The 230,686-nt window shown below is 37.9% G+C and carries 205 protein-coding genes and 1 riboswitch (1 of these 206 running past the window's edge); of the genes, 93 read left to right on the plus strand and 112 right to left on the minus strand.

Going from position 1 to position 230,686, the window contains the following annotated elements; translation table 11 throughout:
• Together OK18_RS00510 and OK18_RS00515 are read left to right on the plus strand one after the other, a co-directional pair.
• On the plus strand, positions 1-263 hold the end of the coding sequence (locus OK18_RS00510; protein WP_053326710.1) for a RagB/SusD family nutrient uptake outer membrane protein. It extends 1,099 nt beyond the left edge of the window; 263 of the gene's 1,362 nt are visible here — the last part of the coding sequence; its start codon lies beyond the left edge, outside the window; it ends in the stop codon at positions 261-263.
• 2 nt (positions 264-265) lie between these two features.
• The gene (locus tag OK18_RS00515; protein ID WP_082129106.1) at positions 266-2,773 is read left to right on the plus strand and encodes a S9 family peptidase; all 2,508 of its coding nucleotides are present in this window, start codon (positions 266-268) and stop codon (positions 2,771-2,773) included.
• Positions 2,774-2,786: 13 nt separating this feature from the next.
• Here OK18_RS00515 and OK18_RS00520 read toward each other — a convergent pair whose 3' ends face one another.
• The 21 genes from OK18_RS00520 to OK18_RS00620 form a co-directional block, all read right to left on the minus strand.
• Entirely contained in the window at positions 2,787-3,035 is a 249-nt protein-coding gene (locus OK18_RS00520; protein ID WP_053326712.1) for a DUF6520 family protein, read from the minus strand.
• A 56-nt stretch (positions 3,036-3,091) separates the two neighbouring features.
• Positions 3,092-4,630 (minus strand): MauE/DoxX family redox-associated membrane protein, encoded by a 1,539-nt coding sequence (locus OK18_RS00525; protein ID WP_053326713.1) that lies wholly within the window; start codon positions 4,628-4,630, stop codon positions 3,092-3,094.
• A 132-nt stretch (positions 4,631-4,762) separates the two neighbouring features.
• Positions 4,763-5,518 carry a helix-turn-helix transcriptional regulator gene (locus tag OK18_RS00530; RefSeq protein ID WP_156173190.1) on the minus strand — a complete coding sequence of 252 codons (756 nt, stop codon included), beginning with the start codon at positions 5,516-5,518 and terminating at the stop codon, positions 4,763-4,765.
• A 279-nt stretch (positions 5,519-5,797) separates the two neighbouring features.
• Entirely contained in the window at positions 5,798-6,268 is a 471-nt protein-coding gene (locus OK18_RS00535) for a TraQ conjugal transfer family protein (RefSeq protein ID WP_053326715.1), read from the minus strand.
• A 17-nt stretch (positions 6,269-6,285) separates the two neighbouring features.
• Complete coding sequence (locus tag OK18_RS00540; protein ID WP_053326716.1) at positions 6,286-6,843, minus strand: conjugal transfer protein TraO; 558 nt, start codon at positions 6,841-6,843, stop codon at positions 6,286-6,288.
• Between the two features lie 11 nt (positions 6,844-6,854).
• A complete protein-coding gene (gene traN, locus OK18_RS00545) occupies positions 6,855-7,739 on the minus strand; it encodes a conjugative transposon protein TraN (protein WP_053326717.1) in 885 nt (294 codons plus the stop codon).
• A 24-nt stretch (positions 7,740-7,763) separates the two neighbouring features.
• A complete protein-coding gene (traM, locus tag OK18_RS00550) occupies positions 7,764-9,080 on the minus strand; it encodes a conjugative transposon protein TraM (RefSeq protein WP_053326718.1) in 1,317 nt (438 codons plus the stop codon).
• The gene (locus tag OK18_RS00555; RefSeq protein ID WP_053326719.1) at positions 9,061-9,327 is read right to left on the minus strand and encodes a nitrogen regulatory IIA protein; all 267 of its coding nucleotides are present in this window, start codon (positions 9,325-9,327) and stop codon (positions 9,061-9,063) included. The genes traM and OK18_RS00555 overlap by 20 nt, the downstream gene beginning before the upstream one ends.
• A gap of 17 nt (positions 9,328-9,344) precedes the next feature.
• Positions 9,345-9,779, minus strand: a complete 435-nt coding sequence (locus OK18_RS00560) for a hypothetical protein (protein ID WP_053326720.1) — start codon at positions 9,777-9,779, stop codon at positions 9,345-9,347.
• Positions 9,780-9,791: 12 nt separating this feature from the next.
• On the minus strand, positions 9,792-10,415 hold the full coding sequence (traK, locus tag OK18_RS00565) for a conjugative transposon protein TraK (protein ID WP_053326721.1): 624 nt from the start codon (positions 10,413-10,415) through the stop codon (positions 9,792-9,794).
• 5 nt (positions 10,416-10,420) lie between these two features.
• Positions 10,421-11,428: a conjugative transposon protein TraJ gene (gene traJ, locus OK18_RS00570; RefSeq protein WP_053326722.1), complete on the minus strand. Its 1,008-nt coding sequence runs from the start codon at positions 11,426-11,428 to the stop codon at positions 10,421-10,423.
• A 14-nt stretch (positions 11,429-11,442) separates the two neighbouring features.
• Complete coding sequence (locus tag OK18_RS00575) at positions 11,443-12,075, minus strand: DUF4141 domain-containing protein (protein ID WP_053326723.1); 633 nt, start codon at positions 12,073-12,075, stop codon at positions 11,443-11,445.
• Positions 12,076-12,098: 23 nt separating this feature from the next.
• Positions 12,099-14,621 (minus strand): TraG family conjugative transposon ATPase, encoded by a 2,523-nt coding sequence (locus OK18_RS00580; protein ID WP_053326724.1) that lies wholly within the window; start codon positions 14,619-14,621, stop codon positions 12,099-12,101.
• Positions 14,605-14,943 (minus strand): DUF4133 domain-containing protein, encoded by a 339-nt coding sequence (locus OK18_RS00585; RefSeq protein ID WP_053326725.1) that lies wholly within the window; start codon positions 14,941-14,943, stop codon positions 14,605-14,607. Before OK18_RS00585 ends, OK18_RS00580 begins: the two co-directional genes overlap by 17 nt.
• Before the next feature lie 11 nt (positions 14,944-14,954).
• A complete protein-coding gene (locus OK18_RS00590; RefSeq protein WP_053326726.1) occupies positions 14,955-15,263 on the minus strand; it encodes a DUF4134 domain-containing protein in 309 nt (102 codons plus the stop codon).
• A gap of 193 nt (positions 15,264-15,456) precedes the next feature.
• The gene (locus tag OK18_RS00595; protein ID WP_053326727.1) at positions 15,457-16,251 is read right to left on the minus strand and encodes a hypothetical protein; all 795 of its coding nucleotides are present in this window, start codon (positions 16,249-16,251) and stop codon (positions 15,457-15,459) included.
• A gap of 114 nt (positions 16,252-16,365) precedes the next feature.
• Positions 16,366-17,955 carry a hypothetical protein gene (locus OK18_RS00600; protein WP_053326728.1) on the minus strand — a complete coding sequence of 530 codons (1,590 nt, stop codon included), beginning with the start codon at positions 17,953-17,955 and terminating at the stop codon, positions 16,366-16,368.
• A gap of 81 nt (positions 17,956-18,036) precedes the next feature.
• The gene (locus tag OK18_RS00605; RefSeq protein ID WP_053326729.1) at positions 18,037-18,651 is read right to left on the minus strand and encodes a hypothetical protein; all 615 of its coding nucleotides are present in this window, start codon (positions 18,649-18,651) and stop codon (positions 18,037-18,039) included.
• 3 nt (positions 18,652-18,654) lie between these two features.
• Positions 18,655-18,951: a DUF3408 domain-containing protein gene (locus tag OK18_RS00610; RefSeq protein WP_053326730.1), complete on the minus strand. Its 297-nt coding sequence runs from the start codon at positions 18,949-18,951 to the stop codon at positions 18,655-18,657.
• 1 nt (position 18,952) lies between these two features.
• Positions 18,953-19,363 (minus strand): DUF3408 domain-containing protein, encoded by a 411-nt coding sequence (locus OK18_RS00615; RefSeq protein WP_053326731.1) that lies wholly within the window; start codon positions 19,361-19,363, stop codon positions 18,953-18,955.
• A 2-nt stretch (positions 19,364-19,365) separates the two neighbouring features.
• Entirely contained in the window at positions 19,366-20,133 is a 768-nt protein-coding gene (locus OK18_RS00620) for a ParA family protein (protein WP_053326732.1), read from the minus strand.
• Positions 20,134-20,768: 635 nt separating this feature from the next.
• Between OK18_RS00620 and mobA the strand changes: the two genes are divergently transcribed.
• A complete protein-coding gene (gene mobA / locus OK18_RS00630) occupies positions 20,769-21,197 on the plus strand; it encodes a conjugal transfer protein MobA (RefSeq protein WP_053326734.1) in 429 nt (142 codons plus the stop codon).
• Positions 21,194-22,477, plus strand: a complete 1,284-nt coding sequence (gene mobB / locus OK18_RS00635) for a conjugal transfer protein MobB (RefSeq protein WP_053326735.1) — start codon at positions 21,194-21,196, stop codon at positions 22,475-22,477. Before mobA ends, mobB begins: the two co-directional genes overlap by 4 nt.
• A gap of 153 nt (positions 22,478-22,630) precedes the next feature.
• Here mobB and OK18_RS00640 read toward each other — a convergent pair whose 3' ends face one another.
• Complete coding sequence (locus OK18_RS00640; protein WP_053326736.1) at positions 22,631-22,900, minus strand: hypothetical protein; 270 nt, start codon at positions 22,898-22,900, stop codon at positions 22,631-22,633.
• 236 nt (positions 22,901-23,136) lie between these two features.
• Here OK18_RS00640 and mobC point away from each other — a divergent pair, with 236 nt between their 5' ends.
• Entirely contained in the window at positions 23,137-25,125 is a 1,989-nt protein-coding gene (gene mobC / locus OK18_RS00645) for a conjugal transfer protein MobC (RefSeq protein ID WP_053326737.1), read from the plus strand.
• 93 nt (positions 25,126-25,218) lie between these two features.
• On the opposite strand, the gene OK18_RS00650 is transcribed toward mobC, so the two are convergent.
• From OK18_RS00650 to OK18_RS00680, 7 genes are all read right to left on the minus strand, one after another.
• The gene (locus tag OK18_RS00650) at positions 25,219-30,522 is read right to left on the minus strand and encodes an N-6 DNA methylase (RefSeq protein WP_053326738.1); all 5,304 of its coding nucleotides are present in this window, start codon (positions 30,520-30,522) and stop codon (positions 25,219-25,221) included.
• Positions 30,509-30,946 carry a DUF1896 family protein gene (locus OK18_RS00655; RefSeq protein WP_053326739.1) on the minus strand — a complete coding sequence of 146 codons (438 nt, stop codon included), beginning with the start codon at positions 30,944-30,946 and terminating at the stop codon, positions 30,509-30,511. Before OK18_RS00655 ends, OK18_RS00650 begins: the two co-directional genes overlap by 14 nt.
• Positions 30,947-31,125: 179 nt before the next feature.
• A complete protein-coding gene (locus OK18_RS00660) occupies positions 31,126-33,204 on the minus strand; it encodes a type IA DNA topoisomerase (protein ID WP_053326740.1) in 2,079 nt (692 codons plus the stop codon).
• Between the two features lie 10 nt (positions 33,205-33,214).
• Positions 33,215-34,573 carry a DUF3945 domain-containing protein gene (locus tag OK18_RS00665; protein ID WP_053326741.1) on the minus strand — a complete coding sequence of 453 codons (1,359 nt, stop codon included), beginning with the start codon at positions 34,571-34,573 and terminating at the stop codon, positions 33,215-33,217.
• Positions 34,574-34,644: 71 nt separating this feature from the next.
• Complete coding sequence (locus OK18_RS00670; RefSeq protein WP_053326742.1) at positions 34,645-34,944, minus strand: helix-turn-helix domain-containing protein; 300 nt, start codon at positions 34,942-34,944, stop codon at positions 34,645-34,647.
• Positions 34,945-35,197: 253 nt separating this feature from the next.
• Positions 35,198-36,040, minus strand: coding sequence for an RteC domain-containing protein (locus tag OK18_RS00675; RefSeq protein ID WP_053329256.1), 843 nt, complete (start codon positions 36,038-36,040; stop codon positions 35,198-35,200).
• Between the two features lie 339 nt (positions 36,041-36,379).
• Positions 36,380-37,336: a hypothetical protein gene (locus OK18_RS00680; RefSeq protein ID WP_053326743.1), complete on the minus strand. Its 957-nt coding sequence runs from the start codon at positions 37,334-37,336 to the stop codon at positions 36,380-36,382.
• A 184-nt stretch (positions 37,337-37,520) separates the two neighbouring features.
• On the opposite strand from OK18_RS00680, the gene OK18_RS00685 reads away from it, so the two are divergent.
• Positions 37,521-37,778 (plus strand): MerR family transcriptional regulator, encoded by a 258-nt coding sequence (locus OK18_RS00685; RefSeq protein WP_053326744.1) that lies wholly within the window; start codon positions 37,521-37,523, stop codon positions 37,776-37,778.
• Between the two features lie 526 nt (positions 37,779-38,304).
• On the opposite strand, the gene OK18_RS21015 is transcribed toward OK18_RS00685, so the two are convergent.
• Complete coding sequence (locus tag OK18_RS21015) at positions 38,305-38,616, minus strand: hypothetical protein (RefSeq protein WP_156173191.1); 312 nt, start codon at positions 38,614-38,616, stop codon at positions 38,305-38,307.
• Positions 38,617-39,196: 580 nt separating this feature from the next.
• Between OK18_RS21015 and OK18_RS00695 the strand changes: the two genes are divergently transcribed.
• The 4 genes from OK18_RS00695 (at position 39,197) to OK18_RS00710 (ending at position 45,908) form a co-directional block, all read left to right on the plus strand.
• On the plus strand, positions 39,197-40,576 hold the full coding sequence (locus tag OK18_RS00695) for an SMEK domain-containing protein (protein ID WP_053326746.1): 1,380 nt from the start codon (positions 39,197-39,199) through the stop codon (positions 40,574-40,576).
• 6 nt (positions 40,577-40,582) lie between these two features.
• A complete protein-coding gene (locus OK18_RS00700) occupies positions 40,583-42,058 on the plus strand; it encodes an argonaute/piwi family protein (protein WP_053326747.1) in 1,476 nt (491 codons plus the stop codon).
• Between the two features lie 1,580 nt (positions 42,059-43,638).
• Complete coding sequence (locus OK18_RS00705) at positions 43,639-45,087, plus strand: acyl-CoA dehydrogenase family protein (RefSeq protein WP_053326748.1); 1,449 nt, start codon at positions 43,639-43,641, stop codon at positions 45,085-45,087.
• Positions 45,084-45,908, plus strand: coding sequence for a hypothetical protein (locus OK18_RS00710; protein ID WP_053326749.1), 825 nt, complete (start codon positions 45,084-45,086; stop codon positions 45,906-45,908). The genes OK18_RS00705 and OK18_RS00710 overlap by 4 nt, the downstream gene beginning before the upstream one ends.
• A 411-nt stretch (positions 45,909-46,319) precedes the next feature.
• Here the strand turns inward: OK18_RS00710 and OK18_RS00715 are convergent, their stop codons facing one another.
• From OK18_RS00715 to OK18_RS00725, 3 genes are all read right to left on the minus strand, one after another.
• Entirely contained in the window at positions 46,320-46,838 is a 519-nt protein-coding gene (locus OK18_RS00715; protein ID WP_050020227.1) for a HEAT repeat domain-containing protein, read from the minus strand.
• Positions 46,839-47,103: 265 nt separating this feature from the next.
• Positions 47,104-47,739: a response regulator gene (locus OK18_RS00720; RefSeq protein WP_050020225.1), complete on the minus strand. Its 636-nt coding sequence runs from the start codon at positions 47,737-47,739 to the stop codon at positions 47,104-47,106.
• Complete coding sequence (locus OK18_RS00725) at positions 47,726-49,645, minus strand: sensor histidine kinase (protein WP_053326750.1); 1,920 nt, start codon at positions 49,643-49,645, stop codon at positions 47,726-47,728. The genes OK18_RS00720 and OK18_RS00725 overlap by 14 nt, the downstream gene beginning before the upstream one ends.
• Before the next feature lie 214 nt (positions 49,646-49,859).
• Between OK18_RS00725 and OK18_RS00730 the strand changes: the two genes are divergently transcribed.
• Both OK18_RS00730 and OK18_RS00735 read left to right on the plus strand, forming a co-directional pair.
• Positions 49,860-50,606 carry a hypothetical protein gene (locus OK18_RS00730; protein WP_050020221.1) on the plus strand — a complete coding sequence of 249 codons (747 nt, stop codon included), beginning with the start codon at positions 49,860-49,862 and terminating at the stop codon, positions 50,604-50,606.
• A gap of 185 nt (positions 50,607-50,791) precedes the next feature.
• On the plus strand, positions 50,792-51,799 hold the full coding sequence (locus tag OK18_RS00735) for a T9SS type A sorting domain-containing protein (RefSeq protein WP_082129110.1): 1,008 nt from the start codon (positions 50,792-50,794) through the stop codon (positions 51,797-51,799).
• A 105-nt stretch (positions 51,800-51,904) separates the two neighbouring features.
• Here the strand turns inward: OK18_RS00735 and OK18_RS00740 are convergent, their stop codons facing one another.
• The 8 genes from OK18_RS00740 to OK18_RS00770 form a co-directional block, all read right to left on the minus strand.
• The gene (locus OK18_RS00740) at positions 51,905-52,501 is read right to left on the minus strand and encodes a Crp/Fnr family transcriptional regulator (protein ID WP_053326752.1); all 597 of its coding nucleotides are present in this window, start codon (positions 52,499-52,501) and stop codon (positions 51,905-51,907) included.
• Positions 52,502-52,726: 225 nt separating this feature from the next.
• Complete coding sequence (locus OK18_RS00745) at positions 52,727-53,788, minus strand: 3-oxoacyl-ACP synthase III family protein (RefSeq protein WP_053326753.1); 1,062 nt, start codon at positions 53,786-53,788, stop codon at positions 52,727-52,729.
• A 371-nt stretch (positions 53,789-54,159) separates the two neighbouring features.
• Positions 54,160-54,582 (minus strand): low affinity iron permease family protein, encoded by a 423-nt coding sequence (locus OK18_RS00750; protein ID WP_050020218.1) that lies wholly within the window; start codon positions 54,580-54,582, stop codon positions 54,160-54,162.
• A gap of 388 nt (positions 54,583-54,970) precedes the next feature.
• Positions 54,971-56,089, minus strand: a complete 1,119-nt coding sequence (locus tag OK18_RS00755) for a cation:proton antiporter domain-containing protein (RefSeq protein WP_238555056.1) — start codon at positions 56,087-56,089, stop codon at positions 54,971-54,973.
• A 293-nt stretch (positions 56,090-56,382) separates the two neighbouring features.
• On the minus strand, positions 56,383-56,832 hold the full coding sequence (locus OK18_RS00760; RefSeq protein ID WP_053326754.1) for an Hsp20/alpha crystallin family protein: 450 nt from the start codon (positions 56,830-56,832) through the stop codon (positions 56,383-56,385).
• 138 nt (positions 56,833-56,970) lie between these two features.
• Positions 56,971-57,216 (minus strand): cyclic nucleotide-binding domain-containing protein, encoded by a 246-nt coding sequence (locus tag OK18_RS21585; RefSeq protein WP_053326755.1) that lies wholly within the window; start codon positions 57,214-57,216, stop codon positions 56,971-56,973.
• Positions 57,217-57,232: 16 nt separating this feature from the next.
• Positions 57,233-57,373, minus strand: a complete 141-nt coding sequence (locus tag OK18_RS21590) for a cyclic nucleotide-binding domain-containing protein (RefSeq protein WP_262486619.1) — start codon at positions 57,371-57,373, stop codon at positions 57,233-57,235.
• A gap of 320 nt (positions 57,374-57,693) precedes the next feature.
• The gene (locus OK18_RS00770; protein ID WP_053326756.1) at positions 57,694-58,446 is read right to left on the minus strand and encodes a M12 family metallo-peptidase; all 753 of its coding nucleotides are present in this window, start codon (positions 58,444-58,446) and stop codon (positions 57,694-57,696) included.
• Positions 58,447-58,709: 263 nt separating this feature from the next.
• Between OK18_RS00770 and OK18_RS00775 the strand changes: the two genes are divergently transcribed.
• Complete coding sequence (locus OK18_RS00775) at positions 58,710-59,537, plus strand: type 1 glutamine amidotransferase family protein (RefSeq protein WP_053326757.1); 828 nt, start codon at positions 58,710-58,712, stop codon at positions 59,535-59,537.
• Positions 59,538-59,852: 315 nt separating this feature from the next.
• Here the strand turns inward: OK18_RS00775 and OK18_RS00780 are convergent, their stop codons facing one another.
• Positions 59,853-60,569, minus strand: coding sequence for a hypothetical protein (locus OK18_RS00780; RefSeq protein WP_053326758.1), 717 nt, complete (start codon positions 60,567-60,569; stop codon positions 59,853-59,855).
• 432 nt (positions 60,570-61,001) lie between these two features.
• Between OK18_RS00780 and OK18_RS00785 the strand changes: the two genes are divergently transcribed.
• Positions 61,002-61,583, plus strand: coding sequence for a YciE/YciF ferroxidase family protein (locus OK18_RS00785; protein WP_053326759.1), 582 nt, complete (start codon positions 61,002-61,004; stop codon positions 61,581-61,583).
• Positions 61,584-61,725: 142 nt separating this feature from the next.
• Here the strand turns inward: OK18_RS00785 and OK18_RS21400 are convergent, their stop codons facing one another.
• Positions 61,726-61,872 carry a hypothetical protein gene (locus OK18_RS21400; protein ID WP_167336341.1) on the minus strand — a complete coding sequence of 49 codons (147 nt, stop codon included), beginning with the start codon at positions 61,870-61,872 and terminating at the stop codon, positions 61,726-61,728.
• A gap of 191 nt (positions 61,873-62,063) precedes the next feature.
• Between OK18_RS21400 and OK18_RS00795 the strand changes: the two genes are divergently transcribed.
• A complete protein-coding gene (locus OK18_RS00795; RefSeq protein ID WP_053326760.1) occupies positions 62,064-63,296 on the plus strand; it encodes a tail fiber domain-containing protein in 1,233 nt (410 codons plus the stop codon).
• Positions 63,297-63,489: 193 nt separating this feature from the next.
• Here the strand turns inward: OK18_RS00795 and OK18_RS00800 are convergent, their stop codons facing one another.
• The 3 genes from OK18_RS00800 to OK18_RS00810 form a co-directional block, all read right to left on the minus strand.
• Positions 63,490-65,289 (minus strand): hypothetical protein, encoded by a 1,800-nt coding sequence (locus OK18_RS00800; RefSeq protein ID WP_053326761.1) that lies wholly within the window; start codon positions 65,287-65,289, stop codon positions 63,490-63,492.
• A 120-nt stretch (positions 65,290-65,409) separates the two neighbouring features.
• Positions 65,410-66,108: a DUF1826 domain-containing protein gene (locus OK18_RS00805; RefSeq protein ID WP_053326762.1), complete on the minus strand. Its 699-nt coding sequence runs from the start codon at positions 66,106-66,108 to the stop codon at positions 65,410-65,412.
• A 56-nt stretch (positions 66,109-66,164) separates the two neighbouring features.
• The gene (locus OK18_RS00810) at positions 66,165-66,749 is read right to left on the minus strand and encodes a YdeI/OmpD-associated family protein (RefSeq protein ID WP_053326763.1); all 585 of its coding nucleotides are present in this window, start codon (positions 66,747-66,749) and stop codon (positions 66,165-66,167) included.
• A gap of 244 nt (positions 66,750-66,993) precedes the next feature.
• Between OK18_RS00810 and glsA the strand changes: the two genes are divergently transcribed.
• From glsA to OK18_RS00855, 9 genes are all read left to right on the plus strand, one after another.
• Positions 66,994-68,007, plus strand: coding sequence for a glutaminase A (gene glsA / locus OK18_RS00815; RefSeq protein ID WP_053329257.1), 1,014 nt, complete (start codon positions 66,994-66,996; stop codon positions 68,005-68,007).
• Positions 68,008-68,964: 957 nt separating this feature from the next.
• Positions 68,965-76,008, plus strand: coding sequence for a type I polyketide synthase (locus OK18_RS00820; RefSeq protein WP_053326764.1), 7,044 nt, complete (start codon positions 68,965-68,967; stop codon positions 76,006-76,008).
• 19 nt (positions 76,009-76,027) lie between these two features.
• On the plus strand, positions 76,028-80,293 hold the full coding sequence (locus tag OK18_RS00825; protein WP_053326765.1) for a type I polyketide synthase: 4,266 nt from the start codon (positions 76,028-76,030) through the stop codon (positions 80,291-80,293).
• Positions 80,281-80,580: an acyl carrier protein gene (locus OK18_RS00830; protein ID WP_002977699.1), complete on the plus strand. Its 300-nt coding sequence runs from the start codon at positions 80,281-80,283 to the stop codon at positions 80,578-80,580. Before OK18_RS00825 ends, OK18_RS00830 begins: the two co-directional genes overlap by 13 nt.
• Positions 80,571-81,353, plus strand: coding sequence for an alpha/beta fold hydrolase (locus OK18_RS00835; protein ID WP_053326766.1), 783 nt, complete (start codon positions 80,571-80,573; stop codon positions 81,351-81,353). Before OK18_RS00830 ends, OK18_RS00835 begins: the two co-directional genes overlap by 10 nt.
• Positions 81,346-83,748 (plus strand): glycosyltransferase, encoded by a 2,403-nt coding sequence (locus tag OK18_RS00840; protein ID WP_053326767.1) that lies wholly within the window; start codon positions 81,346-81,348, stop codon positions 83,746-83,748. The genes OK18_RS00835 and OK18_RS00840 overlap by 8 nt, the downstream gene beginning before the upstream one ends.
• Before the next feature lie 3 nt (positions 83,749-83,751).
• Positions 83,752-85,035, plus strand: coding sequence for a condensation domain-containing protein (locus OK18_RS00845; RefSeq protein WP_053326768.1), 1,284 nt, complete (start codon positions 83,752-83,754; stop codon positions 85,033-85,035).
• Entirely contained in the window at positions 85,032-86,282 is a 1,251-nt protein-coding gene (locus OK18_RS00850) for a condensation domain-containing protein (RefSeq protein ID WP_053326769.1), read from the plus strand. The genes OK18_RS00845 and OK18_RS00850 overlap by 4 nt, the downstream gene beginning before the upstream one ends.
• A complete protein-coding gene (locus tag OK18_RS00855) occupies positions 86,279-86,815 on the plus strand; it encodes a hypothetical protein (protein ID WP_053326770.1) in 537 nt (178 codons plus the stop codon). The genes OK18_RS00850 and OK18_RS00855 overlap by 4 nt, the downstream gene beginning before the upstream one ends.
• Before the next feature lie 90 nt (positions 86,816-86,905).
• Here OK18_RS00855 and OK18_RS00860 read toward each other — a convergent pair whose 3' ends face one another.
• Complete coding sequence (locus OK18_RS00860) at positions 86,906-87,472, minus strand: hypothetical protein (protein ID WP_156173193.1); 567 nt, start codon at positions 87,470-87,472, stop codon at positions 86,906-86,908.
• A 487-nt stretch (positions 87,473-87,959) separates the two neighbouring features.
• On the opposite strand from OK18_RS00860, the gene OK18_RS00865 reads away from it, so the two are divergent.
• The 10 genes from OK18_RS00865 (at position 87,960) to OK18_RS00920 (ending at position 102,312) form a co-directional block, all read left to right on the plus strand.
• Positions 87,960-88,376 (plus strand): very short patch repair endonuclease, encoded by a 417-nt coding sequence (locus OK18_RS00865; RefSeq protein ID WP_053326772.1) that lies wholly within the window; start codon positions 87,960-87,962, stop codon positions 88,374-88,376.
• A gap of 1 nt (position 88,377) precedes the next feature.
• Positions 88,378-90,006 (plus strand): DNA cytosine methyltransferase, encoded by a 1,629-nt coding sequence (locus OK18_RS00870; protein WP_228377673.1) that lies wholly within the window; start codon positions 88,378-88,380, stop codon positions 90,004-90,006.
• A 98-nt stretch (positions 90,007-90,104) separates the two neighbouring features.
• Complete coding sequence (locus OK18_RS00875; protein ID WP_053326774.1) at positions 90,105-91,589, plus strand: ATP-binding protein; 1,485 nt, start codon at positions 90,105-90,107, stop codon at positions 91,587-91,589.
• A complete protein-coding gene (locus OK18_RS00880) occupies positions 91,579-92,115 on the plus strand; it encodes a hypothetical protein (RefSeq protein WP_053326775.1) in 537 nt (178 codons plus the stop codon). Before OK18_RS00875 ends, OK18_RS00880 begins: the two co-directional genes overlap by 11 nt.
• Positions 92,112-95,282, plus strand: coding sequence for a Z1 domain-containing protein (locus OK18_RS00885; protein WP_053326776.1), 3,171 nt, complete (start codon positions 92,112-92,114; stop codon positions 95,280-95,282). The genes OK18_RS00880 and OK18_RS00885 overlap by 4 nt, the downstream gene beginning before the upstream one ends.
• A gap of 591 nt (positions 95,283-95,873) precedes the next feature.
• The gene (locus OK18_RS00890) at positions 95,874-97,007 is read left to right on the plus strand and encodes a 1-acyl-sn-glycerol-3-phosphate acyltransferase (RefSeq protein WP_053326777.1); all 1,134 of its coding nucleotides are present in this window, start codon (positions 95,874-95,876) and stop codon (positions 97,005-97,007) included.
• Between the two features lie 1,469 nt (positions 97,008-98,476).
• Positions 98,477-99,505: a hypothetical protein gene (locus OK18_RS00905; protein ID WP_053326780.1), complete on the plus strand. Its 1,029-nt coding sequence runs from the start codon at positions 98,477-98,479 to the stop codon at positions 99,503-99,505.
• A 3-nt stretch (positions 99,506-99,508) separates the two neighbouring features.
• Entirely contained in the window at positions 99,509-100,435 is a 927-nt protein-coding gene (locus OK18_RS00910) for a hypothetical protein (protein ID WP_053326781.1), read from the plus strand.
• Complete coding sequence (locus OK18_RS00915) at positions 100,435-101,670, plus strand: hypothetical protein (RefSeq protein WP_053326782.1); 1,236 nt, start codon at positions 100,435-100,437, stop codon at positions 101,668-101,670. Before OK18_RS00910 ends, OK18_RS00915 begins: the two co-directional genes overlap by 1 nt.
• 96 nt (positions 101,671-101,766) lie before the next feature.
• Complete coding sequence (locus OK18_RS00920; protein WP_053326783.1) at positions 101,767-102,312, plus strand: hypothetical protein; 546 nt, start codon at positions 101,767-101,769, stop codon at positions 102,310-102,312.
• 74 nt (positions 102,313-102,386) lie between these two features.
• Here OK18_RS00920 and OK18_RS00925 read toward each other — a convergent pair whose 3' ends face one another.
• Complete coding sequence (locus tag OK18_RS00925; protein ID WP_053326784.1) at positions 102,387-103,271, minus strand: GLPGLI family protein; 885 nt, start codon at positions 103,269-103,271, stop codon at positions 102,387-102,389.
• 11 nt (positions 103,272-103,282) lie between these two features.
• The gene (locus OK18_RS00930) at positions 103,283-103,555 is read right to left on the minus strand and encodes a helix-turn-helix domain-containing protein (protein ID WP_053326785.1); all 273 of its coding nucleotides are present in this window, start codon (positions 103,553-103,555) and stop codon (positions 103,283-103,285) included.
• Positions 103,556-103,763: 208 nt separating this feature from the next.
• Here OK18_RS00930 and OK18_RS00935 point away from each other — a divergent pair, with 208 nt between their 5' ends.
• A complete protein-coding gene (locus tag OK18_RS00935; RefSeq protein ID WP_050020189.1) occupies positions 103,764-104,651 on the plus strand; it encodes a helix-turn-helix domain-containing protein in 888 nt (295 codons plus the stop codon).
• A gap of 204 nt (positions 104,652-104,855) precedes the next feature.
• Positions 104,856-105,578, plus strand: a complete 723-nt coding sequence (locus OK18_RS00940; protein WP_053326786.1) for a siderophore-interacting protein — start codon at positions 104,856-104,858, stop codon at positions 105,576-105,578.
• A gap of 556 nt (positions 105,579-106,134) precedes the next feature.
• On the opposite strand, the gene OK18_RS00945 is transcribed toward OK18_RS00940, so the two are convergent.
• Positions 106,135-107,904, minus strand: a complete 1,770-nt coding sequence (locus tag OK18_RS00945) for an aminopeptidase P family protein (RefSeq protein ID WP_053326787.1) — start codon at positions 107,902-107,904, stop codon at positions 106,135-106,137.
• 497 nt (positions 107,905-108,401) lie between these two features.
• Between OK18_RS00945 and OK18_RS00950 the strand changes: the two genes are divergently transcribed.
• The 3 genes from OK18_RS00950 to OK18_RS00960 are packed head-to-tail and all read left to right on the plus strand — an operon-like array spanning position 108,402 to position 110,146.
• Positions 108,402-108,839, plus strand: a complete 438-nt coding sequence (locus OK18_RS00950; RefSeq protein WP_053326788.1) for a DUF6526 family protein — start codon at positions 108,402-108,404, stop codon at positions 108,837-108,839.
• Positions 108,840-108,862: 23 nt separating this feature from the next.
• Entirely contained in the window at positions 108,863-109,030 is a 168-nt protein-coding gene (locus OK18_RS00955) for a hypothetical protein (RefSeq protein WP_050020186.1), read from the plus strand.
• A 9-nt stretch (positions 109,031-109,039) separates the two neighbouring features.
• A complete protein-coding gene (locus tag OK18_RS00960) occupies positions 109,040-110,146 on the plus strand; it encodes a DNA topoisomerase IB (protein ID WP_050020185.1) in 1,107 nt (368 codons plus the stop codon).
• Between the two features lie 273 nt (positions 110,147-110,419).
• Here OK18_RS00960 and OK18_RS00965 read toward each other — a convergent pair whose 3' ends face one another.
• The 13 genes from OK18_RS00965 to OK18_RS01025 form a co-directional block, all read right to left on the minus strand.
• Complete coding sequence (locus OK18_RS00965) at positions 110,420-111,307, minus strand: helix-turn-helix domain-containing protein (RefSeq protein ID WP_053326789.1); 888 nt, start codon at positions 111,305-111,307, stop codon at positions 110,420-110,422.
• 131 nt (positions 111,308-111,438) lie between these two features.
• Positions 111,439-113,685, minus strand: coding sequence for a TonB-dependent receptor (locus OK18_RS00970; RefSeq protein WP_053326790.1), 2,247 nt, complete (start codon positions 113,683-113,685; stop codon positions 111,439-111,441).
• Positions 113,686-113,862: 177 nt separating this feature from the next.
• Positions 113,863-114,750, minus strand: a complete 888-nt coding sequence (locus OK18_RS00975; RefSeq protein ID WP_053326791.1) for an urea transporter — start codon at positions 114,748-114,750, stop codon at positions 113,863-113,865.
• A gap of 187 nt (positions 114,751-114,937) precedes the next feature.
• Positions 114,938-115,639 carry a hypothetical protein gene (locus OK18_RS00980; protein ID WP_053326792.1) on the minus strand — a complete coding sequence of 234 codons (702 nt, stop codon included), beginning with the start codon at positions 115,637-115,639 and terminating at the stop codon, positions 114,938-114,940.
• Positions 115,640-115,866: 227 nt separating this feature from the next.
• Positions 115,867-116,643: an urease accessory protein UreD gene (locus tag OK18_RS00985; protein ID WP_228377674.1), complete on the minus strand. Its 777-nt coding sequence runs from the start codon at positions 116,641-116,643 to the stop codon at positions 115,867-115,869.
• Between the two features lie 12 nt (positions 116,644-116,655).
• Positions 116,656-117,294 carry an urease accessory protein UreG gene (gene ureG / locus OK18_RS00990; protein ID WP_053326794.1) on the minus strand — a complete coding sequence of 213 codons (639 nt, stop codon included), beginning with the start codon at positions 117,292-117,294 and terminating at the stop codon, positions 116,656-116,658.
• Positions 117,295-117,440: 146 nt separating this feature from the next.
• Entirely contained in the window at positions 117,441-118,130 is a 690-nt protein-coding gene (locus tag OK18_RS00995) for an urease accessory protein UreF (RefSeq protein ID WP_053329258.1), read from the minus strand.
• A gap of 4 nt (positions 118,131-118,134) precedes the next feature.
• Complete coding sequence (gene ureE, locus OK18_RS01000) at positions 118,135-118,644, minus strand: urease accessory protein UreE (RefSeq protein ID WP_053326795.1); 510 nt, start codon at positions 118,642-118,644, stop codon at positions 118,135-118,137.
• Entirely contained in the window at positions 118,634-119,284 is a 651-nt protein-coding gene (locus tag OK18_RS01005; protein ID WP_053326796.1) for a hypothetical protein, read from the minus strand. The genes ureE and OK18_RS01005 overlap by 11 nt, the downstream gene beginning before the upstream one ends.
• A 113-nt stretch (positions 119,285-119,397) precedes the next feature.
• Entirely contained in the window at positions 119,398-121,119 is a 1,722-nt protein-coding gene (gene ureC, locus OK18_RS01010) for an urease subunit alpha (protein WP_050020176.1), read from the minus strand.
• A 1-nt stretch (position 121,120) separates the two neighbouring features.
• Positions 121,121-121,489 carry an urease subunit beta gene (ureB, locus tag OK18_RS01015; RefSeq protein ID WP_053326797.1) on the minus strand — a complete coding sequence of 123 codons (369 nt, stop codon included), beginning with the start codon at positions 121,487-121,489 and terminating at the stop codon, positions 121,121-121,123.
• A gap of 12 nt (positions 121,490-121,501) precedes the next feature.
• Positions 121,502-121,804 (minus strand): urease subunit gamma, encoded by a 303-nt coding sequence (gene ureA, locus OK18_RS01020; RefSeq protein WP_045499458.1) that lies wholly within the window; start codon positions 121,802-121,804, stop codon positions 121,502-121,504.
• A 154-nt stretch (positions 121,805-121,958) separates the two neighbouring features.
• Entirely contained in the window at positions 121,959-122,324 is a 366-nt protein-coding gene (locus tag OK18_RS01025) for a hypothetical protein (RefSeq protein WP_050020175.1), read from the minus strand.
• A gap of 394 nt (positions 122,325-122,718) precedes the next feature.
• Here OK18_RS01025 and pruA point away from each other — a divergent pair, with 394 nt between their 5' ends.
• The 6 genes from pruA (at position 122,719) to OK18_RS01055 (ending at position 127,419) form a co-directional block, all read left to right on the plus strand.
• Positions 122,719-124,344 carry an L-glutamate gamma-semialdehyde dehydrogenase gene (gene pruA, locus OK18_RS01030; RefSeq protein ID WP_053326798.1) on the plus strand — a complete coding sequence of 542 codons (1,626 nt, stop codon included), beginning with the start codon at positions 122,719-122,721 and terminating at the stop codon, positions 124,342-124,344.
• A gap of 318 nt (positions 124,345-124,662) precedes the next feature.
• The gene (locus OK18_RS01035; protein ID WP_053326799.1) at positions 124,663-125,664 is read left to right on the plus strand and encodes a lysozyme family protein; all 1,002 of its coding nucleotides are present in this window, start codon (positions 124,663-124,665) and stop codon (positions 125,662-125,664) included.
• Positions 125,636-126,031: a hypothetical protein gene (locus OK18_RS01040; RefSeq protein WP_053326800.1), complete on the plus strand. Its 396-nt coding sequence runs from the start codon at positions 125,636-125,638 to the stop codon at positions 126,029-126,031. The genes OK18_RS01035 and OK18_RS01040 overlap by 29 nt, the downstream gene beginning before the upstream one ends.
• A gap of 43 nt (positions 126,032-126,074) precedes the next feature.
• Positions 126,075-126,440, plus strand: a complete 366-nt coding sequence (locus OK18_RS01045; RefSeq protein WP_053326801.1) for a hypothetical protein — start codon at positions 126,075-126,077, stop codon at positions 126,438-126,440.
• Positions 126,415-126,819, plus strand: a complete 405-nt coding sequence (locus tag OK18_RS01050; RefSeq protein ID WP_053326802.1) for a hypothetical protein — start codon at positions 126,415-126,417, stop codon at positions 126,817-126,819. Before OK18_RS01045 ends, OK18_RS01050 begins: the two co-directional genes overlap by 26 nt.
• 384 nt (positions 126,820-127,203) lie before the next feature.
• Positions 127,204-127,419, plus strand: coding sequence for a hypothetical protein (locus OK18_RS01055; protein WP_053326803.1), 216 nt, complete (start codon positions 127,204-127,206; stop codon positions 127,417-127,419).
• Between the two features lie 111 nt (positions 127,420-127,530).
• On the opposite strand, the gene OK18_RS01060 is transcribed toward OK18_RS01055, so the two are convergent.
• Positions 127,531-129,024: a serine hydrolase gene (locus OK18_RS01060; protein WP_082129111.1), complete on the minus strand. Its 1,494-nt coding sequence runs from the start codon at positions 129,022-129,024 to the stop codon at positions 127,531-127,533.
• A gap of 195 nt (positions 129,025-129,219) precedes the next feature.
• Here OK18_RS01060 and OK18_RS01065 point away from each other — a divergent pair, with 195 nt between their 5' ends.
• Positions 129,220-129,429 (plus strand): hypothetical protein, encoded by a 210-nt coding sequence (locus OK18_RS01065; protein ID WP_053326805.1) that lies wholly within the window; start codon positions 129,220-129,222, stop codon positions 129,427-129,429.
• A gap of 374 nt (positions 129,430-129,803) precedes the next feature.
• Here OK18_RS01065 and OK18_RS01070 read toward each other — a convergent pair whose 3' ends face one another.
• Complete coding sequence (locus OK18_RS01070; RefSeq protein WP_053326806.1) at positions 129,804-131,408, minus strand: AraC family transcriptional regulator; 1,605 nt, start codon at positions 131,406-131,408, stop codon at positions 129,804-129,806.
• A 299-nt stretch (positions 131,409-131,707) separates the two neighbouring features.
• On the opposite strand from OK18_RS01070, the gene OK18_RS01075 reads away from it, so the two are divergent.
• Positions 131,708-132,868 carry a thioredoxin family protein gene (locus tag OK18_RS01075; RefSeq protein ID WP_053326807.1) on the plus strand — a complete coding sequence of 387 codons (1,161 nt, stop codon included), beginning with the start codon at positions 131,708-131,710 and terminating at the stop codon, positions 132,866-132,868.
• A 266-nt stretch (positions 132,869-133,134) separates the two neighbouring features.
• Here OK18_RS01075 and OK18_RS01080 read toward each other — a convergent pair whose 3' ends face one another.
• Positions 133,135-134,157 (minus strand): 3-oxoacyl-ACP synthase III family protein, encoded by a 1,023-nt coding sequence (locus tag OK18_RS01080; protein WP_050020164.1) that lies wholly within the window; start codon positions 134,155-134,157, stop codon positions 133,135-133,137.
• A gap of 73 nt (positions 134,158-134,230) precedes the next feature.
• On the opposite strand from OK18_RS01080, the gene OK18_RS01085 reads away from it, so the two are divergent.
• The 4 genes from OK18_RS01085 to OK18_RS01100 all read left to right on the plus strand — a co-directional run bounded on the left by OK18_RS01085 (position 134,231) and on the right by OK18_RS01100 (position 138,809).
• Positions 134,231-135,130 (plus strand): magnesium transporter CorA family protein, encoded by a 900-nt coding sequence (locus OK18_RS01085; protein WP_053326808.1) that lies wholly within the window; start codon positions 134,231-134,233, stop codon positions 135,128-135,130.
• Between the two features lie 244 nt (positions 135,131-135,374).
• Positions 135,375-136,961, plus strand: a complete 1,587-nt coding sequence (locus OK18_RS01090) for a patatin-like phospholipase family protein (RefSeq protein ID WP_053329259.1) — start codon at positions 135,375-135,377, stop codon at positions 136,959-136,961.
• Between the two features lie 109 nt (positions 136,962-137,070).
• Entirely contained in the window at positions 137,071-138,045 is a 975-nt protein-coding gene (locus OK18_RS01095) for a hypothetical protein (protein ID WP_053326809.1), read from the plus strand.
• An 8-nt stretch (positions 138,046-138,053) separates the two neighbouring features.
• Positions 138,054-138,809, plus strand: a complete 756-nt coding sequence (locus tag OK18_RS01100; RefSeq protein ID WP_053326810.1) for a hypothetical protein — start codon at positions 138,054-138,056, stop codon at positions 138,807-138,809.
• On the opposite strand, the gene OK18_RS01105 is transcribed toward OK18_RS01100, so the two are convergent.
• Positions 138,754-139,341, minus strand: coding sequence for an NAD(P)H-dependent oxidoreductase (locus OK18_RS01105; RefSeq protein ID WP_053326811.1), 588 nt, complete (start codon positions 139,339-139,341; stop codon positions 138,754-138,756). The two genes, OK18_RS01100 and OK18_RS01105, sit on opposite strands and share 56 nt — an antisense overlap.
• A 91-nt stretch (positions 139,342-139,432) precedes the next feature.
• On the opposite strand from OK18_RS01105, the gene OK18_RS01110 reads away from it, so the two are divergent.
• The gene (locus OK18_RS01110) at positions 139,433-139,813 is read left to right on the plus strand and encodes a winged helix-turn-helix transcriptional regulator (RefSeq protein ID WP_053326812.1); all 381 of its coding nucleotides are present in this window, start codon (positions 139,433-139,435) and stop codon (positions 139,811-139,813) included.
• 67 nt (positions 139,814-139,880) lie between these two features.
• On the opposite strand, the gene OK18_RS01115 is transcribed toward OK18_RS01110, so the two are convergent.
• On the minus strand, positions 139,881-140,441 hold the full coding sequence (locus OK18_RS01115) for a DNA-3-methyladenine glycosylase I (protein WP_050020156.1): 561 nt from the start codon (positions 140,439-140,441) through the stop codon (positions 139,881-139,883).
• Between the two features lie 341 nt (positions 140,442-140,782).
• On the opposite strand from OK18_RS01115, the gene OK18_RS01120 reads away from it, so the two are divergent.
• A complete protein-coding gene (locus OK18_RS01120) occupies positions 140,783-141,160 on the plus strand; it encodes a hypothetical protein (protein WP_053326813.1) in 378 nt (125 codons plus the stop codon).
• A gap of 53 nt (positions 141,161-141,213) precedes the next feature.
• On the plus strand, positions 141,214-142,227 hold the full coding sequence (locus OK18_RS01125; RefSeq protein ID WP_053326814.1) for a TQO small subunit DoxD: 1,014 nt from the start codon (positions 141,214-141,216) through the stop codon (positions 142,225-142,227).
• Between the two features lie 99 nt (positions 142,228-142,326).
• On the opposite strand, the gene OK18_RS01130 is transcribed toward OK18_RS01125, so the two are convergent.
• The 7 genes from OK18_RS01130 to OK18_RS01165 form a co-directional block, all read right to left on the minus strand.
• On the minus strand, positions 142,327-142,989 hold the full coding sequence (locus OK18_RS01130) for a hypothetical protein (protein WP_053326815.1): 663 nt from the start codon (positions 142,987-142,989) through the stop codon (positions 142,327-142,329).
• A 438-nt stretch (positions 142,990-143,427) separates the two neighbouring features.
• Complete coding sequence (locus tag OK18_RS01140; protein WP_050020150.1) at positions 143,428-145,005, minus strand: DHA2 family efflux MFS transporter permease subunit; 1,578 nt, start codon at positions 145,003-145,005, stop codon at positions 143,428-143,430.
• A 155-nt stretch (positions 145,006-145,160) separates the two neighbouring features.
• Positions 145,161-146,264, minus strand: a complete 1,104-nt coding sequence (locus OK18_RS01145) for an HlyD family secretion protein (RefSeq protein WP_050020149.1) — start codon at positions 146,262-146,264, stop codon at positions 145,161-145,163.
• Between the two features lie 16 nt (positions 146,265-146,280).
• On the minus strand, positions 146,281-147,597 hold the full coding sequence (locus OK18_RS01150; protein ID WP_053326817.1) for a TolC family protein: 1,317 nt from the start codon (positions 147,595-147,597) through the stop codon (positions 146,281-146,283).
• The gene (locus tag OK18_RS01155; protein WP_053326818.1) at positions 147,581-148,207 is read right to left on the minus strand and encodes a TetR/AcrR family transcriptional regulator; all 627 of its coding nucleotides are present in this window, start codon (positions 148,205-148,207) and stop codon (positions 147,581-147,583) included. Before OK18_RS01155 ends, OK18_RS01150 begins: the two co-directional genes overlap by 17 nt.
• A 235-nt stretch (positions 148,208-148,442) precedes the next feature.
• Positions 148,443-149,705, minus strand: a complete 1,263-nt coding sequence (locus OK18_RS01160) for a tail fiber domain-containing protein (RefSeq protein WP_167336346.1) — start codon at positions 149,703-149,705, stop codon at positions 148,443-148,445.
• A gap of 293 nt (positions 149,706-149,998) precedes the next feature.
• Positions 149,999-151,117 (minus strand): DNA polymerase III subunit, encoded by a 1,119-nt coding sequence (locus tag OK18_RS01165; RefSeq protein WP_053326820.1) that lies wholly within the window; start codon positions 151,115-151,117, stop codon positions 149,999-150,001.
• A gap of 442 nt (positions 151,118-151,559) precedes the next feature.
• Between OK18_RS01165 and OK18_RS01170 the strand changes: the two genes are divergently transcribed.
• Genes OK18_RS01170 through OK18_RS01180 form a run of 3 tightly spaced genes read left to right on the plus strand, consistent with a single transcriptional unit; the run spans position 151,560 to position 154,507 of the window.
• Positions 151,560-152,861, plus strand: a complete 1,302-nt coding sequence (locus OK18_RS01170) for a hypothetical protein (RefSeq protein WP_050020144.1) — start codon at positions 151,560-151,562, stop codon at positions 152,859-152,861.
• Between the two features lies 1 nt (position 152,862).
• Positions 152,863-153,453, plus strand: coding sequence for an LPS export ABC transporter periplasmic protein LptC (gene lptC / locus OK18_RS01175; protein ID WP_050020143.1), 591 nt, complete (start codon positions 152,863-152,865; stop codon positions 153,451-153,453).
• Between the two features lie 10 nt (positions 153,454-153,463).
• Complete coding sequence (locus OK18_RS01180) at positions 153,464-154,507, plus strand: anhydro-N-acetylmuramic acid kinase (protein WP_053329260.1); 1,044 nt, start codon at positions 153,464-153,466, stop codon at positions 154,505-154,507.
• Between the two features lie 142 nt (positions 154,508-154,649).
• Here the strand turns inward: OK18_RS01180 and OK18_RS01185 are convergent, their stop codons facing one another.
• Complete coding sequence (locus OK18_RS01185) at positions 154,650-155,039, minus strand: SRPBCC domain-containing protein (protein WP_050020142.1); 390 nt, start codon at positions 155,037-155,039, stop codon at positions 154,650-154,652.
• 36 nt (positions 155,040-155,075) lie between these two features.
• On the opposite strand from OK18_RS01185, the gene OK18_RS01190 reads away from it, so the two are divergent.
• Positions 155,076-155,684 (plus strand): NUDIX hydrolase, encoded by a 609-nt coding sequence (locus OK18_RS01190; RefSeq protein WP_053326821.1) that lies wholly within the window; start codon positions 155,076-155,078, stop codon positions 155,682-155,684.
• 68 nt (positions 155,685-155,752) lie between these two features.
• Positions 155,753-155,944: a hypothetical protein gene (locus OK18_RS21020; protein WP_156173194.1), complete on the plus strand. Its 192-nt coding sequence runs from the start codon at positions 155,753-155,755 to the stop codon at positions 155,942-155,944.
• Positions 155,945-156,193: 249 nt separating this feature from the next.
• Here the strand turns inward: OK18_RS21020 and OK18_RS01195 are convergent, their stop codons facing one another.
• Complete coding sequence (locus OK18_RS01195; RefSeq protein WP_053326822.1) at positions 156,194-157,465, minus strand: UDP-N-acetylmuramoyl-tripeptide--D-alanyl-D-alanine ligase; 1,272 nt, start codon at positions 157,463-157,465, stop codon at positions 156,194-156,196.
• Positions 157,466-157,609: 144 nt separating this feature from the next.
• Positions 157,610-159,211 (minus strand): gliding motility lipoprotein GldJ, encoded by a 1,602-nt coding sequence (gene gldJ, locus OK18_RS01200; protein ID WP_050020140.1) that lies wholly within the window; start codon positions 159,209-159,211, stop codon positions 157,610-157,612.
• 164 nt (positions 159,212-159,375) lie between these two features.
• Here gldJ and porU point away from each other — a divergent pair, with 164 nt between their 5' ends.
• From porU to OK18_RS01225, 5 genes are all read left to right on the plus strand, one after another.
• Positions 159,376-163,272, plus strand: a complete 3,897-nt coding sequence (gene porU / locus OK18_RS01205) for a type IX secretion system sortase PorU (RefSeq protein ID WP_053326823.1) — start codon at positions 159,376-159,378, stop codon at positions 163,270-163,272.
• Between the two features lie 59 nt (positions 163,273-163,331).
• Positions 163,332-164,495 carry a type IX secretion system outer membrane channel protein PorV gene (gene porV, locus OK18_RS01210; RefSeq protein WP_050020138.1) on the plus strand — a complete coding sequence of 388 codons (1,164 nt, stop codon included), beginning with the start codon at positions 163,332-163,334 and terminating at the stop codon, positions 164,493-164,495.
• A gap of 61 nt (positions 164,496-164,556) precedes the next feature.
• Complete coding sequence (locus OK18_RS01215) at positions 164,557-164,970, plus strand: hypothetical protein (protein WP_053326824.1); 414 nt, start codon at positions 164,557-164,559, stop codon at positions 164,968-164,970.
• A 248-nt stretch (positions 164,971-165,218) separates the two neighbouring features.
• Positions 165,219-167,474 (plus strand): FUSC family protein, encoded by a 2,256-nt coding sequence (locus OK18_RS01220; RefSeq protein WP_050020136.1) that lies wholly within the window; start codon positions 165,219-165,221, stop codon positions 167,472-167,474.
• 75 nt (positions 167,475-167,549) lie between these two features.
• Positions 167,550-168,278, plus strand: coding sequence for a hypothetical protein (locus tag OK18_RS01225; protein WP_050020135.1), 729 nt, complete (start codon positions 167,550-167,552; stop codon positions 168,276-168,278).
• Here OK18_RS01225 and OK18_RS01230 read toward each other — a convergent pair.
• Entirely contained in the window at positions 168,259-168,873 is a 615-nt protein-coding gene (locus OK18_RS01230; protein ID WP_050020134.1) for a 4'-phosphopantetheinyl transferase family protein, read from the minus strand. The genes OK18_RS01225 and OK18_RS01230 overlap by 20 nt on opposite strands.
• Before the next feature lie 243 nt (positions 168,874-169,116).
• On the opposite strand from OK18_RS01230, the gene ahcY reads away from it, so the two are divergent.
• Together ahcY and yiaA are read left to right on the plus strand one after the other, a co-directional pair.
• Positions 169,117-170,430 (plus strand): adenosylhomocysteinase, encoded by a 1,314-nt coding sequence (gene ahcY, locus OK18_RS01235; protein WP_053326825.1) that lies wholly within the window; start codon positions 169,117-169,119, stop codon positions 170,428-170,430.
• 388 nt (positions 170,431-170,818) lie between these two features.
• A complete protein-coding gene (yiaA, locus tag OK18_RS01240; protein WP_050020133.1) occupies positions 170,819-171,211 on the plus strand; it encodes an inner membrane protein YiaA in 393 nt (130 codons plus the stop codon).
• Between the two features lie 100 nt (positions 171,212-171,311).
• Here the strand turns inward: yiaA and purE are convergent, their stop codons facing one another.
• A complete protein-coding gene (purE, locus tag OK18_RS01245) occupies positions 171,312-171,815 on the minus strand; it encodes a 5-(carboxyamino)imidazole ribonucleotide mutase (RefSeq protein ID WP_050020132.1) in 504 nt (167 codons plus the stop codon).
• Positions 171,816-172,069: 254 nt separating this feature from the next.
• On the opposite strand from purE, the gene OK18_RS01250 reads away from it, so the two are divergent.
• The 4 genes from OK18_RS01250 to OK18_RS01265 all read left to right on the plus strand — a co-directional run bounded on the left by OK18_RS01250 (position 172,070) and on the right by OK18_RS01265 (position 176,575).
• Positions 172,070-172,978, plus strand: a complete 909-nt coding sequence (locus OK18_RS01250) for a DMT family transporter (RefSeq protein ID WP_050020131.1) — start codon at positions 172,070-172,072, stop codon at positions 172,976-172,978.
• A 151-nt stretch (positions 172,979-173,129) separates the two neighbouring features.
• Positions 173,130-173,696 carry a hypothetical protein gene (locus OK18_RS01255; protein ID WP_053326826.1) on the plus strand — a complete coding sequence of 189 codons (567 nt, stop codon included), beginning with the start codon at positions 173,130-173,132 and terminating at the stop codon, positions 173,694-173,696.
• A 6-nt stretch (positions 173,697-173,702) separates the two neighbouring features.
• Positions 173,703-175,826 (plus strand): cation:proton antiporter, encoded by a 2,124-nt coding sequence (locus OK18_RS01260; RefSeq protein ID WP_053326827.1) that lies wholly within the window; start codon positions 173,703-173,705, stop codon positions 175,824-175,826.
• A 38-nt stretch (positions 175,827-175,864) separates the two neighbouring features.
• The gene (locus OK18_RS01265) at positions 175,865-176,575 is read left to right on the plus strand and encodes an SH3 domain-containing protein (protein WP_050020129.1); all 711 of its coding nucleotides are present in this window, start codon (positions 175,865-175,867) and stop codon (positions 176,573-176,575) included.
• 265 nt (positions 176,576-176,840) lie between these two features.
• Here OK18_RS01265 and OK18_RS01275 read toward each other — a convergent pair whose 3' ends face one another.
• On the minus strand, positions 176,841-177,953 hold the full coding sequence (locus OK18_RS01275) for a 5-(carboxyamino)imidazole ribonucleotide synthase (protein WP_050020128.1): 1,113 nt from the start codon (positions 177,951-177,953) through the stop codon (positions 176,841-176,843).
• A gap of 27 nt (positions 177,954-177,980) precedes the next feature.
• Positions 177,981-178,532: a DUF1543 domain-containing protein gene (locus OK18_RS01280; RefSeq protein ID WP_053329261.1), complete on the minus strand. Its 552-nt coding sequence runs from the start codon at positions 178,530-178,532 to the stop codon at positions 177,981-177,983.
• A 97-nt stretch (positions 178,533-178,629) separates the two neighbouring features.
• On the opposite strand from OK18_RS01280, the gene OK18_RS01285 reads away from it, so the two are divergent.
• Positions 178,630-179,460 (plus strand): sulfite exporter TauE/SafE family protein, encoded by an 831-nt coding sequence (locus OK18_RS01285; protein WP_050020127.1) that lies wholly within the window; start codon positions 178,630-178,632, stop codon positions 179,458-179,460.
• Entirely contained in the window at positions 179,460-179,843 is a 384-nt protein-coding gene (locus tag OK18_RS01290; protein ID WP_050020126.1) for a DUF1634 domain-containing protein, read from the plus strand. Before OK18_RS01285 ends, OK18_RS01290 begins: the two co-directional genes overlap by 1 nt.
• A gap of 2 nt (positions 179,844-179,845) precedes the next feature.
• On the opposite strand, the gene gloA2 is transcribed toward OK18_RS01290, so the two are convergent.
• The gene (gene gloA2 / locus OK18_RS01295) at positions 179,846-180,223 is read right to left on the minus strand and encodes an SMU1112c/YaeR family gloxylase I-like metalloprotein (RefSeq protein WP_050020125.1); all 378 of its coding nucleotides are present in this window, start codon (positions 180,221-180,223) and stop codon (positions 179,846-179,848) included.
• Between the two features lie 14 nt (positions 180,224-180,237).
• Entirely contained in the window at positions 180,238-180,678 is a 441-nt protein-coding gene (locus OK18_RS01300) for a nuclear transport factor 2 family protein (RefSeq protein WP_050020467.1), read from the minus strand.
• Positions 180,679-180,791: 113 nt separating this feature from the next.
• Here OK18_RS01300 and OK18_RS01305 point away from each other — a divergent pair, with 113 nt between their 5' ends.
• Positions 180,792-181,874, plus strand: coding sequence for an endonuclease/exonuclease/phosphatase family protein (locus OK18_RS01305; protein WP_053326829.1), 1,083 nt, complete (start codon positions 180,792-180,794; stop codon positions 181,872-181,874).
• Positions 181,875-181,911: 37 nt separating this feature from the next.
• Here OK18_RS01305 and OK18_RS01310 read toward each other — a convergent pair whose 3' ends face one another.
• From OK18_RS01310 to OK18_RS01360, 11 genes are all read right to left on the minus strand, one after another.
• Positions 181,912-182,970 carry a diphosphomevalonate/mevalonate 3,5-bisphosphate decarboxylase family protein gene (locus OK18_RS01310; RefSeq protein WP_053326830.1) on the minus strand — a complete coding sequence of 353 codons (1,059 nt, stop codon included), beginning with the start codon at positions 182,968-182,970 and terminating at the stop codon, positions 181,912-181,914.
• Between the two features lie 171 nt (positions 182,971-183,141).
• On the minus strand, positions 183,142-184,911 hold the full coding sequence (locus tag OK18_RS01315) for an AMP-dependent synthetase/ligase (RefSeq protein ID WP_053326831.1): 1,770 nt from the start codon (positions 184,909-184,911) through the stop codon (positions 183,142-183,144).
• Positions 184,908-185,921: an NAD-dependent epimerase/dehydratase family protein gene (locus OK18_RS01320; RefSeq protein ID WP_053326832.1), complete on the minus strand. Its 1,014-nt coding sequence runs from the start codon at positions 185,919-185,921 to the stop codon at positions 184,908-184,910. Before OK18_RS01320 ends, OK18_RS01315 begins: the two co-directional genes overlap by 4 nt.
• 257 nt (positions 185,922-186,178) lie before the next feature.
• Positions 186,179-187,183: an MvdC/MvdD family ATP grasp protein gene (locus OK18_RS01325; RefSeq protein ID WP_053326833.1), complete on the minus strand. Its 1,005-nt coding sequence runs from the start codon at positions 187,181-187,183 to the stop codon at positions 186,179-186,181.
• The gene (locus tag OK18_RS01330; protein WP_050020120.1) at positions 187,176-188,132 is read right to left on the minus strand and encodes an MvdC/MvdD family ATP grasp protein; all 957 of its coding nucleotides are present in this window, start codon (positions 188,130-188,132) and stop codon (positions 187,176-187,178) included. Before OK18_RS01330 ends, OK18_RS01325 begins: the two co-directional genes overlap by 8 nt.
• An 83-nt stretch (positions 188,133-188,215) precedes the next feature.
• Positions 188,216-188,434 (minus strand): microviridin/marinostatin family tricyclic proteinase inhibitor, encoded by a 219-nt coding sequence (locus OK18_RS01335; RefSeq protein WP_050020119.1) that lies wholly within the window; start codon positions 188,432-188,434, stop codon positions 188,216-188,218.
• Positions 188,435-188,480: 46 nt separating this feature from the next.
• A complete protein-coding gene (locus OK18_RS01340; protein ID WP_050020118.1) occupies positions 188,481-188,720 on the minus strand; it encodes a microviridin/marinostatin family tricyclic proteinase inhibitor in 240 nt (79 codons plus the stop codon).
• Between the two features lie 114 nt (positions 188,721-188,834).
• Positions 188,835-189,614, minus strand: coding sequence for an alpha/beta fold hydrolase (locus OK18_RS01345; RefSeq protein WP_050020117.1), 780 nt, complete (start codon positions 189,612-189,614; stop codon positions 188,835-188,837).
• 127 nt (positions 189,615-189,741) lie between these two features.
• Positions 189,742-190,461, minus strand: coding sequence for a pyridoxine 5'-phosphate synthase (locus OK18_RS01350; RefSeq protein WP_050020116.1), 720 nt, complete (start codon positions 190,459-190,461; stop codon positions 189,742-189,744).
• A 158-nt stretch (positions 190,462-190,619) separates the two neighbouring features.
• Entirely contained in the window at positions 190,620-191,885 is a 1,266-nt protein-coding gene (locus OK18_RS01355) for a mechanosensitive ion channel family protein (protein WP_053326834.1), read from the minus strand.
• Positions 191,886-191,967: 82 nt separating this feature from the next.
• Positions 191,968-192,231: a hypothetical protein gene (locus OK18_RS01360; RefSeq protein WP_053326835.1), complete on the minus strand. Its 264-nt coding sequence runs from the start codon at positions 192,229-192,231 to the stop codon at positions 191,968-191,970.
• 90 nt (positions 192,232-192,321) lie between these two features.
• Between OK18_RS01360 and OK18_RS01365 the strand changes: the two genes are divergently transcribed.
• Together OK18_RS01365 and OK18_RS01370 are read left to right on the plus strand one after the other, a co-directional pair.
• Positions 192,322-192,813 (plus strand): DUF456 domain-containing protein, encoded by a 492-nt coding sequence (locus tag OK18_RS01365; protein ID WP_053326836.1) that lies wholly within the window; start codon positions 192,322-192,324, stop codon positions 192,811-192,813.
• 10 nt (positions 192,814-192,823) lie between these two features.
• Positions 192,824-193,324 (plus strand): hypothetical protein, encoded by a 501-nt coding sequence (locus OK18_RS01370; RefSeq protein WP_228377675.1) that lies wholly within the window; start codon positions 192,824-192,826, stop codon positions 193,322-193,324.
• On the opposite strand, the gene OK18_RS01375 is transcribed toward OK18_RS01370, so the two are convergent.
• Both OK18_RS01375 and OK18_RS01380 read right to left on the minus strand, forming a co-directional pair.
• Positions 193,311-193,952, minus strand: coding sequence for a uracil-DNA glycosylase (locus OK18_RS01375; RefSeq protein WP_050020113.1), 642 nt, complete (start codon positions 193,950-193,952; stop codon positions 193,311-193,313). The two genes, OK18_RS01370 and OK18_RS01375, sit on opposite strands and share 14 nt — an antisense overlap.
• Before the next feature lie 59 nt (positions 193,953-194,011).
• Positions 194,012-194,521, minus strand: coding sequence for a GNAT family N-acetyltransferase (locus OK18_RS01380; RefSeq protein ID WP_053326838.1), 510 nt, complete (start codon positions 194,519-194,521; stop codon positions 194,012-194,014).
• Positions 194,522-194,662: 141 nt separating this feature from the next.
• Here OK18_RS01380 and OK18_RS01385 point away from each other — a divergent pair, with 141 nt between their 5' ends.
• The 4 genes from OK18_RS01385 (at position 194,663) to OK18_RS01405 (ending at position 199,405) form a co-directional block, all read left to right on the plus strand.
• On the plus strand, positions 194,663-196,810 hold the full coding sequence (locus OK18_RS01385; RefSeq protein WP_053326839.1) for an endonuclease MutS2: 2,148 nt from the start codon (positions 194,663-194,665) through the stop codon (positions 196,808-196,810).
• Positions 196,811-197,200: 390 nt separating this feature from the next.
• Positions 197,201-197,860, plus strand: a complete 660-nt coding sequence (locus OK18_RS01395; protein ID WP_053326841.1) for an ATP-binding cassette domain-containing protein — start codon at positions 197,201-197,203, stop codon at positions 197,858-197,860.
• A gap of 33 nt (positions 197,861-197,893) precedes the next feature.
• Positions 197,894-198,691 carry a hypothetical protein gene (locus tag OK18_RS01400; protein ID WP_228377676.1) on the plus strand — a complete coding sequence of 266 codons (798 nt, stop codon included), beginning with the start codon at positions 197,894-197,896 and terminating at the stop codon, positions 198,689-198,691.
• A 34-nt stretch (positions 198,692-198,725) separates the two neighbouring features.
• Positions 198,726-198,906, plus strand: a riboswitch (cobalamin riboswitch).
• 115 nt (positions 198,907-199,021) lie between these two features.
• The gene (locus OK18_RS01405) at positions 199,022-199,405 is read left to right on the plus strand and encodes an acyl-CoA thioesterase (protein ID WP_053326842.1); all 384 of its coding nucleotides are present in this window, start codon (positions 199,022-199,024) and stop codon (positions 199,403-199,405) included.
• A gap of 65 nt (positions 199,406-199,470) precedes the next feature.
• Here OK18_RS01405 and OK18_RS01410 read toward each other — a convergent pair whose 3' ends face one another.
• On the minus strand, positions 199,471-200,061 hold the full coding sequence (locus tag OK18_RS01410) for an HD domain-containing protein (RefSeq protein ID WP_053326843.1): 591 nt from the start codon (positions 200,059-200,061) through the stop codon (positions 199,471-199,473).
• An 8-nt stretch (positions 200,062-200,069) separates the two neighbouring features.
• Entirely contained in the window at positions 200,070-200,192 is a 123-nt protein-coding gene (locus OK18_RS21810) for a hypothetical protein (protein ID WP_262483487.1), read from the minus strand.
• Positions 200,193-200,640: 448 nt separating this feature from the next.
• Between OK18_RS21810 and OK18_RS01415 the strand changes: the two genes are divergently transcribed.
• From OK18_RS01415 to OK18_RS01435, 5 genes are all read left to right on the plus strand, one after another.
• Positions 200,641-200,970, plus strand: coding sequence for a PadR family transcriptional regulator (locus OK18_RS01415; protein ID WP_050020108.1), 330 nt, complete (start codon positions 200,641-200,643; stop codon positions 200,968-200,970).
• Between the two features lie 8 nt (positions 200,971-200,978).
• Positions 200,979-202,697 carry a PspC domain-containing protein gene (locus tag OK18_RS01420; protein WP_053326844.1) on the plus strand — a complete coding sequence of 573 codons (1,719 nt, stop codon included), beginning with the start codon at positions 200,979-200,981 and terminating at the stop codon, positions 202,695-202,697.
• 314 nt (positions 202,698-203,011) lie between these two features.
• On the plus strand, positions 203,012-203,596 hold the full coding sequence (locus OK18_RS01425) for a 1-acyl-sn-glycerol-3-phosphate acyltransferase (RefSeq protein WP_050020107.1): 585 nt from the start codon (positions 203,012-203,014) through the stop codon (positions 203,594-203,596).
• 37 nt (positions 203,597-203,633) lie between these two features.
• Positions 203,634-204,062: a PaaI family thioesterase gene (locus OK18_RS01430; protein WP_050020106.1), complete on the plus strand. Its 429-nt coding sequence runs from the start codon at positions 203,634-203,636 to the stop codon at positions 204,060-204,062.
• 200 nt (positions 204,063-204,262) lie between these two features.
• Complete coding sequence (locus OK18_RS01435; protein ID WP_050020105.1) at positions 204,263-205,228, plus strand: chorismate-binding protein; 966 nt, start codon at positions 204,263-204,265, stop codon at positions 205,226-205,228.
• 75 nt (positions 205,229-205,303) lie between these two features.
• Here the strand turns inward: OK18_RS01435 and OK18_RS01440 are convergent, their stop codons facing one another.
• The 11 genes from OK18_RS01440 to OK18_RS01490 all read right to left on the minus strand — a co-directional run bounded on the left by OK18_RS01440 (position 205,304) and on the right by OK18_RS01490 (position 215,688).
• Complete coding sequence (locus OK18_RS01440) at positions 205,304-205,501, minus strand: hypothetical protein (RefSeq protein ID WP_050020103.1); 198 nt, start codon at positions 205,499-205,501, stop codon at positions 205,304-205,306.
• A 5-nt stretch (positions 205,502-205,506) separates the two neighbouring features.
• The gene (locus OK18_RS01445) at positions 205,507-206,109 is read right to left on the minus strand and encodes a MarC family protein (RefSeq protein WP_050020102.1); all 603 of its coding nucleotides are present in this window, start codon (positions 206,107-206,109) and stop codon (positions 205,507-205,509) included.
• Positions 206,110-206,153: 44 nt separating this feature from the next.
• Entirely contained in the window at positions 206,154-207,893 is a 1,740-nt protein-coding gene (locus OK18_RS01450; protein ID WP_053326845.1) for a BatD family protein, read from the minus strand.
• Positions 207,893-208,630 carry a tetratricopeptide repeat protein gene (locus OK18_RS01455; RefSeq protein ID WP_050020100.1) on the minus strand — a complete coding sequence of 246 codons (738 nt, stop codon included), beginning with the start codon at positions 208,628-208,630 and terminating at the stop codon, positions 207,893-207,895. The genes OK18_RS01450 and OK18_RS01455 overlap by 1 nt, the downstream gene beginning before the upstream one ends.
• Before the next feature lie 100 nt (positions 208,631-208,730).
• Positions 208,731-209,738 carry a vWA domain-containing protein gene (locus OK18_RS01460; protein WP_053326846.1) on the minus strand — a complete coding sequence of 336 codons (1,008 nt, stop codon included), beginning with the start codon at positions 209,736-209,738 and terminating at the stop codon, positions 208,731-208,733.
• Positions 209,738-210,730: a VWA domain-containing protein gene (locus tag OK18_RS01465; protein WP_050020098.1), complete on the minus strand. Its 993-nt coding sequence runs from the start codon at positions 210,728-210,730 to the stop codon at positions 209,738-209,740. Before OK18_RS01465 ends, OK18_RS01460 begins: the two co-directional genes overlap by 1 nt.
• The gene (locus OK18_RS01470; protein WP_050020465.1) at positions 210,723-211,619 is read right to left on the minus strand and encodes a BatD family protein; all 897 of its coding nucleotides are present in this window, start codon (positions 211,617-211,619) and stop codon (positions 210,723-210,725) included. The genes OK18_RS01465 and OK18_RS01470 overlap by 8 nt, the downstream gene beginning before the upstream one ends.
• Positions 211,620-211,671: 52 nt before the next feature.
• A complete protein-coding gene (locus tag OK18_RS01475) occupies positions 211,672-212,535 on the minus strand; it encodes a DUF58 domain-containing protein (RefSeq protein ID WP_050020097.1) in 864 nt (287 codons plus the stop codon).
• A gap of 103 nt (positions 212,536-212,638) precedes the next feature.
• Positions 212,639-213,118 carry a GNAT family N-acetyltransferase gene (locus tag OK18_RS01480; RefSeq protein ID WP_053326847.1) on the minus strand — a complete coding sequence of 160 codons (480 nt, stop codon included), beginning with the start codon at positions 213,116-213,118 and terminating at the stop codon, positions 212,639-212,641.
• Positions 213,118-214,122, minus strand: a complete 1,005-nt coding sequence (locus OK18_RS01485; RefSeq protein ID WP_053326848.1) for an AAA family ATPase — start codon at positions 214,120-214,122, stop codon at positions 213,118-213,120. The genes OK18_RS01480 and OK18_RS01485 overlap by 1 nt, the downstream gene beginning before the upstream one ends.
• A 258-nt stretch (positions 214,123-214,380) precedes the next feature.
• Positions 214,381-215,688 (minus strand): hypothetical protein, encoded by a 1,308-nt coding sequence (locus tag OK18_RS01490; RefSeq protein ID WP_156173196.1) that lies wholly within the window; start codon positions 215,686-215,688, stop codon positions 214,381-214,383.
• Between the two features lie 237 nt (positions 215,689-215,925).
• On the opposite strand from OK18_RS01490, the gene OK18_RS01495 reads away from it, so the two are divergent.
• The 7 genes from OK18_RS01495 to OK18_RS01520 all read left to right on the plus strand — a co-directional run bounded on the left by OK18_RS01495 (position 215,926) and on the right by OK18_RS01520 (position 224,387).
• Positions 215,926-217,260 carry a peptide-N-glycosidase F-related protein gene (locus OK18_RS01495; RefSeq protein ID WP_053326850.1) on the plus strand — a complete coding sequence of 445 codons (1,335 nt, stop codon included), beginning with the start codon at positions 215,926-215,928 and terminating at the stop codon, positions 217,258-217,260.
• Between the two features lie 280 nt (positions 217,261-217,540).
• A complete protein-coding gene (locus OK18_RS01500) occupies positions 217,541-218,011 on the plus strand; it encodes a DinB family protein (RefSeq protein WP_047487264.1) in 471 nt (156 codons plus the stop codon).
• 105 nt (positions 218,012-218,116) lie between these two features.
• Positions 218,117-218,866, plus strand: a complete 750-nt coding sequence (rlmB, locus tag OK18_RS01505; protein WP_050020092.1) for a 23S rRNA (guanosine(2251)-2'-O)-methyltransferase RlmB — start codon at positions 218,117-218,119, stop codon at positions 218,864-218,866.
• A gap of 207 nt (positions 218,867-219,073) precedes the next feature.
• Positions 219,074-220,123 (plus strand): DUF6263 family protein, encoded by a 1,050-nt coding sequence (locus tag OK18_RS01510; RefSeq protein WP_050020091.1) that lies wholly within the window; start codon positions 219,074-219,076, stop codon positions 220,121-220,123.
• A 102-nt stretch (positions 220,124-220,225) separates the two neighbouring features.
• Positions 220,226-220,459 (plus strand): hypothetical protein, encoded by a 234-nt coding sequence (locus OK18_RS20810; protein ID WP_082129112.1) that lies wholly within the window; start codon positions 220,226-220,228, stop codon positions 220,457-220,459.
• A gap of 31 nt (positions 220,460-220,490) precedes the next feature.
• A complete protein-coding gene (locus OK18_RS01515) occupies positions 220,491-223,022 on the plus strand; it encodes a YfhO family protein (protein WP_053326851.1) in 2,532 nt (843 codons plus the stop codon).
• A gap of 54 nt (positions 223,023-223,076) precedes the next feature.
• The gene (locus OK18_RS01520; RefSeq protein WP_053329262.1) at positions 223,077-224,387 is read left to right on the plus strand and encodes a glycosyltransferase family protein; all 1,311 of its coding nucleotides are present in this window, start codon (positions 223,077-223,079) and stop codon (positions 224,385-224,387) included.
• Between the two features lie 121 nt (positions 224,388-224,508).
• Here the strand turns inward: OK18_RS01520 and OK18_RS01525 are convergent, their stop codons facing one another.
• Positions 224,509-225,150: a hypothetical protein gene (locus tag OK18_RS01525; protein WP_053329263.1), complete on the minus strand. Its 642-nt coding sequence runs from the start codon at positions 225,148-225,150 to the stop codon at positions 224,509-224,511.
• 188 nt (positions 225,151-225,338) lie between these two features.
• Here OK18_RS01525 and OK18_RS01530 point away from each other — a divergent pair, with 188 nt between their 5' ends.
• Together OK18_RS01530 and OK18_RS01535 are read left to right on the plus strand one after the other, a co-directional pair.
• Entirely contained in the window at positions 225,339-226,307 is a 969-nt protein-coding gene (locus OK18_RS01530; RefSeq protein ID WP_053326852.1) for a YpdA family putative bacillithiol disulfide reductase, read from the plus strand.
• Positions 226,308-226,601: 294 nt separating this feature from the next.
• The gene (locus OK18_RS01535; RefSeq protein ID WP_053326853.1) at positions 226,602-229,337 is read left to right on the plus strand and encodes a reprolysin-like metallopeptidase; all 2,736 of its coding nucleotides are present in this window, start codon (positions 226,602-226,604) and stop codon (positions 229,335-229,337) included.
• A gap of 82 nt (positions 229,338-229,419) precedes the next feature.
• Here the strand turns inward: OK18_RS01535 and OK18_RS01540 are convergent, their stop codons facing one another.
• On the minus strand, positions 229,420-230,610 hold the full coding sequence (locus OK18_RS01540) for an MFS transporter (protein WP_082129113.1): 1,191 nt from the start codon (positions 230,608-230,610) through the stop codon (positions 229,420-229,422).
• Between the last annotated feature and the right edge of the window lie 76 nt (positions 230,611-230,686).

Raw genomic sequence — 230,686 nt, forward strand, 5'->3', positions numbered from 1 at the left:
ATGAAACGAGAACCCGTGCACAGCTTATGCCCCTGACTGCATCCATTACAAAAAGTGTCCTTCTGGATGAAATTCTTCTGGAAAATAAAAGAGAATACTTTACGGAGATGGGACACCGATTTCTTGATTTAAAAAGAACGGGCAAACTAAACATGCTGCAAACCACAAAACCCAACTGGAAGGATTACCATAAACTATGGCCAGTACCTCAAAAAGAGATTCTACTAAATACAAATCTTAAACCTCAAAATACGGGATACTAATAATGAAAAATATTTTGAAATTAATAATGTTTCTGGCAGGAGTCTTTTTATCATCCGCACAGCAACTTGAAGATACCATAGAAAATTGGAGGGCAAAATTTTCCTCTCTGTCAGATTTTGTATACAGATCCAAGAATGCAAATTGGATTGGCATCAGAAAAGTAAGCAAACTGCATGGTGACAGTATTTTTGTGGTCAACACGAAAGACCAAGGACAAACCGTGTACAGAATCATGAATTCACAGCTCACATTCTTGAATGAGGTAGGTGTATTGGGCAAGAAAGGACAACAGGTCGTATTTCTCAATCTTATTACCGGAAATACATTCAACTTTGACAATATAATCGATGTTTATCCGCTGCAACAACAAAACAGATTCGGGTTATTATCTAATGACCATTCCCTCAGGTTCTATGATAGTACTGGCAAGCAGCTTTTCGAAATAGCCAATGTGGGTAACCTTGCCGCCACCGATTCTAAAAACACAATATATCTTAACAGACAATATGATAGCAAATCCGAAATCATAGAGACCACTGGCTCCCAACAAAAGGTCCTTTACAAAACTGAGAATAAAATCCGCAAGATCTCGCTTATTGAAACTGGAAAACATTTGCTGGTTTTAGAGACAGCCCAAAATAACGATCAGGATAGATTAGTCCTACTGGAAGCGGGAAAATCCGGAAAAACTGTACTGCAACTTGACATCTCCAAAAATGCAGTGGCCAAGCTTACCCCAATACAAAATGGCGACTCCTTCCTCATTAGCACATGTGTCGAAGGTCAGCCACAAGATAATACCCTTGTCGATATATGGTATGGGAACGATCCTTACGTCAATGAACATTTTAAAAAGCCTACTCATCAGCGTTTTTGGTTATGGCACCCAAAAAGAAACAAACTGCAGAATATTCCTGTACCGGAAAACTTTGAGGTCGGTTCGATCAACAATGACCGTTATTTTCTGACTTATCTTCCAAGACGGGGCCATAATTTCATTACCAGTGAGCCCGAACTCAATGCTGCTCAGATCTACGATCTGAAATTAAATTCATACAGGGATATCGGAAATGTAAAGCTTGCCAGACAAATAGGCAAAGAATGGCCGGAACTATTAAACCATTCCATTTATACCTCATCTGATGGAAGATGGTTTGTCGCGAGTCACGATGGCTTAAGATGGTCGCTATATCGTCCCGATGGTAATAAAGTAACAACGATAGAAAAAGAAGGTTTGGAACAACCGGTATTCTCATCAAATTCAGAGAATATCTATTTTGAAAGCGTAGATGGCCTATGGACCTTTAACATCGGACTGAAGAAATTAACAGCTCTGGACATAGGAAGAGGAAAAATAACAAAGATCAAGAACTACACCCTTAAAATCGATGATTATACAGCAATTTCCTTTTTACCAACAGAAAAACTTCTTGCCGAAATAAAGGATCGGGACGAAAATGTGATTTCATATCAGCTCTTGAAAAGGGGCAAAATCTATCAGGTCATTCCATCGACAAAAAATAGAATTCATAAGCTGATCTATGATCCTGCAATGACATCCTTTTCTACACTGGAAGAGAATTTTAATCTTCCACCCACATTGTATGCTTATGCTAAACCCAATGAAAAAAAACTACTTTTTGACGGAAGTATTAAGGACAATGGAGTAAAAAAAATAAAACAGGAAATGTATAAATATTCCGCAGCAGGAAAGAATCTTAGCGGTATTTTGTATTATCCTGCCAACTTTGATCCCGCGAAAAAGTATCCGATGATCGTTCGCATTTATGATATGCAGCGGCACCTTTCCAATTCATATCTATCTCCAAACAAGTCCCTTCCGGATGGATCTCAATTGAGAACCTTGTTGGAACGTGGGTATTTTGTATTTCTTCCGGACACTACTGTGGGCGATAAAGGTCCTGGACTTTCAGCACTTGAATGTGTCCACAAGGCACTGGATGCTGCGCTAAAAAATTCTTTTATTGATAAGGAAAAAATTGGACTCTTCGGTCAATCCTACGGCGGTTATAAGACCGATTTTATAGCAACCCATTCAGACCGTTTTGCAGCTTACATCTCCGGGGCAGGAATCAGTGACATTATCAACGATTTTTACTCATATACTCATGGTTTTAATAAACCTCTATATTTTATATATAACACCGTTTATCAAATGAATACGACACCGGCTAATGATAAGGCAAGATTTCTGGCAAATAACCCCATCCTTAGTGTGGAAAGAGTAAATGCACCAATCTTACTGTGGACCAGTAACAAGGATCGCACCGTTCCGCCGACTCAAACGATGGAATTTTATATTGGGCTCCGCCGATATAAAAAAGATGTAGTTGCATTATTTTATCAAGACGGAAATCATTCATTTCCCGATGGTACTCCGGAGCAAGTAGACTTGAGTAAAAAAGTATTGGACTGGTGGGATTACTTTTTGAAAGGCAAAAAAGATATTGCCTGGATAAGTAAACAGATGAGAAAGGATGCCTTATAGGCATCCTTCTTAATTACTGTATGCTTCTACGAAGTTCTTGAGAACAGGTTGTTTCGTCCGCGCTCCGGAATTTATAGAGCTGAGAACCATCAACACTCCAAGTACATAGCTCGCCAGGATTTTCATCACATTCCTGCTGAACGACATCACAATGGCTACCGTTGATACGATAAGTTGGCATAGCAGTTTTCATTTTGCTGGTTGCGAAAGCACCTCCAAATCCCATTGCTACAATGAGACCGGGTAATAATAATTTTTTCATGCTATCATAATTTAATTGGTTACTGCCTAATCTGTTACAGGGTTTTCGGCAATCCCCTATATATCCCGATCCACCAGCGGTTCCTCGAACCACTGGTTTCGTTTTATGTTAAACTTAAACGCGCCATCCCTTATGCGGTACCGCTGTAATTCGTTGCCAATTAGAACATACAGGTAACGGCCATCAGAGATCATCGATGACATCGCATTGCCGTCTTTATGGCGTATATAGAAGCTGCCTAAGTAATATTGTTCATCCGTGCTGTAGACATCGATGATGGAGGAATTTTTCCACGAACTTGATGGTTCGTGCTTCCCTTTTAGGTTGGAACGGTTGAAGATCAGTCCGCAGAACAAGGTTTGGCTCTTATTCACGCTGAAGGACGGGGCATTCATTTTGTTTCTTCCATCCGAAAGCTTGGTTACCGATAAATTTGCTCTTGTCGTAGTATCTATGGTATTAAGTCTACTCTGAACATTCAAGGAGGTATCCATTACAATGAATTGGTTCCGGTAAAAGTATGTGTAGACCAGCTTACCGTTTTCCGGATCAGAAGTTAATACGCCGTCCACATCAAATACCCCGTCGATCTGCTTTTGTAGAACCTCTGGCTTAAGGGATAGCTTTGGGTTCCTATTGAGATCAAGTAAAGCAATGCTATATTGATTATCGTCACGTTTTTGTGTACGAATTCCGAACTTCATGGAATCGATGACTGAAAGCTGGTTAAAGAATGCATCTCCATAGCTTATAGTGTTTGCTGTCGAATTTCCGAGATTCCCTCTATAAATTACAGGAACGTTTCCGTCGTAAATGTAAAAGTACGGAGATTTTACCCTGATCTGTACGTTCCTGAAGGGATGATCCATGTGATCCAAAGCAATCTTTGTACGAGTAAGATTCTGCAGTCCAGTATCAATTTGTGAAATAAAAAGCGGTGTGGTCACATTGCCGAGGTATATTTTTCCATCAGCAATTCCGGCAAAGTAATACGAGTTCACCCCAAGGTCATAGATCTTATCATCAAAAATCGGATGCTGCAGGAAACGGCGCGTAAAATTGTTCTCTTTCTTCATGATGTGCTCTGACCGTACAAACATTGCAACGACGGCACCACAGCAAAGGGTTATGCTAAACAACTGTAAAGAAAGCAAAAGGCCCAGCTTCTTCTGAGGATTATCTTTTTTCTCCTTATAAAATATGGCGGCGGAGATAAGCAGAACAAATGCAATATTAAAAATCAGGTGCTCTGTCCAGCCCAGCTTCTCTAAGATTCCTCCGCAGCTGCATGGTACAAAATCGCTATAATTGAGGATAAGAAAAATGTAAATGGTAAAGGCGGACATCAATCCCAACGAAAAATATAAAGCCAGTTTCTGATAGGTTGGAAGACAGAGGTAAAGAGCCAAAGTAAGCTCTGTAATGACTACAGCAAATGAAATATAGTGCGCATAGGCACTTAACAAGGGTGATTGTGCCAGCTGAACCTGAAAGTTCTCAAAATCCAGAACTTTACTCATAGCGGCATACACAAATAGAAACGCCACCAGAATACAGACCGCCGTCACATAATATTCTTTAACGAGTTTTATCATAATCATTGGCATTGATTAAGACAAATTTCGCTATATAAAGAAAATTAAATATTGCAAATAGTACCTTTGATATTTCAAATAGTAACATTTACATTCCAAAAAGTACCAAAAGCATTTCAATAAGTAATCGGACTATAAATTTGCCAGGCGGGGGATATCAGTCAACGATACTCCGTATTTCGAAAAAGTCTTATACATATTGGGATAATCGACAAATCTATTCTTAAAAGCTACTTCTTTGAAACTCATCCGGGTGAAAATAATATCTCCCGCAGCCTCTATACTTTTCTTTTTCTGGATAAAACTGTAAAACGTATCTCCAAAAAAAATCTTGCAGTCCTTTTGGAATTGATTGTAATTGTAACCCATTGATTTGACAAGATCACGTACGGATTGTTTGCTATCTGTTTCATAGTGCGTAAAAATTTCCCGCACATAGGAAATATTCGACGGGATCGTATTGATCAAATTCTTTGGAATATGAAGGTCAACCAAATGGAGGAAAGTAACTTTCCTCTCTTCAATCTTCATGATCCCAGCAACAAGATGTACAGCTTCCTGATCAGAGTAACGGAGATGTACCGGGTAGATATCATAGTTATTCAGATTCTTATTTTCTAAATCGCCAAATATCTTGTGTAAATGGTGGTCAGTATTTTTCATAATCGCTTCCAGATCCGGTACGAAATCAACTTTAAATATCCCTGCCCGAAGGAAGGCAATCTGGTGCAGGAACCTGAAATAAAAGTCTGCAACGGTCTGCAATCGGGCAGACACTTCACCCAGATCGGCAAGATACAGCGCCGATTTTACAAAATCCATTCTGCAGAACATTTCAATATTTCGTTCCACCATCGTGTCGAGTAATGAAATCAGGAATAAGTTCATGGTTCCCCAAATTAGTTGTATTTGATTCAGACCTATGGCAAGAGCAATTAAATATATGGCGTTTATACTTCGAATAGTTTATGGCCTGTTTACCAAATTAATTATTTTATATCTAAAAGCGAAATAAATACAATATTATTACCATTTGGTTAATCCATAAAATCCATTTCTTTTAATTGCAACAAAAAAAGGACAGCCAATGGCTGCCCTAAGTGTGCTTTCAACTGGTAGTGTAGTGTTTTGGGGCGTTAACTGCTGTGAGTTATTTCAAATATAGGATTATCTGATCGGTTCGGTAAAAATTGGATCAGTTTTTTTATTGTTGAACTGAAAAGAAAATTGCTTTTCGTTTCCAAAACTGTCGGAGATCCAGACATCAAATTGTGACGGTGCAATAGAAGCGGAACTATAGTAAATCCTGAATTCTTTATCAGGTACCGTATAATAGTCGTTGGGGATAAACGGCTTTCCATATAAATAACCAAGCTGCCCTTGTCCGTCATTTTGAAAGTACCGAAGGCGATACAAATTTCCACTATAATTACCTCCTGAAATAATGGTAAATCTGATTTCAACCCACTCCCCTACAGCTATCGCCTTTGGAACCGGCATAATTCTAACATCAAATGGAAATTCCTCCTGCACATCAAGGTTAGCTTTGCTACAGCCTGATAAGATTAAAGTACCAGAGACGGTGAGTAAAGCCATAATCAATGATCTAAAAGTGAGCGGATTTTTTTTTGTTCTCATTGTATAAAAAATGTTTATTAAAAATTAAACCTCAGTCCAATGCCCAGCGAAGGGCGAAATTGTTCCAAATCAGTGCCCCAAAGGACTTTAGTTCGGCCCTGTATCAGAAAGACAACACGGTCGGAAAAATAAATTTCCATTGAAAGCCTCCCTCCTGTTCCGTATACAAATTGATTCCTGTTCTTCAGTATCCCGCCATCCATAAGAATAGTATCTCCCTTATTGACCACTTCGTAACCACCGGCCGCACTCAATCCTGCATATAAGGTGACAAACTTCTTCCGGTCAGAAAGCAGCCGAAAACTGTAACCTGCTTCGCCCAGGAAATTTTCTGTGGGTATCTGCCAGTTCTTGTACAACGCTGTTTGCTTTTGGTATTCGACACTGTACATCCAGTAATTTCCGTGTCTAACGAATCTGTTTAAACCGAGGCCTATGTAAAAATTTTGATCGGGACGCTTATTATTCATCAAACCAAAATTCACTTCCACGGACTGTTGCTTGTATACCATCCGCTGCGCCCGCACATATATGGTGGAAATGACCAGCATTAATAATGTGATATATTTTTTCATAAAGAACGCATTTATGGATTAAGCATTAGTTTCATGTCTGAAACCCGCTTCGCAGCGATCAGATCAGCATTTTCTACGTCCAGAACCTGGCTCCTTGCCCCGTTTTTCTCAAATACTTCAATCCGTAAAATCTGGTCATCTGAAATGGTAAACTGGTCCAATAACACAACGCTGCTGGCAACGGAATGATCTGAAATGATTTCCAGCCCAGGATACTGCCGCAAAGGAACCAGCTGTTTTTCCTGCGAAACGGTTCTTTTTGCAATCTGTTTATCGGAAACTTTATAGGTGCAGAAGTCCACCGCAAACGGGACATTCGAACTGTTCTTAAGCTGCAGATGGATGTAGTATTTTCCATTATGGGAATATAATCCGCGTAGTGCGAGCTGGATGCCATAAGATTTGGAGGCAATATGCCGGATGAATCTTTTGTTCTGCTGGTAGATCGTTCTTAACACTTCATCCGTTAATGATGGCGGATTAAAACCGAGCTCATCGAATTTCACATTCTTCCCTGCCTCGCGCCCAGCATCATTTTTCATTTTCTGCAAATCGTAACTTAGAATTTGTGGATCATTGTTGTAGAGGACATTAAAGCTGTAAAAATGTCCATCCTCCGTAATTACACTAAAGTTGGTTTCTTCAGCAAAATCCCGAACAGCAGCCTTTATACGTAAAACGTTCGGCGCGTCTTCCGCTTTTTCCCCGATGAGGTACACCGACCCCAGGTCAACGTAACGAATGGCTACTGGGAAAATCAGGTGACAGGTCTTATTATAAGTCACCTCTAAGCGGTAAGGTTCGACCCTGCCCGCTTCAAGTGACTGCTGGCCAAAAGTCTTAAAAAAGACCCCCACCAACAGGACTATAGCCAGGAATTTTTGTATTAATTTCATAACTGATTGTTTGTTTTGATAATGTTATTTTTTACTGTAAAGCAAAACCGGATGGCCAGATCTGACCGTCACCTTAACCGTTCTCAGCTTTTTCGAAAAAAAACCTGAAACGCCCTGTATAAGCCCCCGGCTAACATCCCCGGCGATCTGCTGGCCTGCTGATCTCGACATGGAAATGTTCATACCTGAGCTCTGGCTCATGTTGGCCGCAATTTCAGAAGCTGCATTTATTTCGTCGGATCTTGGGACCGGTAATCCGGGCTGCCCGTCGGTGCTATAGACCAGGATCTCAACAGGGATTATATTTCCGGACACTTCAATCGAGCTGATCTTGAGCTGCAATCTGCTCCCTTGTATTTTTGCGTCTGCCGTCATTTCTGCGCCGTTCTCAAGCCGATGATCTCCAATAATTGCACTTTCGGATAAACGTAATTTTATAGTGCCATCACCAGACAAAGTTTTAGTTTCAGTGATCATCGCAGGGATACTGTTTCGAACAATATCTGACTGTACTTTCTGTCCCGGTGTAATGAAACCCACGTTACGATCTCCGATACCGCTGAGCAAAGATTCCTGATCCTGCTCCCGGAATAATGCAGAGACCACATTTTTCCGTTTACTTTGTACTGCTGCTACCTTTTCTTTTCTATCGGGAATGCCGGCATGTTTCACTTCGGAAGAATCTTTTCTCACACTCGAAGTTGATTGCGGCATTGCCTGTATGGCCGGGCCGGTAGGCAAATAGCGTGATGCCATCTCATATGATTTTTCCATTAATGCCAGTTGATCGTTAAGCGTTGGTGTCTGCGGAACATCCTTTTCCGAGAGTCTTTCCTTTAATTGATCCACCTGTTTCCGCAGTTCGATTTTTTCGTGGTCATCGTCACGGTAAAAGGATCCTAAGGTATATTGTGCATTTTGATAGCTGGTCAAGGGGTTATTTTGTGCCGGTACCGTTCTCGAATAGCCTGTTACGCTATTTGACAGCTGAGCTGCATTCACATTTCCCGAATCGGCATTATTCCAGTAATCGGAAAGCGACATAAGTGTATTCCTTTTTTCAGCTTCTTTTTCTTCAAGCATTTCTTTTTCATAGGCTTTCTTTTTATCCGACTGGAGTCCTTTGTCCGTGGCTTCGGGAACCGCATTGTTTAATCCGACATCCGGACTTTCCGATTCACCTTTCGGCTGGAATATTAAATATAGACAGGCCAGAAAAACAATGCCCATCAGGCAAAAAATAACAGGCTTTTTAAGCTTTTCCCGTTTGAGCCCTTCGGGACGTTCAGCTCTTTCCTCGTCAACAATTATGCTGACCCGTTTATTCTCTTTCTCTTCCATTTTTGTTACTTTTTACTTTATTGCTAATCGGATCTCCTTTGATTACTGCGGGAGCTTCTATATGACGTATTTCCATCCCATCATCCTTTCCCAGGTCATAAAAAACTTTTATCATGACTCCCACACCAAGGAGCATATAAAATGCAAAAAGGTAGAGTACATATCTGATCTGCTTCCTGACGGGTAAATTCCGCCATTTTAGATCGAGCTTCTCAAGCTCGTTATCAATTGTTGTTCTAATTTTCATTTTATTTTTCCTTTAAATTATAAGCGGAAACTATTTCTTTTTTTGAGTTTTGGGTTCAAACGCTCTTTAAAGCTGCTTCTCACCAATTTCACTGCGTCAGGTAATTCCGGTATCGTTCTGGTTGAAAGATCTTCTAAATTCACGCCTTGTAACAAATGATAATAACGGTTCTTAAAAGAGATTTTCATTCCAGTTATATCCAGTTTAAAATCCTCGCCCACTTCTCCATTATGTTTTAAAGCAAAGCTAGCCGTAATGAAATCCTTCTTTTCTCCTTTATCTTCCAAAAAGGTAAACAACTTGATATCTTTAAAGTCTGTAGGATTATATTGTTGTTTCACATAATTTGAAAGTGACTCTTCTAGTAATTTCGGTTCCATTCCGTTTGTTGTAAACCAACCATTGTATCCCTTTCTGGCCAGGATTGCAACAGTATCTCTCAGTGTTTCCATAACTTTAAAGTATTATCGTTCCATAGTCTCCTCGTCTTTATTGGACAGGACAGCAAACTTTAAAATCTGAAAGCCTTGTGGATTATTGTCTGAACGCACGCTGTTGAGCAGATTGCAGCTTGTGACAAGACTCCTCCGGGTGAGGTTACTTGACCGGATGATAATCTGTCTGGCATAGGTGGTCACCGAATACGGGTATGAATTGAAGTTGCAGACTACACTGTCAACCTCTATCCGCTGCTGGACGTTGCCAGAAATAATTCTGTTGTAGTAACCCTTTTCAGATAAATCCTTATAGTAATCAAATGCACTTTTATCCGCCAGGTCAAAAGCCCTTTTCATGTTACTTTCGATGGCAGCCTTATCCGGTGCAAGGGTAAAAAAGAGTTCATGAAATCGTTTGACATGTTCACGCGCCTCTACGGGTCTGTTGATACTTGCATCCTGCGACAAAGCTAGCATCAACGATTTTCCATTATCCAGCACATAAATCTTCTCCCTTTGTGTGTTGGCAAAGGAGTACGATTTCCACACAGAAAATCCGGTGACTGCCATGCAGAACATTGCAAATACAATGGCATATAGCCGAATCTTCCGGAAGCTGTTTTCAATATTTCTTAGGGTTCTGAATTCCATCTTTTTTAACTTTTTTGTCCATTATTTAAGAGTTGACCAGAAACATTTCCTGCGACAGCACCTGCCCCAGCTGCTGCAACATTGCCGCTGCGCATTGCCGCCTGGCTGACATTACGGGTGAAGTTTCCGGCTCCACCGGCCTGTATGATCCAGCCCGTCACGGTAGGGATGGTAAAGTACCCGACAATCCCGATAATCATAAAGATGACGTAAACGGTATTTCCGGTGTCTGGAATGAAAGTTGGATCATTAAGCATTTCAATATCTCGCTCAAGGATCAGTGACTGGATCTTTGCAAGCATCGCACTGAACATGTCTGCAACGGGAAGCCACAGGTAGACACTGATATACCGAGTCAGCCACTGCGTCAGCGTGGACTGAAACCCATCCCAGACCGATATCGCAAAGGCAATGGGGCCAAGGATGGAGAGCACAATCAGGAAGAAGGTCCTTATCGTGTCAATGACCAGCGCAGCTGCCTGAAACAAGATTTCCAGCAGTTCCCGGAACCATTTTTTTGTAGACTGTTCCATCTGATAAGCCGTTCGATCCATATACATGCCAGCCATAGTAACCAGATCATTGGGCGACCAGCCAAGGTCTTCAAGCTTTTTGTCGAATTCCTCGTTGCTGACCAAATATGCAGTTTCAGGGTTTCTGAGCATAGCCTCCTTTTCCAGCAGGTCTTTCTGCTGCTGTAATTTGTTCAGATCCAATACCTGGCTGTCCAGCATTCCATGTGTACCCTTTACGATAGGGCTCAGCACCGCATTGATCGATCCCAGTACAATGGTGGGAAAAAACATGATGCATAATCCTATGGCAAACGGTCTTAACAACGGAAAGACATCGATCGGCTCGGCCCGGCTTAAAGCCTGCCACACCTTTAATGCAACATAGAACAGTGCGCCCAAACCTGCTACTCCTTTTGCAATCGTGGCCATTGTTGCGGACAAAGGCAGCATCTCATCATACAGCCCCCGCAATAATTCGTGAAGATTGTTGAAATCCATAATTACTCAATTTGCTACCAATATTTTTGCGCCGCTGTACCGTAGAGTTCCATCACCCTTTTCGTATTGTTCTGCTTTTTGGCTCTGAGAATACTGACAGAGATGTTTTTACTGGTATAATACCTTACTAGACTATGATATTCCTTCACCTCTTTATACACCCTATCAATGATCTCCATGCGCTCTTTATCACTGAGCGACAGGCTGCTGGAGGTGACAATCTGTTTCAGTTCCTTTAACAGTTCTGTACTTTCATTCAGTAAAGCTGAATAGCCATTCCCGATAGCCATGAGTTCGTCCGCAGAGAAGTTCTTGTCATTTAGCATTTTCCCAAAGTTGTTGACGTACATATTGCTGACATCGCCCACAAGAAGCACCGTCTGCTGCACTTTCCGTGCATCTTTAACCAGATTGTTCACGGCTTTCAGTTTGTCATAATACTCCTTGCCCTGCTCGTAGACTTTCTTCACCTCATTGAAATTCTTAACAACATTGGATACGGTAGATGAGGTCTGGACAATTTCGTTCGCGCTGTTGAGTACTCCGGATATCAGGTTTCCGGGATCGGTAACGACCCATTGTGCTTTTGATTTTTGCGATAGGGTAACGAACATTACCATAAACAGGGTGAATAATAAATTTTTCATTTTTTCTCATTTTTAAAGGTTGTTTAATTATTTCCGATATCGCCGGCCCGCAGACCTTTGATTTTTTTCAGGGATATCTTCTTGATTGCTGCCTCCACGTCGCCCTCCATCTCACGGGCAAGGTCCAGCACTTCAAGCTTTTCAGATTCTTCTGTTGTATAGGCCAGGTACTCCTGCTGGCTTACTTCGGTTGCGTACACCGCGGAATGGGTGCCTCCCAGTCCGATCCAGACTTCCTTGTACTTCCTCGACGGATCATTATTCTGATTGATCGAAAGGATCTGTGATCTTTCTTTTTCCGTAAGCCCCAGCATGGTCTGAATCGCGTCAAACTTGTTCATGTATTTACGCTGGTCAAGGAGTATTTTACAGTCCGAATTATTAATGATGGTCTCCTTAACCACCGGAGAATGTATAATGTCATCCACCTCCTGGGTCACGACGATAGCCTCTCCGAAGAACTTTCGGACCGTTTTAAAGAGATATTTTATGTATTCTGCGAATCCTTCCTTTGCGATTGCTTTCCAGGCTTCCTCGATCAGGATCATCTTGCGGATACCTTTTAACCTCCGCATCTTATGGATAAAAACCTCCATAATAATGATCGTCACTACGGGGAACAGGATCTTGTGGTCCTTTATGGCATCGATTTCAAAGACGATAAAGCGTTTGTTGAGCAAATCAAGCTGCTTATCGGAATTCAGCAGGTAATCATATTCTCCACCGTAATAATAAGGTTCCAGCACATTGAGAAAGCCGGCAACATCAAAATCTTTCTCGCGCACCTGCTTCTCTTCCAGCACCTTTTTGTAATCTCCCTTTACATACTCATAAAAGCCATTGAATGATGGAGGATGATCACCTTTTTTAATGGTTTCAATATAACCTGAAACGGCATTGGATAAGGCTACTTCTTCGGACCGCCTTGGTGGTTCATCATCACGTTTCCAGAGCGAGAGAATAAGCGTTTTAATACTTTCTCTTTTCTCAATGTCGAACACGCCATCATCGGTATAGAAAGGGTTAAAAGCAATCGGGTTGTCTTCGGTGTATGTAAAGTAAACACCATCCTTCCCTTTTGTCTTCCCCTTGATGAGTTCGCACAATCCCTGATAACTGTTTCCCGTATCGACAAGTAGTACGTGTGCGCCCTGCTCATAGTACTGGCGTACCATATGGTTGGTAAAGAATGATTTTCCGGAGCCGGACGGACCCAATATGAACTTATTCCTGTTCGTTATGATTCCCCGCTTCATGGGAAGATCAGAGATATCAACATGAATGGGCTTTCCTGTAAGCCGGTCCGACATCTTAATACCAAATGGCGACGGCGAGCTCTGGTAATTGGTTTCCTCGGTAAGGAAGCATAAGGCAGGTTCAATGAATGTGTAAAAACTTTCTTCTTCGGGAAAATCTCCGGAGTTTCCCGGGATACCTGCCCAATACAGTGTGGCTGCATCCACCGTGTTATGTCTCGGCTTACAATCCATCAATGCCAATGCACTCCCCGAATCGTTCTTGATCTGTTTTAATTCCTGCGCATCATCCGACCAGGCCATGACATTGAAGTGTGCGCGGATGGAAGAAAGACCGAAGCTATGAGCCTCGTTCAGATATTTTTCTATCCACTCCTTGTTGATCTGATTGGTTCGGCTATATCGTGCCAACGAGTGCATATTACGCGCTGACTTTTCAAACCTCCGCAAGTTCCCCTCACTGTTATCCAAAAACAGATATTGGTTGTAAATATGGTTGCAGTTTAGCAGAAGACCCACCGGAGCAGCAAAGGATAATAAACAATCGCTTCTGTCAGTAGACAGCTTTTCGTACCTTGTATTAACCGACACGGTATTAGGCAGATCGTCTGTATCGGAAAGGGTATGAAGACAAAGCCTATTGTTACCGATGCGTACTTCTTCCGCATTCAGGGCAATGTCCTGCATGGGAGTTCCGGCACTCCTTGATAAGGTGAGGTATTGTTCGAGCAGTCCCTGACTGTCACCTGTTCCTACGATATCCTCTTCTGTTAGACGTTCCAGCTTTACAAATCCACTGTCGTTTACGATCCGCTCAAACTGAGAAACAGCTTCCATAAATTTGTGTACGGTCTCTTTATCGCGCACTTCTTTGGGAATCAGCACTCCCCTGCACAGCGAGGAAAAGTTACTCTGCTGCCGCATACGCTCTTTCGTGGTTTTCGTTAAAAACAGATAGCAGTAGTGGTTCAGAAATGGACGCTCGTTAAAATGCTGCTGATAAGATCTTGCCAAAAAACTTAACTCGTCCGCAGCATAATCGGGCGTATAGTTTTCCTTGATAAACCAGTCCTGTTTGTGGACAATAGCGTAATCGGGCAAGGTCTTGATCGCTTTGTGCCAGGTGGAATGGATCGCATCATACTCCGCGGCGGCAACCGTAAAAAGTTCCGGCAGATGTACCTTAAAGCAGGCTGTAATGTCCGCATCCTTTGAAAGAATACAGTTTTGTTCGATAGCCAATAATGGAAACTTACTTTCCAAAGTTGCCGTTTTAGCAATATTTCTCATGATTTTTAGGGGTTTTCTTCAGATAGCGGTGTACTGCTTTTCGCGAAATGATGTAGCGTGGATGATTTTTCCCTGCACGAACTTTCATCAGCCCGTGTTCTCCGTATTTGGCATTCAAAGCGAAAGTCTGCCATACGATCAGTGAGGCTCCCCCACCACCAATGATCAGACACAGGTAAGAGTTCGCCCCCGATATATACATAATCATGACCAGGATAAGAATCGCGAGCAAACCACCGGCAAAGATGAACAGGTACTGTGCTTTGAGCCCTTTGAACTCCACAGTTCTTCCAATGCCTTTGTTAATGTGATAATCCCTCATTTCTAACCGGTTTAAAGGAAAAAGGATCGAAGGATCGTTGCAGCAACAATTAGGAAAATACATGCTCCAAACCAGCTTGCGGCTGTTTTGGAGGTATCGGGGTCTCCTGAGCTGAACTTGTTGTAAACTTTCACACCTCCAATAAGACCAACAACAGCACCGATCGCGTAAATCAGTTTGGTCGCTGGATCGAAGTAACTTGTCACCATCTGCGTGGCTTCCAGAATACCTGCAGTTCCGTTTCCCTGGGCCAGAAGATCGTTGCTGAGCATGCATGATAATACCAGCCCCACCAGAATTTTAAGTCTTTGATTTTTCATTTTTTATAGACATTAAGAGTTTCTAATACCCGTCCTTACGGGCTTCGAAACAAAGGTGACACGGGATTTCACGGGAGCTGGGATCAGTGGTTTGTGGTGTACTATCTTTGCCACTGTTTTCCTAATTCCAGCGATAAAGTCAAAAAAAAAACGCCGGACATTTTAAGTCTGGCGTTTCGATAGGACGGTGTTTCTATAACTTGGGACCTCTCCCATTCTTTGGCTGAACCTTATTGTTTTTCTCCTCCGCAATGGGCAGCTTAGCTCTGTTTTCTGCGATCAGGTCATCTATTCCCGATTTATGCCAAGGAACGACCTCAGCCTTAAAGTCCAGCTTCAGGCCAGTTTCTTTTAAGCCTTCTGTTTCTTCCCATCCCCATCTTCTGTTCCAGCCAACAGGGTCAAGGTTTCTCACGAACGGAATCTCTACAAATAATAAATCCTGCGGATAATCGAAAATCTGGCTCCAGTCCCTATCGGCAATCTCGTGTGTTTTGGGATCATACGGAAATGCATATACATTTTTGTCTTGATCATAATAATCTTCCAGATCATCAAACCTGATACCCGTCGTAGAGAAATCATCTTTAGGCCTTAAAAGGTCTATCCTGGCATCGGCATAAAAGATATGACCTCCGATCTCTATAGTGGGAAGCTCCCCGTACTTTAAACGCTTTGTCAAGTTTTCCTGGTCGACCATAAGCTCAAAGTCGGTTAACAATAGAATTTCCTCAACTGCTTTTTCATATTTCTCCGCCATTTGATTTGGGGCCAGGACAACAAACTGTGGAATCGAAATGTTGAGGGTTTCTTTTCTCGTTCTATCATAATATGAAAATCGGTAACCTTCTTCTTCACAGTCGATCATATCTTCCAGTCCATGACGGTTATCGGGGTTCGCTTTCTCCCTGAACTCAAGTTTGCCAACATCAACAATAAATTCAATTCCGTAATCCGGGTCTCTGTAGACAGGTAATTCACTTTCCATAATGTTTCATTTAAAATTAATATTCAAGTTTTCATCTTTGAAAGTGAAACGAAATGGGAGAATTCCTCCTGCTACCGGCAATTGTGGCATTCTTTTTCTTCCGTTTTCCTATCTTTATAAACCACGGCCACGTTTTTGTTTTATTCTTTTTGGGGGTACATCATTACGCTTTGTTTGCCCGAAGGACTTTTCCGTACGGAGATCTGATAACCTCCCGGCGATGATCGTATTGCGCAGACCTATTGTCTTCAGACCAATCCGCGGATCAAATCCATGCTTGATGTTCCAGCCTACAGGATCCATTAATCTTTCCGAGGGGAAGGATAACATCACAACGTCTTTAGGAAGATCGGTTATTTGTCTATACTCCAAATCTTCCATCGTTCTGGTCACTGGGTTATAAGGTATGTGATAGCAGTCCTGATCGGCCTGATAATATTTTTGGATTGCCGACAGCTCGATTTCGGGTGAGTTCCCTTGATATTCTGGTCTGAGCAGGCCGTTTTTTACATCGACCAAAAATTTGTTCCCTTCCAGCAGTAGGTACGGAAGCTGGCCGTTCAGCCGGTTTTCAAACGTATATTTGTTTACCATTAACTCAAAATCTGTCATTACCAGAGCCTTCCGCAATGTTATCTTCTCCTTTTCGGCAACTTCCATCGGCGCCATTTTGGTAAACTCGGGAATCTCAACATAATGCGTGGTTTCCAGATCGTACCTCTCGCGGGGTATATTTTTGAGGGCTGTATCATAGTAAAAGCCATACCCTCCTTCAACCTCCTGCCAATCATGGAGCGAAAGAACATTCCCTTCGTTTCCTTTCTGATACAGTCTATATTGCTCGACATCGACGATAAAAACATCTCCCATTATATTGATTACTGGCTGTCCGTCCTGTTTTTTATCTTCTAAATCTTTCCTGATCTTAAGCAGCTCATCGTCCATAACTTCTAGATTATAGTCCTCCCACGGCACAGTATCTGCTACATGGTGCATCTTGAGTGTTTCATATAACAATCCCCAGTGAGGATCACCGCCATAATACAGGTTGGCACCGATCGGGTCAAGGCGGAAGAGATTCGGTATTTCAAGAATAGCAAAGCCATCCGTGCCATCCGGCCATGAACTTTGGGCACGCCTTTCCTGAATATTATAGAGTAGATGATATACGCCGGCGTCTTCTATATATGAATCATAATGATAGTTATCGAGAAATATCTCCTCCACCCGTTCATCTTTTGGTCGCAGACAATTGTATTTCAGATCTATCTCATACGTGATTCCTGCCAGTTCTATCGTTACAGGTGCACCTTCCATTCGGCTTTTGAAAATATCCTGATTCACCATGATCTCAAAATCGCTTTTGATTAATAGATCTTCACGTGTACAGCCGTATTTCTGGCACATGCCACTCGGGTCAAGTTTACCTAGTCGCGGAATTTCAACGTACTCAACTGGGTTATTCATAAGCAGCTGACCAAGCTTCTCAACTTCTCCATCGCTATATCCTTCCGGCCTGAACCTCACGGGATGGTAATTCTTCGTTTTCGGGCTGTAGTGAAATGCATAAAAATCGCCATGATCCCACATGTTATTAAAATAGATCTTATTCTCAGGATCATTTTTTTGTACTAGCGCAATCTCATTAATATCGAAGAAAAATGTCGTTCCTGCGATTTCAATTTCCGGTAAGTTCATTTCCATTGCTTATTTATATTTTAATGATTTGTTATCATACCTCCTTTCATTGTTTCTATCCTTCAGTTTACTGTCCATATTTACTGACTATAGAAAATCACCTATATCGAACTGCTCAGGTCCTTTATACTTGACCTGTACATCGCCCAGCTGATTTTCGGACAATGATTTATCCAGAAGCCTCGCAATTTTTTGCGATGCACCTTGTATCGAAGACTGCATCGCGTCAAATAATTCAGTTCCCCGGATCTTCTGGATTATCTCGGCAGTCTGGTTTTCCTGAACCTCATTTAGATGATCCTGTTTAAGGAGATCACCAACTCTCATAAGTTCTTCCAACGACACACCCTGCGTAAAATGCCCATCTTCCGGCTGGGATTCGTTGTTGATTTCGTCATCTGACCAATCCATTGACCCTGAAACCCCGTCTTCGCCGGCCTCAGTGGTGCTGACAGGACGCGCCTCCACAGCGGTATCTCTTTTTTTCAATCGATCTGCCATCATCTTTGGGTATTTTTTGGGATAAAGTGGTCTTTCTTTTTGGACTAATACCGGCTTACCCATAATATCGGGTAGTCTTTCAGGTTTCAACAGTTCCTCCTGTGGTTTTTTGATCTTGATAATTTTAACCTTATCGACCAATAAGAGCAGTATAATGACCAGCAGACAGGCCAGTATGATAATCTGTATCCAGGTTTCCATAATTTAAAATAGGGGTTTGCTTTTAGCCTTAAATTCATGGATCAAGATCTCACTGAACGCATCAAAATGATGGGTAAGAATATTGTCGAGTAAAGCATATAAGGGAATCTTATCTCCGCCTATCACCTGTGCAATTCGACTCAGGCGCTCGTGGTATTCCTGCCTTACATAGATGCTTTTCTCGCCCCGCTTATCCATCGATTTCTTTTTTAGGAACATGCGCTCATAGGTCTTTATATTTCCAGCCTCCCGCCGTTGAAGTTTTACAGTAACCTCCACTGTACTTTGTTTCTTTTTCATTTTATAATATGGGTTTAAACTTGCTATTGAAATACTCGGTAATATCATCGCCGAACTCGCGGAAATGATGTTCAAGAATATTGTCTATGTAGGAATAGAGGGTTACCTTATCTTCCCTGGTCAATTGCACGATCCTCAGTAACCTCTCGTGAAATTCCGAACGGATATACACCACTTTTCCGTTCCGTCCCGACGGAAAGCGGTTGACCAGAAAAAAGTCCTCGTATTCTACTTTCTTGGAAGACCTCGCTTTACCTTTATCCGCTTTTAAGTCCTTCGGGGCATGGTCTTTTTCGATAACCGTGTCGGATCTTATTTCCGGCAGCGGCTTGTCACCGCTCATCAGGTCCATCAAGTATTCTTCATCAACAGTGGGTTTTTCTGCGTCTTTATTCGATTTATTTGCTGCCATAGTTATATACCCACTATCTTTAAAAATTCCCTGACAAAGCTTTCAAGTCTTGTAGCTTTCAACAGCTGCGGCTCTGCCGGAAGCAGACTTGACTTGAAAACATAGTTTGCGGTATCGTCTGTTTCCTTCCGGAAACGTTTACTATCCATGATTCTGGTATCCATAATGGATAAGGAAAGACTATTGATCACATGCTGATAGGCATCGTACAGGCTGGTTTTTTCCCGGCCATCCACCTGGTTCCAGAACAGCCACAGAGATTGGGTTGGGGAACTTCCTTCAATAACGGGCAGACGTAAAAAAACCTCACTGAATGCCAGGGTACTCTCGAGAACCAGCCGGTCTGCGGTTATCGGTGAAAATATAAAATCCATCGCTTTCAATGCTGTCAAAACTCCTTGGGTATTTGCGGTCCCAGGCAGATCAAAAAAGACAAGATCCGGTTGAACGGAGTTTTGGGAAATAAAGTCCGAGGCCAGCTCCAATGCCTGCTCTGCCTTGCATTTGAGTATGGGGTAGGCTTTTTTATTGATCGTCTGAAACTGTTTCATCGCCAGCTTTTTATGGAATTCACTTTCCATAACGGCACGCTTGTCACGTTCTCTCATATTGATAAGACTGTGCTGCGGAAAGTCACAGTCGAGAACGACGACATTATAACCCAGCCGATAATGTAATAAGCTGGCCAATAGTGTGGTCATTGTCGACTTTCCCACCCCTCCCTTTTGCGTGTAAATGCTGACCTTCAGACATTGCTTCATTTTTTCCATAGTATATATCTTTAAATTTGTCCTCCCTTTTGCTAAAACTTAAAACCATACAGATGCATAGGAAACTGTATCGACACCCTGCTTTTGTACATACTGGTAGGTTTTATCATTGGCAAAACCTCTCCACAGGAAAGCATTTTTACCAAAAGCTGCACAATTCGTTTACTGCAGAGCCTTAAAGTTTACCGCTTTTATGCTTTTATACTTTTATGCTTTTAAAACCTACTATTTTTATTCAATCACAAATGGTTATTTTCTTTTTTGTACAGCAATACATATTACCTGTTCGGATGCTCAGCTGTAAAGGAATACAACAAAATGGGCATCATTTAAAAAGGTGGCTGAAACTTCCTATTTTTTCCAATTCTTTCCGGTTTATACGTTATAATTCCAATTATTCTTAAGCAATAATCAATCTGTTCCCAAGAACAGAGCAAGTTGTGTTTTGAGGCACTCAAAACCTGTTTTGTGCTCCAAAACAACTTGCTCTGCCGAGAGCCTGGTAATCCTCCGAAGTCGGCTTACCTTTTATGTTGTTTTCTGGCTTTGAGAGGACTATTTAAGAAAGATAGGGCTAGTACCGGCAAAATTTAGTGCTCCCGCGAAGGGTATCCTTTATATTTTGGAAAAAAGTTATGTCTGCAGCACACAAAGGAGGACGAAAACCCAAAATAAATAAGGCGATACATCGGTATGTCTTTCGGTTAACTGATGAAGAGAATGCCCGTTTCTTATCCCTGTTCGATAAGTCTGGGCTGGACAACAGAGCAAAATTTATTGTCTCCCTTCTTTTTGAAAGAAGGATGAATTCGGTCATTATTGATCAAGGGACCGTGGAATACTGCACAAAATTATCGCAGTTGTTTTCGCAGTTCAGAGCAATCGGGGTGAATTACAATCAGGTTGTCAAAATCCTGCATACGCATTTTGGGGATAAAAAAACAGTATTCTATATCGGAAAATTGGAAAAACATACGCTCGAACTGGCCGCCATCTGTAAGGAAATCCTCATCCTGAGCAAACAATTCGAAGCTGAATATCTTCTAAAAAAGGACAATACATGATCGCAAAAATTGGACATGGTTCTCGTATTTATGGGGCCCTGGTGTACAACCATTCCAAGGTTCTGGATAACCGCGCAGAAATATTGCACCTGCATAACATGCTTGAAACTCCCGATGGAAAATATTCAGCGGCACAATTGTTTTCGTCTTTTCTTCCTCACCTCGCTGCCAATAGAAAAACCGAGAAAACGGCAGTTCATATTTCATTAAATCCTGATCCTGGTGATAAGGTCACTGACGAAGAATTTATCAGAATAGCTGATGAATATATGCTAAAAATGGGATATGGGAACCAACCTTATGTCGTCTTTAAGCACAACGACATTGAGCGGACTCATATTCATGTTGTATCAACATCGGTAGATAAAAATGGTGTTAAAATCCCCGATGCCTTTGAAAAGAAGAGGTCAATGCAAGCCTGCAGGGAAATCGAGAAAAAGTTCAATCTTATTCCGGCGAATGAAAAACTGGAATTACATGAGAATTTAGGATTTTCTCCTGTGGATTACACTAAAGGAAATATTAAAGGCCAGATCGCTGCAGTTGTCAGATATCTGCCGAAATATTATAATTACTACAGTCTTGGCGGCTATAATGCCCTTCTGTCACTGTTCAATATATCAGTCGAGCATATCAAAAAGGATTATCAGGGAGAAATGAAGGAAGGCCTCCTCTATTTTGCACTGGATAAGAATGGAAATAAGGTCAGTAATCCGTTTAAAGGATCTCTTTTTGGCAAACAGGCGGGACTCGATGCAGTGAAAACAAATTGCAAGACAAATAGAAATGTTCCGGCGGAAATAAAAGAAAAAACAGCACAGGTAATTACCGAGGCTATCCGTATAACAGCAAATGAAAAACAGTTCAGGGACTACTTGACCGAACATGGTATCAACACTGTCATTAGGCGAAATGAAGAGAATAGGCTTTATGGCATTACATTTATTGATCACAATACGCGACATGTTTACAATGGCTCCCATTTGGGGAAGCAATTCTCTGCTAATCAGTTCCATGAGCTTTTTTCTAACGGAAAGCGTCAGGAAATGGTAAAAGCAGAACAAGGAAACTTCCTAAATATCAAAAAAGAAAAAACCTCTACTGTAGCTGACGAATTGCATCCATTGTTTAGCTTTATGCTGGATAGTGCAAATCTCAGCAGCGATTGGGGACTGCTAAATTCTTTGCTATTGGAGAATATTGCGGAAGATCCAGAAGAACAAATATTTGAGTTCAATATGAAAAAGAAGAAAAAAAGGAAAGGACAGCATAAAAAATAATTAAAACGGATTGCTGGCTCAATTCCAAAACTGATCACCTATATTGACCAAAGGAGATTTGTTAATCCCATCATTTAAATACCCTTTACTCAGGTATAAAACTTCTGCAAAAACAACGATCTCCCGGCATACCGCAGACATACGGCATTTGCACTAAAATCTGTACCTAAGCGCAATCTGGCGCCAGATATCTTCGGCAAGATCCGGGTCTTCCCCATGCTCAAATTGCCACTTGCCATTTTTCTTGATGAGTTTCTGCACGATACCATCCAACAATATCTGAAATTCATTCATATTTTTATTCAGGTCTTTCTTCAATAAAACTACCTGAAAATCACGAAATTTAAAGGTGATCCGAAAGACTTGCTTATTAAAATGTTCCTCAAAAAGTCCTAAAGTATCTTGCATAATATCTCTCTCCATAATACTCTCTAATAATAGGAATTTTGGTCGAAATTAAAAAGATCACAGATTACTTCCCCAATTGCTAAATGTATTTAATCATTCAATAAAAGCTGTTTGCTTCTGTTAACCACACAAATACATTTAGCAAACTTTTTGAAGTAATAATAGGACTGGAAAGGAAAAAATATACCTGTAACTGCAACAATGATGAAATTCTTTGCACCGAAAGATATCTATGTTGAAAAATATCAGCTATGCAAGAAGATGATCTACGTGGACTCGCCAAAATCATGGCTTTTATGCGTGCAGTCGCAGTTCTATTGGTATTGATGAATTTCTATTGGTTTTGTTATTCTTTTTTCCTTCAACAGGGATGGGCTCTCGAAATCATTGAAAAAATCCTCCATAATTTTCAGCGGACATCAGGACTTTTTGACAATTCCCTTTATAGCAAACTTTTCGCCCTCGTCTTACTGGCACTCAGCTGCTTTGGAACAAAGGGGGTAAAAAATGAAAAGATAAAGTGGAAAAGCGTCCATGTTTATATGCTGTCAGGTTTAGTTTTTTATCTGCTGAACTTTCCACTGATTCAGATTTCACCAGCCCTGTATATGATCACAACATCGGTCGGGTTTATACTTTTGATGGTTGCCGGACTCTGGATGAGCAGGCTCTTAAAGAATAGATTAATGGATGATCCCTTTAACAATGAAAATGAAAGTTTTCAGCAGGAAAGCAGTTTGATGGAAAATGAATACTCAATTAATCTTTCCACAAAGTTTTATTTCAATGGTAAATGGAATGACGGGTGGATTAACGTGGTCAATCCCTTTCGAGCAACTATTGTGCTGGGAAGTCCGGGGTCGGGAAAGTCATTTGCTGTGGTTAATAATTACATTAAACAGCATATTGAAAAGGGCTTTTCCATGTACATCTATGACTTCAAGTTTGATGATCTTTCCACCATAGCTTACAATCATCTTTTAAAGCATACTAGTCAGTACAAGGTAAAACCTAAATTTTATGTGATCAACTTTGATAATCCACGCCGTAGCCATCGCTGCAATCCAATCAATCCGGAACTTATGACCGATATATCGGATGCATATGAGTCCGCGTACACGATCATGTTGAACCTCAACAAGTCATGGATCCAAAAGCAAGGCGACTTCTTCGTCGAGTCACCAATTATTTTATTAGCTGCAATTATATGGTATCTCAAAATATACGAAAATGGGAAATACTGCACGTTCCCGCATGCGATAGAACTGCTCAATAAAAAGTATGCAGACGTATTTACGATCCTAACCGCATACCCGGAGCTTGAAAATTACCTCTCTCCTTTTATAGACGCCTGGCAGGGAGGCGCCCAGGACCAGCTGCAGGGACAGATCGCATCTGCCAAAATTCCGCTATCAAGAATGATCTCTCCGCAGCTTTATTGGGTGATGAGTGGAGACGACTTTACACTAGATATCAATAACCCCGACGAACCAAAGATTCTGTGCGTGGGAAATAATCCGGACCGTCAGAATATTTATAGTGCTGCCTTGGGGCTTTACAACTCCAGAATCGTGAAAATGATCAACAAAAAAGGTAAACTGAAAAGTTCTATCATCATCGATGAATTGCCGACGATATACTTCCGCGGTCTGGACAACCTTATAGCAACTGCCCGAAGCAATAAAGTGTCTGTATGTTTAGGTTTTCAGGACTTTTCCCAATTGATCAGGGATTATGGGGATAAGGAAGCGAAAGTCATCATGAATACCGTTGGCAACATTTTCTCCGGTCAGGTGGTAGGAGAAACGGCCAAGTCTTTGTCCGAAAGATTTGGTAAAATAGTCCAGAAAAGGCAGTCTTTAAGTATTAATAGAAATGATACCAGTTCTTCAATCTCTACGCAATTAGACAGCCTGATTCCCGCCTCTAAAATTTCTACTTTATCTCAAGGAACATTTGTGGGCGCCGTTGCTGACAACATCGACGAAAAAATAGAGCAGAAAATATTTCATTCCCAAATTGTAGTTGATATTGCAAAAGTGGAGCATGAAAGCAAAAATTACAAACCAATACCGCAAATTCGATCTTTCTTATCCGCTAGTGGTGAAGACACAATGGATAAGGATATAAATGAAAATTACCGCCATATAAAGCTAGAGGTTTCTACTATTATTTCAACAGAACTAAGGAGAATTGAAAATGATCCGGAGTTAGCTCATTTAATCAGGAAAGACGAGTAGCCCATTATGAAGCTCAAAAATAATATATGTATAAAAAACTAAAGTTTAGTTCTTTTTAATATGAAAGTACAGTAAGTGAAAACTTCTGCGAAGCTAAAGCCGCTGTTTGGTTGTTCCCATGGTGTTTTTTATGTGGCTCTGCTCCGCACTGGAATCAATATGGTCATCGTTTTCTCTAAGGGAAATCTGAATATTTCTCTCCACAGCGGCCAGTTCGGTTTTTAAGTCCGAAAGCTGTTTATCTTTCTTCCATTCCCCGTCCACAATTTCCCGTAAAACAATCTGATCGTTTTCAATTTCTTTACATTTTTTTTCTTCATCAGCGATGATTCCAGGCAATTTCTGCAAGGCATTTAAAAAATTGAGGGTGGCGCGCTCTGCATCAGTAGCAATAATTCCATTGTTATGCGTGTATTTTAGGTTTCCTTCCCCACAGATAAAGAAACGGTTTTCGCGCTGTATAACATTGTCCTTTTCTCGCAGTTCTGTCTTGACCAGAATCTGAAAACCATACAAAGATCCGACCTCTTCATACTCGCCTCCCGTTGCAGAAACAACAGCAAGCTTGTTTAGTTTTGCTCCGATTTCTTTTATTCCAGCGTCTTTTGAAAGTCCGTCCAGTAGTACTGGATTGAGAATACTTCCATCTTTTGCGCGCTGTAAGCGGCTTTGGAAATTTTTACAGTCCGTTTGCAACCTCTCCAGACGGTTTTTTCTGTTTTTAAATTCGTCCTCCAGTGCTTCAAGCTTGGATAAAGAACTCGATTTTGACCAGATATAGGCATGCTTTTCACTTTCTAAAGTGGAGATCTTCTTTTCAATCTTGGCTTTTTCCAGTAGATCTGTATTACCTGATAACAGTGCTACATATTCTGCGAAATTCATACCCGACACCTCATCCATGCCCCCTTCATCAATACTTCGTACACTCAGGCTATTACTCTTTAGTTGGCCGATAAATCGTTGCTTATTCGCCAGCGTGTTGAATTTATAAGCATCCAGAGATTTTTCCACGGCATAAATAAACACGTCAACTTTATTCCCTGCAAAGAATTTAGCGATTTCGTTACCTTTTCTAACCGCACGGCCATCACGCTGCTCTAGATCGGATGGGCGCCACGGAATGTCTAAGTGGTGAACTGCAACTGCTCTTTTCTGGGCGTTCACGCCTGTTCCCAACATCTCTGTTGACCCAAATAAGATTCTTATTTTACCTTCATTCGTCGCTTGAATCAGTGCTTTGCGTTGATCTTCATTTTTGGCCTCCTGAATAAAGCGGATCTCCTCAGCAGGGATGCCGTGATCCTCGACAAGCTTACGTTTAATCTCTGAATAGATATTCCATTCTCCGCTTTTGTAGGTCCCCAAGTCAGAAAATACAAACTGCGTCCCCTTTTGGGCATTATAATTCTGATAATACTTGGCAAGATTTGCTGCCACAACGGAAGCTTTATTTCCGGGATCATCCTGGTATCTTGGCGAAATAAGCCGCATGTCAAGCGACATCTTCCGGGCATAGTCCGTAGCAATTAGCATTTTGGCTTTCTGCTCGGTCGGTGAAAGTGGTGGTCTGCCGAGCAATGTCGCATCGCCGGATTTTGCAAACTCCATTAGTTTTTTGATAAAAATCTCCTGATCCTGTGTCGGTGGAATATGGTAAAGAACTTCATTTTTTGCGGGACGGTCTATACCGATATCTTCTGCCCTACGGTAATCTGTGATCTCTGCATAGAACTGTGCCAGCTCCGGAACCTTGATAAAATGTCGGAAACGCTCTTTCTGAACAATATTGTTTGCAACGGAAAACTCATAATCAATGGATTTACGGGCAAATATTGCAGCCCAGGCATCAAAACAGGTTATTCCCTGCCGCTGCAGAGCCAACGGTCTTAAATATTTAAAAAGACAATATAATTCGGTTAATGAGTTCGATATCGTTGTCCCACTCAAAAAGGTTGCCCCAAGGTCCTTTCCGCTCCGCTGCTGTATAGTACGTATGGCAAAAAGAAGGTTTAGTGCCTTTTGACTACCCTGTACATTTCCCAGACCAGCTACACGCTCATGCCGCGTGTTGAACATCAGATTTTTGAATTTATGACTTTCATCGATGAAAAGATGGTCTATACCCATCATTTTAAAATCAACAACATCGTCCTTGCGATTCTCAATATCGTGTTCCAGGGTTTTTAACCGGACATTGAGATTCTTCCTTCTGATCTCAACGCCCTTTAACATCGCACCGGATACATCTTTGCCCTGCCGTCTTAATACATCAAGGTTTTCTTCTACGGTATTTAGCTCCGCCTGCAGAATCTCTCTCTGCAATTCGTCTGACTGCGGAATCATACCGAACTGATCATGGGTAAGGATCACACAGTCCCAGTCATTATTCTTGATGTCGCCAAAGATCTTAATCCGCTTTTGTGGTGTGAAATCCTTTTTCCCCGGATAAAGGATTTTAGCGAAAGGATAGGCTTTCCGATAGGTCTCCGCAATTTCATGCACATTTGCTTTGAGTGCAATGATCATCGGTTTATGGACAAGGCCCAGCCTTTTCATTTCTTGGGCAGCTGTACACATGATCAGTGTTTTACCCGCACCGACCTCATGGTCACATATGCCGCCACCGTTACTCTTTAGCATCCAGACAGCATCTTTCTGACTGCCGTAAAGATCCTCGATCCCGAGAGCTCTCCGGTCTAAGCCTGGAAAGGTCTGATGGCTCCCATCAAAATGAGGCCTCACATGACAGTTAAATAATTCATTGTAACGATCAGTGAGTGCACTTTTAAATTGCTCATCCTGCTGGTAGAGCCATTCCGTGAATTCATGCCGGATTTCGTCGATCTTCCCGTTTGCCATCTGAATGGCTTCCATGTCCTTAACTTTGATCGGTTTGCCGTCCGCCAGGTATTCCGTTTTAGTAATCTCCGGTGTGGTATTAACAAGCGCGTGGCGAAGCAGATTCAGACCGTCAAATGTGCGGCTTTCTGATTTAATAGCATATTTGTCAGTAATCTTGATGGTGCTTGCCTTCGCACTAATTGAAAAATCATCACTGCTTTCTGAATAGAAAATAGAAACGTCCGTATCGAAGAGGGAGCTGGCAAATTTTTTATATACGTCGGTTCCTATCCACCGCTCCCCCAGGTTAAAGTCCAGCTGTTCAAATTTTATCTTTTCTGGCCGTGCGTCTTCAAGGGCATTGAGACTTACTTTCGCCTCATGGTCTTCGGGATATGCTAAAATGTATTCCTGCAGCTTCCTTGCCTTTTCAACTACATTTCCGGACAGAAATTTTTGCGACACCTCAATCTCCCCTGTCAATGGGTTGTAATATAATCGGCCTTTTAAATTTTCTTTTAGAACACTTTCTGTACATCCGCTGATACGGCACATATAGCCGAGATCCACCTTACCATACTGATTCAGGGAGGCCGAAAGAGCTTCCAAAGGACTATTGACGTTCACCTCGACAGTGCTAAATGCAACGGGATGATCAAAAATATCAGATTTATGGATGATGCCACCAACCACACGTTCGAGCGAAGGCACAGCATTTCCACTAGAATCAAGCTTAATAAAGCGGATGTTATCGGCTGCGTTGAGATTTCCGAACTTTTTTATAAAATCATCATAGATCGTATTAAGTAACTGTCTATTTTCATGATGTTTCTCTTGGACATTAGCTTCAAAAGTGTACAGATCATGATAACAGTCCCTTAAACGGATATAAGCGGAAATTCTTTCACTGTCCTTATCGGAAACTGCGATCGGATAGAAAAGGAACTTTCCTTCATTACCGTTCCATTTGATCTTACCTATTTTGTAATCAAACTCGACCAAGGTATTATCACGGTAGAAGTCCTTTATTTCTTTGTCGAATATCTTCGGCTCGTCAGGCGATGGAATGTCATCTATTAAATCACGAAAAAGCGAACCCACACTTTCCCTGCTCCCGATCTTTTTCGATGTGGGTCTTGTTTTCTCTTCTTTTCTACTGATAGTTATGGCGTGTCGAATCTGATCGGAATTTGTCCCTTGTTTATCGAAAAGGGAAAGCTGTTCTGGTTGCTGAACTGTACTTTTTGCAACCCTCCGCTTTTGTATTTGCTTTTTAGGAGTGAGCGCTGCTAATTCTGCTTCTGAAAATAGACTGAGCTGATGGCTTCCATTCTTTAACTGCTGTTCCTGAACTTCTGGTGCCGCAGGATGCTCGCTGATTCCTACAAGGTTTTTTGGTATATACTTTTTACGCCTATGCATCCCGTACAACCGCCGATCAAAATAACTGGCAAAGTCAGAACTGAGTTTCTTGGTTAAATCAGCAGAAATTCCTCCTGCTCCGCCATCGTGCAGATAAATGGTCCCCGGCTTCCCATATTGGTCAGTCCCCTCTCTCGAACTTGTAAATAGGATGTTGTTGGGGTTATAAAAAAGCATATTGCGATTTTCACCGGCCGGTGTGGGGACGGCACCCACAAAGTCTTTGGCGCGCTGGGATATGGAGCGCCTGCTACTGTCTTTCTGCAAAATGATCAGGTCGGTTCCAACCGAAGTTCCATTTTCATCAAAAAGATTATGGGGTAGTCGTACAGCGGAAACCAGTCGATGTTCCCGCATCAACTCTTCCCTTATGATCTGGTTGGACGGACTATTCAAAATACCCTGCGTGGTAATAAATGCCAGGAGTCCTCCCTCCCGCAGTTTATCGCTGGCTTTGAGAAAAAAATAGTTATGAATACTCTGCGCGGCAAATTTGCGGGCCGCATCTTTTCCTTTGGAGTAGCTCAGGTCAAAAATCGAAGTTGTTCCGAATGGAATGTTGCCAACAATAAGATCATATTCACTTTCATGCTTACTTATGTTCTCAAATCCTTCTATACGTACATCAACCTGACCACCGTACAACTGCTTTAAAATTTTTCCAGTAATCAGATCCTGCTCATAAGCGGTAATGTGAACATCATTGTCCCCAATAAAAGGCCTAATGAATGCACCGACACCGGCAGAAGGTTCAAGCATACGGTCAATCTGAATACCCGTGTTTTTTATTACAGCGGCTATACTCTCCGAAATAACCAATGGCGTAAAGAAGGCATCAAGTATCGATCCTTTCAGGGAGGACACATATTGCCGATATACTGAATCGTTTTCAGCATTATCCCTGATGGTTCCGAATAGTTCCTGGGTTAATGGGAAGTAACCGCTGTCAGAAGACCGCCATTGGTTGATGTCGTCGGGATTCAGAATGAATTTTAATCCTCCAAACCCCGAGAACTGGTGCAAAAGGTTTATTTCATCCGATGTGGCTGTTCTTCCTTCCTTTTCAATCCTGAAAGCAGCTTTGATGGCATCAATATTCCGCTTAAGATGCAGCTTCTTATCGAATGCCATTTTTTTCTAGCCACAATGAGATGAAACCCGTCAGCTCCGTATAGAGCAGATCGTAATCTGTCTTATAGGCAAAATCATCTGTGAGCTCATACTGCCCAAACACTGCATCACATTCTGCCAGTATCTTCAGGGCAAAATCCCGGTAATCCAGTTCGTCAAAAACATCGGAAAATTCATAGTTCAGTACCTCAACGATGGAATCGAATCTGGAGAAATGGAGATTCTCAAAAAGAATATAGTCAGCGATTTCATCACATTTATGGATAGCGTTACCCGATCTAAATGCGCCCTCATACGCGTTTGCCGCCCACTTCGCACGCTGTTCGATAAATCTCTTGTCGCCTGATCTTTCCGGAAAACTGGCCTCAATGTGCTCCTGAAGTTTAGCCTTGTAGTAGGAAAAGTCTTGTGTATGTCTGTTCATATCGCTATAATTTTGAGATTTTTTATAGCGGTAAACCTAAATAGGACTGGCAGCAGAAATGGCTTTAGAGCCTATAGTTTCCTAAGCTTGCCGGAGCTTTCCCCACATATCTAAAAAAGAAACCCGGAACCAAAAAATGGCCCCGGGCTCGACTAACCAAATCACATCATGAACTATCTTTATCTTCGGTTCTTTGTCCGTTCAAACTCAAATGTGGTTGAACCGGACGGATCTAACAAAATATAGGCATTGAATGATTTCTCATTACGTCCCTTCATATTTTTGATCAAAGGAGACCGCTTCTTTGTCAGCAGAACTTCCACGTCCTTATAGGTCAGCTGTACTCCGCAGATCGTTCGGAAAAGAAACCACCCACAGCCATCATTGCTGCATTTTATGACCTTTTCCCGAATAAAAACTTTATCCCTGCATTTCGGACAGTGCAGATTAACAGGCTGCAAAGCTGGTCCTTTTTCCTGCAGCAGCTCGGTGGTAATCTCCGCCACCATCGTGTTTAGCTCCAAAAGGAAAGACCCCGCTTCCGCTTCCTGCAGTTCGATCTTTTCGAAGGCCATCTCCCACTGAGCGGTCATTGCCGCATCAGCGATCCGCTTATTTTTTACAGTATTATACACAACCATCCCCTTCTCTGTGGGAACAATTGTTTTTTTCACCCTCCTGATATATTCCCGGTCAAAAAGAGTTTCTATGACCGCGGCCCGGGTGGCTGGCGTACCAATACCGATATTCTTTAGCACTTTCCGCTCTTTTTCGGTGTCCATGCTGTTGCCCACATTTTCCATCGCGGTAAGCAGATCGGCTTCGGTGTAGAGGGCAGGGGGTTTTGTTTTTTTTGCAAGGATGATCGAGCTCTCTATTTTTAGGGGCATTCCCTCTCTCAGATCCGGAAAATCATTCGTGAGATCTTCGTCTTCCTCTTCAAAATTACCGTTAATGAGTTTCCAGCCCGGCATAGTGATCCGGATTGCCTTTGCTATAAAATCAAAATGCAAAGCGGAAATTTTCACCTCCGTAATCTCGCGCTGGCAGGCTGGTGAAACTGCTTCCAGAAGCCGCCTGGCAATCATGTCATAAAGAGCATCCTCATCTTTATCCAAGGTTGTGGGTATATTTTCCGTGATGAGAATGCCATGATGATCGGTCACTTTTACATCGTTCACGATATGTTTGTTATACCGTTCCCATTTTAAATACTCCACGGCTTCTTTACAGGATGTTCTCGAACTCAAAGAAATAATCAATGCGAGAACTGTCAACCACACATCTTCGGGAACATATTTTGAACCCGTTCTTGGATATGTAATAAATTTCCTTTCATAGAGTTTCTGCGCAATATCCAGTGTTCTTTCCGCGGTGAAGCCTAGTTTTCGGTTGGCTTCTTTTTGTAGCCCAGTAAGGTCAAAAAGTAGTGGGGCTTGCACTGGTGCCGATTTGGTTTCCACCCCTATAACTTCTGATGTGCCAGAACGTTCAATCGACCGCAGGACGGATTCAGCCCTAGATGAATCTTCCCACTTGTCAACGGACAGGCTTTTGAAAACCAGACCGTCCTTAAGATGGCTAAGTTCAATCTGGAAATAATCTTTGATCTGAAATGCAGTATGGTCAAGATAGCGTTTGCAAATCATTGCTAGGGTTGGAGTCTGCACTCTGCCGAGCGAATATAAACCATCGCCCATCGCTACCGTAAGAGCCTGTGTGGCGTTAATACCGACCAACCAGTCGGACTGTGAACGGCTTCTGCCCGCTTCATACAAACCATTGAATTCACTACCGTCCCTAAGGTTGTCAAGTCCTGCAATAATCGCCTTCTCGGTGAGGCTGCTGATCCATAGCCGGTCAAATGGCTTATCACATTCCAGGTATTCATAAATATAACGAAAGATCACCTCGCCCTCTCTTCCCGCATCCGTAGCGACAATAATACGGTTACATTGGTTAAATACGCACTTAATCACTTCCAGTTGCCGTCTGGCGCCTTCATCGGGAATATAACTGTTCTTTGTTTTCACCTTTCTTCCTACGAGCAGGAAGTGCTGAGGAATTATGGGCAGGGATTCCCTGCTGAATCCCCTTATCCCATAGTCTTCCGGCATTGCCAAACCCACAAGGTGGCCATAAGCCCAGGTTACCAGAAACCCACCACCTTCACAATAGCCGTCACGCCTTTCGATCGCTCCCACAATCCGGGCAAGTTCATAGGCAACGGACGGTTTTTCTGCAATTATTGCTTTCATGACTCAAGGTTTAATGCAATTTTTGTTTACGGGTGCTTTCCTTTTTTGTCGCTCCATTGGTAACGGCATTCTTAGATGTTGCCCCTTGCTTCTGGCTAACCTCCTGCTTCTCCTCCATCTTCTGGGATTTTTCCTGCTTGGGATGATCAAAATCGAAATCCAGCTTTCCGGCTTCTTTATTATACCAGACATAGCCGGAATACTGTTTTGTACCTTCTTTGTTTACAATATCTTTCACATAGATGACTTCGCCATCTTTTAATAGATCCTTTTCCTTCTCGTCCAAAACTTTACCCCTGAATGTATCCGGAATTCCCTGGTCCTGAACCTGCTGCTGTCTCTCGCTTTGCCCAACAAAAACCAGCTTTTTAAGATCCGCGCTGTATTGAAGATGCTGATTAAAAATTTCCCCTGTTTTCGTATTGGTCATACCTTCAATGAGAACCGCTTTACCCTCCAGAAGCTCATTTTTTTGTTCTTTGGTTAATTTAACCCCGCCAAATTTATCGTTGATCTTGATCAGTTCAACGGGAAATGATACCACCTCATTGGTCATCTTATCGATACTGATCAATGCTTTAACTTTCGAACCGTCAGAATAATTAGTTAGCTCTGCAACCCGTCCCATGTTTCCGGATTTCAACAGATTCTCCCGGTCTTCCATGGAAAAAGTATGTCCATAAAATTGATTCTTAAGATCAGGCTCGTGTCGTACCCCATGTGCCATTACCACGACCTTTCCCTGCGCATTCCTTAGAGAGAGCCGTGCATCGCCCTTCATGACTACACCATCGAAATTCCCTTCAATTCTGTAAATCCCATCCGATTTATAGCCTCTTAACAATTTGTCTAATTGGCCGTTCTTTTCCAAAAGTTCCCGGCTTAGGTTGAGTTTTTCCAATGATCCCCAGTCAATATCATCGACCTTGTAACGATAAGTAGGTTTTGAATCATTTGTGGTTGGCTGCGTTGTTTCCATATTATTCTGTTTTGATTTTTTTTGGTCATATTTTACTTCGAGTGCTTCAAGCAGCTTATTGCCTTCCGGTGTCGGATGATCAATGGCCGCCTGAAGCTTTCGTACAATCTCATCCATATTCTTGATAGGCGAGTTGAAAAAACGGAAGGATAACGGATCTTTTAACCTCCGCAGGAAATTGGAAAAAAAATTCCCAGCCGGATCTCCCTTGTCAATGCGCATAAATTCAAGAAGATTTGATTTTTTCGGTTCCGTCGTACTCAGGTTTCCGGAATCATCAACGCCCTTAACCGCTTCAATGCGGTTTTTCTTTTTGTCGAGAACAAGCAGGATATCTGAAAGTGGTTCCAGCGCCAGATCCTGATTCTCTTTAATATTTTGTCCGCTCATAAGAAAAAGTTTTATGTTTATCGAATCTATAGAATGTGACTTGGCAGGTTTTATGGATATCCACTCCTGTCCTACTTAGGCGTATATTTTCCCCCGTGATAACTGTCACGGATAAACTGATGGATGTCAGAACTCTTGTAGTAGATTTTGCCGCTGATCGTAAAATATTTGATCTTACCGATGGTACGGTAGCGTTGTAGACAGCGGTAGGTAATTTTTAACAGCTGCAGAACATCCTGGTTATCCAACAGCTCTTCACCGTCGATGCTTAATCTTTTCTTTTCCCTGTTTTCAAGATCACCGGCAAGGACGTCAAAACGTTTCATGATGCGTTCCATCCAGGCTAAAAATTCACGTCTTTCAATATTCATAGCATTTTCTGTTTGGTTTACAGAGCCAAAATTGATCTTGTTTTACGGGAAAATCGTACAAGGCAGCAGAAGGTTCTACCAAGGAAAACGAAAAAAAAACACAATTTTTTTAGCAGAATATGGCTACAAAAACTTATAATATAGTCATTAAATGGTCGAAAAATTTGCGAAAACTTGGTAGAAACTTGGTAAAGCCTGGCAGAAAAAAAGGGATAACACCTATGTATTACCCCTGACCGAAATTACTAATCTACTAAAGATCTCTTTCCATGTATTTTTCTAGGGAATCTTTAAGGTAAAGTAAAAAACTAGCTTTTTCACCGGCACGGAATTTCATTTGGTGGAATGCATGGTGTATATCGCCAAGACTTATCTCAAATAATTCTTCGAAAACTCTGCCGGTTTTTTTTATACTTCCACGTCCATGTGACAAGCTGCCCGAAACATGAAGTGCGTAGATTAATTCGATAAGGGCATTCTTGGAATGCGTCCATGAAAATACTTTTTTTGAAGCAACCTTTTCGTCAAAAATAGGATTGCTCCTCTCCGGCTCAAGACAGCACAAAAGATAGCTATGAATTAAATCAAATGCGATAATTCTTGCTGTCTTATAATCATAAAAGGTAGAAAACGCAGGATCCGCCTCAAAAATGAAGCTATTTACTCCATCAAAAAAATTGATGTTTCCCCGCCTAAAAAAGAGATCATCTTTGTCCGTCCGCCCTGACCTGTGGTACCGGTAAAAATCAGTATTGCCGATATGTTTCTTATACTCTTTTTTCAAACATTTGATTTGATCTGTATAATATCTCGACAGCATTTCACTGCTACATGGACGAAATGATTCTATGCGAACAATTTTATTATAATAAATCAATTTCCCCAGTACTTCTGGTTTGATCGATTTAAAGAACGTAATCTCTTCCTGCTTGTTTTCAAAACCTGTCGACAAAACTTCAGATTTTAAATCGGTCAATAAATGTCGAAGAAAGACGACCATATGGTAAGCGTCTTCTAATTCTATTTTTCTTTTTGCGGACAAATTTTTTTCTTCTTTTTCTATAAATCCAAGGATGTTCTTATATAATTGTTTCATGATGTTTGTTTTAAAGTGAATAAACCTCACACAGTCTTTTACTTTAAAAATATATCCCATGACTTTGAGATAAACACTCAAAAATACATCATAATTTATTTCTTAATTATTGATTATGAACTCATTTCATTATCGCATCCCACTATTCGATATTCGTCCGTGTGATTTTGAAATTTGAATATTTCAATCATTAAAAATTAGAACTATTACCGTGTCTTACAAATAACTCGATGACATTTTATTAACTATAGGTGTTTTAAAGTTGTCTGTTAGCCTTGTAAAAAGAAAAGCTGATTGCAATTGGCGCACATATATACTACTTTTTATGATGGTTATTCCTTAATTCAGTTCACCGTAAAAATTGTTATCTACATTATATGTATGATTAGATTGGTCTCTTTCGCATCTGCCAATCATAGTGTTGTGCTCTGTCTTATACAAATATACCTTTCCATTACACCCTCTCTTAATACAATTAGCTGCCCTGCGTTTAATTGTGAAAGTCCAGCCGGATTGCCAGTAAATGGTTAAATGTAGGTTTTCATTTAAGATCACTTCTTGACCAACATGTAACCGACCACTTAATATTAAGTAAATAATCTGATGCGCAAACTTATATCGTTTTAAGCTGGCAGAATTATAGCGCATATAGAGAAGTAATAAGCCAACTATTATTAGAAAAGTAATCATCATAGCAAATTCGCTCATGAAATATAAAGTACTGCCAACGAAAAGAAATACTAGAGCTGCCCATACGGCATATAACGGTGAAGAATCCTTTATAGATTCCCAGAGGGTAAAGCAGATGCTCTTTTGCGGATCCTCCGCAAAATAAACTGTATCTTCTTCCAAATAGTTCACCGGCCTTCCTAAGATTGCCAAAACGTCTCTTTTCGGATAAGAAATTAGTTCTTTAGCTATATGTCGATGGCTCATCGTCTCTATTTTTATGTCCGGATACCCTCTTTGTAACTCATCTATCACATCGCATTCCGCGGGACCAATCTTTTGGTTACTGACAAAAATAAATTTTTCAACATGCAGGTTCTTCTTAATGCAGTTCTCAAAATCGCTTCTAATCTTATCCGGTAAAGCTGTTCCACGGGAAGAAATTGCGAAGTACTCTCGAGTCCTACGAACATAGCCGTCTTTTCCACCATCGCCTCTACGTCCCTTTGATCCTACTTCCTGAAAATCTCCACCGTACTTTTTCCGCAGAAAATTTTCACTATACTTTTGAAATTCCAGTCCCTCCTTTCCTTTCAGGATTATTTCGATATATTCTGTATCCAACATAACATGTTCTTTTGGTCTAAAATTAAGCCTTTTTTTCTATGATACTTAGAAGGTGGGCAGCATTAAAACACACTTTTGCAGCACTACCTGTTTACAGCCTTTGGACAGAAGGTGAATACAGAAGTACTTTTCTATCACACTAAAAATCATTTGGAATTTCCATTACGCAAAAAATATTAAAACAATGGAACAATTAACAAAAAATGACCTTGAGGCTTTACGAACAAGACTGCTTTTTGATATAGAGCAGATCCTCAATAGGAAAGGAAGTTCACCTGAATTTGAGTGGTTTCGAAGTAAGGCAATTAGAAAACTTATGGATATCTCTCCTGCCACAGTACAAAATATAAGAATTGCAGGAAAAATCCGGTATAAAAAAATCATGGGATCATATTATTACAATAAAACCGACCTTATGAAATTATTTAGTGATGAAAAGTAACTTTGCAGGAACGGGTATCGAATATCTTGACAAGATTTGTACCGATGACCGTCTAACTGTGTGACATCTTAGTCTTCTGCTGGCCATAGTTAGACTTGCTTATCGCTAAAACGAAAACAACCTTATTAGGGTGAGCAGAAGCAAACTTATGCAAATGTCGCATATACATACTGCGCCCACCTACCACAAATATTTCAAGGAATCACAGACATATAGCTATATTAAATATACAGCCTCGTATCATCCGGGCTATCGAAGTATTGTTGAAGTATTGAAATAAGAGTCTAAATCATTTCGAATAGACCGTAGCTTTTTCTATCCTTTTTCGTTTATTTAATCTCAAATAGGACAAATCAGAGATGGAGAAATTTATCTGCTCTTATATTATGGATTTATTATTGGTGGGCAGATAATTGGGTTAAGCCCATTGATCAATAACAAACCTATACAATGTATTGTCGAATAGTATGAGATTTTTAAATTATTATTCTCGATGCAATAATCAGTTTGTAATTCCAATAAGAATTTACGAATGATCGTATATTCTTTGGATTAAAATACTTCGTGTTGAACCAATTTTATCTTTGCATTTTTTAATATCTATATCAAAGTATTTCACATATGAATTAATGAACTCCTGATAATCAGAATTTTTATAATCCTGACTTAATAGGAAATAACGCTTTCCCCCTTTTATTGTTATTAATAGCCACTTGGTAAAATGATTGAGTCCGTTGACGAAAAACACCGACGTTTTAACTTCATTTTTTTTAAACACGTAGTTTTTGTTTCCTACAGAAGCTGAAAGCTGCTGTGCTGACCATTCTACCTGTATCATTTGTTTTCTTAGTATAATCTTATACAAATAACACATAACCAAAAAGAATACAGCTATTAAAGGTGCAGATATCATGATCATCAATAGAGTGCCCTTTGCTCTGAGCAATAGCTGTAATGCTTGCATATGGGGCTGCAACAATTTAAAAGAAACTATTGCATAGCTTATAAAAAACACAAAACCTATGGCTAAAAATAAATATACAACAGACATTGGAAGTATCAAGCCTATAAAAGAACTACCCAGAACCCGCGGTTCCTTTATTTTATGATTATGCTGTCTGACTGATTGCACGGATAATCCTTTAGGACATATTTCAATAAAGGTAATGAATTTTTAAGCATCTTCATTACACTCGACTCACATTTTCCAGTAGCACAGAATAGATTGAAATTGTTTACTCCATTACCTTAAGAAGATAGATAATCTTAGCAATGCTCAGAATGGCAGTATTTCAAAAGGGTCTGTTTATTACTTGAATGCGTCGAATTATGACCAAAACACCAACACAAAAAGAAACAGATTAGTAATGGTGGAATCCCATAATTGTTAAATCGAAATTAAGTACTAAATTTATAGAATGAACAGAAGCCAACTTATTAACAGTATTGCCCAGTCTTTAAGCAGATTTAAAAGTGAAGTAGAGATACTAAATTCTGCAAGTTTATATGATATTAATCTCCATGCTGAAAATGTTCTGATTCCACTACTAAACGAACTTTTTGGTCTTAATTTAGAAAATGCAAACAAAAGCAAAAAAAACTATCCGGGGATTGACCTTATTGACGCTGATAATCGTGTTGCATTCCAGATTACGTCTTCTAATGATAATGCAAAGATTAAGAATACGTTAAAAAAAGTAGTTGAGCATAACATTCACAACGATGTAGATTTTGTCTATGTATATGTTATCACAGAAAAGAAAAGTTCTTACAAAAAAGATATTTTTGATGACATATTAGAAGGTAAACTGATCTTTGACCCCGCTAAGCATATTATCGATTATAGCAATATTATGCTTATGGTAGACTCAATTATTCAAGCAACAAAAATAAAATCTATTTCTGACCTGCTTGCTGAGCAATTTACCGATGAAAAAATTGATTCAAGGAAGAAATTAGCAGAAAAAATAGAAGAGATCATAACTGAGGAAATTTATCCTAACTTGGTTAAAATAAATACCCCTGATTATGTTTATATTGCCGACCTTGATATTGACAGACAGGATATTATCACGAGGTCCTGGCAAACTACTTATAAGCTTAAAAATAATGCGTCTCAACGCAAAGTTATTATGAAAGCTTTGGTTTTTGCTGAAGTTAAATTTAGCGGAGACTGGTATTTTGTTGAAAACAAACTTATCACATTCTCAGATCTAAATAATGGGAAAAATCCTCTTCAGAAGATTATAGATACAGGAACAGTGGAGCGGCTCACTGTAGATGAATTTATAAGTATAAATGAAAATTATAAAAACTCATTTATTGGGTTATTAAAGGCTTGTATAAACCAAAAGTTATATAATAAACATATTCGATGGATAGAGAAAGAAGAATATTTTAGGTTCGCTTTTACCTCCCCAACGCCGATGCCGAGGAAAATTACATGGAAATTAAAAAAGCAAGCTACTAGAGCAGCGGTTGATGAGGTATGGAATAAAGATCACACAAGGATTTTATGTTTTAAACACATTGCATTTCAAACAAATATATATTTGTTCGATGACATCTTTTATCTTTCTATAAATCCCACATGGAGTTACACATGGAATGGTTATGAAAAGAGCAACTTAGAAAAAGAACTCCTACCTGGAATAAAGAGACTGGAGTCGAACAAAAGTATCTACAATGTTTTTAGATTTATTAGCTATTGCCTGATTAATACAATGGAGGACGAAGCTGAATATAATACAATCCAATTTGAATTGCCTCCAGCACTTCCTTTAACATATACAAAGTAATCGATTATGAAAGTAAAATTATTAGAAGAACCAACTCTTGAATTTGGGCTAGGAGAGTCTATTTGTCCCAAAAGAGGTATTGCAGGAATGTCTCCTTATGATTTTGATAATGTTCGTCCGGAAAAAATAACCCTTGGCTTTATTGGAAAAAGTGAAAGTATTGACAATATCGCAAGCTGGCTGCAAACTGCAAAGAAGTCTATAAAGAATAATAAACAAAATCTCAGAAATCTTTTCCCAGACTTCCCTGGCTTCAATAGAGACCTTGCATTTCACTCTGAAATTGCATATGACCAAAGCTATTTAAGGAAACTTAATAATTCAGATGTTGAAGAAATAATAAAGAATTCGCAGGATATAGATGCTGTTATAGAGAAGATTGTTCACCTCTATTTGACTGAGATTAAGTTTTTAACCAAAAACAAAAAACCAGATGTTATACTTTGTATTCTCGATGACAAACTGACATCAATCTTTTTAACTTCTGGCAACAAGAAAAAGGGTTCTTCAAAAAGTATAATTGATGAGGCTGATTTAAATGAAGAAGACCTATCTGAAACTGCAGATGACGACTTTTATTCGGATGGTGAAATTAATAAAAAAGAGTACAATTTTCGTCGTCTATTAAAAGCTAGAGCAATGAAATTTGGGGTTCCGATTCAGATAATGCGGGATAAAATCGCAAATCCTTCTAGAGATATGCAAGACCCAGCAACAATCGCATGGAACTTTTTTACGGCAATTTACTACAAAGCTTCCGGTACACCATGGGCTCTTAAAAAAGAGACTGCCGATATTATTTGTTATGCAGGTATAAGCTTTTACCGAAGTCGTGATAAACAAACAATTCAGACCAGCGTAACGCAGATTTTTAACGAACATGGTAAAGGTGTAATCTTACGCGGTGCTGAAGTAGAACTGAAAAAAGGAGATCGTGAACCACATCTGTCCGAAGAACAAGCATTTGAACTAATGGATACAGCTTTAGGTGAATACTATGAAGCTTTAAAAATTTTCCCGCAAAGACTTGTAATCCATAAATCGTCAAACTTTAGTCAAAGCGAAATAGATGGATTCAGGCGAGCAACTTCCAAACATAAAATTAATTCTGTCGATTTGGTGACGATCATGTCATCACCTTTAAGACTTTTTCGAGATAATATTTACCCACCGTTAAGAGGGACTATGTGCACAATAGATACTAAAAATTATATTTTATACACAAGGGGTTTTGTAAACTATTTTGAAACTTACCCTGGATCATATATCCCCGACCCTTTACTTATAAGGCTTTTCTCTCATGATGAATCTCCAGAAGTTATATGTAGAGAAATCCTTGGACTAACTAAAATGAATTGGAATAATACACAATTTGACAGAAAATATCCAATAACAATTGAATGTAGCAGAAAAGTGGGAGATATTTTGAAATACTTAGAACCTGACGAGCAGCCGCAACTGAAATATAGTTTTTATATGTAAAATTTCATTCAGGAATTGACTGCTTTTACAGTGGTTCGGTTGCCGAAATTGAAATATCATTCGGCCAGTTAGTGCTAAAAACAGCAACGTTGGGCATTATCATCGATGGTGAAAAAACAAAAATAGAATGTGGTGATAATACAGCTCCAATCAAAAATAACTTAAAGATCCACACAAAAAATCTACAAGGAGAAAGGCTTCGCACCTAAAATAAATCACACAGTTAGTTCCAAAATGATCTGATAAAAGGCTTTCTGGAAGTTTTATAAATTCAGGGGACAGTGCATTGGCGAAATTGGCCCAAAACTCTATCCATAATAAATATTCAGATATCGATACAAGAGATTATTAATTTTATGTCAACAAAATAACAGGTGAAAAAGAAATTTATTGATATCTGAATATTTAATTGGAGATATTATAGGAAAGATAGTGAAGGAATAGCAAGAATCTCTAGGACTCGCCTGCAACAAGTGGATTTCAAAGAAAGAAATAATTGGAAATATTTTTTTAAGAGCATATATTTCAATACGTTCTACCACATTGTTAACCCTTTTTAACAAACTTGGCCCTCAAATAAAGATGAAAGATTTTAATACTATGAAGAAGAGTGAATTATTATCCATTTAGTCACCATGATTGGTTTGTTTTCAAAATATTTGTAACTTTGTAATAGTTATTAATAGTTGGAAAAAGTTCAAACCCTATTTACCCCTTATTGTGACTTAAGCTCTTGTTTATCAAGATTATTCACTTTTTGTATCGGGAAATAAATATTAAAACGGAGTAAACCAAAACAATCCAAACAGCTAAAATATGTTTTTGATTGTAATTTAGCAAAAATTGGTTTGTTTTGGTCTGTTTTATCCTCCATTTGTCTCCCAAAACCGATTCATAACATTTTTTATCACGGAGATAACTTCACTTATCCTAATGCATTTATATCTTTATCACCCCTTAAATGCAACTATGATTACGCAAAAAAAGCGTACAAACTACCAATGGGCGATTCCATTCAGGACCACAAATTTTGTTCCTTCCTGCCCTACTACTGCTGAGCACTATTTTGAACTGAAAACCCTCGATTAGCTATTATATAATCCTATTGCAAGTACTGAACCTGTCAGAATTGGGCAAGACAAGCTTTTACCAGTAGTTCTTACCAGGGCCGGTAATTTTTACTCCTCCACCCTGGCGTATTATCAGCTATCTCCTACCCTGACCGAAAGATACCGTTCTACTATTACACAACCTAAGTCCAGCAATTTTTCAATTTGAATTATTGAATTTTCAAATCAACATCATTATAATATTAAAAATTTTTAACATATTGTTTTATAAATATATTTTATTATATAAATCTAAAAAAATATTGAAAATAATTTATTTAAAACATGATATATGATAATTTTTTTTATAGACCGGTTTTATACTTTTACCAAATAATTCACCATATAAAGACAAATACCATAAAACCTATTAAAAATTATTCTTTTTCAATAGGCTGTATATTAAGCTTCAAATTGCGTGCAAGCTAACTACGATACGGTGAAAATAATACAACTACCAAAAAAAATATAATGCAACAATTTACGCTCAAATCACACGACAACGTCGAAAAAATCTGTTCCCATTTCCATTTATTTGATTATGTTCATCATCAAAAGGAAAGTATCTCAAAAGACCAATGGAACAAGCTGGTAACAGCCGGCATTTACCTTCCTGTTATCCCAAAAAGCCATAATGGTCTGGAAAGTAAAGCAGATCTGACTATGATGATAAACAGAGCTGCATATCACAATCTGGGGCTTGCCATGTCACTTATTGTGTCGACGTTACTTTTCGCGGACAATGTGATCGAATATGGCTCCCAGGATCTAAAAAATGAAGTCATACATGACCTTTTGAATAATAACGGCCAGGGAGGAATAGCTATAATCGAACCCAAAGCAGGATCTGGATTGAGTCTTATGCAGACTGTCGCTGAAAAAGTAGATGGCGGATTCAGGATAAGGGGCAGCAAGCACTGGCAGTGTTTTAGCAGACATGCGGACTGGTGGTTAATAACAGCAAAAAATAAAGATCAGCCCGTTGCAGCGGGAGCTTTTGGCTTCTATATTCATAAGAACCAGGAAGGAGGATTCCGTACTGTCGAAACCTATGCCTCTAAAGGTCTTCATCAAATTGATTTTGGTGCTAACAAGCTGGATGTTTTCATTCCCGAATATCGGAGATTGAATCTCTCTGGCACAGGAATTCCTCAAATTTACCAGCTGGTCATCCCAACATGGCAGCAGTTTGCATCCCTTGGAAAAGGATTTCTTTCCAGGATATATGAGGAATCTGAAAAGTATGTTTCTTCGAGAGCATCCCCAGACGGCCACTTAAAGGATATTGATTTTGTGCGTTATAGGCTGGGCAATATTGCTGCATGCAGGACCATTTGTGAAGCACTTTTCAATTATGTCCTCAATTCTTTCTCGACTTATCCCAAAGGAAAAAGAGAGATATTTCCGGCACAGTGCATAAAAGTTATGGCATCGGATGCAATGCTCACCGGAGCCATGCACTACCAAACCATCTGTGGCGCCAATGGCTACCGATATGCTGCTGACAACAATATCGCAGCAATAGCAGCGGATGATGCGCAGGCATTCGTGATGCTATCTTTTCCTAATGATGTACTCTCACTTTATCTAGCAAAGGAGTTTCTGCACAAAACAGAAGTAGAAAAAAATAAAAGTTTTTGGACATTGATTAACGAGTCAGGATATACACATGCCGCAGCCATACATCTTGAGGATCTAAGAAATGAACTGAATTATTGTCCTTCTGGTAACCTGGAACTTGTCCTATCAGGAAAAATTCTTACTAGAATATTTGCCATTACCGCACTTAAAGCCTATAGTCCATCCAATCAAGTAGATCAAGAAAAAATTTCATCCGCATTACTTTACTGTGTCAATGAAATTAAAATGACTTTAAGTGAACGGTCTATTTCTAAACAAATTTCAAAATCTATACTATGATCAAAGACATTTTAACGCTTATGACGCCCCCTTTTTTTGAACCCGAAGCAACACCATTTTCCATTTCAGGAGAAGTACTGTCCATTCCCTTGGGTTCCGGTAATGAGTATATGCTATCCGAAATGGGCGAACTGATCAGGATTTCGGCATGTTTCGGCCAATACAACCTGGCCAGGTTATTTCCAGAGGTACGCGGAAAATACTTACTTGGCGATAAGATCCGGACAATCCGCTATGGCATGATGGAGGATGCCTCAAACTTAACCATGCATATCCGTTCTCATATCGCTTCCGACCGCGCAGGTTCTGCACTAGCTGAAATTGTTGATGAAAATGATCAGTTATTATATAGTTTCAACCATACTTTTTATATACTTCCGGCACCTTTTTTTGAAACCCGCTTTGCCTCCTTCAAAAAAACTGCCAATGCATCGGCAACCGCCTTAGATAGCCTGCCTGGGATTAAAGTATTCGATTCGGAGCATAACCGCACTTTCACAATGGAAGTAACTCCCTTCTCTTATGAACATTGTCTAGGTCATTTCCCTGACTATCCACTGGTTGCGGTAGCATACCTGTATAAATGCATCCTCAAAGGAAATATTGAATGGCTAAACAAACACCAGATGGAAATACTGCGTGTAGAAAATATTGATATCACCGTATCAAAAGCGATCCCAATCGATATCTCCTGTTCCGTAAAAGTATCTATCATCCAAAGTTCAAAAAACACCTACCAGTTTATCAATGAGATTTTTATCAAAGATGATAGCCACATCCCACATTGTTTACTTACAATAGAATTATTAGCAACCAGCTAGTTCTAATTCTTATCGTATAACAATGAAAGTGTATCACAACTAGATAATATGGGTTGAGAATCGTTTAAACAAAAACCTTTCTCGTACAGGGATACATGAAAATTTCACAAAAAAGGCCGTTTTCACGAGCTGTGAGACGGCCTCATTTATTTGTATATAGAAGTATCCTTCGGATTATCGATTATTCCTGTTTCTGTCATCATCATAGAGAATGGTGAGAAGAACAGCCCACTCACAATTTTTTTAAATGTCTAATTAACAAGGTATAATTAGAATCGTTATTTATAGTTCACTGTTGAGAGTTTTCACCAAACATAACCTGAAATTTGAAACCTGATTCTTCATTTAGATCAATTTGCACAGATCACAGGACTCCTTCAAATTACCAGTCATGGCCTGTAAGTAGAAATTTTATTTGTTTACTTTTTTCAAAGCATCCAAGTACTTTTTCTTTACTCCGTTATCTTCTTCCTTTTCTGAAAGCTTTTCGATTTTTGAAAGCAGTGTTTTATTATTGTCCGTTTTAAGCTTTAATATTTCAGCAAGTGCATAAGCAGTTGCCCAACGAACCACAGTTCCCGTACTTTCTGCGTTTGGAAGCAGGTTTTTAATGGCTTTTGTCAGTTCATCCGGAAATAATTTCGCCACATTTCCGATTACTTTTGCACTTTCCCATTTTATACGTGGTTCATCATTCTTAAGTGATTGAGTCACGTATAAAAAGGTATTTTCATCAGCAATTTCTGGATTTTTCTTCGTTGCATATTCCAACGCTTCTATGCATGTGGCTTTATCGATTGCTTTTTGTTTTTCGGCATATACAATCAATTCATCAACAGGCAATTCCTTATTAATCAACCAATCTCCAATGATTGATACCTTGCCTTTTGCCTTAATGGTTTTATCCTGAAACACTTCTTCTATTGTCATATAAAATTTGTTATAAATTTAATCTGTATGCTTCTTAGTTGAACCCTATTCATGGTCCAAACAAATTTATGGTAAATATTTCGATTTGAACTATTAAGAAAAACTGGTCATTTTGTTCTATTCATAAACAGTTTACCCAGCGAATTTTAAAGTCCTTAATAACTGTAATGCTAACTCCCTTCATTAAGTTTTCCATTCGATTAATTATAAAACACCGGAAATAAACAGGAAAACAATTTGGATGAAAAATGGCGGCATATATCCATTACAAAAACCCTTTATCCGCAGCTATCCTTATTAATTCGGCAACGTTTTTGGCTTCAAATTTTTGCAGCAGGTTTTTGCGGTGGCTTTCTATCGTAAATTTGCTTATGAATAATTGATCCGCCATTTGCATGGTCGTTTTACCGGCAGCAATCAGGCCCAGTACTTCTTTTTCCCGGTTGGTAAGGCGTATGGATTTCTGATCACTTGACAATTGTGGCGAGGCAATAATTTCCTTCACGTCCCGGCTAAATACTATTTCTCCCCGTAGTGCGGCATCAATACAATTTATCAGTTCTTCCAAAGAGGCATTTTTGAGCAGGTAACCGTTAGCGCCGTTGTTGAGCATATCCATAATAATTTTACGGTTGTGGTGATGACTAAAGGCCAGCACGATCGTTTTAGGAGAGTTATGTTTTATAGTTTTGCAAAGCACAATGCCGTCTATATCTGGCAGCGTAATATCCTGTAGCACCATATCTACGGCAGTATGCCTTAAAAACCGAAGCAGGCTGTGTCCATCAAAAAAGCAGCCTGTAATTTCTATGTTTTCCACCGATGACAATACCTTGCCCAAGCCTTCTGCCACCATCGGATGATCATCCACTAATGCTATTTTTATTTTATGCTGTAACATACAGTTCAATATTTACAATGGTTCCTGTTCGGTTTTTTCCACGAGAGTAGCTGACGGTGCCGTTCAGGTATGCCACTCTGTTTTTAATATTAGAAATACCAATACCCCTGTGGGCACCTGTATCTTCGGTATCAAGTCCTTTTCCATCATCTTCCACTGCAATCATAAAAATATGCTCGTTCTGACTACATTGCACCAGTATGTTGCTAGCGTCAGCGTGCTTAACGGCGTTGGAGAGCAGCTCCTGTATAATTCGGTAGATGGAAAGTTGAATGCCAATAGCTATATCTGTCTTTATATTGAGGCACTGCAAATCAATGGAGGTCTTTGGAGAGATAAGGGTTTCGGCCAATTCTTGTAAAGCCTCTTCCAATCCGTAGCGTAGTAATATATCCGGCACCAAATTGTGGGCAATACGGCGTAGTTCCGTTACCGAATTGTCCAACTGACGCATCGTATCATTGATGCACTGGATATAGGGTTTATCTACTTTGGCAGCAATGCCCGAAAGATTTATTTTAATCCCTGCAAGCATGCTGCCTACGCCATCGTGTAAATCACGCGCTATACGACTCCGCTCCTCTTCTTGCAATTGTAACATAGCCTGAGATAGCTTTATTTCCTGTTGCTGTCGAATATCTTTTAGTTGTTGTACCGAAATTTTTTTGTTTTTACGATACAGTATTATAGAGTAGGCTGCAATACAAACAAGTAAAAAGCAACCTGCGGTAAGTAACCCATTAGTAAGCCGGTTATTTTTATTGGCAAGGATCGCCTGTTTTTTTTCTGCTTCCAAAGCAAATATGCGCTTTTGGTTTTCTGTCGTCCGGTATTTTATTTCCAGTTCATTAATATTTTTGGTCAATCTATTCTCAGCAAGACTATCACTTGTTTCAGCATATTTCTTTTGCCATCGATAAGCCTGTGTCATGTTGTTAATGGCGGCATAGTTTTGAGCAAGGCCATTATAAACAGATTTCCTGTTTTCTGCTTTAAGCAGGTATAACGCAGACTTTGCTAGCATGTGTAATACTTGGATGGCTTGACTATTTTTACCCTCGGCCATATATAGATTGTATTTTGAAAATAGCAGGCTGTTATAGATATATTCTTCATCCAGTTTTTTTGCTATTGCCATTCCTGTGTCAAGGCTTTGGTGAGCTCGCAAAAATTGTTTTTCTCCTTTCCATAGATATAGGGCTTCCACCTCGTAGTATTCTGCCAGCATTTTCGTATTGGTAAAAAACGGAAGAAGTTCTTTTGCCTTTTCAAGCGTTGCCTGTGTATCGTTCATTCTTTTCAGTTGGCAGTAATTTTGGGCGGCATATACATACACTCTGAAGAGAATCGACTTTTTATAAGTAGTTTTCAGTTGTTGTATTGCCTGCATATAATACTGTGACGCTACTTTATGCTGTCCTGCACCTTGAAAAAACTGCCCGGCATACATATAGTTCTCTCCAAGCAATGTCGGATCTCCAGCTTTTTTTGCTATGGGTATAACCTTGTTCAAAACAATATCCACAGCAGCACCTGTATTGTCTTTGTCCTCATAAAGCAAGGCATAATTAAATAGTGCTTTTGCCCTAAAATAGTGTGCTTTAGGTATGGCTTCTTTGGCCAATAACGAGTCGGACCTTAAATAATCAAAAGCCGCTTTTTCAGGATTGAGGCTGTGATAAAGGCTGCCTTCATAAAAATAATAAAGCGCTGTTAAGAATGTAGACCCTTTTGCAGCTTTTTGACCAGCCTGCAAATACTGTTTGGCCTTTATGGTATCGCGGTATGACCAATGCTGGCAAAGCAGATAATTAGTTTCCGCTTTTACACTATTCGTGGTGCGGCTGTTTAAGACATTTTGCAAACTATCGGCGTAGCCCGAATCGGTCCACTGCAGCTGTGCCATGCTATACAACGGTAGCAGGAAAATAAGTAATAAAGCTCGGAACATTATTTTTATTATGTACAAGTTTACAACTTTCGATAAAAAGAATTAATACACATAACTATAAAATCCCTGTTTTCAGTGATATGAAAAATAGCCAACTATTGGGATTGCTTGTCTTCGTATGCAATAATAATTTTGTTATAAGATAAATCTGCCACAAAAAAAACTAAAAATGGAAAACGAAATATTAAAACAATTAAAAGAGATTGAAAAGCGGTATAAAAGGATGAAACAGCTTTTTATAGGGTTTGTAAGCCTGGTATTTATTGCTGTTTTCTGCTTAGGATTTACCGAAGCTTATAAAGTTAATTTAATTAGAACTAAAGGGATTATCATTGAAGACGAAAATGGTAAAGATAGAATATTGATTGGAGCCCCTATACCGCATTCAGTAGATAGAGTCAGGACAGATACCAGTTTAGTAAGAAAATATTTTGCAAACGACATTTACCCCAAAGACCCAAACAAATACATGGAATGGTATAAAAAATATAGACATTCTGCTTATGGAATAGTGTTCCTGAATGACAAGGGAATAGATGTAATGCAACTCGGTGAGCAATTATCAGACCCGAATGTTGGGAGGAGAATTTTTTTACCTACAGGTATTCTTTTAAATAACAATAAGGGAATGGAAGTGGGTGGTTTTGGTACTCACACATTTGAAGACGGAAGAAGCGGAGTTGCATTGGGTTTAGATGATCCAGGCAATGGCAGGGAGGCCTTGCATGCTGCAGTACTCTCTGACGGTACACGAGCTTTAATCCTTCAGGACGCCAATGGGAAACTTGTACTTGGATTTGGAAAACCCAATAGCGATTTATTTAAAAATAAAGATAGTTTAAAATTTGTAGGCATAAAGTATTTTGACAAAAAGGATAATCTTCTTTGGGAACAGAAAATAAATAAAGCAGAATAATATAAAAGAAAACAGTCAAATGGAATATCCAGAGTGTTTTTATACTTGTTTGTGCATTTGTACCACATGGATGTTTCATTAGTCAAGAGGCTTTTGTTCATTTATTTGAAAAGATATAACAGCAAGCCAAAACTGTAAAGTAAGCATTGATCATTGAATCCTATAATTATGAAAACAAAAACATTATGAGAAAGTTATATTTCACTCTTTTAATTTTTATCATGGCAAAAATGGGTGCACAACCGGTTATTTCAGCTGCCCATGCTGTACAGCCTGGCTCTCTTACCTATTATGCGGTAGATTTCACGCAATTGGGTAGTTTAACTCCCGGACCATCTGGTGCTAATGTCTCATGGGACTTTTCTCAGTATACATCTGCCATCACAACTACACAGACACGATATGACTGCCCGGCCGGTAATACCAACTGTTCTGATTTCGATCAGGCTAACAAAATTATTGCATCTGTTGCATCAGGCGGGGGGGAAAATTATGCCTATTTCAAGTATGCTAATAATGAACTTTCAACTCTTGGAACTAAATCCATAAATAATGGAGTAACTACTTATTATACCTATACCGATCCATCGCTGGAACTAAAATTCCCGGTTACTTATTTACAAACCTTTACAGATTCTTGGGCAGGGCACAGTACTCCGGCATCAGTGACAGAGACGGGAGCACATACCGTTACTGTAGATGCTTACGGAACACTCAAAACGGCTCTGGGAACATTTCCCAATACATTGAGAGTGAAAGTGGAAAAAAATATAACCAGTAATACGGCAGGTGGCCCAACAGCCAATACAACCTTCGTTGGTTATACCTGGATTTCATCAGATTATGCAGGAGCTTTATTAACCATCGGTTTTTCAGAGACTGCCATTGCAGGGCTTCCCGTGGTTTATAGCCGTGCTCTTAGTTACGGTAAAAATACACTTACATTAGGCACTGCAGATGTGACAGCCGATAAGAAAGTTGATATTTATCCTAATCCCAGTTCAGATTATGTGAACATAAAAAATGGAGATAAAGTAACAAAAATAGAAATGAACGATACAGAAGGGAAAAAGATTGCTACATTTAAAAAAACCGATAAAATAAATATTTCAGTATTTCCTTCCGGAATCTATTTTCTTACAATTACATTCAAAGATGGAAAAACTGAAATGAGGAAAATAATCAGAAAGTAGTAATGGTGGCAATTACAGCTAACAAAGTATTATGCCCCTCTCTCTACTGATAATTCCCCGATAAGCCTGCCAATGGCAGGCTTATCGGGGAATACAAACTTAAAATTAATATAATATCTGCCGTCCTTCAAGCTTGAGAAGATTTTCCTGCTCCATTTTTTTTACAGCGCGGATGACAGTCTCAACACGCAGACCGGTCAGATTTGCAATTTGTTGTCGTGTAAGAGGTACAGCATAGGTATATTGATCCTGAAAGCGTGAACATTCCTTGTAATAATCCATCAGGGATCTGATTTTTGTGCACGGTTCTGTAGCCGAATTGTTGAAAAGCATCATATACTTGTAAAACAAGCGATCCGAAAGATGCCGGAACATGTCAAACATAATTTCCCGGTTCTCTGAGATCAGCGAAAGAAAATTAGATTTCGCCAGCTTTAAGATCTTACATTCAGTCTTCGCTACCGCATTCATGGGATATTTTTTATCTCCAAAGAGAAGAGACTCCCCTATGCTTTGACCGGCAGACAGAATGTTTAGCGTAAACTCTTTACCATCCTCATGGTAATTGTTCAATTCTACCGTCCCCCGCACAATCTGGAAATAGAAATGAGGTGTATCACCAATCTGGTAGATAATTTCCTTTGCGGGATAATCTTCATAAACAGCTCCATTTTCGAGCAAAAGATTTTCATCGATAATCATATTATATTTTTTTGATGTAGTTTGTATGAAAAATCTTAGTAAAATTGGCGTGTTACCGAGTGCAAAATTCAGACCATCGCGGGATTTTCAGGAAAATAAAAACAAATACATCAGCCTCTAGCAGGAAGCTTTAGATAATTGTTTTTATTCAAATACCAAAGATGCAACGAAATTGAAAGGGAGCTCAAAAGAAACAACCGTCAAAATAATTGATTAAAAAGCTTTTTAGAATTTGTAAACAAACGCATTGATATTCATTCCCGCTCCTACCGAAGCAAACAATACAATATCACCATTCTTTATTTCGTGTTGTTGTAATTCACCTTTTAAAATCATAGTAAGTAAAGACGGGATAGTTGCCACGCTGCTATTACCAAGCTTTTGTATTACCATCGGCATAATATCCTGGGGAACGGCTTCATTATACAACCGATAAAATCTTTCAACAATTGCTTCATCCATTTTTTCATTGGCCTGATGAATAATTATTTTATTTAATTGATGGATAGAATAACCACTACTATCCAGACACTGTTTCATAGCTTCGGGTACATGGAGCAGGGCAAATTCATAGATTTTCCGTCCATCCATCTTAATATACCGGGTATCCGAGCAACGGTCTCCGTTATAAGACTTCCCGAAATATAAAAAATCTTTTTCCTTGTAGGTGTGAGACGAAGATAAATGGGCTTTTATGCCGGAATCATCATCAGAATTCCCTTCCAGAATCACTGCTCCGGCCCCGTCTGCATAAATCATACTGTCTCTATCATGGATATCTACCACGCGGGAAAGTGTTTCAGCCCCTATTACCAGACATCGTTTGGCAATCCCGGATTTTATGAAGGCATTTGCCTGGATTATTCCCTCAATCCAGCCGGGACATCCAAATATTACATCATAAGCTACACAAAAATTGTTCTTAATTTTCAACGAATGTTTAATTCTTGCGGCAAGACTCGGCACCATATCAGATTGTACTGTCCCAAAGCGGACATCTCCAAAATTATGGGCAAAAATTATATAATCTAACGTTTCAGGATCTATCTTAGAATCTTCTATTGCAGCCTGGGCAGCAATGAGTCCGAGATCAGATGTTACCTGATCACCACTGGCATATCTTCTCTCCTCGATACCTGTTATTTTCTTTAACTTCTCACTAAGGGAAAAGTTATCATCTTTTAAGAGGATACCCTTGTCATCCAGGAAAACATGCTTGTCAAAATATAGATTGGTTATTGTTTCTGACGGAATGCAGTTACCCACACCTATGATCTTACTATTCATGAAATGTTTGCTTTTGTTTTTTTATGCTTAGAATATACTTCAATTTTAAATCAGCTATTCAACAAAACCTCCTGTTATTTTAACAAGAGGCTTATGAACATCAATTTGCTCTAACTTTAATGTTCTTTAAATAAATAATTAAGACATTGGAATGTTAATACTATCGCTATTCTATTAAACGGAGTTTATGGTTACGTTGATATTGAAGTATTATAATATTTTTCATAAGTTCCATTCAGGTACTAAAGGTAGTTGATTAGAAATGAATTATACTATAAAAAAAATTTATTTTAAATAAGTATGCATGCTTGTTCATTTAAAATTTTGCCACCTTACATTTTAAAACCGTTTAATATCCCTCATATCAGGATTTATTTATAACGGGTTTTATTATATTCATCATCAGAGTGGTTTATGGATAATTCTGATCTTTTTTTAGGAGTCTTTCCAATTCTTTCATAAAACTTATGAAGTTCATCAAGTTCTTCTTCAGTAAGGTCTTCAATATCTACAATTTTATTGCTGGCTTGCTTATGGCTGGCAATAAGCTCATTAAGTTTAATCTGGATTGCCTTGGAATCCTTGTTTTGCCCTTTCTGAATCAGAAATACCATCAGAAAAGTAATAATAGTAGTTCCGGTATTGATCACCATTTGCCAGACTTCAGAAAATCTGAACATCGGCCCCGTAGCCGCCCAGATGATAACCAATAAACTGGCTCCTATAAAAGCCCCTGCACTTCCTGTGAAGCATACAGCCCAATCCGCAAATCGGTCAAATAAATTCTTTTTCATAATACTACAATTTTTTCTAAATTACAGATCTGTAATTTGTCATTTTATGACCCTGGTCATGAGTTTTATGTGCACAAATATTACTGAAATTGCAGCCTTAAAGTAAAATCTCCCCACAAAATCTGACGGTATATGCTGAATAGTAATGATTTGCAACAGATCATAATGAGTAAGATTATTCTTAATCATTAAAATCTTATGAAAATAAAACCCTCTTATTAAGGAGGGTTAAAGTTGTAGGAGTAGAAGGAAACTACAACTATTATGGTGTTACAAAAATACAGCCTGAAATTATATAGACTTATGATTGAACTCACAATGAAGATATTATTGTACTATGCAGCAAAGAATTTTTTATATGTTCGGTCCCATATTTTTAATTGTATGATTAAGCCTTGTCTTTAATACTATTCTTTTTATGTCCTTTAAAAGTTGTTCCAAGATTAATCCATAGGGTTGAAAACAGCAATGACAGGCACGTGATTCCTAATCCGGCCTTATAAAGTTCATATTCCACGATATTAGTCTTATAGGCAATGGAAAGTGCAAGAATTCCAAATTCTCCCGTTTGTGACAGCAATGCCCCTCCATACAGGCTATCTTTCCATTTAAAGTTTAATGCCCGGAAAAAAATAGCGGACATAATACTATTACTGACCAGCACAACCAGGGTACCTAAAATAATAAGTTTATAGTTAGACAAAAGATAAGGAATATCCATACGCAGCCCTATGGATACAAAAAATAATGAAACGAAGAAAATTTTAAAGGGCAACAGTGAATGTTCAAGCCAATGAAACACTTTCATTTTCCCTACCAAAACTCCAGCCATGAAACTCCCCAATGCGGCACTCATCCCCATTACTTCGGCTAATAAACCGAATCCGAGGCAAATAAAAAGCCCGGAAAAAACCTGTAAATCATGATCGTTCTCTAAAAATGAAGATGAAAACCTGATTTCCCTGAAATGTCTGATTTTTCTGAATATAAAGAAAATAGCCAAGCAGATCGCAAGAGGAAATATAAGGTTTAAAAGGCTGAAATCTTCACCATTCCAGAATTTCAATACTGTTAAAGCCGGAGCCAGAAGAAGATCCTGCAACAATAAAATATTCAGGATAACAATCCCGAATGCGGTATGTATTGTTCCATGCTTCTTCAAAAATTCGACAACAACAGCAGTACTGTTAAATGTAAAAAGCATGGCAATAAGTACAATACTTTTATAATCAAGCCCAAGGAACCTACCAATGAAATAGGCAAAAAGAAGGCTCAGGAGTATTTTAATACCTTGTGCCAATAACGGCTTGATTATTAAGCTCTTTTTATTCGGAATATTAATTTCCATGCCCACAAAAAACATAAGCAGCAATATTCCTATTTCGCCAACCATTTCTATTTCTTCCGGCCGGGTAAAGAGTTTTAATGCATAGGGACCAAGCAATATCCCTGCTATAAGATAAGCAATAAGATAGGGCTGTTTCAGCTTTTTCAGCAAAAACATCATTCCCAATGTTGTTATACACAAAATACATACTGACCAAAGCATATTCTCTGTACTATAGCATTAGTTTTAATTGTAGAAGGTTACCATTTTTGAAAAAAAGTGCTATAAACTGAAGTTTAGGCTATTTACTGTATGCCGGATCCATGCCTGAATACTTCCACGAAATCATTACTGCGAGCATCTGACTAAAGTATAAACCCATAACAGATGTGGGTTCCCGGCACTGGTTACAGGCTTATTTTGATGATGAAACAAGCCCCGTTCGGGGCTTGTTTCATCTATACTATCACACATTATGTAATTTCAATCAAACGAGGAGGCTTTTGTTTCGCTTCTTCCTTCTTTGGAATGGTGAGCTTCAATAAGCCGTTTTCATATTTTGCCTGAATATTCTCCTGATCAACAACATCTTTAGGCAATTCGAAACTTCTCTGGAATGACTGATAACTGAATTCCCGTCGGGTAAAGTTTTTTTCTTTGGTTTCTGAACTGTCCTGTTTTGATGAAGAGATTGTCAAAAGGTTTCCATCAAGCTTAATCTGAAAATCGTTTTTTTCCATGCCCGGAGCTGCTACCTGTACTTCGTATGCGTCAGCATTTTCCATAATATTCACTGAAGGAACGGTCGTACTTGTAGATGAATAATTATTGTTTCCCCAATTAAAAAGCTCGCGATTAAAAAAATCATCGAAAAGATTGGGAACTCCTGGCATGTTGCTCCAATTTCTTTTAATAAGATTCATAATAATGCTCTTTTAAAGTTAAACAATGTATTATTTAAACATCAGCCGGCCAGCTGCTAACAGATCGGGTTCAAAAAAAATACCAATTCAAGAAAGGTGAATTTTTTTCATAAAAACTGTCAAAATTTCATGATAATGTCAAAGTGACAATGCTTGTTCATCCAATGTCGTTAACGGAAACCGATAATAATCCATCAGGGACCTTATCTTAACCATAGGATCAGCCGAAGAATTATTGAAAAGCATGATATATTTATAGTATAGCCTGTCAGAAAGGTGCTGAAAAAATGTAAAGATCAGTTTCTCATTTTGAGCCAGCATGGCAAGAAAATCCGGTCTTGCCAATTTCAAAATTCTGGTGTCTGTTTTCGCAACAGCATTCATATGATAGATTTTCTCATTAAAAAGTAATGATTCTCCCTCCGATACTCTGCCCCTCTGTTAAAATATTGAGGGTAAATTCTTTACCGTCCGTATGATAATTATTCACCTCTACAATTCCGTTTACAATCTGAAAATAATAATGCGGCCTGTCTCCCATTTGAAAAATAAATTCCCTTGCGGAATAATCGCGTACACAGCTCCATTTTGCAGTAAAAGATTTTCATCGATAATCATACTGTAAAATATTTTAACACAGCTTTCCAAATTTATTGGAAAAATGATATTTATGATGAGCAAAATTTAGACTATTAGTTGTGTTTTCCATTGTATCAGGCCAGTAATTAATTTTATAATCTATTACTTTTCAACCCATTACAACTTCACGACAAACTACGTCTTCTGATGCTCATTTATTACCGGTAAAAAATAAAAACCTGAGTAGTGCATATCCTTCTCCTTAAATTAAACAAATAGCGGTTATTTTCCTCCGTTTGCCGTCAAATCACCCTTACAGTTCGTATCAAGCTGAGGAATATTGTTGGTGTTAAGGAAGCCCAGGATATCTGTAGTTTCTGAAGCATAGTACATCAGGCAATTCTTATTATCACAATGATTGCCATTGGCTGCGTCTTTATGATTGACCTGCATTTGGGATCCCAGATCAACAAGTCCCAGTAAATGACCTAACTCATGTTCCAATACAGTAGCTTCAAGTTTTGTCCGGCTAACTTGTCCAAAGCCTCCTGAATGATCATGAATTATTTTTCCTAACAAAGCGATAGAGGTATTACGATAGGCTATTCCCAGTGTACTGGCATTAGCATAGTATTGCCCATTTGTATAAATTATGCTCACAGCCATTGTAGATCCATTGGTAAAAGCCGTCCGGCTTGAATTTTCAATTGATCTGATATCTTCCACTGATAAACTGGCAGAAGTTGCTCCTGCAATTTCTTTTTGTATAATGCTTATTCCTCCCTCCTTTTTAAGGAATGTTGACAGGAAGTTCTTAACCAACTCTATGGCATTGGCATCAGGTGCATACCCGGGCATATACAGTATTTCAATGACCAATGCATTATAGGTACTATTATTCAGCAAATCATTAGCAGACGAACCTACAGAACGGGTATGATTATAATTGCCTGAACCATTGCTGAACTCACTGTCTCTCTCACAAGAAATCAACAAAAGAAAAACCAGGAACGCAAGATTGAATTTTTTAAGCATACTGTGAGATTATATATTTAAAATTACAAAATTATTGTCATTGTTCATTATTTTTTAAGTAATCTTTAGTCAGCCATTGTGATCAGCATCATAAATTTTAGGTTTTTTCGTAACTAAGTTTGAGGTAACCAAACATAATCATTATAAAAATTCATCAGCAGCATTCATCAGTAAGAAAGGTATCCGGAAAATTCCGGATACATTATTAAACTCATGTGTGAGAGGCGATGAATCATGTCGAACAATACCATCATTTACATAAAATGGAAAGTACAATAACACCTAAAGGCAGAATCATTATCATTCGCGGCAATGATAAAGAAACTGATGAAGAATCAGAGGGCAGGCTGACACCATATGATCTGTTACTGAAAATTCTTACCCGGTCGTCAGAACAAAAAACTGTACGCATTGAAATTTTGACAACTTCAGATCATTTAGAAAATGGTGGTAAAGATGCAGCATTAAAAAAAGAAGGCTACAATAATATTGGTTGTATTTTTCTCCGGAAGGAAGATTCAGGCATTTATTATTCAAGAATTTCAGAGGCTAAAATAATTGTTTTTGATAATCCGCATTTTTCTGAAATCTTAAAAGATTCATCAATACCGGATCTGCTGGTCAAAAAATATCTGCACGAAGAAAACTTTACCATTGCCGGAATTAATGCAGGAGGAATGTACCTTCCGGGATTGGTACTCCATGATAAAGGAAACCTGGTAACAGGTTTGGGGTTAGTTAATAACTGCATTATTGATACGAAATTCAGGCATGGAACAAGATTTACATATTTAGTGGATGCCGTTATTCAGCATCAGGAATGCTTGGCGATAGGAATAAATGCCGGTATGGCATTCATTATTGAAAAAGGATACAGAGCATCTTGTATGGGCAACAGCTCCGTGATGGTGGTGAATGCAAGAAATGTTAATAACAAATGCTCAAAAAAAAGAACCTCTGTCTATAAAAAAAATCTGAGAGGACACATCCTCACCGAAGGCTCTGTATTTGATTTATTCAGTGGAGAAAGAATAAAAAAGCCATTACTCCCTGACACTTTGAACTTTATAAAAAGAAATGCAATCCAATAGTTGCAGCTCAACAGATTTTACGATCCTTTTTTATAATCTGTAAATGGAAAGTTCATTTTCCTTATTAAGCAGTAAGAAAAAACAGAAGGTTGGAAAAATTTCCCAGCCTTCTGTTTTATGATTGATAAGTATAGCAATATATTATTTTATGATGTACCTGATATAGAATAACAGACCAAGTATTAAAAAAGTTATTGTAAGCAAAAGCATAGCTTCATATCCTACATTTTGCTTTCTTTTAATAGCCTCATGCAGGTTTCTGATTCTTATACTAAGAATATAAAATATTAATGGTAATAATGCTATTTCCATCTTTTAATCATTTGCCTGTTGGGCGATACAAACCCCGAAAGATACCACAGCAATGGCAACACCAATAGGTCCTAAAAATCTTTTAGCAACAGCAGTAAATGCTCTTGTTAACGCTGCCGCACCCCATGTAGCTGCTGAAGAGCCTCCCAATGCCCATAAAGCATCAGCACCAATTGCCACAGCGGCACATTCTCCAACTTCACCCCATGTTAAAGTATTCGTACTTTTTTGGATTGTACTGCCTGTTTGTGAAACTATACGGGCAAATCCAGTAAATGTCTTGCCAAGATCATCGTCAGGAGAATATAAACCGCCTAACGCTAAAACTTCAGAATCATCATTCACATCTATATCAATATCATTTATGGAAGCTAATTCTCTTCCATAATTGGCCAGATTTTGGGAACTGCTAAGGATTCGCTCCTGAGCACTTTGAGGCAAAAACAACTTGCCATCAATGAGTTTGATTTTATACTCCTGTAGGGTTAAGTTGTCTGGCTTTGTTTCATTAAGAATATCATCGATATCACTTCTTAAGTTCCGCATCATTTGCTGATACTCGTCTTCGGTAATGCCCGGAGAAGTTTTTCCTGCAAATTCTTTATTAATCTCATTTTGATTGGTAACAGATTCCCTTTCTTCGGTTGTTGAACATGATTTAACTACAAGAATGAAGATGCTTAATAGCAATAAGCATACAGAAAGCTTAAAGGTTTTCATAGTAAATAGTTTTTGGATTAGTTTGATATAAAGTTAATAAATTAAATTTAAAAATAAAAATAAATTCATAAAAATATACAAATATAATTATGTATTTAATTAAAATAAGTTTTGAAAAGTAATGATAAAATCAAGAATAATGGTAAATCTCCCCTAGAAGCACTATTAAAATTATCATTGTAATTTTCAACTATTATTCCTCCTCAGAAAAAATTGACCATCAGCCTGAAAGCCAATGACAAACGACATCTAAAAGCCCCTGTCTTATCTAAGGATGAAAAAACAGCTAATTAAAAGTTGGCCAAATACTTTTCATATTACAACATTTTTATGCTGATCAAAGTGATATATACCCATTCTGACCGTGAACCTTTGACACAAATGGCCCTAGAATTGCAGCAATTAAAATAATTACACTAAATCCAAAATATTATGGCAACTAAAACCGTAACAAAGAAAACAACAAAAAAAGCACCTGCAAAATCAGTTTCAGCTAAAAAAACAACAAAAACTCCAGCCAAAAAGGACGCTGCAAAAGGCCTTAAAGATTTATTTGAAGATGGTCTGAAAGACATTTATTGGGCGGAAAAAGCCTTGGTTAAAACATTACCTAAAATGCATAAGAATGCAACCGATAAAAAACTTAAGCAGGCTATTGAAAATCATCTTATGGAAACCGAAATCCATGTAAAAAGACTTGAGGAATGTTTTAAATCCTTGAAAAAAAGAGCTCAGGCAAAAAAGTGTGACGCCATGCAAGGACTTCTTGATGAAGGAAAAAGTATCATGGAAGAAACAGAGCCGGGAACTATAAGGGATGCAGGGATAATAGCTGCTGCACAAAAAGTGGAACACTATGAAATCGCAACCTATGGAACACTTGCAGCCTACGCAAAGGTCCTTAAGGAAAATACATGCCTGAAAAATCTTCTGGCAACCCTGAATGAGGAAAAAAAATGCGATAAGTTGCTGACAAAAGTTGCTGATACAGGTCTGAATAGTAAAGCATTGTAACAAACCCACCTTTGGGAATATTTCGCCAATTAAAAATATGAGGCTGTCTCTAAAAATGAGACAGCCTCTTTTTTTCATTACATGCTTTGAGAATCAATATTCATCAGAGGGACCTTAAAATCAGTTCTGAAATTTCACAAAATCAAGATAAAAGTTCGGATCCACCCGTGATGGATTCACCAGCTGCTCCTCCGTATGAAGTCCAGTTAGTGGCAAATGCCGCTGTCACTGTGGAAGACCATGTAGCCAAACCATCACTTGTTAATAATAGCCAAGTTGCTGTGTCCATCTTTAATTTGTAAACAAGTCTGCACAACATTGTAAAAAAATGTGTACAAATAATCTTTTGTTGCCATCACAGGGGTAACTAAATTCGCATTGAGTAAGAACAGTATGCTGCACAACAAACTTAATCCCAATAGTTAAGAACTTACTTCTTATTCAGCTATCTTAAATTAACGTTAAATAAAAAAAGTATTAATGAAAAAAAGCATTCTTTTTATTGCATTATTAGCGGGTCTAAAATGCACTGTAGTTTCAGCACAGGCAGGAAATGTAGGAATCAATACTTCGGCACCTGGTTCTACTTTGGATGTCAATGGATCATTTGCTGCCACATACAATGTAGTTTCACTTCCTAATTATGCGGTAAGCCCTTCAGATTTTTTTATTTCGTATAATGGAACATCCGATGGTGTATTTACTCTTCCTGCATCTGTTACCGGAACCGGCAGTTTTAAAGGACGTGTCTACACAATAAAAAACAATACACCCTTTAATATTACAGTAACTCCTGCAGGATCAGAAAAGATTAATGGGAGTACAAATATAACTATCGCTGCGAATCAAAGTTTACAGCTTATCAATACCGGCCTTACGGGTTCTGCAACAACATGGGAAGGCACTATAACTAATAATAGTATAACCGCAAGTAACGGGTTAACAATTTCCGGCGCTGATGTCAGACTGGGTGGTCTGCTTTCTCAGGGAACAACAATTACTAATAACGGAAATGCATTAAATATCAATGGTACTGCATTTGGAACTACATTTTCTTCCTCTGGTGCTGTAGGCATTGGGACTTCCTCTCCTGTAGGCAGGTTCCACCTAGCCAGTCCGGATTTCGGAGCTTATAATGGTTTAAGAATTGAAGACACTTCCGGAGCCAATGCAGCAATATTTACTATAACTCCTGGCTATTTACATTCCACGCCTTGTGGAACATGTGTTACATTGGATTTTTCCGGTGAGGGATACATTGGATTTACTGATCATATTGTTCCATCTCTGGACGGGATCTTTTCAAGCGGAGTACCCACAAACCGCTGGAGTGCAATTTATGCCGTAAACGGAGTGATACAAACTTCTGATTTGCGTCTTAAAAAGGATATTCAGAACACTCAGTATGGTTTGGAAGCAGTTATGAAAATGAGACCGGTTGAATACAACTGGAGAGACGGTAAAGGAAAACATATGGTTGGCTTTATAGCCCAGGAAATGGAAAAAATTATTCCTGAAGCTGTAGAAAAACCAAAAGGAAACGAAGAGAACTATGGAATGAATTATAACCAACTGATTCCTGTTCTGACGAGAGCAATACAGGAACAGCAAAACATGATCCTCAGACAACAGGATATAATTGATAAACAAAACATTGAGAACAAGAATTTAATGAACGAAATTGAACAGATTAAAAAGAAAATAGGTTTGTAATGTTTTAAAATTAAAGATCAATAGTAATAAGGTTCTATTAACACACCGATGAGTTAAGGCTGTCTTTTATAAGATGGCCTTATTTACAGTTTAAAATTCAGACTAGCGAACATTATCCATGAATAACAAAATTTCTGACATTTTAAACAGATATTCCGGTGAGTCCATAAAACAATTATTTTCCAGAATACAATTAATTACCAAAATTCACGAAGTGAGGAACCTCCGTCGCAAAACTGTTCATCGGTAAAAGATTATTCCTGTTACTGTTAAAGTCAAAAACCGAATGATTATCAAAAGGAACCTTAGGATAATACATGAATGAAATCTGAATTCTGTTGAAAACCAGAAAAGGATTATTAATTAAAACTCCAATACCTATTTTTGTATTGGTCTTTGTTTTCAAGAGTTTATCATCAGGCATCCCCAGCCAGCCAGCCGCCATTGTCAGATACGGGCTAAAATGAAAATTCTTCCAGGTTTTATTGATAAAAAGCTGAAGCTGGTATCTCAATACCAGTTTTTTTGTTCCGATAAAATCTGAATTGTAAACGGGAAATTCATCCGGAGAAGAAAGATTGATCCTGTCTTTATAGGAATAGTTGTGCTGTGGATTCCCTAACGCTAAAGTCGGGGAAAAGAAATGCCTCGCTTTGGCAAATTTCCAATCCATAAGTGGCGTAAAATAGGTTCCATCCAGACGGAAAGATTCACGGTTCCGGCTATCTTCATTAAAAAATCTTCCGAACTGGGCCTTTACAGTAAAATACCCCAGCTTTGTAAAATTACCGTAAGATGCGGAAACTCCCACATAGGGGTTCACTACTTTATCCCTTGATAAACCGCCTGCGGTAAAACTTAATGAATTGCCATAAGCAATATCCTCCGGTAGGTCATATTGAAAAATATTCTTCTGAACGGAAAATTTTCTGTTAATAAATCCCACAGACATCAGGAAACTGTTGTAAGAGCTGAAATACTTATACTGATCAATTCCGGGACTGTCTTTATACCTGTAATTCTGAAACCTCCCTATGATGGCAATATTGCTGAAAATTTTCTCACCGGGATCAGATGAAACCGGTATCTGGTAACCACCCCACAAATCCTGATTATACACTTTGATCTGAACTTCAGGAAAGTGAGTATCAGCTTCTGTCGGAAGCAAAACATGCCGCATAAAATATTCGAAAGTAAAACCTCCCGCCCACTTTGTTAAAGGAGAGAAAAAATCTTTTCTGACATTGAAATTAACCCTTTCATTCCTGAAAAAATCCCGTTCTCCAAGAACCTGGGCATTAATGTAAGAACCAAAAAGATTATAAGCAGTATAACTTCCTAAAAGATAGTTCTGCTTTTCTTTGGAATCATTTCTGTAAAGGAAATCAAAGGTATGCCCTAAACCTAGTACATTTTCTTCGGTAAGTCCCAGGCCCATTGTACTCCCTGAATAGCTCAGCCTTGGTTTCAGGCTCCAGGAATCAAGAACCCTTACCACAACATCAATTGAATCTTTGCCGGAAGTACTGTCGGAAACACTGATATGAACCCTGTTTACAAAAGGCATTGCCCTCAGCAAACGTTCAGACTCATAGATCTTCTGAGCATTATATTCTTCCCCTTTCTTAAAAAGCAAATAATGGTCAACAGTAGAAACCCTTGTAGTAGGATGAAGATGATCTGCCAGCCAATCATACCATTTTAATTTTTCTTTCTGATCTTTCGAGCCGTATCCAAAAGGATCTATTGTTTCTATCCTGACATTTCTGATATATTTCTTATTATAGGCCACCTGCGTCAGTTTTTCCATCCTGGATTTCACAGAAGTGGAATCTGCCTCTCTCCGGAATATCAAACGATGAATAAATCTCGTGACTTTTCTTTTATCTGAAAATTCTTCTATTTTATAATACAGTGAATCTTTCTTTTCCTGTGCATGTAAACAAAAGAAACCACTTAAACAGAAAATTAAAATTACAATCGATCTAGTCATTGGTTATCAAATTCAATGCAGGTATAGCAACAATTTATAAGCCAACAGACTCAAAAAGCAGGAGAATATTCATCAAATACTACCTTTGAGTAAAAGTAGGAGATACCAATCAAAAAATACTTAACAAATCAAAAGCAACCTGTATTCACCTTCATTCTCAACAGGAGCGCGATGCACGCAGGGTAAAACTTTTTGTTCAGGATGGTCCACAGCCAACCTCCAAAGATGTCCTAATCCTAAATTAACAGGCTCCGCACCGGGCTTAGGCTGATAATGCAGATCAAAGAAGCCGTCTTTCAGGAAGTCTTCAAATTCTTCTTCCGGACCATCATGTAATTCTTTAAGCTTTTCACGGATTTCCGGAATCAGAATCTTTTGCTCTGCCTGATGGTTGGGAAGAATATCGCTTGCAGCCCCATAATAGGTACATAAAAAAGTGTCCGTACCAACAGGCGAACGATCAACATGATAGGAATAGACATCAGTTGAAATAAAATCAAATTCCTGATCCCGTTCATAACATTTAAGCAGGTTCAGGGAAGGAGCTGCCCCGAAATCCGTCAATGCCTGTATATCATTCAATATAACCTCTCTTGCCCTCTCCCCTTTTTCTGATAATTCCAGTGTCAAAAGGTCTTCCACGGAAATTTCTGTGATCGTATCTTCTAACCGGAGTTTAGAAACAATTTCTTTAAAATCCCCATCTAAAGTCCTGTACCAGCAAAGGGCATTTATCATCCCCTGGAAATGAGTATTCACCAGCTCAGAAAAGGTAGAAACTGTTCCAATTTGAGTGTTGTCAGAAAATATATTGTCCATATTTGAGAAGTTCCGTCCGTTTTGTTCCACAAAAATAAGAAATCGCCGGTAAGCAGCTACCTGAATTGCTTAGGTCTGTTCTTTTGTCCCGCCAGTTCTGCTATTTCTTCAATACGTTTCTTACGCGTTTCCGGTCTTTTAGCCAGAACAATCCATTGCAGCAACATCTTTTTCACCGATTTACTCAAACTTAAAAAATATTCTTCTGAACCATAGTATTTTTTAAATGCCTCGTTCAGGTCATCAGGAATGATCAGTTCTTCAACACTGTCTAAAATCACCCAGGAACCATTTTGTTTTGCAGTTTCAATCACTTTATACCCCGCTTCTGTCATCAGTTTACTATCTATAAGCTTTTGAATCTTTTCTTTATTGATTTTTGACCAGGTACTGTGAGGCTTGCGCCTGCTGAACAACTGCATAAAAGATCCTTCATCAATCGTTTTTCTTGTACTGTCTATCCAGCCAAAACAAAGCGCCTCATCTACCAGTACCGTCCAATCTACTGTAGGAAGACCGGATTTTTTGGTATTACAAATCACCCAGACTGACTGCTCCGATAAATGATTATGCTCCAGCCATTCCCGCCAATCTGCTCTTTTATTGACATGTATAGTTTGTCTTTTTACCACAGTTTTCATGGCATTTTATATTTATTGTTGTATTGCTCAAATATAAAAAGAAGTAATGACAACAGCATGTCAGTATGAAAACGAAATCCGGTATTATAGATGTAAACCTCCTGTTAATTGGTGTATCAGTAAGCTCAAATCTCTTTTGCCCGACATTTTAAAATGAATAGGTAAAGGAAATTGCCAACGAAGGTGAAATACTTTATCTTTGTTTTCCGATGTTATTATCAATATGTATTCGAAGATCTTCACTATGAGAAAAAATAGTTTTTTATTTTCTGCAAAAGGATTGTGCATAGCCGCTTTTCTTTCTTTAAACACTGTAATGTATGCCCAGAAAACGGCTGATATTTCAACCTTGTCAGAAAAGACATTAAGCAATATCCTGGAAAAGAACAGGGGATATTACACCCAGGGTAAAGTTGCTGATTATATTCCTGAGCTGGGAAAAATGGATGCCAGAGCTATTGCTTTCTCGGTTGTAGATAAAAATGGCAAAATACTGAATACCGGAGATGTACATAAGAAATTCACCATGCAGAGCATTTCAAAGATCATTGCCCTGATGATCGCAGTAAATGAGAAAGGTGAAGCGAATGTTTTTGATAAAATGGGGTATTTTGGATCTGAAAAGCCTTTTAACCATTTTTCCAATCTTGAAACCACCGGTAAGCCGCTAAACCCCATGATGAATGCAGGGGCAATTCTTACCACTTCCTTAATCTCCGGAGAGGGTGAAAAGCCTTTTCTTAAGGTACTGGATATGGTTCGGTACATTACCAAAAATCCAGACATTGATTACAGCAAGTCTGTTTATGAATCTGAAAAAGCAACGGGACACCGTAACCGCGGAATGTTTTACCTGATGAAAAATAATGGATTGATTTCAGGAAATGAAGATCAGCTGGACAATTACTTCAAACAATGTTCTATTGAATTGACAGCTGAAGATCTGGCTAAAATAGGCTATTTCTTTGCCAACCAATGCGTCAGGTTCGACGGAGATTCCCAATATAAAAATGCAGATATCGCCCAACTGATAGAATCACAAATGCTTACTGCCGGTATGTATGAGTTCAGTGGTGAATATTCCAGAATGGTAGGGCTTCCGAGTAAGTCGGGTGTTGGAGGAGGAATTACGGTAAGTGTTCCGGGAAAAATGGGTATTGGTGTTTTCAGCCCTGCCCTGGACCAACATGGAAATTCACTGGCAGGATATCATATGATTCTGGATCTGGTTAAACAATATAGTTTAAGTATATTTTAATTTTTTTTAAAGTTTAATCTCATATTTACCAGCTAAATAGTAAAAGCTTTTCTATAAAACAGGTCGGATTCTATATATCCGGCTTGTTTTTTTATGAAAAATTAACAATAGCTCTTATTTATTCAAGTTATTGAAACTATAAAATAATTTTATTGATAATTGTTATTATTATAGTAAATAATTAACAAGTAATTTATCTTTACATTGAATTTTTATTTTCATAATAACTCCTATTTTCCGGCTCATTTTTCTTTGGCTTTTCTCATTTAAAATCACCACTTTCGGTCCGTAACTCTCCCTTTCTTTATTTCATTTTATTCAAAAAAAAGCAACTATTTTTAATGAATTAAATGAGGTCTTTTAACGATTTATTTACCTGTACAGATATATTATCATTTCGTAATATACAAAAAAACAAATCTCTTAATATTGAAATATTTTATTTTTTATTTCTATATTTGCTTAACATTTCTTTAACTATAATTAGTTATATTTATAGTTACATGGATTGTGCCGACCTATTTCTGATGAATAAGAGAATAAACTATATACTTTAATAAAGTTTGAATAATCAATATTTTTTTGTTAAAAAATTATTACCAAATTTCATTTATGGTTAAAGATGTATTATAATTTTATTATTTTTATTCACCCGTAACAAACAAAGTCTCTTTATGCTCATTATATTGATTTTTTTGTTACAACCCGCATATTATTATTTTAATACTAAATGCAATGAAAAACTTGACCATTATAAGGCTGATGCCTCTTGAAAAGCCGGACACCAATCCTAACTCTAATCACTTTAGAGCCAACCACATACTGTTGAAAAATTATCAACAAACAGCCTTTACAATTAAAAATATAATAAAAACCAATTTTATGATTTTATAACAGCCATTGCTCTTTATTTCAAAGGGTTATGAATTTTATAAAATTTTACTAACATATCACGCCATGAAAAACTTAACCATTATTGGACTAACGCCTTTTGAAAAGCCGGATGTCAACCTTATGCCTAAATTGCATCAGGCGGGTATATTTCCTGTCCTCAGCTTAGGCCAAGAGTTAATGACCGCCCAGGCAGCCCTCAGTCAACTTGGAGAAACAAACTTACCTTCTTACGGTGTTTATGTTTCTAATGAAAAACTTTCAGCACTTCAACTTCCGGAGAATGTACGATTTGCGATCTTACCATTCGGAGTGACCATTCCTCAAAACTCAAATCTGGATATTATTTATCAGGTAACCAGCCTAGAGGAGGCAAAACAGGCTGAAGAATCAGGAGCTCAAGGAATCATCATCAAAGGAAATGAAGCGGGAGGTCACATCGGCTATGAATCAACTTTTGTACTGTTCCAGCGCATTATTAATGAGATCAAAAGCATTCCGGTGTGGGTACAGGGGGGAATAGGACTCCATACTGCCGCAGCCGTAAAAGCTTTGGGAGCAACAGGTGTTGTACTGGACAGCCAACTGGCCTTATTCCCCGAAAGTTCTGTTCCAAAGGACATCAAAGATTTATGTTCAAAACTTAACGGAACTGAAACCAAAATCATTGCCGACCATCGTGTATTGGTAAGGCCCAATTCACCTTCATTACCGGATGATATTAGCGCTGAAGATCTTCAACAGTATTTTACAGATCTTGACATCAGCAAAAGCTACATTCCAATGGGTCAGGATATTTCCCTGGCAACAGACCTGTATGAAGAGTTCAGAACATTGAAAAGGCTTGCTTTTGGATTGAAAGAAGCCATGCATGGCCACCTGAAACAGGCAAAAGCCCTTCAGGTGATCGATCAGAACAATCCATTAGCACAGGAACTCGGATTAAAATATCCAATCGCACAGGGACCCATGACCCGCGTAAGTGATGTTCCCGGATTTGCCAATGCAGTAGCAGAAGCGGGAGCCTTACCGTTTGTTGCCTTATCTTTATTGAAAGGAAATTCTGCAAAGTCTCTGGTAATGGAAACCAAAGAACTTGCAGGTAATAAAACATGGGGAGTAGGAATTCTAGGGTTTGCCCCTCAGGAATTAAGGGATGAACAAACCTCTTACATCCTTGAAGCCCAGCCACCTGTAGTGTTAATCGCAGGAGGAAGACCGGCACAGGCTAAAATATTTGAAAAAGCAGGTATAAAGACATTCTTACATGTTCCGTCTCCTGCCCTTTTAGACATTTTCCTTAAAGAAGGAGCTAAGAGCTTTATATTTGAAGGCCGTGAATGCGGTGGGCACGTAGGTCCGCTATCCAGCATGGTTCTTTGGGAAAAACAGATTGAACGTATATTAAAAGAAGATCATCCGGAAAATATCAGTGTATTTTTCGCGGGTGGAATCCATAATGATTTTTCAACAGCATTCGTTTCTATCATGGCTGCTCCACTAGCTGCCAGAGGCGTAAAAGTGGGAGTATTGATGGGGACAGCCTATCTGTACACTCAGGAAGCTGTACAAACCGGAGCTATTCAGGAAGAATTCCAGTTACAGGCAATGCAGGCAAAGGATACCGTTTTATTAGAAACAGCTCCGGGCCACGAAACCCGTTGTTTAAATACAGCCTTTGCTAACCATTTCAATACTGAGAAAGCTAAGCTTTTAGCAGCCGGAACAGATAAAAAAGAAGTTTGGGAAAAGCTGGAAAAACTTAACGTAGGCCGTTTAAGAATTGCTGCTAAAGGAATCGAACGTCAGGGAGATCAGTTGGTCAACATTCCTAAAGAGGATCAGCTGGATCTTGGAATGTACATGATCGGGCAGATTGCCACCATGCACAACAAAGTGCTTACGCTTGAGGAGCTTCACCAAAATGTTAGTATCGACAATTACGAATATATCCAAAATGCTGAATTATCAGAATTACCTGCATCCAGCGAAAAACCATTGGATATCGCTATCGTAGGAATGGAATGTATTTTCCCGGGTGCTAAAAATCTGGATGAATTCTGGAGAAATATCATCTTAGGAAAAGACAGCGTTACCGAAGTTCCGGACGAAAGATGGAATAAAGACCTTTATTACAAACCGGATTCAGATGAAGCTGATGTATCTCATTCAAAATGGGGCGGTTTCATCCCGAAAATTGATTTTGATCCATTAGCATTCGGAATTCCGCCACAATCTCTTGCCGCTATTGAACCTACACAACTGCTTACTTTATTGGTGGCAAAACGCGCAATGGAAGATGCAGGATATGGTGAGAAACATATTAATAGAGAAAACATTTCTGTAATTATCGGAGCTGAAGGAGGTAACGACCTTGCCAACAGCTATAGTTTCAGAGGATATTATAAACAGGTTTTCGGAGAACTTCATGAAGAAGTAAAAGAAGCCTTCCCACATACCACAGAGGATTCTTTCCCTGGTATTTTGGCCAATGTGATCGCAGGTAGGATTACGAACCGTCTTGATTTAGGCGGAAGAAACTTTACGGTAGATGCAGCGTGTGCTTCTTCTTTGGCAGCACTGGATTTGGCTTGCCAGGAACTTGTATTAGGAAAATCTGATATGGTTCTTGCCGGAGGTGCGGATTTACATAACGGAATCAACGATTACCTGATGTTCTCCAGTACTCACGCCCTTTCCAGAAAAGGAAGATGTGCCACATTCGACAGTGAAGCAGACGGAATTGCCCTTGGAGAAGGAATCGCCATCCTTGTTTTGAAAAGATATGAAGATGCCGTCAACGATGGTGACCGTATTTACTCTGTAATTAAAGGAGTTGGTGGATCAAGTGACGGTAAAGCCCTTGGTTTAACAGCTCCTAGAAAAGTAGGTCAGGTAAGAGCATTAGAGCGTGCTTATACTCAAGCAGGAATCAGTGCTGCATCTGTAGGATTGGTAGAAGCTCATGGTACAGGAACCGTTGTTGGAGACAAAACTGAATTAAGTGCTTTGACTAACTTATTCAGCCGTTCCGGGGCTTTACCGGGACAGACTCATTTAGGTTCTGTGAAAACCCAGATCGGACATACCAAGTGTGCTGCAGGATTAGCAGGCTTAATCAAAGCTTCTCTTGCCGTTTACCATGGGGTAAAACCTCCTACCCTTCACCTTAAACAACCAAACGCTTATTATAATGCACAGACAAGTCCATTCTCTTTCCATGCTGAAACAGGATTATGGACGGAAAAAAACAGATATGCGGGGATCAGTGCTTTCGGATTTGGAGGAACAAACTTCCACACTGTAATTGCTAACCATCCAAAAAAAGATGATTCTATAGCGATGCAGTCCTGGCCTTCAGAACTATTTGTATTCCGTGGGGATACTTATGAAGAAGCCAAAGGACAATCAAGCCAGATCAAAACATTATTGGAAATCAATGATGAGATTCCATTAAAAGATATTGCTTACAGCTTAAGCATCAGTTCAGAAAAGCCGATTCAGTTCAGTATTGTAGCTGATACCGCTGTGGATCTGATGATGAAAATTGAGTTAGTATTGGTAGGAATTGAAACCAAAGATACTTTCACTGTCAGCAAAAAAGAAGGGAAAGTAGCCTTCACATTCCCTGGACAAGGAAGTCAGAGAATCAATATGGCCCGCGATCTGTTCGTAGTATTCCCGGCTATGCGTAAGGTGATTGACAATTATCCTGAACTTGAAAAAGTAGTTTTCCCTTCTACAACCTTCAATGAAGCAGATTTAAAGCAACAAAAAGAAACCATTAAAGATACCCGTTTGGCACAACCGCTTTTAGGAATTGTTGATCTTGCATTAGCCAAATTCTTAGAATCATTAGGAATCATTCCTGATATGCTGGCTGGTCATAGCTATGGTGAATTACCTGCTTTGTGTTTCTCAGGAGTATTCGGTGAGGATAAACTGGTTGACTTAAGTATTCAGAGAGCGCAATCAATATTAAATTCAGTAGAAGGTGGTGATCCGGGTTCGATGTTAGCAGCAAGTGCTACTCACGAACGTTTACAGCCGATCATTGCTAAAGTGGAAGGATGCTATCCGGTTAATTTCAATGCCCCTACTCAATGTGTTATTGCAGGAAGTACACCAGCGATTAATAAACTATTGGAAGTCCTTAAACAGGAAGGTATTTCTGCTAAAAAACTGGAAGTTGCCTGTGCATTCCACAGCCCGTTATTGGCAAAATCAAAAGAATTATATGCTGATGTATTAAAAGACGTTCCTTTCCAGGAAATGCAGATCCCTGTATGGTCTAATACAACGGCAGATGTATATCCTTCGAATCCTGCAGACATTAAAGAAAGACTGACTGACCATTTGGTACAGCCTGTAAGATTCGTAGAACAGATGCAGGCGATGTATAACGACGGAGCAAGAATCTTCATCGAGGTAGGACCTGGAAAAGTCCTTACAGGATTGGCAAAATCATGTCTTGAAAAAGACCAGTTGACTTTATATGTTGAAGACAGCAGCCGTAATAAGTTCACTCATTTATTGTGCATGTTAGCACAGTATTTAGGAACAGGCCGAAGCTTCAATATTGAGAAACTTTTCGATGGCCGTTTCGTTCAGCTTGTGGATATCAATCAGCCTGAACTGTATAAGAAAAGCCCAGCCATCTGGCGTGTTAACGGACAAGCTGCACATCCGACAACAGGTTCATTGCCTGCTAATGGTGCACTCCCTATCATAAACCCTATTCCCATGAACAATTTTACTACTCATAATACGCAAGCTCCTGCACCGGAAAGCCTATCTACGGCAGAACGTATGCTGCAGGAATATTTAAACAGCATGAAATTAATGATACAGGCACAACGTGATGTGATGCTTTCCTTTATGGGCCAGAATCCTCAGGTGAATCCAATGCCTGTTTATAATACGCCAATGCCGGCTCCTGTTCCTGAACGTACAATTCCTGTACAGCAGGTTCCACAAACAGCAACTGTTGCTGTAGCCGCTACTGCCATTGCTGTAAAAGCTGCTCCTACAAGAGATATCAAAGCATTATTACTACAGGTTGTAAGTGATAAAACAGGATATCCGCAGGAAATGCTGGGTATGGAAATGGATCTTGAAGCTGATTTAAGTATCGACTCTATCAAAAGAGTGGAAATCATCGGAACGCTTCGTAACGAACTGGGAACATTAGCCAACGGAAACACCAATGAAGATATGGTTATGGAACAATTGGCAGGAATCAAAACCCTGAGCGGATTAGTTTCATGGCTTACTGAATTCTCAGGAGCAGATACAGAAACAGTAACTCCTGAAAAAAACGGAACTTCAACTGAGGTCTCTTCAAAACCACAAGCAAAATCTGCATTATCACTGGAAGATCTTCAAAACGCTATTTTGAATATCGTAAGCGAAAAAACAGGGTATCCGAAAGAAATGTTAGGATTAGATTTAGATTTGGAAGCAGATCTTAGTATTGATTCTATCAAGCGTATGGAAATCATCGCAGATCTTAAAAACAAGATCGGTTTTGGGGAAAACCTTGAACAGGCTGATGATGTAATGGAAAAACTAGCGGCTATTAAAACCCTTCGCGGATTGGCAAGCTGGATCAGTGAAATGAGCGGTGACACCAACGAAACAAAAAAAGAAGCAAAGGAAGTTAACACCCCTGAAGCAACCAATAATGTATTATCACGTCTGCGTTTTGACATCACGCCTACAGATGCTTCTTCTGTACAAAATACAGAAATCCTTCAGGGGAAACATTTTGCCATCACTCAGGATGACACTCAACAAACCTCAGCCATTAAAGCTGAACTGGAAAAACACGGAGCTATCGTAGAATTGGTAGACGCAGACAAGGATCTTTCAAATGTTGATGGATTAATTATGCTGGACCTGTTCTCAGCAACCGATAAACCAAGCATCATCGATCATGTTGATTTAATTAAAAAACTTGATTTTGATAAAGCGAAATGGGTATACTTAATCTCTGATATTGCAGCTCACATTCAGGAAATCAGTGATGTAAGTGTATTACGTCATCACCAAGGTTATCCGGGACTTTTCAAAAGTTTAGCAAGAGAATTCGATCATACCACTTGCAGATTTATCAGTTTAAGCACTCCTCAGGAAGTTGATCAGATCGCTGATATTACTTTAAAAGAAATCTTAACGAACGATAAACCTGCTGAAGTGATTTATAAGAACGAAAAAAGACATAAGGTCGACATCATCCCTTCCCCATTGTCAACAAGTTTAAATGAAGCTCACATCCAATTAGATCAGAAATCAGTAGTATTGGTATTGGGAGGTGCACAGGGAATCACAGCAGAATTGGTGAAACACATGTCTCAGGCGTATCCATGTACTTATATTTTAGTAGGAAGATCAGCAGATCCAAGAAATGAAGCTTCTGCCAAAGAATTTGAAGGAATGAAGACTAAGGAAGAAATCAGAGCTTATTTGATTAAGTCCGGAAAATTCACCTCTCCAGCTGAAATCGAAAAAGAAACCACGAAAATTTTCAAAAACAATCAGATCCTACGCACGATCCGTGATATGGAAGCGCTTGGAAACACCATTATTTATCAGTCTTTAGATCTTTGTGACGAAGAAGGATTAAGTAATTTAATCAGCAGTATTTACGAAAAATACAACCGTTTAGACGGAGTGATCCACGGAGCAGGTCTTTTAGAAGATAAATTATTCAAACAAAAAACGACTTCTTCTTTCGGACGCGTATTTGATACCAAAGTAAAACCACTCCGTGTATTGGCTGAACAGCTTCGCACAGACTGCCAGTTCGTTGTTTTATTCTCAAGTATTGCATCAGTATACGGTAACAAAGGCCAAACAGATTATGCGGCGGCCAACAGTGTACTGGATGATTACGCTAACGCTCTGAATAAAAGACTGCAAGGAAAAGTAATCTCCATCAACTGGGGACCTTGGAAAGGTGCCGGAATGGTTTCTTCCACCCTTGAATCTGAATACGAACGCAGAGGAATTTCCATGATCCCATTGGATGAAGGAAAAGAAATCTTCCTTAACGAAATAAAATACGGAACTGAAAGCCAGGTGCTTATCATGTCAGGAAATAATTGGTAACCCTCTGTATACACTAAACATGAAAAAAACAGATGTTGCTGTAGTTGGACTATCCTGCGTCTTTCCCGGGGCGCAGGATGCCCATACTTTTTGGCAGAATATTGTCAATAAAGTAGACTCTACCCAATCCGCTCCAGCAGATAGGATAGATCCGGTGCATTTTAGTGATGCCACCAACCCTGTCGATCGTTTCTACTGCAAACGAGGCGGGTTTATTCCTGATTATGAGTTTAATCCTACCACTTTTGGAATTTTACCCCTTGCGGTGGAAGGAACAGAACCCGATCATTTACTGACCCTTGATTTAGTTCAGAAAGCTTTAGAGGATGCCGGAGTATTTCAAAAGAATATTTCCCTTGAAAAAGCAGGAATTATTATCGGGAAAGGAAATTATACCGGGCCGGGAGCTACCCGTGCCATTGAAATTGTAAGAACCGGAGAACAGATTTCCTCCTTATTGCAGGAATTGCTCCCTCAGGTTTCTTCTGCTGATATTGAAAAAGTAAAACATGCTTTCCAGGAACGCAAAGGACGTTTCGCAGCTGATACTGCCATGGGATTAATTCCCAATCTGGTAGCGTCATTGGTAGCCAACCGTTTTGACCTTGGAGGCGTTGCTTTTACCGTGGATGCTGCTTGTGCCAGTGCTTTAATCGCTGTAGATCACGCTGTACAGGAACTTCAGAGAGGTCGTTCCGATATGATGATCGCCGGAGGTGTTCACACCGGGCAAAACGCTGCTTTCTGGAGTATTTTTGCTCAATTGGGAGCAATGTCCCGCCAGGAAAAGATTAAACCTTTCAGCAGCGATGCTGATGGATTACTGATTGGAGAAGGTTGTGGTTTCGTCGTGTTAAAACGACTGGAAGACGCCGTTCGCGATCAGGATAAAATCTATGCTGTGATTAAAGGAGTGGGTGTAAGCAGTGATGGTAACGGAACCAGCGTAATGAGCCCATCCGTAAAAGGACAGCTGAAAGCTTTAGAACAAGCCTGGATCAATGCTGATCTGGATAAAAATAAAGTAGGTTACCTTGAAGCTCATGGTACCGGAACTCCGCTTGGAGATAAAACAGAACTTCAGACCTTAGCACAGTTCTTCGGAAAAGAAGAATCTGCTCCAGTGGCTGGAATCGGTTCTGTGAAATCCAATATCGGACATGCCATGCCGGCTGCAGGAATTGCAGGACTGATTAAAACCTGTCTTGCTTTATACCATGATACCTTACCACCAACATTGTACTGTGAGAATCCTACTGCGGAAATGCAGAATACAAGATTTGAACCGGTACAGGAAGCCAAAAACTGGTCAAAAACTGGACTTCCAAAAGTAGCAGCCGTTAATGCCTTCGGGTTTGGAGGAATCAATGCTCATGTTGTTCTTGAAGGCTATGATATGCCGAAAAAAGACAAGGTATTGCTATTGGCCAGACCTACGCATGAAGAATTGGTTTCTGCATTACAAAATAACGATACCACTTTAGGAGAAGGAGATTTCAGAGTAGCCATATTCGATCCTACGCCTGCAAGAATAGAAAAAGCCCTTAAAATCGTTTCTAAAAACCTGATCTGGAAAAACAAGCAGGACATCTGGTACACTTCTACTCCATTATTAAAAGATGGTGGAAAAGTAGCCTTTGTATTCCCCGGTTTGGATGGACTGGCAAAAGGTGAAGTGGAAAGTGTAAGCCGTTATTTCGGATTAACAGCGCCTATAGAAACAGAGGGTGAAGGTCTTTTAACCGATGCTTTAAATATATTCAACAACTGCAGTATCCTTGACAATTCATTGAAGAAACTGGGCATTATTCCGGATATGAATGCAGGACACAGTTTAGGAGAATGGCTGGCAGGGTATTCATCAGAGTTAGCAGAAGCCAATTCTGTAAAAGCTTTAATCGATGTGCTGAACCCGGAAACTTTTGAATTAAAAGACTCCAAATTCATTGCCATCGGTGCCGGAATTGATGTGGTACAGCCTTTTATTACTGAAATTTCAGACCTGTATGTTTCCAATGACAATTGCCCTAATCAGGTCATTCTTTGCGGGAGCAATGCTGCATTGGATGAATTGATTCCGCAATTAAAATCAAAACAGATCTTCCATCAGGTACTGCCGTTCCAATCCGGATTCCACTCTCCATTTATCGCTGATAAACTGGATGTGATCCTTGCCGGAATGGAAAAAGCACAGTTCCAGAAAACAAAAATTCCGTTATGGTCTGCTACGACTTTAGAACCTTATCCGGCAGATCAGGCAGCGATCAGAAAACTGAGTGCCGAGCATTTGGTTGAGCCTGTTCGTTTCCGTGAACTGACAGATAAATTATACGAAGAAGGTGCCAGAGTGTTCATTCAGGTGGGTACCGGCGGACTGATCGGATTTATAGATGATACCTTGAAAGGAAAAGCATTCAGCACCATTCCTTCCAGTGTTCCTACCCGTTCTGCATTGGCACAGTTACAACGTGTTGTCGCGTCATTATTTGTAGAAGGGAAAACCATTGCTCTTGATTTCTTAGAAGTTCAGCAGCAATCAAAAAAATCATCAGGAAAAGGCATTAAACTGGAATTAGGCTCGCCTATTATCAGAAATTTTAAAGAAGTAAAAGCCTTAGCTCAAGCCTTTGAAACACCAAAACAATATACTGCTTCGGCTTCAGCCATGACTGCGAAAAGTGGTCATCCGCTGGTACAGGCGTTCCAGGACAATGTTAACGATATGATCCGTATGCAGGAAGAAGTTCTTACTTTATTCCAGAACCGTCCGGAAATTACGATACCACGTCCTGCTCAGGTTGCTCCTGTAGCACAATATGCCGCTCCACAAGCGCCGAGAAGTACAACCTTCTCAAAAGATCTGTATGTTACGCTTGAAAGTCATCCCTACCTGATTGACCACAGCTTATTGAGACAGCCAAAAGGATGGGCTCATGTAGCGGATATGGAACCGGTAATCCCGATGACCATGATCTTTGAGCAGCTTGCAGAAATTGCAGAAGCAGAAATCCCGGGAACACAGGTTCATAAAATCATGAATGTAAGTGTATTCCAATGGATGAACGTTGCCCAGCCTTTTGAAAAAACCGTAAAAGGACAATGGCGTGGTGAAAACCATGCGTATCTGGATATTGAAAACTTCGCCAATGCTGAAGTGATCTTAAAATCTTCACCTGTCCCTACTCCAACCTTCAACCTTTCCATTGGTGATCTTTTACCGATTGAAAGAACCCCTGAGGAAATCTACGACATGCATATGTTCCATGGGGAAAAATACCAGGGAATTACTGAAGTTTCAGCGGTTGGAACCAAAGGAATTGTAGGAAAGATCAAAGGAAACGGCGGAAAAGGATCTCTGCTGGACAATGCCGGACAATTATTCGGGCTTTGGCTGCAGCTTACTTTAGTGAAAGACCGTATCGCCTTCCCGGTGAAGATCAGAGACATTGAATTCTTTGGAGATATGCACGATCAGGATGGTATTTTTGAATGTACCTGTATGCTGACTGAGCTTAATGATGAATTTGCCATTGCAGATATCATTCTGAAAAGAGACGGAAAAGTATGGTGCGCCATCACAGGCTGGCAGAACAGAAGACTGGAAATTGATGCCGCTTTATGGAATGTTTCCATGTCACCACTGCACAACCGCCTTTCTGAAGAAATTGCTCCGGAAGTATTTTTCTTCCACCAGGCGTATACCAGAGTGGCTTCATGGGATTTTATCCTGAAAAGATATTTCAACCAGACGGAAAAACAGCATCACCAGCAATTACTACCCAACAAGAAGAAAAACTGGATGGTAAGCCGTGTTGCGGTGAAAGACGCCGTGAGAAACCTTCTTCGTAAGGAAAAAAATCATGCGTGCTTCCCGATCACCTTTGAGATCCGTTCCGATGAAGCGGGGAAACCTTACCTCATCAGTGATTTTACAGAAGACATCCATATTTCATTGGCTCACAAAGGAAAAGAAGCCGTGGGGATTGCGAGATACGGCAAATCTGTAGGAATCGATATGGAACTCATGGAAGAACGCAGCGAAGGATTCTATGATCTGGTATTTACAGACCATGAATTAACCTTATTAAAAGGAAAAGACCAGGCAGAATGGACGACCCGTTTATGGGTAGCGAAGGAAGCCTACGGAAAGTTCTTAGGAACCGGACTGAAAGGGAATCCAAAAGCCTTCGAAGTCGAACAAATAAAAGACGATCACTTGTGGATCAACAATATTGAAATCAAAACTGTTAAACATAAAAATTATATTATCGGATGGACACTGTAAACGCAACATTAAAAATGAACCACGAAGAACTTTTTACTTTATTAAAAGGTTTTATTACTGAAGTGATAGGGGCTGAATTTGTAGAGGAGATGGATATTACTCCGGAAAGTTCATTCACCAAAGATCTTGAAATGGACAGCATCGAGATTGTCTCTTTCTCTGAAAAGATCAAGGCGCATTTTGGCGATCAGATCGACTTTACAGGTTGGTTATCTTCTATGGATCTTGACCAGCTTATTAATCTTGACCTTAGTATGATCATCAATTATATCTACGAATGCCAATAATCACTGTCAATAACAGACAAGTTCATATACAGGAACTCAATAAAGGAGCCGAACAAACCGTGGTCTTAATCCACGGTATGTTCAGTAACCTGTCCATTTATTATTTTAATATTGCCCCTGTTCTGGCAAAACATTTCCATGTGGTGATGTACGATCTGAAAAGTCACGGGATGAGTGAACGCTTTTTGGATGGGTACGACCTTGATAACATGTCATCCGATCTGATAGGTTTAATAGATCACCTTCAACTGGAAAAAGTACATCTTGTAGGCTATAGCTTCGGCGGTCTTATTGCTTTGAAAACAGCATTAACATATCCTGAACGCGTTAATCAACTGGTGGTGATGGAAGCTCCGGATCCTCAGGACGAAAAAGCCCGTAACATCATTGATGAATACAGCAAGGAATTCCTTGAGCATTATGTAGCCAATTTTACAGATACCACCAAAGTCCAGATGGGCAAAAGACAAATGGAAAAGAACCATCGTATGTATGAGTTTCTGTTTAATCAAACCAGTATCAAAGCAGATATGATTAAGGAAAAACATTTCCTTGGTGAAGCGGATTTCAATCAACTGAAAGCTTCCACTTTATTGCTTTATGGTGCTGATTCCAACTGCAGGCCTACAGGAGAATGGCTGCAGTCTCAAATCGGTTCATCCGAACTTGAATTGATTTCCGGCGATCACAATATTCCCATTCAGGAACCTCAGCTCATTGCAGAGACGATCGCCCAGTTTTTATCTAATATTTTAACGAAGAACCATGGCTAAATTTGCATTTATAGTTCCACCCTTGACAGGACATGTGAATCCTACCCTAAGCATCGGTGCTACCTTGTTGAAAAGAGGGCATGAAGTAGCCTGGATCAGCCTTGACCCTACTTTAGAGGCTAAACTTCCGGAGGGCGGAAAATTATTACTGATCCAATACGATCAGACCGACGAAGAAAAGAAAGAAAGCGAACAATATCTCGATATTATTTCCAAAAAAGTAGTCTACGGAATCGACAGCGTGAAGTTCCTTTACGAGGAAGTTCTTATTCCGTTGAACAAACATTGCTATAATGGGATTGTGGCTTTATTAAAGACCTACCAACCCGATTTAATCATCGGTGACCATCAGTTATTTGCGGCTCCGGTAGCTGCGAAAGCGTTAGGAATTCCTTGTGCGACTTCCGTTACCGCTCCGGCTGCTATTAAGATCATGAATGAGCTGCCTAAAGTACACGAATGGGAAGTCAATCAGATCATCGATTTACAGAAAGAACTTGGCTTCTATGAAGAACATTCTCTGGCCACTTCAGATCTCCTGACCCTTGTTTTAACTTCAACGTATTTCTTTGGGGATATGGACGATCTGGAACCTCAATACAAATTCACAGGACCTGTTCTTACCGAAAGACGTATCTCATGTGAATTTGATTGGGACAGATTGAAAAGTGCCACCAACAAAAAGATTTTAGTAAGTATCGGAACCACTTTCGATCACGATCATAAAAAAGCATTCTTCCAAAAGGTAGTTGATGCTTTTAAAGACGAAGATTTAACAGTTGTCGTGGTTTCAGATCCGCAGCTTTTCGAGCAATGGCCGGACAACTTTATGGTCTATCAGCAGATTCCGCAACTGGATTTGTTACCTCATCTTGATGGCGTGGTTTGCCACGGCGGTCACAATACCGTTTCTGAAACCTTATCCAACGGGATTCCTTTGGTAGTGATTCCTATTGCGTATGACCAGTCGCATGTTGCAGGACGTGTGGTGCGTACAGAAGCGGGTGAACGATTAAACTTTAACAGATTTAAAGCCAATCACCTGAGAGAAGCAGTACAACAAATTTTAAATAACCCAAGCTACCGTGAGGCGGCTCAAAAAGTAGGACAATCTTTTATGGAAGCAGGAGGAGCATCTACCGCAGCTAATTTATTGGAAGAAGCCATCACAAAGGCTTCAAAACCGGAAAAACCGTCTAAATTTTTATTCGTTGTTCCCCCGTTTTTCGGACATGTGAGTCCTACGTTAAGTGTGGGAGCAAGCCTTATTGCCCGTGGCCACGAAGTAAAATGGTTCGGAATTACCCCTTTAGACAGCAAACATATTCCGGAAGGAGGTTCTTATTACTATCCGGAAGAAGACCTTATTCCTTATCAGGACGAAATCGCCCGCATTTTAAAAAGACAGGATGACGGTCCTGCCTGTTCAGGTCCTGAAGTGATGAAGTTAGCACTGGAAGAAACGTATGTTCCTTTCGCTAAAATGATGATGCCGGGATTAACGCGATTAACAGAAAGCTGGATGCCTGATGTAATTGTGAACGACTGTATCACATTCGGAGGTGCGCTTTTCGCTCACAAGCATAATATTCCTTGTGTAACGACTACACCCGTTCCACCGGATGTGATGGGAGATACTGAAAAAAGTGCCCCTAAAATCTGGGAATGGCAGCAAAACCTCATCAAAGACCTGCAAAAAGAAGTAGGTATTCATGAGGAAGGTATTTACATCCATTCGCATAAACTGAATATGGTCTTTACGTCACAAGCCTTTGCCGGTTTTGACACCGTACCATCGCATATGAAATTTGTAGGTCCTGTAAAAGGTCGTCCAAACGATGCACCTTTTGACTGGGATAAATTAAATGCTTCTACCACTCCAAAGATCTTCGTATCGCTGGGAACGTTGTTGGTAGACATCAGAAAAGCTTTCTTTGAAAAAATTATTGCTGCATTTAAAGATCAGCCGGTAACGGTGATTGCCGCTACTCCACCGGAAATCTTTGAAGAATGGCCGGAGAACTTTATCGTAAACAGCTTCGTGCCTCAATCTGCAGTGATGCAAAGAATGGATATGGTGATCTGCCACGGTGGTTTCAATACGGTGAATGATACCTTCCGTAACGGATTACCGATGTTGATCACACCTATTGCTTATGACCATTTCCATATTGCGAAATTAATTGAGCAGGCAGGCTGTGGAATCAGCATCCGATACAAGAGACTGCGTGTAGAAGCGCTTCGTGAAACCGTTTTTGAATTACTGGAAAATCCTAAATACAGAGCTGCCGCGAAGGAAGTTCAAAACACGTTCAATCTTGCCGGAGGTAATGATAAAGCGGTAGAATTACTGGAAAACTTTGTACAGGAACATTCCACATTAGCGTCTGTATAGCCTATGAACCAACCTATTAAAAGAAGATTATTATTTGGTGAGCGAATGTTACTGGGAGACGGAACAGAACCGTTCAATGCGGTGATCCCTTTCAGGCTCAGAGGTACCTTTACTTTGAAGGATATCCAGCAGGCTTTGGCTCAGATCCAGCAAAAACATCCGTGGTTAAGAGCGCTTATTGCTCACGATGATCAAAATATCCCCTGGTTTGATGTTCCTGAAAACCCGATCTCCATTCCGGTGCGAATTATTGCCAGACAAGGAGAAGATCAGTGGCAGGAAGAATCCAAAAGGGAATGGAATACTTTATTCGATCCTAAAAAATTACCTCTTATCCGGTTTGTCTGGATCAAGGGGGAAGACGTTTCTGACATGCTGTTTGCGTTCCACCATTGTTTATGCGATGGTGGTTCTGCAATGGCTTTCCTTTATGAGTTTTTAAAAGTATTGGATGATCCAAAAGCTGATATTGGGATAGAAAGTCCTATTTTAGGCATTCAGGATGTCGTTCCGGCGAATATTTTAAACAGCCGGAAGAAAAAATTAAAAGCCAAATTCATCGGAAGATTAGCGGCTACAGCCATCAAAGTTATTCCTACCGGTAAAAAATCTATTGACCGTCAAAATGATTATTTAATCAATTGGAAAATAGATGAAACGGTAAGCCAGCAGCTGATTTCCTATTGCAAAGCTAATGGTGCTACCGTGAACACGTTTTTAAGTGCTGCTTTGCTTCAGGCTTTCAAGAAAGTAAAAGGAGCCGGAGCTTTCAATAAAGTGTCCTGCCCTGTAGACATCAGACGTTTTGCTACCCAGATCAAAAACGATCATATTTTTGCTTTTGGATTGATGATCGTAGTTTCTGCCAATGAAAAGCTGAGCTTTATAGAGAATTTACATGCGATGCAGGCTTCTGTAGAACGTAAAACCTCCAAGCTTGATCCTTATATTACCATGATGGTGATGGAATCCGGACATGATGCATTGAATAATTTCACCAAACTTTTAAAGAACGGAAAATCCTCTAATGACTGTATGTTTTCCAATCTGGGACGCATTCAGATTCCTCATGAATATAAAGAATTTTCAGTAGATACTATTTTCAGTCCGTCTGTGATTGGTCCGCTGGGAAATACCACCACACTGGTCGTTTCTACCTACCGTGGGAAAATGGATTTTTCATTTGTAGGAAGTGAAGGCTATTTACCGTATACCGATGCCCTGGCCATCCGTGATGAAATCATGAAGATTATTAAGCTGCAACTGGAATATATCGCCGTATCATGATCAAAAGAAAACTAATGATGGTGGAAAGGATCATGTATGTAGATCCCGAGACCCCTGTAAACTGCGTATTTGCAGCGAAAATAAAAGGAGAATTTCCGGAGCAGAATTTTAAAACTGCTCTGGAAAAAATCCAGCAGAAACATGCCTTGTTAAGAGTGGTTATAGACTCTAAAAGCGAGAAATACCCCTTTTTTATAGAAGAAAAAGACATCGCTCCTATCCCACTCCGCATTGTAGAAAGAAAAACAGATGAAGACTGGCTTACCGAGTCTCAGAAAGAATGGAAAATCTTATTTGAGAAAGAGAAAACACCGCTTGCCCGCGTAGTATGGGTAAGAGGACAGGATGTTTCTGAAGTGTTTTGGGCCATCCCTCATTGTATTTCAGACGGAACCACCGGAGTGACTTTAATGAAGGAACTTCTTCAGCTTTTGGATGATCCTTCTTTGGAATTGGAGCCTTATGAGCCTTTCTCTTCAGTGGATGAATTTCTCCCTTCCCACTTTAATGTAAAAAGTAAGAAATTCAAAGCCAGACTTTATCTGACCTTTGCCAGGTTCTTCTTTATGCTGCAACAGAAAAGCAAAAAGAGAAACCTTGGAAAAGACTATGTTCTTCACCAAAAACTGGATAAGGCCACAACGTCCCAAATCACTGAAAGATGTAAAGCCAATGGCATTTCCGTACATGCTTTGCTTTGTTCTGCCTTCATGCAGGCATTCCGGGAAGTGAAAGGGAAAGAAGCCAAGGGTAAAGTGATCAGTCCGGTAGATGTGCGCCATTTTATTCCGGAGATCAAAGAAGATCATTTATTTGCCTTTGCCCCAACGGTGGATCTTGCGATTAAAAAAGGAAGCTCCGATCTGTTGAACAATGCCAGACAGATTAAAGAAGACCTTACTCAGAAAATAGGAAAAATGGAAGCCCGCGAACTGCTGTGGATGGGTGAACAGATGCACCCGATCGTAGACCGTATGATCTCCATGCTCAAATCCAGCAATGGCGGCCATGATGTAACCCTCTCCAATATGGGCAGGATCAATATCCCGAATGAGTACAAAAACTTCAGCATTGAAACCATTTTCAGTCCTACGGTAGCCTTCCCATGGCTGAACTCAAATACTTTGGTGACGAGCACCTACAACCATCAGATGGATTTTATATTTTTGTCCAACGAAGACTTCCTTCCCAAAGCGGAAGCCGCCAAAATAAAAGAGAAAGCCATAGCGCTAATGACCACCTCATGAAATTGAAATTTAAGCCGAAGCCACCTAAAAAGCTCAAAAAAACTACCCTTAAACGCTTTCTCATCAAGCGTACGATTTATTATGTCCTTCCGAATGTATTTTTCAATTTCATCATTGCCTATGCCAGCTTCAAAGAATTAGGCTACACCCATTTTTTCTCCGGCGAACAGAATCTGGCCCGCCTTACCTTACCCATGGCCCTGTTTCTCCCCGTTGTCCTCACCATAGACATCATCAAAAGAGTAACCGATGCCGCCGGACAAGGCGCCATTGAATTTACCGTAGATGAACAGTTGAATATTAAAAAACTGATGACCAAGCTGAGTATTCTGCATGGCGTGATTACCTGTTCTTTCGTTTTAGCGATGCTTTTCTTAGGGCAGTATAATTTCTCAAAGGATTATAAGTTGGATGCTACGGCGATGGCTGTTGTGGTGGGGATATTGGCAGGAGTGCTGTCTGTGGTGTTTGTGTATTTGCCGGTGTGGAGGTTGAGGAGGTGGATGTGTAGGAGGATTGAGATTGTAGCATAAACTCAAACGAGACACCTCTCTATTTAAAAATGAAAAGATGTAATCTCAGTATTTCATTCTGAACGATTACATCTTTTATAAATTTCAACATTATTTCACGACCTTCATTGGTGGTGGCGGAAGCTGTTTTTGCGGTAGATAATTATCAATCTCATCTTGTGTAATAATTTCTTTTTTAGCAGACTCAAAGTCAATTGTAAAATCAGCAGATTTTGCTAAATCATCCTGTTTATAAATTTTATCTTTCAGCAAATTGATAATATTATTAAAACCAGCATCCATAAATGGATTAATAAAACAGAGCTTATCTTTTTTCCCTCCAACCTGGAATGTAATATAGTTCCTATTCCCTGCATATCCCTGATTTTTATCCAGCTGCTTTTTCACAACAAAGTCTTTCATCTTTTTTGATGATAGCTGATTAATTTTTTCAATCTCATCTTCGGTTAACTGATATTTATAATAGACTTCGTCTCTAGATCTTTTTAAGTAGACACTTAATATCCCTTGTTTATCTATCTTCGAATAGGAATATATTTTGATATTATTACTGGGTTCTACATCATAAGTAATCAATTTAAAATCACCCAGTTTCAATTTTTGAGCATTAAATAATACTCCAGTACATAATACAATTAATAAAAAGATTTTTTTCATTTCTGGTTTAGAATAATATTTCATAAATATACTATAAAGCAAGAAATCTAGCAATGCTGGACTTCATCTAAAATTAGTAAAAAAAGACTCTTAAATATTTTTCTTTTGAAATGAGAAGGTACAACAAACAACAGAATGTTGTATAACTTAATTACCGTTCTGTTCTATGAATACTACTTTTACAAAGTATAATCTATCAAAAGATTACAAACTAGATACAATGGTTGTGGTAATAGGAATTTTGTCTGTGATGTTTGTGTATTTGCCGGTGTGGAGGTTGAGGAGGTGGATGTGTAGGAGGATATTGACAGTATAAATTAATTCAAAAAAATATTAAAAAGTGAAAGTCCAAAGTTTAAATTTTGGACTTTCACAATATTTATATATTATCAAAATACTAAGCATAGATATTAACTCCATTTTTAAAAACTAATTAAAAAAATTAAATTTTATAAGTTTATGTATATTTGTTAAATTAGTTTATTTTATGCCTGATGTACATTCTAAAAAAGTAAGGAGTTATAATATGAGCAAAATTAAGGGTAAGGATACTAAACCTGAAATTCTGGTCAGAAAATTTCTTTTCGGAAAAGGATTGCGATATAGACTACATGATAAAAAGCTTCCGGGAAAACCTGATTTAGTCTTTCCAAAATATAAAAAAATAATTTTTGTACATGGTTGTTTTTGGCATGGTCATGAGGATTGCAAGTATTTTGTTATACCAAAAACAAGAACAGAATGGTGGCTAAATAAAATTAATAGAAATATAGAAAAAGATATGGAGAGTATACACAAGCTAAAAAATGAAGGATGGAAAGTTTATATAGTTTGGGAGTACGATCTGAAAAGCAACAAAAGAGAAAATGTACTTAATACTCTTTATAATAAAATTATAAATTAAATTGATACCAATAATTGACATATTTGCAGGTCCTGGTGGCCTTGGTGAAGGATTCTCATCCTTACGGGATGACAATGGAGAAAGAATATTTAAAATCAAATTGTCTATAGAAAAAGATCCATATGCACACCAAACTTTAAAACTCAGAAGTTTTTTTAGAGAATTTAATATTGGTCAGGTGCCAGATGATTATTATGCTTTTGTAAGAGGCGAAATCACTCTTACCGAATTATATAAAAAACATCCAGAACAAGCGGCATCAGCTGAATTGGAAGCATGTTGTGGTACATTAGGAGAACCTGATAAAGGAGATACCAATGCATTGACAAACGAAGAAGTCGATAATAAAATTCAGGACGCTCTGGAAGGACGAACTAACTGGGTTCTGATCGGGGGCCCACCATGTCAGGCCTATTCACTGGTTGGCAGGTCAAGAAGGCAGGAAAAAATACTCGATGAAGCTAAAGACAAAAGAGTTGGTCTTTACAAGGAGTATCTGAGAATAATTGCTGTTCATCAACCTGCTGTTTTTGTGATGGAAAATGTAAAAGGAATATTATCTGCTAAAACAGAAGACAGTCAGATTTTCAGTAAAATTTTGGATGACCTTTCAGACCCTATAGGAGCTTGTATTTCTGAAGGAGAAATAACTAATAATAATCAACCACATATTAGATACAGAATATATTCTTTAACAAAATTACCTACTAATTATGATCTTTATGGCAATCCAGTATTTAAATCTACTGATTTTATTATTAAGTCTGAAGAATATGGAATCCCTCAAAAAAGACATAGAGTAATTTTATTAGGAGTTCGTGAGGATATTCCTGCACCAGAACAAATTCTTGAAAAAAGTGATGAAATTCCCCTTTCCTCTGTTATTGGGAGCCTACCGGAAATACGAAGTGGTATTACCCGTAGCTTCACTCATTTTACTATGGAGTCTGATGAAGAAGGGAAACTGAAAAAAAAGAGACATTATGAAAAAGTAAATGATTGCTTTGAAGAATGGTCAGCTTATATGGAGGATTTTAATAATCAGATTACTGATGTTCTTGGAGTTGGGGTAGAACAATTAAGACTTCCGGAGACTTTAGGTGAAGAATATATTCCTATAGAAAATTATGATTTAGCAGCAGACCACCCATTATCAAACTGGTATTCAGACAATAACCTTAACGGAATTCTTCATCATGTATCACGTAAACATTTACTTCAGGACATCAAAAGATATATGTTTGCGAGTCGTTATGCGGAGTTGCATGGTAATTTTCCTCGTCTTGAAGATTACAGAGATGCCGGAGATGATTTAATGCCAGATCATGAAAATGCTGAATCAGGGAAATTTACAGATCGCTTCCGGGTACAACTCCCAAACATACCAGCTACTACAATTACAAGTCACATTTCTAAAGATGGGCATTATTTTATTCACTATGATCCACAACAAAGCAGAAGCTTTTCGGTAAGAGAAGCTGCTCGTGTACAGACTTTTCCTGATAATTACTATTTCTGTGGTGGAAGAACTCAGCAGTTCCATCAAGTGGGCAATGCAGTTCCTCCATATTTGGCATATCAGATTGCTCAAATAGTTAAAAACCTTGTACCAGATGAGAATGAAAACTAATATACTTGGATTATATACTGCTTTATATCTTGCAAAATTTAATGAAGAAGCGTATTTTAAAGAATAGAAAACAGCAAATATGAATAAAAACTATAACTATGGATATAAATCATTTAAAAAAATATGAGTGTGAGAATGCCCCACCACATGCAGGTAATATGATTAAAGGGTACCGTTCCATTGGGTATAATTTAGGAACTGCTGTCGCCGATATTATTGATAATAGTATTGCTGCAGATGCAAAAAATATATGGATTGATTTTGAATGGAATGGTAAGAATACTGCATTAACAATAACAGATGATGGAAATGGAATGTCACTCAAGGAACTAGTTATTGCTATGACTCCTGCATCAAAGGACCCTTTATTAGAAAGATTTGATGATGATTTGGGAAGGTTTGGTTTAGGATTAAAAACGGCTTCTTTTTCCCAATGTCGTATTCTTACTGTTGCAACTAAACAACTAAATACAGATATTATTTTTCGATCATGGAATATGGATTATGTTAATGAAGCAGGTTGGAAATTGTTAAATTACCTTAATGATGAAACTTTAATTAACAGACTCTTGGACTCGAAAAAAGGAACAACTGTAATATGGCAGGATATTGATCATCTTACAAAAAATACTATAAAAGAAAATCAAAAAGATTTAGAAATTTTTCTGACAAAAATAAAACAAATGGAGATGCATCTTTCAATGGTTTTTCATTTGTTTATTCAGACTAAAAAACTTAATATTAGTATTAATAATGTTAAAATTCGGGCTTGGGATCCTTATATTACGACTAATCATCACACTCAAAAAGGAATAGAATATATACTGAGAGATGGAATAACTGTACAGTCATTTATTCTTCCTCATACATCTGAATTATCCAAAGAAGACTTTGATAATGGAGGATGGATAAAAGGGTGGAATGCTCAGCAAGGATTCTATATTTACCGTAATAATCGTATGATTATAGCTGGAGAATGGCTAGGAATGTACAAGCAGGAAGAACATAATAAGTTGTCTCGCATTAAAGTAAATATTCCAAATACAGCGGAATCAGATTTAGAATGGCAATTAGATATTAAAAAATCTGTTATTCAAGTTCCTCATGATATTCGCCAAAAATTGAAAAATATTGCTGATGAATCGAGAAAAGATGCAGTAGAAGTTTATCGGAAAATTGGAAAAAGGGAAAAAAGAAAATCTACTAAAGAAGATATTCCAGTTTGGATGCCACATAAAAGAAAAGGGAAAAGAGGTTATCAAATAAATAAAGAGCATCCCCTGATAAAAAACTTTATTTATGAAAACAGTCATAATAAAGCAAAGCTGAACCGTTTTTTTTATCTACTGGAAGAAACATTACCTCTTTCAATGATTATTATAAATGAAAGTGAATACAAAGACATGCAGCAACTTCCTTTTGAAGGTAAATCTATGTCTGATCTTATAAATATGATAACTGAATTATACCAATCTCTTGTGAATATTGGTCTATCACATGAAGATGTAATTGAGGAAATTCTTCGGACTGAACCATTTAATCACTACCCTGAATTAACAGAAAATATTCAAAATGAACATTAATTTGATAGAACTTGAAACTGAAAAACATCACTTTCTTACACCTGCTGCGGGTACAAATTTTGGACATGCAGCATCTATATGCCTAGAAAGCCAAGGGCATGATATTAGTGTAGATATTGCTGGAGAGGGCCATTATTGCAAGATTTATAAAACAATCCGTTATGATGTGAATAATCAGATGAAGCGTACTTGGGGAGATGAAGAGTACACAACAGAACAGGGTGCATATGGTGTTGCTCTTTTAGTGGCATCAGCAGAAATGAATGTAAAAGCAATAGAAAAATCTAGAAAAAAAACAGGTATAGACTATTGGTTAGGAACAGAAGATAACGACTTCTTGTTCCAAAGAAAAGTAAGGTTAGAAGTTTCAGGAATTAGAAATGGAACAGATTATCAACTAAATCAAAGATTTGATAATAAAATGGAGCAGTCAGAAAAATCAGATACAACAAAATTACCTGCTTTAATTGTTGTAGTAGAGTTTAGTTCCCCACGTATAAAAACAGGATTAAGAAACATATTATGACAAATGAAAAACTAGAAGAATTTCATCGTATTGCGATGGATAATGCTGAATTAGCTCTGATAGCATTGCATAATAATGACATTGAAAAATTTCAAGCATTATCAGCTGAAGCATTCTTTTATGAAAAGAAAGCTGCTCTTGGATTATACAATGAGCAAATAGAACCATCTCGCTCTATACTTTTTAGAAGTGCTGCTTATATAGCTTTAGACAATGCTGATTTCTCTGAAGCTCAAAAACTATATGAATATGCATTGGATGGTGATATTCCCGGAGAAATGAAAGAAGAACTGGAAGAACTTAAAACGGAAATAGATCGTATCAAGACAGAAAATGAAAGCCTAATACAAAATACTCTTACATTTTTGAATACCCGTCCTCGCCCAATAAAAAAAGAAGAAATAGAAGCTGATGTAACAAGAGCCTCACGTGCTTTTGAATCAAAAGAGATTAATTGGAAATATGTATATAGCTACCTAGAAAAACAATTTAGTATTGAAGCAGAAAAACACATAACTATAAATGAAAAAGACACATACGAACCATGGGTACATAATAAAAAAGGAATTGTCAAAAAACGTTTTTGGGAAAGATATATAAATTATCTCCAAAAAGAAAAAGAATGGGCTCCTGACACACTCGATAAACTTGATGATATTACAGATGATATTTTAGATCATTTAAAAGATCCAACCAGCAAAGGTGACTGGGATAAAAAAGGGTTAGTTGTAGGGCAGGTACAATCTGGAAAGACAAGTAATTATACAGGTCTGATATGCAAAGCAGCTGATTATGGTTTTAAAATAATTGTTGTTTTGGCGGGAACAACTAATGATCTTCGCTCCCAAACTCAATTAAGAATAGATGAAGGGTTCCTTGGCTGGGACACAAAAGTAGATAGAGAAGGTTATGAAAGCAGGCATTTCGGAGTTAGCAAATATGATTCCTCACCTCAAGCTCATTATTTTACAACGAGTGCAATAGATGGGGATTTTAAAACAACAGCAAGACATATAATTGGTACCAACCCTCGAAGTGGCCATATAATTGTTATAGTCAAAAAACATCCTACAATCCTAAAAGAATTTATTCGTTGGTTTGCAGAAAGAGGAGAAAATCAAAGAGACGGAAAAACACTTGTAAAAAAACTACCTTTGCTTTTAATTGATGATGAAGCAGATAATGCATCAATCAATGTCTCACCTCAAAGCATTTCTACCATTAATGGACTTATACGTTCATTATTGTCTCTTTTCCAACAAAGTGCATATGTTGGTTATACCGCAACTCCCTTTGCCAATGTATTTATTCCACTAACAGAAGAAGAAAATCATATACCAAAAGGGTTGAATATTCAACTTAATGAATTTTGGAAATATTCAGGAAAGGATCTTTTTCCAAAAGACTTTATCATAAATATTCCTCCTCCATCCAATTATATTGGCCCCAAAGAAATATTTGGTATTGATACAACTATAACGACTAACTTAGATGAGGTTAAAGGATTACCATTGATAAGAGAATTTACTGTTGATACCTATCAAAAATATTATCCTGATAAACATAAAAAAGATGATACTCTACCTGAAGAGTTGCCAGAAAAGCTTAAAGAGGCCATCAAATCATTTATATTAGTTTGTGCCATTAGAAGAGTCCGGGGGCAAATTGATGTCCATAATTCTATGCTCATACATGTTACCCGATTTATAAAATGGCAAAACAAAACAGCAACACTGGTTAATAGATTATTGAAGTTTTATCAACAGCAAATTCAATATAAACAAGGAACTCTTATTTCAGAACTTAAACAATTATATAATAGAGATTTTGTAGTCACAACAGAAATAATCAAAAATATTCCTGACACTAAAGATAGTTCTATATATAAAGTGGAATGGTTTGAAATAGAAACACAGTTAAGAAAAGCTGTGTCAAAAATTCAAGTGCGAGCAATTCACGGAGATAAAACCCAAGACGGCTTAGAGTTTGACAATATTACTTCTCTTGATTACTATGATCATCGTAAAAGAGGGCTTTCCGTTATTGCTATTGGAGGAAATAAACTTTCAAGAGGGCTTACTCTCGAAGGGCTTTCGGTAAGCTACTATTTACGAGCAACTAAAATGTATGACACACTTATGCAAATGGGCAGATGGTTTGGATATCGTCCAGGATATTTGGATTTATGTCGCTTATATACCAGTGAGGACCTAGTAAAATGGTACAAATATATCACTGTTGCCTCTGAAGAGTTGAGAAATGAATTTGAGGATATGAAAATGGAACGCAAAAGTCCTAAAGAATTCGGCATAAAAGTCAGACAAGATCCTGATGTTCTGCAAATAACAGCTACTAATAAAATGAAGAGTAGTCAGGAAATGGAATTAACTTTTTCTGATAAATTAAGAGAAACGTGGTGTTTCAGAAGAAATAGAAACCTTTTTGAAGATAATTTTAAACATACACATACTTTTATTAATTCATTAGGAGCTCCTAATAAAAAAAATGGGCAAGAATATGTTTGGTATAAAACTGGAAATTATCAAGATGTGATCCGGTTTCTTAAAGGATATGTGGCAGATAACAAACTAGAACACGAAAAAATAATTGAATATATCACACAGCAGGTTACAGTAAACTTTCTAACTAATTGGACAATCGTATTAATTTCGAATAAAAACAAACAACAATATTCTTTTAAAATTGAAAATGAAGATACCTCTATAGGTACAACTATGAGAACCGATGCAAATAAAGGAAATGGTAATTACTATGAAGTCAATAGAAGCCATATTATCGATCCCACACATGAATTTATTGATTTTGATACAAAAAGTCATACTTATACAGAAGCCCTTCATCTAACAATTGAAGATTGGAAAAAAAGTGAACGAAAAAACAAAAGTAAAAAGCAACCTACTATCCCTTCCGGAAAAAACATACGTGCAAAAAGAGCCATTACAGAAGGATTATTACTAATATATCCACTTGATCCTAAACCTAATGGATGGGAAAATTCCTCTATTGATGTTCCTTTAATAGGATATGCCATCAGTTTTCCAAAAAATGAAAACGATAAAAAAATAAAATATAGAGTTAACCAAGTCTTCATGGATGAATATGAATATGATGATGACATTGAATTAGAAGAAATTGACCTGCAATAATACGGTAGCTCATCTCTTACGAAATTAAGATAATCTTCCTTTTTGCAAACGAGCAATTAAATAGTGTAATGTAGATTCTATAGAATGATAAAGTGTATGAATAAATAAAACGCTCTGTTTGTCATTCCGAAGGGAATCTAACCTCGCATATTTGACATTTCATCTTAAACCATTAAGAAAAAATTAAGGATATAAGAATATTAAGAGAAGCTTCGCTTTAAGGTTGCGGCTAAAGAAAATCTTTGATTTTCATCTTAACTTTTCTTAATAACTTAAAACTTCTTAATGGGTTAAAAAATAGAGTTTCATTGCAATTATTATTTAACCACTTAAGTTATTTCAAGTAACAAGCTTTGAGCATAGAAAGTATACTAAAGTTTTATAAAATCTTTGATTTTCTTCTAAAGTGAACTAAAGTGTTTTAAATAAAAACTTTTGTGACTTTTGTGGTTAAAAATTATAGTGTTTACTCCAGTTCACCAGATGATTTCTCCTAACTCCTACGCCCCTCATAATACTTTAACATCCTTTATGCCCATCCCTCGATAAATTTTCGTTCTTTTGCAAAGTTTTAATTTATTAAGTAACCGCATGTCGAAGTTTGATGAAATCCGGTATTTTCATGATCATGAAGTGAATGAAAGATTACAGAGCATAGCCCGTGATCCGATGATGAAAGCACTGATGAACTTTACTTTTCCCGGCGTGGATGAGCAGGTTTGGCTGGAGCAGTTTAAAAATGTGCATTCCATTAGTGATTTCCAGCATCAGTTTGTGGCGTTTGCCGTTCGGCAGATCCTTGCGAAAAGCTCCGATGGCTTAACGACTTCGGGCTTCGATAAGCTGGATAAAAATACCCCTTACCTTTTCATCTCGAATCACAGGGATATTGTACTGGATACTTCACTGCTTAATCTTGTACTGTTGGAAGGAGGATATATTATGACCGCTTCTGCCATCGGAGATAACCTGGTTCGCAAAAACTTCTTAAACGTTCTGGCTAAACTGAACCGAAACTTTTTGGTACAAAGAGGCCTGCCGCTTCGTGAGCAGCTTACAAGCTCACAGACGATGTCTGAGTATATTAAGGAACAGCTGTTTCAGGAAAACCGCTCTGTATGGATTGCCCAGCGTGAAGGCCGTGCTAAAGACGGGAATGATGCCACTCAGCAAGGAGTTTTAAAAATGTTGGCTATGGCTGCCGGAGACCAGTCATTAATAGATTATTTTAAAACATTAAAGATCGTTCCTATCTCCATTTCCTATGAATATGATCCTACAGATTCTTTAAAAATGCCTCAACTCCTGGCACAACACAGGGATGAGGAATACATCAAAGGAAAAAACGAAGATTTTAATACCATACTCAGCGGAATTTTAGGGCAAAAGAAAAGAATTCATATCCATGCCGGTGATGTTATTGATACTGAATTGGATCATATTGCCGCTACGATTGAGAATAAAAACAAACAGTTGCAGGCTATTGCACAGCTTATTGATGATTCCATCATTAAGAATTACAAACTTTGGCCTACAAAATATATAGCCTACGATCTGCTCAACAATACAGACACCTACGCTTCTCAATATACAGAACAGGAAAAACAATTGTTTATCCGAAGATTAGAGATGCGTATTGATCCGTCTGATCCTGTTTCTAAAGAATATTTCCTGGCGATGTATGCTAACCCTTTGGTGAATAAATTAAAGGCTGAAGAGAAATAATTTCTTTACCCACAGATCTGCACAGATATTTTTTTAGCCACTAATGCACGAATGAATAAAAAATTCGTGTATTAGTGGCTAAAATTTTGAGAGGTTTTATAAACGCAAAGATTTTATATTCATTCCGTAAAAGTTTAAGGGAGCAAAGAATTGAATCAATTTCATTGATTCTTACTAAGTATACGAATAGATATAAAGCTTCGTCAGCGACAAAGTCGCGCTTCTTAGCTTCCTTAAAATATCCATTACTCCCCTTAAACCTTTGCGTTTTTAAAAAAAATAATTTAAAACCACAGATATGCACAGGTTTTAATACAAAAACTTAGAAATAGTTTAAGATATTTTTTGGCCACTAATGCACGAATGGATAAAAAATTCGTGAATTCGTGGCTAAAATTTTGAGAGGTTTTATAAACGCAAAGATTTTATATTCATACCGTATTATTTCAAGAGAGTAAAGAGTTGAATCAATTTCATTGATTCTTACTAAGTATACGAATAGATATAAAGCTTCGTCAGCGACAAAGTCGCGTTTCTTAGCTTCCTTAAAATATCCATTATTCCCCTTAAACCTTTGCGTTTTTAAAAAAAATAATTTAAAACCACAGATATGCACAGGTTTTAATACAAAAACTTAGAAATAGTTTAAGATATTTTTTGGCCACTAATGCACGAATGGATAAAAAATTCGTGAATTCGTGGCTAAAATTTTGAGAGGTTTTATAAACGCAAAGATTTTATATTCATACCGTATTATTTCAAGAGAGTAAAGAGTTGAATCAATTTCATTGATTCTTACTAAGCATACGAATAGATATAAAGCTTCGTCAGCGACAAAGTCGCGCTTCTTAGCTTCCTTAAAATATCCATTATTCCCCTTAAACCTTTGCGTTTTTAAAAAAATAATTTAAAACTACAGATATGTACAGGTTTTAATACAAAAACTTAGAAATAGTTGAAAATATTTTTTGGCCGCTAATGTACGAATGAATAAAAAATCCGTGAATTCGTAGCTAAAATTTTGAGAGGTTTTATAAACGCAAAGATTTTATATTCGTACTGTACTATTTCAAGGGGGCAAAGAGTTGAAATCAATTTCATTGATTCTTACTAAGCGTATGCATAATATCCTCACGCTTCATCAGCAGTTTACCGCAATCTTAGCCTCCTTAAAAATAAACCTCCCGAATCACTATATCTTTGCGTCTAAAAAATCTTTACAGCAATTCTATTTACATCCTTCTTTAGCTTTTCCGTAAAATCACAGTATTAAGCATTTTGATCTTAAAAATCTGCGACATCTGTAAAATCTGCGTGAGAATAAATTCATAAATACCATTCAGACCACATCAGAAGTATTTTCTCTTTACGGGTTCCCGTAATGATCTTCAACCTGTTGTTTGTAGTTTCGGCATCATAAAACAAAATGTTTTTTATCTAACCTCATTCAAAAAACAACGAATAACATTATGAATAAAAAAATGACTCCTGCAGATCTTTTTCTGGGAATTCTTGCATTATTACTCATCAGCGTAAGCTTTTACCAGACCTGGATTGGACTGCAACAGATTTTTGGCCCGGCATCCTTTGTGATTGCCCTGGTTTTATCACTGCTTCTTTTATTCCTGTGCTGGATGCTGAGAAACGCTAAACTTGCCGGGAAACCTACCGGAAGCCTTGTAGGTATTTATATTTTTATAGCCTCATTTTGCTTCATTGCAAATTTTAATGCCCTCTATACAAGGTTTATGAAAACGGATATTTATACAGATGAGCTTCGTGAGATCAATAAAAATTTCACAGCTCTTGAAAATGATATAGAATCGAAATTAAGCTATAAGTACAATAAAGCAACAACTCAGAATATCGAGATCAAGAAAAAGCAGATGATGGAGCAGATCAAAGATCCGGGTAATAAAGGAATCGGAACGCGTGCCCAGCTGTTGATTAAAGATATTGAAAGATTAACCGGCCAAAAGGTAGATCTCCTGACTCCTGTAGGTGAAGACTATGAGGATCTTGCCGAAAGAATGGGAAAACAGATTGATAACATCATTTCAGATCTTTCTCCTGAAGAAAGAGCCTTGAAAACCGACATTAATAATGCCGCCTTTAAATGGAATAAAAATATCCAGGATCTTCTGCTTTTATCCAAAAAAGAAAAAGACGGCCTGTCTCAGGGGTTAATTGACGAATCTCTTTCTGATTACAATAAACTGGGAAGCCGCGCCCAGACGGTTCTTGGAAATGATAAAATACATTTTGAACCCATCGTTTCAAAGACCCAACAGGTTGGCAAAATCGGTTTTGCCTTTGAACATGCCATTAAAAACTTCGGAATGTACCAGTTTGTAGTACTCGCCGGCTGTATTTTACTTGATTTCGTGATCGTTATTATCATTTTACTGGTAACAGATTCGGGAAGCTATAACGGAAACAGCGGCAGAAGCGTATTTTCAAATAAAAGAAGCGGTAAAACCATCATCCCTAACAACTAAACCATGGAAACTAATGATCATTTAAAGCCTTTGTCTTTTGAAACGGAAGAAACGCTGAAACCGTTATCTTTTGACTTTCAAAATGACACAAAAGAAGACTTCGTGCCAATTGCCAAAACCATTTCCAACGACATCAGAAATAAAGAGAGTAATTTTGTTTTTTTCTTCGGAACAGCAGAATCCGGAAAGTCTGTAATTCTGTCTTCCATGTTGTATTATCTCCGGTCTTACGCAGGTGTTTTGAGACCCAAACTGGGAACTCCGAACTCCAGGGAAGCAAATGTCCTTCTTTCTGATTTTTTTGAAAATATTCGACAGGGCGTGCTTCCCAACAGAACCACAAGGGATCAGGTAACCCGTTTGGATCTTGTTTTTGAACCGAATAACCGATCAAAAAGAGTAGTTCCGATAGATCTTACTTTCCTGGAAACTTCCGGGGAAAATCACAATGACATCCGCAGGGGCGGAAGCTACCACAGCAGTATAGAAACTTTTCTTAATGCCAATATTCCTCTTACATTCATCATTGTTACCAGTTATGAAACAGCCTATAAAGACGATTCTTTAATCAATGAATTCCTGGATGAACTGGAAAGAAAAGGCAAAAATTTAAGATCCGTGAATGCTATTCTGGTCATTTCCAAATGGGATAAATCCGGAAGAATGGATGTGGAAAGTGCTGAAGCTCTTGATGCTTTTATTTCTGAACACCTTCCGATGACCTCACAACGCATAGATACTTATGGGTTGAGCAAGACCTATTATACCATAGGAAGCATTCAGAATACCACGGGAAGTGAGAGAATCAATTTATTGAACCTTTCCACGGCTGAAGTCCTTGCAAAATGGCTGTACAGAAGCATTGTGGGCTATGATCTGGATTACGAAGGAACATTCTGGGAACGTATAAAATTTAGTTTTACAAATTAATGGATAATACTTATTTTTTCTCTGCATTCGGAACTTTCGGCAATCCGAATGGGTTCAGGCAAACCTTTTTTCTGGGGGGAAACCAGAATATTGCCAGGGAGATCAGGACTTTTGATTTAAAAACCGATGCTATTAAGTTGTTTCCTCAAAGCAACATCTACTCTATCCGGAAGGATTATGCCGCCGGATGTAACCTCATCTCCTACTCTGTTTACTCCTTTGCTAAAGAACAGAATTCTGACAGAGGCGGTACATTTATAGGCTCAAGCTTACTTTTTGTTAATAAAATTGCTTCCGAAGGGCTTATCATTAATGCTTTGAATGACTTTCAGAGGCATCTTGAGAAAAATAACCTTTCAGAGGGAACTATTACCGTCAATCATTCTGATCATTTTTCCATTCAAAAACCCAAAGATTTTGATAAAATAGGTTTTAATGTCCGGGAGGTGAATGAAGTTGATTTCAGTCAATCCGGCAATAATTACCTTGTTGTATATTGTGAAACCAACATTGCGCAACTGCAGATCTTTTTCAGCAAAGCCATTGATCTTTTAAACGTTTATGATACTATTTATTTTACCCAGAGCCACGAAATCGGAGAGTTTGTAAAGCAGAAAAGGATTTTTAAAATTGTAGATGCCAATGGTTTTAAAAAGGAACTTGATCTTCTTGAAGAAGAAAGACGCAGAGCTCTTCAAAATGCTATCACTGACCTGGAAAAGGAAAGAGAAGAATTAAAAGATGAAAGAACAAAACTGGTTGAGGAGCTCAACAGGCAGATCGCACAAAATGAAAAACGCCATCAGGAAAACGAAGCCAGGATAAAAGAGTCCAAAAACGGTATTGAAATCATTAATAAAGAATATAACCAGTATTCAGGAAAAATAGAAGAAGTTATCCGGTATCTTAAATCTGATGGCAAAGTAGAAGTAGCCAAAAAAAGGCATCAGGAAAATAAACGGTCATTTGCAGATAGTATCCGTCAAAATAAAAATATAGAATCCCTCTCTGCTCTATCTTCACCCAATGAAAGGATGTATGGGATGGGAAATCAGCCGTATGCCGGTGCTGATGCACTTGCCGGATTTCACAGTTCCGGAAGAAATCAGGATAAAGAATTCCGACTGGATGGCTTCAAAGTTGCTACATTCATTTTATCATTACTACTGATCGGGACGTTAGTTTTATGCTTTATGTGGATGCCGGAAAAATATTTAACAGTATTTTCCCAGTAGAATATACTTTCCGGCCTATTTTTCCACTTCATACCCTCGCCAAATTCACAGCTTTATTAAAAGTTAAAATATTATCTTCGTAAAAAATTTGACAATATGAGAAAAATAATATTTCTGGCTTCAGCTGTTCTGGTGTTAAATTCTTGTGTGGTAAGAACTGCCACTAAAGTAGTATCCGGTGCTGTAAATTTAGGTTATAAGGCGGTAAAAGGAACCGTGAATGGCATCAGCTGGGCAGTAAGTAAAGCAAAAGGAAAAATAGATGAAGACCGTGTTGATGGAACCTGGAAAGTAGTAGGGGTTTACAAAGGCTCTTTTGAAGATTTTACCAAAGATCAGAATCCGGAAGCTTCATTTACCTCAGATTGTGTGGATAGCTTTGACCAGATTATTTTTAAAACTAAAAAATCAAAATTCAAGCCGGTACACTGCAGCTCACAGGATGAAGATTGGGTAAAATACAAAATGGAATTCGGGAAAAACCCTATCACTAAAGAAAGGGAAAACTATATTGAATACAATTCCAATAATTATATATCAGTGATTGATGTCAACAGTAAAACTATGGTGCTGGAAGGTAACCTCATGCCTAAGCTGGCATTTTCCGGAGCCAAATTATATCTCCTGGAAAAAGTAAAATAGGATATTGACATAAAATACCGGAAGAGCCTTTTCTGTAAGAAAAAAGGCTCTTCCGGTATAATACTATCTTAAAGTTATTTCCGGAGCATATCTATCTCTATGCTATTATTATCTTCTTTTATTGCTTTCTTCATTTCCATTTCTCTCTCCCGGATATAGGCGTTTTTATCTACCATTGTTCCATTCACATTTACTTTATCCAAATCATGAAGAGTTACCCGTAATGATTTGGCCGGATCATTCCTGCTTTCTGAAAAAAGCTGTTTATATTTGGGAAAATCAATATCTGCTTTATCGCCGAAATCAAAAACAAAATTTCCTGTAGGAGTCATATTTTCAATTTCCTGGTCTGAAAACTTTCTTATTCCGGCTAACGTAAAAGAATGGCTTCCTGTAGCATCCTGTATTTTCAGGATCAAACCCGGAAGTCCTCTGAATTTATAAGGACCATCCTGAACCGGAATATCGGCTGAAAACCATGCCGTCCATTTTCTGCCTCCAAAATCGGCTGTTGCTTTCTGGACATTATATTCTTTAACCTTATCTTTTTCGGGATGAACTGTCCATTGTATAATCCGGTTATCTGATACATTATATTTTGTGCGCCCCATTCTGGTAATAAAAAACTGTTTATTCTCAGAAAAATCCTTAATGACAGTATATTTAATGGTATTACTCTTAGAGGTTGCCGATTGCTGCGTATTTTCAATTTTTCCTGTTGCTTTCATCTGTTTGTCCAGAATTGCCTTGGCAATAGAATCATTTTTAAAGGTTGCACCGCTATAGAATCTGGAAAATCCGGGAGTAATGTCAAGATACATCAGCTCGTTCCTTTTATCCTGAATGTTAGTAGAGTCTGCAATATATTCATATTCATAAATGAACCTCTGGTTTTGGGAAAAAAGATTGAGAAACAGAAATAAAAAAATAATTACATGTAATTTTCCTCGGTATACCATAATATTAAAGATTATATTTTAGCTGATAACAATAACGAAGAAAGGTTGATGATTTTAACGGGTGAGTAATTGACCTCAGACACCTGCTCTTCCTCGACCTCAGAAATGACTTTACTGCCTACCTCATCATTAACTTCAGGAGCTACAGTAACATTCTGTAATACCGTTTCTTCTATTTCCAATGCTTCAATCCTTTGAATGGTTCTTACATAAATTCTGGACTTTTCTGAAAGTTCTTCCTGAGTCAGATTCTTATGTTCTCTTGCAGCTCTTAGTCTGGACATGGCGTATTGGAAAATTTGCTTTAATTGTACTGGCTAATTTACGTTTTTTTCAATATTGGGGATTGTATTGATCGGTATTCCGCCTGTGCAAACAACGGACACAATTAATAAAACATGACAAATAATACTGTTACCACAGGAATTTTTATGTTGTAAATTAAAACAGATCTTATGTATTATTGTAGTTTTGTAAATCAGTTTCAAAAAAATGAAGCACACCATTCCCACCTATGATCTGAGTGATATTTCCAGGCATCGGTTCCATATAAAAAGAATAGATCAGCATACGTATTATGCGGAAAATATCCTTATGGATAAAGGAATACACCGTGACAGCCATTATATATTTACCTTCATGGAAAGCGGACATGTAAAAATGATGGTAGACTTCAACATCATTGAAGCTAAAAACTCTACTATCTTCTGTGTATTACCGGGACAGGTACACCAGGGGCTTTTAATGGATAATGTGAACGGGTGGTTTGTGGCTGTAAAATCTGATATGGTTCCGGATGCTGTACGTTCTGTTTTTGAAGAATTTCTGGAAGAAATACGTCCTCTGAAAGTAGAATCAGCATGGGTAGAAAAATTCAATAACGCTGCCGCTATCCTCCATTCCTTTTATACGGAAGAGATGTTGGCTTCCAAAGAAGGTTTTTCTGTGATTCAGTCTCTGCTTCATACTTTTATAGGGATGTTTGCCTTTATTTATTCAAAAGAAAACAATTCTCAGGCTGCCTCTGAAAATCGTTCTTTACAACTGACACGGGAGTTTAAAATCATGGTAAGGCAAAACTATAAAACCCTGAAAAGTCCATCTGACTATGCTGAAATGCTTGCTATTTCCAGAGGTTACCTTACAGAAGCGATCCGTGAAGTAACAGGTAAGCCCGCCCAGCACTGGATTCATCAGGAAATTTTAATTGAAGCCAAACGTCTACTGGCATTTACTCATCTTACCGTAAAAGAGATCGCTTATGAACTGGGATATAGTGACCATACATATTTTAGCCGTTTATTTTCGAAACTGGAAGACCAATCGCCTTTGGCCTTCAGGAATGCGAACCAAAACAGGTACAATCAGAACAAAAACTGAAGCTGGAATACCATCACAACCACTATATTTTTATTATCCTCAGATGTGTTGTAAAAAAACACAACTTCTTTCTTCCGGCTCAATGTCTCCAGTCCCCATTGTTGATTTCAGTTTATACTAAAACCACGAAATGTCCAATTAATACCCTGAACCCGCTATAGCAATATTCTAATTTTGAAGCTTCCTTTGCAATAAAAATTAGTTATGCCAAGTTTACCAAAATGGATCAATGATACTGTAGAAAATATCTGGTCCTCAAAATTTAAAGAATGTACCGTCATCCATATAGAAAACATCACTAATAACCTTCGCCGTATACGTTTCGCAGGTGATCTTCAGGATATTCATGTTGAACCAGCCTATGCAATAGGTATAAGAATCAATGAAAGGGATTTCCGTAATTATTCTCCTTTTAATTTCAACAGAGCAGAAGGAACTTTTGATGTTTTATTCCATCTTCACGACACTACTTCTGTGGGCACACGTTTTGTAAATGGACTATCTGCAGGAGATTCTATAAAAATGTTAATGCCCAGAGGAAAGAGATTTTTTGAACCCGATGCCAAAATTCACTTTTCAATAGGAGATGAAACTTCACTGGGAAGCTCACTTTCCATTAAAGAAGCGGCAGAAGAATCCAAAGCTTTGTTTATATGCCTCCACGAGCTGAAAGAATGCTCTGCTCTTGAAAAGCTGAATTTGTACGGGTATCATAGTGCTAAAAACAGTACCATAAGAGTAATAGAAGCCCTTACCGATTTTCTGAGAGAAGAAAAAGAAGCCGTTTTTCATGATAGTGTTACTTTTTATCTTACCGGAAACGGAGGCCGGATGTCATTAATCAGAAAATTTCTTAAGGCTAAAGGAGTTTCTCCGAGGTGCATCAAATCACAGGCATATTGGATAGAAGGCAGGAAAGGTCTATAAAAACCGGAAATTGCTGAATATTTTTTTGAAGATTAAAAAGTCTCAGCAATTTCCGGTCTTTTTGCTGAAAGAATATTTATTTCAGTTTTCCCGGCTCTCATAAAAATTAATCATTGGAATAAACTGTATTTCATTGATTCTACCTTTGCATTCTTACCATATAATAGAAATACAAAAACCCTTTGCATTAAGTTTTAAAGGTAAGGTATAAATAGTCTGATTCTCCAACTTTTGCATCTGATCCATTATCTCCTTATTATGATTATATTTCCAGAATGAAAATAAAAAGACCATCTCAGGACGAGATGATCTTACTACCGTTTTGAATTTACTAAGTTATATATGAAGATATGAAATGATGTTTTTTGTTGTTCAAAGATAATAAGCCTCTTTTTCCCGTACCTCAGGGTAATCACTGAAAATTTATCCGTAAAAATACGGTTGCATGATAAAAAAAGCCCTGCAAGATACACTTACAGGACTTTAATTTATCTAACAATTATTTCGTTTAAGGTCCGATCTTTAGAGTAGTAAACTGATTGTTACTTACCCTCTATTAAAGAGGACTTACCAATTGCAGGAACCATTCTTTCACTTCCCCTTCCAGGTAAGGGGCTAATTTTTCTTCACAAGCCTTATGGTAAGAGTTAAGCCAGTCGATTTCCTTTTCCGACAACATTTCTTTCACTATTGTATCCTTGAAGAACGGGCAGTATGTCAAAGTTTCAAATTCATAGAATGTTCCGTGGATAGTTTTTTCCGCTTCTTTTACGGCAATAAGGTTTTCATGACGGATTCCGTAATGTCCTTCAAGATAGTATCCAGGTTCGTTGGACAGTACCATTCCCGGAAGAAGTTCCTGCGGGTTCAGGTCTTTTCTGATATTCTGAGGTCCTTCATGTACGTTCATAAAACTTCCTACCCCATGTCCTGTACCATGGTTGAAATCTTTACCTTCCATCCATAGCGGAAGCCTTGCAATAGCATCAAGATGTACTCCTTTTGTTCCTTTAGGGAATTTTACCATGGATAAACGGATCAATCCCTGTAACACCAAAGTAGAATTTCTTTTGAACTCTTCAGAAGGAGTACCTAACGCAAAAGTTCTTGTAATATCGGTAGTTCCTTCAAGGTACTGACCTCCTGAATCTACCAGGATTGTATCCTCATTGGTTACTTCTTTACTTCCTTCTTTCTTAGCAGAATAGTGCATAATGGCACCATTATCTTTATATCCTACGATAGAACCAAAGCTTTCTCCCACAAAGTTCTCGCCTTGTGCCCGGAAATCTCTTAGTTTTTCTCCGATAGAATATTCGGTCATAGCTTCTTTTCCTGCATTATGAGTCAGCCAGTAAAGGAATTTTACCATCGCCACACCATCCCTTACCATTACTTTCCTGAAGCCTTCCAGCTCAGTCTCATTTTTCTGCGCTTTCATCAGGTTTCCCGGAACAGGGGCTTTAATAAACTGGTTGTCTGATTTTAACGTTTCAAAAATCTGCTGGTTACTGTTAGGAGAAACCAATACTTTTTCATTTTTGAATGTTTTCAGGTAATTGTAAAATTCTTCGTAAGGCATCATCTTGACGAAAGAATCGTCCATTTGCTTTCTGGCTTCCACATCCAGTTTTTCTAATCCCGTGAATAAAACAGCATCATTTTTGGTGATGACAATATAACCCAAAAATACAGGATTACTTTGTACATCACTTCCTCTTAGGTTTAAGGTCCATGCTACATCATCCAGGCTCGAAATGATATGAACGGTTGCTTCCTGCTCTTCCATTTTCTGGCGGATTGCAGAAATTTTATCAACTACCGGCTTACCGGCTCTTTCTACAGGATGTATAAATATAGGATTAGCAGACGGGGTACCTCTTTCTTTCCATACTTCTTTTAAAAGTGGAATATCTACCAGTGTAATATTTTTCGAATTCAGTTTTTGGGAAAGCAGTTCCCAATTGGCATGAGATGCGGCTAAAGCATTTACAGCCACCTTACCTCCGGCAGGAATTTCAGAAATAATCCAATCGATATAATGAGGCGTTCCTTCCATTCCGTCTTTGAAAAGGTCGATTCCTGAACCTTCCAATTCAATGGCTGCTTGTGTAAAATATCTTCCGTCTGTCCAAAGCCCTGCTTTGTCTTTGGTCACTACCACAAAACCGGCAGAGCCCAGAAATCCTGAAAGCCATGCTCTTTCCTGCCATTCTTCAGGAAGATATTCACTCATATGCGGATCCGCAGAATATATTATAAATGCATCAACATTATTTTTCTGCATTTCTTCACGAAGCGCAGCAACTTTTTCCTTTGAAGTCATTCTTTTCTTTTTTAAACACCGAAAGTTACAAAAAATTTAAAGTCAAAAATTAAATATACTGCCTATTTTCCTTAATAATCTGTTATTTTTTTTCATTAATGATCATTCGAAAAGTGCAAGGCCATAAAGTTTTGAATCAATAGTATGGATTTTATACTTAAAGCTAAACCACAAAGCATAAAAGTTTTGAACACTTTAGTTTTTTAAGTTAAAGCATAACGTGAGAATTACACAGAAGTAAAAAACCAAGATTTTATTACTAATCTGCGGGATCTGCATAATCTGCGTGCCAAAGTTATGCATAAAACATCTGTGAAAATCTGAGAAATCTGTGGTTACAATAAAATAAAATATTTTTTATGTAAAACCTTCTCATTCACGTGTTGAATTATAAAATTCCCATCAAATTTATAAAAACAGAACATTTTTCCACACCATAAAACCTATTAAATTATTAATTAACATTTTTTGGAAAGATTATTGCTGTATTTCATCTCATGAAACAGCAGAATTACCACAATCACAGAAAATTTTATCCGCCTCATCATTTTATATACCTTCCTCTATTAATTTTATTGGAAGTTTATGGGATTTATAAAGTATGGGATGATCCGGTCAATAAGCTGACATGGATATTATTTTCTATTGTTATTTTTCTGCTTTTCTATCTGGCATTCATGACAAGACAGCATTATGCATTGGGACTTCAGAACCGTATTGTCATCCTTGAATTCAGGCAACGATATTTTGAAATTTTTAATAACAGATCTGAAGAAACTGTTGGAAAATTAAAATTTGATCAGATAGCAGCTCTGAGATTTGCTGATGATGAAGAATTCAAAGAACTTTTGTATAGAGCTCTTCACGAAAACATTTCAGGAGACGAGATCAAAAGATCGATTAAAAACTGGAGAGCCGACCGACTCAGAATTTGATACTCACACAAAAATATTAAGCTATGAAAAAATGGAGCATTTACAGTATTATGATAGTAAGCTTGTTGACATTAACGAGCTGTGAAGCAGTAGAAACAATTTTTAAAGCCGGAATGTGGTGGGGAATTTTTCTGGTCTGTGTGATAGTAGTGATTCTTTTACTTATTTTTTCGAAGGGTAAAAACTCTTAACCATGTTTTATGGAGAAGAATACAGAGATAGAAATTATTACGCATTTAAAGCCGGCAAAAATTGTTAAAATAATGAAGGACCCGGAGGCTTCTGCAAAGGCGGTACATCTTGTATATACCACCGATGCAGAAACGGCCGGAATTACCCGGAAAAAGACAGGAAAAAAATATTCCTACTATAAGGATGGTGAAAAAATCAAAGACAAAGATGAGATTACAAGAATCAACAAACTTGTTATTCCTCCGGCGTGGGAAAATGTATGGATTTGTGCCCTGGAAAACGGACATCTTCAGGCCACCGGTTTTGACGCTAAAAAAAGAAAGCAGTACCGTTATCATCCTTTGTGGAGTGCTCTGAGAAATCATACAAAATTCTACAGAATGCTTCAGTTCGGGTATGCATTACCTAAAATCAGGCTCCATATAGAACAGGATCTTGCTCTGAGAAATTTTGAAAAACGGAAAATCCTGGCCCTCATCGTCAGCCTTATGCAAAGAACCAATATCCGTATTGGTAATAATATCTACGAAAAACTGTATGGCTCCTTTGGGCTGACTACTTTAAAAGATAAACACGTTGAAGTTAAAGGTCAGAAAATCACATTTTCATTTAAAGGGAAGAAAGGCATTGTACATCATATTGATCTCAGAAGTAAAAGATTGGCAAGGCTTGTTCAGAAATGTAAAGATATCCCGGGAAAAGAGCTTTTCCAATATCTTGATGATGAAGGAAACCGTCATTCTATAGACTCGGGGATGGTGAATGAATACATCAAGGAAATCAGCGGAGAGGATTTTACTGCTAAAGATTTCAGGACATGGTCCGGAACGGTGAGTGCGCTGATCGCTTTTAAGGAGATCGGATATGCCGAAAACAACACCGAATATAAAAAGAAAGTAAAGGAAGCTTTGGATATTGTCGCCGAACATCTTGGTAATACCACAGCAGTCTGTAAAAAGTATTATGTGCATCCTTTAGTCATCAATCTTTATGAGAACAATACGATCAAAAAATACCTTGATGAACTGGAAGTTATTGAGGAAAACGATGGGAAAGCTGACCTGACGAAGGAGGAAAAACTGGTGATTAAGATTTTGGAAAATGAGAAGATGTAGGATTTTGGCTGGAAGAGGAAAGTTGGAGGCTGGAAGTGCTAGTGGACGAGTATTACCCGGATGCTATTTTTAATTATTCATGTTATTATGATCATTGGATTTTTGATTTCTAACAAAAGGGAAATTTAGTATATATGGGATTCTTCCTTCGTCAGAATGACAGATGGTATGAATAAATGATAGACAAATATAAATCTGTTAAAAAACAACAATCGCTTTTTCAAGCTCTCAGGAACTTCCAGCTTCCCTTCTCCCGGCTTCCAGCCCATTTGCCTACCCCATCACCCTATTACTCAAAAATTGTGTCCTGTATTCCTTTGGGGTAATCCCCGCTATTTTTTTAAAAAGCTGGGTAAAATGGGATGCGGTATGAAAATTCAATTCGTAGGCAATTTCTGCAATGTCTTTACTTGAATGCAGCAATGCCTTACTATAATTGATGTCAATTTCATTAATCCACTGTTTCGGGGACTTTTGTGTTACACTTTTCACACATTTATTCAGGTAACTTTCTGTTACTGATAATTTATCTGCATAAAAAGCAACTCTCTTTTCTCCTACATGGAATTTGAATAAAAGATCCCGGAACTGCAGGGAAAGTTCCATAGGCCGTGTTGCAGATTTATGATGGGTATCGGAGTCTGTACTCAGCATTTTAATCAGGATCAGATGAAGCATAGTAACCACTACATCATTTATATTGAGATTGTTCAGCCATAATTCCTGCTCCATGATGGGAAGAAGTTGCATAATGGTTTCATAAGTCAGACTATCAAGATTCAGGAAAGGGGTCATAAAGAAAATGCTGCTTTTATGCTTGGGCAATTCCTGTTCAGACAGAATATTATTTTCGTAAGCAAGGAAAAAACCTTCAATGTCATCAGACAGCTCAACAGTAGCCGTTATGGTTCCCTGTTTGATAAAAATGACACCTCCTTTTTCAGCGTGGTATTCTTTATTTTCCAGATATTGTTTGATATGCCCGTTGGTAACGAAAATAATAAAGTTAAAAGTTGTCCGGTACGGAATCACCGGCATCAGGATTCCTTTAAGATAATTCTCTAACCGGTAAAGCTGTATATCCGCATTATTAGCTAATATTTTCTCCGTGATATTCGGGAGAAAAAGCTTTTTGTATTGAAAATTGGATAATACTTCCATATCCGTTATTATGATTAATTAAAATTAGACAAAATTTATAATGTAAAGGGGAGAGAATTTGAAAATTTGAGAATGGGTTAATTTGAAAATCGCTTTACTCTCAAACCCTCTTACTCTCCCACTCTCTCACTCTAAAACTTATAGTACACTCCAACTCTTACTCCAAATGGACTTCCCGGTGTATAGGTAAGATCTGTAATAGGTTCTGCTTCCCCTTTCAATTGGGTTTCTGTGGCAAACTGGGCCTCATTCCATTTTACATTGAAAAGATTGTTCAGCTGAATATTTGCCCCCCATTTCTGACGGTTATAAGAAAGCATCAAGTCATTAACAAAGTACGATTTTGTTTTAATGCTGTTATCTTCTACTGCCGGTCTTTCTCCAAGATAACGGTATTGAAGTCCTAATGAAAATCCATTCAGGAAATCCCAGTTTACAGATCCTGTACTTGTAACTACTGGTGCTAACGGAATATAATCCTGTCCTTTTTCTTCTTCAATAAATCTTGCATGAGAATAATTGATATCCGCATTCAGGTAAAAATTTTCCAATGGCTGGAAACGGATTCCCAGATCAGCACCGAAACGTCTTGATTTTCCGGAGGGCTCTACCACTGCATCATCTCCTACATAGACAAATTCCTGCTGCAGGTCCATCCACCATACTGCCGGGGTAATAATTAATGACCTGAACGGGTGTAATCTTACTCCGAAATCTGCTCCGATAGAATATGGAAGGGTATTGTCATTTTTATTGGGAACCACAACCCTCAGGTCATTGGAATGAAATCCCATCCCGGTTTTCAGGAACCACATTACATTATCACTCTGGGCATAAGAGAAATTCAGTTTTGGACTTACTCTTGTTGCTTCTTTTGACTGCCCGGAAGGTAATTGTTCAGGATCCAGCAGATTGTGTATATTAAAGATAAAATGATCTACTCTTACCGCCGGATTAATCGTCCATTTACCTGTTTTCCAGATCAGGCCTGAATACGCATGAAGGTTGGTTTCCGTTCCGTTCACATCAGACATCTTATCTAATAATAAATCCCGGTGATAAACATGGTTTAACTGTAAGGTATTGATATCATCATTTCTTAGCCCGACCCCTGAAGACCAGTTCAGGGAGCTATCCGGTAAAGAAAAGGTTTTGGTGTATTTTATTTCGGCTCCATAAATATTTCTACCATCTGTCTGCTGGATTTCATCGCCATGGTCTTTATCTTTCAGGTAGAAGGTAAAATCAGAATACAGGTTGAAATTATATTTTGAGTAAAAAGCCATAGCATCTATCTGCTCGGTAGGAGAAATAATATGCTTAAAATTCATTTGAATATTTTTTCTGGAAGTTTTCCCGCCTTCAGTAGGATCAATACTTCCCCATCTGCTGATGATTCCTTCATCTACCGCGCGTTCCGGAATTTGCCCTGAAGCATTCCATGAAGAACTGAATGTTGAAAACTGGATATTAAAATAATCATTATCCGTCAGCCATTGGTTGTATTTCCCGAAAGTATTGACCCTGTTAAAATTCTGTTTTACATCAAAAGGACCATCTGTATAATTGTATTCTGCTGCGACATAGGCATTTTTTCTGCCAAGATCGTCATGCAAAATATTAAACATTCCCAATACTCTTTTTGAATTAAATGATCCTCCCTCCAATTTTACCATACTGTTTTTCAATCCATTATAAGTTTGAAAATCAACATAGCCTGCTGTATTGAAGTCTCCGCGTTCCATATAATACGCTCCTTTTCCGAAATCAATATTATTGACTGTTTCAGGAATCACAAAATGCAGATCGGAATATCCCTGTCCATGAGCATGGGATACAATATTTACCGGCATCCCGTCTACATTCACACTTACATCGGTACCGTGATCGGCATCAAATCCCCTTAAAAAAAGCTGCTCGGCTTTTCCACCTCCGGCATGCTGCGCTATGAATAATCCCGGTACTTTTCTCAAAAGATCCTGCGCTGAATTAACCGGAAGTTTATTCAAATCCACTTTTGTAATCGCTGATAAAAACGAACTGTGATTAATGGCTACTTCAGAAATCTGAAAAGGCTTATGCTGTAAAAAAATAACTTTATTTTTATCTTCATCGTTGGTCACTACCCATTTTACCTCATCGTATCCCTGGCGGTTGATCACCAGTGTATCGGGAAGTGATGTAGCAGGAATGGCAAAAGTACCATCTGTTCCGGTATGTGTATGGCTGTTTCCGTGGTCATATTTTACCAATGCATCTGCAATGGGGAATTTATCATCAGCATCTTTGATTAACAATTGTTTTTCTGTTTCCTGTGCCATCATTTTTCCACTGAATGTCATAATAAGAAAAGCGGCTGCTATTTTAGTTATTTTCATTTTATTTTTTATAGAATTGTATTGTCATTTGTAAAATGAACAATGTAAAATGTATTAATGGTTAGATTAGATTGAAGAAATAAGACATTTAAAAAATGAATTGTCAATCATTCGTGAAAGACTTTTAAATCCCATATCTGAACTTTAATTTGGCTTGACAATCCCTGCCTTCAAACGCTATCTTTTTGCTTTAAGAAGTATCTTCCGGATTAAAAGGGTGATCCAGGTTCCTGCTACAAATGGGAAAGTAAATACACCTCCCACAGCATCCAGACAATGATGATCAATCAGAAAGTCATCAATGACTGTTGTTAAAAGAACGGCAATAAGCACCCATAAACCGTCTGTTTTTTTTATCCCTGAAAATACAATAGCAGAAAGAACGGCATTAAAGCCAAATAATCCCATGTGAATCTCCTTAACAGGCTCTCCGTTCAGCTGTGATAATCCGGCACCAAGAATAGATGCTGCCAAACCATACAAAGCGGCTATCGGTGAACTGATAAATACAGCAACAAAGAAAATCATTCCCGAAAGTACTCCTCCCTGGAATATTACTTCACCAAAACCATTGGTACAGGTAAGAAAGTCATCATATTCTGAAGGTACTACTTCGGCACTCAGCAGTGCAGACGGTGGAATATGGGTAAAATGATGCAGTGCAAATACCAGTACCCATGTAATCACAATAAAAGGAAAAGTAAATACCGGAATTTTATTCCTGATAAAGAAATGCTGAATAATGGCTGCCAACGCCCCTCCCAATACGATAAGAACCCAGATCAGCAAGGTTGTTTCAAATAGAAAAGCCAATGCTACTCCTACAAGGGCAGCACTGAAACCATATAACCCGGCATTGATTTCAGAACTGTCATATTTCAGCTTCATGGCTATAAAAGTCCCGGCTGCTGTTGAAATTAATACTGCAACACCGCATTGCCAGCTTCCCATAAAAATACCGATAAGAAACAGAAGTCCGGTCCATCTGTTTTCCTGAAGCATAATCTGCCCGACTCCTTTTAAAATGTTATCGATAAAAGGGATTTTTTTAAAAAATTCGTTCATAGTTTTTTTAATTGTATTAATGATTGTAGTTAGCTGGTAGTAAAGAGACAAAAGGCATGGAGATGAAAGACATTATAGGGCTTAGAGACCAATAGCAATTTTGTTTTATATGTGAATAATAAATAATAAGGATAATAATCGTGAACTTTAAACATTCCACTCTCAAGCTCCGGATCCTCCTACTTGTTTACCACCCCAGAAAAACCATCCCGACTCCGCAGACTGTTACCACAGCACCGCTTACCACGCCCATATATCTTTCCAGTTTCTCCGTATTGAATAAGGTTGAATAACCATAGCGCCCTAAAAGCACCATTCCCAACATTGTAAGGACTGTAGTTGCAGTAAAGGAAATAACCAAAACTGCAATTTCAGACATAGAATGTTTTACTCCTGAGTAGAATAATAAAGGAATTAAAGGTTCACTTGGTCCCATTACAAAAATCATAAAGAGGACAAGAGGTGTTACTTTTATTCTTTTCTGAGGCATTACCACTTCACTGTGGTTATGTTCATACACATAAACATCATCACCCATCACATCAAAATGTTTGTGAGGTTTATTTCTGATCGCCTGAATAAGGCCGTACACCAGGTAAACTCCACCAAAAATCAGCAATGCCCATCCCGAGAAATTTCCTCTGATATCCTGAAACCAGGAAATTTTATTAAGCTGCCAGCCCAAAAACACTCCAATAAAACCGAGAATCAGGGAACTCAGAACGTGTCCAAGTCCACAAACCACCGTTAATATTGCGGTTTTCATTCGGCTCCATTTCTTGGATTTTGAGATGACGATGAAAGGCAGATAATGATCTGGCCCTGATGCGGTATGTATGAAACTTATTGAAACGGCACTCAAAAGAAGTGCCCAAACTGTACTATCCATTTTCTATTTTTAATTCCTTTTTTATGTTTTGGCTAAAGCCAATGGAAGATTTTTTATTGACGCGGGCTAAAGCCCGCTTCTACTGAATATTGCTCTCTCAGATTTTGAAGATTACGCTGATAATCAACTCCTTTTTGGGTGATAAGGCTCCATCTAAACCTTATAGGTTTTAAAAACCTATAAGGTTTCATCCTAATCTTCAAATCGAATGAAACTTTTGATATTTTTTATTCCAAAGCCCAAAGGATTTCCTGAACATGCAGGAAAAAGTTGTACATCAACTCTCCCCCATGGCCTAAAGCTCTTACTACAAATCCGTTGTCTTCCATCGCTGAGACTCCGACCTCCATATCTTCATGATGCGGAGCGGCTACTTCAACGATCTCTTCAATCAATCCGTTTTTATCTACATTTTCTTTGGTACTGTAGAAGATTAAAGTTCCCTGATGGGTATACTGTTCAAGGTTGCCGATACTGCTGATCGGGATCATATCCGGTTGAATCACCACATTATCTTTCACCACAAGTTTGTGGTTATGGTAAATTTCCATGAGATTCTGGAAACGTTTCAGTTTGAAAACCTCGCCATAATGTTTTCTTCCACAGGTAATGATCTCACTGATGATGATCTGGCTGTTTTTGCCAATATGAACATGGGCTTTACTTTTAAAATTAGAATCTTCATGGGGAACGATAGGATGAGGAACATAAGCGAAAGAAGTCTCCTCCTCCATGGTTACATTCAGTTCCTGAAGTGCCTTATCCTTCATATTGAAGAGTCGTTGATACGACTGTGATTGCAGTTGAAGGGAAGAACCTTTTTCCAGGGTAATATCCAGATGATAACGGTCACCGTCCAGGATTCCCGGAGAGGAGCTCATGACCATCTGATAGAGTTTTTTGTCATTTTTTCTCTGCCCAACAGAAACAACCCTGAAAGGAAGTGAGACATAAAGATCTTTCACATAGGATTCTCCACCTTTGAATCCTGCAATTATACTCAAACGACTGTCCATTTATCTTACCAGGTTCGGTTCTTCAATCTCCTCAAGAAGTGCATATTTTTTGATCCACCCTATTACTTTATCCAGTCCTTCATCGGTTTTAAGGTTGGTAAAGACGAAAGGATTTCCTTTTCTCATTCTTCTCGCATCATTTTCCATTACTTCAAGGCTGGCACCTACATGTGGGGCAAGGTCAATTTTATTGATGATTAATAAGTCTGATCTTGTAATACCGGGACCTCCTTTTCTAGGAATTTTTTCTCCTTCTGCAACGTCAATGATGAAGATGGTTACATCGGCAAGGTCAGGGCTGAAAGTTGCAGAAAGGTTATCACCACCACTTTCTATAAGCACCAATTCAATATCCGGAAAACGTGTTGCCAGTTCATCTACCGCCTCAAGGTTCATACTGGCATCTTCACGGATTGCAGTGTGAGGACAGCCTCCTGTTTCTACCCCGATAATCCTGTCATGGGGAAGAAGGCTGTTTTTAGCCATGAATTCAGCATCTTCTTTGGTATAAATATCATTGGTTATCACTCCAAGGTCGTAAGTCCCGAATAATTTTCTGCTTAAACGTTCCAGTAAGGCAGTTTTTCCTGATCCTACAGGGCCTGCCACTCCTACTTTTATATATTTTCTATTTTCCATTTTATTTAAATTTTACTTTGTTTTTATTTTTTTAACGCTGGTAGTGCTAAGATTTAACTGATTGAGAATATTTCGAGATCACAAGGGTATTGCAATCAGCAAAGGATATTTACGTTCTGGTCATTTGCCTTTCATCTCTTCATTTTTTATGACATATAAAGTCTTGAATATAACCTTTCATGCTGCATACATCTGATATCAAAAGCTGTATTACAAAGGCCTACCATATCCCGGTCCAGTTCCATTGTTTCCCAAACTGTTTTTTCCATGACAGGATATAAAGCGAATAAGATGTCCTGCCCGTCAAGTTGCCCCAGCGGAACCAGCTTTACGGCATTGGTTATCATTCCTGCCACTGAAGTATAATAGAATCCCAGTAAGGCCTCGTATAAAGGAATTTCCATCAAATATGCATAGACTCCAAATACGATACAGTAATGAGAATTAGCTTCTTTATTCCGAATGGCTTTTTCAAATGCTTCCATGAAAGGAAAGCTTTCTCTTCTTTTGAAAATTTTGATCAGTCTTAAGCCTAATTTCTGGCTCGCCTGGCGGATTTCTTTTGGACATTTTACGGCATTGCACTCATTGTCAAGTGTCAAAAGAGCCTGCAAATCCCCTTTTTCCGCTGCTTCATAAGCCAATTTTACGAAAGCTCCGTCGTTGAATTTAAGGTTATACTGAAGCATGTTCTGTACAAACTCCCTGGCAGTCTCTACATTATGAACAATTCTTTCCTGTACATAAGTTTCAAGTCCGTTGGAATGGGTATAACCACCGATCGGAAGTGTGGGATCTGCAAGATGCAGTAATCCTGATAAAAAACTGATGTTCATATGATTATTCATCTTTCGGAGCGGCCATTTTTAAGATTTTAGTAAAAATTGTAGAACCCAGACTTCCATGTCCGTGAGGTTCTACATTCGATTTAAGAAGGTTCAGCAGTTTTACGGATTGCTTCTCGGGATTGAAACCACTTGCTTCCAGCCATCTGAACATGGGCATTTCAAATGGAAGCAATACTTTATCATCCTGAATAAAAAGCGGAATATGTTTGTTTCCGATTTCATAACATACGGTTCCCATTTCCAATAGAGAACCCGGTGTCATTACGATAGCATCTGTTTCCAGAACATTAATGGCAATCACTTTTTCTGCATCCTCGAAAAGAATATCTCCCTCACGCAGACGCTGGCCTTCTTTTAGAAATTTGATGGCTACATCTACACCATTTCTGGTTTTTTTACGCTGAATTCTTTTGGTGGTTTCAAACCATTCAAGATCCAGATAATCTATATATTTTCCCGTAGTGTTTTCGGTAAGATTTCCTATGGTTTGATTAATGATCATTTTTAGCTGTTTTTTTTCTGAAGTCTAAGTTTTTAGAAATACCAACTCCGAATGTTGAACCACTGATTCCAGCCACATAGCTTTTTGTCCAACCTTCTTCTTTGGTTTTGGTCTGAAGCATTGAAAGTTCTGCAAACTTGAATTTCAAGGCCCAACCCCCACCTAATAATATCCCGATCAAAGGATAAGCACGAAGACGGAACCCGTTAAAGTTCTGCATCTCATCAGCAGTTGTTGCCTGTTGCTCTCCCCAAACATAATGAGCATCTACCTGCCCGATCAATACAAAGTATTTCCCCAACATTAATGAGGGACTGTACCAAATTCCGGCTTCATTCTGTTTATATACAACATCATGATTCACAGAATTTTGAGAATAAGCATAATTAACCCCGATAAGATCATTATTATTGATAAAATATCCAACCCCAAGCGGTGCACTCGAAACGGTACTGCTGCTGTTTGTTGGAGTAGTCACTTTTGAGTAATCCAATGAACCATACAACATAAATTGTCCTTTGGGCCCGTCTTCATCACTCTTCAGCCTATGCCCTCCTAAAAACTGAGCGCTCAGATTTCCTGAAAGCACAGTAATTCCGGCTATGGCAAAGGAAAAAACTGTTTTATTAAAGTATTTCATTCTAAACTTAGTTCTATAATTATTTTTAAATATTGCCTGGTAAATCTTTTTTTGTTGTTAAATAAACCTAACAGGTTTTAAAAACCTGTTAGGTTTTATGGATAAGATTTATCTTAGAACAGGTAATACAACTGTGTTAAAGGAAGTTTTTCCGCCGGTTCACAAGTGATGTATTCACCATCCACTGTTACTTTATAATTTTCAGGATTCACTTCAATTAAAGGTGTCTTATCGTTATGGATAAGGTCTTTTTTACCAATATTTCTACAATTTTTCACCGGAAGGATCATTTTTTCTAATCCGTAAGAAGCGATAGTTCCATTATCTATAGAGATCTGAGATACGAAGTTGGCACAAATACCATACTTGGCTTTTCCGTGGGCTCCAAACATATTTCTGTAGATGATGGGCTGTGGCGTTGGAATAGATGCATTAGGATCTCCCATTTTAGCAGCAATTACAAATCCTCCTTTTACAATCATTTCAGGTTTAACCCCGAATAATGCTGGTTTCCAGATTACCAAATCCGCTAATTTTCCTTCTTCTACAGATCCTACATATTCTGAAATACCATGTGCGATGGCCGGATTGATGGTATATTTGGCCACGTATCTTTTAGCACGGTAGTTATCGTTTCCGCTATCTTTATCTTCAGCTAAATCACCTCTCTGCTCCTTCATTTTGCTTGCCGTCTGCCAGGTTCTTGTAATAACTTCCCCTGGTCTGCCCATTGCCTGAGAGTCAGAACTCATGATACTGAAAACTCCCATATCGTGAAGAATATCTTCTGCTGCAATGGTTTCAGGACGAATACGAGAATCTGCGAATGCCACGTCTTCAGGAATATTTTTGCTCAAATGGTGACAAACCATCAGCATATCCAGGTGCTCATCGATAGTATTGACTGTGTAAGGGCGTGTAGGATTAGTAGACGCGGGTAATACGTTTGGATACATGGCAGCTTTAATGATGTCCGGCGCGTGACCTCCACCAGCTCCTTCCGTGTGGAAAGTGTGGATTACTCTTCCATTAATCGCTCTCATGGTATCTTCAAGAAATCCACCTTCATTTAAAGTATCGGTGTGTATGGCAACCTGAACATCATATTTATCTGCTACTTTCAAAGCAGCATCAATGGTTGCAGGTGTTGCTCCCCAGTCTTCGTGGATTTTTACCCCTAATGCTCCGGCTTCAACCTGCTCTTCGATAGGTTCTTCTGCTGAACAGTTCCCCTTTCCAAAAAAACCTAAGTTCATTGGATATTCTTCTGCTGCTTCAAGCATTTTCTGCATGTTGAATTTCCCCGGAGTTACTGTTGTGGCATTCGTTCCATCGTTTGGACCTGTTCCTCCTCCGATCATGGTAGTAATTCCGCTGTATAGAGAGGTTTCAATTTGTTGTGGACAGATGTAGTGGATGTGGGTATCAATTCCTCCGGCAGTTACGATATATCCTTTTCCACCGTGGACTTCAGTAGAAGCACCAATGATCATGTTAGGAGATACTCCATCCATCGTATCAGGGTTACCGGCTTTACCGATTCCTACGATTTTACCGTCTTTAATGCCTATATCTCCTTTTACAATTCCCCAGTGATCGATGATTACGGCTCCTGTGATACAAAGGTCAAGAACCCCCTCATCTCTTTTGGCGGTAACATTCTGTCCCATACCATCACGTACGGTTTTCCCTCCTCCAAAAACGGCTTCGTCTCCGTAATGGGTGAAATCTTTTTCAATTTCAATAATAATTTCAGTGTCTCCCAGTCTGATTTTGTCTCCGGCTGTAGGACCTAATATATTGGCGTATTGTTTTCTGTCTACGTGTAAGCTCATCTTACTGATTTTTAAAATTTAACTCCTGAACTTTTGCAAGGCTTATTTTTTTCTGATCTTCAGAATCTACCTGTCCATCAACAAGGTTATTGAAGCCCATTGCTTTTTTGGTTCCTCCTATTTCTACCAATTCCACTTCTTTTTCTTCTCCCGGCTCGAAACGTACTGCAGTACTTGCTACAATATTCAGTCTCTTTCCGAAAGCTTTCCCGCGGTCAAAGCTCATCGCCTTGTTAACTTCAAAAAAATGAAAGTGGGAACCTACCTGAATGGGACGGTCTCCTGTATTAGTTACTTTGATTTTGACAGTTTCTCTGCCATCATTGCAGATAATAGTGCCTTCTTTTACAAAAATTTCTCCTGGTATCATGATAAAATAGGATTAACGGATTGGGTTGTGTACGGTTACCAGCTTTGTCCCGTCAGGGAATGTAGCTTCGATCTGAACATCGTGGATCATTTCTGCCACGCCGGGCATTACATCATCTTTTGTCAAAAGATTAGCTCCTTCCTGCATCAGTTCGGCTACTTTTTTTCCATCTCTTGCTCCTTCAAGCAAAAAGTGACTGATTAATGCGATTGATTCGGGATAATTTAATTTAAGGCCTCTCGCTTTTCTTTTCAGAGCGAGTTCTCCTGCCAGAAATAGCATAAGCTTCTCTGTTTCTCGAGGTGTTAAGTGCATAGTATTTTATTTAAAATTGGACAAACGATATTCTGTTTGCCTTTCTGAAAAGACAAATAGATCGGTTCAAAAAATGTAAAAAGGGAAATGATGTTTACGGATCAGTATTACAGAATACAAACCATAACGAATCATTAAAAACTGAAAAATGAGTTTAGCAACCCGCTATTTGCAGGGCATGATACAGAATGTACCTTGGTGCTGTAATATAAATACGGTTTTGAACGACCGCAACCGGAGTATTAAAAGTATATTTCGCAAAGAAATAATTGAGCCACTGCTGTGCAAGTATTGAATAATCAAATTTCACTTTCTCCCAGTCATTGGAATCCTGTACATCCTGCCCATCTGAAAAACTATAGATTTCAGGCTGGGTCTGCTGATCCGATTTTTGCTGAAGAAGATGGATTTTTGATAAAAGATCGGAGTATGGTTGAGCCTTTACCTTATGTACAAAAAGACCTGTACACAACGCTGAGAAAAATATCACAAAAGAGAAAAATAGGACTCTTTTTTTCATACTGTTAATAATGTGTAAAATTAGACTAATCTGTAATCACAGGCTATCAAAAAAATTATTTAAAATGTTCAAAATCGCAACAAATATAATTTTAACTAAATTTTACATTTCATAATAAATACCTTATTTACAGCACTTAACAGCTATTTATGAACTATGACAAATATTACATTGTCCTTATTCCTGTAATTATATCAGCATAACATTACTTTTCTTTTGTGCAAAGGATTGAACGGATGTATTAAATATTTATAACATTTTACCATTAAAAAAGCATTTTACATTCTTAATCAGCTCAATAATAAGTTTATTTACAAAAATACGCTGCATTTTTTCTTTCCTTATAAATATCGTAAATTTGTATATACTTAATTAAAAAATAATACAACGTAATATGTCAAAAGCAATTTCGCAAGTACCATTAGCGGTAAACGAGCCGGTAAATTCTTATGAGCCGGGATCTCCGGAAGTTAAAAGCCTTATCAGTACTTATAAAAAGATGTGGGCTGAAAAAGTGGAAATTCCAATGATCATCAACGGAAAGGAAGTAAAGACCGATAAAAAAGTACAGCTTCAGTCTCCTCAGGATCATGCTCACGACTTCGGATTCTATTACCAGGGTGGTATGCAGCATGTGGATGACGCAATCAATGCGGCATTGGCAGCTAAAAAAGAATGGAATGAACTAGGTTGGGAACAACGTGCAGCCATTTTCCTAAAGGCAGCTGACCTTTTAGCTGGCCCTTACAGAGATGTGATTAATGCAGCAACGATGATCGGACAATCTAAAAACGTACACCAGGCTGAAATTGATTCTGCCTGCGAGTTCATTGATTTCTTAAGATTCAATGTAGAGTTTATGACAGAAATGTATGCTGAACAGCCTGTTTCTGACAATGGTATCTGGAACCGTGTAGAATACAGACCATTAGAAGGATTCTGTTTTGCAGTTACTCCGTTCAACTTTACAGCGATTTCAGGGAACCTTCCTACCTGTATGGCCATGTTAGGAAACGTGGTGGTTTGGAAGCCTTCCGATAAGCAGATCTATTCCGCAAAAGTAATCATGGATGTGTTAACTGAAGCAGGTCTTCCTGCAGGGGTTATCAATATGATCTTTACAGACGGAAAAGAAACGGCTGAAAAAGTATTGGCTCACCCTGATTTTGCAGGTCTTCACTTCACAGGTTCCACAAGAGTATTCCAGGGAATGTGGAAAATGATCGGTGATAATATCCATAACTACAGAACCTATCCAAGAATCGTTGGAGAAACCGGTGGTAAAGACTTTGTCATCGCTCACCCGTCTGCCAACGTAGAAGCTGTAGCTACTGCATTGGTAAGAGGAGCTTTCGAATACCAGGGACAAAAATGTTCTGCCGCTTCAAGAGCTTATATTCCTAAGTCGCTTTGGGCTGATGTGAAGAAAGTGATGGAAGCTCAGATGAGCACGATCAAAATTGGTTCTCCTGAAGATCCGTCTAATTTCATAAATGCTGTAATCGATAAAAATTCTTTCGAAAAATGTAAAGGATATATCGACAGGGCTAACGCTTCCGGTGAAGCTACTGTAGCTATTGGCGGTAAATATGATGATTCTAAAGGATGGTTTGTACACCCAACAGTTATTGAAACAACAAACCCACAATATGAGAGTATGATAGAAGAGATCTTCGGACCTATTTTATCTGTTTATGTATATGAAGATCAGGACTGGAAAGAAACCTTAAAACTTGTTGATTCTTCTTCTCCTTATTCATTGACAGGTTCTGTGTTTGCACAAGACCGTTATGCAATTAATGAAGCTTTTAAAGCATTGGAAAATGCTTCAGGAAACTTCTACATCAATGATAAACCTACAGGTGCTGTAGTAGGACAACAGCCTTTCGGTGGTGGCAGAGCTTCAGGAACAAATGACAAAGCAGGTTCTAAAATGAACCTTCTCAGATGGACTTCCGTAAGAAGTATCAAAGAAACTTTTGTTTCTCCAAAAGATTACAAATATCCATATCTGGGATAATCATAAGTAATAAAACAGGTAATGAATAATGATTACCTATTTTTCAATACAGCCTCGGAATTTCGATTCCGGGGCTTTTTAATATCAAATAATCCATGACATTTCTATTAAAATTTGACCTTTGATATTATTTTTTTATCTATATTTAGTGATATATACTCAATATTACACAAATATATGATGGAAAAAAAGTTTCAAACTCTGAAAGGAGCTGGAGGCTTATATAGCGCATAATGAAGTTTTAGACAGCTTTTGTTGTAATATAATCTTAATAAGAATATATCATGATGAAAAATTTAATCTATTAAAACTATTAGTATGGCTATTATAAAAAAAGCAAAAAATATCAATATACAAGTTACCAATAATTATACTTCAATAAGCAAAGTATCTCATGAAGAATCAGAAAAGGTAATCATTGAAGCTACCAAACAAAACCTGGAATTATCCAGTCAAAAAAAGACCATATTACAAGGTTTTGGAAAAGACGGAACAACAGATGATGGAAATACAGAAAAAAATGAAAAAAAATGTTATTGTAACAGGGATTTTACACCTAATGAAATAAAGGACATTGTCATTGCATTAAGAAAGGGGGAAATTATAGGCAGTACAGTCAGGAAAACAATTGAAGAAGTAAATGGTATAAAGAAAACTGTTTTCAAAAAAGTTTCTTTAAGTGTTTATGACATGATTAACACTAAAGATTTATTATTTGCAAATCAATCAGACATAAAAAGAGCGGAACATTTATCAGTGGATGATTCAACTTATGAAAAAGTTACAGATATCATAAACAAATTGCTTAAAACCTATGATATAAATAGTTGTATTAGAAAAATTCATTTTATTGCCCAAGCCTATCATGAGTCTCATAGATTTAGGGCTACATTTGAAGGAAGGACAGAAGCAAATACTCCATCAAATTATAGTGGTGGTTACCATTTTCAAGGAAGAGGTTTTATGCAACTCACTCATGATTATAATTATGTAAAATATTACAATAAGGTTTATGGCACCAAAGAAGTTTTAAAAGATAAAAAATTTTATACCGAGAAACTTATTCCTTTTGCTAAATTATTGGCAACAAATATTGAATATGCATTTGATTCTGCCGGATGGTATTGGAAAAACGATGATGAAGTTAATGCTATCGGAGTTAATATGAATCTAGCTGCAGATCAAGATAACACCTTATATGTATCTCAAGGAATTAATGGAAAAGTAAGATCGCCTAATGGTTTAAAAGAACGAATTAAATATGTAGCAGACCTTAAAGAAATTATGAAATATGAAAATTGTAGCAATAAGAAAAATTAAACTTTTTTATTTTCTGATTTTTATTCTAATTGGAATTATTACTAATGCCCAAAAGATACAGATATGGAATAAAAAATTAAACACAAATATCATATTACACCAGAAAGTAAGTAACGATAGTACATGGTTACTCATAGATAAAAAAGAAAATAAATGGCTGGGGAAAGATGTAAATATAAAAACTGTAAATTACTGGAATAACGCCCCAATAGACATCACCGCCAATTGTAAGACAAATATTTTAGTAATTAAACGAACTTTTTTAGGGAATAGTATTGTGGGTGATAAACTCTATTTCAAAAAAAACAAGAATAAATATTATTTCCATTCTCTTAAAGAATTTGAACAAAAGAAAAATATAGACTGAAATCAGAAATTAGAACTGGAAAAAACATTCCAAAATTGAAAACATGATGATTAAAGCATTCATTGCTCTATTTTTACTGGCTTTTCATTTTACCTATTCTCAAAATATTGTAGGCAATTATTCTTGTAGTGAATCTAAATGCAAACTCAGCTTAAAAATAGAATCTAACAATCATTTCTCCTTTAATACAAGTAAAAATAAAAGAATAAAAGGAATTGTAAAACTTTCCAAAGAAGATCATGTAACTTATCTGGATTTTGGAAATGGCATAAGTGCAATGTTTGATAAGGATACCATCTCTATTCAAAACTCAGGAAATTCTATGAATCCTTTTGTACGTTTTAAGGAATGTAATGAAATGTATATTCACTTAGTGAAAAAGAATGAACTGTATACTTCTAAAAAGTAAAATACTTGTGCTCCTACTATTATCCTTATTTAGTAATGCACAATATCAGATTATTGCTAAAAAGGATTTAAATTTAGATAAATCTCAGGATGTTATTTATAAAGATTCTATAACCAATAACTTGGTATTTGAATATGCAAAAAATAATAAGAACAAGAAAAATGATACAATATCTTTTTTCTCAAATTATAAAGCAGAGTCAGGGAGCGTAAATATCAATGTAATAAAAAATGTTATCCATATTAAATTTACATATGCACCAAAGTATCTTGACTTTGATATATTGTATTTTAGCTATGATAAAGTTAAAATGGATTGGTTTTTAACTTATCTTTTAAGTTCAAGAACAAATCCCTTAAGTGAAAAAACTAATGACTGAAAAATGCCAATACAAGATACCTAGAAAAATGAATGTATCTTTAAAAAACAGCAACTTCGATGAAGTTCAGGAAAAGTTATTGGATAATAAAAAATATATTATAAAATGTTCAAAGCAAAATCTAGAATAATAAAGGGTTTTGGACTTATTATGTAGTTGATAACTTTATTTCAAAAACAAGAATAACTATTATTTCCATTCTCTTAAAGAATTTGAACAAAAGAAAAGTATAGATTAGAAATCTAATGACATTGACATGTGTTCAATAATAAACAGAACTAAACCTAACATATTTTAACAAACTTTACCTATTTTTTACCATTTATAAACCTTATTAGGAATAATTGTTGATTTTTTTCTAACACACCCCAAAATAAAATAGTTATGAAAAAGTTTTTGCTGACAGCCATTGGAATAGGAATATTTGCAGTGAGTTGTGGAACCAAAGAATCGACAATGTCAACGGGTAACCGTGATTCAGCAGCAGCAGAGCAAGCGAGAAAAGCACCTGCTACCACTGATACGATGAATACAAAACAGGTCCCTCCTGATACCATCAAGACAAAAATAGATTCCATGGCACAGACTCCTGTCAAATAATTAATATAAACGTTTAACTTAAAATGGAAAATCCGCAGATGAAAGCTCTGCGGATTTTTTATTTATTTTAGTTTTTTTATAGTAGGCTTACAACATAAAGCATCTACAGTACTATTTTATTTTCCTGAATGTAATTCCACCGTGCATATCCATAGTAACTCCATTGATGTCTCCTTTATCATCCAGGGTAAAATTAAAATCGAAATCAGGATTCATTTGCTGTGGAACTTCTTCTGTTAATTCTGAAGCAAAAAGGTCATACTGCCGGTGCATCAATAGAAATTTGAAAGTTGGAAAACGGACGTACAGGTTATTTCCTTCTTTAACAATCGTTAATGTTCCATATCCTTTATTAAAATACTCACCGCAATATAAATCAAGATCATGGGTTGGCTTTTTCTTTTCATTGATAGCCGTCCGGATTCTTTTATGCGGCTTGGCAATATCACCTATACTCTTTTCATAGGAATAAGGTTTGCCATGATCTAACCCAAGCATACGGATTGAAATCATATTGGCAATGGTATTGGATATATCGGAATTCTGCTGATTGCTTAAAACGGCTATCCCCAGTTTTTCAGCCGGAAATAGAAAAATATTAGAATTGAAGCCTGATACTCCTCCAGCATGCCACACCTTATAATGACCTTTGAAAACCTGAGTAAGCCAACCATACCCGCAACCAAACAGGTAATTTTTGGCATCCGGACTGGCCGGAGGAGCGCCATCAATCATGACTTTGGCACTCATTGCATTTTTTATGTATTCTTTTGAAATAAGCTCTTGTTTTTCAAAACTTCCATAGTTTAACCAAAGTCTGATCCAGTTGGCCAAATCAGCTGCAGAACTGTTAACCGCAGCTCCCGGTTTATCATTTTCAGGTCTCTGAAACAGTACTTTCTCAATATTTTTTTGGTAAAGTCCATACGGGTAGGAAAAATCAGGCTGTGTTATCATTTCATCCACAGATGTGCTACTATGATCCATCTTTAAAGGAACAAAGATTTTCTGTCTGATAAGATCATCCCAGCTTTTACCATTTACCTGCTCTGCAATAGCTCCCAGCATGAGATATCCAAAATTGCTGTATTTCCAGCTATTTTTAGGTTCTCCATTTTCTTTGATAAAGGGAAGTCTTTGCATCAGATCTATACGTTTAGATGCGGGAAAGAAAATGTAGGTTCCATCTATACTCCCCAATCCGCTTCTGTGTTCCAGTAAATCTTCGATTGTGATGAGATTGTTCATTCTATCCGTAGAAAATGTCAGGTAAGGAATATATCGTGAAGGTTTATCCTGAATGGATATTTTCTTTTCACTTTCCAACATACCTATTAAGGCGGATGTAAATGATTTGGTATTGCTTCCGATGCTAAAAACGGTATTGGGAGTTACGGGAAGTTTATTTTCATAATCCCTGTATCCATAACCTTTAGAATAAGTGACCTCATTATTTTTGACAATTACTATGGATATTCCTACAGCCTGATAATCTTTCATGATGGCATTGATCTCTTCATCAATTCCCTTAAGGTTTTCTTTTGGCTCCTGGCTCAACATAAAAGTGTATAATAGCAGGGGCAGCAGGTAAAGTATTTTTTTCATGGTTTTATTTTTAAGATCAACTGAGTATTGTTCTCTTTATTTTTTTCATTGATGATTTGATATGCATAGCATCATATTTTTTCACTCCTCTTATTACATTAAAAACAATTTTATCATAATATGGATCTGATCATCAATAAAAATATTAATATTTTACTATATTTGATTAGACTAACATCAAAAAAATAAAATAGTATGAAAAAAATCTGGATAGTAGCTGTATTAGGTCTTCTTTTCTTGGGAAGCTGTGCTCAAAATAAAGAAAAGAGAGAAGAGTTTAAAGATGAACACAATAAAGAATCTTTGCGAAACAAAATGGGAGATTCAGCTGTAGCTAATTCTGAACCGGCACCCATCGCTGCCGATACCTTAAAAACAAAAACAGACAGTGCCCGTCATAAATAAAACCACAAATCCACAGATGTTCTGTGGATTTGCACTTAAAAAAACTTGACTGAAAAAAAACCGGGCAATCAGCCCCGATTGTATGATGTTTCCCTTGGTATAATCCAGATATACAAAAGGTATTATATCTCAAAATAATGAATAATTACCAGTTCCTTATTAAATTTATAGCTGATTCCCTTGTTCTGCTATCTCAGAAATAGCTATTCTTCAAATAAGGAAATACCTAGAGAGTGATGATGATCATAGTTCCGTAAGATTGGCGCAAAGATAGGTTAGCAGACTGCTTAAGAGAAATAATAGGTTATCCATTTTCATGAAAATAGTAAGATAGAGTTAAAAAAAATAACTAATTTTTAATTATTTTCAGGAAATCAACCATTTTTAGCTGATTGATTTTCAGCTTCAAGGTATTTAATATAGGCTGAAGGAGAGAAATCAGTAACAGCTTTAAATACGGTTGCAAACTTGCTGTGGGAAGAAAAACCACATTCATCAGCCAGAATACTTATTTTATATTGTCTGTATTTTTCATCATTAATCAATTTATCTACAATATAATTGATTCTTAACCGGTTGATGTACGTTTTAAAGTCAGCATTTTTATGCTTATTAATCACATAGGAAAGATATTTGGTATTGGTGCTGAGTTCACCGGCCAGAAAAGAAAGAGACATTCCTTTACTGTTATAAAGGTTTCCTTTTTCAAAGCTTTCGAGAAGTTCAAGCAATTTGGATTCTGTTTCGGAGGTCATCAGGGATTCGTTTCTTTTTCGGTCATCCTCACTGTCTTTTTCATCTATTTCCTCTACTGAAATATTGGAAAATTCAAGGTTATCTGCTTTTTTCAGCACCTGTCCGCTATTGGCTATGGGTTGTAAACGGGCTCTTATAATATTCCTGAATTTTGAGTATTGTCTTTTCTGCCTGGTTCTAAAGAAAGTGATCAAACCAACTAAGGATACCAACAAAACTATAATGGTTGTATTTTTAACGATATTGAGTCTGCTCTTTTTGTTATTCTTATTTTCTGAAGGCTCCAGGTTTTTCAATACAAATCCGTGGTTACGGGCCGCAATACTATCGTAGGCCCTTACATATTTCACAGCATATAAGGAAGCTTTAAAATTATCACCGGTTCCTTCATAGTAATCATTAATATTAGAATAAACAGCTTTTTTCAGTTTGATGCTTCTGGATGTATCAGCAATTTTCTCAGCTTTTTTAAGATATAGTTCAGCATCTTCCCAGTTTTTTTGTTTCAGGCGGATTCCCCCCAAACCATTATAAACCAGGCCCAGAATGCAGCTTCCCTTTGTAAGAAGTCTTTCAGCTTTCCGGTAATAGTTTTCAGAAACAGCATAATCATTAAGCTTAAAATACACATCGCCCAACAACTGATAGGAAGCCGCTTCGGTCCTGTCTTCATTCTGGGTGTTTATTTTCTCAAAACACTTCAATGAAACTTCAATATACCGTATAGCCTCTGAATAGTTTCCCTGCTCCATTTCATAGTAAGCCATTTCCTGGTTGAGCAGCCCTGCCATCTCATGACTCTTGTGTCTATCACTGATCTTTTGGGAAGCTTCTAATCCTTTTACAATATATTTTTTTGATCTTTCATGAAGACCTACCTGGCGGTACTGCCTGGCCAGGAGCCTGCTCACATAAGCCATCCACTCCTGGTCATTCATCTGATTGATGAGAGAGTACGCATTTTCACTATAACAGATTGCTTTTTTAAAATCTCCGCCAAAATGGTACAATTCTGAAGAAAGTATAAGACTCTTTACCTTTTCCAATGGTTCTTGTGCCGATATATAGAGAGAATCAGCAGTTCTGATTGCTTTTGGTAAATCTTTATGGGAAGTAACAACAGAGGTTCTTTCACAGATCTGATCGAAATTATTCTTTTTTTGTCCTAATAAGGAGTTTGCTGTGACAAGCAAAAACAAAAGCTGCAGTAAATTTTTAGACATAAAAAAACAAATTATTATTTTTATAATAATTCATCATTTCTTCTCTGGGTGTCTTTTTGTTTTTTACAAAACTACTAATATTTTATTTTTTATTAAAATATTCAACTGTAATTTAATCATTTAAACTAAAATAGCCATTTATGTTAATTTTAATAATAAGCTCAAAATAATAAATGATCATCTTTCCTATCAGATATACTCTGTCATAAAATCAACCTTCCCAAAGAATTATTTTTAATCTGATCAACTTAATTGTCATCATATTTATTACATTTGTAGTGAATGAATAAAAAGTTTTTATGAAAAAAATAGCATTATTTTCTTCTTTATTGATAGGAGCCCTGGCGCTGGCACAGGGAATCAAATTTGAAGACAGTAACTTTGCCACTATCCTGGCGAAAGCAAAAAAAGAAAACAAACTGGTATTTGTAGATGCCTATGCCTCCTGGTGCGGACCATGTAAACTGATGGTAAAAAATATTTTCCCCCTTCAGAGTGTGGGTGATTATTACAACTCACATTTCATTAATGCTAAAATTGATATGGAAAAAGGAGAAGGAATAGCCCTTGCAAAAAAATATAATGTAAAGGCATTCCCAACTTATTTATTTATCAATGGAGATGGTGAAGCTGTCCACAGAACATTAGGATACGTGGAGGAAAAAGACTTTATCCAGTTTGCAAAGGATGCAGAAGATCCTAACAAAAGGCTTACTGCTTTAAAGCAAAAATTTGAAAACGGTGAAAAAGATCCTGAATTTTTGAAAAATCTTGCAGGACTTACCATGTACAATGATGCTGATTTTGCAGGAAAAGTCATGAACCGTTATTTCCAGCAAAAAACAACACTTGATCAGGAAGATATTCAGATGTTGCTTTCAGGTACCCAAAGTACAGACAGTCCTCTGTATACCATTTTCCATGAAAAGAAAGCCGATATCATAAAGTTTCTTCCTGCAGATAAGTATGAAAAATTCGATAAGAACATAAAGCTGAATACTGTTGCCAAAAAGGCCTATAACGCGGATACAAAAACCTGGAATGATAATTATTTTATGACTGAAGCCCAGAAATTCTTAAGCAAAGAAGAAGCTGAGAAAATCTATAAAAGAATGAAGGCTAACAGGGCATTAAAGAATAAGGATATTCCTGCGTACGAAAAACTGATCCTTGAGTTGTATAAAGATACTTCTGCTGCAAGCTCTGAAGAATTGAATTCCCTTGCATGGAACTTCTTTGAAAATGTAAACAATAAGGCTTCTTTGGAAAAAGCTATTGCCTGGGCGCAGGAATCTGTAAAGAAAGACCAGAACTACGCCAATACAGATACACTGGCTAATCTTTACAATAAAATCGGGGATAAGAAAAATGCCAAACTATGGGCTGAAAAGTCTATTGAGTTGGCAAAAAGCACCGGAGAGGATTTTTCAGACACTGAAAAATTACTGAAAAGCTTATAATAATATAAAAAGCAAAAACCGCAGGAGACTCTGCGGTTTTTTTATTGTATAAATTCCCTTAGCTCTTAGATTTTGTTTCTAATTTTAAGATATCGGAAAATGATTCTGTCTTCAACACAATGCTTTTAACTTAAAATACTAAAGTGTTCAAAACTTTTGAGACTTTGTGGTGGAGTTCTAACCACTGATGACACAGATTGACACAGATGTTTACGGATAGCTTTTAGTACACAAATAAAGCAAATACAGTGATTCGTAGTCTTCTATTAATATTCAAAAAGGACACTTCCCCATGTAAATCCGCTTCCGAAAGCAGAAAGAAGCACCAGATCCCCTCTCTTAATTTTTCCCTGTTCGATCGCCTCGCTTAAAGCAATTGGAATAGAAGCAGCTGTAGTATTCCCGTATTTCTGGATATTATTAAATATTTTATCATTCGGTAAACCAAACTTCTCCTGAACAAACTGTGCAATTCTCAGGTTAGCCTGATGTGGAATAAACATATCCAGATCCTCAACAGTCTTTCCGGCTTTATTAAGCGCTTCCATCATCGTTTCCGGGAATCTTGTGACTGCATGCTTGAAGACAAAGTTTCCATTCATAATCGGGTAAACTTCTTTATTCGTCACATGTTCAGGTTCTTTTCTCATTCTGTCACTCCATCCGAATTTAGAACCAGGGAACTGCGTGCACAACTCATCTGCATATTTTCCCTCAGAATGCATATTTACAGCCAGAATATCTCCTGCATTTTCATCTTCAGTTGCAGAAAGTACAACGGCTCCTGCCCCATCTCCGAAAATTACAGAAACCCCTCTTCCTTCGTCAGAAAAATCTAATCCGAAAGAATGAACTTCTGCTCCTACAACAAGTATATTTTTATAAGTCCCGGATTTAATGAATGCATTGGCGACACTCATAGAATATACAAACCCGGAACACTGGTTTCTTACATCTAATGCTCCGATGGTATCACAGCCTAACATATCCTGCAGCAATACTCCACATCCGGGAAAATAGTAATCGGGAGAAAGGGTTGCAAACACAATATAATCTATATCTTTGGGAGTAAGACCTGCATTCTCAAGCGCTTTTTCAGCAGCCTTACAACCTAAATATGCAGTGGTCTCCTGGGAATCATTTCTGTTTTTTCTGTGTCTTCGTTCCTTGATGCCTGTTCTCTCTGTAATCCATTCATCATTAGTAGTCATTAGTTTGGCTAAATCATCATTTGTAACAACGTTATCTGGAACATAAAATCCCACACCTTTTATTGTACTTTTAATCATATAGTTTTATAATTTTGGCAAAGATAGAACTTATTTAACACATAGTATTTCAAAATATTAGTATTTTTACTTTATGCCAATTGATACAATATACAGAAGCACCCACTGCGAATGGGTAGATGTAGAGGCTCCTACTGCAGAAGACCTGAAATTCCTTCATGAACGATATGAAATCAACAATCTTCTTCTGGAAGACACCATAGATCCCAATCACCTTCCGAAATATGAAGAAGATGGTAGTGTGAAATTTTTCCTTCTTCGTGAAAGCACGGAACTGGAACGAAAAAACCTCAACACAATCAGTGATATCAGTACAAAAATTGCGATTTTTTTGCTGGACAAAACGATTATCACCATTCACAGGATGAAAACCAGGAGTATTTCTGAAACGAAAAAAAAGCTTACAGGATCACAGGAAGAAACAACTCCGGAAAAAGTTGCGTTAATGATTGCCATCTTAATTATGAAAAGTTTTGATGATGAATCTATCAGCCTGCTGGAAACTATGGATAATATCGAAAATGAAATCTTCCTGAAAAACACCAATCATACCAGCCAGATCAGAAGGTTGTACAAGCTGAAACGAAAATCGGGACTCAATTCCCGGGTTCTGGTTATTTCTACGGATGCCATTGATAAATTCAAATTATTAAATTTACAGGATTCCCAGATTGTTGACTTAAAAGACAAGCATAAAGATGTAGTTGCGGATTTTGACCATTTAAACGCCCAGATTACCAACCTTATTTCCATGTTTCTTGCGCTCTCTGATCAGAAAGCCAATCAGGTGATGAAAGTTTTGGCTATTTATTCGGTATATTTTTTACCGATAACATTCATCGCCGGGGTTTACGGGATGAATTTTGATAATATGCCTGAGCTTCATCACAAATATGGCTATTACTTTACGTTAGGAGGTATGGCACTGGTTGTTATCAGTACGTTTATTTATGTGAGACGCAGACAATGGTGATTTTTACAGATAGATTCTATATTTCTCGCAGATTCACTGATTACGCAGATGATTATTGAATATCGTGCCTAATCTTATTGATCTTAAGTAACAATCTCTGATTTTTTCTTTGTCATCAATCCTGGCTATTAACAATCTTTAATAAAACAGGCTTAGGGTGTCCAAATAAATAGTAATTTAGAGATTGTTTCTCCTATGGTTCGTAATGACCTTTAAAAACGATTACAAGCAAAAACTTAAGCCTATGAAAACTGAAACCCTTAATAAAATTCTGGAAGATGATTCCCTTTCACAGGCGTCTAAAGACAAGCTTGCTGCTTTGCACGGGAATATTTCTGCCAAAGAATTTTCTGACCTTTTGGATGCGGAGGGCAATCAGTATATAGAATTTGTACAGGAAGGAGGCGGTGTCTGGGGAAGCGCCCTGGTAGGTTATCTTTATGGATTGGAAATCTTCGGGATCCGATTTTTGAAAGTAGCAGGAACCAGTGCCGGAGCCATCAATACCATGCTTATTGCAGCCTGCAAAACAAAGGAAGAGCCTAAAAGTGAGCTAATCAAAGAAATTCTGTTCAGCTGGGATTTTGCTGATTTTATGGATGGGAAAACGTATGTAAAAACAACGCTGCATGCGATGCTCAACAATAAAAATTTCTTCAGGACCAATGCTATCATTGCAGTTATTTTGTTCATTATTCTTATCAGCATCCCCTTTGCTGCTCCCTCAGAAAGCATTCTGAGTGCAAAACTAATGTTTTTAATCCCTTTGATTCCGGCAGTTATTCTTTTTTTCTGCATCAAAAAATTATACAACAATTTCAGAAAAGAGAACAGCGGGCTTAACCCGGGAAATGTTTTTCTGAATACGATGAAAACAGCTCTGGATAGCTTTGGAATCAAAACGGTAGCGAATCTCAATGAAAAGTTTATACAAAAAGAGTATGGCCTCAACCTCAGCTACCGGTATGGGAACGGACAGGAATATTATAACCTTACTTTAGCAGGTATTGAAAAAATCAAAGCTAAAAATCTGGAACATATTGATCAGACAAGATATAAGATTTTTTATGACAGTGCCGTTAATAATGATTATTATAAAAACAATCCATTTTATCTCCTCCGGTCGGAATATGTTATCATTACTACGGATATCAATGCCAAAATAAAGGTAGAGCTGCCTACTATGGCTAATTTATACTGGTCTGAAGAGGAACTGAAACACATAAGCCCGGCAGAATTTGTGAGAGCATCCATGTCTGTTCCTTTTTTCTTTGAGCCTTTTCAGAAAAGAATTAATAAGGATGAAGATTCTGTGAAGTATGCCTGGAAATTCTGGATGAATACCCAACAGGAAAACATTAATCCTGTGGGAGTTTTTATTGACGGTGGCAGCATTTCCAATTTTCCTATTGACCTGTTTCATGCTGATGAAGTTTTTTATCCCAGAATGCCTCTTTTCGGGGTACAGCTGACAAGTGATTCTGATCTTCTTTCTGAAAAGGGAAAAACTAGCGGGGAAATCCTTAAAACTCCTTTCAGCTACGCCGGAAATATTATCAGTACTTTAAAAGGGTTTAATGATAAAACCTTTCTTACCAAGCATAGTTTCTATCGTTTATACAGTATACAAACCGTCAATTGTGGCACCAGCAGCTGGCTGAATTTCTTTATGAAGCAGGAAGAGAAAGAGGATCTTTTCAACAGAGGCTTTCAGGCAGCCCTTGACTTCCTTAATCAATTTGACTGGGAAAAATACAAAGATGAACGCATGATGCTTACCATGAAGGAGAAAAAAATACTGAAGGAAGAGGATACACCGACGGTGGGGTAAGTTTTTTTTTAAGTATTTTAGCCCAAAGAATCAACAGAGGTTTGAATAATGACGTGAACCGTTCACAAAAAATTCGGAACAAATCTGGATTCACGAAAACTTACACACCATGGAGATACAAAATTCATTGAAAAAAGAAACAACTGAAAGGCTTGCTTATCTTTTTTTCATGGACCAGCATTATTACTCAAAAGAATACCTACAAGCAGTCCGGGAAGAATTACAGGACAGGAATTACAATTTCAATAACCTGAATGAACATTTATACATCCGATATTTCATGGAAGATCTGTATATAGGCTGGAGAAAGGAAGCAAAAAGAATGTTTGCAGAACTTTCCGCCAATGGATGGACCTATCAACAGCCGATATATTATAAATATTCATGGGGTTCTTTTACCATGAAAGGATTCCATACGGATGCTCATGAGCTATTGCATTCCATTTTGAACAAATATTTGAATATATACGGGGAAACCTGCTCTTCCTGTGGAAGCAAAAAACAAGTGTCCGGATCATTGGAAGAACCTTTATGCAGAAAATGCGAACTTAAAATACTAAAAAAGAGACGAATCAAAAATATCAATAAGTTTGGTTTCACTTATTATCGTAACAAGTTTCAACATGTTTTATGGACAGAAATCAAAAGAATAGAATTTGTGGTCACTGATGATCATTCTTTTGGTATTACCTTGAGCAAATTAACCGAGAAGGAAGAGCTGGAAAAAGAATACGATGAACATGATACAATCTCATTCCATAGTGATTCCTGTAATTTCTTCAAGCTGGTGACAAAGATTCCAAAAGAACTGCTTACGGAGCATCAATACAGGGAAATCCATAATATTTGCAATCATTTTGAAAAATGTATGGTCTGTCATCGAAAATCAGTGTTTGACGACCAATGTCTCATTTGCAGAAATAAAATAAGTTTCATTGAGTCTCCCAGCTCAAAAAGCCTGGAACGTTTCAAAACCAAAGCCGGAATATTGGCGTATAGGCAAAAAGATTTCAAAAGAATCTTAAAAGTGCTGCCCGCGTACAAATATTCTTACGAAACCGACTCTTTTTTCAAATCAAAATAACGGCAATTATGGGTGGGTTTATAGAATTATACAAGATTGATAAAGTTAAGATCAAAGAAAACCTGTATCCAAAAATTTCGGATACAAGTCTTCCTGATGTGTTTCTGGAGACCATTGATAAAAGGTTTGGAAGCTTTCGTGACTTTCTGAAGAGCGAACCTGAATTTTCTGCTATATCCTATGAAAGTATTCTGAAAAAACTTCAGCAAGAAGATTATACTTTAGAAAACGAAGAATTTACTGCTCTTTTTGATTGGTTTACCTGGTATTATCAAAATGATCATGAAGGAGATGAAGAAATATTTGCCCATCATGGATTCATCAGCATCTGGCATCTGACTACCCGCTATGAAGTTCCGCTTCTCTTTTCAGTTACAGCAATGGGAATTGAAGAATTTTATATTCCTCTTCTTGATCATGCTCAGGAACTGACAATTGACAGGATCTTAAGCAGTAATGATCTTCTGCTTATGGTTGATTACCTTATTCTTCTTTCCTTTAAAGTAGCTGTTTATATGGATTCTCCGGATGTAGAGCTAATGAGACAATCACTTGAAATCTCAAAGTTTGACACGTCTTTTAATCTTCATATCAGTACAGAAAAACATTTAAATACCTATCTTCAGGACCATGACTACATGTACCGTAATGAAATGACACATCTCCTTGAAGGAGGTTATGAATATATTCCCGGAATCATGATGAACATTAAAGAGAATCTTGGCAGTTATGAAGGGCCAATTTACCTTGACCAAAGCTACTAGTCGAAAGTGTATTCAAAAAATCAAGATACATAGGAACACTCTTTTCAATCCATTTATCCGAAGAGTCACGTTCTATCCCGTAATAAACAAATGGTTCTTTATATTCTGCCTTTATATAATCAAAGGTCAGCTCATAAGGCCTGAAAAGTTCCTTCATTGTATATTTATATTTTCCTGAAGCAGAATATCCTTCTTCATCAATTCCTGCAGTCACAGCCAAAGTCATTCTTTTTCCGGCCAGTTTATAGCCGCTGTTGCTTCCGTAAGCCCAGCCATGCAAAATAACTTCATCTAACCATTGTTTCAGAAGTGGCGGACTGCTGAACCAGTAAAATGGAAACTGGAACACAATCGTATCATGAGCTTCCATAAGTGTCTGTTCCTTCGCTACATTAATTTTACCATCAGGATAAGCTTCGTACAGCTGGTGAACGGTATATTTTTCAGGGTATTTTTTCAGTTCTTCAATCCATCTTTTGTTGATGACAGATTTTTCAATGTCAGGGTGTGTTACAATCACTAAAGTCTTCATTATATTTAAATTTCTACAGCAAAATTACGGTACATAACCTACATTTCGTACATTAGCAACCAATTGTATGGTACTATAAAAAATGTAAGTAATGACCAAAATAAAGGAAACCTCAACCAATTTTGCCAATAAAAAAGCTCTTGCAGACGAATGTCCGGAAGTTTATGCATCCAACATCATCGGTGGTCAGTGGGCGCTTGCCATCTGCTGTTATCTGATTAATGGGAAAATGAGATTCGGGGAGCTCAAAAAAAAGCTTCACAATATTACTGAGCGTATGCTTACCTTACAGCTCCGTAGGCTGGAAGCAGACAAAATTATTACCAGGACGGTTTTTGCTGAAGTACCTCCAAGAGTAGAATATGAGCTTACCGAAATCGGGTATAAACTGAAACCCATTATACAGGAATTTGAAAAATGGGGAAAAGAGCACAAAGAAATAACCCATAAAGAAGACCTGTCTAAAAGCTAAAACTATATGAAATGACAAGTGAGCCTGTTATTGTATGAGATTCCATTTATCATTCCATAAGTCTAAGTTATCTGTTGCTTATTATTTTCCACAAAGGTTTCTGAGCCAAAACTTTTGAGTGAATGGGGCAATTTTCAGCATGGGCACCTTCCAGATATCCGGTACTCATCAGGAATTCATTTACGATTTCCCCACCGGTAAATTTGAATGTTTTTTTGAAAATTTTCATCCATTCGGGTAAAGTTTTAGGGTGATGATACTCCAGCCATTTTTCAAATGACCCGAATTCTTTCTGAAGTTCAATAATAGTTTTCGCATTTTCAATTGCTGCATTCACTTTTAACTTATTCCTGATAATACCACTGTCATTCAGCAACCTTTCACGATCCTCTTCTGTGTACGCAGCAATCTTGTGAATATCGAAGTTATCATAGGCCTTCCTGAAACTCTCCTCTTTTTTCAAAACCGTTTCCCAGCTCAAACCTGCCTGGTTGATCTCCAGGATCAGTCTGCCAAATAATTCATTATCATCATGGATCGGAAACCCATAATAGTTATCGTGGTAATTTTTATGCAGCTCTTTTCTGCTTTCAGGCTTCATTGCTTCAATAGCTAAACAATAACTCATCTCAGTATGCTGTTTTAAAGTTTAAAATAATGGCATAAAGATAAGCCGGGATTGTGACAACTGTTAGTCAGTAGGGTTTATTTTTAAAGAAAGGAAGCGGGAGGCTGGAAGATGGGAGTTATATAGGCATGAAATTACTTATGAAAGTAAGAAAATTTTCCTTCTCTCGAAGGGGCGGCAAAAATTCTTTGAATTTTTGCCGCGGTGTTTTTCTATGAAAAAAATCACAGAGTATTCTCCGGAAATTTTTAAGCTCATTGATACCTGTTCCCACTGTTTATGTGTTGAGAATTTTTAAGATTTATTGAACTCAAATTAAAATAAAGTGTAGTTTTGTAATAATGCCAGGTACCAGTATCCATATCAGGACGTATAAAGCAATCATCACGATGCTTATATTGGCGTTTTCATTATCGCCATGCTCTTTAAAAAGAGATCTTCTTGATATTTTTGACATCCAGTACATCAGTGGCCTTAATAAAGTAAAAACCACCACAGGACTTTCCTTAACCTGTGATACTCCTACCACTTCCTCCACCGTATCTATTTCAAAAGCTAAAGCAAAATACAAATACAAAGGATCTCTTCCAGACCTTAATGCTACAGTAAAAAATATAGGGGAAGAAAATCTTAATTTCAATAAATACTCAGGTCGTTCTACCGGAAACAGCCCACCGAAATATATTTTATATAAAAGACTGAAGCTTAATCTGGTTTAATTTTTTTTAAGCCAATTTAAAATCAGTTTTTTTACAATACAATATTAATTTCAATGAAACATACTACAAACAGCCGGTCTTATGATCTGGCAGGATTATATACTTTATCCCTCCGCATGGTAATCGGGTGGACCTATTTTTCAGCATTCTGGCGCAGACTTGTCCTTGAAAACAAACTTATCCCCGACGAAAAGGGATATATCGGAGAAAAATTCAATCACTTTTTGCCTAACGCTTTAGGAATAAAACCTGTTATTGAATATCTGGTAACCCATCCTGATGCTTTACAGCGGTCTATGATGACCTTTACCATAATTGAAGCCATTGTGGGATTGTTTATCATTTTAGGCTTCTTTACCCGACTGATGAGTATAGGGATTTTCAGCCTGGCATTAGGAATTCTGCTTGGCTCCGGGTGGTTGGGAACCACTTGTTTGGATGAATGGCAAATAGGTGTTCTTGGGATTGCAGGGGGCTTTGTTTTATTTCTCACAGGAAGCGGGCCCTACTCCCTGGATCATTATTTTATCAGAACCAACAGGAAATTTACTCAGAAAAAATGGTTTTGCTGGCTGGGCTCAGGGATTTTGCCTGTTCCTAATCTGAAACATTTTGTGCTGGCAGGTTCCCTTCTCATCTTTGCCCTTACTTTGTATACCAATCAATACTTTCATGGAGGCGTGTGGGGAACATTGCATAATAAATCTGTAAAACCTGAACTTGAGATTTCTAATATCTCACTTCATCATCCGGATTTGCAATTTCAGGTTTATAGAACTGAAGGAGCTGATGTATACGGATCTTTTGTGATAGGAATCCATATCCTGGATAAAGACGGAAATATTTTAAAAGAATGGGATTACCGGCAACTCTCAAAGTTTCCTGAAGGAAATATCCGTAATCAGTATGTTGCTAAAATAAAGCCGGGAAAATACAGTCTTGTTGTTCCACTTGGTGCCAGAGCAGATATCACAGTGAATATTGATGACATTCTTCAAAAAGATAAAATACATGCGATAAAACTGGTTGATATCAGTGGTATTGAATGGACTGAAAACATCCAGTAAATTATCATTTTTAAGTGTTGGCTAAAGCCAATAACGGATTATAATAGAGTAATGGCGGGCTAAAGTCCGCCATTACTGAATTTTAAAATCAAGAATCTGTTATTTCCCGGATATGGTAGTTAAGTAACAGCAGGAGCTATCTGAATGAAGTTTCAATACTTTCATTTCAAGTAAAACATCCAGCCCCATAGTATCGCAAACACCTTGTACAAAAGGTTTTATGACCGGCCATTTTAACAGTCTGTCAATGTCAAGACTTTGAGCAATTTTGTGGTAGCGGTCTACTCCTTGTATCAACAATTCAACTTTGTGATCATTTAATTCTTTAAACTCGAAACTATATTCGGGACTGGATGTAAAAACTGCTCCTATTAATATTTTTGCTACCGCAGGAATACCGGGTTTGAGATGGGGTTTTGCGGCTAAATTCCTTGAAGCCATTGTAGACCCCAGATTATACATGAAAGCACTCGAAAGCTTATCAACCGCTTCACTTCCCATATTTTTTTCAATTTCTTTCAGCAATCCTCCATAGAATCCGCCTGTTATATCTGAGAGACGCTGAACCAGTTCTGTGAAAGTCCCGGGAAAAAAATCTGAAATGATCTGCACCTTGTCCATTCCGGGAAGGTAAATATCATTTTTCCGGAAGTCTGATAAGGCAACAAACGTTTCTGGTAGTTTCCCTGCATTCATAGGAAAAGTTTCTATGCTGGCAGAGCTCTGCCCAGGAGTATCATAACTGTTATGATTGGTTTTCATGATGTCGTTAGTTTATAGTTTTTAAAAGGAATACAGGGTTAATTTCCTAAGCTGTGACTTCCCTGCTATCCACTCATTATCTTGTAAAAAATAAATGTTTTTTATAATAAAACCTGCCAAGCATATGGTATAGGGTTGCAGACAGCAGATAATATTTTATCCGGTACAGAGGTAGATATTATCAATAATGTTATCAATTGGTATGCCTTAAAAACGCCGTTGGAAAACGCCGGTATTTACCTTTTGAAAAGGTATGCTGAAGGTGAGGGAATCTATTCATATTTTTGCATTTGGTACTGTAAATTTAAAAAAAATAAATAAATTCTCCAACAGGTGATATTGCTTTATTGAAAAATCTACAATTTATTAATGCAAAATAACACATCGTTAATATTGCAGCATAAAAAAACCTTCGAAAACTTCCGAAGGTTTTATAATTTAGTGCATGGCTTCACTCAAATCTATTTTTTCTTTACTTTTTCTTTCTTTAATAAACAAGATAAACGGAATGCATATTAAAAATATTACGCCGAGGTAAAGAAATACATCCATATACGACAATACTGTTGCCTGTTTGGTTACGGATAGATCCAGCATTTTATAAGCAGCGTTCATTGCTGCATCAGGGGTCATTCCCTTAGCTACAAAACTTGCTTTCAGTGCATTCAGTCTTTGCTGAACATCAAAACTGTTTTCGTCCAGGTGGGAAATTAAGTTATTCCTGTATTTCTGGCCGGCATTGGCAATAAAAGTAGTAATTGCTGCAATACCAAATGATCCGCCCAGCTGTCTCATCATTCCTGTAAAGGCTGCTCCCTGACCAATTTCCTGACCTTTCAGGGTACTCAATGACAAAGAGGTAATCGGAATGAACAATAACCCAAGGCCTGCCCCCCGTACGATCAACATCCAGAAGAAAGCATCTTTACTGGTGTCAGGGGTCAGGATTTTATACCCCCAGAAACTATAGATAAAGAAGATAAACAATCCCAGTGAAACTAAAATCTGCTGTTTGGCACCTTTTGTCAGCAATTTTCCGATAATAGGCATCATGAAAGCTGTCGTGAGGGCGGCAGGAATCATTAACGCTCCGGACTGAAGTGCCGTCCAGCCCAGGATACTCTGTGTATAAAGCGGAACGATGAATGTGGAACCATACAATCCAAACCCTAACACAAATGACATCACCGTTCCGATTCTTAAATTACCATTTTTCAATACCCTGAGCTCTACGATCGGATACTTGAAAGTAAGCTCCCTCCATAGGAATAATATAAATCCCAGCACAGCTGCTACGGTAAAGGCTACAATCATTCCGCTGGCAAACCAGTCTTCTTCATGGCCTCTTTCCAAAATGAACTGCAGTGATCCTACGGTCACAGCCAGTAAGGCAATCCCAATCCAGTCAACATCCGAAACTTTACGTTTTTCAGCATATTTCGGACTTCTTACAAATTGCAGTGTCATCAGAGTTGCTGCAATCCCGATAGGAATATTGATATAAAAAATATACGGCCAGCTATAGTTATCCACGATATATCCTCCAAGGGGTGGCCCTAACGTAGGCCCGATAATCACCCCCAAACCATAAATAGCCTGAGCCATACTTCTTTTTTCAATCGGATAAGACTCTGTAATAATCGTCTGCGAGGTAACCAATAAGGCTCCTCCACCGATTCCCTGCATCAATCTGAAGAATACCAGTTCCCAGATGTTGGTAGCATTTCCACATAAAAATGAAAATACGGTAAATATGATAATGGAGGCCGCAAAGTAATTTCTACGTCCGAATTGCTGGGAAAGCCAGCTCGTCATCGGTACAATAATTACGTTCCCAATGGCATAAGCGGTAATTACCCAGCCTACCTCGGAAAGAGTGGCCCCCAGGTTACCCTTCATTTCGTTAAGGGCAACGTTTACAATCGTGGAGTCCACAATTTCAAGCAAAGCACAAAGGATCGCCGTAATCGTAATGATTACCCTCCTGGCTCCATATTCTACTAATGATTCTTGCATAAGTTTTGTACGAGTGTTTGTATGAATGTAAAATGTACGATGTATTAATGATCTTAATAGACTTGGCTTTAGCTATTTTAAGCGAAGTTCTATTGATCAACCTTTCTGATTTTATTTCAAATCAGCTATTAATACACTACATAAGTACATGAAGACTATTTAAGCGAAACTTCTGCTTTCACATTCATTCCTGTTCTCAATCTTTTTGCAATATTCTTATCAAGGTTTACAAAATCAATTTTTACAGGAAGCCTCTGAACAACTTTTACAAAGTTACCACTCGCATTATCCGGAGGCAATATTGAAAATGTAGCTCCCGTTGCCGGAGAGAATGAGCTTACCACTCCTTCAAATTCTTTATCAGGGAAAGCATCAATTTCAATTTTCACTTTTTGTCCCTCCACCATTTTATCTACCTGGGTTTCTTTAAAATTGGCAACTACCCATTTCTGGTCATTTTTAACCAAAGCAAACAATTGGGCTCCTGCCTGCAGATACTGACCTGCCTGTGTAGGTACTTTTCCCACGTATCCGTCCTCAGGAGCCAAGATTACAGTATATGACAAATTTAATCTGGCATTTTCCACATCCACCTCTCTTTGTTTGGCAACAGAATTGGCTACACTGATCTGTTGTGAACTAGCTGCAGTCTGAGAAGATGCAATAGTGGTCTGCTGAGCGATCTGGTTTCTTTGCTCAACCAACACCTGAAGCTGTTTATCTGCAGATTGTTTTGCCGCCAGAGCCTGCTCATATTGCTGCTCCGTTATAGAATGATCTTTTACAAGGTTGGCATATCTTTTCAGGTCCTGTGAAGTTTTCCATACGTTTACCTTTGCCGCTTCAATCTGGGCGTTAGCCGTTGCTACAGCTGCCTCTGAACTGTTGATATTTTTAGAAGTAGCAGTAGTGGTAGCTTCCGCAGTAGAAATATTGCTTCTGGCTGTAGTCAAAGCTGCCTGTGCCTGTTCAAGAGCCATCTTCTGGTCCCTGTTATCCAGAATTACCAGGGTATCGCCTTTTTTAACGAACTGGTTGTCTTTTACCTTTACTTCTGCCACATATCCGGATATTTTAGAAATTACCGGGGCCATATTCGAAGCAATCTGAGCGTCATCGGTTTCTTCATGGTACTGCCCGTAAGTATAGGCTCTGTAACCATAGATTCCTCCTCCGATTACTACAGCTGCTAAAATGATAGGAAAAACTAAGCTTTTTTTCTTTTTAGGTTCAGCTGCCTGTGTATTATTATTTTCCATGTTGATTTCGATCTGATTATTTAATTGTTAAAGTTCCTGTTGTCTGTAATAGTTTTCTGTACGCCAATGCAGCGTCTGCTTTTGCATTGATTACCCCGATATTGGCAGCAATCTGAGCTGCATCTGCATCCAATAACTCGGTCATCGTAGCAAGGCCGTTGTCGTATTTATTTTTGGTAATTCTGTAATTTTCATTAGCCTGTTCCGCAGATTTTTCAAAAACTGAAATTCTCTTTTTTGAATAATCATTATTCTGATATTCCCTGTTGACGTCAAGCTTAATATTATCATTCAGTAATTCATCCGTAGCTGCCAATTGTTTTTCTCTGGCCTGGGACTGCCTCAATGATGAATTTTCTTTCCAGATATTGGACAGGTTATAAGATATTCCGACTCCCACGTTCACAGCATTATATACGGTAAGAAATTTCGGAATGTCTGCTGCTACATATCCTCCTGTAAAGGCTATGGATGGTAGATTTTCAGCTTTTGCAGCCTTTGTTCCCAATTCTGCTGCTTTTCTTTGCTGGGCCAAAGCCTGTAAATCCTTGCGGTTTTCCCTGGCCTGATTTACGTAAAAATCTACGGGTTTGATATCTGCTCCTTCTTCAATATAATTCTGATCCACTTCTATTTCAGTTGTTTCAGGAAGTCCCAGCAGCAAATCCATATTGATATTGGCAATATTGTAGTTATTTCTTGCTTCCAACAGCTGAAGTTCAATATTTGAAGTCTGAAGGTTTGCTTTTAACCTGTCGTTTCTGGCAATTAATCCGTTGTTTTCCATTTTAAGGAAAGTTTCATCTCTTTTTTGGGATGCAGCCAGGTTTTCTTCAAAAACCTTGATAGACTGGTTTGCTTTGAACAAATTGTTGTAAGCCTGAGCTACATTATAGGCAATTGCTGTTTTATCGTTTTCTGTACTAAGCTTTGCTGCCTCCACCAGGTATTTTGCAGACTGGATCCCATATTTAATCCGGCCGCCACTGTAAATAGGAACGCTTAAGTTGGCAGATCCGTAAAGAACCTGATGGATTTCAGGCCCTCCTGCCCCACCTGAAACGCCGGGTAATTTGATATCCACATTGGGTTTTATCGGAAGATACATATAGCTTCCGGAGACTTTCAATTCCGGCAACTGTCTGTTTTTAGCTTCCAAAAGATCAGCAGTAGCCTCTTCAATTTTGGCTGCATCGATCTTAAGATTCTTGCTGTTCTGGATTCCCAGCCGCACAGCTTCGTCAAGAGAAAGGGTTCTTTTCTCCTGAGCATTTACATTGGCTATTCCTATGAATAGTGCCAATGCAATCACTGAGTTATTTATTCTCTTCATAACCTAAAAGGTCTTTTAGTAAATGTTTTATATGTTTATTAAGCTCTGTATAAAATTTTTCATCAAAAACCTCCTCATCTTCTGTATTATTCAGGAATTCCTTGTACATTTCTTTGGCATTGAACGCATAAAATAATGTTCCGCTTATTGTGGAATGCAGCAGATAAATAGGGGGATTCTTTGTAAAAACACCGCTTTTCAATCCACTCTCCAGTATCCGGGAGTACATGGAAAGGAATGACATTTTGGTTTCTTTCAAAAATGCTACGATCTGCGGGTTGTCAGTATGAAGCTGTTCCCGTTGCATAATCCTGTAAAAACATTTCTGGGTTCTTATTCTATTGGAAAACTGATCTATTATTTTTTCAATCTTCTGCCATTCGTTCAGATCTGTTCTTTCAACAATATCCCTTGAGAAAAACTGCCCTTCATTCATCCTGTATTCTACCAGCTTCTCATAAAGTTTTTCTTTTGATCCAAAATAGTAAGAGATCATAGAGATATTTACATTTGCTGCTCTGGAAATTTCCCTGGTGGAAGTTCCGTCAAAACCTTTTTCTGCAAAAAGTTTTTCAGCTGCAAATAATATATTTTCTTCTTTTGAAATCATATCACTTCTATTTTCAGGGCGCAAATTTACATAAGTTTTAAAGAAAATCAAACGATTGATTGATTTTTTAATATAGATTTAATGTATTGCAGGCAGAAGACATTTTCTATGAAAAAAATAAATATTGTTGACATCTTATTAAAGCTGTTAGAAAGTCAGCCGCAACGAGAACGAGACTTTAAATAAAAACTCCGGCGTTTGCCGGAGTCTTACTTAGAAATTAAGATAAAAGGATTTAATTTGTAACAATCATTTTTTTAGAATCTACAACTTTACCATCTGCCATCAAATTATAAATATAGGTTCCCGGAGTCAATATACGGGCAGAAACACTGATCTGCCTTTCCCCTTTTTTGACGGGAATAGTCTGAAGCTGTTTTCCTCCGAGATCGTATATGCCGATTTTAAGATCTGTACCCTCAGCATTAAACTTAATAACGGTCTCCTGGTTAAAAGGATTGGGAACATTTTGCTCTAATGAATATGGTACCGGAGTTTTTTCATTCAATGCCCGCGTCGCTTTTCCTTCTGAAAGAGTACTGATCTTCGCTTCCATGGCTTCCATTTTAGTTTTTAATTCATTAATTTCTTTTTTCTGATCTTTCAGTTCATTAAGTAATAATGGTATAAATTCAATGTAATTAAGCGCATAATTTCCTTCTTCATCTTTGCTGACAAGGTTAGGAAACTCCTTTTCCACTTCCTGTGCCATAAAACCAAAATGCAGTTTTTCAGTGTCTGTATTTCTGTAGGTATTTCCATTCTGATTTTTATTTTTTAAAGTGTATGAATACGAACTGATATTCAATAAGCCGGAAGGCCCTTCTTTTAAAGGTCTGATATTATCTTTTAACCTTTTATCAGAAGTGGTAACAAAGGCTTGCCCCCGAACAGTACCGTACACATCCAATGCAAAGGTAGAAGAGGCATCAGTACCTACTCCCAACCCGGCCATATAAATTCCATTGTTGCCTCCTGATATGGTACAAAAACCGCATCCTGAGCCATTACCTCCATTCAGGAAATTTAAATAGGCAACTCCTCTGATAGAATTGATAAGTGTCCCATTACCAAAAGAAGGACTTGAATACATAATCAGATTGGATGATTTTAAGTTCCCGTCTTTATCATTATACATCATTCTGTCTTCATTCACAGTATTAGATAAAGAACGCAATCCGAAAACACCACCGTAGGTCAGCCAGTTGATCAATGACGGACTGGGAGTCGGAAGCAGATTAGTGGGATAGGTATAAATTTCCGTAATATTGGGGACGTTACTGCCAACTATGGCTTTATATCCGTGCGTTATTTTCAATGCAGAAACCGAAGAATTGCTATTGATATCCAGGCGTGAAGCCGGAGTTGCATTGGCTATTCCCACATTTCCGGAAGTAGTCGTCGGTATAGTGGTACCTGTCCATACATTCTGAGCCGAAACAGAAAAACCCACTCCTGATAAAAGAAGCAGACTTGCAAAAGTTTTGATTGTTTTCATACTATAGTTTTGTTTAATAATGTTGAATAATGACCCGGAAGTTCTCATAGAAATCCTTCAGTCCTGTTTAAATATACTAAAGCCTCAAGGACAAAGAAATAACCAATCAATAAGTGTTAAGGTTCTGGCTGTAACTGTGATCATTTTAGAAATAAATGGAAACAGCATATTATAAAGGACAAATGTAAACTCAAAAGTTTCCGAAATGTATAGAAATCAGAAAGTCCGGTTGTTACCCGGACTTTTATGAATATTTTAAAATTCAGCAGATAGCACCTTCCCTGGTGAAAATTTTATGTGTTTTTATGAATGTATCTTGACAGCTTTATTCCGAGATCTGTCCAAACGATCTTAGGATTGCCATTCCGGGTCAAATGAAGGTCAGCAGTATTTATTTCCTCCAGGATACTTTCGATATTCGCTCCACTGATGAATTTTGAAAACCCCGTCCAGTTGAATCCATTGGCATTGATTTTTTTATACACCAAGCCTTCTGACTGGTAATTCTGAAGCAATGCCAGCCGGAAAATTTCAGAGCAATAATTTAAAAAATTTTTCTGTTTTTCCCTGTTCCATCCTGCAATTTCCCTGGCCCAGAAAATGATGCTTTTAAGGTATTCCGGTTTCTTTTTTACCATAAACGCGTCCCGGACCCATTGTACAAACAGCTGTTCAAACTCATTCGTTTTATCTCCTGAATTCAATAGTTTAACGGCATCATTAAGATTTCCCTGAGCTTCATGAACAATTTCCCGCACTTTTTCTCCGGAAACGGAGAAATTCTTTGTAAGGTAATTTTCGAGATCCTCATCTTTAATTCTCGGAACTTCAACTACCTGTGTTCTGGAAAGAATGGTGGGAAGAATATCATTGGTACTTTCTGCTGTCAGGAGAATGACTGTTTTTGCCGGAGGTTCTTCCAAAAATTTTAAAAATTTGTTGGAAGCTGCTACATTCATCTTATCAGCCCTCCAGACGATAAGGATTTTGGTTCCTCCTTCGAAACTTTTCAGGGAGAATTTTTGGTTCTGATCATCAATTTCATCTGCAGAAATAAAAAGCTGTTTATTTTCAGATTCCAGAAAGGCAGCCCAGTCATCATAACTTGCATATGGAGTTGCCAGAATCATTTCCCTGAATTCTTCAAATTTATTTTTGCTTAATGAGTTTTTATTATCTGTAAAAACAGGAAAGCTAAAATGCAGGTCCAGATGGTTAAGATGTTCCACCTTTGAGGCTGCATGTTCATTCTCCTGATTTAAAATTTCGCGTGCATAAGCTAATACAATAGGTAATGTTCCATATCCTTCTTTTCCTACGAAAAGCTGGGCATGGCTCACCCTGTTTTCAGCAATGCTGTCCCTGAGAAGTTTTTTAAGATAATCTTGTCCGGCGATATTCTCCCAATTCATGTCCCAAAGATAAAAAAACTGGAGAAGAAGAGACCATACAATGCTCAATTTTTGCTATAGAAAATCAATAGTGAATAAATTAATCAGGTTGGAAGCCGGGAGTTAAAAGATAGAAGTTATAAAAGCCATAAAGGATAACTATTCATCAGTTTTATCTTATTTAAAGTAAGTTTAATCGTATTATAGATTCTTATATGATAAATGAAAGTAATTTCCAGCCCCTTCTTCCTGCTTCCAGACTTTTATAATTAATTTTCTTAAACGGGCCAGTCCGAGCGAAGCTCATTTATCTTTCACAATTCTCTGAATAAAAATTCATGTTCATAATCGCCTAAACGTTCAAAATTTCCCATTATAACAAGCCTTAACAAACTTTAACCACATATAATTTTTACAATTCATTAATATTTAAGATATTTGCGCATTGTTTTAAAAATAAAGAATGAAAAAAATCTTTGTAGTATCATTCATATCAGTTGGATATTTTCTAAATGCACAGAGTCTAAGTAACTCTCCTTATGCGGCATACGGAATCGGGGATGTAAAATATGATAATACGATAGAAACTGCTTCCATGGGAGGTATCTCAACGGCTTTTATAAGTGATTTCACCAGTAGTTTCAACTTTGCAAACCCTGCAAATAATGCCAACTTTGAACTTACAAGCATCAGGCTGGAAGCTACCAATGAAAACAATTATTTCAAATCGAATTACAACGATATGAAATCTACAAAGCATTCTACTTATCTTTCTAATATTGCTTTGGCATTTCCTTTATCTTCAAAGGTTAAGATGGGGCTTTCCTATCAGCCATACAGTTCTAAAAGTTATGATATAACAACCAATCAAACGGTAGATGGTAATGCTTACCAGAATGCGTTTAAAGGAAGCGGTACTCTGAATACGGCTCAGGTAGCAGTTTCCTACAAAATCAATCAGGAATTCTCAGTAGGGGCGAGAGCCAATTTATATTTTGGGGATTTATATGATCTTAATGAGTTCCGTGCTGCAAATGCAGAATTCATTAATGGTTATGAAACCAAAAACAGGGTTAGAAATTTTAATTTTACCCTGGGTACAAGCTATCAGACTTTAAATACCCGTACCGACAAAAAATTTACAATAGGTGCTACTGCAACCTTCGGGAACACCAGTAATATGACCACCGAATATACCAACAGCACATACAGGTATACTGATGCAGCCGGAACAAAAGCAAATGAAAGTATTATAGAGCAAAAAAGCGTAAGTTCTAAAAACCTTCTTCCGCTACAGGCATCTGTGGGGGTAGGATATGGAAGTGAAAACCATTGGTTCGTTTCAGGACAGCTTGATTATAAAAAAGGAGAAAGTATTACTTATTTCGGCCAGACCAGGGACTTCCAGGATACATACAGAATTTCTGCCGGAGGATGGTACCTGCCAAACTACAACAACTTCAGAAGCTACTTCTCAAGAGTAATCTACAGATATGGTGCTTTCTATGAAAGAGGTAACCTGGCAATCAATGGAAACGGACAACTTGATCCTAATGGAACCAGTATCAATAAATTCGGTATTTCTGCCGGTGTGATGCTGCCATTCAAAAACAGTAGTATTACGAGGATGAGCGGACTGGAAATTGGAGTGGAAGTTGGTAAAAGGGGAACTCTTAAAAACAACCTGATTAACCAGAATTTCATCAATCTGAAAATTGGCTTTAACTTTGCCGATAAGTGGTTCAGAAAAGCCCTTTACAACTAGAATGAAGTTCTTTAAAAAAATATCATATAAAAATATAGCATGCCTTTTTAGTTGTGCTATATTTTTTATATTGACATCCTGTGAAGAAGATCTTACCAAAGCCAAAGGAAACCAAAGTAAGAATTTCCCTTCACAAATCATTAACAATGCCAATATTGTACAACGGGATTCCGGTTTTGTAACATTAAAGGCCAAGGCTCCGATTATTGAAAAGTATGAGCTAATAGACAGTGCTTATACCGTAGCCAGAAAAGGAATCGATATTCAGTTTTTTGATAAGAAAAAGCCCAACGTCCCGGGAACCATTAAAGCTAAGTATGCTAAATTCTATGATTATAAAAAGTTTTACGAGGCAAAAGGGGATGTGAGGATTACCACAAATGAAGGACAAAAATTTGCCATGCAAAGTATTTACTGGGACCAGAGAAAAAACAGGATTTATACTAAAGATACGGTGTATGTAACGATGGAAGACGGTTCTACCCTGGTAGGTGCCAATGGAATGACTGCCAAGGATGACTTTTCTGAATATACCTTCTACAACAATTCAGGAGATTTCAGCTCAAAAAGAATTTCTGAAAATAAAAAATAAATCCCGATTTATGAAAACCCTGGCTATAGGATTGATGTCCGGAACGAGCTTAGACGGATTAGACATTTGCCTTGCTGAATTTGAAAAGCAAGAACAATGGACATTTCAGATCCTGAAAACAGAGACTATCCCCTACTCCGAAAGTTGGGAAAGCAAGCTTAGAAATGCCATTCATCTTTCTGCAGAAGAATTACTGGAGCTTCACTCAGAATATGGATTCTATCTTGGAAAACAGGTTTTACAGTTTATAGAAAAGTACCAGCTTGAAAACATCAGTCTGATTGCCTCACATGGCCATACCGTTTTTCATCAACCTCAAAGAAAATTCACCCTTCAGATCGGGGATGGCCGTGCCATCAAAATCACCACCGGATTACCTGTAGTTTATGACTTCAGGAGTCAGGATGTACTGATGAATGGAAACGGGGCTCCGCTGGTTCCTATAGGGGATGAATTGCTTTTCCCGGAATATCATGCCTGTCTTAACTTAGGCGGCTTTTCAAATATATCTCTGGCATGCAATGGCAAAAGAATAGCTTTTGATATTGTACCCGTCAATATTGTTTTAAATAAACTGGCCCAGCAGCTGGGCAAAAGCTTTGACGAACAAGGCGATCTTGCCCGGAAGGGAAAAGTGGACGAGGTTTTGTTAGCTAAGCTAAATTCACTGGATTTCTATGGGCAGCACCATCCAAAATCCCTGGGAATAGAATGGTGTAACCAGTATATTTTCCCCATACTTGAAAATATAGAAACCCAGAATTCACTGGCAACATTTACAGAACATATTGCCCAGCAAATTTCAACCGTGATCAACCGTTATAATATCAGGAATATTCTTTTTACCGGCGGAGGAGCTTACAATACTTTTTTAATTGAAAAAATAAAGGGTAAAACATCTGCGGAAGTTATTGTTCCAGTGAAAGAAATTATAGAACATAAAGAGGCTTTAGTTTTCGCCTTCATGGGCGTTTTAAGAATGAATAACGAAATCAATGTTCTTTCTTCGGCCACAGGAAGTATCGCAGATCATTGCTCGGGAATTATGCTGTAATTATTTTTCAACAATTCCGGGATCAGGCGCAAAGTTGAGAAATTCAGGAACAAATGAACAGCCGTAAAACTACCATAGAGGCCACAAAGTGTGGTAACTCATAATCAAAAAAACCTTCATTGCTGAAGGTTTTTTTAATATATTATTTATAGGCTTCGATCTTATCTGTCAAGGTATTGATAAAGTTCTGTAATGGTTTTTCTACCATCATTTTAATGAATGGGTTGAATTTTCCTTCAAACAACATCTGAACTTCTGTCTGATTTTCACTGATAGGATTTAATGTCGCTGTCAATGAAAAATCCAAACTTGAACTTGCTGATTTTAATACTGCTTTCTGATCATCAACTTCATCTATTTTTAATGCAATTTCAGGCATTCCCTGTAATCCAAATTTAAATCCGTTATCTCTGGTTTCAAACTTTTGAAGACCATCCGGCATAAATTCTTTATAATTTTCAGGTGACTTCAGCAGCTCAACCAGTTCTTTCGATGATTTATTGACAATAATTTTTCGTCCTTCTAAATTCATTTTTTATTTTTGTATTTAAATTCTTAATTCTTACAAATGTATAAAGTTTTTGTCAACGAAAAAAAATTATTACTATCTAAGCATCCTGAGGAACTTGAAAAGAAGCTTAGGTATGAAAGTTACATGACTTTAGAGATTGCATTGGATCTTTTAGAGAATACTTCGGTGAAGGAACTTAACGTTTTCGGTGAGAATATTGATGAAATATGGCAGGAATTCCAGAAGATGTTCAGGATTATAGAAGCCGCAGGAGGAGTTGTCAATAATCCTGAAGGAAAAATCTTATTTATCAGGAGACTGGGCAAATGGGATCTTCCCAAAGGGAAAATGGAAAAAGGAGAATCGCGGGAAGAGTCTGCCGTAAGGGAAATTGAAGAAGAAACAGGACTAAAGGATGTAGAACTGGTACAGTTCATCAATACAACCTACCATATTTATATAGAAAGAAATGGTGAGAAAATCTTAAAATGCACACACTGGTTTGAAATGAACTTTAATGGTGAAGATACTTCAAAACCACAAATAGAAGAAGGCATTACTGAAGTTGCCTGGAAAACCATTCCACAAATTGAGAGCGAGGTTTTTCCAAGTACATTCCAGAATATTAAGCTTATTGTCAAAGAATTTTGGGATTCGGAGAAATAGTTTAGGCGGGGAGCTGGAAGAATGAAGATGGAAGTACTGTCCGACGGTTAGTTTCTTAGGGACATTTAATGAAAAAATTCAAGCACAGGGAACTCTGGTATTTTTTGGCGGGGAGCTGGAAGAATGAAGATGGAAGTACTGTCCGCCGGTTAAGTTCTGGCGGTTATTTAACGAAAATTCTTAAGGTTGTTGTATGTATCAACAGGGATGCTCTTCATCCATCTTCAAGAATTCCAATCTTCAGCAAAATCTATAATTAAATCAAAAAAAGAAATCCAGCTATACTTCACCTTCAATAACTTCCCTCTCCCAACTTCCAGCTTCCTTTCTCCAAACAAAAACCGATAATTAAATCCGAAAGAAATCCAGCTATACTCCACTTCCATAACTTCCCTCTTCCAGCTTCCAGCTTCCTTTCTCCAAACAAAAACCGATAATTAAATCAGAAAGAAATCCAGCTATACTCCAACTTCAATAACTTCCCTCTCCCAGCTTCCAGCTTCCTTTCTCTAAACAAACTCAATCACCTTCTCCAATGCTACTCCCCTGGATCCTTTTAGCAGGATATTATCGGATTGAATGGTATTCAGTTTTAAATATTCGGTTAAAGCCATAGTATCCTCAAAAGCAAGATCTGAATGATGAACAGCCTTAAAATGTTTTCCTACTGTGATGATTTCATCAAAACCCAGTTCCTGAGCCAGTTTTAGTATATCTTGGTGTTCTTTTCCGCTTTCGGAGCCCAGTTCCAGCATATCACCGATAATAATGGTTTTACGGCCCTCAAAAGTGATAAAATTCTTTAAAGATGCAGCCATTGAACTCGGATTGGCGTTATACGTATCCAGCACCATTGTTTTTCCTTCTTTTTTCACTACCTGTGAACGCATGTTTGTTGGAACATACTGCTCTATGGCATGTTTTATTTTTTCAAAGCTGATATCGAAATACAGGCCGAGGCTTGCTGCAGCACAAAGGTTGGTAAAATTATATTCTCCCGTTAATTTTGATACGGCTCTGGTTCCCTGATACACCAACCCTACAAAATGTTCATCGGTAAAAGACTCAAAATTATAATCCGATCCTTCTTTCCCGAAAGTAATTACAGGCTGGTAGTTTGCGGTTTTCTCAACTTGAATAGGATCATTTTCATTAACGATAATCGTTTTATTGTTGTTTTTAAGGTAATCATACAATTCGGATTTACCTTTGATAACCCCTTCAAAACCACCAAATCCTTCCAGATGTGCCTTTCCGAAGTTTGTTATATACCCGAAATCAGGTCGTGACAGGGTACATAAAAATTCGATTTCCTTTTGATGATTGGCACCCATTTCTATTACGGCTATCTCATGCTCAGGCTTAACAGAAAGAATTGTTAAGGGAACTCCGATATGGTTATTTAAATTTCCGAAGGTATACTGAACATTAAACTTTTCTGAAAGCACAGCATGGATCAGTTCTTTTGTCGTTGTTTTCCCGTTACTTCCTGTCAGTCCGATGAAAGGAATCGTAAGCCGGTTTCTATGGTAAACTGCCAGTTGCTGTAAAAACTCAAGGGTAGAGCTTACACAGAAAATATTTTTATCCTTGTTTTCATATTCAGGCTGTTCGACAATTACTGCCAAAGCTCCGTCAATGATCGCCTTTTCTGCTAAAGTAGCGGCATTGAAATTTTCCCCCGAAAAGGCGAAGAAAATATCATTCTGTGCGATTTTTCTGCTATCGATAGTCACTTTATTGGCCTGTAAGAATAAAGGATAAAACTGTTCTATATTCATGTGGAAATATATATTATTAAGAGGTCTGATGCAATCGCTATACGAGTGTATAATACTTTTTAGTCCAAAGCGATTTCATGGCTCAAAAATAAAAAAACCTTCTGAAAGTTCAGAAGGTTTTTTGTAAGTATTTTTTGATAAATATTATCTTCGAGTTCTACTCTTGTCGTTAGTCCTTGCATCTTGTGCTACACGGAAGCCAATCCATCCGAAAGCTTTTCCTTGGTTTTTATATCTTCTTTGTCCCGGATCCAGCCAATATGCAGTATCCTGCCATGAACCTCCTTTTACTACCCTGATGTCGTTAGAAATTGTTGAAGTTCTGTCTTTGGTATCCTTCATCATTTTTACCCTACCGTTTCCGTCAACAATAAATCTCTTTTTAGGAGAGTTATACATATCGAAAGAAGAAGTAGAATCTGAAGCTCTGTAGTACTCTAAAGAAGATTGTCTGTCACCATCTCTGAAGTTTCTGTAATCAGCAATTGTTTCTCTTTCGAATTGTCCCGGAAGACCTTTGTATACTAATCTGCCATCAGCAAGGGTATCATATTTGATCGTTCCCTCATCAATCATTTTGTAAGTTCCGTCTCCGTTTCTTACAATAGCCTGAGGCATGTTTCCTCTGTAGTAGTTGAAGTCGTTGTAATCTTCATCGATGATAGGTCTGTATACATCAGCAGTCCATTCTGCAACGTTACCGTACATACCATAGATTCCTAAATCATTAGATGGATATTGTCTTACATCTGAAGTTTGTGCAGATCCGTCATTCTTCCATCCTGCGATTCCTGAATAATCACCCTTACCCATTTTGAAGTTTTCAAGGAACATTCCCCTGTCTCTTCCTTTGGTTCCTCTTAATCTTTCGATTTGAGGTTTTTTACCCAGGTACTGGTTATATTCTCTATTTTTAGCCATTCCCAGAGCTGCATATTCCCATTCAACTTCAGTAGGAAGTCTGAATTTCTGAACCATTGCAGCGTTCGGAGCTCTGTTGGCAGCTAATAATCTCTGGTTGGTAGTTTTCATACCGGATTTTTGCTGCAATCTTTTTTCGTTGATATATCCCTGCATCTCAGGATCATTCGATTTGAATTTATCCATATTGAATGCGGTTCCTCCCTGGTTGTTGGATTCATTGATGTATAGATCCTTTGCAATGACACCTGCCTGCATCAAAGCCTTTTCGTTGGCTCTGTCTGTCAACCATTCACAGTATCTGTTTGCCTGGGTCCAGGAAACCCCCACTACCGGATAGTAATCAAATTCCGGGGAGCGCAGATAAGTTTCATTATAATCGTTTCTAGATAATTTGTTGTCCCATAGCAAGGTATCCGGTAAAGCACCGTTATAGATTTCCTTGAAGCTAGGGTCGCTTGGAGGGAATACATACTTCAACCATGTAAGGTATTCGCGGTATTCGTAGTTAGTAATCTCAGTTTCTCCGATAAAGAATGAACTTACCTGCATTCTGCGTGGTGTATTATTCCAATCGTGCATAACATCATCTTTCACTAATCCCATTGTAAAAGTTCCACCTTCTACATATACCATTCCCGGCCAACCTTTCTGCTTCTGTTGCTTTCCTGCAAAAAACCAACCCTGTTTTTCGTTTGGTTTCCAACCTGTTTTACTGACAAATTTTTTGGTACCGCCACCTTTGCTGGTCCCTGATCCGCCACAGCTGGTTAATGCAAGTGTAGAACTCAATGCTATTAATGAAAACAACTTTAGTTTTTTCATAGTCGATATAAATATTTTCAAAGTACAAAGAAAAAATAAATTATTCAATAAATCAAATAAAGATTTGATTTTTTTGAAAAACGTTAACAAATTAATTTTATTGTATCACAATTTAATTCTAAATTTTTCATTTATTTTGTAATTTAGCAATTTCAATAGTAAACATGAAACGAAAAATTACGCTTTTATCTTTAATCGCTTTTGCATCAACACTTTACGCTCAAAGAAACACCATAGAATGGAATGGCTCTAAAATTCAGGATTTTGGCGATACAAAATTAAATCTCCCTATTTTTAAAAATGAGGGGTTTTCGTTTAGCCAAAATAACGTTTTTATAGTAACTAAACAAAAAATTGGAGAAAAGCAGTTGAAAGTTTCTGATCTGGCATGGGAAAGTGTTTCCAACAGAGACTTGTTCGAATTGGAAAAAAGCACGTTACCGGATTATGATATTGCTGATGTTTCCTATTATACGGTAGATGGTGAAAGGTATGCCAGCATCAACGTTGCTCTATTTAAAAATGTGAACGGGCGTGTTCAGAGATTATCTTCTTTCAATGTTTCAGAAGCTTCAGCTCCGCTAAATATGACAGGCGGTGTCAACAAAATAGGAACCACCAATAATCCTTTATCCAGCGGAAACTTTTATAAAATAAAGGTTGACAAGTCCGGCATATTTAAAATTACATCACAGTTTTTAAGGGATAACGGAATTAATCCAGCATCTGTTAATCCTAAAAATTTCAGAATTTATGGAAACGGAGGAATTATGCTTCCTGAATTTAACCAGGATCCACGGTATGATGCCCTGCAGGAAAATGCCATTCAGGTAGTGGGAGAAGATGACGGGGTATGGAATGATCAGGATTATGCTCTCTTCTATGCACAGGGTCCTGACGGATACAATTTATACAGTACCAGCAATGGAAATGGATTTAAAAGAACAGATACCAGATCCGACCGGAGCCAGAATGTAAAAAATATATACGAAGATTTTTCTTACTATTATATTAATTTCGATAAAGGTGCCGGAAAAAGAGTTCAGAACATGGATGTCAACCTTCCTGCCCAACTGATTACAAGATATGACAGCTATCAGGTAATCAATAATGATCAGAAGAATCTTATGAAAGTAGGAAGAACCTGGGTGGAAGATGCTCCTTTCAGCACGGAAAAGACCGTTACACTTACGACCAATTCTCCTATACAGGCAACAGATGTTATCAGGTACGGTACCAGGGTCATAGGTTCCACTGCACAGCAGAATACGATTGAAATCAAAATCAATGATAAAAACCCGTCAGTCTATACGGTTCCTGCAGATACGCCTACTTACGGATATGTTTTTTTCCCAATAAAATATTTCGGGACTATATCCAACCTGACAGGAAATCAGATTACCTTTACATATAACCCCAATATTTCTGTAAACCCCAACGGAGTCTTCTACCTGGATTATGTAGAAGTACAATATAAGGAAAACCTGACCTTTAACGGTTCACAAATGAACTTCAGGGATTACTCAATTGTAAGCGGAAGCAACAACAACTATGGTTTCAGCATTTCCAATGCTTCCAATATAGAACAGGTTTGGGATGTTACCGATATCACCAATGCCAGCAGGAAGGTAAATAAAGCGGGAGCGGGTACTTTTAGTTTTGGTTATATTGCTTCCGACCAGTATTTCAATAATGAATTTGTAGCATTCCGTTCTGATGCTGCTTTCACTCCGCAGTTTGTAGGAAGGGTCAACAATCAAAACCTCTCTGCGTTACAGAATGTAGATTACCTGATCCTGACGGTTCCTGAAATGATGGGGCAAGCTCAGAGACTGGCAAGTTATCATCAGACGAAAAATAATTATAAAGTAGAAATAGTAGATGTCAATAAAATCTATGAAGAGTTTGGAAGCGGAAGCAAAGATCTTACTGCAATAAGGGATTTCGTAACGAAGCTCAATACCACACAAGGAAAATTAAAGTATGTGTTTATCCTCGGGGACGCTTCTTTTGATTATAAAAACAGGGTTCCCAATAATACCAATGTAGTTCCCTCCTACCAGAGTGAATATTCCTCAGATGTTATTTCCTCTTTTGTGACCGACGACTATATTGTAATGACCCAGCCCCAAACGGCATCCGTTATTGAAAATAACCTTCCGGATATTCCTGTGGGAAGGATTCCCGCAGCCAATGTCTCTGAAGCCGGTGATATGATCAGCAAAACTCTTGCCTATTATAATTCCCATTCCGGGCAATCCAGTCCTTTTGGGGAATGGCGGATGAAACTTGATTTTGTGGTGGATGATGACCGGGATGGAGGAAGTCCTTTCCATGATGTAATGAATAATACGTTGGTCAATATTTTTGAACAACCGGGGCAGCAGGATCTTAAGGAATACAATGTAAGAAAATTATATATGGACGCCTTCCCTGCTCAAAGTACTGCGGCAGGACCAAGATTCCCTCAGGTCACCCAGGGGATTACCAATGCAATCGGAAACAGCTTATATTTATTCTATTTCGGACATGGAGGAATCAATGGCTGGGCCCAGGAGAGAGTACTGACCAGTACGGAAATTCAGAATTCCAATAATTTTTCAAATATTTACAGCAGATTCCCTTTTGTTTCTACCATTACCTGTGAGTTTACGTTATGGGATGACCCTGCCACTTATTCTGCAGGCGAACAGTTTATTAAATTAAAACAGGGAGGAGCTGCCGCCATGATTACTTCCAGCCGTGCCATCGGGGTAGATTACGGACGTGATTTTACGGATATTTATACTAAAAATATCTTTAAATTAACCAATGATGATTTTGATACCCTGGGATATGCCCATTTAATTGCTAAAAAACAAAAAGGAGCCAACAGTAATCATTTAAAGGTCAACCTTCTGGGGGATCCTGCCATGAAGCTAAGCAGACCGCAAAGGCTTTTGGTGATTGATAATATTGAAACTCCCGTTCCGGGATTAATCCGTGGATTGGACTTTGTAAAAATCAAAGGTCATATCAACAATCCGAATGGTACGTTAAACAATACTTTTAACGGGAGAGTCTCCATTAATATCTTTGATAAGAGATTAAATAAAAAAACCTTAAATAACAACGGGGCCCTATCTCCTGTCTTAAATTATACAGAGGAAGGAAGTCCTATTGTAAAAGCTGCAGGTACTGCCGTAAACGGCGTATTCACTGCAGAGTTCTATGTTCCTAAAGACATCAATTATGCTGTTGGAGAAGGAAGAATATTGACCTATGCAGACAATAAGGTTACCGATGTTTTCAATAACCAGGCAGTACAGGTAGGTGATATCAATCCTAACGGAGTGAATGACAACCAGCCTCCGAAAGTAAAATTATATATGAACAATACCAATTTTGCAGACGGAGGAATTACCAATCAGAATCCAATGCTTCTTGCCTGCCTTACGGATGACACGGGAATTAATTCTACAGGATCCGGTGTGGGGCACGATATTACAGTGTATCTGGACGGGCAAATTATTAATACTGTTGTTTTAAATGATTTCTATGCTGCAGGAGAAGGAAACGGATGCCTGAATCCGGGGCTTGCCGATTATCAAAAAGGAAATGTAACCTATCCATTTAAAAATTTAGCTATTGGACAACACCAGCTCACATTTAAAGTTTGGGACATAAACAATAATTCAACAACTGCTACGTTAAATTTTGAAGTTAAGGATGAATCTGATCAGCATCTGACTATTAACCGTCCGCTGAACTGGCCTAATCCTTTTACCAATAAAACGTACATTCAGTTTGAACACAACTGTGATGACATCTTAAATGTGAATGTACAGATTTATACAATTACCGGAAGATTGGTAAGAACATTATCACAGGCGGTAGTTGCGGAACCGTTCCTGCAAGGCTTTAGAACTCCTCGCCAGGCTATAGAATGGGACGGAAGAGATGATTTTGGTTCTACAGTAGCAAAAGGTACGTATATTTTTAAGATATTTGCAAAAAGTCAAAATCAAGAAAAATGCAAAGGAAGTGCTACAGCTGTAGAAAAAATGGTACTTTTGAAATAATTAAATAATACATAGACAATAAAATTAATAAAAAACTGATAATATATAAAAGACAACATATGAATTTAACTACTAAACTGCTTTTAGGATTTGGTTTAAGTGCTGGTTTTCTAGGCTATTCGCAAGATTTAGGTAAAGTAGGCCCAGTATTGACCGGAGCTCCTTTCCTAAGAATTGCACCGGATGCAAGATCAGGAGGTATGGGAGACCAGGGGGTAGTAACCTCTTCGGATGCTTTTTCTCAATTCTGGAACGCCGCAAAATATCCTTTTAGCAGCTCAAGTTCTTCCATTGGTCTTAACTATACGCCATACATGGGGAAACTTACCAATGATGTATTCTTATTATACGCTGCATTTCATAAATTCCTGGGACAGGAAGAAAGATCTACCATTTCTGCAAGTATCTATTATTTCAATATGGGGCAGGTAGACCTTACTCAATTGGTAGGTACGGAAGTAGCTTCGATGGGTACATCAAAACCCAATGAATTCTCCATTGATGTGGCTTACGGCATGAAGCTTTCCGACTCCTATTCCATGGCAGTGACAGGTAGATTCATTCGTTCTGACTTAGCCGGCGGATTCAACACCGACACCACTCTTAAAGCGGCCAACTCTTTTGCAGTAGATATTTCAGGATACTATACTTCTCCAAGATTCTCCAGTATCGGAGGTTATGATGGTAAAGTAAACGCAGGTTTTGCTGTCCAGAACCTGGGTCCTAAACTTGATTATACAGGAAATGAAGAATCAAGATCCTACCTGCCGACAATGGCAAGATTAGGAGTTGGATATGATATGTACCTGGATGACCTGAACAGAATCGGAATCAGTGTGGAAGGTTCGAAACTTTTAGTTCCGGGATCTGAGTATGTAGGTATAGACCCTAATACAAGACAACCCAGATACGAAATTCCGAATGTGGGTGTAATGGCAGGTATCGGGAAATCTTTCAAAAATAAAAACAGCATCATGTATAGTGGCGCCCTGGAATATTCATATGATAATGCTTTCTCCGTAAGAGGAGGTTACTTCCATGAAAGTGAAGAGCAGGGAGCAAGACAGTTTGCCACTGCCGGTATTGGGTTAAAATACCGTTCGTTTGCCCTTGATCTGTCTTACCTGATCAACATGTCTAAAATCAATACAGCTTTAGATAATACCTTACGTTTTGGTCTTACCTGGAATATAGGAGACGAAACATCAAACAATGATCGTTAAGATAACATCAATCATACAAAGCCTCATGATCATGAGGCTTTTTTGTTAAAGAATACCAAAGATGAAAAAAAATATCCTGATATTTTTGACAATACTAAGCAGCCCCGTTTGTTTCTCACAAACTAATCTTATCAATAAAAATTTTCAAACCGTCATAGGAAATGTCTGTGAAGAGACGAGCGAACCTGACCCCTGTGCCGGATATACGATCTATCTCCTATTGAACTTTAAAAACAACCAGGTTTCCATCACAGAAAAAAATGTAAGGTCATGCAGTGAATCTGTCAAATACCAAATCAAGGCCAATTGGAAACAAAAACCAGATGGCAAGATCATTCTATTCTATCCCGGAAAACTTCCGGAAGATCATTTTTTAGAAGGATTCCGGTTACAATACAAAGGAAAACAGCTTACAGGATATAAAAAAGACTGGCAAGGGCATATGGTGGAATATGAGTTTAAGACTATCCAATAATCAGTTACCCGGCTGATAATCCCTATCCCAAGGCATAAACAAGGTCTTCAGCAGGATTACAATATCTTTTGAACAATATAAAAACAATCTCCGGTCTAATGTTTTTTACCACTGTATATTCGCAATACCGGATTTCACTTATATCCACTTTGAAAACTAACTATTAACAAGGTAAAAAAATAACATTTAAGTGTACAAAAGTTTCTTCTTTATGGCGATTTTTTAAATCCAATGGCTATTTTTGTAGTATGAACTATTCGGCGGAGCTTAAAAAATTTGTAACCAGTCAATATGTATATTCTGCAATCAGAATTACATTAGCTACTGTTCTGCCTTGCCTGGTCCTTGCCCACTTCGGCATTTTAAAAGAATACTTCTTATTTCCTCTGGGGACCAGCTTCGTAGCGCTTACCGATCAGCCAGGACCTTTTATCCGAAGGAGAAACGCTCTTGCCTTTGCCATCTGCTGCTTTGTTTTTGTGGCACTTATTGCCAGTTTGGTGATGAACTTCAAAATCCTGGTACTTCTTGAGATTATTGTATTCGGAATGTTTTTTTCCCTGATCGGAGTATACGGGCAAAGGCTGGCTGCCGTGGGTTCGTTATCATTGGTGGTACTCGCCATCTTTATTGACGGACATCTTACCGGAAGCAATATCTTAAAGAGCTTGCTTATCTTTGCCTGCGGATGTATCTGGTTTTTGCTTATATTTCTTGTTGTAACAACCATTCGTCCTTATAAGCTGGCAGGTCAGATGATTGGAGAAAACTACCTTCAGCTGGCTGAATTTTTAAAGATAAAAGCCAATTATTACCAGAAAAATCCTGATTTTAATAAGCTTACTACCCAGGTTATTGCCAAACAGATTGAAATCAAAAACCTGCAGGAAGATACCAGGGAAACAGTTTTCAAAACAAGGACAATTGTTAATGAATCTACTACCACCAGCCGTTTGCTGATGCTGATGTTCCTGAATTCTATGGACCTTCATGAAAAGCTGATGACTTCTGAAAGTGATTATCAGAAACTGCAGCAAAGCTTTGAAGACAGCATGATCCTGGTCAATATTCATGATTATCTCAACCTTCTGGCTGAAGAAATTACCAATATCGGGATTGCTCTTCAGAGCGGTACCCGCGCAAAGCCGATGTTCAATCTTGAGCTTGAACTAAAAAACCTCAATTATCACTATTTCGAGCTCAGGAATAAACAATTATCTCCCGACAACCTGGAAAATTTCATGATCCTGCGCCAGATCCTGATGCGCATCAATGAAATTACCAAAGAGATCAACGAAATTTATAAAGTATTTTCCCAGAATGTAAAACTGGCAAAAAGTTTATCCACCGGATTAGACTTAAAGAAGTTCATGCCCAATGAGCCCAAACTTAATGCTAAGGTTTTAAGGAATAATATCTCTTTATCTTCTTCCCATTTTCGTCATGCCATAAGGATTACAACCGCTTTACTGCTGGGCTACCTTTTCTCTATGTTCGATTTTCTGGGACTGGGGCATACCTACTGGATATTAATTACGATTACTGCCATTTTAAAGCCGGCTTATTCCATTACCAAGAAGCGAAATCTTCTGCGTCTTTACGGAACTATTACAGGGGCTGTCATAGCTTATATAATTCTGCATTTTATCCATATTAACGGAATATTGTTCGCCATATTACTGATCAGCATGATCATGTGTTTCAGCTTTTTGAAAGGACGTTATTATTGGGCCGTATTATTTATGACCATTTATGTTTTCCTGAGTTTCAATTTTTTAAACCCCGGAAAAATAGACATTATATTCAAAGACAGGGTTTTAGATACTGCAATTGCAGGCATCATCGCTTTTGCTGTATCATATATTATATTGCCTGTATGGGAGCATACCCAAAACCTGGATCTGATGAAAAAATCTGCTGCAGATAACCTCATCTATTTCCAAAGTGTTATTTCTAAGTTTCTACAGGGTGATTTTGACCTTGAAGATTATAAGGTAAAGCGGAAAAATGCGATCATTTCCCTGGCCAATCTTTCCGATAATTTTCAAAGAATGATTTCCGATCCCAAGAACCAGCAGAAAAAACTGGAAGTCGTTCATCAGTTTGTAGCCACCTCCCATCTTATCACAGCTTATACGGCTTCTTTGTCTCAATATTCTAAAAGCAATGAGCAATATCCTGAAATAGACGCTGAAAGCTGGAGCAGAAAAATTGAAGCCGAAATGCAGCAAACCTCAACTTTACTGAACGGGGAGAATATTACTGAAGCTCTTAGGATGGAAAGCCGTCTTGAACCTGAAGATTCTTCCATTGAAGATATGCTTCTGAAAAGAAAAACTGAAATTGAGGAAAATGATATCATCGACAGAAGGGATCCCGACAAGATTTCTCATCTTACGGAGCTTAAAAACATCCATGATATTCTTGAACTGATCTATGATGTTGCCAAAGAACAGAGAAAAGTAATTGAAAAATACAGGGCTGAAAAGGTAGGAGAATCCTAATACTTTATATTTTGTTAATTGTCCTATGGCAATCCGGTTTTTGGCTAATTGTAATATCTTAGTTAAAAATAAACCATGGAAAAACTGCCAATTCACATTTCATTATTTTTTGGAATCATCACTTTCGTGACCTTACTGCTATTTTGCTGGTCAGTCAAAAATTCTGATTCAAAAATTATACAGTCAAAAGCAGGAATAATCTTTCTTATCCTGTTCTGTTGGCTGATGATTCAGGCAGCTTTATCTTTGAATGGTGTATATAATAGTGATTTAAATTCACTGCCCCCAAAAATTGTATTGTTTGGGATCCTTCCGCCGGTGTTTGTTATGATTTTTATTTTTAATCTGGAAAAAGGAAAATTGTTTATTGATCACCTGTCACTTTTGCATATTACTTATCTAAATACAATAAGAATTTTTGTTGAAATAATTCTATATGAGCTATTCCTATACAAAACGGTGCCTGAACTTATGACATTTAAAGGAATTAACTTTGATATTCTCGCAGGTATTTCGGCTCCGTTTATTGCTTATTATGGAATAAGAATATCAAAAATAAGTAGAAATTTTATTGTATGCTGGAATATTCTAAGTCTTGCACTACTGCTCAATATAGTATTAATTGCGTTTCTTTCAGCGCCATCTCCGTTACAAAAGATTGCATTTCACCAGCCTAATATTGCCATACTTTACTTTCCATTTAGCTGGCTCCCTACATTTATTGTTCCTGTCGTTCTTTTTGGACACCTTGTTTCCATACGGCAGTTATTAAAACAGAAACCATCTACTCCTCCACAATCGTAAAACAGTAGTCATCAAAAAACTCTACTCTGGCTTTGAATTCATCTGAAAATTGGTCGTCATATACACGACAGCTTATTTTATGAAGATGCTTTAATTCAAAGGGTTTTACTTCATAATTTTTTTTCAAAGACCAGTATTTTGAATGATGGATCTTGTACATACTTTCCTTTACGCTCCAGATAATGGTGTAAAAAGTATCAGCCTTATCTTCCGGGATAAATCCTCTTTCATTTTCGTAGGTAAATTTATCAATGACCCTTAAAATTTTAGGGTTGAATTTCTCCACGTCTATTCCTATTTTATTCTTAGAAATAGCAATAGCAGCAAAAGGAAAAGAATGGGTAATGGAGATTTCAGCATCCTTAGGTGAAAGAAAAGGCTCTCTTTCTTTATACAGAATTTTGGAATCTGGTTTTAACCCTTTCAGAAGTTTGCGCACCATCAATACTTCAAGAAGTTTTTTGGGATGATAATCTTTTACCTTTTCGGCATTTTCAGGTTCCAGAAGTTCATGGATATCAAGGTTTTCACTTTCGTCATACTTCCAGACAAGGATAGTGGCATTATCATCAGAAAAATCTCGGTAAAGGGGCATTGTTTTTTTATTCGATAAAAGTAGTAAAAAGATGTGGAAAGAGAAAACGGTAAGAAAAACCGGAAGTCTGAAACCGAAAGAGGCTTGTTTTTATTTATCTGCAAAAACAATCCTAACCAACAGGCGATTCTTAATCTATGTATAATCTCTTAAAGCAGAACCCGATTGTCGTTTTTTTATCTTAATTTTTAATTGTAATTTTGCAGTTCGTTATCAATTGAATTTAAAAACTATTCATTACATATGAGTACTACAACACAATACGTTCCTTATAAAGTAAAGGATATCACCCTGGCAGAATGGGGAAGAAAAGAAATTACCCTGGCAGAAGCAGAAATGCCGGGCTTGATGGCTATCCGTGAAGAATACGGACCATCCCAACCCCTCAAAGGAGCAAGAATCGCAGGATGTCTTCACATGACCATCCAGACAGCTGTGCTTATCGAAACATTAGTAGCTTTAGGAGCAGAGGTTACCTGGTCTTCCTGTAATATCTTCTCCACTCAGGATCACGCTGCCGCTGCCATTGCTGCTGCAGGAATTCCTGTGTATGCATGGAAAGGTCTGACTGAAGAGGAATTTGACTGGTGTATTGAGCAGACGTTATTCTTTGGGGAAGAAAGAAAACCATTGAACATGATCTTGGATGATGGCGGAGACTTAACCAACATGGTGTTTGACAGATATCCTGAATTCACAAAAGATATTAAAGGACTTTCTGAAGAAACAACTACAGGAGTACACAGATTATATGAGAGAATGAAGAACGGAACTTTAGTAATTCCTGCTATCAACGTAAACGACTCTGTAACCAAGTCTAAATTCGACAACAAATACGGATGTAAAGAATCTGCAGTAGATGCTGTAAGAAGAGCTACAGACGTAATGCTGGCAGGAAAAAGAGTGGTAGTTTGCGGATACGGAGACGTAGGTAAAGGTACTGCTGCTTCATTCAGAGGAGCGGGCTCTATCGTTACCGTTACAGAAATTGACCCGATCTGTGCGCTTCAGGCTGCTATGGACGGATATGAAGTAAAAAGACTGGATACCGTAGTAGACAATGCAGACATCATCATTACCACTACCGGTAACTTCAATATCGTAAGGGGAGAACACTTCCTTAAGATGAAAGATAAGGCAATCGTTTGTAACATCGGACACTTCGATAACGAAATTGATATGGCCTGGTTAAACAAAAACTATGGTCACACGAAATCTGAAGTGAAGCCTCAGGTAGACATCTACACCATTGAAGGTAAAGAAGTAATCATCCTTGCAGAAGGAAGATTGGTTAACTTAGGATGTGCTACAGGACACCCAAGCTTCGTAATGTCTAACTCTTTTTCTAACCAGACTTTGGCGCAAATCGAGCTTTGGACCAATTCCGCAGCTTACAAAAACGAAGTATACATGCTTCCTAAGCACTTAGATGAAAAAGTAGCAGCTTTACACCTTAAAAAATTAAGCGTAGAGCTTGAAACTCTTTCCCCTGAGCAGGCTGAGTACATCGGAGTAGATGTAAAAGGTCCGTTCAAGCCTGAGTACTACAGATACTAAGATTTTAATCTTAATTATAAATAAAAGACTTTTCAATATTTTGGAAAGTCTTTTATTTTTTAGGAGCTATTCTCGCTATCCGCTCATACTCCTCGCTCCAACGCTAAAATCCATACCTGCTGTGGGGTAACCGCTGCTATCGAGGCTAGATATAACCTTTTTGAATTTTGAGTTAAGGTGAGAATCCATTCAATAGAAGCGGACTTTAGTCCGCTTAAAATATAATAAAAAACATCTTGGATTTAGCCGAAACTTGTCATTCTAAATTACATGGAATGCAATATATTCAACGGTGTCTATCATCCGTATTTTACCCATAATTTTACTTTCACCTATTGATATTCCTAAAAATTGAATATATTTACCCCCTTTAAACAAACATTAATACATGAAAAAACAAAGAGTATCAAATGCGTTTGTCGCAGCATCATGGGTAGCATTGGCAGCAGGAATGATTGGTTTCATTACAGGCCTTGCCAGAGCTGAAATGGAGCTTAATGAAAAAGGATATTATTTTACTATCCTATTGTATGGCTTATTTGCTGTTGTATCTCTGCAAAAAGCGGTTCGGGACCGGTTAGAAAATATCCAGGTAACAGACATTTATTATGGGATTTGCTGGTTTGCCACGTTATCATCCATTGTGCTGCTGGCCATCGGTCTTTGGAATGCCACCATCCTTCCCAGTGAAAAAGGATTTTATGCTTTCGCATTTCTATTGGCACTTTTTGGAGCTATTGCCGTTCAAAAAAATACACGGGACAATATGATCCAGGAATAATACTGATCTATCCGGGCTGGAATTTTTTTAGAACACTGATCAAAACAATAAAAAAGCCTCATCTAAGTAATAGTGAGGCTTTTTACATATTCAGTTTACATTATTGATCAAAATGATTCGGATGCTGTGCCTTAATGTCATCAACAGTTCCTAATACTTTATCTTTTAAAGAATCCTGGTATTTTTGCAGGTTTCCGGCTACATTTTGATCAGCACTTCCCAGAATCTTGGCGGCCAGGATACCGGCATTCAAAGCACCGTTTAAAGCTACTGTAGCCACCGGAATTCCCCCCGGCATCTGAAGAATTGATAAAACCGAATCCCATCCGTCAATAGAATTACTGGACAAAATAGGAACCCCGATCACAGGAAGGGTTGTACAGCTGGCCACCATTCCCGGAAGGTGTGCTGCGCCTCCTGCTCCTGCAATAATTACCTTCAGTCCTCTTTCTTTAGCTGTTTTTGCATAATCAAACATTCTTTCCGGTGTTCTGTGGGCTGAAACCACTGTCAGCTCATATGGAATATCAAGACTTTTAAGAAAATTCGCAGCCTGTTCCATGATCGGCAGATCACTCTGACTGCCCATAATAATTCCTACCATTCTTCAATTTATTAGAGGTCTCAAAGATAAAAAATAAATATGTAAAGATGAACTACAAAAACATCACCACCGGTTTCATGATTACACTACTTAAAGAATTTATTTTTTCAATAGACTTACTTCTTAAAATTTAAATAATTAATACATATTTTTTTGGCGTAGATTTTTCATCTGTACTCCTATAAATTATAGCATCTGTATCCATAATAATTCCTGTTAAAAGGGATATATTTGCTGTTACACCACATTAAATTTTGAAAGATTATAAACTTACACTGGCTGTATGTACCGTAGCTATTGTCTGGGGTACTACTTTTTTATCGATACGGGTTGCGGTAGAGACTATTCCCGCATGGTTTGTAGCAGGAATCCGTCAGTTTCTTGCTTCTCTTATTATGTTCTCTATTCTTGTTTACAGGAAAGAATTTAAATGGATCGGATGGAAAAACCTCAGGTACCAGATTATATTCTCCCTGCTCATGCTGGTAATCGCTAATGGAATGACCACGGTAGCGGAGGAGGAAGTAACCAGCAGCCTGACTTCCCTGATAAGCGCCTGCTCTCCTATCCTTGTATTTTTAGGCAGTTTGGCATTAGGTCTTCAAAAATTCAGCTGGAGGGCTTTTGCAGGAGTTATGATGTGTTTCGGAGGTATTGTTTTTATATTCTGGGATGGTATTCATGATCTTAAAAACCCGGATTATGCCATGGGAATTCTGTTTCTTTTTATAGCCATCGCAGGATGGGCCTCAGGAACCATTTTTACCAAAAAACTAAATCTCCATAGCGGAAATATTTCTTTGAATTTATTTTATCAGTTCCTGTTTGCCGGAATTGTTCAGCTTATTTTTGCTTTTTTATTTTCGGAAAATTATAATTTTGGTAATTGGAGTCTTAAAAGTATTTCTGCGATGCTCTATTTATCCATATTTGGCTCTGTCGCAGCTTTCTTTGCATTTCATTATGCACTCACCAAAGTTTCACCTGTCCAGGTTTCGATATTGGCCTATATCAATACTGTCATTTCAATATTCTTAAGCTGGCTGATCCTTGGAGAACACATTTCCTTTAAATTTATTATCGCGGCTTTACTCATTATCCTGGGTGTTTTTATTATTAACTATACTCCTGAAATGTTTAAGAAACAAAAACTGCCCCAATAAAATGAAACGGAAACTGGTCTTACAATATCCTTATTATCATATGGATATTGTAAGCATCAAAGCCCGGAATGTCTTAATATATGGCGTTTTCCTGCCTTGAATTTTCATATTTCTTCTATTTTTCTTATCTTGTATACCCAACCTATACGACATGCTGAAAAACACATTTTTTATTCTTTCTGCGGTTTCTTTTCTTTTGATAAGCTGTGACTACAAAGAAAAAGAGAAAAACCTGACAGAGAGGGAGAAACAATTACTTGAAAAAGAAAAATTATTTGCAAAGAAAGAATCCGAATACCAGGCCCTCCTGAAAATGAAGGACAGTATCTTTGCTAAAAAAGATTCTGTAATAATTGCTGCTGCATGGCCGTCCGAGATTGTAGGTTCCTGGAACGGAAAAGTAATCTGTACGGAATCCAATTGCAGCGATTATGCAGTAGGTGATCAGCGAACCGATATCTGGGAATTCGATAATGATTCCACACAGCCTGTTACCAAGATTATCAATAACAATAACCTGGTAAGGTTGTATTCCGGTAAATTTGAAAATAATGAGATCAGACTTTCTTTTAAAACGGACTCTACTGCTAAAAAGAATGTAGAAATGAATGTTGTTCTCAATGACATTTCCGATAACAAAATCAAAGGGATCCGAACCATTACTTCTGATGGCTGTAATGCTAAATTCTCTGTTGAACTAGTACGTTCCACCAAATAAACACATATGATTTTACTGAGTATACACAATCTGAGTTTTCCCATAGAAGATCCGGTACTGAAATTCCTGTTGGTATTGGTTATCATTCTTGCGGCTCCCCTGCTATTGAATAAAATTAAAGTCCCTCATTTACTGGGACTCATTATCGCCGGTGCTGTTATAGGACCCAACGGTTTCAATGTACTCTCCAGAGACAGCAGTATTGTAGTGACGGGAACTACGGGACTTCTTTATATTATGTTCCTGGCAGGGCTGGAAATTGATATGGGAGATTTCAAGAAAAACAAATGGAAAAGCCTTACTTTTGGAATCTATACTTTTACTGTTCCTTTTGTTTTAGGATATTTGGGAGGATACTACCTGCTCCATTTTTCAATGCTTACTTCTATCCTGTTTGCCAGCCTCTTTTCATCCCATACCCTGATTGCCTATCCTTTAGTAAGCAAGCTGGGAATTGCCAAAAATAAAGCGGTGAATATCACTGTGGGCGGTACCATGATTACTGACATCCTGGCATTATTGGTACTTGCTGTGATTGTTGGTATGTCGCAGGGAGATGTAGGAACAGAGTTTTGGGTTACTTTATCCGTTTCTTTTGTACTTTTTGCTTTAATTGTACTTATTGTATTCCCGATAATAGGGCGGTGGTTTTTCAAAAAAGTAGATGATAAAATCTCACAATATATTTTTGTGCTGGTCATGATCTATCTGGCAGCACTGCTTGCCGAACTGGCAGGTGTAGAAGCCATCATTGGAGCCTTCTTTGCAGGACTTGCTTTAAACAGGCTCATCCCGCATACCTCTTCCTTAATGAACAGGGTAGAATTTGTGGGAAACGCAATCTTTATTCCTTTCTTCCTGATCAGTGTGGGAATGCTGATTGATTTTAAAGTATTTTTTAAAAGCTGGGAAACACTTGAGGTAGCCGGAATTATGCTTGTTGCTTCTATTGGCGGAAAATATCTTTCTGCAGTAGCTACCCAAAAAACTTTCCGCCTTACCAAAGAGGAAGGAAAACTGATTTTCGGATTAAGCTCCGCCTCTGCTGCTGCTACACTGGCCTCTGTAATGGTAGGTTATAATATTATTCTTTCTGAAACAGAAACCGGAGAACCGGTAAGATTATTGAATGAACATGTCCTGAACGGAAGTATTTTACTTATCCTGATTTCCTGTACCATTTCATCCTTTATTTCCATGGCAAGTGCCCAGAAAATTGCAGAAAGTGATAATGAAGATACTGTTTCCGGGGATAGCCATGAAGAAGAAAATATCCTTCTCGCCATTAATCATGAGGAAACTGTAGAGAGGATGGTAAACCTGGGAATACTGATAAAAGCCCATTCCAATACGGAAGATCTGTTTGCTTTGAACGTGATCAATGAGGATAAAAACGAATCTTCAGTAAAAAATGCTGAAAAACTTCTTCATCAGGCAACAGATACAGCCGCAGCTGCCGATGTAAAGCTACAGCCTCTTAAAAGATATGATAATGACGTGATCAACGGGGTAAATAACGTTATCAAAGAACAGAATATTACCGATCTTATTATCGGATTGGAAGATGAAAAGGGCTTCTCCCCTTCTTTCGTATATAATTTATACAACGGATACCTCCAGAATGATGACGTGAATGTATTGGTATACCATGCAGCACAACCCTTGTCTACAATAAAAAAATATGCTGTAATGATTCCTGAAAATGCCCATAAGGAAGCAGGTTTTTTCCATGCTCTCCTGCGGGTATGGAATATTGCCAGAAACTCCGGCGCAACCATGGTTTTTTATGCTCCTGAAAATATTGTGGACATCCTTCAGAAAATCATTAAAAAAGCCAATATAGAAGCAGAATTTATCATTATGAATACCTGGCAGGATGGTGAAAAAACCGCTACCCAGCTAAAGGCAGATGAAGCCCTGATTATTTTTATGGCAAAACGCGGAATGCAATCCTACATTCCAAGGATGAGACTGATCCCTGAACTCCTGAACAGATACCTGAATGATAACAATTACCTGCTGATCTTCCCCTTCTCCGAATATGATAAAAACAGCCCGGAAATACGTTCCGTAGGAAATCATGGAGATTTTGTAGAAATCGGAAATGTGATTCAGAAGATCTTCAAATAATCATTAACAATTATTTTTGCCGAATAAAATCCGTAACATTGAAAACGAAGAAAATATTCCTTCTCCTGGCAGCTTTAAGTACACAGCTCTCCTTTGCCCAGTTTGCAAAAGTTGTAGATAAAGACGGTTATGTCAACGTAAGGAAAAATGCAGATGCCAAAAGTAATATCATAGGGAAAATCAACTCGGAAGAGATTCTTTACATCTTTTCCGAAGATCCCGATGAAAGCTGGCTTAATATTGATTACAGCCATAAAAAAGAAAAACCTCTTACCGGGTATATTCACCGCTCGAGAGTAAAATTTATTGAATCTTATACTGAAGTTCCATCAACAGTAAAAAATACAGATAATGCTGTATTTAAATCCGGAAACCGTACAGTAAGTATCCTTTCCGGACCGTTTGATTATCCGGGACATAAAAAGGATTTTTCTTCTGTAACAGCCGGTAATGACCGGTTATTAGAGAAGTATAAAGGTCAGGAAATCTGGGGTACCGATGGTCTGGTGCCTCAGACCTATTATAAATCCATTACAATACAGACAGGAAACAAAACGATTCAAATTCCTCAAAAGGATATCGAAAATTTATTTAATGTAAACAATGAATCCACCCGGTGTTATGTTGATCTTCATAATGATACACTCTACATTATGATGAATAATTCGGAAGGTGCCGGAGCTTATGCTGCTCTTTTTATTATTGAAAAGGGAGAATATAAAGGCAGAATACTGGCTATACCTTTTTAGACAGACTGGCCTGTTAAAAGGATGAGTTCCTGCTCTGTAAAATACGAATACAAAAATATTGCTATAAGCTTTGGCTACAGCCAAATTGAATGGATATTATTGATACGCGGGCTAAAGCCCGTGTCTATTGAATGTATTTCATATTTCTTTCAGGGATTCCAACACATCCATATCATCTTCAACCTGCAAGAAAACAGAATGATATTCAAAGTAAAAAGGCAGCTTCTCCTATGGAACAGCTGCCTTTTTATATTTTTTTAATCCATTATTTTGAAATTACCCGCACCATTCCTTTTACCATCACCAATTTCTCCATCAGTTCTTCTCTGGAATCAGCCAGCACGTTAATGTGTCCCATTTTTCTGCCTGGTTTGGTTTCGGTTTTTCCATACAAATGCACATAGGTTTCCGGAAGTTTAAGCACTTCCTCCATGCCTTCATATACTACTTTACCGGCATAGCCCTCTGCTCCTACAAGGTTCAGCATCCCACTATAAGTGATTGCATCCGTATCTGCCAAAGGAAGATTCTTCACTACACGGTACATCTGCTCAAATTGTGAATTCGTATTCCCTTCCTGGCTTTGGTGTCCGGAATTGTGTAATCTCGGAGCGGTTTCATTCACCCATACCTTTCCTTGTTTATCCAGGAACAGTTCGATGGCAAACAATCCCGGAGAATTGACCGCATTCAGGAATTTTTCTGTAATAGAGTCTATCTGGCGCTGAACATCTTCAGTCAGGAGTACCGGGCACACGTTAAAATCAAGTAGGTTCAGTTTCGGGTCGGCAACCATTTCCGTAACCGGGAAGGTATTGGTTTCTCCTCTTTCGTTTCTGGCAACAATCACGGAAAGTTCTTTATCTATGTCTACAAGACTTTCTATTACTGAAGCTTCTTTCCATAAATGTTGGTAATCTTCTTCTGTTTTAATGACCTGAACGCCTTTTCCGTCATAGCCTCCCGTATTCATTTTTTGAACAAAAGGCAATGGCATGATGATTTTTTCTTCACTATTCCATACTACCTGAAATTCCGGACTTGGGATATCATGGGTTTTATAGAACTCTTTCTGTAGAATTTTTTGCTGGATGGTCTTGATGATACTGGCATTGGGTACTACTTTTACGCCCTGTTTTTCAAGCTCAGCCAATGCATCTGCATTTACATGTTCTATTTCAATGGTTACCACATCTTTATCTTTTCCAAAGTTCAGCACCGTCTCATAGTCGTTGAAATTTCCCTGTGTAAAATATGAGATATTATGACACGGAGCGTCAGAAGCAGGGTCCAGTGTGTAAAACTCATCATCATACTTCAGCGCAGTTTGTATCAGCATTCTTCCCAGCTGTCCGCCTCCCAGAATTCCTATTTTCATTTTCTATTTTTATATTAGATTGTATTCTTATTGAATTTTATCAATTTTTAAGTATCCCAGCCCCATCAGGTTTTCCTGATTGCCTGCATCAGACTTCTGAAGGACGATGGAATATTTTTCTTTCATTTTTTGAGGAAGGATATCATTAACATTAAAAATGTCATCAATGTCTACTCCATGTTTATCATCAATATGGCTTACGGCTCCTTCAAATCCCATTGTCTGATAGAATTCAGTTTCTTTTGCCCTCTTCACAATTTCCCCCATGGATTGTCCCACCATTAAATGCTGCTCATGAAACTCTTCAAAAAAACCTTTTTTATACCCTCCAAGATTAAGAAAGTACAGCTGATGTTCTGATGTTTCCTCTCCTTTCTCTACGATCTTTACTTCATATCCGTCTGCAAACCTCACTTCCTGATAACAGTCCACATGGATTTTACCTTCTGCTTCCTTCCAAAACTCTTTCATATCGGGAACCAGGTCTTTCAGGCTTTCCGCAATTCCAAAAAACACATCGTGCTGCTCGATGTTTCTCCCCTTGGGTGTTGCTCCAAGGATCACATAAAATAATTTCATTTCACTTTTCATGCATACAAAAATACGTTAAATTTATCTTTTTCAAATGTTTGGAAGACTACTACAATAATTTTATATTTGTAACATTATTTGTATCATGTCAGAAATTATCATTCTCTTCCTTGGCGCCATTTCAGCAGGTCTTTTAGGCTCACTTACAGGTTTAGGAGGAGGAGTTATCATTATTCCTTTATTAACACTGGGCTTTGGTGTTCCTATGCATTATGCTATCGGAGCTTCACTTATTTCTGTTATCGGAACTTCCTCAGGTGCGGCAGTAGCATTTGTGAAAGAAGGATTTACCAATATGAGAATCGGAATGTTCCTTGAAATAGCCACTACAGCCGGAGCTATTATCGGAGCCTTGGTTTCAGGAATGCTTAATCCGAATACCATCGGGATTATTTTTGCGAGCATTCTTCTGTTAACGGTGATTTTAAATTTAAAAGGAAAGCCTGATCATCAGGAACCTTTGATAAAAGGCAGTCTGGAAGATAAACTAAAACTTTACGGTACCTTTCCTGATAAGGGAATATTGAAAAACTATTCTGCAAGAAATACCGTTCCGGGATTTTTGATGATGATGTTTGCCGGAGCGATGTCTGGGCTTTTAGGAATAGGCTCGGGAGCACTGAAAGTATTGGCGATGGATAATATGATGAAATTACCTTTCAAAGTATCTACCACAACCAGTAACTTTATGATTGGGGTAACCGCTGTAGCCAGTGCGTTGATTTATTTCCAGAGGGGAGAAATTATTCCTGTTATTGTAGCTCCTGTATTGATTGGAGTGGTAGTAGGAAGTTTTATCGGTTCCAAAACCCTGATGGTTTCAAAAACAAAAAAGCTGAAAGTATTTTTTGCTATTGTCATTACCATCCTGTCTGTATATATGATGTATAACGGTATTACCAAAAGCTTCAGATAATGAAAAAGAATTTTACAGATGTAGATCTGAACCGCTCTGTAGGAAATCTTCTAAGATTAGGCGTTATCCTGTCTGTAGCTACTTCTTTGATCGGGTTTATCAAGCTGTTTACCGAAGGCTTTGAAATGCCAAAAAAATACACTTCCCTGGATATGGGAAGCTCTTCAGAAAAAGTATGGACCCATTTCTGGGAGTCTTTATGTAAAGGAGAAGGGATGGCTATCATCCAACTGGGAATCCTGTTGTTGATTTTCACTCCGTTAATGAGGATTGTTTTTGCTTTAATAGGCTATTTAAAAGAAAAAGACTACGTCTATGTAGTCATTTCCTCAATTGTTCTCGCGATTATGGCTGTGAGCTTTTTTGCAGGGTACGCGCATTAACTTTACATTTCATAAAACTCCAGCGGCAGCTGATCAGGATCCTGGGTAAAGAAAAACTCTTTTCCTGTGAATTCATCTATGCGGATTTCCTCACACTCCAGCCCTTTAGCAAGCAACTCGTTTCGTTTTTCTGCTACATTTTCCACAGAGAAAGCAAGATGCCTCAGGCCACAGGCTTCCGGACGGGAAGGGCGTGCAGGAGGATCGGGAAAAGAAAACAGCTCAATCACATAATGCTCACCAATAGCCAGGTCCAGCTTATAAGACTGACGTTCTTTACGATATACTTCGCGGATGATATCCAACCCTAAAACCTCTGTGTAAAACTTTTTAGAAACCTGATAATCAGAGCAAATAATTGCAATATGATGGATTTTCATGTAAGAATTTTTATTTATTTTATTTCCTTGCAGTTATCTTTCCTTCTCGTATCGATAATGTATTGAATCTTCCACTCATTATTCTGTTTCACCAACTGAAAACTATTGGCTCCGCAATGAGAGAGTTTTCCTTTTAAGTAGAAAGAATAAGGCGTAAATACACTGGCAAGGTTTCCATCTGTATGAATAGCTTCTATTGTAATTCTTTCCTCAAGGTCTCCCTTTGAAAATTTGGAAACCGAAGTAATGAAATCCTGCAGGCTATCCCCTTTTACACTTCCATCTTTCGTTATTGTCTGAAGGACTGCATGTTCTGTAAAGGCTGACTTTACCAGTTCAGCATCTGCATTTTTCATACCAAGAAACAGGTTTCGTATGGGCTTCTCAACATCCTGATTCTGCTGACCGAAACCTGAAATACTCATCAGGATAAAGAGTCCTGCTATTTTATTCATAAGATACATTTAAACAAATAAAAATAGGTAAAATAAAATTTAAATGGATTATTAAATTTTAAAAATCATTTTTCATAAATTGTAACAAAATTATTTCACCCAAAGAATTTAGTATGTGGATTATTTATATAATTCTGGTCATCCTTTTACTCGTACTGACCATCCTTCCAAAAATTCAGCATTCCCACTGGATATTCCGGGTCCCCGAATTTGCTAAAATACAGGTCACTTTTCTTATATTTTTCACTTTTCTGCTAGGATTTATCATTGATTCTAAAGAATATATATGGTATTATCAGGGGTTTCTGCTTGCCTTGTTTGTTCATCACAGCCACATTCTCATCAGGTACACCCGTCTGTATCCTGTAAAAAAACATAAACAGCGTTACAAATCCTCCGGAAAGCTACATTTTATTTCTGCCAATGTATATCAGTTCAATAAGGAATATGACAGGTTTTGTAAACTTATTGAAAAGTACAGCCCGGATTTCTTCCTGACAATGGAAAGCAACAGCGATTGGGAAAAGGCAATGACACCTTTGGAAAAAGAATATCCCTACCAGCATAAAGTAACCCTTGAAAACACCTATGGAATGCATTTCTATTCCAGAATTGAAATTAAGGAAGCCAGAACTCATTATTTTGTGGCAGATGACATTCCGAGTATTGAAATTCACATGAAAACAAGCGATGGATTTTCTTTTGTTTTCTTTGGCGTGCACCCACCACCGCCAAGTCCTACAGAGGAAGAAACCTCCAAGGAAAGGGATGGTGACCTGCTGAGTACCGCCAAGCGTGTAAAGGATATCAAAAAACCGGTCATTGTAGTAGGAGACTTCAATAATGTTGCCTGGTCAAGATCATCAATACTCTTCAGAAAAACAAGTCATCTGATCGACCCGAGGGTCGGGCATTCTTTTGTTTCCACTTTTCATGCCAGATACCGGCTTTTGAGGTTTCCTATTGACCTGATGTTTCACAGCGAAGATATTTTTATTAAACAGCTGAAGACATTGGAAAATTTTGGATCGGATCATCTGCCGGTGTACTGTGAATTTTTCATAGACCATCACAATGACGAACAGGAAGAGCTAATAGAAACGGCAACTTCCGAAGAAAAAGCAGAAGCAGAAATAATGATAGAGGAAGGAAAGCAGGAAGATGGCAATCGGGAAGCGATCGTTACTGAAGAGTAAACATAAAAAAGTGGGTCAAAAACCCACTTTTAATTTTTTAAAATATCATTACATCCTTTACCACCCCATTTTTCTGGGTGTGCTGTAATAATGTAGTTTCGATGAATATTTTAATCTGTTCTTCGGAACCATCATTGGGAAATAAAAGGTGAACATTAGCACCGGCATCCAGTGTAAAGAATAAAGGCAGCCCTGTTTCCTTTCTGAAATCCCAGATTTTATTAATGACCTCCAGTGTTCCTGTTTTCATCAGAATAAAAGCCGGGTCACTCATCATCATCATCGCATGCAGCGTAAGGGCTTCATGTTCTACCAGCTTGATAAACTGTTCCATATCTCCTGTCTTGAGGATCTCTTTCATCGGAACGAAGTTCTCCCTTGCTTCCTGAAACCTTCTTTCCGCATAAGGATTGGTTTTCATCAGGCCATGTCCAACAGTAGAAGAGACGCTCTTCTGACCTTCATGGATCAATAAAACCCAGTCATTGAAATTTTTGAATATTCCATGAATTTCAGTTTCCGGATAAGGCACCGCAAAAAGATCGGAACTTCCTTCTACCTCATCTGTTTTTCCCCAGACAATAAGCCCGTTATACAAGCTTCTGCAGGCGCTTCCGCTTCCAAGTCTTGCTAAAAATGAAGCTTTTTTCAAAGATTCTTCAGCTGAAGATATTCCCGCAAATGTTTCATCAAGCTTCATCAGGCATTTTGCAATGGCTCCAAATCCTGAGGCTGAACTGGCAATTCCTGAACTGTGCGGAAAGGTATTTTCTGTTCTGATGATATATTTTCCTTTCAGAATCCATGGAAGGTATTGTTCAATATTTCTAAAATACTTTTCAATTTTTTCAGCAAATTTTACCTCTTCATTTCCTGCCAGAAAAGTCTGTACCGAAAATGGTTCATCAGCCAAAAACTCCATTGATGTATTGGTTTTGCAATGATTCAAAGTATAGCTGATACTTGGATTGGCAGGGATCTGATCTGCATATTTTCCCCAATATTTGATAAGGGCAATATTAGACGGACAGCTCTCTGAGACCGTTTGTGTCTGAATAGTAAAGTTGGGATTTCCTATAAATTCCTGTGTTGTCATAATATATTTAAGTGATTGAGACTTGGCCACTCCGCCAAAAATTCTTCGAATTTTCGCCTGCTCCGGAAGAGGAGAGTTGTAACGTCTTCAATTGATATTCGTAAAGTTGAAGGTTTTTACAAAAACTTAAGAGTTCAAAAATTTTTGTAACTTTTGTAGTTTACAAGTCAGTTAATACATCTTTTCAATAATATCTGCATATTTCTTCAAAACCACGTTTCTCTTCACCTTCAATGTAGGAGTAATCTCTCCTGTATTGATGTCAAATTCTGCCGGCATTAAAGTAAATTTCTTCACTTTTTCGTAATCTGCCAGATGGCTTTGCAATTCTTTAATTTTTTCTTTATAAAAGCTGTTCACGGTATCATTTTTCACCGCATCTTCCCAATTCGTGAAAGGAATATTGTTCTTCCTGATATAATCCTGTAAAAATTCAAAATTCGGAACAATTAATGCAGAAACAAACTGCCTTCCTTCAGCTACCAGCATAATCTGCTGAATAAAATTATTGTTGGTCAGAAGGTTTTCAATCTGTTGCGGGGCAATATATTTTCCATTGGAAGTTTTCATCAGATCTTTGATCCTATCCGTAATAATCAGGTTTCCGTGTTCGTCAAATTTTCCGGCATCACCGGTTTTAAACCAACCGTCTTCCGTGAATACTTTCCGGGTTTCTTCAGGTTTATTGTAATACCCTTTCATGATTCCATTTCCTTTTGCCTGAATCTCATCATTTTCTCCGATACGGATTTCTACCCCGGGAAGTGGTTTTCCACTGGTAGCATGTTCAAAGTGGGTTAAAGGAAAAAGGGTCAGCGTTGCCGTAGTTTCTGTCAAGCCATACCCTACTGTTACGTGAATTCCCACAGATTCAAAAAATCGGGTGACTTCAGGTGACAAAGAGGCCCCTCCACAAGGTAAAAACCATAATCTTCCCCCCATTTTTTCTTTAATTTTGCTGAAGACCAGCATGTCTGCTACAGATTCTTTAATTTTTAATCCGAAAGGAACCGGCTTTTCATTTCTTCTTAGCTCCGCGGTCTCCCATCCTGTTTTCAATGCCCAGTTAAAAATCTTTTTCTTTAATGAGGAACCTTCTCCCGCTTTTTCCAGGACTCCGGCATATACCTTCTGGAAAAACCTCGGTACGGCACACATTGCTGTAGGTTTTACTTCCTCCAATGCTTTTGCTACGTTTTTCGGGTCTTCCAGGAAGTAGACTCTTGCTCCTCCATATAAAGACAATAAGCTCCAGCTTCTTTCAAAAACATGGCTTAAGGGAAGGAATGCCAGCGAAAGCTCTTCCTCGAAGTTTTTAAATTTAAAAAATTCAAAATGAGAATCGAAAGCTTTGATAAAGTTACCATGGGTAAGCATTACTCCTTTCGGGGTTCCGGTGGTTCCGGAAGTATAAATCAATGTTGCAGTATCTTCATATTCTTTTTTGCAAAATTCCAGTTTAGGAGAAGCTTTTGCGATAAAGTCTTCAAGATAAAAGCTATTGAATTCCTTTTTGATCCATACTGCTTTTTTAGAAACAACAATGGTTTCAAGGTTATTTTCTTCTTTAGCCAAAAGTTCCAGGCAGATATCATACTGCATTTGGTTTCCTACCAAAACAATCTTAGATCCTGAATCATTAATGATATATTCTGCCTGTTCCCCATTATTGGTTGAGTATATCGGAACTGTGATCGCTCCTATAGCCATGGAAGCCAGATCAAAAATCATCCATTCTGAAGAATTGTCAGAATAGATGGCTACTCTGTCATTTTCCTGTACACCTGCATCTCTTAACGCATTTGCTGTTTTGAAAATAATCTCACTGAATTTTTTCCAGCTGAGCTCTTTCCAGGCTTCATCTTTCTTTTTAAAACCAATGGCGGCTTTTACAGGATGCTTTTCTACATTTTTAAGGATAATTGCCTCTGCAAGATTCATTTCTTCAGCTTTTTGTCGTTAATATAATTGTTAAGATGGAAGTCTATACTTTCTTTCACAGGAATGAACTGATACCCCAGCTTTTCTTTAATTTTTTGGTTGGAAATGGTGTTGAATGAAGATATTGCCTCAATATTCGATTTGGTGATCATCCTCAGCTTCGGAATAAACCATCCGAAAAGGGCATTGGCCAACCTTCCGATATTCAATTGGAATCCGGATAGTATTTTCGCCTCTTTAAGACCTAATCTTGTTCTGATCTGTTGGGCGAGATCTGCATACCTGTTATTTTCAGCAACGATAATAAACCGTTCCCCGAAAATATTATTTTCCATCAGTTCTACAGCCGTTTTGGCAACATCCCTTACATCCACGTAAGCTGATCCGCCCGAAAATGTAAAACTATTATCTTCAAAGGTAGAAAAAAGCTCTCCGCTGCTCTGGTTCCAGTTTCCGCTTCCGACAATCATTCCCGGATTGATAATCACTACGTTTAATCCCTCGGCTGAGGCTCTCCAGGCTTCCATTTCTGACAAGTGTTTGGAAATAGCATACGCGGAATGTTCCAGTTTCGGGTTGAAATCCGAATTTTCGTCCAGCTCTCCCTTTTCATTAAAATTGTCTAAAACGGCAACAGAACTTACATGCAGAAATTTTTTAACTGAGGATCCTTCACAGGCATACAAAAGATTTTCTGTACCTTTAATGTTGGTATGGTACATTTCCTTCTCATCTTTAGGATGAAAGCTTACTTTTGCGGCGCAGTGATATACATCCTCCACACCTTTTAAAGCATTCTGTAAAGAATCAGGATCATCAAAATCCACATCCATCCATTCGATTTTATTAAAAAAATCATTAGGATTTTCTGTATAAAAGCTATAGGAATGCTTTACTTCGTTTAAATTGCTGCCCGGTCTTTTGGAAGCTCGTACATGTTTACCTCTTTTAAGAAGTTCCAGGACGATGATCCTCCCCAGGATTCCGGTTGCACCCGTTACAAAAACCATTAATTATTTTACTTGATTGCTGACTAAAATATGACAATATTTTCTATCCGGCAATGATTCATTTTCCTTGTAAAAGTTCTCTGAAAAACTGCTTCTGCAAATTTGCGATTTTTAAAGCAGAATTCAACTTTATTTAACCAATATTATCACTCTGAGTAAACTTAGAGCCCATTGCTTTCTTACCACCGTAAAATATAAAAGTCCTGAAAGAATTAAGTATAAATCTTTCAGGACTTTAAGGTTAAAATATTCTGTGATCAGGCCATCACCATATTATTTCTTCTTGGTGCTTTGTCACAAAGGACATCTGCAATACTTTTAGAAATTAAATTCCCTTCCGTAAGGTTATCCAGCCAGAAAAACTCTCCTGCGGCATTGATCTCGATGAAATAATATTCATTTTCAGGAGAAACAATCATATCTATAGCCCCGTAATCCACGTTATAAATATCCAGAAGTTCCAGCAGTTTTTCTTCAATATCTCCCGGCAATTCGGTTCTTACCCATTTATCAAGCAGGTTTACTCCATCTTTTCTCCAATCTACCTTAGCATCTTCAAATTGCTGTGAATCAATTTCAAAGGCATACACATCCCTCCCCACAATGGTTATACGAAGTTCTTTTTTCTTTTCAATCATTTTCTGAAACTGCATCGGGCAATATAAAAGCGTATCCAGTTCTTCCAGCTTATTTTCGCTCACTACATTGGTGAAAACAACACTTTCCACCCCATCTTCAGTGATGGCAAAACCGGTCTGCATTTTGGCGACGACATTCCGGTGCTGAAGAATAAATTTTTTTGCCACATCAGGATTGTTGGTTATACAGGTATCCGGAATTGTAAGTCCCAATTTATCTGCTACTTTCAATTGTTCTTCCTTACTGTCCAGTCTTCTGTAAATGCCCGGCTTACCCAGTGAATACGTATCCACCGATTCAATAAAGCCAAAAAGGGTATTCCGGATTTCCCCCATGGCAGCCCCGTAAAATTTGGCATCCAGTTCTTCTTTCAGGCCGCTCCCGATATTATAGGCTCTCCTGTACCATATTGCCGAAATATCATCTAAACGATATTGGGCTTCGGGAGTTTCAAGAATACTAACCCATTCCCCGTTTTGAAAAGTTGTTGACAGTTTATTTTGCAAAGGATACAGATCCACATCAAAACGGATTACCTGGCAGTTATTTTTTTCAATATACTCCGTTACTTTTTCAATTGAAAAGTTATCCGCAGTATGTGTTATAATTAATATTTTATTCATTGAAGTTGATTCTTTTTATAAGATTATCAGCAATTCTTTCTGCTATCGGAAAGCCCAGTTCTTTCTGCAGCATTCCCCATTCTCCCTGTGGATTGACTTCCAGAAAATAATAGCCTCCGTCTTTTCCTTTTATCATATCAATAGCCCCGATATAAAGTCCCATTTCTTTCATCATAGAAGCCAGACTGTTTTTTATATCGTCAGGCAATTCATAGGCAGACCAAAAATAGCCGTCCCGGGTCACTCTCCAGTCTGCATTTTCACTGTTATTGATTTTACCTGTGAAAAATTCTCCGTCCACATAGATGATCCTCAGCTCGTATTCTTTATCAATGTAGGGTTGAAAAATCATCGGACAATATTCAATATCCGAGAGATAGCCTAAAGTTTCTTTTTCAATCACCATGGTGGAAACCTGGCTTTCTCCATTCATCGTTTTGGCAACAACACTATGAAGCTTGGCTACTGCTTTCCCCTGACAATGCTGATGAAAGAAAGCAATAATCTTTTTTTCATCGTTCGAAAAGATGGTTTTAGGAACGGTCAGGTTATTTTTTTTGGCGATTTTCAGCTGAAACATTTTATTTCCATCCACTTTTCTTTCCTTTTCATAGGGGTTTACCCATGGAATATTTTCTAGAATGGTCATCAGATTATACCGGAGACTCCCGTATTCTTTGATGAAAATTTTTTCGTATTCTCCATCCAGTTCTTCGGGAACGCTTATATTCCACGCTTTCCGGTGCCATACCCCTTTGATATCATCAGAATGGATCCGGTTACCTGATTCATCTGTCAGTTCAAATGAATCTTCATTAACACTTATGTTCTGAAGATGGTTCAGGTGGTCAGAATTCAATCTGAAATAAGGAATATTTTTAGAGCTGAGATAGGCAAAAAAGAGGTCAATATTGTAAAAATCTTTTGAGTGGGTAATGCAGAGAATCATTTGCCGGGCTTTATAAAAAAGGGAAACTTAACATTAAGTTTCCCTTTCTATGATTGAGTTATTATACTTAATATAAAAGATTATTATACGTATTGAACATCATCATCGCCATCAGACGGGTATTTCATGGTATGCATCATATCATCTTTCGGAGACGTTACACTGTCGATTTCAGGTTTTGTGATCACGTCCCTTTCAGGAATTGAGATGTCTGTACCTCCTTTTACGGTTTGAGGATCTTTAAGCTGCTTTTCTAAAAATGATGCAAAAAACGGCTTCTTCTTTGAATTCTTGTTTTTCATAATGATTTAGTTTTAATTTGATATAATGATTTAATTTAGGTCAGAATTATACTACGTCTCCTGCTTCGTCGCTGTCCGACGGAAATTTCATCGTTACATTTTCACTTCCGGGACGCGAAACACTATCTTCAAGAGCTGAAGTGGTAATTGAATCTTTAATCACTGAAGTAACGTCATCTAAAAGTACAGAAGTAGCGTCTCCTCCTTTTACAGTTTCAGGATCTTTAATCTGTTTTTCTAAGAAAGTAGCAAAAAAAGGCTTCTTTTTTGAGTTTCCGTTTTTCATAAGTTAATATTTTTATTTTTTTGGTAATCCAAAGTACAAAATTTTCAACTTATAGGGAAATAAAAACAAATTTTAATAAAATTTTAACACAAAACCAAATATCAAAGTAAAAAATTAAATCAAACCAAGAAATTCCTTTACAACATTAGCAAAATCCGCCGGATTTTCAGCCTGAACCCAATGTCCTGCATTTTTTATGGTCACGATCCTTGCTTTGGGAAATTGCTGTTTGATCCCGTATTCGTCCTGAGGCAAAATATAATTGGAGCGGTCTCCTGCAATAAATAATGCATCTCCTTCAAAAACCCCGAATTTAACAGCATTGGAAACAAATTCGTTATATTTTTCAGAAAGGGTTTTCAGATTAAATCTCCAGTTTAATTTTTTATTGTCATCCCAATACAGATTTTTAGTTAAAAACTGAATGGTAGATTTTTCAGGAATATATTGGCTCAGAATAGCTTCCACATCATTCCTGGACCCTGCGGTATTGAAATCTACCGTTTCCAATGCCTTAATGATCCCCTGATGGTGCGGAGGGTAAGCTTTTGGTGAAATATCCACCACAATAAGTTTGTCTACTCTTTCCGGATATTGTAATGCAAACTGCATTACCGCTTTTCCTCCCAGCGAATGCCCCAGCACATGAGCTTTCTGAATCCCATAATGATCCATATACCGGGCTATATCATCTGCAAGATCGTCATGGCTCATATTTTCAGAATGGAAGCTTCTTCCGTGATTTCTGAGATCAATCAGGTGTACAGGAAGATATTCTCCCAGGTCTTTCCCAAAACTTCCCCAGTTATCGAGCATACCAAACAATCCGTGAAATACTAATAGGGGTGTGGACGTTATATTTTCACCGAATATTTTTGAATTTAAAATTTCCATATTTTTAATAAAAGTTAGAATTAGAAGCGGAAAGCAGATGGTAAAAGCTAATGAAATTTTGTTTTAGAACTGGCTGTATAATTTACAGACTGTAGCTTACCTTTAGTAGCAATTTCCGGCATCCCGTTTACCATTTTGCCAGTCTCTTCAGATAAGCCTGAACTGTATTTTCCAATCCCATATAAAGGGCTTCCGATATCAAAGCGTGCCCTATGGAAACCTCAAGCAGATTAGGAATTGTATCTGCAAAATATTTTAAATTATCTAAACTTAAATCATGTCCCGCATTAATACCCAATCCCGCATTGCCGGCAGCCACCGCTGTATCATAGTAAGCTTTTATAGCCTGTTCTTTATTGATGGGATAATTTTTTGCATAAGCTTCAGTATACAGCTCAATCCTGTCAGCTCCTGTTTTCGCTGCATATTCTACCAGTTCAGGCAGTGGATCAAGGAAAATAGAAGTACGGATTCCTGCATTTTTGAATTCACTGATGATTTCAGTAAGATAGTCCAGATGCTTTTTTGTATCCCATCCCGCATTGGACGTAATGGCATCATCTGCATCCGGAACCAGCGTCACCTGCTCCGGTTTTACTTCCAGCACCATATCAATGAAGGATTGATGTGGGTTTCCTTCAATATTGAATTCAGTCGTAACCAATGGTTTCAAATCATAGACATCTTTTCTGGTAATATGTCTTTCATCAGGTCTTGGATGAATGGTAATTCCTTGTCCCCCAAATTCCTGAATCCTTACAGCCGCTTCTGTAACACTGGGTGTATCCCCTCCTCTTGCATTTCTTAATGTCGCAATTTTATTAATGTTTACGCTTAGTTTTGTCATTTTTATTGAGATGTTAGATATGAGAAGTTAGAAATTAGTTTGACCAATTAGCCATTATTTCAATATTTCACTTCTCTATCACTATTAAATTTTTATATTTATTATGTTTTTTATCAGATGTTAAGAGCCTGTCTCTCACTACATCTGGTTTCTAATTTCTACACTTTTACACTCACCTGCATCACCTGAAGATCAAATTCCTTTGATGCCACCAGCAAATGATCGAAAATATCTGCCTGGATCTGCTCAAAACGCTCCCATTGGGAATCATTGGTAAAACAATACACCTCAAGCGGAAGACCCTGTGGAGTGATTTCCAGCTGACGAACCATTCTGGTTGCATTTTTTTCCACATCCGGATCATTTTCTATGTACCGCTGTGCATAATATCTGAAAACCCCGATATTGGTAAGCTGTCTCCCGTTGATGACTTTATCTTTATGAATCAGGCTTTCTTTTTCTTTTTTAATCTCAGATGTTCTTTCTTCCAGGTAATCTGAAATTAAATTAATTTCCTTTAACCGCTCAATATCTTCGTCTGTAAGAAATTTAAAAGAATTGATATTAAAGTAAATGGATTTTTTAATTCTACGGGTATTGGATTCGGACATTACCTGCATATTTTTGATCTCCGTAGTCAGGAAATCATAGGTAGGAATGGTGGAAACCGTTTTATCAAAATTGGTAATTTTGGTCGTCAGGAGGCTTATTTCCGTAATATTTCCTTCTATACTATATTTGGGAATGCTGATCCAGTCTCCTACTTTCAGATTCTTAGAAGTCGCCACATGAATTCCGGTTACAAATCCCAGAATAGTATCCCTGAAAACAAGAACCAAAACCGCCGTTATTGCCCCCAAACTTCCTACAATCGTTGTTCCTTTAATTCCGAAGATAACACAAAGTCCCACCACAGAAAAGACAAAGATTCCCAGAATCTTCACTGTTTCTGAGATAGCATTCAAAGCCATTATCTTATAGAAATCCTGCTTAATAGTAAAATAATGTCTAAAGGCAGTTAAAGCACGATAAAGCATTCCTGCAATAATCATTACTAATGCTAGATTTATACATCTGCTGATAAATATTGTTGTTGCCGGTAAAGCACCGTAAAAAATGGATTCATGAATACTTCCTATAAAAACCAAAGCCCCGATATGAGCTAAAGAATTTGATATTTTTGACTGATAAATAGATTGTATAATAGGAAACTTTTCCTGATTGCGGAAAAATCTGAATACAAAATTGATGATAAATTTATAAACAAAGTCTAAGATTAAAAATATGGCACACAGTAAAAATAACTTCACAATAATATGTAAAACCCAGTCAAATCCTGAGGGTGATATTTTACTTATGTACCCGTAAAGTGGCTCGGTAAGTTCTTGTAAAAAACTTTTGGTTTCTTTTATTTGGTCATTCATTAAAGCAAAAATATAAAAAAGGTTGTTTTTTTTTCTTTAAAACAACCTTTTTTTATTTAATTTTAATTATTATTTATGAAATTTAACAAGTATAATCATTACCTGAGGGATATATACCTCCACTAGACTGTATATTTGAATTTATAGCATTCATCATAGATTGCCTCCATTGACCACAATTATTAATTCCGCATAAAGATGAAGTATACCCGGAATAAGATACCTGGGCTACGACATTTCCATTATTATAATAATTTACAGTCATACTACAAGCTCCTCCTGCATTGATATTTGATAATTCATTTCGGGTCAATCCTTTAAATTTTCTTAAATCATTTGTTTTCATAATATTAATATTTAATTGTATAGCTAATTTAGATATAATTTTTAAAATGCAAAAAAATATTATAATTATCTTGCATTATAAATTTTCAACATGGATACCACATTAATCAATATTCTCTGTCTCGTTTTACTGTTCGTGGGAATACTCGGCACATTTTTACCCGTTTTACCGGGATTATTGCTAAGTATTTGTGGATTATTAATTTACAAATTCGGGACGGATGCAGATCTGCCAATGATCTATGTCTGGGCATTTGGTATTCTTACGGCAGCATCTGTGGTGTTAAGTTATGTTATTCCTGCAAAGACCAACAGAAAATACGGAGGAACCCGCTGGGGAAGCATCGGTTCTGTAGTCGGAACCATTGTGGGAATTTTTATTCCCATCCCGCTGGGCTTTTTAATTGGAATGTTTGCCGGTGTCTTTATCGGTGAGCTTCTTCATGACAGTAAAGATATGAATAAAGCATTACGATCTACTAAAGGAGCCTTCATCGGATTTATTTATGGCACCGGCTTCAGCTTCGTAGTAGGCGTGGCAATGTTTTTGGTAGTACTTCTTAATATGTTTAATATTATATAATAAAAAAGAAATGATGTTCCATAAAGCCATTATATTGAGTCTGGGCATTTTAGCATTAACAGGCTGTGATGCCCAAAAGAAAGTAAAAACAAATACTACATCTTCCGGAATGACCACTGACATAAAAACTGCCGATCGTAATGAAGGAATCATCTACTTCAATGAGGGAGAAAATAAATTCCTGAAAGAATATCAGATGAATGTGACTTTCAAAGGTGTTTCTGAAGACAGCCGGTGCCCGGAAGGAGTAAACTGTATCTGGGCCGGTGCAGCCCTTGCCCAGGTTGAAGTTATGGGAATAGCAACCAGACCCGTGACGTTAAATCTGGCCAGCACGGACTTTCCTGCGAAAAACTATCATCAATCCGCCAACTTCAACGGGTTAAAATTCACTTTGCAGGAAGTGGCTCCATATCCGAAATCAGAAGGAACAAAAGCACTTGCCGGAAAATATAAAATCGGAATTACCATCACTCCTGCCAGGGATGCTTCAGACCCTACCAGGAAATAGGTTTCTTTCCTTTGGAAATAAGATATTCATTAATTTTTGAAAAAGGCTTGCTTCCAAAAAAGCCCCTGTGAACGGAAAATGGCGACGGATGCGCTGATTTCAAAATAAAATGTTTAGCCGGATCAATGAGTTCGGCTTTTTTTTGTGCAAAAGCCCCCCACAGCACAAACACTACATTTTCTTTTTTATCTGATATTTCCTTGATAATAAAATCTGTAAATTTCTCCCATCCAAGGTCTTTGTGGGAGTTCGGGGAATGGGCACGAACCGTTAAAGTGGCATTCAACAGCAAAACACCCTGTCTTGCCCAGTCGTCCAATTCTTTAGAAGTGCGCACCACACCTACATCATCTTTCAGCTCAATAAAAATATTTTTGAGGGATGGCGGTGCCGCTACCTGCTCAGAAACAGAGAAACACAATCCGTTTGCCTGATGGTCATTATGGTAAGGATCCTGTCCGATAATCACTACCTCAACGTCATCAAAAGGTGTGAGTTCCAGTGCTCTGAAAATCTGGTTTTTCGGTGGAAAAACTTTCGTGGTTTCATATTCATTTTTTACTTTCTCCCAAAGGGTTTTAAAGTATTCTGTCTTCTTGATCGGGGCTAACACTTCTGTCCAGGTCATAACTTCAATTTGAAAATTTAGAAATGAGATTAATTTGAAAATAAAAAAGTTTTAACAAATTAACGCATCTTTTTTAAACTAAAAACGGCATTTTCAAGGTTCTTCTCATCTTTTCTGTTTTCCTCTAAAACAAACCTGTGTTTTAAAAGTAAAGCCTGAGAAGCCTTATTACACTTATGGGTAAAAGCCAAAATTTCCTGTAAATGTAAGGCATTAAATCCAAAATCTAAAACCGATGCCAGTGCTTCAGACATGATTCCTTTTTTATGATGTTCAGGAAGCAGTTCATATCCTGTTTCTGCTATTTTCCTGTCTTCTGAAAAATTCCACAGGCAAATGGTTCCGATAAGATCCTGCTGATCCTTATAGGAAATACCCCAAAATATCATTTCATTATCCCGGGCTTTCCTTTTAATGTGTAAAATAAATTCCAGGGCATCATAATTAGATACCGGGGACTTTCTTTTAACATATTGATTAATGAGATCATTGCTTCTGATCCGTAAAATATCTTCTGTATGTGCCTCATTAACTTCTTTTAAAATCAGTCGCTCAGTTTCAAGTTTCATCTTTCAAATGTAATAAAACCAAAATCATTTGTTTGAAAACACATCGAATTACTGTATCTCTTTATTTCCTGACTTTCAAATTAACTCATTTTCAAACATCCACCTCCTTAACATTCACATTTTCTCACTAAATTTGCAATTGTGTATATAGATAAAGAAGATTTAGACGAATTAGAGTTTCCGCAATTGCTCGCGGAAATCTCCCCATTTGCGTATTCTCCGAAAACAAGGGATAAGATTCTTCAACTTCGTCCGATGGAAATAGACGAAGCGGAGCTTTCATTAAAAAAAACGTCGGAATACCTGTCGAGTTTTGAAAGTTCAAATGCGATTCCGTTTGATGAATATGAAGATATTGAAAGTGAGCTGAAACTAATGCTGATTGAAAATTACCGTCTGGAAAACAATGCTTTCATCAAAATAAAAGCCATCACGGAACAAATCGGAAGATTACAAAAGTTCTTTCCTACCATGCCTGAAACTTTTCCTACTTTAATGGAGGAAGTTTCTGTATTGGAATTCAGGAAAGAGATTATTGATAAGGTAGACAAAGTATTCAATCGGTTTGGTGAAGTAAAAAATGAAGCTTCACCCGCATTGAAAGGCTTAAGAACAGAAATCCAGCATGCTAAAAAAGCCATCCAGGAGAATTTCAACCGTGCTCTTACCACTTACGGACAAAGTGATTTTTTGGATGATATACGGGAAACGATTATTGATGATCAGAGAGTTTTAGCGGTAAAATCAGGGTTTAAGAAAAGGGTTCCGGGCAGGACACTGGGAATTTCAAAAACCGGCTCTATTACTTATATCCAGCCGGACAGTGTTGTTAAACATTATTTTAAGCTCCGGGAAAATGAAGAGGAAGAGAAAAAGGAAATTGACAAGGTCCTCAGGAAGCTCACTGCAGAGCTGGCAGAATTCCAGCCCCAGCTTTGGAGGTATCAGGTCTATATTTTTGATCTTGATCTTACCAGGGCCAAGGCTAAGTTTTCTGAATTGATCAATGGAGTTCTTCCCAAGATCAACCGTCACAAAACCCTGAGATTAAAAGATGCCTTTCACCCACTTCTATGGCTGAGAAACAAAGCTGAAAACAAAACTATTTTCCCACAAAGCCTGACTTTAACGGAACACAACAGGATCATCTGTATCTCCGGACCTAATGCCGGTGGAAAATCAATTACCCTGAAAACGGTAGGACTATTACAGCTGATGATCCAGAGTGGTATTTTAGTACCTGTGCATCCTAAATCCGAGATGTTTTTCTTTGATAAAGTAATGACCGATATTGGTGACAACCAATCTATTGAAAATCATTTATCAACCTATTCATCCAGGCTGAAAAAGATGTCGGGAATTATCCGGGAGGCAGACGCCAATACGCTTTTACTGATTGATGAGTTCGGAACGGGATCTGATCCGGAATTGGGAGGCGCCCTGGCGGAAAGCTTCATGGAATACTTTTATGATAAAAAGAGTTTTGCCATTATTACAACGCATTACACCAATATTAAGCTGGTTGTAGAGCAACTTCCTAATGCCCAGAATGCAGCGATGCTTTTCAATGAAGAAACATTGGAACCAATGTACAAGCTGGAAGTAGGACAGGCAGGAAGCTCGTTTACCTTTGAAGTTGCCGAAAAGAACAGGATCCCAAGATTTATCATCCATTCTGCCAAGAAAAAAGTAGAACATGACATTGTCAATCTTGATAAAACCATTGTAAAACTACAGCAGGAGAAATTTGAAGTTGAAAAACTAAAATCCGATCTTGCCGAAAGAAAGGAGTCTGTGGAAGATAAGCGTGATAACCTTCAAAAGCTTAATGACCAGCTTCAGCAGAAACTTTTCAATTTTCAGAAATTGTATGAAGAGGAACACCGCAAGCTTCAGTTCGGGAACAAAATTGAAGCATTTATTGACAGCTATACCAAAGGGAAGTCAAGAAAAGATGTAGTGAAGGATTTTGTGAAATTGCTGGAACAGGAGAAATTCAGAAAGTTGGGAGCTGATAAAGATGAATCGAAACGCCTGCAGGTTGTGAAGAGAAAGATCACACAGCAGCTGAAAAAGGAGGAAGTGATTGAAAAGATTGCGGAGACCAACGAAAAGCTGGAAGAACAGCGTAAAAGTGACCGTGCCCTATGGATGAAAGTAGGCCAGCGTGTTCGTATTACAGGCAGTACGAGTGTAGGCACTATTGAAAAGATTTCAAGAAACAAAGTCATCGTCAATTACGGAACTTTCAAAACAACCATTGATGCGGATGAGCTTGAGAGAATTTAATCCACTTTAAAAATGAATTGGTACCAATAATGAAGAGAGTTTCTAAGGATGCTCTCTTTCTTTTTGCTCTTTATCTCCTATTTCTTATTTTTATCAAAATTTACGTTTCACAGCTATGGGCAAAAACTTTTCTGTTCTTTGGATTTTTTATAAAAAGCTGATCATTCCAACGATACTTTTTTCTTTTCTGCTCGTTTTTTTATTTTCACTTAACGTTCAGACTTTCGGATTAAGCATTGTTCTGATATTCCCTCTTCTTCATTATTTCATTTACGAGCTAAGACTTAAAAACGAATACCACTTTTACGCTCATTTCGGATTTTCCAGGATATTCCTCTGGGGTATTACTTTATCATTCAGTGTAGCTGTAAAAATTTTAATCGGATTTCTATGAACACACTCCATATTGATAGTGTTACAAAATCCTTTACTGATAAAAAAGTCCTGCAGGATATATACCTGGAGTGCAAAATCGGTAACATTGCCGGCATTTTGGGAAGAAACGGAACCGGAAAATCTACTTTATTAAAAATTATTGCCGGAGTTACCGGCAGCGATTCCCAATATATCAGGTGCAACGGAAAGGTTTTGAAAACCTTATCTGACAGAAAAAACAAAATCGCCTACCTCCCACAATTTTCCTTTTTACCTAAAAATGAAAGGGTAAAGAAACTCATCCATCTTTTCTGTAATAAAGAAAATGCTAATCTTCTTTCTGCATCAGACCTGATCCGGAATTTCCTTGATGAAAAACCCAAAAATCTTTCCGGAGGTGAGCTAAGAGCAGTTGAAGCTTTACTAATCATCCACTCGGAAGCAGATTTTATATTGCTTGACGAGCCCTTTCACAGTCTTTCTCCTAAAATTATTGAAGAATTGAAAAAAATAATACGTCAGCAGACCAATAAAGGCTTTATAATTTCTGATCATCATTACCGGGATGTTCTGGATATTTCAGACAAAATCTATCTTCTTTCAGCCGGCTATCTTAAACAAATACAAGATTTAAAAGAACTGCAGCAGTATAATTATCTTCCCAAAAGCATTTAATTTATATATTTGGAAAATCAAAAGTTTGTAATAATGATTTCAATAAACAAAGCATTCTGTCTATCTGCTTTCAGTCTTTTTTCTTTAGCATTCGTTAAAGGCCAGAATAAAGTTCCTTTCGGAGTGGTAAAGGCTGAGGAAGGATATGCCAATGTCCGTGTACATAAAGACAACTACAGGAAGATTGTTGACAAGATCCGTATGCGTAAAGGTGATGTTTTTGTTTATGTAAAGCCGGCTCCCGGAGAAACAGAGTGGATATGGATTAAATATCCTGAAAAGCAGGATGAGGATAAACCATTTGTACGGTATGAAACATTAGACAAAGAAGGAATGGTGAATAAAGAGCGTATTGCCTTTGTGGATCAGCTCCCCCAATACACCCCTTCCAAATCGAAAAACGGAAGATCCCTTATTTTCACAGACAATTCCGACCCTAAAATCCCTATTTCCCAAAGAAGTAAGGTAGTTATCGACATTTATCCTTCCAATGCCGGTTACCGCAAAAAAGAAAAGGATGCGGAGGGAAAACTTCTCACCATTGATAAGGTAAAGCCCTGGGGAATCGGCAATGATATCCCGGAAGGTATGACTGAAATCAAGTCTATCAGAGTTCAGCAACCGGGACGGGGTTCTGTTTTTGTGAGGGAAGCGATTAAAAATATGTTCCAGCCTACCATGGATTTTGAAAATGTAGGCGTAACGGCTCTGGACAATGACAATATTTTTCTTTATATGATTAATGGCTCCGGGGAAAACAGATACACCAGTCTTTGGACGATCAAGAAAGGAAGAGTGATCAGTCAGATTATTTATCACAGTCCGGAATAATTTCAGTATTTTTGTCCCGAAAAAGCTTTACCGCTTATTCATCAAAGAAATGGGTTCTGCCTAACCGCAGATTAATAGGGAACCGTGTGAAAATCACGGACTGTCGCGCAACTGTAAGTAACTAAGGTCTTTATCAAGAGATCCACTATGCGAGGCATGGGAAGGGGATAAAAGATGTTACAAGTCAGGAGACCTGCCTATTTCTGTAAACAAGAAACTTTCGCGATCTGAAGTTGATTGATCTGATGGATTTTTTCAGGAATATATCTGTTCCTGTTATTATTCTGTTGTTTTAATCCGATTTCATTTCGCCTTAATTAATAATGAAATATGACAACAGAAGAAAGAATTGAAGCATCAGAGACCAGAATCTTCAAGGCAGTTTTCCCCAACACAACCAATCATTATGATACCCTTTTCGGAGGTACGGCTATGCAGCTGATGGATGAAGTGGCTTTTATCACCGCTACCCGTTTTGCCAGAAAAAGAGTGGTTACCGTAAGCAGCGATAAAATCGATTTTAAAAAGCCTATTCCTGCAGGAACGATTGTAGAACTGATCGGTAAGGTAACTCACGTTGGAAAAACAAGTATGAAAGTAAATGTTGAAATCTTTACGGAACAGATGTATTCTTACGAAAGAGAAAAAGCAATTGTAGGGGATTTTACTTTTGTTGCTATTGACGAATTCAAGAAACCAATTCAAATACTATAATAATCCAGAGAGACTCGGGCGGCCAAAGGCCGCCCGAGTCTTCATCATCTTATAATAGATAAGTCCTATTTCAGTACTTTTTCTGTTTCCAGACTTTTGCTTAACAGCAATTCAAAAGCCTCTCCCATTTCATCCGAAGCCCTGGTGATTGCATTTTCAAGCATATTCCTGATTTGTCTTTCGGTAACACCTGCTTCCGTCCAGCTTTTACCTGAAGTATGGGAATTCAGAATAAAGGGCATGATCCTGTCAATAGAACAGGCAAAAATAGCATCCGGGGTTTTCTCTTCTTCAAATTCCAGCCACAAGTTAAAAAACTCCGTTCGTAGCGGTTCGTCCAGAATTCCGAAGATTTTCCGGGCAGATATTTTTTCTCTTTCAAACTTTCCTGCCATTGCTTTTTCATCAAACAGAAAAGTATCTCCTGCTTCTATTTCTACCAGATCATGAATAGAAAGCATTCTTATCACCCTTAATAAGTCAATGTCTGCACGGTTTTTTGCAAACGGATACAGTATCTGGGCCAGGATGATGATCTGCCAGGAATGTTCTGCTGTATTTTCTCTCCGGGAATCATCCGCATTGTAATTTCTTCGCTGTACATTTTTCAAAGCATCTACTGCCAGGATAAAATCGATTTCTTTCTGAATCTTCATCTTTCTTTTTATTTTCTGTTATATTGATCTGCCGGATATACCTTTGTTCTGGTCATCCATTTATTATTGATCTTTTCTTTGACTGTTACCTTTATCTGATCTTCATGAGTCTTCCTTTTCAAAGACTGCATCCACCCATTATTAGCGATTACGGCATATTCTGTAGTAAAAATCCTGTAACAACCCGAATTTTCCCGGTGGCAAACATGAATTCTATTTTATGTAATGCTTCCTGACAAAAATACGAATACCGCTACCGATTTCAAAATATGTTCCTCACCTCTATTGGAATTCACCTTTTTGAATTTTATATACTATTCTTATTTTCAAAAATCCACAACTAGCCTGCTCCATTTCCACATTATTTTATCTTTTTCGAGCATTCGGTCATTAATCCATAATTTAAACTAAAATTATTTTCCTGATTATCAGAATATTACATTTTTATTTTGAAAAAATACACTACTTTGTATTGCATAATACCATTTTATTTACATATCTTTGTAATGTAGAATCAGAATAAGCTCGTCTAGCTAGGAGCTACTCTGAAAATATAACTAATTAACAAACTTATCAAAGATGAATACTGAAAATACCAAAGCGCAAATGCGAAAAGGAATTCTGGAATTCTGTATTTTAAGTCTCATCAACCATCGCGAAATGTATGTTTCCGACCTTATCGATGAACTGAAAAAAGGAAAACTGGATGTAGTGGAAGGTACCCTCTACCCCCTTCTCACAAGACTTAAAAATGGAGAATTTCTCTCTTACCGATGGGAAGAATCCACTGGAGGACCACCCAGAAAATATTACCAGATCACAGAAAAAGGAAAACTCTTTCTGGATGAACTTCTCAATACATGGAATGAACTGACTGCCTCAGTCAACCAAATCACTCAACAAAATTAAAAAAAGCTATGAACAAGACACTCTCAATAGGACTCGCAGGTTTTTCTTTTACAATAGAAGAACACGCATATATAAAGCTCAGCGATTACCTGAACGCTCTGAGAAGCTCATTGGACGCTTCCGAAGCAGATGAGGTAATGCATGACATAGAAATCAGAATGGTGGAAATTTTCAGAGATTCTCTGGGAAAACGTGAAGTAATCAACGATACCGACGTAGAAAAAGTGATCGCACAGATCGGAAGTCCTGAAAAGATCGAAGAACAGGAAGAAGCCTATTTTTCTGAAAAAGCAACAAGTAAAAATAATAATGCAGATAGCGCCTATTCAGGTAAAAAGCAACTGTTCCGTGATCCGGAAAAACAAAAAATCGCCGGTGTTTGCGCAGGATTAGCCCAGTATATTGGTATGGATATTACTGCTATGAGAATTATCTGGGTAGTTGTTTTCCTTATCATGATCCCGGCCGCCGGAAGTGCTTTGGTCATTTTACTGCTCTATCTTATCCTGTGGCTTGTACTGCCAAAAGCACAAACCGCATCTGATTTCCTGAAAATGCAGGGAAAGCCTATGAACTTCGACAATCTTAAGAATGAGTCTAATAAATTGGTGCAGTTTGCCAATGAATCTACTCAGAGGGTCGGAGAAATATATAACGAAAACAAACCTTACATCAGCAATGCCGGAAGCGGAATCTGGAATGTATTCAAATATATCATCGGTGCATTCTCAGTATTGATGGCAGTAGGAAGTATCATCGGAGTATTTGTATTATTTGCCCTTTTCGGGATGGATACCGATTTTCCTGGAGCCAATCAGATCAGATTCTATATGGATGATAACGGTCTGGATAAAGTACTGGCTGCTATCATGATTATAGGAAGTTTAATTCCTGCTATCCTTTTCAGCCTATTAAGCATTAAGATATTTTCTCCAAAAACAAAACTGAGAAATCTTGGTTGGTTAGTTGGCGGGTTATTCCTTCTTCTGATCGGACTGGGAACTTATTTCGGAATCAGTATGGCCAAGAAAAACCTGATTTATAAAGGCAACAAAGAGGATATTGAAAATGTAGCCATCAACACTACTTCAGACACTGTATATGTAGACGTGAAACAGGTAAGCATCCCACAAAGTTTTAAAGCTTACGATAATGACATCTATTCTGATAAAAAATCAGTGTATGAAGAAGATTATATTTCTGTGGATGTAACAAGAAAAGCTGATATCAAAACCCCTTATCTGATCATCAGGAAAGAAGGAAACGGCTACAACTATCCAATTCAGCTGAATGTACCGGTAGAAATCGTAAACAACAAGGTATTGCTTCCTAACTATTTTAAATATCCTTATGAGCAAAGATTCAGAGATTACAGGGTAGATTATGAACTTGTAGTTCCTCAAAAAGCGGTGGTAATTCCGTTAAAGAAAAATGGGATTCATTTCAATGGGGATTTAAATGGAGATGGCATCGATGATGAAGATCAGAACGAAGAGGAAAACCATAACGGTATCAGGATCGAAAAAAATAAAATTACCGTAAACGGCTCCAGCATAGAATACGACTCTAATGACAGAGACAGTATTATTATCAATGGTAAAAAAGTTCCTAATAATAAGGCTAAGAAAGTAATTGATTCTGTAGCATCCGACATCAAGAAAATCAATAAAGATGTGGACATCAAAATCAAGGACGGAAAAAACGAAATTTCCATACAGACTAAATAATTAACTTCAGAGAGTGGCAGAAGGTGTGAATGGAAAGCAACCGTTTGAAATTCACACTCTTCTTCTCTCAGAAACTGAAAGAAATCATACTATTTAATTCTCTATGTGAAAAAATTGTTTTAATTTCGTACTGTTAAAAATTTAATAACCAATCAACAAAAAACACCATTATTATGATACAGTTTGCACTAGAATTCGTAATGAAAATCGTAGATTTAATTAACGGTTTGTTTTAAGAGCAATAATATTTCAATATATTTGTAAAGTATAACCAATATTTGGTTATACTTTTTTGTTTTTAACCCCTGAAATTTATGAAAAAGCTGATAGGCAAACTGATGTTAAAATTATTAGGCTGGAAAGTCGTTCTCCAGGGCGATGTCAACAACCTGAACAGATGTATTCTCGTGGTAGCACCTCATACCCATAATATGGAATACATTCTGGGTAACTTTGCTTATTGGTCACTACAAAAACCCTTGAAAATCATCATTAAAGATGCCCATACCAAAGCATGGTACGGTGGAATTGTAAAAGGACTTGGCGGTATCGGCATCGACAGAAGCCAGAAAAATGACCTTGTGAACTTTGTTGCTCATCAATTCGCTAAAGAAGACTTCAGCCTTGTTATCACTCCTGAAGGGACAAGAAGCTGGGTTCCGAAGTGGAGAAAAGGTTTTTATCATATGGCGCTGGCGGCAAAAGTTCCTATTGTACTGGCAGCAGGAGACTTTAAAAGAAAAATCGTCTACCTGGGTTATACCATTCCTTATGAGAGAATAGCTTCAGTTCCTTTTGCAGAGATAATGCAGGAGATCCAGGATTATTATATAAAAAATGATATCGTTCCCAAGGTTCCGGCCAACTGGAATCCTAATATCACGGGTACAGGGGAATAATCTGCACACGTTATTAACATTTATCAATTATAAAAAAATGAAAGGTCAGACAAAAGAAGAAATATTGGCATTTATTAATAACTGGGGAGATGTTACCCTGGCAAAAACCCTCGAAATAAAATTCATTGATATTGATCTCGAAAATGAAACCCTTACCGCTACAATGCCCGTTTTGCCAAGAACCCATCAGCCTTTCGGGATTATGCACGGAGGAGCAAGCTGTGTATTGGCGGAAACATTAGGTTCAAGCCTGTCTAATATCTTTATCGACGGAGACAAGTACTATGGTGTAGGTACCAATATCAATTCCAATCACCTTAGAAGTAAAAAAGACGGAATCGTAACGGCTACTGCCCGCTTTATCAGGAAAGGTAAAACCATGCATGTTTCTGAAATAGAAATCAGGGATGAAAAAGGAATTCTCATTAATCATACAACGATGACCAACAATATCATCAACAGATAATAAATCCTAAGAATAAAACAGAAGGCTCAAATTTTTGAGTCTTTTTTTATTTTCAATCTCTTGATTTCAAAATTTATGCTTAAAAAAAGGCCATTTAATTTTGACATTTTTAAGACTAGTAATACCTTTGCAGAAGGAAAATCAACCCGGAATTTCCTTTATATATCCGGACAGTGGTTTTCAAAATCCATCCATAGCTAATGATTTATTTCAAACTTCCATTCGACGAACAATTATATTCCACAGACCAAGATTCATCTGTACAATCCGTAAGTTTTCACTCTTTTGACACACTGTCTCAGATTCATTTTGAGGGAAAAATTATTGATGTACCGGAACAGAATCTGGTAACCGGTCTTATGACCAACGATCTGCTGAAGGATGAAAATCATTTTAATGAGGAGACTCAAACCGAATATATCCGGACCCTACAGGAGGTTATCAATGTTATTAAAGAAAACCGTCTTCCTAAACTGGTTTATTCCAGAAGAAAAATTTTCAGGAATTTTAACGGGATTGATCTGAATGAAAGCTTTAAAAATGTATGTTCCTCGTATCCAAATGCATTCAGATATGTATTCAATGATGGAGAAAATGCCTGGATGGGAGCATTTTCCGAAGTTTTGGGGAAGTTTCATAAAACAACTCACGAATTTGAAACGATGGCTCTGGCCGGCACCCTTCCCGTTTCAGAAGAATGGTCTGAAAAAGAAATTGAAGAACAAAAACCTGTTACCACCTATATTCTGGATATTCTTAGGAATTATTCCGACCATGTCTACCAATCGGAAACCTATGACCATATTTCCGGAAATATCAAGCATCTGCGTACAGATTTCAAAACAAGTATAAAACCTGAAGATCTTGATAACCTTATTCAGGATTTGCACCCCACTCCTGCTGTTTGTGGTATTCCTAAAGACTTTTGCAAAAAAAGCATCGAACTGTACGAGAAGTTCCCGCGTGAGTTTTATGCCGGATATATTAAGGTGGAAACAGAAGAAAATATTCAGTATTTTGTTAACCTCCGGTGTGCCAGACTTTATAAAGATGCTATTCACATTTTTGTAGGAGGAGGAATTACTGCTCAAAGCAATCCTGAAAAAGAATGGATTGAAACTGAGCTCAAATCTGAAGCCATATTAAAAAACCTTGTAATTTCATAGCCTTGGCACTTTATAGCATAAAAAAACCTTTTCCAGATGATGAAAAAGGCTATATTGACTAGTTGAATTGCTTAGTTATTTCTTCACTCCTATCCTGCTCCATGCATCCATTACAAAAAGAAGGATAAGGCCAATAATTCCTGCTGCTGCTGAGAATACAAATTTCAGGTTATCTTCATCGGCTAAGATATCAGTCTGCCAGTTGATAGCATAAAGGTTGATGGCGACGAATACAATAAATATTACTAAAAATACTTTATAAAACTTCTTCATGACTCTTAAAAATTAATATAATTCTGCACCAATTGGGCAAAGTTTGCGGTAAATAATTTAATTGAAATCGCTAGTAGGATGATTCCGAAAACTTTCTGAAGGATCATTAAAGTAGCATCCCCTATTTTTCTTTCCAGCCATTTCGCTGATTTCAGCACCAAATATACGAAAATTGTATTAAGAATAATTCCGCAAATAATATTAATATCATGAAATTCAGCTCTAAGAGACAGGGCTGTTGTTAAAGTTCCGGCGCCTGCTACCAGAGGAAACGCGATGGGAACAATAGATGCGGCCTTTGCTTCCGTGGTTTTATTGATTTCAATTCCTAAAATCATTTCCAACGCTATGACAAAAATCACAAAAGCTCCGGCAATGGCAAATGAATTAACATCTACGCCGATCAGCTTTAAGATTTTATTTCCTACAAATAAAAATACAATCATGATTGCTCCCGCAGTAATGGCAGCCTTACCGGCCTCAATCTGCCCGAACTTCTGCTGAAGGCTTACGATAACAGGAACCGAGCCGATAATATCGATAACGGCAAAAAGAACCATAAAACTGGTAACAATCTCTTTAAAAGAGAAACCATCAAAAATTTCCATCTCTTTGTAATTAAAAATTTCGCAAAAATATGAAAATAAACTGATTATTTGCTAATTTGTGAATATAAATTAACAATTGCTTTCAAAAGTTCCTCAATTCCTTCACCGGATTTCACAGGAGCATATTTTTCTATCTGGATTTTCTGCTGAAGTTTTGCATAGTCTTCTGCAACCGAAGCACCTTTATAGCTTTCCAGAAAAGCCTTAAACTCGGCAGGAGTAGCTTTGGAATACTCTTTTCTTACTTCGTGGTCAAGTTCTTCCAGCGTTACAAAAAACTTTTCAAACTCCCCGTTATCTTTAAGATTTTCAAGATAGCTGAAATAATCATTCATATCCGTTTTCAGCAATTCCCTGATTTCTTTTTCTGTTTCGGCCACAGAACCCAAAGATTTTGAAGGTACGGTTTCTCTAACTAATGTTCGTTTTTTTTGCCAAGTCTTAAATAACAGATAAACAGCAAATAAGCCTAAAAGAATCCCTATATTAATTAAAAGAATACTCCAGTGGAATTTACTTTTTTCTTTCACTTTAAATGAAGTGGTGGTTAAAACAGGAGTATTAACCGTTTCAAGAAGGTTATTGGTATATTCATTTACTTTTTCCACTGTAGAGCGGGCCTCCATCACCTGTTCGTGGGAAAGGGCATCCAGAGCCAGTGTTTTCTGACCCAGATCTACATATTCTTTGTTTTCAGGGTCAAAAAAAGCAAATTTTTCGGTCCTGATAGAAATAGTTCCGATCTTTTTAGGAATCACCACATAGCTGGCCAGAATCTCGCCTTTCATTCCTGTAGTTCCCGGTGAAACCCTGGAAGTGATTTTTGGGGTAAAAATCTCATAGTCCGGAGACGGCTCAATCTTCGGAAGCTCCATATCCGGAAGGTTTCCTTCTCCCGAAACTTTTATAACAATGTTCAAAGGTTTTTTAGCTTCTGCTTTTTCTTTGGAAGCATTATAAACATTTACTTTGAAGTTTCCTACAGCGTTTTTAAAATAATCGGGAGCTCCTTCCGGCAGCTTTTTAACATTCAGTTTTACTTTATTGGAAACAATTTTGTTCTTACTGGAATAAGTGCTTACCGATGCAGATACGGAAGGTACTTCTACATATCCTGCTTCATTGGGAAATACCATAAACATCGCCAAAACCTGGGAAGCCATATTTCCATAACCGGATGGGTCTATTTCAGATTTATTAAAATTGATAGGATGTACATTGATATTATCCTGCTGCGGAAGACGGATGTTCTTTACCTTTCTAAGGTTATCAATACTTCTGGAATAAACTTTTAAAACAGCTACGGTAGGCTGGTCCTGATAAACTTCCCTGTCTTCTATTTCCATATTCAGGTAAACTTCGTTGGAAGTATTGCCTGCCAGTGACCTTTTATCAGCAATATCCTTAATGGAAACATCGAAAGGTTCTGTCTTATAAATTTTATTATTAACCGTAACCAGTACTGACCCTATTTTTATTTTACCTTTTTTCTTCGGTTCAAGGGCTATTCTGGATATTTTCTGGATAATCTGGGTATTGGTAGCGGGATCTATAAAGGTATTGGTAAAAGATCCGCTTCCGATAATATTAAATTTTGAAAGGTCCGGTAACTGGAATTTTGTCTGCTGTTCAAGATCAGTTCCGTTAAGCTCTAAAACAATCGTAAGGTTGACAATATCTTTACCTCCGTATTCGTTTTTATCAGCTTCCATACTAAGATTTACCTGTCCGTAAGCAATTACGGACGCCAGAGTAAGCAATATGTAAATCAGTTTATTCTTCATCACCAATCTTTCTCGTTGCTCTGAGGCATCGAATAAGAATTTTTATTTAAAATCCTTCTGGCGGTTTCTTTTTCTTTTTCGTTGATTTTATCTAAGATTGCATTTTCAAGGTTCTTCGGCATTTTTCCCTCATTCTGATTTTGCTGAGGATTATTTCCCTGGTCACTTTTTCCTTCGTTCTGCTGACCGTTTCCCTGATCCTTCTGATCTTTCTGGTCACCTTTCTGATCATCACCTTTATTCTGGTCACTACCGCCGCCGCCTTTTCCTGAGTTATTTTGTTGTTTTTTTTGCTGCTGCTCTTTTTCTTTCAGCTTGGCAATTTCATAATTTTTTCTGGTTGCCTCACTGTATGGGTCTTGTTTCAGCGCCTTTTTATAATAGTCTGCGGCTTTTTCGGGCTGATTCATCTGCATATAGGTATTCCCCAGATTGTGAAGAGCTGCTGCCTTATCCGGAAGAGTTTGTGAAAGCTGTTGAGCCTTTTCAAACTCAGCTTTGGCCTCTTCATATTTTTTACTTTTATACAAAGCATTCCCCAGATTGTAATGGGCTGTAAAATCTTTGTCATTAGACTTTACCGCTTCCATATATTTTGAGGATGCTCCATCATAATCTTTACCGTCAAATTTTTGATTGCCTTCATGAACCAGCGTTCTATAATTTTCCTGCCCGAACAAGAAGTTTGAGAAAGAAAAGACAACAATAAACGACAAAAATATGATTTTAGTATTCATTACTTGCAAAATTATTCCTTTATATGTTAATAAACAGAGCTTTATTTGTTAAAATTGGGTTAAAGTACCGCCTTATAATACCGATTAACAATAAAGAAAACTACACATTAAAATCTTTTTTAGGATTAAAAATATAAATTAAAAAGAAAAATAAAATAGAAACAGCTAAAAAATATTGGTAATAGTGATTGGCATTCTGTGATTTTACCAGGGTTTCAGCACCGGAAGACTTTCTGTTAACAGCATCAATAATTTTATCCGGAGCTTCATTGATATTATTTCCGTCAATATAGCTTCCTCCCGTAGATTCTGCCATCTTTTTCAAAGCTTCCGTCTGCCTTTTAGAGATCACTGTCCCACCATTAACATCGGTTTTATACCCCATCAGCTGTCCAAAAACATACTCCGGAACCGGTGCTCCTTCATCAGAACCCACTCCTACGGAGGTAATACTGATTCCTTCTTTGTTGGCGAGCCTTATGGCAGCATTATCATTCCCTTCATTATCTTCCCCGTCACTTAATAAAATGACTTTTCTTGATCCTTTACTTACATTTTTAAATTTCTCTACAGCAGCCTGCATACCTTTTAGAAAATCCGTACCCTGGATCTGCATAGAGTTGGTTTCAATCCCGCTGATATAGGTTTCGGCTGAATTATAATCCGTCGTCAGGGGCATTATTGAAGTAGCCTGTCCGGCAAAAATGACGATTCCGATTTTATCATTTTTCATCTTCTGCATGGTGCTTATCATCAGATTTTTAGCCTCTGCAAGACGACTCGGATCAATATCTTCCGCATTCATTGAATTGGAAACATCCAGCATAAAGATCACATTATTCAGCTTCTGGGTGCTTTTCACTTCTTCAGAACCGTTTAAAAGGTCAATAATGGAAAAGATCAGAAATAAGGTTCCCAATAGGTAAAGTGCCGGAAAAAACTTTGTAAATCCTGACTTTTTTTCAAATAAATTATCATGAAACTGGCTGTCTGCAAAAATTTCCTTTCTTTTATGCCTCCATTTTATAAAACGGATCAGAAAAAACGCTAACAGCGGCAGAAGCAACAGTAAAAATAAATACCAATAATTTCCTAACGACCAACTCATCAGCTTACAATTTTATAAAACACCCATCTTAATAATGCATCTAAAACCAGCATCGCTAAGGCAATCCAAAGGAAGATTTTGAAATATTCTTCATAATTGTAAAGTTTGGATACCTTTACATCAGATTTTTCAAGCTGGTTGATTTCATTATATATTTCTTCAAGACTGCTGTTTGAAGTAGCCCTGAAATACTTTCCTCCGGTAGTTTGCGCTACTTCTCTCAACGTATTTTCATCAATCGTCACTTCTGTTTCCGTAAAGATAAGATCTCCAAAAATATCCTGTGAAGTAGGCATCAATGCATATCCATTGGTCCCGATACCAATTGCATATACCCTGATATTGTTATTTTTCGCCAGTTCCGCAGCTATCTGGGGCGGAATGGCATTCTGAATATTACTTACCCCATCCGTCATCAGGATGATCACCTTACTTTTGGCTTTGCTCTTAATCAGATGATTTACGGCTACGGAAAGGCCTTCCCCGATAGCGGTTCCCGGCTCCAGCCCATCAGAACTCAGATTTTTAATTTCATCTATCACAACCTGATGGTCTGATGTAACAGGAACTTTTGTAAAGGCTTCAGCCGCATAAGCCACCACCCCGATCCTGTCATTCGGACGTTTCTGAACAAACTTTATCGCAATATCTTTAAGCGCAGTAATACGGTCCGGATTAAGATCTTTCGCCAGCATACTCAGCGAAACATCTATCGACAGCATAATATCCACTCCTTTCGTGTCGTCTCTGTCCTGTGAAACCGTAAATGTCCTTGGCCTGGCCATGGCAATGATCAATGCTGAAAGGATAATATATTTTGAGATCTTCAGTAAAAAAAGAACAACCTGGATGCCTCCGTCATGATCCATATTTTTAATCGTGGGAACCTTTACCCCTTTTCTTTTCTGTCTGCCTGCATCTTTAATAAGCAAGGGGATAAACAGCAAGAAAAGCAATAAAAACCATGGACTGTAAAACTCAAAATTAAACATCCTTTCTTAAGTTTTCGAATTCTAAATCTTTTGATGATTTTTTCACAAACTCCCTGATGTCTGCAAAATCTTTTTCCATGGTCTGCTGATCCGGAAAGGTTTTGGCAAATTTTACCAAATCCCCTCTCAGGAATACTTCTTCCACCACTTTCTCATTATCCAGAGAAATCGTATTATTCTTTTTCATTACCTCTATAAGATCATCGGTAAGAAGCACATCTGCCGGAAGACGATACTGTCGGGTAATAAATTTTCTGGAAATATCAATCAGCTCAACGTAGAATGAGCGATAGTTACCTTCTTCAATATACCGTTTCTTTTTGAGTGAATCCAACTCCTTGAGTGTCTGATTAGTTGCCACAGCAGGGGATTTTTTTGATTTCTTGCCCCATTTCACCACCATGATAATGGCAATGATCAGAGCAATAAGGGCTATAGCAGCCAGAATATAGAATTTATACAGCTCCCAATAATCTTTCACATCAAGTTTTACCTCTTTGTTTTTCATGATGTCATTAATCTGATCTGCTTTCTGGGCAGTGTTAATAACATCAAGCTCATAAGGGATTGTCTTAAGGATTTTGCCATCTACTTTAAACTCCAGTTCGGGAATAGTAAATTTTCCTTCTTCAAACACCGCAAATTCTATTTTCCTTTCGTAGGTATTGGCATTTTGCCCGATGCTGTCTTTGATTTCTTCAAAATGAAACGGAAGCAACTCATTTTTAGGGGCAGAAATCACCTGCTGCTCATGAAGGTTATCAATCTTTATTACAAGACGATTCACTTCTCCTAAAGCAATTGTTTTCTTCTCAATATTGGAAGATAATATCTGTGAAAAAGCATTCGAACAGATTAAAAAAGATAATATTAAAAGTATTTTTCTCAATGCCTGCGTTTTGTTTCCCAATTTAAGTTTCAATTAGTATAAATCCTTTTGATTACTTCTTTTGAAAATAATTATATAATAGTTTTGAATAATCGGTACCTGTATTTACATTCATAAAACTGGCCGAACTGGTTGCAAAATCTTCTTCCAATGCTCTCAGCTTTTGTTTCTGTGCTTCTGCAAAAGTATATCTCCATCTGGCGCTGGAGGTATTGGCCCATATTTGTTTTCCTGTTTCTGCATCGTACAAGCGTATATATCCCACATCAGGAATTTCATTATCTTTTTCATCATATACCCTCATACCCAGCAGCTGATGTTTTTTGGAAGCAACTCTCAGCATCTTGGAATCATATTCATCTTCAAAATCTGAAAACAGGAAAACCAGAGATTTTCTTTTAAAGATTCCCATCATATATTCCAGCGCCTTATCTATTTTGGATTCTGCCGGAACATAATCTGCTGTCAAAATATTACTGATGATCGAAAGAATGTGCTTCCTCCCTTTTTGAGGTGGTATCACCTTATACACTTTATCGGCAAACAGGATCAATCCTACCTTATCGTTATTTCCTGCCGCCGAAAATCCAAGACTGGCAGCAATTTCAGCCACATATTCTCTTTTCAGCTGGTTTTTTGTCCCATAATCCATCGAAGCAGAAATATCTACAAGAATCATCATTGTCAGTTCTCTCTCCTCCTCCATTACTTTTACAAACGGTTCACGGAAACGCGCCGTCTTATTCCAGTCTATTCTCCGGATTTCGTCTCCGAACTGATAAGGGCGTACTTCAGAGAAAGTCATTCCCTGCCCTTTAAAGGCACTGTGATATTGTCCCATCAAAGCAGCCTCCGTCTTTTTTCTGGTACGGATTTCTATCTGCTTTACTTTTTTTACAATATCTTTTATCTGCATAGATGAGTTTAAATTTCAAATTTAATACTGAATGTTAAGTTGCGGATCCGGTATGTGGTTTATAAAATCCCGGGTTGTAGATCTAAACTGATATATCTCCGCTCTAACTTATAATTTCTGACTTTTCATTTTTAAGCTCAATGGAAACATTCAGCCATTCGTCATCAAATTTCGGACTGTACTTTTTATAGAAGTTGATCGCCGGCTCATTCCAGTTCAATACCTGGAATACCATTCCGCTGTAATGATTGGATTTTCCATATTCCAAAGTGGCGTCAAATAAAAGTTTTCCGATCTGCCTTCCTCTCATTCTTTCCGTGACTACCAGATCTTCCAGATACAGTCTTCTTCCCTTCCAGGTTGAATACCGGTCATAATATAGTGAAATCCCAACAATTTCGTTATCCAGTTCTGCCACAAACGCTCCCCAGACCGGAGATCCACCGAATCCATCTTCTGTAAATTCTTCCAGTGTTATAGTGACCTCATGTAATGCTTTTTCATATTCCGCAAGTTCCCTGATCAGCTTCAGCATGGAAGCGCAATCTTCCTGAACCGCTTTTCTGATAACAACTTCACTCATTATGGTGCCTGAATTTTTGCTAATATTCTATTGATAATCTCTTCTGTTGAAATTTCTTCGGCCTCTGCTTCAAAGGTTAAGCCCATCCTGTGTCTCAATACATCTTTTGCCAACGCTTTTACATCTTCAGGAATTACAAAAGCTCTTCCTTTAAGGAAAGCATATGCCCTTGAAGCAATGGCAAGATTAATTGATGCTCTCGGAGACGCTCCAAAACTGATATAGTTTTTAAGATCGAAAAGTCCGTAATTTTCAGGATAACGTGTTGCAAAAACCATATCCAGGATATATTTCTCAATTTTCTCGTCCAGGTAAATCTGGTTGATCAATTCTTTTGCATCTACAATGTCCTGAAGTGAAATAACGGGCTTTACTTCCGGCTGATGTGAGGTAGACACCATCCTCATTACCTGTCTTTCATCTTCAAAGGCGGGATAATCTATGGTACATTTCAGCATAAAACGGTCACTCTGCGCTTCAGGTAGCAGGTAAGTTCCTTCCTGGTCAATCGGGTTCTGCGTTGCCAATACCAAAAATGGTTTGGGAAGCTTCATCGTTTCATCGCCTATTGTCACCTGCTTTTCCTGCATCACTTCCAAAAGAGCAGACTGAACCTTTGCCGGAGCACGGTTAATCTCATCTGCAAGGACAAAATTAGCAAATACAGGCCCTTTTTTTATAGAGAAATCATTGTCTTTGATGTTATAGATCATTGTTCCCACAACGTCTGCAGGAAGAAGATCCGGTGTAAACTGGATTCTTGAAAATTCCCCATGAACAGCATCTGCCAACGTTTTTATCGCTAAAGTTTTAGCCAGTCCGGGCACTCCTTCCAGAAGAACATGCCCGTTTCCCAGAAGTCCTACCAAAAGGCGGTCTACCATATACTCCTGCCCAATAATAACTTTGTTGATTTCCTGTCTCAGAAGAGAAAATAAGTAGTTTTTTTCTTTTACTTTTTCCGTCAATTGGCGGATATCTTCAGCTTGATATGTATCTGACATAGCTTGATTTAAAATAGGTGGTAAATTTCTGATAAATACTTGCATTAATCAACACAATCAATGCCATTTTTGAGTTAAAGTTTGTTAAATATTCCCTGTTTGACAATGTATTCAACCTATAGTCATGAATCTCTTGTCAATAAATAAATTTCAAACCTCTGTTATTTGCCTGTGTTTCTTTATCATCAGCATAAAAAATGCTGCAAACTACTTTTATAATGTTGAATTTGCAGTAAGGCTGAAATAGCAATGAAACGTCTAAATTTTAGTTATGGTAATCGTAAATGTACCTTCAGGAGCATCAGTTGTATCATCGTAAGCACCTACATTCACAAAATATTCAGCACCTGCAGTGGTGGTAACCGTTATATTTTCCGCACCGCCTCCTCCGGCATTATCCACGGTGTCTACACAAGATAAATTGCTGCAACTACCGCTGTATACACCTACCTCAGGATCAAAGCTACTTCCTGAAGGCATTGTAACCGTAATGGTGTACTGACTTCCATCTCCCGTGAACTTAAACCAGGTACCATCATTCATCCCTGTATTCCCGGACACTGAACAAACGCTTATATTTCCTGCATTGTTCGTTGCAGATACAGCATCATCCTGTGTATAGGTATAAGGAAATGCAGAAGCCAGAAAAGCCCCTGAGCAAGCATCATTTGCAGGTACGGGAGGAACGGTTTTAAAGGTTAATTCAGAACAGCCCGAAGAGGTCACATTGGCTGCAACCGATGTAATTTTCAGATAATAGCTCATCCCCGGCGCAAGGGCTGTGGAAGGTGAAAAGCTATTTCCGGATACTACCTGCTGATTAAGAATATCAGTCCCTCCGGGATTGGTTCCCAATGAAATTTTGTAAGAATCAGCTCCGGAAACAGGAAGCCAGGTTATACCGGGAGACAGGGCAACATTCTGTGTATTATTGGCCGGATACGTAATAAAGGGACAGGCGGGAGTAGCATTTGCTGTAAGTCCTGAAAGGGTAACAGCAGATTTATAACCCGCTCTTATTCCGCCAGGTGGAGCAGCAGGATCTACCACGGCTCTATCTCCTTTGTAATACAGTATTGAATTCGGAAGGTGTGAATAAACATGGAAAGCTTCATCAAAGTTATTAATATCAATATTAGATGCATTTTCTCTGGCTGCAATAACTAAATTATCAATATTGTTATAAGCAAAAGGGGTTGTAAAGTTTACCTGAACTTTATTATTACTTTTAGTCACTGTTCCTGCAAATACCTGTGTAAGCTGAGATACCGGAATCCAGTCTGTACCGGAGGCAAAAGCCATTTTTGTAGTATGACCAAGATAAACCGTCCAGTCTGAGGACTCTGTAATAGTTGATGAAGGATCTATATAAAATGTAAGACCTGTAATACTCCCTGGTGTGCCGGCATTGATTTCCTGTTTAGGATAAATCTGCTGTACATAAGAATAGGAAAAAAAGCTGCTTACCGGTGCAGTACCAACTTCGGAGCTTCCGATATTGATGTTGATCTGAGCCCTCAGCCCCATCACTGCAAAAAACAAACACAAAAGTAAAATTCTTTTCATTATTAATAACATTAGCCGTGAATATCATGCTAATTTAATAATAAATATAGATATCCGACTAATAAAAGAATATTTTACATGTATTTAATTTAAATCATAAAATAATTTAAATCAAAACCTACACAATTAACTGTATTTTTAAACACTTAATAACAAAAATACTTTAAATATAAAAATAAAATAAATTAAAGGTAATTTTGATACATATTTAATATATTTACACTAAATACACACAATATGTATAAAAGGCTATTTTTTATAAGCATTTTCATTGTAAATACTGTTCTGTCACAAACTACCATGACCAATGTGATTTCGGATGCAGTTTATTATGACGGTTATGCCGCTACAGTATCCAACCCTGTACCTAATGGTTTGATCAGGCTAAACAATGCAAGATATGCAAGGAAACTTACAGATGCCGAACTGGACTCTTTTAAAGCAAAAATTGCCATGAGGGTAACCATAGGTGCTTTATGTGATAATTATGATCGCTTGGGAGAAGTTTTTTTAGCCATGGTTCCTAAAAACCAATCTGCTTATACCCTGAATGATCCTAATGTAAAAAGAATCGAAATAGGCAGGTACATTACTCCTTTTATGAATAAAAACCGTACCCCGTCGGAAGTTCCATACACCTATGACATCAGTAATTTGTACAGTGTGTTTCACGATACCGGATTACGCAGCGCTTATGACCTGTATGTGGAACTGGATGTATTCGGGGTTCCGTATGCAGCTCAAAGCCAGGTGGCAGGATGCGCGGGAAGAATTGATGTTTTTTCCGGAACACTTACCTTTTTCTCAACTGACACAGAAGCTACCCCTACAGATTTTAACAACCTGGTTCCCCTGCTAAGTTATAATAAACTTAATAATTACAACAGCACTGATGTTACCGGAGAAACAGTCAGGCTGGTAACGTTTAATATTCCTGCTCCGGTTACCGATGCCCGTTTCTTTGTAATATCCACTCCGCATGGTGCGAATGCCGGTGGTGAAGAATATATCAGAAGACAAAATTACACTTACATAGATGATGCGCAGGTACTGACCTATACTCCGGGAGGAATTTCCTGTGAACCATTCAGGGTTTATAATACCCAAGGAAACGGAATCTACGGAGCCGCTCCAAAGACTTTTGACAACTGGACCTCATGGAACAACTGGTGCCCGGGCAATTCTGTTCCTATAAGAAGTTTTACCTTAGCCAATATGACCGCCGGAAACCATACGTTAAAACATACAATTCCTGCCGCCGTTTTTAACCAACAGCAGGGAGAGGTTTACCTGTCCGTCTATATGCAGGGAAAAAGCAATGCCTCTTTACACGTAAAAGATGTGAAAACAATAGATATCAATATATATCCCAATCCTACTTCTGACTTTGTGAATATAGCATCAAAAGAAGAAGTTTCCTCAATAACCATTTTCAGCATAGACGGAAGAAAACTGACCGGGAATTCAGGAAAAAACAAAATCGATTTTTCAGCGTACAGCCCGGGAGTCTACCTTTTGAACATCGTCCTGAAAGACGGAACTTCTTTTAAACACAAAATCATAAAGAAATAACACATCGTCACACCGTAAGAGTATAGAAGTCTACAAACAACATCCACCCTCTTGTCAGTATCTTACAGGTAAGTTCATGTTTGAGACTGTCAGTATATTTTTTATATTTTATCAATTCTAAAGTGCTTAAAAATAGCTTTTCAACCTCAAAATTATCTAAAAAAAGAAATGATCCATAGTGTATTTTTCACGGATTAACAGCGTTTATTTTAATCCTTTAGCCAAAAAATTGTCGTTTCCAGTTTATTAAACTATTTTTGGTGATTAAAATTTCTGCAAAATGAATTATCATTTTCAAGCCCACAGACAAGTAAGGAGAAACCTCCTGGATATTCTGCAAAATACCTCCCACGAGGATTTGTTGCTGATTCCGGATGGTTTCAACAACAATATTTACTGGAATATTGCGCACACTGTTGCCACCCAGCAGCTTTTGCATTATTACCTTAGCGGAAATCCTTTCAGAATTGATAAATACTGGATTGAAACCTATAAGAAAGGAACTTTACCGAATCTGAATGTACAAAAATCCGAGGTGGAAGACCTGGAATTTTTACTCACTGAAACTTCAAAAATTTTAATGAAAGATTATGACAGTGATTTCTTTTCGGATTATACGCCTTACACCACAAGTTTTGGAATGGACCTGAAAAGCATCCAGGATGCCATCATCTTTAACAATATGCATGAAAGCCTGCATTATGGATATGCGATGGCACAGAAAAGAGCTATTTTAGGAGAAAAATATTAAAAAGGAAGCTGGAAGAAAGGAGGCTGGGAGTTTGTAGTCCTCACATACTATGAACCTTCCAATCCCGAAACCCCAAAACCTTAAACATAAATTTTAAACAACTCAATGAAAGACGATTTTATTTTCGGGCTGCGTCCCGTAATTGAAGCAATTGAAGCGGGAAAAACGATTGACAAGATCTTTGTGCAAAATGCACTTCAGGGTCCTATTTATGCTGAATTGAAAGCGATTTTAGCGAAAAATAAAATCCGTCCCAATTATGTTCCGGTTGAAAAACTTAACCGCTTCACGAGAAAAAACCACCAGGGAGTAGTGGCTTTCATCTCAGATGTTCCGTTTCATAAAGTGGAGGATATTGTTCCGCAATTATTTGAGGAAGGAAAAACTCCTTTCCTGCTGATCCTGGACAGACTGACAGATGTAAGGAATTTCGGAGCGATATGCAGAACTGCAGAATGTGTAGGCATTGATGCTGTGGTTATTCCTGAAAAAGGAGCTGCACCTATCAATTCCGATGCTATTAAAACATCGGCAGGAGCTATTTATAATATTAAAATCTGCAAAGAAAACAATCTTGCCCACACGGTAGACTTCTTGCAACAGAGCGGAATTTCCGTGTATGCTGCCAGCGAGAAAGCCCAGAAGTTAATTTATGATGTTAATTTCACTGAACCATGTGCCATTGTTATGGGGAATGAAGAAACGGGGATTTCAAAAGAAGTTCTGCATCATTCAGATGAAAAAATAAAGCTTCCTATTGAGGGGAAAACTCAATCGCTGAATGTTTCAGTTGCCTGTGGAGCAATATTATATGAGGCGGTGAGACAGAAAATGACTGCTCTCTCCAATCTTTGATTAAAAAATAAATTTTATGACGATCTTTACCGGATACAATTGAAAATACACCGGAAACAGAATTTGGTACAGATTCTGCACGCCTAATGACTTGTTATGAACAAAAGAGGGATAATACTTTGAACTTGAAGTCAAATATGGTATCCCCGAAATCAAAAAAATTCTGGAAGACCTATAAAATAGTAGTAAAATTAAAAAAATTAGAAAATGAAAAACATAGCAGCATTAGCGCTAATCTCATCTATAGCTCTTGTATCTTGTAAAAAAGAAACCGCTAAAATAACAAAAGTAGATCCTAAAACCGGTAAAACAGTAACGGTGGAAGTGCCTGCCGACTCTGTAGCAAAAGTTGCGGAAAATCCGGCTATCAGAGATTCAGCTGGAATTATTAAGCAATCTTTCAAGCTTGAAAAAGGAAAAACATATCCTCTTACAACCTACCAGAGGGATGTAAAAACGATGACGGATCCTCAGGGAAAATCCATCACCGCAACCAGCGAATCTACAGACGAGATGAACTTTACCGTTGATGATATCAAAGGAAATGTATATGACATGACCCTTAACCTCGTAGCGAAAAGAAGCTCTCAGTCTGCTCAGGGGAAAACCATTGTGGTAGATACCAAATTGCCTGTCCCGAAGGAAGATGAGCTTAAAATGATCTGGAACGTCAACAGGGCCCTTACCGGAAATAAACTGGCCATGAAAATGGATACAAAAGGAAATGTCCTTTCTATCACAGGTTTCGATGCGGTTTACACCAAAGTTTCCAACGCTGTAGGGACTATTATTAAAGATGCCAACGAGAAAGCCAGTGTAGTGGCAAGCCTTAAAGAATCTTTTAATGAAAAGGTATTGAAAGATCAGTTCAATAAAAATTTAACCATTATTCCTAAAAAAGGAGTAAAAGTAGGTGAAAAATGGACGACTTCCGAAAATGCCGATCCAAGCGGAAGTGTAAAAGTAACTTCAAACTATGTATTAAAAAGCTTAGGTAACGGAACTGCAGAAATCGGCGTAACGGGAGGAATCCCTAAGAAAACTGAAAAGAAAGCCCAGGGACCTATCACTCATAGCCTGAGCAGTGAACTTGTTCAGAACGGAACCATTAAATTTGATGAAAATACGGGATGGATTACCAACCAAAATATCAATGTAAAAACAACGCAGATTGAAACCATTTCAGACGGGAAACAGTCCCAGTCTATGAAAAGTGTTTCAAACTCTTCAGTGATGGTAAATCCTTCTGCAAAATAATTGAGACAATTTGAATGAGAAAGGTTTAAAGGCTGAGGGCTGAGAAAAATTAAAAAATCTCCAACTTTAAACCTTAATCTTTCAACTTTAAATTTTAACATTATGAAGTACATTCTTGAGTTAATACTCACTGCGATTATTCTATTCTTTGTCTGGAATATTCTGAAAAGGATTTTCTTCAAGACTTTTTACAGTTACCGGTTCAACAATCATAACAACCAGAATAACGGGCATCAGGATATCCATAACTCAAATAAGAATAAGAAGCAAAGCCTTAATTGGGATGCGGAGACCGTAGACTATGAGGAGGTGAAAGAGAGTAATGACAAAAGGTAAAATTTCCAAGAAATAAAAGATAATAACCAGCATGGCGAAAAATAAAAACATAATTTATATTGCAATTTCATTAGTTGTATTTATAGTTTTGGCATTTTTATATTCCACCCCTGTATTTACAGGAAAACAGCTTTTCCAGCATGATATCGTGCAGTACAGAGGAGGAGCAAAAGAATTGCTCGATTATAGAGCTAATACCGGTAACGAAACCTATTGGAGTGATTCCATGTTTGGAGGAATGCCTACTTACCAGATGGGAAGCCAGTTTAAAGGCGATATCATCAAAAAAATCGACAGCAATCTCAATTTCCTGCCAAGGCCGGTTAATTATCTATTCCTGCTTTTTGCAGGTTTTTTCCTTTTAGGAATGGTTGTAGTCCGAAACTGGAAGTATGCTTTATTAGGAGCTACGTTCTTCGGTCTTTCCACGTATTTTTATATTATTATTGCAGCAGGGCACAATGGTAAAGTCAATACCATTGAATACTTTGCCCCCTTATTAGCCGGTATTTTACTGGTTTATATCCGGAAACAATATATCTGGGGATTCATTGTAACTACCCTTTTCATGGGTCTTCAGATTGCCGCCAATCACCCTCAGATGACGTATTACCTGTTTATTGCTTTAGGATTTCTATTCCTTTCTGAACTGATCAGGGCGATACAGAAAAAAACGTCGATGAGACATTTTCTGATTTCCTCGGGAATTGTTGCTGCTTCATGCATCATAGGAGTGGGAATGAATTCTCAAAGAATTATGGCCAATTCCGAATATGTAAAAGAGACGGTCCGTGGGAAACAGATTTTAACGAATGACAGCCATACCTCCGGGAAATCCGGAATGGATAAAGAAAGTATGCTGTTGTGGAGTTATGGAAAACTGGAAACCCTAAACCTGTTTATCCCAAGATTGATGGGAGGAGGAAGCCAGGAGCCGGAAGGAAAGGAAATGATGAACAGGGTGCAGGAACTCGTTCAGGAAAATGTAGGCTCACAAGCTGAAATGGACAGGATCTCCAAAGGATTCAGTGCCATGACCTACTGGGGAGACCAGCCGGGAACCTCAGGACCCGCCTATCAGGGAGCGATTGTATGCTTCCTTGCTGTACTAGGATTCTTCTTTGCCTACAAAAAGTACCGTTACTGGATTCTCGGGGCTTCAATATTAACTATTTTACTGGCCTGGGGAAGCAACTTTATGCCGTTATCGGACTTCTTTATTGATTACGTACCGTTTTACAATAAATTCAGAGCTCCTTCTTCTATTTTAGTGGTAGTGGAATTATTATTTCCTTTGATTGCCATTCTGGGCTTATACAATTTCTTTACGGATGAAAAATTAACAGAGGAATACAAACAAAAAATACTCACTTACGTAAGTGCCGGAACATTAGGGATATTAATAATCCTTTTAATCTTCGGAAAATCACTGCTGGGATTTGCTACTGACAATGAAAAGACCTATTTTCCTCCTTTCCTGCTCGATTATCTTGTAGATGAAAGGTATAAACTTTTCAGAACAGATGCGATAAAGGCTTTCTTATACGTTGCCATTGCGGCGGCGGCCCTATTCTTAAGTTTAAAGAAAAAACTAAGTCAGAATGTTGTGCTGATCATTATTGGAATGGTAAGCTTATTTGACTTATGGACGGTAAACAGACGTTATCTGAACGATGAAAATTATGTTGACAAAATCTTTGCTGAAAATCCCTTCCAGACGGAAAGTTCAGATCTTCTGGTTGAAAAAGTCCAGGCTAATCCTGCTCTTTCATCAGTATTATCGGATGTAAATGTCAACAAAACATTGGAAACCATTGCTGAAAAAGATAAAACACATTACCGGATTTTCAATAACATTCTGGGAACATTCAGTGAGACCAATACTTCTTACTTCAAATCTTCAATCGGAGGATATCATGCGGTGAAACTGAGAAGATATGATGATGTGATCAACGAATATTTCCAGGTAATGGATTCTGTAAAAGTTCCTAACATCCTTAATCTTTTGAATGCCAAATATTGGGTAGTAGGCGGACCTGAACAACCCCAGGCTGTTCCGAATCCAAAAGCCAACGGGAACGCATGGTTTGTAAGCGACCTGAAATTTGTCAATACTCCTAATGAAGAAATAAAATCCATTGGAATAATAAACAGTAAGAAAACTGCTGTTATTGCCTCCTCGGATAAGTCTTATTTTGACAATAAACCGGTTCAGGCAGATTCTACAGCATTTATCAACCTTACCCGGTATCAGCCTAATGAATTAGAATTTAAATCCCAGTCTAAGACTCCTCAACTGGCGGTATTCTCTGAAATTTATTATCCTCACGGATGGAAAGTACTGGTAGACGAAAAAGAAGTTCCTTATATCAAAGCGGATTACCTGCTTCGTGCTGTACACGTTCCGGCAGGAAACCATCATATCAGAATGATATTTGAACCTGAAGTAATTGAAAAAGGAAAGTGGATTTCCCTTTTAAGCTTCGGATTATTCATTGCACTGGCCGCTTTGGGAATCTTCTGGATGAACAGGAAAAAGAAAAAGGAAACATTAGCAGAATAAAAAGTTTAATCCAATATTGCAGCATGTCATTCAAAATGACAGATGACTCAGAAAATGGAACAGAAGAAAATATTAATTATCACCTATTACTGGCCTCCTGCGGGAGGCCCTGGTGTTCAAAGATGGCTGAAGTTTGCCAAATATCTGCCTGATTTTGGATGGAAGCCTGTTATTTACACTCCGGAAAATCCGAACTATCCGTTGCTGGACGAAAGTTTAATGAAGGACATTCCCGGGAATATAGAAATAGTAAGGACCAAAATATGGGAACCTTATCAGCTTGCTGAAAAACTGAACAAGAGCAATAAAAAATTTAAGGCAGGACAATTTGACGTAGGCAAAAATCAAAGCTGGAAATCCAGGTTATCCATTTGGGTAAGGGGGAACTTTTTCATTCCTGATGCCCGGGTTTTCTGGGTAAAACCTTCTATCCGTTTTTTAGAAAAATACCTGAAAGAAAACAAAATAGACGTTGTTGTCACTTCAGGTCCACCACATTCATTACATTTGATCGGGCTGGGACTGAAAAACAAACTTCCAGGCCTGAAATGGATTGCAGATTTTCGGGATCCATGGACGGAGATTTCTTATTATAAGCATTTAAAATTAACGAAAGGCTCTGATAAAAAACACAGACAGCTCGAAAGCACAGTATTTAAAAATGCAGATATCACTTTAGCCACAAGCTATACCGATGCAGAAAACTTCCGGAAAGCAGGAGCTAATGCAGTTTGTATCACCAACGGCTTTGATGAAAGTGATGCTGGTGAAAAGGCGGCCAGAAAAGATGAAGCTGTAAGTTTGAAGAGTCATCCGGAGGCTTTTACTTTAAGTTATATTGGCGTACTGGAGCAGCTCCGGAACCCGGAAAATCTTTGGAAAGTTCTTGATGAAATGGTAAAAGAGAATGAAGAGTTTGCTGCTCAGTTCAAATTAAAATTTGCGGGAAGAATTGATGATAAGATCCTGAGCTCTATTGAAAATTCAGGGTTGAGAGATCATATTCTGAACCTCGGATATCTTTCACACGGCAAAGCTGTTGAAGAAATGCAGAATTCGGATATGCTGCTGATCACCAACTTCCCTAATGAGTCTTCAAAAGGGATTATTCCCGGGAAAATATTTGAATACCTCGTTTCGGGAAAACAAATTTTATCATTTGGGCCTGATCAGGCAGATGTTGCCAAAATTCTGGAGGAAACCAATGCCGGTAAACATTTCAGCTACAATGATACGGAATCGGTTAAAAAATTTATCCTGGAAAAATTTGAACTTTGGAAAAACGGTGATCTTTCTGAAAAAACTCAACATATCGAACAGTTTTCAAGAAAAAATCTAACAAAGCAGCTAAGTAACATTTTATAAGAAAGGAAGTTGGAAGCTGGAGGCAGAAGATATGAACTACGAAAAATAATTGTAATTGAGAACTACAAATGTTTTCTAGCATTGAAAATTCTTCCAGCTTCCCACACTCAGCTTTCAGCTTTTATATTGTCCACTGATCATTCACCACTGCAATCAGGTAATATTTCCCGTGGAACTCTTCAAATACAAGCCGTAATGCTTTCCAGTCCATATCACCATATTTTTCCGTTCCTTTGATATAATTTTCTGTAAAGTCTGCTTTAGGATATATTTCCTTTAAATTATTCAGGGAATTACCTTTTCCTATAAATTTATTCACAGAATATTGGGATTGGGTATAATCTTTAGAGAAAACCCACTTTGCCAGGTAATCGTTAATCGTTGCCTTATATGCGTCACCGGAGCCATCCTGAGAGCCCCAGGTAAATAAGGTTTTAGCAGGCTGGTATTTTTCAAAATCTGCTTTTGAAAAATTTTTATCTTCTTTGGGAGCTATAAAAGCATACATCGAAAACCGGACTCCTTTTTCCGGATGGATAAAAGAAGCGAAAGTTTTATAATCTTTATTCTTTAAAGCCTGTAACACCTCATCATTGGCTTTCTTCAAGGATTCTTCCTTATTTACTTTATTCTGTGTGACATTGGTACTGTCTGTACCAGCCTGAACTGTAGAATCAACTGTTTGAACGGCAGGTTTTGTTTCACTTTTTTTACAGGCTGCAAGCGTCCCGAGGATTAACATTGAAATAAGTAATTTTTTCATAATTAATTTTTGTAATGGGTCAAAAAACACCAAAACTGATGCCATAGCATTTGGAAACCTACAAGGAAATAAGGTGCAAGGATCATATTCTTTATCCAACCTCAATTTGTTGTTTATTCCTGGATTTTTGTTCTCTGTTTTTCCTATCCGGCCTACCATACATACAAATTACATCGTACCTTTGTTTTATGGAAATATTGGATATTCTCATCATAGGAGCAGGACCGATCGGATTAAACTGTGCTATTGAGGCTCAAAAAAATAACCTCAGCTATATCATCATTGAAAAGGGAACTATTGTCAATTCCCTATACAACTACCCTTTATATATGAGGTTCTTCTCAACGGCGGACAAACTGGAAATTGACGGAATTCCTTTTATCTCTACAGCACCTAAACCTGGCAGACAGGAAGCTTTGGAATACTATCAGGGTATTGCCCGGCAAAAAGAATTAAATATTCGCCTGTATGAAAAAGTGCTGGGTGTTTCAAAAAAAGATAACTTGTTTACTGTTGGTACTACAAAAGCTCAGTACCGGGCCAGAAATGTAATCATAGCCACCGGTTTTTACGACATTCCCAACCTGATGAATATACCCGGTGAAAATCTTTCCAAAGTAAAGCATTATTATACGGAACCTTATCCTTATGCCAGGCAAAAAGTTGTCGTAATAGGTGCAAGCAATTCTGCGGTGGATGCAGCCCTCGAAACATATAGAAAAGGTGCGGAAGTAACAATGATCATCCGGCATTCGGAAATTTCAAAAAGTGTTAAATATTGGGTAAAGCCGGACATAGAAAACCGGATTGCAGAAGGAAGCATTATCGCCCATTTCAACTCGGATATGATTGAAATAAAAGAAAACACAGTGGTTTTTAAAGATCAGAATCATGAGATTCACGAGATTGACAATGATTTTGTATTGGCCATGACAGGGTATCTTCCTGATTTTGAATTTCTGAAAAATTCGGGAATTGAACTGCAGGGTGACGGGCTTAATCCATTTTACAATCCTGAAACTATGGAAACCAATATCTCTAATCTTTATCTTGCAGGAGTGGTATGTGGAGGAAAAGACACCCATCTCTGGTTTATAGAAAACTCCAGAATTCATGCAAAAATGATTATTAACAATATTCTTCTCAATAAAAAATAAGCTTTTTTCTGATCGTTTTTATCTCTTCTATTTCCAATACAGGAAGAGGAGCTATTACCATAAGCAATTAAACAGTCTACATAAGGCTGTTTATTTTTTTAGCCATTAAATATCATTTATAAGAAAAATTAAAACTTAAAAAAAACTTAACCATGTGTTTTTAAATCTAATTTATCAAGACGCCAAAAAATAGAAATAAAACATTAACAATCAACTATTTAACATAAAAAAATATATTTCATAGGTAAGAGATATTTTTTTACTTTTAACAAAAAAACACTAAAGATCAAAAACATGAAAAAAAAAATCTACTTATTTCTGGCGTTTGCTTTGACAGGACTTCAAAGTATATCCGGACAAAATTTCTGGAAAAAAACGAAGATTGATGAAAGAAATCTGATTGAGGCAAAAAGGAATATAGGAGTTGATTATTCGAACGCCTATATATTAGAAATCAATCGGTTAAAAACCGTATTACAATCGACTCCTGTTTCGGAAACGGGCATGAAAATTATTTCTCAGGTGGTGATTGACATCCCTGCATTAGATGGAGGTTTTGAAAGATACCGCGTTTATGAAACCTCAAATATGTCACCGGAACTGGCGAAGAAATTTCCGGATATCAAATCATATAGGGGGATATCCGTTAAAAATCCGGGCAACACCATTAGTTTCGGGCTCTCTCCGGCAGGCATAAAAATGATCCTGTTTTACCAGGATAAAAAGCCTGTGGTTATAGAACCGGCTACAACAGATAAATCCGTTTATCTGGTAAGCCCGGCTGTTCCCGACCTGCTTCCGAACAGCAACAATATTGGTTGTACTACCCAAGGAAAAAACAATGCCCAGAAGAATAATTTTCCTACTGATAATACCGATGATAAGAAATTCAGGACTTTTCGTCTGGCAGTATCCGTAGATGGAGAATTCAGTGAATATCATGGAAGCACTGTAGCTAATTCCCTGGCGGCCATCAATGACCTGATGAGCTACATTAATCCGGTTTATGAAAACGATCTTTCCATCCACATGAATCTGATTCCTAATAATGAGCAGATTATTTATCTTGATAAAAATACAGACCCCTACAATCCCACCTCTACCAACACGCTTAATGATCAGGTACAAACCACACTTACCAATGTTATCGGAGAAGCTAATTATGATATTGGCATTATCTTTACCAATCAGACAGGAGGAGGAAATGCAGGGATGATCGCCTCGGTATGTCAAAACAGCCAGGGAATTGTCAATGGAAAGGTAGACCAGAAGAAAGGCAGTGCTTATGCCGGTCCCGTAAACGGTACAGGGCCGCAGGGGTTTATCTATGCTATGGTAATTGCCCATGAAATGGGACATCAATATGGTGCTAATCATACTTTTTCCAGACCGGAGAATATTGACTTTAGTATCTTTTTTAACAGTCCTGAAACCGGAGCCAACAGAGAACCTGGAAGCGGAACAACAATTATGGGGTATCCCGGAGTTACAGGTACCTATGATGTAGCAGATAAACACAGTAATCAGTTTTTGCATTACAGTATCAGCCAAATCAATAAATACATTAAAACGACCAGCTGTGCTACAACGGTGAACATTTCCAATAATCCTCCGACGGTAAATGCCGGGCAAGATTACACTATTCCTAAGGGAACTGCCTTTAAACTTACCGCCACAGCCAGCGATCCTGATAATAATAATCTCACATATTCCTGGGAAGAGGCTGATATCTCCGCCCCTAATCCCCCGTTTGTGCTCATTGGGAGCTATACTTTCCCGGACCGTACATCTGCAACTACTCCCAACTTCAGAGTATACCCACCTGTTACAAGCCCGACACGCCATTTCCCGCCTCTTAAAGAAGTATTGGACGGCAGCTTATACAGCACCTGGAATATGGTGTCTGATGTTGCCCGGAATATGAAGTTTATAAGCCTGGTAAGGGATAACGCTCCAGAAGGAGGACAAACGGCATCTGATGAAACTATCGTAAGTATAAATGAAAATGCCGGCCCGTTCAAGATTACTTCCATTTCTTTAAATCAGAATTATTCTTCAGGTTCTTCTCATCTCCTGAAATGGGATGTAGCCGGAACCAATGCGGCTCCTATTAGCACTCAGTCTGTTAATATCCTGATTTCAACAGACGGTGGAAATACCTTTACCCCACTTGTTTCCAATACAGCTAACGATGGAGAAGAAATGATCACCATTCCTTCTACCCCTTCACAAAAAGCTTACATTATTGTAGAGTCTGTCGGAAATATTTATTATGCGGCAAGCCCTGCATTTGCTATCAATTATAATGTAACCATGAACTGTACACGTTATCCCGTAAACGGCCCGATTCCTATAGCTCCTAATGCACCGGCAACCATGAATGTTACTATTCCTTCCACAAATAGTGTTGAAGATATAAATGTAGTTATGGATCTTTCCTATACGGATTTAGAAAATATAGCATTAACACTTAAAGCTCCCAGCGATCAAAAAAATCAGATATTCTGGTATTCAAACTGCCCGGGAAAAAATGTTCTTAAAGCAATATTTGATCAGGAGGGAGAGTCTTCAGCCATAAATTGTAACAACCTTAATGCTGCTACACCCGTAAGAATAGAACCCATAAGATTGGACTTAAGCAAATATTATGGCCAAAATCCAAGTGGAAACTGGATTATAAGAGCTGTAGATGTATCATCTAATACGACTTCATCAGGAATGGTAAATTCAGCCGCGATCGAACTTTGTAGCAGGGAAACGGTCTCTACACTAGCAGTAAATGATCTTACCCTGGAAAACGATGAATTTCAGGTATATCCTAATCCTTCCAATGGAAAGTTCAATATTCTAATGAAGAAGAATACGACTACAGAGGTAAATATATTTGATATTGCAGGAAGATTGGTTCATAGCCAGGCCGGCATTACAAATGCCTCTCAAATAGACCTGACAAACTTTGCTAAAGGGAATTATATCATGGTATTCAGTACCGGTGACAAAAAAATTACAAAAAAAATCATTATTAAATAATTTCATCTTCACATTAATTATTAATCAAAGAACTCCGGCTGGGCATGCCCAGCCGGAGTTTATGTATGCATAACAAGCGTTTTTATATCAGCCCTTCCTGGGTTTCATCAGCATTGGTTTTATCTTTCAGCATCCAGGGAATGATAAAATAAAAAGCAATTGCAATAATAACAGCCAGTACTCCTGTCCCTATCCATAGTATATTAAATCCAAATGTATCGGCAATCAAAGTTCCGACGTAGGGAGTAACAATAAATGCCAGTGAAAAAGACATTCCGTTTAAACCCATATAGGCTCCTTTATTGTTTTCTCCCGAACGTAATGCAGTGATGGTTGACATAAAGGGCAATGTCCAGATTTCTCCGATACAAAGCAAAGTCATTGATAGTAAAAGAACAACCATACTATGATCAAAGGCAAGCATAGCATATGAAAATCCACATAAAAAAGTTCCGGTCAACATAGTAAAGGCCAATGTAAAATACTTTTCTGCCAGCTGTACAAATCCCATTTCAAGCAATACAATCAGGAAGCCACTGTATCCGAGTATATATCCGATATTCTGCTGGCTTAAATGTGCTGTATCTTTATAGAAGATAGTTAATGTACTGAATAGCTGAAAAAAGCAAATGGCAAACAGCATACAACACAGGCTGTAAACTAAAAATTTTCCATCCTTATATGGAGAGTTTTCCTTTTTAATAATGATCATCTGTTTTACTTCTCTTGCTTCCTGCCTTGCCAGTCTCGTACGTTTTCTGAAAAACCAGATGTACATCAATCCCGCCAATAAAGCAGCCAAGGCATTGCTAAAGAATAAAAATTCATAGGAAATAGCCGATAATATCCCTCCAAGTGCCGGACCTATAGAAAAACCCAGATTGACAGCCATACGGTTTAATGAAAAAGCTCGTGTTATATTTTCAGGTTTTGCATATTTGGTGATCGCTACCGAATTGGCAGGACGAAAGGTTTCGCTTACAATACTCTGGGCTAAAATGATCCCCGCCAGTCCTGTTTCTGTTGTAAAAAGCGGAATCAAACAAAATAAAGGTACACTTAATAGCAAGCTCAGACTCTGCACCCTGTACTCTCCTATTTTATCGGTAATCATTCCTCCCAGCCAGGAGCCAATAACTGATCCAATCCCAAAAAAGCTGAGTACAATCCCGGAATTTTCAATACTAAAATGTAAATGATCTGTCATATAAACTCCCAGAAACGGCAGTACCATAGAACCGGCCCTGTTGATAAGCATTACCAGTGCCAGCATCCAGCTCTCTTGTGAGAGTCCCTTGAATGAGTTCGTATATATGTTTATTATTTTCACAATTTAAGTTTATTAATAA

It is taken from the genome of Chryseobacterium gallinarum (assembly GCF_001021975.1).
GTDB classification, from domain to species: domain Bacteria; phylum Bacteroidota; class Bacteroidia; order Flavobacteriales; family Weeksellaceae; genus Chryseobacterium; species Chryseobacterium gallinarum.

Excerpts from the sequence above, each read along its gene's own strand:
- OK18_RS00785 (WP_053326759.1), top strand. The coding sequence starts at position 61,002 with ATGGCAACTAAAACCGTAACAAAGAAAACAACAAAAAAAGCACCTGCA.
- OK18_RS00855 (WP_053326770.1), top strand. The coding sequence starts at position 86,279 with ATGAAATTGAAATTTAAGCCGAAGCCACCTAAAAAGCTCAAAAAAACT.
- OK18_RS00800 (WP_053326761.1), bottom strand. The coding sequence starts at position 65,289 with ATGACTAGATCGATTGTAATTTTAATTTTCTGTTTAAGTGGTTTCTTT.
- OK18_RS01305 (WP_053326829.1), top strand. The coding sequence starts at position 180,792 with ATGTGGATTATTTATATAATTCTGGTCATCCTTTTACTCGTACTGACC.
- OK18_RS01025 (WP_050020175.1), bottom strand. The coding sequence starts at position 122,324 with ATGAAAAAAAGAGTCCTATTTTTCTCTTTTGTGATATTTTTCTCAGCG.
- OK18_RS00665 (WP_053326741.1), bottom strand. The coding sequence starts at position 34,573 with ATGAGCGGACAAAATATTAAAGAGAATCAGGATCTGGCGCTGGAACCA.
- mobB (WP_053326735.1), top strand. The coding sequence starts at position 21,194 with ATGATCGCAAAAATTGGACATGGTTCTCGTATTTATGGGGCCCTGGTG.
- OK18_RS01100 (WP_053326810.1), top strand. The coding sequence starts at position 138,054 with ATGGGTGGGTTTATAGAATTATACAAGATTGATAAAGTTAAGATCAAA.
- traN (WP_053326717.1), bottom strand. The coding sequence starts at position 7,739 with ATGAAATTAATACAAAAATTCCTGGCTATAGTCCTGTTGGTGGGGGTC.
- OK18_RS01220 (WP_050020136.1), top strand. The coding sequence starts at position 165,219 with ATGAACTATTCGGCGGAGCTTAAAAAATTTGTAACCAGTCAATATGTA.
- OK18_RS01040 (WP_053326800.1), top strand. The coding sequence starts at position 125,636 with ATGAAAATTGTAGCAATAAGAAAAATTAAACTTTTTTATTTTCTGATT.
- OK18_RS01255 (WP_053326826.1), top strand. The coding sequence starts at position 173,130 with ATGCTGAAAAACACATTTTTTATTCTTTCTGCGGTTTCTTTTCTTTTG.
- OK18_RS00720 (WP_050020225.1), bottom strand. The coding sequence starts at position 47,739 with ATGTTACAGCATAAAATAAAAATAGCATTAGTGGATGATCATCCGATG.
- OK18_RS00710 (WP_053326749.1), top strand. The coding sequence starts at position 45,084 with ATGATCAAAGACATTTTAACGCTTATGACGCCCCCTTTTTTTGAACCC.
- OK18_RS00725 (WP_053326750.1), bottom strand. The coding sequence starts at position 49,645 with ATGGCACAGCTGCAGTGGACCGATTCGGGCTACGCCGATAGTTTGCAA.
- OK18_RS01260 (WP_053326827.1), top strand. The coding sequence starts at position 173,703 with ATGATTTTACTGAGTATACACAATCTGAGTTTTCCCATAGAAGATCCG.
- OK18_RS00760 (WP_053326754.1), bottom strand. The coding sequence starts at position 56,832 with ATGAATCTTATTAAAAGAAATTGGAGCAACATGCCAGGAGTTCCCAAT.
- OK18_RS01075 (WP_053326807.1), top strand. The coding sequence starts at position 131,708 with ATGAAAAAAATAGCATTATTTTCTTCTTTATTGATAGGAGCCCTGGCG.
- ureE (WP_053326795.1), bottom strand. The coding sequence starts at position 118,644 with ATGATCATTAATCAAACCATAGGAAATCTTACCGAAAACACTACGGGA.
- OK18_RS01340 (WP_050020118.1), bottom strand. The coding sequence starts at position 188,720 with ATGAAAAACGGAAACTCAAAAAAGAAGCCTTTTTTTGCTACTTTCTTA.
- OK18_RS01515 (WP_053326851.1), top strand. The coding sequence starts at position 220,491 with ATGGCGAAAAATAAAAACATAATTTATATTGCAATTTCATTAGTTGTA.
- OK18_RS01215 (WP_053326824.1), top strand. The coding sequence starts at position 164,557 with ATGAAAAAAAATATCCTGATATTTTTGACAATACTAAGCAGCCCCGTT.
- OK18_RS01065 (WP_053326805.1), top strand. The coding sequence starts at position 129,220 with ATGAAAAAAATCTGGATAGTAGCTGTATTAGGTCTTCTTTTCTTGGGA.
- OK18_RS00885 (WP_053326776.1), top strand. The coding sequence starts at position 92,112 with ATGACAAATGAAAAACTAGAAGAATTTCATCGTATTGCGATGGATAAT.
- OK18_RS00655 (WP_053326739.1), bottom strand. The coding sequence starts at position 30,946 with ATGAACAGACATACACAAGACTTTTCCTACTACAAGGCTAAACTTCAG.
- OK18_RS01005 (WP_053326796.1), bottom strand. The coding sequence starts at position 119,284 with ATGAAATACTTTAATAAAACAGTTTTTTCCTTTGCCATAGCCGGAATT.
- OK18_RS00745 (WP_053326753.1), bottom strand. The coding sequence starts at position 53,788 with ATGAATAGTAAGATCATAGGTGTGGGTAACTGCATTCCGTCAGAAACA.
- porU (WP_053326823.1), top strand. The coding sequence starts at position 159,376 with ATGAAACGAAAAATTACGCTTTTATCTTTAATCGCTTTTGCATCAACA.
- OK18_RS01165 (WP_053326820.1), bottom strand. The coding sequence starts at position 151,117 with ATGAATTGGGAGAATATCGCCGGACAAGATTATCTTAAAAAACTTCTC.
- OK18_RS01180 (WP_053329260.1), top strand. The coding sequence starts at position 153,464 with ATGAAAACCCTGGCTATAGGATTGATGTCCGGAACGAGCTTAGACGGA.
- OK18_RS00915 (WP_053326782.1), top strand. The coding sequence starts at position 100,435 with ATGGATAATACTTATTTTTTCTCTGCATTCGGAACTTTCGGCAATCCG.
- OK18_RS01290 (WP_050020126.1), top strand. The coding sequence starts at position 179,460 with ATGAAAAAGAATTTTACAGATGTAGATCTGAACCGCTCTGTAGGAAAT.
- OK18_RS21020 (WP_156173194.1), top strand. The coding sequence starts at position 155,753 with ATGAAAAAATTCAAGCACAGGGAACTCTGGTATTTTTTGGCGGGGAGC.
- traJ (WP_053326722.1), bottom strand. The coding sequence starts at position 11,428 with ATGGATTTCAACAATCTTCACGAATTATTGCGGGGGCTGTATGATGAG.
- OK18_RS21015 (WP_156173191.1), bottom strand. The coding sequence starts at position 38,616 with ATGATACAGGTAGAATGGTCAGCACAGCAGCTTTCAGCTTCTGTAGGA.
- OK18_RS01070 (WP_053326806.1), bottom strand. The coding sequence starts at position 131,408 with ATGTCTAAAAATTTACTGCAGCTTTTGTTTTTGCTTGTCACAGCAAAC.
- purE (WP_050020132.1), bottom strand. The coding sequence starts at position 171,815 with ATGGTAGGAATTATTATGGGCAGTCAGAGTGATCTGCCGATCATGGAA.
- OK18_RS01275 (WP_050020128.1), bottom strand. The coding sequence starts at position 177,953 with ATGAAAATAGGAATTCTGGGAGGCGGACAGCTGGGAAGAATGCTGATA.
- OK18_RS00960 (WP_050020185.1), top strand. The coding sequence starts at position 109,040 with ATGGAGAAGAATACAGAGATAGAAATTATTACGCATTTAAAGCCGGCA.
- OK18_RS01480 (WP_053326847.1), bottom strand. The coding sequence starts at position 213,118 with ATGAGTGAAGTTGTTATCAGAAAAGCGGTTCAGGAAGATTGCGCTTCC.
- OK18_RS01335 (WP_050020119.1), bottom strand. The coding sequence starts at position 188,434 with ATGAAAAACAAGAATTCAAAGAAGAAGCCGTTTTTTGCATCATTTTTA.
- OK18_RS00685 (WP_053326744.1), top strand. The coding sequence starts at position 37,521 with ATGGAACAATTAACAAAAAATGACCTTGAGGCTTTACGAACAAGACTG.
- OK18_RS01285 (WP_050020127.1), top strand. The coding sequence starts at position 178,630 with ATGTCAGAAATTATCATTCTCTTCCTTGGCGCCATTTCAGCAGGTCTT.
- OK18_RS01050 (WP_053326802.1), top strand. The coding sequence starts at position 126,415 with ATGAACTGTATACTTCTAAAAAGTAAAATACTTGTGCTCCTACTATTA.
- pruA (WP_053326798.1), top strand. The coding sequence starts at position 122,719 with ATGTCAAAAGCAATTTCGCAAGTACCATTAGCGGTAAACGAGCCGGTA.
- OK18_RS01300 (WP_050020467.1), bottom strand. The coding sequence starts at position 180,678 with ATGAATAAAATAGCAGGACTCTTTATCCTGATGAGTATTTCAGGTTTC.
- OK18_RS01280 (WP_053329261.1), bottom strand. The coding sequence starts at position 178,532 with ATGAAATTATTTTATGTGATCCTTGGAGCAACACCCAAGGGGAGAAAC.
- OK18_RS01155 (WP_053326818.1), bottom strand. The coding sequence starts at position 148,207 with ATGATTTCAAAAGAAGAAAATATATTATTTGCAGCTGAAAAACTTTTT.
- OK18_RS01395 (WP_053326841.1), top strand. The coding sequence starts at position 197,201 with ATGAACACACTCCATATTGATAGTGTTACAAAATCCTTTACTGATAAA.
- OK18_RS00830 (WP_002977699.1), top strand. The coding sequence starts at position 80,281 with ATGGACACTGTAAACGCAACATTAAAAATGAACCACGAAGAACTTTTT.
- OK18_RS01360 (WP_053326835.1), bottom strand. The coding sequence starts at position 192,231 with ATGAAAACAAATGATTTAAGAAAATTTAAAGGATTGACCCGAAATGAA.
- OK18_RS01310 (WP_053326830.1), bottom strand. The coding sequence starts at position 182,970 with ATGACAACACAGGAATTTATAGGAAATCCCAACTTTACTATTCAGACA.
- OK18_RS20810 (WP_082129112.1), top strand. The coding sequence starts at position 220,226 with ATGAAGTACATTCTTGAGTTAATACTCACTGCGATTATTCTATTCTTT.
- OK18_RS00740 (WP_053326752.1), bottom strand. The coding sequence starts at position 52,501 with ATGATTATCGATGAAAATCTTTTGCTCGAAAATGGAGCTGTTTATGAA.
- OK18_RS01485 (WP_053326848.1), bottom strand. The coding sequence starts at position 214,122 with ATGTCAGATACATATCAAGCTGAAGATATCCGCCAATTGACGGAAAAA.
- OK18_RS00865 (WP_053326772.1), top strand. The coding sequence starts at position 87,960 with ATGCCTGATGTACATTCTAAAAAAGTAAGGAGTTATAATATGAGCAAA.
- OK18_RS00850 (WP_053326769.1), top strand. The coding sequence starts at position 85,032 with ATGATCAAAAGAAAACTAATGATGGTGGAAAGGATCATGTATGTAGAT.
- OK18_RS00950 (WP_053326788.1), top strand. The coding sequence starts at position 108,402 with ATGAAACAGCAGAATTACCACAATCACAGAAAATTTTATCCGCCTCAT.
- OK18_RS01370 (WP_228377675.1), top strand. The coding sequence starts at position 192,824 with ATGATGTTCCATAAAGCCATTATATTGAGTCTGGGCATTTTAGCATTA.
- OK18_RS00675 (WP_053329256.1), bottom strand. The coding sequence starts at position 36,040 with ATGAAACAATTATATAAGAACATCCTTGGATTTATAGAAAAAGAAGAA.
- OK18_RS01465 (WP_050020098.1), bottom strand. The coding sequence starts at position 210,730 with ATGTTTAATTTTGAGTTTTACAGTCCATGGTTTTTATTGCTTTTCTTG.
- OK18_RS01495 (WP_053326850.1), top strand. The coding sequence starts at position 215,926 with ATGTATAAAAGGCTATTTTTTATAAGCATTTTCATTGTAAATACTGTT.
- OK18_RS00910 (WP_053326781.1), top strand. The coding sequence starts at position 99,509 with ATGGAAACTAATGATCATTTAAAGCCTTTGTCTTTTGAAACGGAAGAA.
- OK18_RS00780 (WP_053326758.1), bottom strand. The coding sequence starts at position 60,569 with ATGAAAACCTTTAAGCTTTCTGTATGCTTATTGCTATTAAGCATCTTC.
- OK18_RS01510 (WP_050020091.1), top strand. The coding sequence starts at position 219,074 with ATGAAAAACATAGCAGCATTAGCGCTAATCTCATCTATAGCTCTTGTA.
- OK18_RS01530 (WP_053326852.1), top strand. The coding sequence starts at position 225,339 with ATGGAAATATTGGATATTCTCATCATAGGAGCAGGACCGATCGGATTA.
- OK18_RS01410 (WP_053326843.1), bottom strand. The coding sequence starts at position 200,061 with ATGAAGATTCAGAAAGAAATCGATTTTATCCTGGCAGTAGATGCTTTG.
- OK18_RS01455 (WP_050020100.1), bottom strand. The coding sequence starts at position 208,630 with ATGAATACTAAAATCATATTTTTGTCGTTTATTGTTGTCTTTTCTTTC.
- OK18_RS00715 (WP_050020227.1), bottom strand. The coding sequence starts at position 46,838 with ATGACAATAGAAGAAGTGTTTCAGGATAAAACCATTAAGGCAAAAGGC.
- OK18_RS01475 (WP_050020097.1), bottom strand. The coding sequence starts at position 212,535 with ATGCAGATAAAAGATATTGTAAAAAAAGTAAAGCAGATAGAAATCCGT.
- OK18_RS01110 (WP_053326812.1), top strand. The coding sequence starts at position 139,433 with ATGACCAAAATAAAGGAAACCTCAACCAATTTTGCCAATAAAAAAGCT.
- OK18_RS00805 (WP_053326762.1), bottom strand. The coding sequence starts at position 66,108 with ATGGACAATATATTTTCTGACAACACTCAAATTGGAACAGTTTCTACC.
- OK18_RS01160 (WP_167336346.1), bottom strand. The coding sequence starts at position 149,705 with ATGAAAACAATCAAAACTTTTGCAAGTCTGCTTCTTTTATCAGGAGTG.
- OK18_RS01095 (WP_053326809.1), top strand. The coding sequence starts at position 137,071 with ATGGAGATACAAAATTCATTGAAAAAAGAAACAACTGAAAGGCTTGCT.
- OK18_RS00835 (WP_053326766.1), top strand. The coding sequence starts at position 80,571 with ATGCCAATAATCACTGTCAATAACAGACAAGTTCATATACAGGAACTC.
- OK18_RS00535 (WP_053326715.1), bottom strand. The coding sequence starts at position 6,268 with ATGAGAACAAAAAAAAATCCGCTCACTTTTAGATCATTGATTATGGCT.
- OK18_RS00770 (WP_053326756.1), bottom strand. The coding sequence starts at position 58,446 with ATGCTTAAAAAATTCAATCTTGCGTTCCTGGTTTTTCTTTTGTTGATT.
- OK18_RS01355 (WP_053326834.1), bottom strand. The coding sequence starts at position 191,885 with ATGAATGACCAAATAAAAGAAACCAAAAGTTTTTTACAAGAACTTACC.
- gloA2 (WP_050020125.1), bottom strand. The coding sequence starts at position 180,223 with ATGAAAATCCATCATATTGCAATTATTTGCTCTGATTATCAGGTTTCT.
- OK18_RS00560 (WP_053326720.1), bottom strand. The coding sequence starts at position 9,779 with ATGGAAACACTGAGAGATACTGTTGCAATCCTGGCCAGAAAGGGATAC.
- OK18_RS01330 (WP_050020120.1), bottom strand. The coding sequence starts at position 188,132 with ATGATTCTCTGCATTACCCACTCAAAAGATTTTTACAATATTGACCTC.
- OK18_RS01125 (WP_053326814.1), top strand. The coding sequence starts at position 141,214 with ATGAAACATACTACAAACAGCCGGTCTTATGATCTGGCAGGATTATAT.
- OK18_RS01225 (WP_050020135.1), top strand. The coding sequence starts at position 167,550 with ATGGAAAAACTGCCAATTCACATTTCATTATTTTTTGGAATCATCACT.
- traM (WP_053326718.1), bottom strand. The coding sequence starts at position 9,080 with ATGGAAGAGAAAGAGAATAAACGGGTCAGCATAATTGTTGACGAGGAA.
- OK18_RS00670 (WP_053326742.1), bottom strand. The coding sequence starts at position 34,944 with ATGAATATTGAAAGACGTGAATTTTTAGCCTGGATGGAACGCATCATG.
- OK18_RS01055 (WP_053326803.1), top strand. The coding sequence starts at position 127,204 with ATGAAAAAGTTTTTGCTGACAGCCATTGGAATAGGAATATTTGCAGTG.
- OK18_RS00840 (WP_053326767.1), top strand. The coding sequence starts at position 81,346 with ATGGCTAAATTTGCATTTATAGTTCCACCCTTGACAGGACATGTGAAT.
- OK18_RS01375 (WP_050020113.1), bottom strand. The coding sequence starts at position 193,952 with ATGACCTGGACAGAAGTGTTAGCCCCGATCAAGAAGACAGAATACTTT.
- OK18_RS01420 (WP_053326844.1), top strand. The coding sequence starts at position 200,979 with ATGAACAAGACACTCTCAATAGGACTCGCAGGTTTTTCTTTTACAATA.
- OK18_RS01325 (WP_053326833.1), bottom strand. The coding sequence starts at position 187,183 with ATGAATAAAATATTAATTATAACACATACTGCGGATAACTTTTCAATT.
- OK18_RS01380 (WP_053326838.1), bottom strand. The coding sequence starts at position 194,521 with ATGAAACTTGAAACTGAGCGACTGATTTTAAAAGAAGTTAATGAGGCA.
- OK18_RS00860 (WP_156173193.1), bottom strand. The coding sequence starts at position 87,472 with ATGAAAAAAATCTTTTTATTAATTGTATTATGTACTGGAGTATTATTT.
- OK18_RS00650 (WP_053326738.1), bottom strand. The coding sequence starts at position 30,522 with ATGGCATTCGATAAGAAGCTGCATCTTAAGCGGAATATTGATGCCATC.
- OK18_RS00890 (WP_053326777.1), top strand. The coding sequence starts at position 95,874 with ATGTCGAAGTTTGATGAAATCCGGTATTTTCATGATCATGAAGTGAAT.
- ureA (WP_045499458.1), bottom strand. The coding sequence starts at position 121,804 with ATGCACTTAACACCTCGAGAAACAGAGAAGCTTATGCTATTTCTGGCA.
- OK18_RS00540 (WP_053326716.1), bottom strand. The coding sequence starts at position 6,843 with ATGAAAAAATATATCACATTATTAATGCTGGTCATTTCCACCATATAT.
- OK18_RS01535 (WP_053326853.1), top strand. The coding sequence starts at position 226,602 with ATGAAAAAAAAAATCTACTTATTTCTGGCGTTTGCTTTGACAGGACTT.
- OK18_RS00730 (WP_050020221.1), top strand. The coding sequence starts at position 49,860 with ATGGAAAACGAAATATTAAAACAATTAAAAGAGATTGAAAAGCGGTAT.
- OK18_RS00640 (WP_053326736.1), bottom strand. The coding sequence starts at position 22,900 with ATGGAGAGAGATATTATGCAAGATACTTTAGGACTTTTTGAGGAACAT.
- OK18_RS00590 (WP_053326726.1), bottom strand. The coding sequence starts at position 15,263 with ATGAAAAATCAAAGACTTAAAATTCTGGTGGGGCTGGTATTATCATGC.
- OK18_RS01500 (WP_047487264.1), top strand. The coding sequence starts at position 217,541 with ATGAATTATCATTTTCAAGCCCACAGACAAGTAAGGAGAAACCTCCTG.
- OK18_RS00750 (WP_050020218.1), bottom strand. The coding sequence starts at position 54,582 with ATGAAAAAGAATTTATTTGACCGATTTGCGGATTGGGCTGTATGCTTC.
- OK18_RS01445 (WP_050020102.1), bottom strand. The coding sequence starts at position 206,109 with ATGGAAATTTTTGATGGTTTCTCTTTTAAAGAGATTGTTACCAGTTTT.
- OK18_RS00705 (WP_053326748.1), top strand. The coding sequence starts at position 43,639 with ATGCAACAATTTACGCTCAAATCACACGACAACGTCGAAAAAATCTGT.
- OK18_RS01085 (WP_053326808.1), top strand. The coding sequence starts at position 134,231 with ATGCCAATTGATACAATATACAGAAGCACCCACTGCGAATGGGTAGAT.
- OK18_RS00920 (WP_053326783.1), top strand. The coding sequence starts at position 101,767 with ATGAGAAAAATAATATTTCTGGCTTCAGCTGTTCTGGTGTTAAATTCT.
- OK18_RS01430 (WP_050020106.1), top strand. The coding sequence starts at position 203,634 with ATGAAAGGTCAGACAAAAGAAGAAATATTGGCATTTATTAATAACTGG.
- OK18_RS21590 (WP_262486619.1), bottom strand. The coding sequence starts at position 57,373 with ATGGGAGACAGGCCGCATTATTATTTTCAGATTGTAAACGGAATTGTA.
- OK18_RS01090 (WP_053329259.1), top strand. The coding sequence starts at position 135,375 with ATGAAAACTGAAACCCTTAATAAAATTCTGGAAGATGATTCCCTTTCA.
- OK18_RS01450 (WP_053326845.1), bottom strand. The coding sequence starts at position 207,893 with ATGAAGAATAAACTGATTTACATATTGCTTACTCTGGCGTCCGTAATT.
- OK18_RS01045 (WP_053326801.1), top strand. The coding sequence starts at position 126,075 with ATGATGATTAAAGCATTCATTGCTCTATTTTTACTGGCTTTTCATTTT.
- OK18_RS00970 (WP_053326790.1), bottom strand. The coding sequence starts at position 113,685 with ATGAAAATAACTAAAATAGCAGCCGCTTTTCTTATTATGACATTCAGT.
- lptC (WP_050020143.1), top strand. The coding sequence starts at position 152,863 with ATGAAGTTCTTTAAAAAAATATCATATAAAAATATAGCATGCCTTTTT.
- OK18_RS00600 (WP_053326728.1), bottom strand. The coding sequence starts at position 17,955 with ATGGAAATGAACTTACCGGAAATTGAAATCGCAGGAACGACATTTTTC.
- OK18_RS01435 (WP_050020105.1), top strand. The coding sequence starts at position 204,263 with ATGATTTATTTCAAACTTCCATTCGACGAACAATTATATTCCACAGAC.
- OK18_RS00875 (WP_053326774.1), top strand. The coding sequence starts at position 90,105 with ATGGATATAAATCATTTAAAAAAATATGAGTGTGAGAATGCCCCACCA.
- OK18_RS01060 (WP_082129111.1), bottom strand. The coding sequence starts at position 129,024 with ATGAAAAAAATACTTTACCTGCTGCCCCTGCTATTATACACTTTTATG.
- OK18_RS00585 (WP_053326725.1), bottom strand. The coding sequence starts at position 14,943 with ATGAGGGATTATCACATTAACAAAGGCATTGGAAGAACTGTGGAGTTC.
- OK18_RS01540 (WP_082129113.1), bottom strand. The coding sequence starts at position 230,610 with ATGCTGGCACTGGTAATGCTTATCAACAGGGCCGGTTCTATGGTACTG.
- OK18_RS00965 (WP_053326789.1), bottom strand. The coding sequence starts at position 111,307 with ATGGAAGTATTATCCAATTTTCAATACAAAAAGCTTTTTCTCCCGAAT.
- OK18_RS00660 (WP_053326740.1), bottom strand. The coding sequence starts at position 33,204 with ATGAAAGCAATAATTGCAGAAAAACCGTCCGTTGCCTATGAACTTGCC.
- ureB (WP_053326797.1), bottom strand. The coding sequence starts at position 121,489 with ATGATACCAGGAGAAATTTTTGTAAAAGAAGGCACTATTATCTGCAAT.
- OK18_RS01115 (WP_050020156.1), bottom strand. The coding sequence starts at position 140,441 with ATGAGTTATTGTTTAGCTATTGAAGCAATGAAGCCTGAAAGCAGAAAA.
- OK18_RS01230 (WP_050020134.1), bottom strand. The coding sequence starts at position 168,873 with ATGCCCCTTTACCGAGATTTTTCTGATGATAATGCCACTATCCTTGTC.
- gldJ (WP_050020140.1), bottom strand. The coding sequence starts at position 159,211 with ATGAAAAAACTAAAGTTGTTTTCATTAATAGCATTGAGTTCTACACTT.
- OK18_RS00525 (WP_053326713.1), bottom strand. The coding sequence starts at position 4,630 with ATGATAAAACTCGTTAAAGAATATTATGTGACGGCGGTCTGTATTCTG.
- OK18_RS00945 (WP_053326787.1), bottom strand. The coding sequence starts at position 107,904 with ATGACTTCAAAGGAAAAAGTTGCTGCGCTTCGTGAAGAAATGCAGAAA.
- OK18_RS00680 (WP_053326743.1), bottom strand. The coding sequence starts at position 37,336 with ATGTTGGATACAGAATATATCGAAATAATCCTGAAAGGAAAGGAGGGA.
- traK (WP_053326721.1), bottom strand. The coding sequence starts at position 10,415 with ATGGAATTCAGAACCCTAAGAAATATTGAAAACAGCTTCCGGAAGATT.
- OK18_RS01415 (WP_050020108.1), top strand. The coding sequence starts at position 200,641 with ATGAATACTGAAAATACCAAAGCGCAAATGCGAAAAGGAATTCTGGAA.
- OK18_RS00930 (WP_053326785.1), bottom strand. The coding sequence starts at position 103,555 with ATGTCCAGACTAAGAGCTGCAAGAGAACATAAGAATCTGACTCAGGAA.
- OK18_RS01520 (WP_053329262.1), top strand. The coding sequence starts at position 223,077 with ATGGAACAGAAGAAAATATTAATTATCACCTATTACTGGCCTCCTGCG.
- OK18_RS00555 (WP_053326719.1), bottom strand. The coding sequence starts at position 9,327 with ATGAAAATTAGAACAACAATTGATAACGAGCTTGAGAAGCTCGATCTA.
- OK18_RS00775 (WP_053326757.1), top strand. The coding sequence starts at position 58,710 with ATGGAAAGTACAATAACACCTAAAGGCAGAATCATTATCATTCGCGGC.
- OK18_RS01400 (WP_228377676.1), top strand. The coding sequence starts at position 197,894 with ATGATTTCAATAAACAAAGCATTCTGTCTATCTGCTTTCAGTCTTTTT.
- OK18_RS01525 (WP_053329263.1), bottom strand. The coding sequence starts at position 225,150 with ATGAAAAAATTACTTATTTCAATGTTAATCCTCGGGACGCTTGCAGCC.
- OK18_RS00975 (WP_053326791.1), bottom strand. The coding sequence starts at position 114,750 with ATGAACGAATTTTTTAAAAAAATCCCTTTTATCGATAACATTTTAAAA.
- OK18_RS00620 (WP_053326732.1), bottom strand. The coding sequence starts at position 20,133 with ATGGAAAAAATGAAGCAATGTCTGAAGGTCAGCATTTACACGCAAAAG.
- OK18_RS01195 (WP_053326822.1), bottom strand. The coding sequence starts at position 157,465 with ATGAATATAGAACAGTTTTATCCTTTATTCTTACAGGCCAATAAAGTG.
- OK18_RS00515 (WP_082129106.1), top strand. The coding sequence starts at position 266 with ATGAAAAATATTTTGAAATTAATAATGTTTCTGGCAGGAGTCTTTTTA.
- OK18_RS00925 (WP_053326784.1), bottom strand. The coding sequence starts at position 103,271 with ATGGTATACCGAGGAAAATTACATGTAATTATTTTTTTATTTCTGTTT.
- OK18_RS01345 (WP_050020117.1), bottom strand. The coding sequence starts at position 189,614 with ATGGAAATTTTAAATTCAAAAATATTCGGTGAAAATATAACGTCCACA.
- ureC (WP_050020176.1), bottom strand. The coding sequence starts at position 121,119 with ATGAGCTTACACGTAGACAGAAAACAATACGCCAATATATTAGGTCCT.
- OK18_RS01440 (WP_050020103.1), bottom strand. The coding sequence starts at position 205,501 with ATGAAGAAGTTTTATAAAGTATTTTTAGTAATATTTATTGTATTCGTC.
- OK18_RS01320 (WP_053326832.1), bottom strand. The coding sequence starts at position 185,921 with ATGGTTTTTGTAACGGGTGCAACCGGAATCCTGGGGAGGATCATCGTC.
- OK18_RS01460 (WP_053326846.1), bottom strand. The coding sequence starts at position 209,738 with ATGAGTTGGTCGTTAGGAAATTATTGGTATTTATTTTTACTGTTGCTT.
- OK18_RS00580 (WP_053326724.1), bottom strand. The coding sequence starts at position 14,621 with ATGAGAAATATTGCTAAAACGGCAACTTTGGAAAGTAAGTTTCCATTA.
- OK18_RS01105 (WP_053326811.1), bottom strand. The coding sequence starts at position 139,341 with ATGAAGACTTTAGTGATTGTAACACACCCTGACATTGAAAAATCTGTC.
- OK18_RS01365 (WP_053326836.1), top strand. The coding sequence starts at position 192,322 with ATGGATACCACATTAATCAATATTCTCTGTCTCGTTTTACTGTTCGTG.
- OK18_RS00940 (WP_053326786.1), top strand. The coding sequence starts at position 104,856 with ATGCCAAGTTTACCAAAATGGATCAATGATACTGTAGAAAATATCTGG.
- OK18_RS00810 (WP_053326763.1), bottom strand. The coding sequence starts at position 66,749 with ATGAAAACTGTGGTAAAAAGACAAACTATACATGTCAATAAAAGAGCA.
- OK18_RS00695 (WP_053326746.1), top strand. The coding sequence starts at position 39,197 with ATGAACAGAAGCCAACTTATTAACAGTATTGCCCAGTCTTTAAGCAGA.
- OK18_RS01080 (WP_050020164.1), bottom strand. The coding sequence starts at position 134,157 with ATGATTAAAAGTACAATAAAAGGTGTGGGATTTTATGTTCCAGATAAC.
- OK18_RS01140 (WP_050020150.1), bottom strand. The coding sequence starts at position 145,005 with ATGCAAGAATCATTAGTAGAATATGGAGCCAGGAGGGTAATCATTACG.
- mobA (WP_053326734.1), top strand. The coding sequence starts at position 20,769 with ATGTCTGCAGCACACAAAGGAGGACGAAAACCCAAAATAAATAAGGCG.
- OK18_RS00980 (WP_053326792.1), bottom strand. The coding sequence starts at position 115,639 with ATGGATAGTACAGTTTGGGCACTTCTTTTGAGTGCCGTTTCAATAAGT.
- OK18_RS01130 (WP_053326815.1), bottom strand. The coding sequence starts at position 142,989 with ATGAAAACCAATCATAACAGTTATGATACTCCTGGGCAGAGCTCTGCC.
- OK18_RS01145 (WP_050020149.1), bottom strand. The coding sequence starts at position 146,264 with ATGGAAAATAATAATACACAGGCAGCTGAACCTAAAAAGAAAAAAAGC.
- OK18_RS00575 (WP_053326723.1), bottom strand. The coding sequence starts at position 12,075 with ATGAAAAATTTATTATTCACCCTGTTTATGGTAATGTTCGTTACCCTA.
- yiaA (WP_050020133.1), top strand. The coding sequence starts at position 170,819 with ATGAAAAAACAAAGAGTATCAAATGCGTTTGTCGCAGCATCATGGGTA.
- OK18_RS01425 (WP_050020107.1), top strand. The coding sequence starts at position 203,012 with ATGAAAAAGCTGATAGGCAAACTGATGTTAAAATTATTAGGCTGGAAA.
- OK18_RS01035 (WP_053326799.1), top strand. The coding sequence starts at position 124,663 with ATGGCTATTATAAAAAAAGCAAAAAATATCAATATACAAGTTACCAAT.
- porV (WP_050020138.1), top strand. The coding sequence starts at position 163,332 with ATGAATTTAACTACTAAACTGCTTTTAGGATTTGGTTTAAGTGCTGGT.
- OK18_RS00610 (WP_053326730.1), bottom strand. The coding sequence starts at position 18,951 with ATGAAAAAGAAACAAAGTACAGTGGAGGTTACTGTAAAACTTCAACGG.
- mobC (WP_053326737.1), top strand. The coding sequence starts at position 23,137 with ATGCAAGAAGATGATCTACGTGGACTCGCCAAAATCATGGCTTTTATG.
- OK18_RS00825 (WP_053326765.1), top strand. The coding sequence starts at position 76,028 with ATGAAAAAAACAGATGTTGCTGTAGTTGGACTATCCTGCGTCTTTCCC.
- OK18_RS00955 (WP_050020186.1), top strand. The coding sequence starts at position 108,863 with ATGAAAAAATGGAGCATTTACAGTATTATGATAGTAAGCTTGTTGACA.
- OK18_RS00905 (WP_053326780.1), top strand. The coding sequence starts at position 98,477 with ATGAATAAAAAAATGACTCCTGCAGATCTTTTTCTGGGAATTCTTGCA.
- OK18_RS21810 (WP_262483487.1), bottom strand. The coding sequence starts at position 200,192 with ATGCAGTCTTTGAAAAGGAAGACTCATGAAGATCAGATAAAGGTAACA.
- OK18_RS00595 (WP_053326727.1), bottom strand. The coding sequence starts at position 16,251 with ATGGAAAGTGAATTACCTGTCTACAGAGACCCGGATTACGGAATTGAA.
- OK18_RS01350 (WP_050020116.1), bottom strand. The coding sequence starts at position 190,461 with ATGACAAAACTAAGCGTAAACATTAATAAAATTGCGACATTAAGAAAT.
- OK18_RS01490 (WP_156173196.1), bottom strand. The coding sequence starts at position 215,688 with ATGAAAAGAATTTTACTTTTGTGTTTGTTTTTTGCAGTGATGGGGCTG.
- OK18_RS01405 (WP_053326842.1), top strand. The coding sequence starts at position 199,022 with ATGACAACAGAAGAAAGAATTGAAGCATCAGAGACCAGAATCTTCAAG.
- OK18_RS01315 (WP_053326831.1), bottom strand. The coding sequence starts at position 184,911 with ATGAATCTTGCAGAGGCAATTATCCTTAAAAATGTAGAAAAGCATCCT.
- glsA (WP_053329257.1), top strand. The coding sequence starts at position 66,994 with ATGAGAAAAAATAGTTTTTTATTTTCTGCAAAAGGATTGTGCATAGCC.
- OK18_RS21400 (WP_167336341.1), bottom strand. The coding sequence starts at position 61,872 with ATGGACACAGCAACTTGGCTATTATTAACAAGTGATGGTTTGGCTACA.
- OK18_RS00735 (WP_082129110.1), top strand. The coding sequence starts at position 50,792 with ATGAGAAAGTTATATTTCACTCTTTTAATTTTTATCATGGCAAAAATG.
- OK18_RS00755 (WP_238555056.1), bottom strand. The coding sequence starts at position 56,089 with ATGATGTTTTTGCTGAAAAAGCTGAAACAGCCCTATCTTATTGCTTAT.
- OK18_RS00520 (WP_053326712.1), bottom strand. The coding sequence starts at position 3,035 with ATGAAAAAATTATTATTACCCGGTCTCATTGTAGCAATGGGATTTGGA.
- ahcY (WP_053326825.1), top strand. The coding sequence starts at position 169,117 with ATGAGTACTACAACACAATACGTTCCTTATAAAGTAAAGGATATCACC.
- OK18_RS01120 (WP_053326813.1), top strand. The coding sequence starts at position 140,783 with ATGCCAGGTACCAGTATCCATATCAGGACGTATAAAGCAATCATCACG.
- OK18_RS00615 (WP_053326731.1), bottom strand. The coding sequence starts at position 19,363 with ATGGCAGCAAATAAATCGAATAAAGACGCAGAAAAACCCACTGTTGAT.
- OK18_RS21585 (WP_053326755.1), bottom strand. The coding sequence starts at position 57,216 with ATGAATGCTGTTGCGAAAACAGACACCAGAATTTTGAAATTGGCAAGA.
- OK18_RS00845 (WP_053326768.1), top strand. The coding sequence starts at position 83,752 with ATGAACCAACCTATTAAAAGAAGATTATTATTTGGTGAGCGAATGTTA.
- OK18_RS01150 (WP_053326817.1), bottom strand. The coding sequence starts at position 147,597 with ATGAAGAGAATAAATAACTCAGTGATTGCATTGGCACTATTCATAGGA.
- OK18_RS00700 (WP_053326747.1), top strand. The coding sequence starts at position 40,583 with ATGAAAGTAAAATTATTAGAAGAACCAACTCTTGAATTTGGGCTAGGA.
- OK18_RS00605 (WP_053326729.1), bottom strand. The coding sequence starts at position 18,651 with ATGGAAACCTGGATACAGATTATCATACTGGCCTGTCTGCTGGTCATT.
- OK18_RS00880 (WP_053326775.1), top strand. The coding sequence starts at position 91,579 with ATGAACATTAATTTGATAGAACTTGAAACTGAAAAACATCACTTTCTT.
- rlmB (WP_050020092.1), top strand. The coding sequence starts at position 218,117 with ATGAAAGACGATTTTATTTTCGGGCTGCGTCCCGTAATTGAAGCAATT.
- OK18_RS00530 (WP_156173190.1), bottom strand. The coding sequence starts at position 5,518 with ATGAACTTATTCCTGATTTCATTACTCGACACGATGGTGGAACGAAAT.
- OK18_RS00995 (WP_053329258.1), bottom strand. The coding sequence starts at position 118,130 with ATGAACATCAGTTTTTTATCAGGATTACTGCATCTTGCAGATCCCACA.
- OK18_RS00820 (WP_053326764.1), top strand. The coding sequence starts at position 68,965 with ATGAAAAACTTAACCATTATTGGACTAACGCCTTTTGAAAAGCCGGAT.
- OK18_RS01170 (WP_050020144.1), top strand. The coding sequence starts at position 151,560 with ATGAAAAAAATCTTTGTAGTATCATTCATATCAGTTGGATATTTTCTA.
- OK18_RS00795 (WP_053326760.1), top strand. The coding sequence starts at position 62,064 with ATGAAAAAAAGCATTCTTTTTATTGCATTATTAGCGGGTCTAAAATGC.
- OK18_RS00935 (WP_050020189.1), top strand. The coding sequence starts at position 103,764 with ATGAAGCACACCATTCCCACCTATGATCTGAGTGATATTTCCAGGCAT.
- OK18_RS01190 (WP_053326821.1), top strand. The coding sequence starts at position 155,076 with ATGTATAAAGTTTTTGTCAACGAAAAAAAATTATTACTATCTAAGCAT.
- ureG (WP_053326794.1), bottom strand. The coding sequence starts at position 117,294 with ATGGAAAATAGAAAATATATAAAAGTAGGAGTGGCAGGCCCTGTAGGA.
- OK18_RS01185 (WP_050020142.1), bottom strand. The coding sequence starts at position 155,039 with ATGAATTTAGAAGGACGAAAAATTATTGTCAATAAATCATCGAAAGAA.